This window comes from Streptomyces sp. NPDC004788 (genome assembly GCF_053601115.1).
Genome location: NZ_JBSGBF010000006.1, coordinates 1 through 162275, shown reverse-complemented (window position 1 = coordinate 162275; position 162275 = coordinate 1). Strand labels below are relative to the sequence as shown.

The 162275-nt window shown below is 73.3% G+C and carries 148 protein-coding genes and 1 riboswitch; of the genes, 82 read left to right on the top strand and 66 right to left on the bottom strand.

Annotated features, from left to right (window positions below; translation table 11 throughout):
• Positions 1 to 47: 47 nt before the first annotated feature.
• A complete protein-coding gene (locus tag ACWEJX_RS05720; RefSeq protein WP_451606252.1) occupies positions 48 to 566 on the bottom strand; it encodes a PaaI family thioesterase in 519 nt (172 codons plus the stop codon).
• A 61-nt stretch (positions 567 to 627) separates the two neighbouring features.
• Positions 628 to 2910 (bottom strand): FdhF/YdeP family oxidoreductase, encoded by a 2283-nt coding sequence (locus ACWEJX_RS05715; protein WP_451606251.1) that lies wholly within the window; start codon positions 2908 to 2910, stop codon positions 628 to 630.
• Between the two features lie 140 nt (positions 2911 to 3050).
• Between ACWEJX_RS05715 and polA the strand changes: the two genes are divergently transcribed.
• Positions 3051 to 5771 (top strand): DNA polymerase I, encoded by a 2721-nt coding sequence (polA, locus tag ACWEJX_RS05710; RefSeq protein ID WP_451606250.1) that lies wholly within the window; start codon positions 3051 to 3053, stop codon positions 5769 to 5771.
• A gap of 277 nt (positions 5772 to 6048) precedes the next feature.
• On the opposite strand, the gene ACWEJX_RS05705 is transcribed toward polA, so the two are convergent.
• On the bottom strand, positions 6049 to 6930 hold the full coding sequence (locus ACWEJX_RS05705) for a DUF4184 family protein (protein ID WP_451606249.1): 882 nt from the start codon (positions 6928 to 6930) through the stop codon (positions 6049 to 6051).
• A gap of 204 nt (positions 6931 to 7134) precedes the next feature.
• Between ACWEJX_RS05705 and ACWEJX_RS05700 the strand changes: the two genes are divergently transcribed.
• The 3 genes from ACWEJX_RS05700 (at position 7135) to ACWEJX_RS05690 (ending at position 10256) form a co-directional block, all read left to right on the top strand.
• On the top strand, positions 7135 to 8907 hold the full coding sequence (locus ACWEJX_RS05700) for a lytic transglycosylase domain-containing protein (RefSeq protein WP_451606248.1): 1773 nt from the start codon (positions 7135 to 7137) through the stop codon (positions 8905 to 8907).
• Between the two features lie 206 nt (positions 8908 to 9113).
• Positions 9114 to 9254 carry an SPW_0924 family protein gene (locus tag ACWEJX_RS05695; RefSeq protein ID WP_451606247.1) on the top strand — a complete coding sequence of 47 codons (141 nt, stop codon included), beginning with the start codon at positions 9114 to 9116 and terminating at the stop codon, positions 9252 to 9254.
• Positions 9255 to 9263: 9 nt separating this feature from the next.
• Positions 9264 to 10256: a DUF3068 domain-containing protein gene (locus tag ACWEJX_RS05690; RefSeq protein ID WP_451606246.1), complete on the top strand. Its 993-nt coding sequence runs from the start codon at positions 9264 to 9266 to the stop codon at positions 10254 to 10256.
• Here the strand turns inward: ACWEJX_RS05690 and hrpB are convergent.
• Both hrpB and ACWEJX_RS05680 read right to left on the bottom strand, forming a co-directional pair.
• Complete coding sequence (hrpB, locus tag ACWEJX_RS05685; RefSeq protein WP_451606245.1) at positions 10240 to 12795, bottom strand: ATP-dependent helicase HrpB; 2556 nt, start codon at positions 12793 to 12795, stop codon at positions 10240 to 10242. The genes ACWEJX_RS05690 and hrpB overlap by 17 nt on opposite strands.
• A gap of 114 nt (positions 12796 to 12909) precedes the next feature.
• Positions 12910 to 13743, bottom strand: coding sequence for a class I SAM-dependent methyltransferase (locus ACWEJX_RS05680; protein WP_451606244.1), 834 nt, complete (start codon positions 13741 to 13743; stop codon positions 12910 to 12912).
• A 362-nt stretch (positions 13744 to 14105) separates the two neighbouring features.
• Between ACWEJX_RS05680 and rpsA the strand changes: the two genes are divergently transcribed.
• From rpsA to ACWEJX_RS05660, 4 genes are all read left to right on the top strand, one after another.
• Positions 14106 to 15599, top strand: a complete 1494-nt coding sequence (gene rpsA / locus ACWEJX_RS05675; RefSeq protein WP_389216473.1) for a 30S ribosomal protein S1 — start codon at positions 14106 to 14108, stop codon at positions 15597 to 15599.
• A gap of 177 nt (positions 15600 to 15776) precedes the next feature.
• Entirely contained in the window at positions 15777 to 16715 is a 939-nt protein-coding gene (locus ACWEJX_RS05670; RefSeq protein ID WP_451606243.1) for a PAC2 family protein, read from the top strand.
• Positions 16716 to 16746: 31 nt separating this feature from the next.
• Positions 16747 to 17352: a dephospho-CoA kinase gene (gene coaE / locus ACWEJX_RS05665; RefSeq protein WP_451606242.1), complete on the top strand. Its 606-nt coding sequence runs from the start codon at positions 16747 to 16749 to the stop codon at positions 17350 to 17352.
• Between the two features lie 145 nt (positions 17353 to 17497).
• On the top strand, positions 17498 to 17884 hold the full coding sequence (locus ACWEJX_RS05660) for a tetratricopeptide repeat protein (RefSeq protein WP_403797987.1): 387 nt from the start codon (positions 17498 to 17500) through the stop codon (positions 17882 to 17884).
• Between the two features lie 21 nt (positions 17885 to 17905).
• Here ACWEJX_RS05660 and ACWEJX_RS05655 read toward each other — a convergent pair whose 3' ends face one another.
• On the bottom strand, positions 17906 to 18205 hold the full coding sequence (locus tag ACWEJX_RS05655; protein WP_451606241.1) for a DUF6343 family protein: 300 nt from the start codon (positions 18203 to 18205) through the stop codon (positions 17906 to 17908).
• A gap of 145 nt (positions 18206 to 18350) precedes the next feature.
• Between ACWEJX_RS05655 and ACWEJX_RS05650 the strand changes: the two genes are divergently transcribed.
• The gene (locus ACWEJX_RS05650; protein WP_451606259.1) at positions 18351 to 19061 is read left to right on the top strand and encodes a class I SAM-dependent methyltransferase; all 711 of its coding nucleotides are present in this window, start codon (positions 18351 to 18353) and stop codon (positions 19059 to 19061) included.
• Here the strand turns inward: ACWEJX_RS05650 and ACWEJX_RS05645 are convergent.
• Positions 19051 to 19386, bottom strand: coding sequence for a hypothetical protein (locus ACWEJX_RS05645; protein ID WP_451606240.1), 336 nt, complete (start codon positions 19384 to 19386; stop codon positions 19051 to 19053). The genes ACWEJX_RS05650 and ACWEJX_RS05645 overlap by 11 nt on opposite strands.
• A 204-nt stretch (positions 19387 to 19590) precedes the next feature.
• Here ACWEJX_RS05645 and ACWEJX_RS05640 point away from each other — a divergent pair, with 204 nt between their 5' ends.
• Genes ACWEJX_RS05640 through ACWEJX_RS05625 form a run of 4 tightly spaced genes read left to right on the top strand, consistent with a single transcriptional unit; the run spans position 19591 to position 26517 of the window.
• Complete coding sequence (locus tag ACWEJX_RS05640; RefSeq protein WP_451606239.1) at positions 19591 to 22587, top strand: DEAD/DEAH box helicase; 2997 nt, start codon at positions 19591 to 19593, stop codon at positions 22585 to 22587.
• On the top strand, positions 22584 to 23879 hold the full coding sequence (locus ACWEJX_RS05635) for an SWIM zinc finger family protein (RefSeq protein WP_451606238.1): 1296 nt from the start codon (positions 22584 to 22586) through the stop codon (positions 23877 to 23879). The genes ACWEJX_RS05640 and ACWEJX_RS05635 overlap by 4 nt, the downstream gene beginning before the upstream one ends.
• Before the next feature lie 44 nt (positions 23880 to 23923).
• Complete coding sequence (locus ACWEJX_RS05630) at positions 23924 to 24409, top strand: hypothetical protein (protein WP_451606237.1); 486 nt, start codon at positions 23924 to 23926, stop codon at positions 24407 to 24409.
• Entirely contained in the window at positions 24406 to 26517 is a 2112-nt protein-coding gene (locus tag ACWEJX_RS05625) for a tetratricopeptide repeat protein (RefSeq protein ID WP_451606236.1), read from the top strand. The genes ACWEJX_RS05630 and ACWEJX_RS05625 overlap by 4 nt, the downstream gene beginning before the upstream one ends.
• Here ACWEJX_RS05625 and ACWEJX_RS05620 read toward each other — a convergent pair.
• Positions 26514 to 27890: a hypothetical protein gene (locus tag ACWEJX_RS05620; protein WP_451606235.1), complete on the bottom strand. Its 1377-nt coding sequence runs from the start codon at positions 27888 to 27890 to the stop codon at positions 26514 to 26516. The two genes, ACWEJX_RS05625 and ACWEJX_RS05620, sit on opposite strands and share 4 nt — an antisense overlap.
• Positions 27891 to 28562: 672 nt before the next feature.
• Here ACWEJX_RS05620 and ACWEJX_RS05615 point away from each other — a divergent pair.
• Positions 28563 to 29336 carry a chaplin gene (locus ACWEJX_RS05615; protein ID WP_451606234.1) on the top strand — a complete coding sequence of 258 codons (774 nt, stop codon included), beginning with the start codon at positions 28563 to 28565 and terminating at the stop codon, positions 29334 to 29336.
• Positions 29337 to 29482: 146 nt separating this feature from the next.
• Here the strand turns inward: ACWEJX_RS05615 and ACWEJX_RS05610 are convergent, their stop codons facing one another.
• From ACWEJX_RS05610 to ACWEJX_RS05600, 3 genes are all read right to left on the bottom strand, one after another.
• A complete protein-coding gene (locus ACWEJX_RS05610) occupies positions 29483 to 30142 on the bottom strand; it encodes a DUF2293 domain-containing protein (RefSeq protein ID WP_451606233.1) in 660 nt (219 codons plus the stop codon).
• An 89-nt stretch (positions 30143 to 30231) separates the two neighbouring features.
• Positions 30232 to 30690, bottom strand: coding sequence for a hypothetical protein (locus ACWEJX_RS05605; RefSeq protein WP_451606232.1), 459 nt, complete (start codon positions 30688 to 30690; stop codon positions 30232 to 30234).
• Between the two features lie 85 nt (positions 30691 to 30775).
• Positions 30776 to 31987, bottom strand: coding sequence for a pyridoxal phosphate-dependent aminotransferase (locus ACWEJX_RS05600; RefSeq protein WP_451606231.1), 1212 nt, complete (start codon positions 31985 to 31987; stop codon positions 30776 to 30778).
• Positions 31988 to 32071: 84 nt separating this feature from the next.
• On the opposite strand from ACWEJX_RS05600, the gene ACWEJX_RS05595 reads away from it, so the two are divergent.
• Positions 32072 to 32749 (top strand): winged helix-turn-helix transcriptional regulator, encoded by a 678-nt coding sequence (locus tag ACWEJX_RS05595; protein ID WP_451606230.1) that lies wholly within the window; start codon positions 32072 to 32074, stop codon positions 32747 to 32749.
• A gap of 9 nt (positions 32750 to 32758) precedes the next feature.
• On the opposite strand, the gene ACWEJX_RS05590 is transcribed toward ACWEJX_RS05595, so the two are convergent.
• A complete protein-coding gene (locus ACWEJX_RS05590) occupies positions 32759 to 33148 on the bottom strand; it encodes a MerR family transcriptional regulator (protein ID WP_451606229.1) in 390 nt (129 codons plus the stop codon).
• A gap of 26 nt (positions 33149 to 33174) precedes the next feature.
• Positions 33175 to 33939 carry an SDR family NAD(P)-dependent oxidoreductase gene (locus ACWEJX_RS05585; protein ID WP_451606228.1) on the bottom strand — a complete coding sequence of 255 codons (765 nt, stop codon included), beginning with the start codon at positions 33937 to 33939 and terminating at the stop codon, positions 33175 to 33177.
• Between the two features lie 153 nt (positions 33940 to 34092).
• Between ACWEJX_RS05585 and ACWEJX_RS05580 the strand changes: the two genes are divergently transcribed.
• Entirely contained in the window at positions 34093 to 34728 is a 636-nt protein-coding gene (locus ACWEJX_RS05580; protein ID WP_451606227.1) for a uridine kinase, read from the top strand.
• On the opposite strand, the gene ACWEJX_RS05575 is transcribed toward ACWEJX_RS05580, so the two are convergent.
• Genes ACWEJX_RS05575 through ACWEJX_RS05560 form a run of 4 tightly spaced genes read right to left on the bottom strand, consistent with a single transcriptional unit; the run spans position 34718 to position 38564 of the window.
• A complete protein-coding gene (locus ACWEJX_RS05575) occupies positions 34718 to 35641 on the bottom strand; it encodes a carbohydrate kinase family protein (protein WP_451606226.1) in 924 nt (307 codons plus the stop codon). The two genes, ACWEJX_RS05580 and ACWEJX_RS05575, sit on opposite strands and share 11 nt — an antisense overlap.
• The gene (locus ACWEJX_RS05570) at positions 35638 to 36549 is read right to left on the bottom strand and encodes a pseudouridine-5'-phosphate glycosidase (protein ID WP_451606225.1); all 912 of its coding nucleotides are present in this window, start codon (positions 36547 to 36549) and stop codon (positions 35638 to 35640) included. Before ACWEJX_RS05570 ends, ACWEJX_RS05575 begins: the two co-directional genes overlap by 4 nt.
• A 49-nt stretch (positions 36550 to 36598) precedes the next feature.
• Positions 36599 to 37693: a hypothetical protein gene (locus ACWEJX_RS05565; protein ID WP_451606224.1), complete on the bottom strand. Its 1095-nt coding sequence runs from the start codon at positions 37691 to 37693 to the stop codon at positions 36599 to 36601.
• Between the two features lie 22 nt (positions 37694 to 37715).
• Positions 37716 to 38564 carry a hypothetical protein gene (locus tag ACWEJX_RS05560; protein ID WP_451606223.1) on the bottom strand — a complete coding sequence of 283 codons (849 nt, stop codon included), beginning with the start codon at positions 38562 to 38564 and terminating at the stop codon, positions 37716 to 37718.
• Positions 38565 to 39027: 463 nt separating this feature from the next.
• Between ACWEJX_RS05560 and ACWEJX_RS05555 the strand changes: the two genes are divergently transcribed.
• Complete coding sequence (locus ACWEJX_RS05555; RefSeq protein ID WP_403797929.1) at positions 39028 to 39384, top strand: cupin domain-containing protein; 357 nt, start codon at positions 39028 to 39030, stop codon at positions 39382 to 39384.
• A 163-nt stretch (positions 39385 to 39547) separates the two neighbouring features.
• Here ACWEJX_RS05555 and ACWEJX_RS05550 read toward each other — a convergent pair whose 3' ends face one another.
• Together ACWEJX_RS05550 and ACWEJX_RS05545 are read right to left on the bottom strand one after the other, a co-directional pair.
• The gene (locus ACWEJX_RS05550; protein ID WP_451606222.1) at positions 39548 to 40846 is read right to left on the bottom strand and encodes an MFS transporter; all 1299 of its coding nucleotides are present in this window, start codon (positions 40844 to 40846) and stop codon (positions 39548 to 39550) included.
• Between the two features lie 111 nt (positions 40847 to 40957).
• The gene (locus ACWEJX_RS05545; protein WP_451606221.1) at positions 40958 to 41521 is read right to left on the bottom strand and encodes a methylated-DNA--[protein]-cysteine S-methyltransferase; all 564 of its coding nucleotides are present in this window, start codon (positions 41519 to 41521) and stop codon (positions 40958 to 40960) included.
• Positions 41522 to 41677: 156 nt separating this feature from the next.
• Between ACWEJX_RS05545 and ACWEJX_RS05540 the strand changes: the two genes are divergently transcribed.
• From ACWEJX_RS05540 to ACWEJX_RS05520, 5 genes are all read left to right on the top strand, one after another.
• The gene (locus tag ACWEJX_RS05540) at positions 41678 to 42586 is read left to right on the top strand and encodes an MHYT domain-containing protein (protein WP_451606220.1); all 909 of its coding nucleotides are present in this window, start codon (positions 41678 to 41680) and stop codon (positions 42584 to 42586) included.
• Between the two features lie 93 nt (positions 42587 to 42679).
• Complete coding sequence (gene uvrB, locus ACWEJX_RS05535) at positions 42680 to 44812, top strand: excinuclease ABC subunit UvrB (protein ID WP_451606219.1); 2133 nt, start codon at positions 42680 to 42682, stop codon at positions 44810 to 44812.
• A 139-nt stretch (positions 44813 to 44951) separates the two neighbouring features.
• On the top strand, positions 44952 to 45530 hold the full coding sequence (locus ACWEJX_RS05530; RefSeq protein WP_451606218.1) for a TerD family protein: 579 nt from the start codon (positions 44952 to 44954) through the stop codon (positions 45528 to 45530).
• 55 nt (positions 45531 to 45585) lie between these two features.
• Entirely contained in the window at positions 45586 to 47538 is a 1953-nt protein-coding gene (locus ACWEJX_RS05525; protein WP_451606217.1) for a TerD family protein, read from the top strand.
• 233 nt (positions 47539 to 47771) lie between these two features.
• Positions 47772 to 48758 carry a TerC family protein gene (locus ACWEJX_RS05520; RefSeq protein ID WP_451606216.1) on the top strand — a complete coding sequence of 329 codons (987 nt, stop codon included), beginning with the start codon at positions 47772 to 47774 and terminating at the stop codon, positions 48756 to 48758.
• Positions 48759 to 48781: 23 nt separating this feature from the next.
• Here ACWEJX_RS05520 and ACWEJX_RS05515 read toward each other — a convergent pair whose 3' ends face one another.
• From ACWEJX_RS05515 to ACWEJX_RS05505, 3 genes are all read right to left on the bottom strand, one after another.
• A complete protein-coding gene (locus ACWEJX_RS05515) occupies positions 48782 to 50068 on the bottom strand; it encodes an MFS transporter (protein WP_451606215.1) in 1287 nt (428 codons plus the stop codon).
• A 216-nt stretch (positions 50069 to 50284) separates the two neighbouring features.
• Complete coding sequence (locus tag ACWEJX_RS05510; protein WP_451606214.1) at positions 50285 to 50941, bottom strand: MBL fold metallo-hydrolase; 657 nt, start codon at positions 50939 to 50941, stop codon at positions 50285 to 50287.
• Positions 50942 to 50988: 47 nt separating this feature from the next.
• Complete coding sequence (locus ACWEJX_RS05505; protein ID WP_451606213.1) at positions 50989 to 51690, bottom strand: maleylpyruvate isomerase family mycothiol-dependent enzyme; 702 nt, start codon at positions 51688 to 51690, stop codon at positions 50989 to 50991.
• Between the two features lie 213 nt (positions 51691 to 51903).
• Between ACWEJX_RS05505 and uvrA the strand changes: the two genes are divergently transcribed.
• Positions 51904 to 54927 (top strand): excinuclease ABC subunit UvrA, encoded by a 3024-nt coding sequence (gene uvrA, locus ACWEJX_RS05500; RefSeq protein WP_451606212.1) that lies wholly within the window; start codon positions 51904 to 51906, stop codon positions 54925 to 54927.
• Between the two features lie 174 nt (positions 54928 to 55101).
• Here the strand turns inward: uvrA and ACWEJX_RS05495 are convergent, their stop codons facing one another.
• Complete coding sequence (locus ACWEJX_RS05495; protein ID WP_451606211.1) at positions 55102 to 55995, bottom strand: carbohydrate kinase family protein; 894 nt, start codon at positions 55993 to 55995, stop codon at positions 55102 to 55104.
• Positions 55996 to 56276: 281 nt separating this feature from the next.
• Between ACWEJX_RS05495 and ACWEJX_RS05490 the strand changes: the two genes are divergently transcribed.
• Positions 56277 to 56702: a Rieske (2Fe-2S) protein gene (locus ACWEJX_RS05490; protein ID WP_451606210.1), complete on the top strand. Its 426-nt coding sequence runs from the start codon at positions 56277 to 56279 to the stop codon at positions 56700 to 56702.
• A 77-nt stretch (positions 56703 to 56779) separates the two neighbouring features.
• Here ACWEJX_RS05490 and ACWEJX_RS05485 read toward each other — a convergent pair whose 3' ends face one another.
• Positions 56780 to 57709 (bottom strand): hypothetical protein, encoded by a 930-nt coding sequence (locus tag ACWEJX_RS05485; RefSeq protein WP_451606209.1) that lies wholly within the window; start codon positions 57707 to 57709, stop codon positions 56780 to 56782.
• Between the two features lie 233 nt (positions 57710 to 57942).
• On the opposite strand from ACWEJX_RS05485, the gene ACWEJX_RS05480 reads away from it, so the two are divergent.
• Both ACWEJX_RS05480 and ACWEJX_RS05475 read left to right on the top strand, forming a co-directional pair.
• Complete coding sequence (locus tag ACWEJX_RS05480; protein ID WP_451606208.1) at positions 57943 to 58521, top strand: papain-like cysteine protease family protein; 579 nt, start codon at positions 57943 to 57945, stop codon at positions 58519 to 58521.
• 16 nt (positions 58522 to 58537) lie between these two features.
• On the top strand, positions 58538 to 59338 hold the full coding sequence (locus ACWEJX_RS05475) for a hypothetical protein (protein ID WP_451606207.1): 801 nt from the start codon (positions 58538 to 58540) through the stop codon (positions 59336 to 59338).
• A gap of 212 nt (positions 59339 to 59550) precedes the next feature.
• On the opposite strand, the gene ACWEJX_RS05470 is transcribed toward ACWEJX_RS05475, so the two are convergent.
• Positions 59551 to 60312, bottom strand: a complete 762-nt coding sequence (locus tag ACWEJX_RS05470; protein WP_451606206.1) for an SDR family NAD(P)-dependent oxidoreductase — start codon at positions 60310 to 60312, stop codon at positions 59551 to 59553.
• A 58-nt stretch (positions 60313 to 60370) separates the two neighbouring features.
• Between ACWEJX_RS05470 and uvrC the strand changes: the two genes are divergently transcribed.
• The 10 genes from uvrC (at position 60371) to ACWEJX_RS05420 (ending at position 72610) form a co-directional block, all read left to right on the top strand.
• Positions 60371 to 62377 carry an excinuclease ABC subunit UvrC gene (uvrC, locus tag ACWEJX_RS05465; protein ID WP_451606205.1) on the top strand — a complete coding sequence of 669 codons (2007 nt, stop codon included), beginning with the start codon at positions 60371 to 60373 and terminating at the stop codon, positions 62375 to 62377.
• 53 nt (positions 62378 to 62430) lie between these two features.
• Positions 62431 to 63354, top strand: coding sequence for an RNase adapter RapZ (gene rapZ, locus ACWEJX_RS05460; protein ID WP_403798589.1), 924 nt, complete (start codon positions 62431 to 62433; stop codon positions 63352 to 63354).
• Positions 63351 to 64376 carry a gluconeogenesis factor YvcK family protein gene (locus ACWEJX_RS05455; protein WP_451606204.1) on the top strand — a complete coding sequence of 342 codons (1026 nt, stop codon included), beginning with the start codon at positions 63351 to 63353 and terminating at the stop codon, positions 64374 to 64376. Before rapZ ends, ACWEJX_RS05455 begins: the two co-directional genes overlap by 4 nt.
• The gene (whiA, locus tag ACWEJX_RS05450) at positions 64367 to 65356 is read left to right on the top strand and encodes a DNA-binding protein WhiA (RefSeq protein WP_030205188.1); all 990 of its coding nucleotides are present in this window, start codon (positions 64367 to 64369) and stop codon (positions 65354 to 65356) included. The genes ACWEJX_RS05455 and whiA overlap by 10 nt, the downstream gene beginning before the upstream one ends.
• A gap of 177 nt (positions 65357 to 65533) precedes the next feature.
• The gene (locus tag ACWEJX_RS05445) at positions 65534 to 68485 is read left to right on the top strand and encodes a M14 family zinc carboxypeptidase (RefSeq protein ID WP_451606203.1); all 2952 of its coding nucleotides are present in this window, start codon (positions 65534 to 65536) and stop codon (positions 68483 to 68485) included.
• Between the two features lie 248 nt (positions 68486 to 68733).
• Positions 68734 to 69741, top strand: coding sequence for a type I glyceraldehyde-3-phosphate dehydrogenase (gap, locus tag ACWEJX_RS05440; RefSeq protein ID WP_403797874.1), 1008 nt, complete (start codon positions 68734 to 68736; stop codon positions 69739 to 69741).
• A gap of 119 nt (positions 69742 to 69860) precedes the next feature.
• Entirely contained in the window at positions 69861 to 71072 is a 1212-nt protein-coding gene (locus ACWEJX_RS05435; RefSeq protein ID WP_451606202.1) for a phosphoglycerate kinase, read from the top strand.
• Between the two features lie 31 nt (positions 71073 to 71103).
• The gene (gene tpiA / locus ACWEJX_RS05430; RefSeq protein ID WP_451606258.1) at positions 71104 to 71859 is read left to right on the top strand and encodes a triose-phosphate isomerase; all 756 of its coding nucleotides are present in this window, start codon (positions 71104 to 71106) and stop codon (positions 71857 to 71859) included.
• A gap of 107 nt (positions 71860 to 71966) precedes the next feature.
• On the top strand, positions 71967 to 72197 hold the full coding sequence (gene secG / locus ACWEJX_RS05425) for a preprotein translocase subunit SecG (RefSeq protein WP_030205174.1): 231 nt from the start codon (positions 71967 to 71969) through the stop codon (positions 72195 to 72197).
• A 77-nt stretch (positions 72198 to 72274) separates the two neighbouring features.
• Positions 72275 to 72610 carry an RNA polymerase-binding protein RbpA gene (locus tag ACWEJX_RS05420; protein ID WP_362533382.1) on the top strand — a complete coding sequence of 112 codons (336 nt, stop codon included), beginning with the start codon at positions 72275 to 72277 and terminating at the stop codon, positions 72608 to 72610.
• Between the two features lie 288 nt (positions 72611 to 72898).
• Here the strand turns inward: ACWEJX_RS05420 and ACWEJX_RS05415 are convergent, their stop codons facing one another.
• Positions 72899 to 73750 carry a MurR/RpiR family transcriptional regulator gene (locus ACWEJX_RS05415; protein ID WP_451606201.1) on the bottom strand — a complete coding sequence of 284 codons (852 nt, stop codon included), beginning with the start codon at positions 73748 to 73750 and terminating at the stop codon, positions 72899 to 72901.
• Positions 73751 to 73822: 72 nt separating this feature from the next.
• On the opposite strand from ACWEJX_RS05415, the gene ACWEJX_RS05410 reads away from it, so the two are divergent.
• The 5 genes from ACWEJX_RS05410 (at position 73823) to ACWEJX_RS05390 (ending at position 79473) form a co-directional block, all read left to right on the top strand.
• Positions 73823 to 74725, top strand: a complete 903-nt coding sequence (locus ACWEJX_RS05410) for an N-acetylglucosamine kinase (RefSeq protein ID WP_451606200.1) — start codon at positions 73823 to 73825, stop codon at positions 74723 to 74725.
• A gap of 155 nt (positions 74726 to 74880) precedes the next feature.
• Positions 74881 to 75645: a sugar isomerase domain-containing protein gene (locus ACWEJX_RS05405; protein WP_451606199.1), complete on the top strand. Its 765-nt coding sequence runs from the start codon at positions 74881 to 74883 to the stop codon at positions 75643 to 75645.
• A gap of 107 nt (positions 75646 to 75752) precedes the next feature.
• A complete protein-coding gene (pgi, locus tag ACWEJX_RS05400) occupies positions 75753 to 77405 on the top strand; it encodes a glucose-6-phosphate isomerase (protein ID WP_451606257.1) in 1653 nt (550 codons plus the stop codon).
• Between the two features lie 5 nt (positions 77406 to 77410).
• The gene (locus ACWEJX_RS05395; protein WP_451606198.1) at positions 77411 to 77923 is read left to right on the top strand and encodes a PH domain-containing protein; all 513 of its coding nucleotides are present in this window, start codon (positions 77411 to 77413) and stop codon (positions 77921 to 77923) included.
• Positions 77920 to 79473 (top strand): PH domain-containing protein, encoded by a 1554-nt coding sequence (locus tag ACWEJX_RS05390; protein ID WP_451606197.1) that lies wholly within the window; start codon positions 77920 to 77922, stop codon positions 79471 to 79473. The genes ACWEJX_RS05395 and ACWEJX_RS05390 overlap by 4 nt, the downstream gene beginning before the upstream one ends.
• A gap of 22 nt (positions 79474 to 79495) precedes the next feature.
• On the opposite strand, the gene pgl is transcribed toward ACWEJX_RS05390, so the two are convergent.
• Genes pgl through tkt form a run of 5 tightly spaced genes read right to left on the bottom strand, consistent with a single transcriptional unit; the run spans position 79496 to position 86131 of the window.
• On the bottom strand, positions 79496 to 80278 hold the full coding sequence (gene pgl, locus ACWEJX_RS05385) for a 6-phosphogluconolactonase (protein WP_451606196.1): 783 nt from the start codon (positions 80276 to 80278) through the stop codon (positions 79496 to 79498).
• Positions 80275 to 81354, bottom strand: coding sequence for a glucose-6-phosphate dehydrogenase assembly protein OpcA (gene opcA, locus ACWEJX_RS05380; RefSeq protein WP_451606195.1), 1080 nt, complete (start codon positions 81352 to 81354; stop codon positions 80275 to 80277). Before opcA ends, pgl begins: the two co-directional genes overlap by 4 nt.
• On the bottom strand, positions 81351 to 82883 hold the full coding sequence (zwf, locus tag ACWEJX_RS05375; protein WP_451606194.1) for a glucose-6-phosphate dehydrogenase: 1533 nt from the start codon (positions 82881 to 82883) through the stop codon (positions 81351 to 81353). The genes opcA and zwf overlap by 4 nt, the downstream gene beginning before the upstream one ends.
• Before the next feature lie 5 nt (positions 82884 to 82888).
• Complete coding sequence (tal, locus tag ACWEJX_RS05370; RefSeq protein ID WP_451606193.1) at positions 82889 to 84007, bottom strand: transaldolase; 1119 nt, start codon at positions 84005 to 84007, stop codon at positions 82889 to 82891.
• Between the two features lie 36 nt (positions 84008 to 84043).
• Positions 84044 to 86131, bottom strand: coding sequence for a transketolase (gene tkt, locus ACWEJX_RS05365; RefSeq protein WP_451606192.1), 2088 nt, complete (start codon positions 86129 to 86131; stop codon positions 84044 to 84046).
• A gap of 351 nt (positions 86132 to 86482) precedes the next feature.
• Here tkt and ACWEJX_RS05360 point away from each other — a divergent pair, with 351 nt between their 5' ends.
• The 3 genes from ACWEJX_RS05360 to ACWEJX_RS05350 all read left to right on the top strand — a co-directional run bounded on the left by ACWEJX_RS05360 (position 86483) and on the right by ACWEJX_RS05350 (position 89081).
• Positions 86483 to 87436, top strand: coding sequence for a heme o synthase (locus ACWEJX_RS05360; RefSeq protein WP_451606191.1), 954 nt, complete (start codon positions 86483 to 86485; stop codon positions 87434 to 87436).
• 94 nt (positions 87437 to 87530) lie between these two features.
• Entirely contained in the window at positions 87531 to 87851 is a 321-nt protein-coding gene (locus ACWEJX_RS05355) for a hypothetical protein (RefSeq protein WP_451606190.1), read from the top strand.
• Between the two features lie 99 nt (positions 87852 to 87950).
• On the top strand, positions 87951 to 89081 hold the full coding sequence (locus ACWEJX_RS05350) for an amidohydrolase (protein WP_451606189.1): 1131 nt from the start codon (positions 87951 to 87953) through the stop codon (positions 89079 to 89081).
• On the opposite strand, the gene ACWEJX_RS05345 is transcribed toward ACWEJX_RS05350, so the two are convergent.
• From ACWEJX_RS05345 to ACWEJX_RS05335, 3 genes are all read right to left on the bottom strand, one after another.
• The gene (locus ACWEJX_RS05345) at positions 89078 to 90046 is read right to left on the bottom strand and encodes a COX15/CtaA family protein (protein ID WP_451606188.1); all 969 of its coding nucleotides are present in this window, start codon (positions 90044 to 90046) and stop codon (positions 89078 to 89080) included. The two genes, ACWEJX_RS05350 and ACWEJX_RS05345, sit on opposite strands and share 4 nt — an antisense overlap.
• A gap of 110 nt (positions 90047 to 90156) precedes the next feature.
• The gene (locus ACWEJX_RS05340) at positions 90157 to 90921 is read right to left on the bottom strand and encodes an ABC transporter permease (protein ID WP_451606187.1); all 765 of its coding nucleotides are present in this window, start codon (positions 90919 to 90921) and stop codon (positions 90157 to 90159) included.
• A complete protein-coding gene (locus tag ACWEJX_RS05335; RefSeq protein WP_451606186.1) occupies positions 90918 to 91853 on the bottom strand; it encodes an ABC transporter ATP-binding protein in 936 nt (311 codons plus the stop codon). The genes ACWEJX_RS05340 and ACWEJX_RS05335 overlap by 4 nt, the downstream gene beginning before the upstream one ends.
• A gap of 57 nt (positions 91854 to 91910) precedes the next feature.
• Between ACWEJX_RS05335 and ACWEJX_RS05330 the strand changes: the two genes are divergently transcribed.
• From ACWEJX_RS05330 to ACWEJX_RS05290, 9 genes are all read left to right on the top strand, one after another.
• On the top strand, positions 91911 to 92666 hold the full coding sequence (locus ACWEJX_RS05330; RefSeq protein ID WP_451606185.1) for a DUF72 domain-containing protein: 756 nt from the start codon (positions 91911 to 91913) through the stop codon (positions 92664 to 92666).
• A 166-nt stretch (positions 92667 to 92832) separates the two neighbouring features.
• On the top strand, positions 92833 to 93570 hold the full coding sequence (locus ACWEJX_RS05325; protein WP_451606184.1) for a helix-turn-helix transcriptional regulator: 738 nt from the start codon (positions 92833 to 92835) through the stop codon (positions 93568 to 93570).
• On the top strand, positions 93567 to 94982 hold the full coding sequence (gene sufB / locus ACWEJX_RS05320) for a Fe-S cluster assembly protein SufB (RefSeq protein ID WP_451606183.1): 1416 nt from the start codon (positions 93567 to 93569) through the stop codon (positions 94980 to 94982). The genes ACWEJX_RS05325 and sufB overlap by 4 nt, the downstream gene beginning before the upstream one ends.
• Before the next feature lie 62 nt (positions 94983 to 95044).
• Positions 95045 to 96226: a Fe-S cluster assembly protein SufD gene (sufD, locus tag ACWEJX_RS05315; RefSeq protein ID WP_451606182.1), complete on the top strand. Its 1182-nt coding sequence runs from the start codon at positions 95045 to 95047 to the stop codon at positions 96224 to 96226.
• Positions 96226 to 96543: a non-heme iron oxygenase ferredoxin subunit gene (locus ACWEJX_RS05310; protein ID WP_403797819.1), complete on the top strand. Its 318-nt coding sequence runs from the start codon at positions 96226 to 96228 to the stop codon at positions 96541 to 96543. Before sufD ends, ACWEJX_RS05310 begins: the two co-directional genes overlap by 1 nt.
• A 7-nt stretch (positions 96544 to 96550) precedes the next feature.
• On the top strand, positions 96551 to 97315 hold the full coding sequence (sufC, locus tag ACWEJX_RS05305) for a Fe-S cluster assembly ATPase SufC (protein ID WP_370411691.1): 765 nt from the start codon (positions 96551 to 96553) through the stop codon (positions 97313 to 97315).
• A complete protein-coding gene (locus ACWEJX_RS05300) occupies positions 97312 to 98580 on the top strand; it encodes a cysteine desulfurase (RefSeq protein WP_451606181.1) in 1269 nt (422 codons plus the stop codon). Before sufC ends, ACWEJX_RS05300 begins: the two co-directional genes overlap by 4 nt.
• A 12-nt stretch (positions 98581 to 98592) precedes the next feature.
• Positions 98593 to 99066: a Fe-S cluster assembly sulfur transfer protein SufU gene (gene sufU, locus ACWEJX_RS05295; protein WP_403797810.1), complete on the top strand. Its 474-nt coding sequence runs from the start codon at positions 98593 to 98595 to the stop codon at positions 99064 to 99066.
• Positions 99063 to 99401 (top strand): metal-sulfur cluster assembly factor, encoded by a 339-nt coding sequence (locus ACWEJX_RS05290; protein ID WP_451606180.1) that lies wholly within the window; start codon positions 99063 to 99065, stop codon positions 99399 to 99401. The genes sufU and ACWEJX_RS05290 overlap by 4 nt, the downstream gene beginning before the upstream one ends.
• A gap of 54 nt (positions 99402 to 99455) precedes the next feature.
• Here ACWEJX_RS05290 and ACWEJX_RS05285 read toward each other — a convergent pair whose 3' ends face one another.
• Positions 99456 to 100520 (bottom strand): DUF7847 domain-containing protein, encoded by a 1065-nt coding sequence (locus ACWEJX_RS05285; RefSeq protein ID WP_451606179.1) that lies wholly within the window; start codon positions 100518 to 100520, stop codon positions 99456 to 99458.
• A 62-nt stretch (positions 100521 to 100582) separates the two neighbouring features.
• Here ACWEJX_RS05285 and ACWEJX_RS05280 point away from each other — a divergent pair, with 62 nt between their 5' ends.
• The 3 genes from ACWEJX_RS05280 to dapD are packed head-to-tail and all read left to right on the top strand — an operon-like array spanning position 100583 to position 102527.
• On the top strand, positions 100583 to 100903 hold the full coding sequence (locus ACWEJX_RS05280; RefSeq protein WP_451606178.1) for a DMT family transporter: 321 nt from the start codon (positions 100583 to 100585) through the stop codon (positions 100901 to 100903).
• Entirely contained in the window at positions 100903 to 101499 is a 597-nt protein-coding gene (locus tag ACWEJX_RS05275) for a TetR/AcrR family transcriptional regulator (protein ID WP_451606177.1), read from the top strand. The genes ACWEJX_RS05280 and ACWEJX_RS05275 overlap by 1 nt, the downstream gene beginning before the upstream one ends.
• Positions 101500 to 101543: 44 nt before the next feature.
• The gene (gene dapD / locus ACWEJX_RS05270; protein WP_451606176.1) at positions 101544 to 102527 is read left to right on the top strand and encodes a 2,3,4,5-tetrahydropyridine-2,6-dicarboxylate N-succinyltransferase; all 984 of its coding nucleotides are present in this window, start codon (positions 101544 to 101546) and stop codon (positions 102525 to 102527) included.
• A 157-nt stretch (positions 102528 to 102684) separates the two neighbouring features.
• Here the strand turns inward: dapD and ACWEJX_RS05265 are convergent, their stop codons facing one another.
• Positions 102685 to 103131, bottom strand: coding sequence for an N-acetyltransferase family protein (locus ACWEJX_RS05265; RefSeq protein ID WP_451606175.1), 447 nt, complete (start codon positions 103129 to 103131; stop codon positions 102685 to 102687).
• 37 nt (positions 103132 to 103168) lie between these two features.
• Complete coding sequence (locus tag ACWEJX_RS05260) at positions 103169 to 105031, bottom strand: endonuclease/exonuclease/phosphatase family protein (RefSeq protein ID WP_451606174.1); 1863 nt, start codon at positions 105029 to 105031, stop codon at positions 103169 to 103171.
• Positions 105032 to 105291: 260 nt separating this feature from the next.
• Here ACWEJX_RS05260 and ACWEJX_RS05255 point away from each other — a divergent pair, with 260 nt between their 5' ends.
• On the top strand, positions 105292 to 106788 hold the full coding sequence (locus tag ACWEJX_RS05255) for a hypothetical protein (RefSeq protein WP_451606173.1): 1497 nt from the start codon (positions 105292 to 105294) through the stop codon (positions 106786 to 106788).
• A gap of 33 nt (positions 106789 to 106821) precedes the next feature.
• On the opposite strand, the gene ACWEJX_RS05250 is transcribed toward ACWEJX_RS05255, so the two are convergent.
• Complete coding sequence (locus tag ACWEJX_RS05250; protein WP_451606172.1) at positions 106822 to 107589, bottom strand: SDR family NAD(P)-dependent oxidoreductase; 768 nt, start codon at positions 107587 to 107589, stop codon at positions 106822 to 106824.
• Positions 107590 to 107676: 87 nt separating this feature from the next.
• Between ACWEJX_RS05250 and ACWEJX_RS05245 the strand changes: the two genes are divergently transcribed.
• On the top strand, positions 107677 to 109107 hold the full coding sequence (locus ACWEJX_RS05245) for an alkaline phosphatase PhoX (RefSeq protein ID WP_451606171.1): 1431 nt from the start codon (positions 107677 to 107679) through the stop codon (positions 109105 to 109107).
• Positions 109108 to 109157: 50 nt separating this feature from the next.
• Here the strand turns inward: ACWEJX_RS05245 and ACWEJX_RS05240 are convergent, their stop codons facing one another.
• Positions 109158 to 110408 (bottom strand): TerD family protein, encoded by a 1251-nt coding sequence (locus ACWEJX_RS05240; RefSeq protein ID WP_451606256.1) that lies wholly within the window; start codon positions 110406 to 110408, stop codon positions 109158 to 109160.
• A gap of 122 nt (positions 110409 to 110530) precedes the next feature.
• On the opposite strand from ACWEJX_RS05240, the gene ACWEJX_RS05235 reads away from it, so the two are divergent.
• Positions 110531 to 111469, top strand: a complete 939-nt coding sequence (locus ACWEJX_RS05235) for an AraC family transcriptional regulator (RefSeq protein ID WP_451606170.1) — start codon at positions 110531 to 110533, stop codon at positions 111467 to 111469.
• A gap of 201 nt (positions 111470 to 111670) precedes the next feature.
• On the opposite strand, the gene ACWEJX_RS05230 is transcribed toward ACWEJX_RS05235, so the two are convergent.
• Entirely contained in the window at positions 111671 to 112927 is a 1257-nt protein-coding gene (locus ACWEJX_RS05230) for an MFS transporter (RefSeq protein WP_451606169.1), read from the bottom strand.
• Between the two features lie 71 nt (positions 112928 to 112998).
• Positions 112999 to 113487: a VOC family protein gene (locus ACWEJX_RS05225; RefSeq protein ID WP_451606168.1), complete on the bottom strand. Its 489-nt coding sequence runs from the start codon at positions 113485 to 113487 to the stop codon at positions 112999 to 113001.
• A gap of 32 nt (positions 113488 to 113519) precedes the next feature.
• Here ACWEJX_RS05225 and ACWEJX_RS05220 point away from each other — a divergent pair, with 32 nt between their 5' ends.
• The gene (locus ACWEJX_RS05220; protein ID WP_451606167.1) at positions 113520 to 113978 is read left to right on the top strand and encodes a MarR family winged helix-turn-helix transcriptional regulator; all 459 of its coding nucleotides are present in this window, start codon (positions 113520 to 113522) and stop codon (positions 113976 to 113978) included.
• A 3-nt stretch (positions 113979 to 113981) separates the two neighbouring features.
• On the opposite strand, the gene ACWEJX_RS05215 is transcribed toward ACWEJX_RS05220, so the two are convergent.
• Positions 113982 to 114899: a DUF2867 domain-containing protein gene (locus ACWEJX_RS05215; protein ID WP_451606166.1), complete on the bottom strand. Its 918-nt coding sequence runs from the start codon at positions 114897 to 114899 to the stop codon at positions 113982 to 113984.
• 54 nt (positions 114900 to 114953) lie between these two features.
• On the opposite strand from ACWEJX_RS05215, the gene ACWEJX_RS05210 reads away from it, so the two are divergent.
• Positions 114954 to 115556, top strand: a complete 603-nt coding sequence (locus ACWEJX_RS05210) for a TetR/AcrR family transcriptional regulator (protein ID WP_451606165.1) — start codon at positions 114954 to 114956, stop codon at positions 115554 to 115556.
• 50 nt (positions 115557 to 115606) lie between these two features.
• Here the strand turns inward: ACWEJX_RS05210 and ACWEJX_RS05205 are convergent, their stop codons facing one another.
• The 6 genes from ACWEJX_RS05205 to ACWEJX_RS05180 all read right to left on the bottom strand — a co-directional run bounded on the left by ACWEJX_RS05205 (position 115607) and on the right by ACWEJX_RS05180 (position 121603).
• Complete coding sequence (locus ACWEJX_RS05205) at positions 115607 to 116002, bottom strand: hypothetical protein (protein WP_451606255.1); 396 nt, start codon at positions 116000 to 116002, stop codon at positions 115607 to 115609.
• 195 nt (positions 116003 to 116197) lie between these two features.
• Entirely contained in the window at positions 116198 to 117646 is a 1449-nt protein-coding gene (locus tag ACWEJX_RS05200) for a peptidoglycan D,D-transpeptidase FtsI family protein (RefSeq protein ID WP_451606164.1), read from the bottom strand.
• Between the two features lie 96 nt (positions 117647 to 117742).
• Positions 117743 to 118429 carry a response regulator gene (locus ACWEJX_RS05195; RefSeq protein WP_451606163.1) on the bottom strand — a complete coding sequence of 229 codons (687 nt, stop codon included), beginning with the start codon at positions 118427 to 118429 and terminating at the stop codon, positions 117743 to 117745.
• Positions 118426 to 119700: a sensor histidine kinase gene (locus ACWEJX_RS05190; RefSeq protein ID WP_451606162.1), complete on the bottom strand. Its 1275-nt coding sequence runs from the start codon at positions 119698 to 119700 to the stop codon at positions 118426 to 118428. The genes ACWEJX_RS05195 and ACWEJX_RS05190 overlap by 4 nt, the downstream gene beginning before the upstream one ends.
• Complete coding sequence (locus tag ACWEJX_RS05185) at positions 119697 to 120695, bottom strand: hypothetical protein (RefSeq protein WP_451606161.1); 999 nt, start codon at positions 120693 to 120695, stop codon at positions 119697 to 119699. Before ACWEJX_RS05185 ends, ACWEJX_RS05190 begins: the two co-directional genes overlap by 4 nt.
• A gap of 92 nt (positions 120696 to 120787) precedes the next feature.
• Entirely contained in the window at positions 120788 to 121603 is an 816-nt protein-coding gene (locus ACWEJX_RS05180; RefSeq protein ID WP_451606160.1) for an IclR family transcriptional regulator, read from the bottom strand.
• 123 nt (positions 121604 to 121726) lie between these two features.
• Between ACWEJX_RS05180 and ACWEJX_RS05175 the strand changes: the two genes are divergently transcribed.
• Positions 121727 to 123265: an aldehyde dehydrogenase (NADP(+)) gene (locus ACWEJX_RS05175; protein ID WP_451606159.1), complete on the top strand. Its 1539-nt coding sequence runs from the start codon at positions 121727 to 121729 to the stop codon at positions 123263 to 123265.
• 15 nt (positions 123266 to 123280) lie between these two features.
• Here ACWEJX_RS05175 and ACWEJX_RS05170 read toward each other — a convergent pair whose 3' ends face one another.
• Positions 123281 to 124291, bottom strand: a complete 1011-nt coding sequence (locus tag ACWEJX_RS05170) for a zinc-dependent alcohol dehydrogenase family protein (RefSeq protein ID WP_451606158.1) — start codon at positions 124289 to 124291, stop codon at positions 123281 to 123283.
• A 90-nt stretch (positions 124292 to 124381) separates the two neighbouring features.
• Here ACWEJX_RS05170 and ACWEJX_RS05165 point away from each other — a divergent pair, with 90 nt between their 5' ends.
• Positions 124382 to 125314: an AraC family transcriptional regulator gene (locus tag ACWEJX_RS05165; protein WP_451606157.1), complete on the top strand. Its 933-nt coding sequence runs from the start codon at positions 124382 to 124384 to the stop codon at positions 125312 to 125314.
• A gap of 48 nt (positions 125315 to 125362) precedes the next feature.
• On the opposite strand, the gene ACWEJX_RS05160 is transcribed toward ACWEJX_RS05165, so the two are convergent.
• The gene (locus tag ACWEJX_RS05160; RefSeq protein WP_451606156.1) at positions 125363 to 126760 is read right to left on the bottom strand and encodes an MFS transporter; all 1398 of its coding nucleotides are present in this window, start codon (positions 126758 to 126760) and stop codon (positions 125363 to 125365) included.
• A 70-nt stretch (positions 126761 to 126830) separates the two neighbouring features.
• Here ACWEJX_RS05160 and ACWEJX_RS05155 point away from each other — a divergent pair, with 70 nt between their 5' ends.
• The 4 genes from ACWEJX_RS05155 to ACWEJX_RS05140 all read left to right on the top strand — a co-directional run bounded on the left by ACWEJX_RS05155 (position 126831) and on the right by ACWEJX_RS05140 (position 130382).
• Positions 126831 to 127811: a GlxA family transcriptional regulator gene (locus ACWEJX_RS05155; protein WP_451606155.1), complete on the top strand. Its 981-nt coding sequence runs from the start codon at positions 126831 to 126833 to the stop codon at positions 127809 to 127811.
• A 6-nt stretch (positions 127812 to 127817) separates the two neighbouring features.
• On the top strand, positions 127818 to 128420 hold the full coding sequence (locus ACWEJX_RS05150; protein ID WP_451606154.1) for a GNAT family N-acetyltransferase: 603 nt from the start codon (positions 127818 to 127820) through the stop codon (positions 128418 to 128420).
• A gap of 77 nt (positions 128421 to 128497) precedes the next feature.
• Positions 128498 to 129193 (top strand): DsbA family oxidoreductase, encoded by a 696-nt coding sequence (locus tag ACWEJX_RS05145; protein WP_451606153.1) that lies wholly within the window; start codon positions 128498 to 128500, stop codon positions 129191 to 129193.
• Between the two features lie 115 nt (positions 129194 to 129308).
• On the top strand, positions 129309 to 130382 hold the full coding sequence (locus ACWEJX_RS05140) for an aminotransferase class V-fold PLP-dependent enzyme (protein WP_451606152.1): 1074 nt from the start codon (positions 129309 to 129311) through the stop codon (positions 130380 to 130382).
• A 125-nt stretch (positions 130383 to 130507) separates the two neighbouring features.
• On the opposite strand, the gene ACWEJX_RS05135 is transcribed toward ACWEJX_RS05140, so the two are convergent.
• Positions 130508 to 131017 carry a MarR family winged helix-turn-helix transcriptional regulator gene (locus tag ACWEJX_RS05135; RefSeq protein WP_451606151.1) on the bottom strand — a complete coding sequence of 170 codons (510 nt, stop codon included), beginning with the start codon at positions 131015 to 131017 and terminating at the stop codon, positions 130508 to 130510.
• Between the two features lie 153 nt (positions 131018 to 131170).
• Here ACWEJX_RS05135 and ACWEJX_RS05130 point away from each other — a divergent pair, with 153 nt between their 5' ends.
• The gene (locus tag ACWEJX_RS05130) at positions 131171 to 132238 is read left to right on the top strand and encodes an alkene reductase (RefSeq protein ID WP_451606150.1); all 1068 of its coding nucleotides are present in this window, start codon (positions 131171 to 131173) and stop codon (positions 132236 to 132238) included.
• A 49-nt stretch (positions 132239 to 132287) separates the two neighbouring features.
• On the opposite strand, the gene ACWEJX_RS05125 is transcribed toward ACWEJX_RS05130, so the two are convergent.
• The gene (locus tag ACWEJX_RS05125) at positions 132288 to 133391 is read right to left on the bottom strand and encodes a pyridoxal-phosphate-dependent aminotransferase family protein (RefSeq protein WP_451606254.1); all 1104 of its coding nucleotides are present in this window, start codon (positions 133389 to 133391) and stop codon (positions 132288 to 132290) included.
• A 244-nt stretch (positions 133392 to 133635) separates the two neighbouring features.
• Between ACWEJX_RS05125 and ACWEJX_RS05120 the strand changes: the two genes are divergently transcribed.
• Both ACWEJX_RS05120 and ACWEJX_RS05115 read left to right on the top strand, forming a co-directional pair.
• Complete coding sequence (locus tag ACWEJX_RS05120) at positions 133636 to 134598, top strand: hypothetical protein (protein ID WP_451606149.1); 963 nt, start codon at positions 133636 to 133638, stop codon at positions 134596 to 134598.
• Positions 134599 to 134632: 34 nt separating this feature from the next.
• Complete coding sequence (locus ACWEJX_RS05115) at positions 134633 to 135730, top strand: amidohydrolase family protein (protein ID WP_451606148.1); 1098 nt, start codon at positions 134633 to 134635, stop codon at positions 135728 to 135730.
• On the opposite strand, the gene ACWEJX_RS05110 is transcribed toward ACWEJX_RS05115, so the two are convergent.
• Positions 135727 to 136290: a GNAT family N-acetyltransferase gene (locus ACWEJX_RS05110; RefSeq protein WP_451606147.1), complete on the bottom strand. Its 564-nt coding sequence runs from the start codon at positions 136288 to 136290 to the stop codon at positions 135727 to 135729. The two genes, ACWEJX_RS05115 and ACWEJX_RS05110, sit on opposite strands and share 4 nt — an antisense overlap.
• The gene (locus ACWEJX_RS05105) at positions 136277 to 138370 is read right to left on the bottom strand and encodes a penicillin acylase family protein (protein ID WP_451606146.1); all 2094 of its coding nucleotides are present in this window, start codon (positions 138368 to 138370) and stop codon (positions 136277 to 136279) included. Before ACWEJX_RS05105 ends, ACWEJX_RS05110 begins: the two co-directional genes overlap by 14 nt.
• A gap of 379 nt (positions 138371 to 138749) precedes the next feature.
• Here ACWEJX_RS05105 and ACWEJX_RS05100 point away from each other — a divergent pair, with 379 nt between their 5' ends.
• Positions 138750 to 139739: an SCO1860 family LAETG-anchored protein gene (locus ACWEJX_RS05100; protein ID WP_451606145.1), complete on the top strand. Its 990-nt coding sequence runs from the start codon at positions 138750 to 138752 to the stop codon at positions 139737 to 139739.
• Between the two features lie 84 nt (positions 139740 to 139823).
• On the opposite strand, the gene cobC is transcribed toward ACWEJX_RS05100, so the two are convergent.
• Positions 139824 to 140918, bottom strand: coding sequence for an Rv2231c family pyridoxal phosphate-dependent protein CobC (gene cobC, locus ACWEJX_RS05095; protein WP_451606144.1), 1095 nt, complete (start codon positions 140916 to 140918; stop codon positions 139824 to 139826).
• 68 nt (positions 140919 to 140986) lie between these two features.
• Complete coding sequence (locus ACWEJX_RS05090; protein WP_451606143.1) at positions 140987 to 141367, bottom strand: cobalamin biosynthesis protein; 381 nt, start codon at positions 141365 to 141367, stop codon at positions 140987 to 140989.
• Between the two features lie 117 nt (positions 141368 to 141484).
• Between ACWEJX_RS05090 and ACWEJX_RS05085 the strand changes: the two genes are divergently transcribed.
• The gene (locus ACWEJX_RS05085) at positions 141485 to 142213 is read left to right on the top strand and encodes a ZIP family metal transporter (RefSeq protein WP_451606142.1); all 729 of its coding nucleotides are present in this window, start codon (positions 141485 to 141487) and stop codon (positions 142211 to 142213) included.
• A gap of 2 nt (positions 142214 to 142215) precedes the next feature.
• Here the strand turns inward: ACWEJX_RS05085 and ACWEJX_RS05080 are convergent, their stop codons facing one another.
• From ACWEJX_RS05080 to ACWEJX_RS05050, 7 genes are all read right to left on the bottom strand, one after another.
• A complete protein-coding gene (locus tag ACWEJX_RS05080) occupies positions 142216 to 143652 on the bottom strand; it encodes a cobyrinate a,c-diamide synthase (RefSeq protein ID WP_451606141.1) in 1437 nt (478 codons plus the stop codon).
• Positions 143646 to 144254 (bottom strand): cob(I)yrinic acid a,c-diamide adenosyltransferase, encoded by a 609-nt coding sequence (cobO, locus tag ACWEJX_RS05075; protein ID WP_403797707.1) that lies wholly within the window; start codon positions 144252 to 144254, stop codon positions 143646 to 143648. The genes ACWEJX_RS05080 and cobO overlap by 7 nt, the downstream gene beginning before the upstream one ends.
• Entirely contained in the window at positions 144254 to 146323 is a 2070-nt protein-coding gene (locus ACWEJX_RS05070; protein ID WP_451606140.1) for a putative cobaltochelatase, read from the bottom strand. The genes cobO and ACWEJX_RS05070 overlap by 1 nt, the downstream gene beginning before the upstream one ends.
• A gap of 160 nt (positions 146324 to 146483) precedes the next feature.
• Positions 146484 to 147992, bottom strand: coding sequence for a cobyric acid synthase (locus ACWEJX_RS05065; protein WP_451606139.1), 1509 nt, complete (start codon positions 147990 to 147992; stop codon positions 146484 to 146486).
• Positions 147989 to 148972 carry a cobalamin biosynthesis protein gene (locus tag ACWEJX_RS05060; RefSeq protein WP_451606138.1) on the bottom strand — a complete coding sequence of 328 codons (984 nt, stop codon included), beginning with the start codon at positions 148970 to 148972 and terminating at the stop codon, positions 147989 to 147991. The genes ACWEJX_RS05065 and ACWEJX_RS05060 overlap by 4 nt, the downstream gene beginning before the upstream one ends.
• 45 nt (positions 148973 to 149017) lie before the next feature.
• Positions 149018 to 149110: riboswitch (adenosylcobalamin (AdoCbl) riboswitch) on the bottom strand.
• A 193-nt stretch (positions 149111 to 149303) separates the two neighbouring features.
• On the bottom strand, positions 149304 to 149525 hold the full coding sequence (locus ACWEJX_RS05055; protein WP_403797696.1) for a hypothetical protein: 222 nt from the start codon (positions 149523 to 149525) through the stop codon (positions 149304 to 149306).
• A 28-nt stretch (positions 149526 to 149553) separates the two neighbouring features.
• Entirely contained in the window at positions 149554 to 150837 is a 1284-nt protein-coding gene (locus tag ACWEJX_RS05050; RefSeq protein ID WP_451606137.1) for an anion permease, read from the bottom strand.
• Between the two features lie 358 nt (positions 150838 to 151195).
• Here ACWEJX_RS05050 and ACWEJX_RS05045 point away from each other — a divergent pair, with 358 nt between their 5' ends.
• Positions 151196 to 152323: an alpha/beta hydrolase gene (locus ACWEJX_RS05045; RefSeq protein ID WP_451606136.1), complete on the top strand. Its 1128-nt coding sequence runs from the start codon at positions 151196 to 151198 to the stop codon at positions 152321 to 152323.
• A 154-nt stretch (positions 152324 to 152477) separates the two neighbouring features.
• Positions 152478 to 153869, top strand: a complete 1392-nt coding sequence (locus tag ACWEJX_RS05040) for a hypothetical protein (protein WP_451606135.1) — start codon at positions 152478 to 152480, stop codon at positions 153867 to 153869.
• Between the two features lie 19 nt (positions 153870 to 153888).
• Here ACWEJX_RS05040 and ACWEJX_RS05035 read toward each other — a convergent pair whose 3' ends face one another.
• Together ACWEJX_RS05035 and ypfJ are read right to left on the bottom strand one after the other, a co-directional pair.
• Positions 153889 to 154290 carry a VOC family protein gene (locus tag ACWEJX_RS05035; protein WP_451606134.1) on the bottom strand — a complete coding sequence of 134 codons (402 nt, stop codon included), beginning with the start codon at positions 154288 to 154290 and terminating at the stop codon, positions 153889 to 153891.
• A 99-nt stretch (positions 154291 to 154389) separates the two neighbouring features.
• Positions 154390 to 155280: a KPN_02809 family neutral zinc metallopeptidase gene (gene ypfJ / locus ACWEJX_RS05030; RefSeq protein WP_451606133.1), complete on the bottom strand. Its 891-nt coding sequence runs from the start codon at positions 155278 to 155280 to the stop codon at positions 154390 to 154392.
• 218 nt (positions 155281 to 155498) lie between these two features.
• On the opposite strand from ypfJ, the gene ACWEJX_RS05025 reads away from it, so the two are divergent.
• The 3 genes from ACWEJX_RS05025 to ACWEJX_RS05015 all read left to right on the top strand — a co-directional run bounded on the left by ACWEJX_RS05025 (position 155499) and on the right by ACWEJX_RS05015 (position 158614).
• Positions 155499 to 157097, top strand: a complete 1599-nt coding sequence (locus ACWEJX_RS05025) for an ABC-F family ATP-binding cassette domain-containing protein (RefSeq protein ID WP_451606132.1) — start codon at positions 155499 to 155501, stop codon at positions 157095 to 157097.
• A 343-nt stretch (positions 157098 to 157440) separates the two neighbouring features.
• Positions 157441 to 157662, top strand: coding sequence for a helix-turn-helix domain-containing protein (locus tag ACWEJX_RS05020; protein ID WP_006123601.1), 222 nt, complete (start codon positions 157441 to 157443; stop codon positions 157660 to 157662).
• 142 nt (positions 157663 to 157804) lie between these two features.
• Positions 157805 to 158614 (top strand): enoyl-CoA hydratase/isomerase family protein, encoded by an 810-nt coding sequence (locus tag ACWEJX_RS05015; protein ID WP_451606131.1) that lies wholly within the window; start codon positions 157805 to 157807, stop codon positions 158612 to 158614.
• Positions 158615 to 158796: 182 nt separating this feature from the next.
• Here the strand turns inward: ACWEJX_RS05015 and ACWEJX_RS05010 are convergent, their stop codons facing one another.
• Positions 158797 to 159450, bottom strand: a complete 654-nt coding sequence (locus ACWEJX_RS05010; RefSeq protein ID WP_451606130.1) for a hypothetical protein — start codon at positions 159448 to 159450, stop codon at positions 158797 to 158799.
• Positions 159451 to 159543: 93 nt separating this feature from the next.
• On the opposite strand from ACWEJX_RS05010, the gene ACWEJX_RS05005 reads away from it, so the two are divergent.
• The 5 genes from ACWEJX_RS05005 (at position 159544) to amaP (ending at position 162167) form a co-directional block, all read left to right on the top strand.
• Positions 159544 to 160002 (top strand): Asp23/Gls24 family envelope stress response protein, encoded by a 459-nt coding sequence (locus ACWEJX_RS05005; protein ID WP_451606129.1) that lies wholly within the window; start codon positions 159544 to 159546, stop codon positions 160000 to 160002.
• 59 nt (positions 160003 to 160061) lie between these two features.
• The gene (locus tag ACWEJX_RS05000) at positions 160062 to 160253 is read left to right on the top strand and encodes a hypothetical protein (RefSeq protein WP_451606128.1); all 192 of its coding nucleotides are present in this window, start codon (positions 160062 to 160064) and stop codon (positions 160251 to 160253) included.
• A 15-nt stretch (positions 160254 to 160268) separates the two neighbouring features.
• Positions 160269 to 160619: an Asp23/Gls24 family envelope stress response protein gene (locus ACWEJX_RS04995; RefSeq protein ID WP_451606253.1), complete on the top strand. Its 351-nt coding sequence runs from the start codon at positions 160269 to 160271 to the stop codon at positions 160617 to 160619.
• Between the two features lie 383 nt (positions 160620 to 161002).
• Positions 161003 to 161575, top strand: a complete 573-nt coding sequence (locus ACWEJX_RS04990; RefSeq protein WP_451606127.1) for a DUF6286 domain-containing protein — start codon at positions 161003 to 161005, stop codon at positions 161573 to 161575.
• Between the two features lie 4 nt (positions 161576 to 161579).
• Positions 161580 to 162167, top strand: coding sequence for an alkaline shock response membrane anchor protein AmaP (gene amaP, locus ACWEJX_RS04985; RefSeq protein WP_451606126.1), 588 nt, complete (start codon positions 161580 to 161582; stop codon positions 162165 to 162167).
• Positions 162168 to 162275: the final 108 nt, after the last annotated feature.

The following is a 162275-nucleotide window of genomic DNA, read 5'->3' as shown; positions in this document are numbered from 1 at the left end:
GGGCTTCCGTCCGGGGCCGCGGATGAGGTTGGCCCGGGGCGTACGGGTCAGGCGCCGGCGCCCGGGGTGCCGTCCGGGCGGGCCGCCGCCGGCACGTTGGCCGCGTCCTGCGTGCCGACGTCCTTGAGCATGCAGGTCAGCCGCGCCGAGCAGACCCGCTTGCCCTGCTCGTCGGTGATCACGATGTCGTACGTGGCCGTGGACCGGCCCCGGTGCACCGGCGTCGCCACGCCCGTCACCAGACCGTTGCGCACCCCGCGGTGGTGCGTGCAGTTCAGGTCCACGCCCACCGCGATCTTGGTGACGCCGGCGTGCAGCATCGAGCCGACCGATCCCAGCGTCTCGGCGAGCACCGCCGAGGCGCCGCCGTGCAGCAGCCCGTACGGCTGGGTGTTGCCCTCCACCGGCATCGTCCCGACCACGCGGTCGGCCGACGCCTCCAGGATCTGCACACCCATCCGGTTGCCCAGGTGTCCGGCCGAGAAGAGCGCCGGCAGGTCCACGCCGAGCGACGCGTACTCGTCGATGACCCCCTGCGGGAACTTCACGTTGTGCTGCTCACCCATGGTCCGGCTCCGTTCGTCCTCGTACGGCTCGCTGTACAGCCCGATCTTCCTGAGCAAACGCTTAGGAGGATGCGGATTCTTCCAGACGCACGATCACGGACTTGCTGGCGGGGGTGTTGCTGATGTCGGCGGTCGACTCCAGCGGCACCAGCACGTTCGTCTCCGGGTAGTACGCCGCCGCGCAGCCCCGGGCCGTCGGGTAGTGCACCACCCGGAAGCCGGGCGCCCGGCGCTCGCTGCCGTCGGTCCACTCGCTCACCAGATCCGCGTACGAGCCGTCCGCGAAGCCCAGCGCCGCCGCGTCCTCGGGGTGGATCATGACCACCCGGCGGCCGTTCGTGATGCCCCGGTAGCGGTCGTCCAGACCGTAGATCGTGGTGTTGTACTGGTCGTGCGAGCGCAGCGTCTGCAGCAGCAGCCGGCCCTCCGGGACCTTCGGGTACTCGACCGGCGCCGCCGTGAAGTTCGCCTTGCCGGTGGCCGTCGGGAAGCGGCGCTCGTCGCGCGGGGCGTGCGGCAGCGCGAAGCCGCCCGGGTTCGCCTTCAGACGCGCGTTGAAGTCCTCGAAGCCGGGGATCACCCGCGCGATGCGGTCGCGGATCACCGCGTAGTCCGCCTCGAACGCCTCCCACGGCGTCGCCGAGGCCGTGCCGAGCACCGCCCGCGCCATCCGCGCCACGATCGCCGGCTCGGACAGCAGCTGCGGGCTCGCCGGCGGCAGGTTGCCGCGCGAGGCGTGCACCAGGCCCATCGAGTCCTCGACCGTCACGACCTGCCTGCCCGACTTCTGCACGTCCTTGTCCGTGCGGCCCAGCGTCGGCAGGATCAGCGCGCGCGTGCCCGTGACCGCGTGCGAGCGGTTCAGCTTCGTCGACACGTGCACCGTCAGGCGCGCGTTGCGCATCGCCGCCTCGGTGACCTCCGTGTCCGGGGTCGCGCCGACGAAGTTGCCGCCCATCGCGAAGAACACCTTCGCCTCGCCGTCCCGCAGCGCCTCGATCGAGCGCACCACGTCGAAGCCGTGGTGGCGCGGCGAGACGATCCCGAACTCCTTGTCCAGGGCGTCCAGGAAGGCCGCCGACGGCCGCTCGAAGATCCCCATCGTGCGGTCGCCCTGCACGTTGGAGTGACCGCGCACCGGGCACACCCCGGCGCCCGGCCGGCCGATGTTGCCGCGCAGCAGCAGGAAGTTGACCACCTCGCGGATGGTCGGCACCGAGTGCTTGTGCTGGGTCAGGCCCATCGCCCAGCAGACGATCGTCCGCTCGGAGGCGAGCACCATCTCCAGGGCCCGCTCGATCTCCGCCCGGGACAGACCGGTCGCGGCGAGCGTCTCGTCCCAGTCGGCCTCCTTGGCGGCCGCCGCGAACTCCTCGTACCCGTGGGTGTGCGCGGCGACGAACTCCTCGTCCACGGCGCCCGGGGTCTCCAGGACCAGCTTGTTGAGCAGCCGGAACAGCGCCTGGTCGCCGCCGATGCGGATCTGCAGGAAGAGGTCGGTGAGCGCGGCGCCCCTGAGCATGCCCTGCGGCGTCTGCGGGTTCTTGAACCGCTCCAGACCCGCCTCCGGCAGCGGGTTCACCGAGATGATCCGCGCGCCCGCGGCCTTCGCCTTCTCCAGGGCCGACAGCATCCGCGGATGGTTCGTGCCCGGGTTCTGTCCGGCGACGACGATCAGGTCCGCCCGGTGCAGGTCCTCCAGGGAGACGCTGCCCTTGCCGATGCCGATCGTCTCGTTCAGCGCCGAGCCCGACGACTCGTGGCACATGTTGGAGCAGTCCGGCAGGTTGTTCGTACCGAACTCGCGGGCGAAGAGCTGCAGCAGGAACGCGGCCTCGTTGCTGGTCCGGCCCGAGGTGTAGAACAGCGCCTCGTCGGGGGAGCCGAGCGCGGTCAGCTCCTCCGCGATGATCGCGAACGCCCGCTCCCAGGAGACCGCCTCGTAGCGGTCGGCGCCCTCGGGGAGGTACATCGGCTCGGTGATCCGGCCCTGCTGCCCCAGCCAGTACCCACTGCGGGTCGCCAGGTCCGCCACCGGGTGCGCGGCGAAGAACTCCGGCGTCACCCGGCGCAGCGTCGCCTCCTCGGCGACGGCCTTCGCCCCGTTCTCGCAGAACTCGGCCACATGCCGCTTGTCCTCCTCGGGCCAGGCACAGCCGGGACAGTCGAAGCCGTCCTTCTGGTTGACCTTGAGCAGGGTCTGCGCCGTGCGCCGCACACCCATCTGCGCCTGGGCGATCCTCAGTGTGTGCGCGACGGCGGGCAGGCCGGCGGCGGCGTGCTGCGGCGCCTCGACCCGCGGTGCGTCCTGGACCGGGTCGCCGACGGGCGGCTTGCTGACCATCACGCTCTCCCTTGAGCGGAACCTGTGTCGTACGACTCCGATCCTGTCACGCGCCACCGACAACGGACCACGTGCGGTCCCCGGCCTCGTGCGGCCGGAGGGTGGACGGGAATGTCAGTGGCGCGTGGCAGGATCGTTCCGTGGCCGAGACAGCAGCGAAGAAGACCGATATGACCGAAGAGAACCGTCCGCGCCTGCTCCTCATGGACGGGCACTCCCTGGCGTACCGGGCGTTCTTCGCACTGCCCGCGGAGAACTTCACCACCGCGACCGGGCAGCCGACGAACGCGATCTACGGATTCGCGTCGATGCTGGCGAACACGCTCCGCGACGAGGCGCCCACGCACTTCGCCGTCGCGTTCGACGTGTCCCGCAAGACCTGGCGCTCCGAGGAGTTCCCCGAGTACAAGGCGACCCGCTCCAAGACCCCCGACGAGTTCAAGGGCCAGGTCGAGCTCATCGGCGAGCTGCTCGACGCCATGAACGCCCCGCGCTTCGCCGTCGACGGCTTCGAGGCGGACGACGTCATCGCCACCCTCGCCACCCAGGCCGAGGCCGAGGGCTTCGACGTCCTGATCGTCACCGGCGACCGCGACTCCTTCCAGCTGGTCACCGACCGCACCACCGTGCTCTACCCCACCAAGGGCGTCTCCGAGCTGACCCGCTTCACCCCGGAGAAGGTCCAGGAGAAGTACGGGCTCTCGCCCTCGCAGTACCCCGACTTCGCGGCCCTGCGCGGCGACCCGTCGGACAACCTGCCCGGCATCCCCGGCGTCGGCGAGAAGACCGCCGCGAAGTGGATCAACCAGTTCGGCTCCTTCGCCGAGCTGGTGGAGCGCGCCGAGGAAGTCAAGGGCAAGGCAGGCCAGAACCTCCGTGACCATCTGGAGTCGGTGAAGCTCAACCGCCGCCTCACCGAGATGGTCCGCGACGTCGAGCTGCCCAAGGCCGTCCCGGACCTCGCCCGCGAGCCGTACGACCGCAAGGCCCTCGCCCTCCTCCTCGACACCCTGGAGATCCGCAACCCCTCGCTGCGCGAGCGCCTCCTCGCCGTCGACCCCGGCGCCGCCGAGGAGACCGCCCCCGCACCGGCCCCCGGCGTCGCGCTCGACTACACCGTCCTCTGCTCCGGCGAGCTCGCCGGCTGGCTCGCCGAGCACGCCGGGCAGCCCCTCGGCATCGCCACCGTCGACAGCTGGGCGCTCGGCACCGGCAACGTCACCGAGGTCGCCCTCGCCTCGGGCGAGGGAGCGGCCGCCTGGTTCGACCCGAGCGAGCTCGACGAGGCCGACGAGCAGGCGTGGGCCGCCTGGATCGCCGACCCCGAGCGCCCCAAGGTGATGCACAACGCCAAGGGCGCCATGCGGGTCTTCCCCGAGCACGGCTGGAGCGTCGCAGGCGTCACCATGGACACCGCGCTCGCCGCCTACCTGGTCAAGCCCGGCCGCCGCTCCTTCGCCCTCGACGCGCTCTCCCTGGAGTACCTGGGCCGCGAGCTCGCCCCCGCCGCGCCCGCCGACGGCCAGCTCGCCTTCGGCGCCGACGACACCGCCGAGGCCGAGGCCCTGATGAGTCAGGCCAGGGCCGTCCTCGACCTCGGCACCGCCTTCGACGAGAAGCTCGCCGAGGTCGGCGCCAAGGAGCTGCTCCACGACGTCGAGCTGCCCACCTCCGTTCTCCTCGCCCGCCTGGAGCGGCACGGCATCGCCGCCGACCGCGACCACCTGGAGGCCCTGGAGCAGCAGTTCGCCGGCGCCGTGCAGCAGGCCGTCAAGGAGGCCCACGCCTCCGTCGGCCACGAGTTCAACCTGGGCTCGCCCAAGCAGCTCCAGGAGGTCTTCTTCGGCGAGCTCAACCTGCCCAAGACCAAGAAGACCAAGACCGGCTACACCACGGACGCCGACGCTCTCGCCTGGCTCGCCGGCCAGACCGAGCACGAGCTCCCGGTCATCATGCTCCGCCACCGCGAGCAGGCCCGGCTCCGCTCCACCGTCGAGGGCCTGATCAAGACCGTCGCCGCCGACGGCCGCATCCACACCACCTTCAGCCAGACCGTCGCCGCCACCGGCCGCCTCTCCTCCACCGACCCGAACCTGCAGAACGTGCCGGTACGGACGGACGAGGGCCGCGCGATCCGGCACGGCTTCGTCGTCGGCGAGGGCTTCGAGGCCCTCATGACCGCGGACTACAGCCAGATCGAGCTGCGCGTCATGGCCCACCTCTCCGAGGACGAGGGCCTCATCGAGGCCTTCACCTCCGGCGAGGACCTGCACACCACCGTCGCCTCCCAGGTCTTCGGCGTCGAGCGGAGCGCCGTCGACGCCGAGATGCGCCGCAAGATCAAGGCCATGTCGTACGGCCTCGCGTACGGGCTCTCCGCCTTCGGCCTCTCCCAGCAGCTCGGCATCGACCCCGCCGAGGCGCGCGGCCTGATGGACACCTACTTCGAGCGCTTCGGCGGCGTCCGCGACTACCTGCGCCGCGTCGTCGACGAGGCCCGGGCCACCGGCTACACCGAGACCATGCTCGGCCGCCGCCGCTACCTGCCCGACCTCAACAGCGACAACCGCCAGCGTCGCGAGGCCGCCGAGCGCATGGCCCTCAACGCCCCCATCCAGGGCACCGCCGCCGACATCGTCAAGGTCGCCATGCTCAACGTCGACCGCGCCCTCACCACCGCCGGCCTCGCCTCCCGCATGCTCCTCCAGGTCCACGACGAAATCGTCCTGGAACTGGCCCCGGGCGAGCGCGACCAGGTCGAGGCCCTGGTCCGCGAACAGATGGCGAACGCGGTGCAGTTGCGCGCACCGCTGGACGTCTCGGTAGGCGTAGGCAGGGACTGGGACTCGGCGGCGCACTGAGCGCAGGGGGAGCGGGGCGTCGCCCAGGTGGGCGGCCCCGCTCTACCCAGCCCGCGGGGGCTGCGCCGCGCTGGGAGGTGCCCACCTCCGGCCCCCCCGTGTGGGCAATCGTCCCGCTGGGGCGGGACGGGTGGGCACACGGGGACGGCGCCCTTGCGGGCGCGTTCCGCTGCTGCGCCTGCGTCCACCACGAGGGCGCTGCGCCCTCAAGCGGCGTGGGCTGCCGGGGCGTGGCGCGTCACGAGACGGGGGAGAGCGGCATCACCCGGCCGGGGTGTCAGCGCGACCCCGGACGGGAGGGCTCCGGCGCACTCTCCGCCGCGGGGCCTCCGTGACGGCCCGCCGCCCCCGACCGCGCCCGCAACGCCCCGACCCGCACCCCCGCCCCGTACACCACCACCCCGACGAACAGCCCCGCCCCCGCCCCGAAGCAAAGCGTCGGAATGATGTCGAGCGGCGTCTCGATCCGCCCCCAGTACGCGTACCACCGCACCACCCGGTGCACCGCCCCCGCCACCCCGCACGCCCCGATCACCGCCACCGCGAGCAGCAGCCCGCGCCGTCCCGGCACCGGCACCCCCGCCGGCAGCGCCGTCTCCGCGGGCACGGCGCGCAGCGCCCGTACGGTGAACCAGGCCAGCGCGACGAGGGCCAGCGCCGAACTCCCGTACTGCGTGTACAGATAGAGGGGGAAGCCCGCCACCACCTCGCCGAGCACCGGGATCAGCCGGGTGCCCCACCGGTCGAAGTGGGTGAACGCGTCCCACACCACATGGGTGGTCGCGCCGATCACCGCCGAGACGACGAACCAGCCGGCCAGCGCCGCCGGCGGCCGCTCCCGCCACGGCCGGCCGCGGACCGCCTCGTACACCCGCCCTCGCAGCCCCCGCGGCAGAAGCCCCACCAGCGGCTCACGCACCATCAGCCACAGCGCGACCAACAGCGCGGTGATGAGCACGTCGACGGTGACGACGCCGAGCAACGAGTGCGTGACGTCCCCGAAGAACATCGCGTCGGGCACCGCACTCGCCGCGAAATACGTCATGTCGGGCGAGAAGGAACCGGCGACGAGCGCCGACGCCACCAGAGGTCCGCGCGCTCTGCCACCGCGGCGGATGCCCGGCAGTACCGCGGCGGCATGGCTGAGCGTGAACGGCACGGAAATCCCCCTGGAGCCTGTCCTCGTCCGGTGTGCCCCCAGTATTGATCACCGATCGTGGGCGAAAGCACGGACGGCCAAGTGGTGACGAAACCGTGAAACACGGTCAGGGCCCGGTATCGGCGTGCCCGGAGTTGGCATAGGGTCGGCGGGTCGGACCCGCGCGGGGAGCGCGGAAGCGGGACACGGGGAGGGACCACACACATGGCAGCGCACTTGGGCCGCCGGCTGCGCAGGGGAGCCACCAGCGGTGCGATCGTCGCCGCGACCGTCGCCGCGCTCGCCGCGTCGCAGGCGCCGGGGACCCCGCCGCCGCCCGCCGACAACGCGAGCGGTGACACGCCGATCGGCGCGGGCGACGCGACCACGCCCCCGGACGGCGGCTCGGCCTCCGGCAACACGCAGTACTTCACCGACCTGCCGCCGCTGAACACGCCCAACAGGCCGGGCGCGCCCACCGTCAACGTGCCGGTCGTCACCGGCCCCGCCGAGGCCGGCATACCCGCGAGCGTCCTCGCCGCCTACAAGCGCGCCGAGGAGTCGATACGTTCCACCGACCCGGGCTGCAACCTGCCCTGGCAGCTCCTCGCCGGCATCGGCAAGGTCGAGTCCGGGCAGGCGAGCGGCGGCAGGGTCGACGCCAACGGCACCACCCTCAAGCCGATCCTCGGCCCCACGCTCAACGGCAACGGCTTCGCCGACATCACGGACACCGACCACGGCGTCTACGACGGCGACCGGGTCCACGACCGGGCGATCGGCCCGATGCAGTTCATCCCGTCGACCTGGGCCACCTGGGGTCAGGACGCCAACGGTGACGGGAAGAAGGACCCGAGCAACATCTACGACGCCGCCCAGGCCGCCGGCCTCTACCTGTGCGCGAACGACCGCAACCTCGCGCTCAAGGCCGACCTGGACCAGGCCGTCCTCAGCTACAACCACTCGACCGAGTACCTGAACACGGTGCTCTCCTGGTTCGAGTACTACAAGCGCGGCACGCACCAGGTGCCCGACGGCACCGGCGTCCTCCCCGTCCACCGCAGCGACGACCTGGACCCGGGCCGCACGCCCGGCCGGACCGTCCCGACGCACCCGGTCACGCCGCCCACCCCGAAGCCGAAGCCGTCGAAGCCCGTCACCCCGAAGCCGCCCACGCCGCCGAAGACCGACCCGGCGCTCGCGGTGGTACGGCTCAAGAACGCCTCCTCCGGCTCCCTCGACGCCACGGCGGGCACCACCTTCACCACCCGCCCGGCCGTCCTGGCGCTCGACACCACGGGCAAGCCGGTGGCCGGCGTCAAGGTCCGCTTCCGGATCGGCGACGGCACCGACACCCGCTTCGCCCTCGGCGGCGTTCGTGAGATCACCGCCGTGACCGGCAGCAGCGGCAAGGCCGTCGCCCCGAACCTCAAGGCCGGTGAGCGGACCGGTGACTTCACCGTCAGCGCCACCGTCGTCGGCCGCAGCCTGAACGCCCTCGCGTTCAAGGCGACCGTCACCGAGCGCCGCGCCGACGCCCTCGCCCGCCTCGACGAGAAGGACCTGACGGCCACCACCGGCGGCTCGTTCACCGACGAGGTGCGGGTCAAGGCCACCGACGGCGGCGCGATCGCCTCCGGTGTCGCCGTCACCGCCACCTTCGTCACCTCGGCGGACGACCCGAAGCCCGCCACCGGCGGCCCCTTCTTCAAGGCCGCCGACGGCACCGCCGTCCGCACCCTCACCGGTCTGAAGACGGACGCCGACGGTGTCCTGAAGCTCCCGGAGATCTTCGCGGGCGACCAGGCCGGCACCTTCACGCTGAAGCTGACCGCCCCCGGCGGCGGCACGCTGACCGTCCAGCTCAAGGTCACCGCCCCGGCCCCCGACCCGACGCCGACCCCGACTCCCACGCCGACCCCCTCCGGGTCGACCACGCCGTCGGAGCCGTCGGAGCCGTCGTCCACGGGTACCCCCGAGACCACGCCCAGCGCCTGAGGCCCGACGCCGGACGTCCGGTGCCCGACGTCCGGCGTACGCCGCTGCTCGCCGCCCCCGTGTCCCCGCCGGACACGGGGGCGGTGCCCTGTGCGCGCCCCGTGCCCGAAGTGCGTTCTGGGTGCGAGCTGTTCTCATCTCACGGCCGCGTTGCTACGGTGCCCCCGCCCTGACGATGTATCAGATCGAGCACCGGGAGGCCGACCTTGCGCGCCCTAGTTGCCGCCGCCATCGGACTCGTCCCCGTCCTCCTGTTCATCCTGCTCGTCTCCTTCGCCGATCTGCCGCCCGACGGGCCCACCTCGCCCCAGCCCCTGCTGACCGCCGACCCCGGCCCCCAGAAGTAGGGGGCACCCGTGCGCCGCCGAGCCAGCCTCGTCCTCCTCGCCCTCGCCGTCTTCTTCGCCGCCATGGCCCCCACCCTGCGCTGGTACGCCTTCCCGCGCCTGGCGAAGATCCCGCCGAACCAGTACCAGGTGACCGTCCTGGAGGCGAAGCCCGCCACCCTGCTCGACTACTCGACCCTCAAGTCCGAGCAGGTCGACAAGATCACGATCATCCAGACCCTCAAGGGCAACGTGGAGGAGTCCAGGAAGATCGAGCGCGACGCCGGCCGCGACGTCGTCGTCTGGGACTCGCTCTCCTATGTGACCGGCCCCGACGGCAAGATGGTCTCCAAGATCCCCGAGCGCTACATCTTCGACGCCCACACCCAGGACCCCGTCCACGCCACCGGCGAGATGGTCGACGGCGACCCGGTCCGCCGCGAGGGCATCGAGTTCAAGTGGCCCTTCCTCACCGAGAAGCGGGACTACCAGTACTTCGACGCCCAGACCCGCACCTCGGCCCCCATCCACTACAAGGGCACCCGCACCTTCCGCGGCCTGGACGTCTACTACTTCGAGCAGACCATCCCCTGGACCAAGGTCCCCATGCCCAAGACGATGCCCGTCAAGGGCATCACCCCCGAGGTCCTCGCCAAGACCGGCCTCACCCGCTGGTACAGCACCAAGCGCATGTTCTGGGTCGACCCCGTCACGGGCGCCCCCGTCAACGGCGAGGAGATCCACAAGGAGGAGCTCCGCAACGCCCGCGCCCTGATGGGCCAGGACACGATCACCGTCTTCGCGGGGCACGTGAAGATGCGCGAGGACTACATCACCGGCGTCGTCGACCTGGTCAAGTCCAACCGGCTCATGGTCCTCCTGCTCGTCTCCTATCTGCCCTGGAGCTTCACCGTCCTCGCCCTCCTCCTGCTCGCCCTCTCCCTCTGGCTCGAAGCCCGCTCACGCGGCGGACGGGCCACGGACGCCGGCCCCGAGCCGACCCTGGTCACCGCTCCCGTCTGAGCCGGGCGCTGGTGTGCCGGGTGGCCTCCGCCGCCGAGGGGTCCTCCGGCCACGGGTGCTTCGGATAGCGGCCCCGCAGCTCCGCCCGCACCCCGCGATAGCCGTCCCGCCAGAACGAGGCCAGATCCGAGGTCACCGCCGCCGGCCGCCCGGCGGGGGAGAGCAGATGCACCACGACCGGCACCCCCGCCACCCGCGGCGTCTCGGCGAGCCCGAACATCTCCTGCAGCTTCACCGCGAGCACCGGCCGCTCCCCGCCGTAGTCCACCCGTATCCGCGAACCGCTCGGCACCTCGATCCGCTCCGGCGCCAGCTCGTCGAGCCGCCCCGCCTCGCCCGACGCCCACGGCAGCAGCCGGCGCAGGCCCTCCCCGGCGTCGATCCGGCCCAGGTCCGCCCGCCGCCGCGCCCGGGACAGCTCCGGCTCCAGCCACTCCCCGGCCCGGGCCAGCAGCGCCTCCTCCGCCACGTCCGGCCACGGCTCGCCCAACTCCCGGTGCAGAAAGGCCAGCCGCTGCCGCAGCTCCGCCCCCTCCCGGCCCCACCGCAGCAGCGCCGTGCCCTCCCGGCGCAGCCCGTCGAGCAGCGCCTCCCGGACCAGGCCGGGATCGGCCTCCTCCCGCAGTGGGCGGACCGTCAGCTTCACCGCCCCCAGCCGCTCCACCGACCGGGCCACCACGTCCCCGTCCTCCCAGTGGACCTCCTCGCCCGCCCGCAGCAGATGCCCCGCCGCTCGCCGCGCCACCTCCTCGTCCACCACGGCCGCGAGCCGCACCCGGGCGGTCGCGCTCTGCGCCGTCCGGTCCGCCACCGCGACCGCGAGCCACGCCGGGGACCCGAGCCGCGAGCCCTCCGATAGCCGCGCCCCCGTCCCGGACGCCATCAGATAGCCGCCCTGCTCCCGCGCCCGCGCCACCCGCTCGGGAAACGCGAGCGCCGTCACGAGCCCCGCCACCGCGTCCTCACCCGAGCCCCCGGAAGCCCCGCCGGTCCCGCCGGTCCCGCCTTGCCCGGTGCCGGCCGCGCGCTCCAGGCGCCGCACCTCCGCCCGCCAGCGCGCCGCGTACCCGTCGCCGCCCCGGCGCGCCTCCCGCCAGGCCGCCGCCAGATCGTCCCCGTACTCCCGGGGCGGCTCCTCGCTCAGCAACGCCACCACCTCCGCCGCCCGCCGGACCCCGACCTCGGCCGCGCCGTCGAGCAGGGCCCGGGCCAGTCGCGGATGCAGGCCGAGCCGGGACATCCGCACCCCCCGGTCCGTCGCCCGGCCGTCCTCGTCCACGGCGCCCACCGCCGTGAGCACCGCACGGGCAGCCGCCATCGCCCCGGCCGGCGGCGCGTCCAGGAGGGCGAGCCCCGAGGCCGTCGGATCGCCCCAGCAGGCCACTCGCAGCGCGAAGTCGGTCAGATCGGCGACCTTGATCTCGGGGGAGGGGAAGCGCACCTGCCGCGCGTCCTCCGCCGCGGACCAGCAGCGGTAGACCGTTCCGAAGCCCTCACGCCCCGCCCGGCCCGTGCGCTGGGTGGCGACCGCCACCGACACCGGCACCGTGGCGAGCGAGCCCAGGCCCCGGGCGTGATCCATCCGCGGCTCCCGGGCGAGCCCGGAGTCCACCACGATCCGCACTCCTGGCACGGTCAGGCTCGACTCCGCCACCGAGGTCGTCAGGACCACCCGCCGTCGGCCGCCCGGCCCGGCGCCCCGCAGCACCGCGTCCTGCACCGCCGCCGGCGCGCGCCCGTGCAGCTGGAGCACCTCGGCGTCCACATCGGCGAGCAGCCCCGCCGTCCGGGCGATCTCGCCCGTCCCGGGCAGGAAGCAGAGCACATCGCCCTCGTGGCGCTCCAGGGCCTCCCGGACCGTCGCGGCGACATGCCGGAGCAGCGCGGGATCCACCCAGGTGCCGTGTGCGGGCCGCACCCCGGCCGGCGGCGGCGCGAAGTGGATCGCCGAGCCGTGGATCCTCCCCTCGGCCCGCACGACCGGCGCCGGGCCGGTGCCGTCCAGCACCGTCAGCAGATCCGCCCACGCCTTCGCGTCGCTCGTCGCCGACGCGGCGATCAGCTTCAGCTCGGGCCGCAGGGTCGCGCGCACGTCCACCAGGAAGGCCAGCGCCGTGTCCGCGTCCAGATGCCGCTCATGGCACTCGTCGAGCAGCACCACGTCCACGCCGGCCAGCTCCGGATCGCGCTGGAGCCGCTGGAGCAGCACGCCCGTGGTCACCACCTCGACCCGGGTCGCGGGCCCGGCCCGCCGTTCCCCGCGCACGGAGAAGCCGACGGCTCCGCCGACCTCCTCGCCCAGCAGCCACGCCATCCGCCGGGCCGCGGCCCGCACCGCCATCCGGCGCGGCTCCGCGACCAGCACCCGGCGCGCCGGCCCGTCCCCTATAAGACCCGCGAGGGCCAGCGGGACCAGCGTGGTCTTGCCGGTCCCGGGCGGGGCGTGCAGCACCGCCGTGCCGCGCTCCCCGAGCGCGGTCAGCAGCTCGGGGACGGCATGGCGGACGGGAAGGCGGTCGAGTGCGTCGTTTCGGATCACACGGCAAGTCTCGTACGCCGGGGCGACCCGTCGCGCCGCGTTGTCCACAGGCCCGCCGATCAGTAGTACTAATCGGCCGCCCGTGGGTACCTCGGCCGCCCGTCGGTACCTCGGCTACCCGTCGACGCGCTCGCAGACGAAGATCGCCGTGCCCGGGATCAGGTTCCCCCGCAGAGGGGACCAGCCGCCCCACTCCTGGCTGTTCCAGGCCGGCCACTCCGGCTCGACCAGGTCGACCAGCCGGAAACCACCGGCGACCACGTCCCGCACCCGGTCCCCGATCGTCCGGTGGTGCTCGACGTAGACCGCACGCCCCCGCTCGTCCTGCTCCACGTACGGCGTCCGGTCGAAATACGAGGCCGCGACCGACAGCCCCTCGGGCCCCGGCTCGTCCGGGAACGCCCAGCGGATGGGATGCGTCACCGAGAACACCCACCGGCCGCCCGGCCGCAGCACGCGGTGCACCTCGCGGAAGACCCGTACCGGATCGGCCACGAACGGCACCGCGCCGTACGCCGAGCACGCCAGGTCGAAGGAGCCGTCGCGGAGCGGCAGCGCCCCCGCGTCGGCCTCCACCAGCGGCACGTCCCCGCCGATCCGCAGCGCGTGCTGGAGCTGCCGGTGCGAGAGGTCGAGCGCCACCGGCCGGGCGCCCTGCGCCGCCAGCCAGCGCGCGCACTGCGCCGCGCCCGCGCCGATCTCCAGGACGTCCAGGCCCTTCAGCGCCGCGGCCGGCCCGAGCAGCCCGGCATCCGCCTCGTCGAGACCCTCCGGGCCCCAGACGAACCGGTCGTCGCCCAGGAACGCTCCGTGCTCGGTCTGGTACTCGTCGGCGTTCCGGTCCCACCAGCCCCGGCTCGCGCGGCTGCTCTCCGCGTCCCCGGCGTCACGCCGGGTGGCCTCCGCGTCTTCCTCGGGAGCGTCTTCGTGTCCGTACTCTTGGTTCATCTCGCCCGTCGATGTAGTTTGCGCTCAGAGCCGCGCGCGTAGAACGCGACACGGCTTCCCGTGGCCAGGATGGCCTGGGCTGACACGAGTTGTGCCGGGTATGCGGCGATCCGCCCCGGGTGTGCGCTTCGCGCATTGACCCTGTCCGGCCGCCCCCGTATGCTAAAGGTTGCGCTGCGGGCCTGCGCGCCTCAGACGGAGCAGGCCGCGCTCGCATCTGTTGTATGTCCCCTCGGTTTTCGAGGCGTCCCCGTTCTCCGGGACAGGCGCTTCCTTGGCTGTCCGGCTTCTTCAGCTGCGATACGGGCTCTCGGCGTAGCAGTACCTACGACTTCAATGTCCGTACCGGAGCCCTTTCCCACATGACGAGCAGCACCGAGACCACCGCCACCACCCCGCAGGTTGCGGTCAACGACATCGGTAACGAGGAAGCCTTCCTCGCCGCGATCGACGAGACGATCAAGTACTTCAACGACGGCGACATCGTCGACGGCGTCATCGTGAAGGTCGACCGGGACGAGGTCCTGCTCGACATCGGTTACAAGACCGAAGGTGTCATCCCGAGCCGCGAGCTCTCGATCAAGCACGACGTCGACCCGAACGAGGTCGTCAAGGTCGGCGACGAGATCGAGGCCCTGGTTCTCCAGAAGGAGGACAAGGAAGGCCGCCTGATCCTCTCGAAGAAGCGCGCCCAGTACGAGCGTGCCTGGGGCACCATCGAGAAGATCAAGGAAGAGGACGGCATCGTCACCGGTACCGTCATCGAGGTCGTCAAGGGTGGTCTCATCCTCGACATCGGCCTCCGCGGCTTCCTCCCGGCCTCCCTGGTCGAGATGCGTCGCGTCCGCGACCTCCAGCCCTACGTGGGCAAGGAGCTCGAGGCGAAGATCATCGAGCTGGACAAGAACCGCAACAACGTGGTCCTGTCCCGCCGCGCCTGGCTCGAGCAGACCCAGTCCGAGGTCCGCCAGACCTTCCTCACGACCCTCCAGAAGGGTCAGGTCCGCTCCGGCGTCGTGTCCTCGATCGTCAACTTCGGTGCCTTCGTGGACCTGGGTGGCGTCGACGGTCTCGTTCACGTCTCCGAGCTGTCCTGGAAGCACATCGACCACCCGTCCGAGGTTGTCGAGGTCGGCCAGGAGGTCACCGTCGAGGTTCTCGACGTCGACATGGACCGCGAGCGTGTCTCCCTGTCGCTGAAGGCGACCCAGGAGGACCCGTGGCAGCAGTTCGCCCGTACCCACCAGATCGGCCAGGTCGTTCCGGGTAAGGTCACCAAGCTGGTTCCGTTCGGTGCGTTCGTCCGCGTGGACGAGGGCATCGAGGGTCTGGTCCACATCTCCGAGCTGGCCGAGCGCCACGTGGAGATCCCGGAGCAGGTCGTCCAGGTCAACGACGAGATCTTCGTCAAGGTCATCGACATCGACCTCGAGCGTCGCCGGATCTCGCTGTCCCTGAAGCAGGCCAACGAGTCCTTCGGTGCCGACCCGGCGTCGGTCGAGTTCGACCCGACCCTGTACGGCATGGCCGCGTCCTACGACGACCAGGGCAACTACATCTACCCCGAGGGCTTCGACCCCGAGACCAACGACTGGCTCGAGGGCTACGAGAAGCAGCGCGAGGAGTGGGAGCGCCAGTACGCCGAGGCGCAGCAGCGCTTCGAGCAGCACCAGCAGCAGGTCATCAAGTCCCGCGAGGCCGACGAGGCCGCCGCTGCCGAGGGTGGCGCCGCCGCTCCGGCCGCCGCGCCGACCGGTGGCTCGTACTCCTCGGAGTCGGACGACACCGCCGGCGCCCTGGCGTCGGACGAGGCGCTTGCCGCCCTGCGCGAGAAGCTGGCCGGCGGCCAGAGCTGAAACGGCTCACCGCTGAGCTCCAGTAGCTAGCGTCGAGGCCCGTCTCCCTTCGGGGAGGCGGGCCTCGTTCGTTTGTCCCGGACCCGGCGCGACGGCGCGGACGGAAATCCTGTACGCGGGGAATGGCGGTGCGTCAGGCGGTGTTGTCCCTGAAGAACGCGAGGAGGAGCGGAAATCGTGCTTGATCCCCAGGATTTGTACGAATGGGACCAGAAGGGCCTGGCCGTCGTGGACATGGCCCTGGCGCAGGAGTCGGCCGGACTGGTCATGCTCTACCACTTCGACGGGTACATCGACGCCGGTGAGACCGGTGAGCAGATCGTCGACGGACTGCTCGACACCCTGCCCCACCAGCTGGTGGCCCGCTTCGACCACGACCGCCTCGTGGACTACCGGGCCCGCCGCCCCCTGCTGACCTTCCGCCGCGACCGCTGGACCGCGTACGAGACCCCCTCGATCGAGGTCCGACTCGTCCAGGACGCCACCGGCGCCCCCTTCCTGCTGCTCTCCGGGCCCGAGCCCGACGTCGAGTGGGAGAGGTTCGCCGCCGCCGTCGGCCAGATCGTCGAGCGTCTCGGCGTCCGCCTCGCCGTCAACTTCCACGGCATCCCGATGGGCGTCCCGCACACCCGCCCGGTCGGCCTCACGCCGCACGGCAGCCGCACGGACCTCATGCCCGGCCACCGCAGCCCCTTCGACGAGGCCCAGGTGCCCGGCAGCGCCGAGTCCCTCATCGAGTTCCGTCTCACCGAGGCCGGTTTCGACACCCTCGGCGTCGCCGCCCACGTCCCGCACTACGTGGCCCGCTCCCCGTACCCGGACGCCGCTCTGACCGCCCTGGAGGCCGTCACCGCGGCCACCGGTCTGGTCCTGCCCGGCGTGGCCCACGCCCTGCGTACGGAGGCCCGCCGCACCCAGACCGAGATCGAGCGCCAGATCGGCGAGGGCGACGAGGAGCTGACGACGCTCGTCCAGGGCCTCGAGCACCAGTACGACGCCATGGCCGGCGCCGATACCCGCGGCAACCTGGTCGCCGAGCCCGTCGACCTGCCCTCCGCGGACGAGCTGGGCCGCGAGTTCGAGCGCTTCCTCGCGGAACGGGAGGGCGACGCCTAGCCGCCCGGCAGCGGGATCTAAGCTGCCGCTCATGCTGAAGGTGGGCCTGACCGGCGGAATCGGCGCCGGCAAGAGCGAAGTGTCCCGGCTGCTCGTCTCGTACGGAGCGGTCCTCATCGACGCCGACCGGATCGCCCGCGAGGTCGTGGAGCCCGGCACGCCCGGGCTCGCGGCCGTCGTCGAGGAGTTCGGTCCGGAGATCCTCACCCCCGAGGGCACCCTCGACCGGCCGAGGCTCGGCTCGATCGTCTTCGCCGACCCCGAGCGACTCGCCTCCCTCAACGCCATCGTCCATCCGCTCGTCGGCGCTCGCTCCGCCGAGCTGGAGGGCCAGGCCGGCCCCGACGACGTCGTCGTCCACGACGTGCCGCTGCTCACCGAGAACGGCCTCGCGCCCCTCTACGACCTGGTCGTCGTCGTGGACGCCGCCCCGGAGACCCAGCTGGACCGCCTGGTCCGGCAGCGCGGCATGACCGAGGACGAGGCCCGGGCCCGGATGGCCGCCCAGGCCACCCGCGCCCAGCGCCGCGCCGTCGCCGACCTCCTGATCGACAACGACGGCCCCCTGGAGGCGCTGGAACCCCAGGTGCGCAAGGTGTGGGAGGAGCTCCGACAGCGCGCCGCCGGGAACTCCTAGCGGAGCCGGCGGGCTCGGCGCGCTTCGCGAGCCCTCGCGCCCGGGATAGAGGCGGGCCCGCGAGGAAATACCCCACCAGGGGGCTCCGCGGAATGCGGTCGCCGTGCCCGCTGTTGAACTGCCGGAGCGAGGGAAGGAAGCCGCCGTGCCCGAGAGGAACCCCGAGACCCACGTCATCGACTTCCGCGCCGCGGAGCAGCTGCTCGCCGCGCGGGATCCGAGAGGCGCGGTCAAGCTGCTCGACTCGGTGATCGCCGCCCACCCCGAGAACACCGCGGCCCGGCTGCTGCGCGCCCGCGCCTTCTTCGCCGCCGCGCAACTGCGTCCCGCGCAGCTCGAGTTCGAGCTGGTCCTGGAGCGCGAGCCGGACAACGCGTTCGCCCACTTCGCGCTCGCCCGCACCTATGAGCGCTCCGGCCGCGAGGACCAGGCCACCCGCCACTTCCGGCTCGCCGCCGCACTCGACCCGAAGCCGGAGTACCTCGAAGCGGCGCGCTTCGGACCGGCCGGCCCCGGGGCGCAGGGGGAGTAGCCCGGCGCTCGCGGGCCGTGATCACGGCCGCGGGCCCGGCCCCGTACCCGGCCGGCGTCCCCGGCCGCCGTGATCCGGTTCGTACGGAGGGACGTCGCGCCCCGGCTGCCAGTGCGGGCCCTGCCGGAGGTGGCGCGCCACCACGACCAGGTCCACCGCGGCCACCACGAACAGCACCGCGCACGCCGCCGCCCACCCCGGCCGTTCCACCAGCGAGAAGACGGTCGCGCCGAACGCCGCCCACAGCACGCCCCACAGGCTCAGCCAGAAGCGCATCCGCAGCGCGCTGCGCGCGGTCGCCGGTTCACTGCCCGTACGCATGAGATCGACTCTCCCGGGTCAGGGATCCCCCCAGGGCACATCCAGCTTCTACCCGCGACGCACCATCCGAAAAGGCCCACGAGGCCCGACGAGAGGATGCAGAGGCATGAGCGCAGTCGGAGACAGCGGCGGCGGCAGCGACCCCATGCGGGCCGGCCACGAGGGCACCGGGCCCGGGCCGATCACCCCCGACGGCTGCGCCGTCGAGCTGTACCGGCGGCTGTCGGTCGGCACCGAACCCGACGTCATCGCGGCCGCCGTGCCGGCCGGCGCCGCGCTCCTCGAACTGGGCAGCGGCGCGGGCCGGGTGACCGTGCCCCTCGCCGCACGCGGCTTCGCCGTGACCGCCGTGGACGAGTCGGCGGAGATGCTGGCCGTGGTCGGCGAGCGCGCCCCGGGCGTCGAGACGGTGCGCAGCCCCATCGAGACGCTGGACCTGCCGCGCAGGTTCGACGCGGTCGTGCTCGGTTCGTTCCTCGTGCACACCGCCGACCACCGGACCCGGCAGGCCCTCCTGGAGACCTGCCGGCGCCATGTGAAGGACGACGGCCGCGTCCTGATCCAGCGCGAGGGCGCCGACTGGCACCTGGACGTGCCGCGCGAGCGCCGCGATCCGGGCGGATACACCGTACGGATCCTGTCGGCGCAGCCGGTCGGCGACGGCGTGAACTCGGTCCACGCCGAGTACGTCTTCCCGGACGCGCGCTGGACCCAGACCTTCCTGTCCCGGCCGCTGACCCGCGCGGCGTTCGAGGACCATCTCGCCGGGGCCGGGCTCGCCGTCGACCGTTATCTGACCGACGACGGCACCTGGGTGCTGGCCCGCCCGCTGCGGGCGCGGGAGGTCAGTGGATGACGCTGTAGCTGCGCCAGGGCAGCGTTCCCGGCACGATCTCGTCGCCGCTGTTGCTGGGCAGATAGGTGTTGTGAGGGGCGTCGCAGTCACGGGTCCGGTAGAGCCTGATGTCCAGCAGCGACGAGTTCTCCACCTTCGTCGCGCCCGCCGGCGCCAGCCGGTGGCAGCCCTTCACGGAAGGGCTGGTCACCGTCACCCCGAGCCCGCGCCCGGTCTCGTACGAGATCGTGCCCACGGCGCTGCGGCCGAGCCCCGAGCAGCCCGTGACGGCGAGCGAGAGCAGAGCGGCCCCGGTGGCGATGGTGAGACGCCGGTGAACGGACATGGCGGAATCCTCGTCTGTCGGGTCGGGAGGGCGTGGGAGGACATGGGCTGGCACGGGCGGGAAGCCTGTTGCCCGCCACCCTGCCCCCTCCCGCACGGCCTGTCACGTACTGCTGGGCCGCCCGGGGGAAGTGCCGCCGAGGGGCATTGTCAGTCCCCACCCGTAAGGTCGGAGATCCAGTCGGAATCCGTCGCGGATCGGGAGGTGAGCAGCGCCGTGACCCACACCTGGAGCGCCCTGTGCGGCCTCGCGGCCGTCTTCCTGCCCGCCGACCTGCCCCGCGAGGGCCGGATCGCCTTCTGGGCCCCCGACGGCGGGCCGCTGCCCGGCGCCGGGCCCGTACGGCCTGCCGCACCCGACGACCGGCCGACGGAGGGCGGCGCGGAGGAGCTGCCCGGCTCCGCCGAGCGCGGCGAGCTGACCGTCGTACGGCGCCACGGCACGGGAGTGCGCAGCCGGACCGTGCCCGCCGTGATCCTGCCCGTCGCCGACGCCCTGCCCGCCCTGGTCGCCGCCCGCCGGCATCCGGCAGCGCACCCCGCCGCCGCCTGCTGGGGCGCCGCCGCCCTGCACGCGCTCCATCTGGTCGCCCGCGCCCGGCTCCTTCCCGGCCTCACCGCCGACGACCACGACGCCTGGCGGGCCGGACCGCTCGACGCCGACGACATCGCCCATCTGCGGGCGATCGCCGCCGCCATGCCGTACGAGGCCCACGCCACGCCCGTGCCCGGCCGCGGCCCGCTGCGGCTGCCCGAGCCCGAGGCGCTGGTGCGCGCGTTCCTCGACGCCGTCGCCGACACCCTGCCCCGCACCCCCGCCGCGCCGCACGCCGTCGGCGCGCCCTTCGCCGCCCGCGAGCCCCTGCATCTGCCCCGCGCGCGGGCCTGGGCAGCCGAGGCCGCCGCCGGCATGGACGCCGGGGTGCGCGTCTCGCTGCGCCTCGACCTGTCCGCGTACGAGCTCTTCGACATCTCCGACCCGGCGGCCGACGAGGTCGACGGGGCCGACGGGGCCGGGACCGGGGACGGCGGCGGTGTCGAGCGGCGGCAGGCCGCTGCCGCCCTCCTCCAGGTGCACAGCCTCGCCGACCCCACCCTCGTCATCGACGCCGCCGCCCTCTGGGCCGGCGAAGGCGACGAGCACTTCGGGCCTCGCGCCCGGATCGACGCCGTCCTCGCCCTGCGCCGCGCCGCCCGCGTCTGGCCACCCCTCGGCCGCCTGCTCGAACGGGAGGTGCCCGACGTCCTCGCGCTCTCCGAGGACGAGCTGTACGAGCTGCTCGGCCCCGCCGCCGCCCGGCTCGCCGACGCCGGGGTCGTCGTCCACTGGCCCCGCGACCTCGTCCGCTCGCTGACCGCCTCCGCCGTCGTGCGCCCCGCCCGCACCGCGCCCGGCTCCGCGACCGACGGAACCGGCTTCTTCGACAGCGCCGAACTGCTCCGCTTCAACTGGCAGCTCGCCCTCGACGGCGACCCGCTCACCACCCGCGAGATGGACGCCCTCGCCGAGGCCCACCGACCCGTGGTGCGCCTGCGCGACCAGTGGGTGGTGGTCGACCCCGATCTCGTCCGCAAGGCCCGCAAGCGCGAACTCGGACTCCTGCAACCGGCCGACGCGCTCGCCGTCGCCCTCACCGGCACCGCCGACATCGACGGCGAGACCGTCCCCGCCGTCCCCGTCGGCGCCCTCGCCACCCTCCGGGACCGGCTCCTCGCCGGCCCCGAGGACATCCCGCCGCCGCCCGGACTCGACGCCACCCTGCGCGACTACCAGCTGCGCGGCCTCGCCTGGCTCGACCTCATGACCTCCCTCGGACTCGGCGGCTGCCTCGCCGACGACATGGGCCTCGGCAAGACCGTCACCCTCATCGCCCTCCACCTGCGCCGCGCCCACCGCCACCCCACCCTCGTCGTCTGCCCGGCGTCGCTCCTCGGCAACTGGCAGCGCGAGATCCAGCGCTTCGCGCCCGGCGTCCCCGTCCGCCGCTTCCACGGCACCGGCCGCACTCTCGCAGGACTCGACGGCGGCTTCGTCCTCACCACCTACGGCACCCTGCGCACCAGCGCTCCCCGGCTCGCCGAGCAGCAGTGGGGCATGGTCGTCGCCGACGAGGCCCAGCACGTCAAGAACCCCTTCTCGGCGACCGCCAAGGCGCTGCGCACCCTCCCCGCCCCCGCCCGGGTCGCGCTCACCGGCACCCCCGTCGAGAACAACCTCTCCGAGCTGTGGGCGCTCCTCGACTGGACCACCCCCGGCCTCCTCGGCCCCCTGAAGGCGTTCCGCGCCCGGCACGCCCGCGCCGTCGAGAACAGCGAGGAGCTCGACAACGAGGAGGCGGTCGAGCGCCTCGCCCGCCTGGTCCGGCCGTTCCTGCTGCGCCGCCGCAAGTCCGACCCGGGCATCGTCCCCGAGCTGCCGCCCAAGACCGAGTCCGACCACCCCGTCCCGCTCACCCGCGAACAGGCCTCCCTCTACGAGGCGGTGGTGCGCGAGACGATGGCACAGATCGAGGGCGCCGAGGGCATCGCCCGCCGCGGACTGATCATGAAGCTGCTCACCTCGCTCAAGCAGATCTGCAACCACCCCGCCCAGTACCTCAAGGAACCGGCCGCGCAGACCCCACCGGGCACCCGGGCGGCCGCGACCGGGCAGCGCACCCCACGGCTCGCCGGCCGCTCCGGCAAGCTCGCGCTCCTCGACGAGCTGCTCGACACGATCCTGGCCGAGGACGGCTCCGTCCTCGTCTTCACGCAGTACGTGTCGATGGCCCGGCTCCTCGCCGACCACCTCGCCGGCCGGGGCATCCCCGCCCAGCTGCTCCACGGCGGCACGCCCGTCGCCGAGCGCGAACGGATGGTCGACCGCTTCCAGAACGGCGAGGTCCCCGTCTTCCTGCTCTCCCTGAAGGCCGCCGGCACCGGCCTCAACCTCACCCGGGCCGGCCATGTCGTCCACTACGACCGCTGGTGGAACCCGGCCGTCGAGGAACAGGCCACCGACCGCGCCTACCGCATCGGCCAGACCCAGCCCGTCCAGGTCCACCGGCTGATCGCCGAAGGCACGGTGGAGGACAGCATCGCCGAGATGCTCCGCGCCAAGCGGGCCCTCGCCGACGCCGTCCTCGGTTCCGGCGAGGCCGCCCTCACCGAACTCACCGACCGCGAGCTGGCCGACCTGGTGTCCCTGAGGAGGCCCGCATGACGCCCCGCCTCCCCGGCCGCCCCGGCCCCCGGGCCGGCGCCCTGCCCCGCCACGACGACCGGCGCCGCACCTTCCCCCAGCTCGCCCCGCACAGCGCACCCGACGGACGCTTCGCCGCCACCTGGTGGGGCAACGCCTGGGTCGACGCCCTGGAGGACACCGCCCTCGACCCGGCCCGGCTCGCCCGCGGCAAGGCATACGCCCAGCGCGGCCACGTCGACGCCATCACCGTCACCCCCGGCCGGGTCGTCGCCTACGTCCACGGCAGCCGCCCCCGCCCGTACCGCACCGAGATCCGGCTGCGGACCCTCGGCGACGACGACTGGGAGCGGTTCCTCGACGAGGCCGCCGCCCGGCCCGAGCACATCGCCGCCCTGCTCGACAAGGACGTCCCGCACGCCCTGCAAGCCGTCACCGGACTCCTGCCCGCGCCCGGCGAACTCGTCCCCGACTGCTCCTGCCCCGACGACGGCTACCCCTGCAAACACGCCGCCGCCCTCTGCTACCAGTCCGCCCGCCTCCTCGACGAGGACCCGTTCGTCCTCTTCCTGATGCGCGGCCGCGGCGAACAGGAACTCCTCGCCGCCCTCACCCGCCGCAACGCCGCCCGCGCCGCCGCCGAGCGCACCGGGACGGCGACGGCCGGCCCCGCCCTGCCCAGCCTCCCGGCCCGCACCGTGCTCGCCCCCACCACCGGCCACACCCTCCCGCCCCTGCCGCCGCCGCTGCCCGCGCCCGCGCAGCCCGGCCGCCCCGCCGTCTTCCCGGCCGACCCCGACGCGCCCGACCCGCTCGCCCTCGACCTCCTCGCCACCGAGGCCGCCGCCCGTGCCCACGCCCTCCTCATCACCGGACACGACCCCGTCGCCGCCCTCACCCCCTGGCAGGACGCGGTACGGCTGGCCGCCGCGCACCCCGGATCCGGCCTCACCGCCTCCACCCGCGCCCTCTACCGCGACCTCGCCTACGCGCTCGACCGCACCCCCACCGACCTCGCCCGAGCCGTGGCCGCCTGGCGCCAGGGCGGCCCCGCCGGACTCGCCGTGCTGGAAGAACCCTGGGACCCGCCCGCCGGCCCCTTCGACCGGGCCAGACCCGCCCTGCTCGCCGCCGACCTCCCCGCCTTCCGCCCCTGGCGCAACCGGCTTTCCACCCGAACGCTCCAGCTCCGCCTCGGCCGCGACGGCCTCTGGTACGGGTACGAGTCGGACGCCGACCGCGAGGACTGGTGGCCGCGCGGCACCCCGGACGCCGACCCGGTGGGGGTGATCACCGACCTGCTCGGCAGGTGACCGATAGGCTGGACAGGGACGCACGACGCTTCGAAGGGGGCCTGGTGGAAGCCGAGTTGGTGGCACTGGCGACGACGGGGGCGACCGCCCTCGTGCAGCACATGGTGAGCGACGGCTGGGAGCGGGCCCGCACCCGGATCGCGGCGTACTTCGCCGCGCGCTCCGGAGCCGACGAGGAGGCGGTCGGCGCCGAACTCGAGGCCGCGCGCGACGAACTGATCCGCGCCGAGCGGAGCGGCGACGAGGAGACGGCGACCGAGGCCCGGACCGAGGCGCACGTCGAGTGGCGGGCGCGGATGCGGCGCAGCCTGCTGGCAGATCCCGAGTCGGCACGCGAACTCCAGGAGATCCTGGACGAGTTGGCGGGCGCGGAGGGTCCGGCGGAGCGGCCCACGATGGTCGTGAACAACAGCATCAGCGGCGGAGTCAACCACGGGCTCTTCATCCAGACCGGCACCGTCGGACCGGTGACGGCCCATCGGGCCGGCGGAACCGGCGTGGGCGGCGGCCAGGACGGCTCCCGCCCATGACCCTCGACCCCGTCGTACGCAACGACGTCGGCGGCACGGTCCACGGAACCGTCGTCCAGGCCGGGCGGATCGACACGCTCACGGTGGAGGCCGTCGTCCCGGCGATCGTCCCGGGCAGCCCGCCGCCCGGGTTACTCCCGCCCCCGACCCGTCACTTCACCGACCGCCACGACGAACTCGACCGGCTCACCGCCCTGCTGGACGGCGCCGACGACGACCCGGCGCCCCGGGTGGTGGTGCTCACCGGCACCGGTGGCATCGGCAAGTCCGCCACCGCGCTCCACTTCGCGGCCCGCCTCCGCGGCCGCTTCGGCGGCGGCCAGCTCCACGCGGACCTGCGCGGCGACGCCACCGCCACGGCCGCCACGCCCTCCACGGTCCTGGCCCGCTTCCTGCGGGCCCTCGGCGTCGCCCCGCAGTACGTGCCGGCCGACGAGCAGGAACAGATCGACTGGTTCCGCACGCTCACCGCGGACCGCCGCCTGCTCACCGTGCTCGACAACGCCCACTCGGCCGCCCAGGTGCTCCCCCTGCTGCCCACCGGTCCCGGCTCGCTCACCCTGGTCACCAGCCGCCGCCGGCTAGACGGCCTCACCCGCGAGGTCGGCGCCCACCGCCTCGCCCTCACCCCGCTCGGGCCCGCCGACTCCGCCCTCCTCCTCACCCGGCTGTCCGGCCGCGACGCCTCCCGCGCCCACAGCGGCGCGCAGGCCGTCGCCCGGCGCTGCGGCGGACTGCCGCTCGCCCTGTGCATGGCCGGCGAGCGCCTCGCCGTACGCACCCATCTCACCTGGCAGCAGCTGGAGCGCGACATGGCCACGTCCGCGGCGGCCGACCCCGGCCGCGACGGCCCCGGGGGACGCGATCCCGTCACCGCCACCGCCGACACCTCGTACGAGGACCTCACGCCCGATGCCGCCCGCCTCTACCGGCTCGGCGGGCTGCGCCCCTGGGCCGGACTCACCGCCCCGGCGGCCGCCGCGCTCGCCGAGGTCCCGGTGGAGCGGGCCGCCGCCCTGCTCGAAGAGCTGGCGTCGCTCCACCTCGTGGAGGAGTACGGGTCGGGCCGCTACCGCTACCACGACCTGCTCCGTGCCCACGCCGAGCGCCGCGCGCTCGAAACCGACGGACCGGGCCGGTGCGCCGCGGCGGTCGGGCGGCTCCTGCGCCACCACCTGGCCGTGGCCGCCGCCGCGGACGCCCGCGTCATGCCCGGCCGTTGGCGCCTCGGTCCCGTCTACGCCCACCTGCCGCACGGCCCCGAGGTCCCCACCACCCCCGACGCCGCGACCGACTGGCAGCTGGCCGAGCGCGAGAACCTCGTCGAGGCCGTGCGCACCGCCGACGCATACGGATTCGACGACCTCACCTGGCAGTTGTGCGAGGCGCTCTGGAGCCTGTTCTTCCGGCAGGGTTTCCACGAGGAGTGGCTGGCCACCCACCGCCTCGGCATCGCGGCCGTCACCCGCTGCCCCGCGCCGCCCGGCGCCGAGGGCCGCATGCACACCCAGCTCGGCTTCGCCCTCCACGGCCTCGGCCGGTACGACGAGGCCGAGGCGGCGTTCACCGCCGCCGCCGAGGCCGACCGGCGCGCCGCCTTCCGTACGGGAGAGGCGACGGCGGTGGAATCCATCGGCCTGGTGCGGCTCGCCCAGGGCCGCCACGACGAGGCCGCCGACTCCTTCCGTACCGCCCGGACCCTCACCGAGGACCCGCGGGCCCAGGCCCTCCTCGCCCACCATCTGGGCCGCGCGCTCTCCGGCCAGGGCCGGCACGCGGACGCCGTCGCCACCCTGGAGCGGGCCCGGGAGCTGATGGCCGCACTGCCCGACCCGTACAACGAGGCCCGTGTCCTCACCAGCCTCGGCGAGGCGGCCCTCGCCACCGGCGACCGCGAGCGCGCCGCTGGCCTCCTCGCCGACGCGGCCGGGCGGATGGCCCGCGAGCGGGTGCCGGTCCAGGAGGCGGCCCTCGCGGCGCTGCGCGCCAGGGCCGCGGCGAGCGTGGCGGAGCGCAGGAGTTTCCTGACCGAGGCGATCGAGCGGTACGAACGCCTCGGCGCGCCCCAGGCGGCCGCCCTGCGCGCCGAGCGGGAGGCCCTCGGCTAGCCGTCGACGCCCGGCGCGGCCCGCACCGCGACCCGGTGGCGCACCGAGCCCGTCGCCACGACGAGGACACCGGCGGCGACGAGTACCGAGAGCGGTCGGCCGCTCGCGCGCCAGGCGTGGACGGCCGAGGCGTACGCGAAGGGGTCGCACGGATCGGCGAAGCCGTCCGGGCGGGGGAGCGCGGTCAGTTCGAGGACCGTGCCGTCCCGGTCGCGGACCAGACAGCGACCCGGGCCCGTCGCGACGGCGGCGAGCGCGGCGTACGGGCGCTGGGCCAGGAGCTCCGCGGCGCGCGGGCCGGGAGCGTCGCCGGTCCGGCCGCCGTCGGTGACGACGTCCGCGAGCGCGAGCCGCCCCGCGTCGGCGGTGTCGTCGTCGACGACCGTGTGCGCGTCTTCCGCCGCGGGGACCTCGGGCTCCGCGAGCGGATCGGCATAGCGGGTGACCGCCACCTCGGGCGGACCGCCGGGGGAGTCCCGGACCGTGGTGAGGACCCGGACCGGCACGCCGACCTGCGGGGTCTCCGTCCCTGCCGGGCCCGGGGCCGGGGCCGGGGCCGGGGCCGGGACGACCTGTACCGGTACCGGCAGCGACGGCAGCCGGGCCGGACGTACGGGCTCGGGCAGGCCGAGTGCGGTGTGGAACAGCGTCCGCAGCAGCGCCGCCGACGCACCAGGGGCCGAGGTGGCCGCCGCCGCGAACCCGTCGTACCGCCCGGGCGCGTGGCCGTCGATCACCGCGTCGAGCTGCGCCCGCAACGGCACCCCCGGACGCAGTGCCGGAGCGGCCCGGCCGAGCGCGGCGACGGGCGACGCGGGGTCGAGCTCGTCCTGCGGGAAGGCTCCGAGCAGCACCGGCAGACCGAGCGCGGCCGCGTAGTAGGTGACGGAGCCGTGGTCGCCGATGACGCAGTCGGCCGCCACGACCGCCTGCCGCCAGTGCTCGACCGGGTCGACGAGGAGGACCCCGGAGCCGGCGGCCCGGCGCAGCCAGGCGCGGACCTGGCCGGGCCCGTGCCCGTACCAGATGTTGGGGTGCAGCACGGCGCACAGCCGGTACTCGTCCACCGGCAGCGTCTCCGTCAACTCCCGCAGGAGGGCGGGGAAGGCGTCCGATCCGGCGAGGGAGGCGCGGCCCCAGGTGGAGTTCAGGACGACGAGCCGGCGCCCGTCACCGGCCCCGAACGCCCGTCGCAGGGCAGGGCGCCGGTGGCGGAGGCCGAGCATCCGGTCGAAGCAGGGGTCACCGGCGAGGACAGCAGTCTCGGCGGCCTCGGGGCAGGCGCGCCGCAGTCGGTCGAGCTGTTCGGGGTGGGAGAGCACGGTCGCCGCGGCGAGCGGCTTGCCCTCGTGGAGCAGCCACTCCGGGTCCATGCCGAAGACGGGCGCACCGCCGTTCCCGCCCCACGCCCCGAGCCCGGTGTCCGGTGTCCGGTGTCCGGTGTCCGGTGTCCGGTGTCGCCAGCCTCTTATTGTATCCGGCGCCGTGTGAGAGGATGGTCAACTTCCCCTGAAACACCTGAAGTTCGCCGCCGTAGCTGGCGCTGATCGCGAGGTCGACGGCTCCGCCCACGGCCAGTTCCTTCGCCTGCTCCCACGGCACCACCGGCAGCCCCGCCCGGTCGAGCAGCTCCGGCACCCCGGCCAGGAACGGCGAGGAACCCGTGCAGGTCGCGAGGGTCTGCACGTCGAGGGCGTCGTCGAAGAGCGGCAGCACGTCGAGCAACCGGGTGGCCGAGGTGACGTTGTGGACGACGAACAGGACCGTACGCGCGGGCTCCCGGGTCCGCCAGCGCGCCGCGTCCCGGCCCACTGGCACCCGCAGCCACTCCCGCCCCACGGTCACCACGCCCCCTCCGGACCCTCTCCGGTCACGTGCGTGTCACCGTAACCCACCGCGAACACCCGACGTCGGGACATGATCCGCCCGGTTCACACTCCCTCGATGGAGTGAAACCCGCCGGGCTTCGGATCCGGGCACCTCGCGGATGGCGTTGTCTCGGGTACGGGCGAGTGCCCGTGAAGACATCCGGAAGGCAGGAAGCCATGAGGCAGATTCGCCGAAGTGGTCTGGCCACACTGTTGGTCACCGGTGGCGCGCTGGCGCTCTCGGCGGGCGCCGCCCACGCCGACTCCACGGCGCAGGGTGCCGCCGTCGGCTCGCCGGGGGTCGGCTCCGGCAACGCTGTTCAGCTGCCGGTGCACCTCCCTGTGAACGCCTGTGGGAACACCGTCAACGTGGTCGGGCTGCTCAACCCCGCGGCCGGCAACAGCTGCGCCAACCGCTCCGCCGGGTCCGGGGGTTACGGCTCCGAGGACAGCGGCCCGGCCCACAAGGACCTGCCGGGCACCCCGCGCACCGGCTCCTCCGACAGCGGTGGGCACGGCGGCGGGTCCCACGGCGGTGGCGCGTCCAACGGCGGCGGCGCCACCGCCGAGAGCCACGCCGTGGGCTCCCCGGGCGTGCTCTCCGGCAACGGCCTCCAGCTGCCGATCGACCTCCCCGTCAACCTCAGCGGCAACTCGGTCAACGTCGTCGGCATCGGCAACCCCACCACCGGCAACACCTCGGTCAACGAGTCCCGGGAGGAGTGCGAGCACCCCGGGACCCCGACCCCGCACCCGCCGACCCCGGCCCACCACGTGCCGCCCGCCCACAGCACCGGCCAGCACCGCCCGGCCCCGCAGTCCGAGCACGTCTCGCTCGCCAGCACCGGCGCGGACTCCCTCGGTTTCGCCGCCCCGGCGAGCGCCGCGCTGCTCCTCGGCGGCGCGCTGCTGTACCGCAGGGCCCGTCGCGCGTCGGCCGACCAGGGCTGAACCGAGGCCCGCACCACCGACGCGCCGGACGCGTCCGTCGTACCCCGCCCTACCCGGCCGTCCCGGGCCGTGCCGAACCGACACGCGTCGTACGGCTCGTAGGGCGAACCAAGGGCTGAGCTCAGGGCGCCGCGTCGCCGCGCCCCTCAGCCCGCACGCCAGGCCCGGATGACCGCCTCGATGGCGGGCGCGATTCTCGCCCGGGCCTGGTGCCGTGGCACCCCGGCCATGAGCAGGGTGTCGTATTCGGTGTCGACATGTCGTACGGCGGCCCGCACCGCTGCCGCGACCGCGCCCGGGTCGAGGGCCCGGCCGGCGGCCGTACGCCCCACCCGCCCGCTGCCCCTGGCCGAGGCGTGGGCGGCGATCTCCGCCGCCCGGTCGGCCGGGCAGCCCGGGAAGAGCCGCCGGATCTCCGCCTCCAGGGCCGCGGTGAACTCCGCGTCCCGCTCGGCCCGGCGCGCCGCGTCCCTGGCCCGGCGCCGCGCCCGCGCCTCGGCGTCCGCGAGGCACGCCGCCTCCGCCCGGACCAGCGCCGGCTCCTCGACGAGCAGGCCCTGACGCTCGTACCGGGTGCGCCGGCGGTTGTGCCGCACCACCACCGCCCACAGCGAACTGCCCTCGCGCGCCCGGCGGGTGAGGGCCGTGTCGCCGCGGCGCAGGAACACCAGATGACCGAGATCGGCGCAGTCCAGACAGACGGGCGCGTTGAACTCGACGATCATCCGCTCCAGCGGCCCCTGGTGGCACTCCGAGCAGCGGCGCCGTCTGAGCGGTTCGACCACGACGGGGGCGACGAGATCCACGACGGTCTTCTACCCGTACGGGAGCTGCCCGATGCCCCGGAGCGGGTCCGGTACACGCCGCTCACGCCGGGGTGCGTGCGCCGGTTCGCTCAGCGCACGCCCGGCGCGGCCGCCGCCACGAAGAGGGCGAGGGCCTCCTTCGCCTCGTCCGCGCGCCGCGAGCGCTCGGCGTCGTCGGCGGCCTCGTGCATGCAGTGGGTGACCTCGAACGCGGCCTCGGCGAGCTGGCGGACGCGCGGGTCGTCGCAGACGAGCTGCACCCGGAAGAGCGCCTGCCGGGCGGTGGTGCGCTGCCGGTAGGAGGCGAGCCGGGACTGCTCCGCCGCCTCCGAGCCCGGCTGGAGATGAGCCTTGAACCAGCGGTCGTTCTGGCTCTGCCGGTAGTCCACGACCGCGCCCGCGAAGGCGCTGTAGGTCGCGATCCGCTCCTGCCGCAACTGCTCGGTCCTGGCGAGCGCGGCGGTGCGCTCGGTGGCCCGGCCCTGGAACCAGTGCGTGGCGACCACGCCCAGCAGGGTCCCGACGACGGCTATCAGCGCCGCATCCATGACGGATCCGCTCCTCTCTCCTGCGATGAACCGTCAGATCATCGCAGGAACACGGAACTTCTTCCGAGGTCGCGGACGGAGGGGGCTACTGCCGGTATCCGCCGAGGAAGCGCCCGATGCGGCTGATCGCGGCGTCCAGGTCGTCCACGTACGGCAGCGTGAGGATGCGGAAGTGGTCCGGGCGCGGCCAGTTGAAGCCGGTGCCCTGCACGACCTGGATCTTCTCGCGCAGCAGCAGGTCGAGGACGAACTTCTCGTCGTCGTGGATCGGGTACACCGCCGGATCGAGGCGCGGGAAGGCGTAGAGCGCGCCCTTCGGCTTGACGCAGGAGACGCCGGGGATCTCGTTGAGCTTCTCCCAGGCCCGGTCGCGCTGCTCGCGCAGCCGGCCGCCGGGGGCGGTGAGCTCGTGGATGGACTGCCGGCCGCCGAGCGCGGCCTGGATGGCGTACTGCGCGGGCGCGTTGGGGCACAGCCGCATGGAGGCCAGCATGCCCAGGCCCTCCAGATAGCTCTTGGCGTGCTCCTTGGGGCCGGTGACGACGAGCCAGCCGGAGCGGAATCCGGCCACCCGGTAGGTCTTGGACAGGCCGCCGAAGGTGAGCACGACCAGGTCGGGGGCGAGAGAGGCGGCCGGGTAGTGGACGGCTTCGTCGTAGACGATCTGGTCGTAGATCTCGTCGGCGAAGACCATCAGGTTGTGGCGGCGGGCGAGGTCGAGGATGCCCTCGACGATCTCCTTCGGATAGACGGCGCCCGTGGGGTTGTTGGGGTTGATGACGACGACGGCCCGGGTCCGGTCGGTGATCTTCGCCGCCATGTCGTCGAGGTCGGGGTACCAGTCGGCCGACTCGTCGCACAGGTAGTGCACGGGCTTGCCGCCGGCGAGCGTCACCACGGCGGTCCACAGCGGGTAGTCGGGGGCCGGGATCAGGACCTCATCGCCGTCCTCCAGGAGGGCCTGGGTGGCCATGGAGATCAGTTCCGAGACGCCGTTGCCGAGGTAGATGTCGTCGACGTCGACGTCCGGCAGCCCCATCGACTGGTAGCGCTGGGCCACGGCGCGGCGGGCGGAGAGGATGCCGCGGGAGTCGGTGTAGCCGTGCGCCCGCGGGAGCATCCGGATCATGTCCTGGACGATCTCCTCCGGCGCCTCGAAGCCGAAGAGCGCGGGGTTGCCGGTGTTGAGGCGGAGCACGCTGTGGCCCGCCTCCTCCAGGGCGTTGGCGTGCTCGATGACCGGGCCGCGGATCTCGTAGCAGACCTCGCTGAGCTTGCTCGACTGCCGGAACTCCATGTGCCGACCTCCCCAGAAGTGTTGATGCTTGGTTTTACCAAGTTCGAGCTTGGAAAGTCCAACAACATGTCTAGACTGCGTCGCATGCCCGCTCAGTCAGCACAGTCAGCACAGTCACGTCCGCCGCGGCAGGCCCGCCGCCGAAGCTACGACCAGTACTGCGCCGCAGCCCGCGCCCTCGACGCCGTCGGTGACCGCTGGACGCTGCTGATCGTCCGTGAACTCCTCGCCGGACCGCGCCGCTACACCGATCTGCACGCCGACCTCCCCGGCGTCAGCACCGACATGCTCGCCGGCCGGCTCAAGGACATGGAGAGCGCCGAACTCGTCACCCGCCGCCGGCTGCCGCCCCCCGCCTCGGCGTACGTGTACGAGCTCACCGACCGCGGCCGCGAACTGCTCCCGGTCCTGCGCGCCCTCGCCGCCTGGGGCGCGCCCGCCCTCGACGAGCCCCGGCCGACCGACGCCGTGCGCGCCCACTGGTTCGCCATCCCGCTGCTCGGTGCGCTGGAGGGGCTCGGTGCGAAGGTCGTCCAGGTCACCCTGGACGAGGGGGAGTTCCACGTACGGGCCGGGGGCGACGGGCAGGGCGACCACGGGGGTGCGGCGTACGGGGACGGGCCGGCGGCCGACGCGGAGGTACGGCTGCGGACGGACGCGGCGACCTGCCGGGCGCTGGTGGCGGGCGAACTGACGCTCGCGGAGGCGGTCGAGTCGGGCCGCGTCGAACTCCAGGAGCCGAGCGGGATCCACGCTTCCTGAGCGGGTGGGCTATCCCGCTCCGGCCTGCGTGGCGGACGGGCCGGGCCCAGCCTGCGCGTGGGAGGCCAGGGCGGCGGCGAGCCGCTCCCTGGCCTCCGTCTGCGCCGCGATCCGCGCGTCGAGGACCGCGAGCCGTTCACGGGCGATCGCGAGACCGCGCGGGGAGGGGGCGGTGGCGGGCATGTCGCCGTCGAGGCAGGCGGCGAACGCCGCCACGTCCTCCAACGTCAGGCCCGCACCGAGCAGATACCTGATATTGGATACGCGAACCACGGCGCTCTCGTCGTACACCCGGTACCCGTTGGCCGCGCGCACCGAGGAGATCAACCCCGCCTGCTCGTAATGGCGCAGGGCGCGTGCCGTCGTCCCGGTCCTCCGGGCCAGTTCACCGATGCGCAAGGCCCCCACCTCCTCGCGCAGTCGTATCACGAGACCAGGGCGCCTCCGTCGACGGGCAGCACCGTGCCCGTCAGGTACGCGGCGTCCGGGGCGGCCAGCGCGGCGATCGCCCACGCCACGTCCTCCGGGCGGCCGATCCGGCCCAGCGGGATGTGCGCCAGCTGCCACTCCCGCAGGGCCTTCCGCTGCTCGGGGCCCAGCCCCATGTGGTCGGCGATCGGCGTCTCGATCGCGCCGGGCGCGACCGCCACCACCCGCACGCCGCGCGGAGCGAGCTCCACGGCCCAGCAGCGCGTCAGCGTCTCCAGGGCGCTCTTCGTGGCCGGGTAGAAGGAGTTGTGCGGCCAGCCGCGCTGCCCGATCGTGGTCGTGACGTTGACGACGACGCCCTGGGCGTCCTCCAGCGCCGGCACGGCTGCCTGCGTGAGCAGGACCGGGGCGATGAGGTTGGTCTCCAGGAGCGGGCCGATCACCCCGCGGTCCAGGGTGCCGAGCGGCCCGCCGCCGCCGATCCCCGCGTTGTTGACCAGCACGTCGATCCGTCCGTACGTGTCCACGGCCGCGCGCACGATCTCTTCGGGGGCGCCGGGCGCGGTGATGTCCGCGACCAGTGGCCGGATGCCCACAAACCCAGTCGCCGTCTCGTCGAGCGGCTCCGGCCTGCGACCCACGGCGAGGACGGTGGCGCCCTGCCGCGCGAAGGCCCGCGCGGTGGCGCGGCCGATCCCGGTGCCGGCGCCGGTGACCACGACGACGCGGTTGTTCTTCTGCTCCTGCTTGCTGTCGCTCATGCGCCGATCGTCGAACCCTGCCGTCAGTGGCAAGGTCAAATCCTGGATCCAATGTCCTGGAGCCAGGACCGTGGAGGTTGGATCCAACCTCCAACCTCCAACCTCCAACCTCCAACCTCCAATGTCCTGGATCCATGCGGCAGGATGGGACGGATGCGATTCCAAGCGATCACCTGGGAGCGGCTCGCCGACGCCGTCGCCGACCGCGTCGACCGAGCCGAGCCCGGAGACGGCGGCGACCGGCTCAAGGTCGGCATCGACGGCGCCCCCGCCGCCCAGGGCGCGGAGTTCGCGGAGCGAGTCGCCGAGGTGCTGCGGCTGCGCGGCCGGTCCGTGCTGGTGGTCGGCACCGGCGGGTTTCTGCGGCCGGCGTCGCTGCGGTTCGAGTACGGCAAGCAGGACCCCGACGCGTACTACAGCGGCTGGTTCGACACCGGGGCGCTGTGGCGGGAGGTGTTCGGTCCGCTGGAGCCGGGTGGCAGCGGACGGGTGCTGCCCGACCTGTGGGACCCGGTCACCGACCGGGCCACGCGCAGCCCTGCCGTACCGCTGCCGCCAGGTGGGGTGCTGGTCGTTCACGGCCCGTTCCTGCTCGGCCACTGGTTCCCGTTCGACCTGAAGGTGCACCTGCGGCTTTCGCCCGGCGCGCTCGCCCGCCGCACCGAACAGCCGTGGACGCTGCCCGCCTTCGCGCGTTACGAGCAGGAGGTCGGCCCGGCCGACACCGCCGACGCCGTCGTGCGCGTCGACGACCCGCGCCGACCCGCCTGGACGGGCTTCAGGGAGTAGCGGGCCGTCCGCCCACCCCGCTCACCGCCAGGGCACCGGCCCGGCAGCCCGAGGCGGCCGCCTCGGCCAGGTCCGCCCCGGCGAGGCGAGCGGCCAGGAAGGCGCCGGTGAAGGCGTCGCCCGCGCCCGTGGAGTCCACCGGGCGGGCCGGCGGGGCCGGGACCCGGGCGATCACGAGGCCGTTCGCCGCGACGACCGCGCCCTCGGCTCCCAAGGTGACCGCGACCAGCGGGAACCGGCGGCTGAGCACCACAGCCGCGTCGGCCGGGTCGGTGCGGCCGGTGAGGAGGCGGGCCTCGTCCGCGTTCGGCAGCAGGCACTCCGAGCCGTCCACGGCCGCGAGGAAGGACTCCGCACCCAGCTCCTTCAGGAAGCCGGCCGAGGCCGGGTCCACGCTCACCGGCACGCCCGCCGCCCGTGCGTCCCGCAGCACCCGCCCCGCCGTCTCCCGGCTCTCGGCGGCGAAGAACAGATACCCGGACAGGTGCACCCGGGCGACCCCGGCCAGCAGTTCCGGCGCCCAGTCGTCCGGCGCGAGCCGCAGCGCCGCCCCGCTGTCCGTCAGGAACGTGCGCTCCGCGTCCGGGCCCACCAGTGCGATCACCGACGCCGTGGACGCCTCCTGATCCCGGACGAGCAGCGGCCGTACACCCGCCCGGCGCAGCTCCGCGGAATGCCACGCCAGCGCCTCGGCACCCACCCGCGCCAGGATCCGTACGTCGGCGCAGCCCGAACGCGCCGCCCAGCAGGCGGCGTTCGCCCCGGCGCCGCCCGGCAGCGTGCGGATCTCCGCCGCCGTGTCGGTCGCGGGCACGAGCGGCGTACGGTGCCGGGCGACGACGTCCGTGACGACGTCACCGACGACCAGGAGCGCGCCCGGCCCGCCTGCCGGCGCGCGGTCCGGCCCGGTCACGGCAGCTCGCGGTAGGCGGCCGCGATCCGCGCCGCGAGCCACACGTTGCCCCGGACCGCCGCCAGATTCGCCTCCAGCGACGCCCCTTCCGTGTGCACCATCAGGTAGTCCAGCAGGAACGGGGTCACGGCCTGCCCGGTGACGCCCTTCTCGCGCGCCGTCGCGAGCCCCTGCGCGAGCACCCGGTCGTGCAGCTCCGGATCCAGCTGCTGATCGGCCGCGACCGGGTTGCCGACGATCAGCGCCGCCCGCGGCCCGCCCAGCTCGTCCCGGGCGCGCATCACCCGCGCCACGCCCTGCGGGGTCCGTACCGTCCAGTCGACGGGCTCCCCGGAGGACGACAGATAGAAGCCGGGGAACCGGTCCGTGCGGTAGCCGACGACCGTCACTCCCAGCGTCTCCAGGCGCTGCAGGGTCGCCGGCACGTCGAGGATCGACTTCACGCCCGCGCACACCACGGTGATCCCGACCTGGGCGAGCAGCCGCAGGTCCGCGGACTCGTCCTGCGTCTCGGCCCACTCCCGGTGCACTCCGCCGAGGCCGCCGGTCGCGAACACCCGTATGCCGGCCGAGTCGGCGAGCCAGGCCGTCGCCGAGACCGTGGTCGCGCCCGTCGCGCCAGCCGCGAGCGCCGGGGCCAGATCGCGGTGGCCGAGCTTGCGCACCGACGGATCCTCCGCGATGCGGATCAGCGCCGCCGGGTCGAGGCCGATCCGGGCCGTGCCGTCGATCACCGCGATCGTGGCCGGCACCGCCCCGCCGTCCCGCACCAGGGCCTCCAGCTCGTGCGCAACGGCCAGGTTGCGCGGCCGGGGCAGGCCGTGGGCGATGATCGTCGACTCGAGCGCGACCACGGGACGCCCCTCGTGGAGCGCCTCCCGGACCTCTTCGGACACCTGTGTGGACATGTTCGATGTCTGGCGCACCGGCACATCCCGCAAACCTCGCCGGCGAACATCAGCCACAGCCGGGCAGCCGGGGCAGCCGGGCCGCGTCCACCGCCTGGATCACGGTCCGCGCGTCGGCCGCCTTGGCGTTCCCGAGGCTGTACGCGAGCGCCAGACCGGTCCCGGAGGCCGCGGCGTAGCCGTACGCGGGCGTGATCGCCGTGTAGGCACCCGAGCCGGGGTCGAGCGCGTACGAGGTCTCCGGCGTGCGCCAGACGACCAGGCGCCCGGCGATCCGCAGCTGGTCCATGCCGTCCGCGGCGGGCGAGCCGCTCACGGCGGCCACGGGCCGCGCCTCGCCCGCGCGCCACACCATCAGGCGGGGCGCGCTCTCGCCCGCCACCCAGGCCCAGGTGGTGCCGTCGGAGGCGAGAGCGCGCACATCGCGCAGCGCGGCGATCGGGCCGGGCAGCGCCGCCGGCCGCCCGTCGGCCGCGGAGACGGCCGCCGGGCGGGTGCCGCCGCCCACCGCCTCGCGCCACACCACGAGCCCGCCCGCGGCGAACGGCGTGTCGAGCACTCCCGTGTGCCACGCGCGCGCGTGCCCGCCGCCCGCCGGCGCGGCGAAGAGCGTTGCCCTGCCGGATCCGGTGCCCTGCGCCCACACCACGGTGCCGTCGTGGACGACCGGGCTGGGGAGCGGGCCGGGCAGGCCGGCGTGCGCGAGGCGATGCGTCCGGCCGGTGACCGCGTCCCAGCCGTACAGGCTCCACGGGCTGTCCAGCGTCCGGCCCTCCAGGACCACGAACGCGGCCCACCGGCGCCCGTCGAAGTCGGCGGCGAGCAGCTGGTGTTCGACCGGGTCGGCGAAGCGCAGCAGGGCACGGGGGGCCGCCTCGCCCGCCCGGGCGAGGACCGCCCGGCGCCCGTCCGCGTCGCTGAGCTGGAGCGCGGTCCAGCCCGGGCCCGCGTCCGCGAGGACCGGACGCGACCCGGCCGGCGGCCGGTACGTGCCCGCGGCGAAGGCCGCGCGCCACGCGGCGGGCAGCGGCACCTCGCAGGCCGGCCCGGCACCCCGCGGTGTCGTCCGTACGGGCGCGGGCGCGCCGTCCGTCGTACAGCCGGTGGCGAGGGCGCCGGCCAGGCCCAGCAGCAGGGCGCCCACGCCGCATAGGGAGCGGCGGTGTCTACCAGACGTAGCCACGGCCGCCCATGATGGTGGTGAGGGTGTCGGAGGAGATGTGCGCGGACTTCGGCACCGACCCCGCCCACGAGATGACGCTGGTGCTCACCCCGCCGACGGGATCCAGGTAGTCGACCTCCCCGGCCGCCGTGTCGGTGTTGTAGCCGTCGATGGTCACCCAGTGGAAGATCTCGATGTTGGGGTGACCCACGAGATGCGGTCCGCCCGGCACCTCCCAGGCGTTGCCCGCGATGGCGTAGTCATAGTCGGTGTTGTGGGTGATGTGCTGCTTGAAGGCGGTCTTGTCGGTGGCCGTCGGGGTGTAGGGCAGCGCGTTGGGCACGTAGCCGGCGCCCGGCAGGCGGTAGTTGAGCGCGTCCGCCATCGGATAGCCGGTGGGGCTCGGCACGTTGATGTCGACTCCGTACCACGCGGTGCCCGAGGTGGTCGTCTTGAGCAGCGTCGCCGCGTCCTGCTGGGAGCGGCCGGCGACCTCGTCGTGGGCGGACTGGGTGATGACCAGGGTGGCCGGGCCGCACCAGTACGAGGTCTGCTGCGACTGGTGGATGCCGCTGGACAGCTTGTATCCGGCGAGGACGCCCGACGCGCTCAGGGTGCGTGCGCTCTCGTACGTTCTCACCGCCTCGGCCTGCTTGGCGGCGGCCAGCCGGCGCTGGGCCGGGGTGAGCCGCTGCGGCCCGAGGGTGTCGTGGGCGGCCTTGTACGCGGCGCCCGGCGCGGGATCGGAGGCGGGGGCGGCGGTGGCCGTGGCGGTGGGGGCGGCCGTGGCGGCGGTCAGCAGGGCCGCCGCCGTCAGGACGGCGGCGCGGAGCAGGGTGGGGGTGGCCGACATCGCACTCTCCTGTCCGGAGTGGGGGGAGTCGTGGGGGAGTGGCTCGATGGGGAGTGTGACGCTCCCGGGCTCGCATGTCAGGGGGCATGACGCCCCTCGCTTGAGCGTCATTGGGCCCACCAAAGGCGCCGCGTGCGACCAGCGGCGACCCTCGCGGGCGCCGTCCGCCCGGGCGCGGGTTTCAGCGCGCGGGAGCGGAGAACGCGCCTCCGCTTCCCTCCTCGTCGCCGAATGCGCCGGCCCACCCGCGTGCGCCCGGCCGCTGCGGAATCGGTGCCGCGTGAGTCCTTCGCGCGTCAGTGGCCCGCCGCTCGCGCCGTAGCCGCGCGGCACATCCCCGCTGCGGATTCCGTCGCGTTCCCGCGCGGGTGAAGTGCCCAGGTGGGAAGGCGAAGCGGAGCTCCCCGTTTCCATGCCGTACCCGCCGTGGGACGGCTCCCGCGCCCGGCTACAGTCACCGCCCATGACCACTCACGAGCAGCCCTCCTTCGCCGTCCACATCCCCGACGCCGACCTCGAAGCCGATCCCCTCGACCCCGCCCAGATCGTCTCCGGCACCCCCGAGGTGAGCGGCAAGGTCCTGTGGGAGTCCGCCGACGGCAAGCAGATCCGGGGCATCTGGCAGATCACCCCCGGCGTCGTCACCGACACGGAGGCGAACGAGCTCTTCGTCGTCGTCAGCGGCCGCGCCACGGTCGAGGTCGAGGGCGGCGAGACGCTGGAGATAGGCCCGGGCGACGCGTGCGTGCTGCGTGAGGGTGACCGCACCACCTGGACCGTCCACGAGACGCTGCGCAAGGCGTACCACATCAGCCTCTGAGCGTCCGTCGAGTCCGCTTCTCCGGGATATCGGCTCCGGGATATTGGATCCGAGATGTTGGATCCGAGATGTTGGATCCAGCATCCCGGACCCAGGCAGCCGGATCCGGGATCCAACATCCGGCCTCCCGGATATTGGATCCACGAGCCCGCCCCCGCCCGCCTCAGCCTCGCCGCACGCCCCTCCGCACCGCGAGCAGCGTCATCGGCACCAGCAGGCACGCCGCGACCAGGTTCAGCCAGCCGTAGCCGGCCTGCGAGACGATCAGGCCCGCGGCGAGGCCGCCGAGTCCGGCCGAGGTGTTCATGATGAAGTCGGAGAGTCCCTGGACGGCGGCCCGGGCGGCCTGCGGGACGGAGTCCGTGAGGAGTGCCGAGCCCGAGACGAGGCCGGCGGACCAGCCGAGGCCCAGGACGAAGAGGCCGAGCGCGGTCTGGCCGTGGCTGGCGCCGGAGGTGCCGGCGAGGAGTGCGGCCACGGCGATCAGGGCGACCGCGAGGCCGATGACGGAGAGACGGCCGAGCCGGTCGGAGAGCCAGCCCATGACGGGCGAGAAGGCGTACATGCCGGCGATGTGGCCGCTGATCACCAGGCCGATCATCCGGATGTCCGCGCCGTGGTGGCTGAGCGCGACCGGGGTCATCGACATGATCGACACCATCGCGGTGTGCGAGCCGGCGACGGTCACCAGGGCTAGCCGGGCGCGGGAGGACTCCCGTACGGCCCGCAGGCCGGCCTTGAGGGAACGGCTGTCGGCGGCCGCGGCCTCCTCCGGGCCGGCGAGGGCGCGGGCGGTGAGCAGCGGGTCGGGGCGCAGCAGCAGGGCCACCATGGCCGCGGCGAAGACGAAGACGCCGGACGCCCAGACGAAGGGCCCGGCGGCGACGGGGATGCCGAGACCCGCCACGCTCTCGCCGGCCGGGGCCGCGACGTTCGGGCCGAGGACGGCGCCGATGGTGGTGGCCCAGACCACCGTGGAGATGGCCCGGGCCCGGCGGTCGGGCTCGGCGAGGTCCGCGGCGGCGAACCGCGCCGCGAGGTTGGCCGAGGAGCCCGCACCGAAGCCGACCAGGCCCACCAGGAGCACGGGGAAGCTGTCGACGACGGCGCCGAGCACCGCGACTCCGGCGCCGAGCGCGCCGACCAGATAGGCGAGGACGAGTCCGGCGCGCCGGCCGCGCCGGCCCATCAGCGAGGCGAGCGGCATCGCGAGGAGGGCCGGCCCGGCCACCGTCGCCGTCGACGCGAGACCCGACAGCGCCTCCGTGCCGCTGACCTCCTTGGCGAGGACGGCGGCGAGGGCGACACCGATCGCGATGCCGAGTCCGCCGAGGATCTGGGTGGCGATGAGCACGGCCCGGATGCGGCGCCGCAGCGCCGGGAGCCGCTCGGGGGAGACGGTGGTGGGGGCGGATATCGCGGTCGACAGTACGGCGTCAGGGGCGCTGGAGCTGTTGGTCACTTACGCATAGTGCCAGCGTTCCCACAGTGTGGGAACGCCCGGGCGGCGAAGCGGCTCAGAACCGCGAACGAACGAGAACAGCGACTCAGAACAGCGACTCAGAACAGCGGCTCAGAAGAGCGGCTCCGGCAGCACGCCCTCCAGGGCGAGCAGCTTCCGCTTGGTCTCCAGACCGCCGCCGAAGCCCCCGATCCCGCCGTCGCTCTCCACCACCCGGTGGCACGGCACCACCACGGGCAGCGGATTGGATCCCATCGCCGCGCCGACCGCCTGCGCGGCCGACGGCTGCCCGACGCGCCGGGCCAGCTCCCCGTACGCCACCACCGACCCGTACGGGACGCCGTCCGCCAGCTCGCGCAGCACCTGACGGTTGAATCCGGTCACCAGCGACCAGTCGAGCTTGACGTCGAAGCTCTGCAGGGTCCCGTCGAAGTACGCCCGGATCTGCCGTATCGGCTCGGCCAGCCGACCCGTCTCGCACCGCACCAGCTCCACGCCCAGCGCGGCCGCGAGCCGGTCAAGGACGCGCTCCAGCACCCGCCCGTCGGCATGGAAGTTCACGCTCACGAGGCCCCGGTCCGTCGCGGCGAGCAGCAGTGGACCGATGCCGCTCGGCACCACCGTCCACTCCACGCGCCCCACCGGCCGCTCCGCCCCCGGCTTCTCCTGTCCCATGCCGATCACCATACGGCCCGGCACCGACACCGGGGGCGGGCAATTCCCGGACCGCATGGCCGGAGGCCCCTGGTGGGCGCCATAATCCGGTAGCACTACTCAGCGGTACCGACTGTTTTCGGACGACGTTGCACCAGGGGTGGAGGACGGACGCTCATGCAGGGCACGGTCGACGGATTCAGCTACGGCCTGGTCACACCGGTGGCCGCCTTCCTCATGGCCTGCCTCGGCGGCGCGCTCGGACTGCGCTGCACCACCAGATCGCTGCGCCACCGCGACAGTTTCAAGGCCGGCTGGCTGGCGCTCGGCGCCACCTCCATCGGCACCGGCATCTGGACCATGCACTTCATCGCCATGATGGGCTTCTCCGTCCAGCAGGCCCCGATCAGCTACGACCGCCCGATCACCTTCGCCAGCCTCGGCGTCGCCATCCTCATGGTCGGCATCGGCATCTTCATCGTCGGCTACCGCGGCGCGACCCCGCTGACCCTGGTCACCGGCGGCACCATCACCGGTCTCGGCGTCGCCACCATGCACTACCTGGGCATGGCCGGAATGCGGCTGCACGGGCAGATCCAGTACGACACCGTCACCGTCGCCCTCTCCGTGGTCATCGCCGTCGTGGCCGCGACCGCCGCCCTCTGGGCGGCCGTCTCCGTGCACGGCTTCATGGCCAGCCTGGGCGCCAGCCTGGTCATGGGGCTCGCGGTCAGCGGCATGCACTACACCGCCATGGCGGCGGTCCATGTCGAGCTCCACGGCACCCCCGCCGCCGGCACCGGCGACAGCACCACCTCGCTGCTGCTGCCCATGCTCGTCGGCCCGGGCGTCTTCCTGCTGCTCGCCGCCGTCGTGGTGATGTTCGACCCGCTGCTCGTCATGGGCGAGCCGGACTGGCAGCGGCCCATCGCCCGCGGCGGCTACCGCCACGGCGCGCCCGGCGTGCCCGTCCCGCGCCGCGTCGCCGCCTACGGCGAGCCCGCCAACTGGTCCTCCGCCCGCCCCGCCGCCCGCGGCGGCCGCCGGGCCGTGCACCGCGACGCGTACCGCTCCCAGGACTGGTGAGCGAGGGGCCGCCACCGCCTCCACCGGCCCCCGCCGGGCCGCCTCCGGGCCGATCACACGCCCGCTGTCAGTGCCGGGTCGTACGGTGGTTGCATGCGGCCAGTCTCCAAGATCGAACGTACGGTGGCGCCCTTCGAGGTCGTCAGCCCCTACCAGCCCAGCGGCGACCAGCCGACGGCCATCGCCGAGCTCGACCGGCGCATCCGCGCCGGCGAGAAGGACGTCGTGCTGCTCGGCGCCACCGGCACGGGCAAGTCGGCCACGACCGCCTGGATGATCGAGAAGCTCCAGCGCCCCACCCTGGTGATGGCGCCGAACAAGACGCTGGCCGCCCAGCTGGCCAACGAGTTCCGCGAGCTCCTGCCGAACAACGCGGTCGAGTACTTCGTCTCGTACTACGACTACTACCAGCCCGAGGCGTACGTCCCGCAGTCGGACACCTACATCGAGAAGGACTCCTCCATCAACGAGGAGGTCGAGCGGCTGCGCCACTCCGCCACCAACTCGCTGCTGACCCGGCGCGACGTGATCGTGGTCGCCTCCGTCTCCTGCATCTACGGTCTCGGCACGCCGCAGGAGTACGTGGACCGGATGGTCTCCCTCAAGGTCGGCGACGAGATCGACCGCGACCAGCTGCTCCGCCGCTTCGTCGACATCCAGTACACCCGCAACGACGTGGCGTTCGCCCGCGGTACCTTCCGGGTGCGCGGCGACACCATCGAGATCTTCCCGGTGTACGAGGAGCTCGCCGTCCGCATCGAGATGTTCGGCGACGAGATCGAGGCGCTCTCCACCCTCCACCCGCTCACCGGCGAGGTCATCAGCGACGACCAGCAGCTGTACGTCTTCCCCGCCAGCCACTACGTCGCCGGACCCGAGCGCATGGAGCGGGCCGTCAACGACATCGAGGCCGAGCTGGAGCAGCGGCTGGCCGAGCTGGAGAAGCAGGGCAAGCTCCTGGAGGCCCAGCGGCTGCGCATGCGCACCACGTACGACATCGAGATGATGCGCCAGATCGGCTCCTGCTCCGGCATCGAGAACTACTCGATGCACTTCGACGGCCGGCAGCCGGGCTCCCCGCCCAACACCCTCCTCGACTACTTCCCCGAGGACTTCCTGCTCGTCATCGACGAGTCGCACGTCACCGTGCCGCAGATCGGCGCCATGTACGAGGGCGACGCCTCCCGCAAGCGCACCCTCGTCGACCACGGCTTCCGGCTTCCCTCGGCGCTCGACAACCGCCCGCTGAAGTGGGAGGAGTTCCAGGAGCGGATCGGCCAGACCGTCTATCTGTCCGCGACCCCCGGCACCTACGAGCTGTCCCGCGGGGACGGCTTCGTCGAGCAGATCATCCGCCCGACCGGCCTCGTCGACCCCGAGGTCGTCGTCAAGCCCACCGAGGGCCAGATCGACGACCTGGTGCACGAGATCCGGCTGCGCACCGAGCGCGACGAGCGCGTCCTCGTCACCACGCTCACCAAGAAGATGGCCGAGGACCTCACCGACTACTTCCTCGAACTGGGCATCCAGGTCCGCTATCTGCACAGCGACGTCGACACCCTGCGCCGCATCGAGCTGCTGCGCGAGCTGCGCTCCGGCGAGTACGACGTCCTGGTCGGCATCAACCTGCTCCGCGAGGGCCTCGACCTGCCCGAGGTGTCCCTGGTCGCCATCCTCGACGCCGACAAGCAGGGCTTCCTGCGCTCCGGCACCTCGCTCATCCAGACCATCGGCCGCGCCGCCCGTAACGTCTCCGGCCAGGTCCACATGTACGCCGACACGGTCACCCCCGCGATGGCGCAGGCCATCGACGAGACCAACCGGCGCCGCGAGAAGCAGATCGCCTACAACAAGGCCCACGGCATCGACCCGCAGCCGCTGCGCAAGAAGATCAACGACATCGTCGCGACGATCGCGCGCGAGGAGATCGACACCGAGGAGCTGCTCGGTACGGGCTACCGCAAGTCGAAGGACGGCAAGGGCGCCAAGGCGCCGGTCCCCTCGCTCGCCGCGCACGCGCCGAAGCGGAAGGGTGCCAAGGCGGGCGCGACCATGGAGCTCGGCGACCGCCCGGCGACCGAACTGGCCGGGATCATCGAGGAGATGACCGACCGCATGAGGGCCGCCGCCGCCGAGCTGCAGTTCGAGGTCGCCGCCCGACTGCGCGACGAGGTGTCCGCACTGAAGAAGGAGCTGCGCCAGATGAAGGAGGCCGGACTGGCCTGACGGGCACTCCAGGGGGGGCGCTCCAGGGGGCAGGACGCGGCCCGGTGTGTTGCAAGACCGACACAAAACCGGGCCCGTCCGGGCGGGTTGTCAGTGCCCCTGCGTAGGGTGCTGAACACACCGATGAGAGGGGCAGCGCGTGACGGTCAACATGACCAAGGGACAGGCCATCAGCCTGGAGAAGCAGGGCGGGGGCAGCCTCACCTCCGTGCGGATGGGCCTGGGCTGGCAGGCGGCGCCCCGCCGCGGCCTGTTCGGCTCGCGCACGCGTGAGATCGACCTGGACGCCTCGGCCGTCCTCTTCGCCGACAAGCAGCCCGTGGACGTGGTCTTCTTCCGTCACCTGATCAGCGACGACGGCTCCGTCCGCCACACCGGCGACAACCTGGTGGGCGGCGTCGGCCAGGGCGGTGACGACGAGGCGATCCTGGTGGACCTCCAGCGGGTCCCGGTCCACATCGACCAGATCGTCTTCACGGTGAACTCCTTCACCGGCCAGACCTTCCAGGAGGTGCAGAACGCGTTCTGCCGCCTCGTGGACGAGACCAACGGCCAGGAGCTCGCCCGCTACACGCTCAACGGCGGCGGCCCGTACACGGCGCAGATCATGGCCAAGGTGCACCGCGCCGGTTCCGGCTGGCAGATGACGGCCATCGGCAACCCGGCCAACGGCCGCACCTTCCAGGACCTGATGCCGGCGATCTTCCCGGTCCTGTAAGCAGCGGTCCGGCAAGCGGCCGCAGCGCACACCTGCATACGGAGAGACGGAACAGATGACCGCCGAGCTGGTCCGGGGGCAGAACCACCCCCTGCCCCACACCCGCCTGGAGATCCGGGTCTCGGCCGGTCATCCGGTCGTCGCCGCGGCCACCCTCGCCGACGAGCAGGGCCGGATCGCCGGCCCCGAGGCCGTCGCCCACCCCGGGGCTGCCGCGCTGCCGGGGATCGAGGTGCCCCGGCAGGCCGCGGAGCGGCACCGGCTCGCGGTCGACCTGGAGGCCGTCCGGGACACCGTCCACCGGGTCTCCGTCCTCCTCGCCCTGCCCGTCGGCGCGGGCGGCCCCACCCGCTTCGGGGCCACGGCCGCCCCCGTCGTCAGCGTCACCGCACCCGACGGCACCGGCATCGCCGACTACACGATCAGCGGCCTCGACCGGGAGTCCGCGCTGATCGCCCTGGAGCTCTACCGCCGCCAGGGCGGCTGGAAGGTCAGGGCCGTCGGCCAGGGGTACGAGGGCGGACTCGCCGCCCTCCTCGCCGACCAGGGCCTCCCGGGCGCCGGGGAACTGGCCGGCTCGGTCCTGGAGGCCGTCGCCCAGGGCCTCGCCCGCTCGGTCGCAGCCCCGCCGCCGCGCCTCCCCGAGACCGACCGGGCCCGCCGGACCACCGCGACCCCCACCTCGGCCCCGTCCCCGACCCCCGCCCCGGCTCCCGCTCCCACCCCGGCTCCCGCTCCCGGCCCGGCCGCGCAGCCGCCCGCGAGCACCGGCCCCATCGACTACACCCACCCCGGCCGCCGCCCGGCCCCCGGGCCCGCCCCGGCGCCCCCGCGGCCCCCGCAGGACGCCGAGCCCACCGCGTACCCGACCCCGGTCGCCGGTGACGCGACCGGCTGGACGATGGACGAGCGGCTCTACAACCAGGTGTGGGGCATGTTCGAGGACCTGGCCCGGACCACCGCCGCGTACCGCAGCGCCTGCCAGTTCGCCGAGTCCCGCCTCGACCAGGAGCTCGACCGGGCCCTCTCCGACCCGCGGGCGAGGATCGGCGGAGCCGGCGACGCCGCGCGGGCCGAGGCCAGGGCGAAGCACGACGAGCTCACCGCCCGCGCCCGGGAGGCCCTGGACCGCGACCTCGCCCAGCTCACCGCCGAGTCCGAGGTCGTCGAGCCCGCGCTGCCGGCGGCCTACGCCCGCTGGGACAGCCCCGTCTGGCAGGCGTACCGCGTGCCCATGGAGGCGCCCATGGCCGTCCGCCTCGGCGATCTGCACCTCCCCGAGCGGACCGCGCTGCGCATCCCGTTCCTGGCCCGGCTGCCGCTCGCCCGCGGGCTCTGGGTGGACTCGGGGCGCGGCGACTCCCTGGCCGCCGCGCTGCTCGACGAGGCCGAGCTGCGCCGGGCCGCCCTGGAGTGCGCCGTCGCGCACGCCGTCCGGCTGCTCGCCGTGTACCCGGCGCACCGCTTCCGGGTACGGGTGATCGACGCGGCCGGAGCGGGCGCGGCCGCGTTCGCCCCGCTCGTCGAGGCGGGCGTGATCGAGGGGCCGCCGGCGGCCGGCGCGGCCGGGGTCTCGGCGGTCCTGGCGCAGCTCACCGAGCGGGTCGACCTGCTGCAGATGGCGCTGCGCGCCGAGGCCTCCGAGGACCTGCCGCCCGGCCTGGACACCGCGGAGGAGCTGCTGATCGTGCACGATTTCCCGCACGGTTTCGACGACCGCGCGGTCAACCTGCTGCGCTATCTCGCCGACGAGGGCCCGGCGGTCGGCACCCATCTGATGATGGTCGCGGACCGGGCGGACGCCGCGGCGTACGGGCCGGTGCTCGACCCGCTGTGGCGCTCGCTGACACGGCTCACGCCGGTGCCGGACGACCACCTCGCCGACCCGTGGGTCGGGCACGCGTGGACGTACGAGCCGCCGGTCTTCCCGGCGGGCAGCGGGGTGCTCCGGCAGGTGCTCGCCCAGGTGGCCGACGGACGTCGGCAATGGGGATCCGAACGGCTCTGACCTGCGCTTTTGGGTCGACTTTACCCTTCTCTTTACCTTTTCTTGGTTCTTCGGGTACTCTCTTTCCTGCGGAGGGGAGTACTCCCCAAGCGCGGCGTACCCGTCAGTACGGACAGGTCGGACACCTGATCCCGGGGCGCCGGCCCGTGGCCGGCGGCGATCGGCCGGCCCGGGTGGAAGAGACCTCCGGCAACGAGCAGGCTCCACGCGAGCCGTACGACGCCGGAGGCGCAGTGGACGTTTCGATGACCCTGTGGGTGCTGACCATCCTCGGTCTGGCCGCCCTCATCTCGGTCGACTTCTTCATCGGGCGCAAGCCCCACGACGTGTCGGTCAAGGAGGCCGGCATCTGGACGGTGGTCTGGATCGTCCTCGCCGCGCTGTTCGGCCTCGGCCTGATGGTCTTCGGCAACAGTCAGGCGTCCGGCGAGTTCTTCGCCGGATTCATCACGGAGAAGTCGCTCAGTGTCGACAACCTCTTCGTCTTCGTCCTGATCATGGCGAAGTTCTCCGTGCCCTCCCACCTCCAGCAGCGTGTACTGCTCGTGGGCGTGCTGATCGCGCTGGTGCTCCGCGCGATCTTCATCGCCGCCGGCGCCGCGATCATCACCAGCTTCTCCTGGGTCTTCTACCTCTTCGGCGCCTTCCTGATCTACACCGCCTGGAAGCTCATCAAGGAGGCCCGCTCCGACGAGGAGGAAGAGGACTTCGAGGAGAACCGTCTCCTCAAGTCCATCGAGAAGAAGTTCGGCGTCGCCGACCGTTACCACGGCACCAAGCTCTTCATCCGCAACAACGGCAAGCGGGTGCTGACCCCGCTGATGGTCGTCATGCTGGCCATCGGCACGACCGACGTGCTGTTCGCCCTCGACTCCATCCCGGCGATCTTCGGCCTCACCCAGGACCCGTACGTCGTCTTCACCGCCAACGCCTTCGCCCTCATGGGTCTGCGCCAGCTGTACTTCCTGATCGGCGGCCTGCTCAAGAAGCTGGTCCACCTCAGCTACGGCCTGTCGGTGATCCTCGGCTTCATCGGTGTGAAGCTGGTGCTGCACGCCCTGCACGAGTCGGGTGTCCACGTCCCCGAGATCTCGATCCCGTTCTCGCTCGCCGTCATCTGCGGCGTCCTGATCGTCACCACGATCACCAGCCTCATCGCTTCGAAGAAGCAGGCGCGGCGCGAGGCGGACGAGGCCGAGAAGGACACCGTCACGGCCTGACCCGCACCGGCCCCTTTCCGTGCTTATACGGGCTCCGGTTCCGGCTCCCGTACGGCCGTCCGGAGCGGCAGCGTCTCCGGGAGCAGCGCGAAGCAGCCCAGGCTCACCAGCGCCACCACCGTCAGATACGCGGCCACGCCCCACGGCGGGCCCGAGCGGCCCTCCGAGACCGCCGTCGCGACGATCGGGGTGAGCGCGCCGCCGAGGACGCCGGCCAGGTTGTAGCCGACGGCCGCGCCCGTGCAGCGCACCCGGGGTTCGTAGAGCTCCGGGAGGTACGCGGCGACCACGGCGAACATCGCGGTGAACGCCAGCAGCGAACCGAGGAAGCCGAGGAACATCAGCGGCGGGCGGCCGGTGTGCAGGAGGGCCACCATCGGGAACATCCACAGTGCCGAGGCGCCGCAGCCCGCCAGACACAGGATCCGGCGCCCGAAACGGTCGCCGAGGAGCGCCACGAACGGGGTCACCGCGCCCGAGACGGCCACCGCCCCCATCGCGCACCCGAGCATCACCGCGCTGGAGACGCCGAGGCGTTCCGTGCCGTAGGCGAGGGCCCAGGTGGAGACGGTGTAGAAGACGGCGTAGCCGACGGCCAGCGCGCCCGCGGTGAGCAGCACGAGCCTCCAGTGCCCGCGGACCACATCGGTGAGCGGGGCGTTCGCGCGGCGGCCCTCGGCGGCCAGCGCCTCGAACTGCGGGGTCTCCGCGAGCGAGGAGCGCAGCAGCAGCCCTGCGGCGGCGAGCAGCCCGGCCGCCCAGAACGGCACCCGCCAGCCCCAGGCGCGGAACTCCGCGTCGCTCAGGCCGGCGGTCAGCGCCAGCATCACGCCGTTCGCGAGGAGGAAGCCGACCGGCGGGCCGATCTGCGGGAAGCTCGCCCACAGCGCCCGCCGCCCCGCCGGAGCGTGCTCGGCGGTCAGCAGCACCGCACCGCCCCACTCCCCGCCGAGGCCGAGCCCCTGGAGGAAGCGCAGGACGAGCAGCAGCACGGGGGCGGCGACGCCGATCGACTCGTACGTGGGAACGCAGCCGACCGCGACCGTCGCGCAGCCGGTCAGCAGCAGCGAGGCGAACAGGACCGGGCGGCGGCCGTGGCGGTCGCCGACATGGCCGAAGACGACCGAGCCGAGCGGCCGGGACACGAAGCCCACCGCGAAGGTGCCGAAGGCGGCGAGGGTCCCGGCGACCGGGGAGAAGGACGGGAAGAAGAGCGGGCCGAGGACGAGCGCGGCGGCCGTGCCGTAGACGAAGAAGTCGAAGAACTCGATGGCCGTGCCGACGAGCGAGGCCGCTGCGAGCCGCCCCATGGAGGGCGACCGGCGGGCGGCGGGCGGCGACGGAGAGTGACTGGGGTGCATGTGGCGCCAACTACCCGCCCGCCGTCGCGGTTACGGGGGCGCGCGGGAGTGACCCGAGGGTCACCACCCGCGCACTGTCGTCACCTGCGCAGTGTCGTCATTCGCGCACTGTGATCATCCGCGCACTGTCGTCATCCACACATGGTCGTCATCCACGTGTGGTCGTCACCAGCCGCGCTCGCGCCACTCCGCCAGGTGCGGGCGCTCGGCGCCCAGAGTGGTGTCGCCGCCGTGGCCGGGATAGACCCAGGTCTCGTCGGGGAGGGCGTCGAAGAGCTTGGTCTCCACGTCGTGGAGGAGGCTCGCGAACCTCTCGGGATCCTTCTGTGTGTTGCCGACGCCGCCGGGGAAGAGGCAGTCGCCGGTGAACACGTGCGCGTGGCCGTGCGGGTCGTCGTAGACCAGGGCGATCGAGCCGGGGGTGTGTCCGACCAGGCGGCGGGCGGTCAGCTCGACCCGGCCGACCCTGATCGTGTCGCCGTCCTCGACGCGGACGTCGGTCGGGACGGGGATGCCCTCGGCGTCGTACGCACCCGCGTACGTCGTGGCGCCGGTGGCCTCGACGACCTCGGCCAGGGCCTGCCAGTGGTCGCCGTGCTGGTGGGTGGTGACGACGGCCTTGATGCCGTCGTCACCGATCAGGTTGAGCAGGGTCCGGGGCTCGTTGGCCGCGTCGATGAGGAGCTGCTCGCCGGTCGCCCGGCAGCGCAGCAGATACGCGTTGTTGTCCATCGGGCCGACCGCGACCTTCGAGATCATCAGGTCGGGCAGCTCGTGCACGTCCGCCGGTCCGCCGACCTTCACCGCTCCGCTGTACGTCATGGGCTCAGCCTAGCCCCGGCCACTGACAGGTGAAGCGGCAACTGCGGTTACAGCGGCGGGAGCTCGGGGAGTCCGTCGCCGGCCAGGACGGTGAGGTGAGCGCCCTTGTCGCCGCGGCCGGCCAGCCAGCCGAGCAGCTCCGCGGCGGTGCCGCCCAGGACGACGGGCTTGCCCTCGGTGCCGCCGGTGCGCCAGGACGGGGCGTCCTCGTCGTATCCGAGGCGCAGGGTCACCGGGGGCACGTCCGGGCGGCCGGACCAGCGGTCGGCGAGGAAGTCGATCTTCCGGAGCAGGAACTCCTCCGGCAGGTCCTCGAGCTCGTAGCCGGCGCCCAGGTCGACGTGGTGCAGCGCCACCTCGACCCAGCGCCGGAACGGGACCCGGGAGGCACTGTCGGTGACGCCGTTGCGCAGCTCGACGGTGCGGTTCCAGTCCGCGGGCTCCTCGCCCACGGCCTGGAAGCGGTCGGCGGTGGCGCGCAGGTCGGCGATCTGGACGTCGAGCGGCCGGGTGGCGTCCCGCTCGATGTCGGCGTCGCGGGTGGCGCCGTCCTTGTACATCGGCAGGCCTTGGAGGACGTTCACGAGGGCGTCGGCGTTGCGGGCGACGTGGGCCAGGACGTGGCCGCGGGTCCAGCCCGGAAGCCGTGACGGCTCGGCGAGAGCCGCGTTGTCCCAGGAGGAGACGGCGGCGATGAGCCGGTCGGTCGCCTCGCGCACTGAGGCGAGGTCATGCACATGGTCGATCATGGCGCCGACCCTAGGGGTTTCCGGGCCGGTCCGGCCAGGGCCCCGGGGCTCCGACCTGGGCGAAGGCCGAGGTGTGGCCACTCGTTCGGGTGAAGAAGGCAGCGGGTGGCCGGAAATCGAATGTGCGTGCTATAGGCTCGATGGAAGCATCCGGCATCCTTGGTTGTTGGGTCTTCAGGCACATCCGCTCTCTCAAGAAAGGTGCGGACCGGCGTGGCCGACCGTCTCATCGTCCGTGGCGCTCGCGAGCACAACCTCAAGAACGTCTCGCTCGACCTCCCCCGTGACTCGCTCATCGTCTTCACCGGGCTGTCCGGGTCGGGCAAGTCCTCCCTCGCGTTCGACACGATCTTCGCCGAGGGGCAGCGCCGGTACGTCGAGTCGCTCTCCTCCTACGCCCGTCAGTTCCTCGGCCAGATGGACAAGCCGGACGTCGACTTCATCGAAGGTCTGTCGCCCGCCGTCTCCATCGACCAGAAGTCGACCTCGCGCAACCCGCGCTCGACGGTCGGCACGATCACCGAGGTCTACGACTACCTCCGGCTGCTCTTCGCCCGCATCGGCAAGCCGCACTGCCCCGAGTGCCGCCGGCCGATCTCCCGCCAGTCGCCGCAGGCCATCGTCGACAAGGTCCTGGAGCTGCCCGAGGGCAGCCGCTTCCAGGTGCTCTCGCCGCTGGTCCGCGAGCGCAAGGGCGAGTTCGTCGACCTTTTCGCCGACCTCCAGACCAAGGGCTACAGCCGCGCCCGGGTCGACGGGCAGACGATCCAGCTCAGCGAGCCGCCGACGCTCAAGAAGCAGGAGAAGCACACCATCGAGGTGGTCGTCGACCGCCTCACCGTGAAGGACAGCGCCAAGCGCCGGCTCACCGACTCCGTCGAGACCGCGCTCGGCCTCTCCGGCGGCATGGTCGTGCTCGACTTCGTCGACCTCGCCGAGGACGACCCCGAGCGCGAGCGGATGTACTCGGAGCACCTCTACTGCCCGTACGACGACCTGTCCTTCGAGGAGCTGGAGCCGCGCTCCTTCTCCTTCAACTCGCCCTTCGGCGCCTGCCCCGACTGCACCGGCATCGGCACCCGCATGGAGGTCGACCCCGAGCTGGTCGTCCCCGACGAGGAGAAGTCGCTCGACGAGGGCGCCATCCACCCCTGGTCGCACGGCCACACCAAGGAGTACTTCGGCCGGCTCATCGGCGGCCTCTCCCAGGCCCTGGGCTTCCGCACCGACATCCCGTACGCCGGGCTGCCGCAGCGCGCCAAGAAGGCCCTGATGTACGGCCACAAGACCCAGGTCGAGGTGCGCTACCGCAACCGGTACGGCCGCGAGCGGGCCTACACCACCCCCGCCTTCGAGGGCGCCGTCTCCTTCGTGAAGCGGCGGCACAGCGAGGCCGAGAGCGACTCCAGCCGCGAGCGCTTCGAGGGGTACATGCGCGAGGTGCCCTGCCCCACCTGTGAGGGCACCCGGCTCAAGCCGATCGTCCTCGCCGTCACGGTGATGGAGAAGTCCATCGCCGAGGTCTCGGCGATGTCGATCAGCGACTGCGCCGAGTTCCTCGGCCGCCTCACCCTGAACGCCCGCGACAAGAAGATCGCCGAGCGGGTCCTCAAGGAGGTCAACGAGCGGCTGCGCTTCCTCGTCGACGTCGGCCTCGACTACCTCTCGCTCAACCGGGCCGCCGGCACCCTCTCCGGCGGCGAGGCCCAGCGCATCCGGCTCGCCACCCAGATCGGCTCCGGCCTGGTCGGCGTGCTCTACGTGCTCGACGAGCCGTCCATCGGCCTGCACCAGCGCGACAACCACCGCCTCATCGAGACCCTGGTCCGGCTGCGCGACATGGGCAACACGCTCATCGTGGTCGAGCACGACGAGGACACCATCAAGGTCGCCGACTGGGTCGTCGACATCGGCCCCGGCGCCGGCGAGCACGGCGGCAAGGTCGTCCACTCCGGACCGCTGAAGGAGCTGCTCGCCAACAAGGAGTCGATGACCGGGCAGTACCTGTCCGGCCGCAGGGCGATCGCGACCCCGGACATCCGCCGCCCCGTGGATCCCTCGCGCCGCCTCACCGTGCACGGCGCCCGCGAGAACAACCTCCAGGACATCGACGTCTCCTTCCCGCTCGGCGTCCTCACCGCCGTCACCGGTGTCTCCGGCTCCGGCAAGTCGACCCTGGTCAACGACATCCTCTACACCCACCTGGCGCGCGAGCTGAACGGCGCCAAGTCGGTGCCCGGCCGGCACACCCGGGTGGACGGCGACGACCTCGTCGACAAGGTCGTGCACGTCGACCAGTCGCCCATCGGCCGCACCCCGCGGTCGAACCCGGCGACCTACACCGGCGTCTTCGACCACATCCGCAAGCTCTTCGCGGAGACGATGGAGGCGAAGGTCCGCGGCTATCTGCCCGGCCGCTTCTCCTTCAACGTCAAGGGCGGCCGCTGCGAGAACTGCTCCGGCGACGGCACCATCAAGATCGAGATGAACTTCCTCCCGGACGTCTACGTCCCGTGCGAGGTCTGCCACGGCGACCGGTACAACCGGGAGACGCTGGAGGTCCACTACAAGGGCAAGTCCATCTCCGAGGTCCTGGACATGCCGATCGAGGAGGCCCTGGACTTCTTCGAGGCCGTCCCGACGATCTCCCGCCATCTGCGCACGCTGACCGAGGTCGGCCTGGGGTACGTCCGGCTCGGCCAGTCCGCGCCGACGCTCTCCGGCGGCGAGGCCCAGCGCGTCAAGCTCGCCTCCGAGCTGCAGAAGCGCTCCACGGGCCGCACGGTCTACGTCCTGGACGAGCCGACCACGGGCCTCCACTTCGAGGACATCTCGAAGCTGATCAAGGTCCTGTCCGGCCTGGTCGACAAGGGCAACTCGGTGATCGTCATCGAGCACAACCTGGACGTCATCAAGACCGCGGACTGGCTCATCGACATGGGCCCCGAGGGCGGCAGCGGCGGCGGTCTGGTCGTCGCCGAGGGCACGCCCGAGGAGGTCGCGTCGATCCCGGCCAGCCACACCGGCAAGTTCCTTCGCGAGATCCTCGGCGACCGCGTCAGCGACGCGGCGGCCACGGTCCCGGCCGCACGCGGCGCCAAGAAGGCGACGCCGGCGAAGAAGGCCCCGGCGAAGAAGGCCGCGGCCGCCAAGAGCACGACCAAGAAGGCCGTGCCCGCGCCCGCGAAGAAGACCGCCGCGAAGAAGACGACCGCCGCCCGGACCCGCAAGGCCTGACGGTCGCGGGACTGGGCCGGGCCGGTTCGGTCGCGCCGGGCTGGGCCGGGCTTCGAGGGGGCGTCCGCCGAAAGGCGGGCGCCCCCTCGGGCATGTCCCGGGCCGCAGGAGCTGCCCGGGGCCCTGGGAGGCTGCTTCGGGCTTCAGGACGTCCGCACGACCTGGCGACCTGGCCTAGCCGTCGACGAGCTCGTGCCCGTACGGGGGTTCCGCGCCCGCCCGCGTGCAGGTGATTGCCGCCGCGCGGGCCGCGAAGGACAGCAGCTCCCGCCAGTCCTCCGGGCCCAGGGCGGCCGGGGCACGGTCCGCCAGGCCGTGCAGCAGGGCCGCGTTCACCGTGTCGCCCGCGCCGATCGTGTCGACCACCCGCACCCGCACGGACGGCACGGACACCTCGAAGCCGCGTGTGAAGACCGTCAGACCCGCGCCGCCCCGGGTCAGCACCACCGCGTCCGGCCCGGCGGCCAGCCACTCCTCCGGAGACCCGTCCAGCCAGTCGGCGTCCTCCTCCGACAGCTTCAGGAGCGAGACGTACGGCAGCCAGCCCGTGAAGCGCTCCCGGTAGGCCGCAGGGTCCGGCAGCAGGCCCGGCCGGATGTTCGGGTCGAGCAGGGTGAGGGCGCCCTGCCAGTACGAGCGCCGCAGCAGCGCCTCGTACGCGCCGGCGCCCGGCTCCAGGGCCAGTGAGCAGGTCCCGAAGGCGATCGCCCGTACTTCCTCCGGCAGCCGCTCGGGCAGCGTGAAGAACCGGTCCGCCGTGCCCTCCACGTAGAAGCCGTAGCGCGCGGAGCCGTCCGGGCCCACCGAGGCCACCGCCAGCGTCGTGGGCTCCGGCCCGCGCTGCACCAGCCCGGTCGCCACGCCCGCCGCCCGCAGCCCCGCGAGCAGCGCCTCCCCGAAGGCGTCCGTCGACACCCGCGAACAGAAGGCGGCGTCCGCGCCGAGCCGCCCCAGGGCCACCGCCGTGTTGTACGGGCCGCCGCCCGGCCGCGGCAGCAGCGGCGACAGCGGGTCCGGCCCCCCGTCCGGGACCAGGTCGATCAGGGACTCACCGGCGACGACGATCACGTACCGGAACGTAACCCATGTCCCGCCCGGCACGACAGCCCTGCGTGACGGTGACGGACCTGGTGACGGACCTCGTGACGGGCCTGGTGACGGAGCCCGTGCGACCGTGGCAGGCCCGGCGCGGGGCCCGCGTCCCCTCTCGGGGCGACAGCCTGTGTCCCCGTGCCGGACCCGGCGACGGACCGGCGCCGGACCCGCGACAGACCCGCGCGAAAGGGAGCGAAACCCCGCCGGTATCGTCGGATGCCGGAACCGTCACCCCCGTCCCCCGTGGAGCGCTCATGTCCGGCCAGACCCCCCGCCGCACCGTACTGAAAGGCGCCGCCCTCGCCGGGGCCGCCGGGCTGGGTGTCGCCGCCTGCTCCACCGAGTCCAAGCTCGGTCACGCCGAGAACCCGACGCCGACCGCCCCCGTCACGCTCGGCTCGCCCGACGAGGTGCCCGTCGGCGGCGCCAAGCTCTACCGCGAGCAGCGCGTGCTGGTGCACTGCCCGGCCAAGGGCCAGTACAAGGCGTTCAGCGCCCAGTGCACCCACGCCGGCTGCCTCCTCGACCGGATCGAGGACAAGCACGGCAACTGCCCCTGCCACGGCAGCCGCTTCGACGTGGCCACCGGAGAGGCCGTCCAGGGCCCGGCGACCGTGCCGCTGCCCGAGGTCCCGGTGCGTGTCGAGAACGGCCAGCTGATCGCGGGCCCCAAGGCGTAACGCCCCAAGGTGTACCGCCACAGGGCGTAACGCCACAGGGTGCGACATCACAAGGCGTGATCAGAGCCCGGCGGGGCTCACGCCCAGTCCCAGTCGATCCCCAGGATCCCCGGGCGCACCCCCTGCTCCACGACGTGCACCGCGCGGTGCCGGCCGCTCAGCGTCAGCTCGGCCCGGCCGCCGCGCGGCGCCCCCGTCGACACCTGGGCGAACCGCCGGCAGCGCACCGGCAGCGCCGCCTCGTCGAAGCGGACCTGGAGCACGTACTGCCCGCCCGCGAAGCTGAACCCGCGCACGTACTCCCGGCTCGGACCGCCCGTACCGTCCTCGAAGCCGTACGAGAAGAGATACGTGTCCCCGGCCCGCAGCCGGGTGTCGAAGAGCAGCTCGGCGACGACCACCCCGGTCTCCGCGTGCCGCCGCACCCGCCCCGTGCGGCAGTTCTCCGTCGCCCGCACCACCACCCGCGACACCTCGCAGCCCGGGTCGCCCCGGTGTATCGCCAGATAGCGGTCGACGCCGTCCCGGTGCGCCCGCACCACCTGCTGCGAGTCCCGGCCGAGCAGCTCACGGCCCGCCCCGATCCGCACCCGCTCCTGGTGGCCCACCGTGTGCAGCCCGCCGTCCGCCGGGCACTCCAGCTCCGCGAGCAGCCGCTCGACCGCCCCCGAGGCCTCGACGAGCGAGCGGTACGGGCGGGTGGCCGGGCGTTCCACGTCGGCGCGGGCGGCGGCGTCCTCGGTGAGCAGCCGGATCAGCGAGTTGTCGGGCAGCTGGAGCACCTCCTCCAGGGCCCGCACCGCCTTCATCGACTCGGGCCGCTGCGGGCGGCGGGCGCCCTGCTGCCAGTAGCTCAGGCTCGTCACGCCGACCCGGACGCCCCGGTGCGCCAGATGGTGCTGGACCCGCTGGAGCGGCAGCCCACGCACGGCGAGCGCGGTGCGCAGCGCCAGGTGGAACGGACCCGTGTGCAGCAACTGCACGAGATCGGCCTCGGATTGGCCCACGAGGACTCCTCAGTGAACGTTCACGGTGGGGGAGGCGGAGCGGCTGCCGCCGACGGTGGGCGGGCAGGTGAGCCGGGGACGGCCGTTCACACCCGGGTCACACCGTTCACAGCGCGCCGTCACCCCGCATTGAAGCGTGTTGACCCGCTCCGGACAACGCCCGATGCTCCTCGCAGCGTCCGGACGCGCTCCTCTCCTCCGACTCCCCACATCCCCACCCCGGGAGGAACGCGATGCGCAGAAGCAAGCCGATCCTGGCGGCGCTGGCCGCGACCGCCGCCCTGTCGCTCGTCCCCGCCGCGCCGGCGAGCGCCGAGGACGTCGGCACCCTGTCGTACAAGCGCCTGGACATCACCATGCAGGCGCAGCAGAAGAGCAACTGGTGCTGGGCCGGCGCCGGGAACACCATCGCCACCTGGTACGGCCGCAGCTACACGCAGAACCAGTTCTGCAACGCGGCCTTCAACCGGCAGCAGGGCTACGACTGCCCCAACTGGCAGGCCACCCTCGCCAACGTGCAGAACGGGCTGAGCTGGGCCGGCATCAACCCGGGCTCGTACGTGGACGGATGGCTGCGCTACTCGACCGTGCAGACCGAGATCAACGCCGACCGGCCGGTCGAGACCCGGATCCAGTGGTCCAGCGGCGGCGGGCACATGCACGTCATCTACGGCTACGACGACGCCGACAGCTGGGTCTACTGGGGCGACCCCTGGCCGACCAGCGACCGCTACAACTGGGCCTCGCACGCCTGGTACGTGAACAACGGCTCGTTCTCCTGGACGCACTCGCTCTACCGGATCGGGGCGTGACGACGTGACGACGACGATGAGCGCACGCATACGGGTGGTGGCCCTCGCGGGTCTGCTGGTGGCTCTCGGCGCTGCCCCTGCCGGCGCCGCGCCGCTCCCCAGCGCGCCCACCCCGGAGCAGGCGGCCGCCGCGCCGCAGACCCTCGACATGGTCGCCCGCTTCTTCGCCCGGGACGCGCGGGACGTCCGGGGCGCCCGGGGCGGTGCCCTGGCCCGTACGGCGGCGAAGCCCCGCATCGAGGGCGCCGCCGTCCCCGTACGGCTCCTGTCGCCCGACTTCGTGGCCGGGAAGCCGGGGGCGCCGGTGGCCCGGGTCGAGTTCTACGCCGGCACGGCGGTCGCCGCCGACGGCCGGACGGCCTCGCTGTGGACCGTGCGCGGCGCGGGCGGCGGCTGGCAGGTGGTCAACATCGCCACCGGCGACGACGAACGGCGCTACACCGAGCAGGGGCGGCGGACGCTGCCCGGCGGTCTGGTCTTCCGCGAGCCGCAGATCGACGCGTGGTACGTGCAGAAGGGCACGAAGGTACTGCCCCTGGACGAGGACGCGACGCGGGCCGTCGGGAGGAACGGCACCACCCTCGCCGCGTACCGGACGCGGGTCGTCCGGGCGTACGGGGACAAGCTGCCGGGCTCCGCGTACGCGAGGAAGGGCGCAGCCGGCGGCTACGACTCCGGACCCGCCGTGCCCGCCGCCGACAGCGAGCCGACCGTCACGGCCACCTCCGCCGCGCTGGGCGCGAGCGCGCTGCTCGCACTGGCCCTGGCGGGCGCGACAGCGCTACGCCGCCGCCGCAACGCAGCGCGGACGCCCTGACACCCGGCGGCAGCGGCCCAGGCGGCCGCCACCGCCACCCCTCGCCCGCCCTCCGCACCCGACGGGTGCGGAGGGCGGGCAAACCCGGCCCGTCGGCCTGCCGTGGCCCTGCCCTCAGCCTCCGGCGCAGCCCCGGCCTTCCTCGACCCGCCGCGGGCGTCCCGCCCCACCCCGCCCGCCCCACCCGCACGGCCGCCACCACCCCGCCCCCCTCACTGCGCCAGGTACCCCCCGTCCACCGGCAGCACCGCGCCCGTCACGAACGACGCCTCGTCCGAGGCGAGGAAGAGGATCGCCGCGGCCACCTCCTCCGGGCGGCCGAAGCGGCCCATCGGGTGGGCGCGGGAGACGGTCTCCAGGTATTCGGGGCCGCCGGGCTCGTGGCGGGCGGCGGCTACGCGTTCGGTCTCGATGGTGCCGGGGGCGACCGCGTTGACGCGGATGCCGTGCGCGGCCCACTCCACCGCCAGGTGCTTGGTGAGGCCGGTCGCCACGAACTTGGCCGGGCCGTAGACGGCCTGGCGCGCCTGGCCGGCGACGCCGGAGACGGAGGAGGTGCAGACGATCGCGCCGCCGCCGCTCGTACGCATCGCCTCGATCGCGTACTTGCAGGTCAGGAACATGCCGCGGCCGTCGACCGCCATCACCCGGTCGAAGTCCGCGGCGCTCGCCTCCACCACGTCGAGCAGCGGGATCACGCCGGCGTTCGCCACCAGGACGTCGAGCCGGCCGAAGCGGTCCACCGCGGTGGTGATCATGCGGCGGGCGTCGGCGTCGTCCGAGACGTCGCCCACCACCGTCACCACGTCGTCGCCGAGCGTGCCGTCGCCGAGCCGCTCCTCGTCCACGTCCGTCGCCACCACCCGCGCGCCCTCCGCAGCGAAGCGCAGCGCCGTCGCGCGGCCGATTCCGCTGGCCGCGCCCGTCACCACGCACACCCGGCCGGCGAGCCGTCCTGAACCCTGGTTCGTCATGCCCGGGCAACGAGCGGGCGCGGCCTGAGTGTCGGTCCCCGCCAGTAGGGTGGGGACCATGGCCGACCCCTCCAGCTACCGCCCCAGGCCGGGAGAGATCCCCGACTCGCCGGGGGTCTACAAGTTCCGCGACGAGCACCGCCGGGTGATCTACGTCGGGAAGGCGAAGTCCCTGCGTCAGCGGCTCGCGAACTACTTCCAGCCGCTCGCGAGCCTGCACCCGCGCACCGCGACGATGGTGACCACGGCCGCCTCCGTGGAGTGGACGGTCGTGTCGACGGAAGTCGAGGCGCTGCAGCTGGAGTACTCCTGGATCAAGGAGTTCGACCCCCGGTTCAACGTCAAGTACCGGGACGACAAGAGCTACCCGTACCTCGCGGTGACCCTGAACGAGGAGATCCCGCGCGTCCAGGTCATGCGCGGCCACAAGAAGAAGGGCGTGCGCTACTTCGGGCCGTACGCGCACGCGTGGGCGATCCGCGAGACCGTCGACCTGATGCTGCGGGTCTTCCCGGTGCGTACGTGCTCCGCGGGCGTGTTCCGCAACGCCGCCTCGGCCGGCCGGCCCTGCCTGCTCGGCTACATCGGCAAGTGCTCGGCGCCCTGCGTCGGCCGGGTCACCCCCGAGGAGCACCGCGAACTGGCCGACGACTTCTGCGACTTCATGGCCGGCCGCACCGGCACGTACCTCCGCCGCCTGGAGAAGCAGATGATGCTCGCGGCCGAGGACATGGAGTACGAGAAGGCCGCCCGGCTGCGCGACGACATAGAGGCGCTGCGCAAGGCGATGGAGAAGAACGCGGTGGTGCTCGCCGACGCCACCGACGCCGACCTGATCGCGCTCGCCGAGGACGAGCTGGAGGCCGCCGTCCAGATCTTCCACGTGCGCGGCGGACGCGTGCGCGGCCAGCGCGGCTGGGTCACCGACAAGGTCGAGGCCGTCGACACGGCCGGGCTCGTCGAGCACGCCCTCCAGCAGCTGTACGGCGAGGAGAGCGGCGACGCGGTCCCCAAGGAGGTCCTGGTCCCCGCCCTGCCCGAGGACGAGGGGGCCGTCACCGCCTGGCTCTCCGGCCGCCGCGGGTCGAACGTGTCGCTGCGCATACCGCAGCGCGGCGACAAGAAGGCCCTGATGGAGACCGTCGCGCGCAACGCGCAGCAGGCGCTCGTGCTGCACAAGACGAAGCGGGCCAGCGACCTGACCACGCGCTCCCGGGCCCTGGAGGAGATCGCCGAGGCCCTGGACCTGGACTCGGCGCCGCTGCGCATCGAGTGCTTCGACATCTCGCACCTGCAGGGCGAGGACGTCGTGGCCTCCATGGTCGTCTTCGAGGACGGGCTGCCGCGCAAGAGCGAGTTCCGCCGCTTCCAGATCAAGGGTCGTGTCGGAGACACGCAGGTCTGGCACGGCCAGGGACAGGACGACGTCCGGTCCATGCACGAGGTGATCAGCCGCCGCTTCAGGCGCTACCTCGCCGAGAAGGAGCGGACGGGGGAGTGGGGCGACGGCGAGGTGCCGGCCGACGCCCCCGAGGACGACGGGCGGCCCAAGCGCTTCGCCTACCCGCCGCAGCTCGTCGTCGTCGACGGCGGACAGCCGCAGGTCGCCGCCGCCCGGCGGGCCCTGGACGAGCTCGGCATCGACGACGTGGCCGTCTGCGGCCTCGCCAAGCGCCTGGAGGAGGTCTGGCTGCCCGGCGACGACGACCCGGTCGTGCTGCCGCGCTCCTCCGAGGGCCTGTACCTCCTCCAGCGGGTGCGTGACGCGGCTCACGACTTCGCCATCCGCTACCAGCGGTCCAAGCGCAGCAAACGCATCCGCACCAGCCCGCTGGACGCCGTCCCCGGCCTCGGCGAGACGCGGAAACAGGCGCTCATCAAGCATTTCGGCTCGGTCAAACGGCTCCGGCAGGCGACAATCGACCAGATCTGCGAGGTCCCCGGCATGGGCCGGAAGACGGCCGAGGCCGTGGCGGTGGCCCTCGCGCAGGCGGCCCCGGCCGCGCCCGCCGTGAACACGGCCACAGGAGAGATCATGGAAGACGACGGGGGCACCACGGCATGACCGAGAACGACCGGCACGACCAGCACATCGAGTACGAAGACGGAGCACCGGACATGGACACGGGCACCCCAGAGCCCGCCGGCGAGAACAACGGCGAGAACAACAACGCCGACGCGGCCATCCCCGAACTGGTGATCATCTCCGGCATGTCCGGCGCCGGCCGGTCCACCGCGGCGAAGTGCCTGGAGGACCTCGGCTGGTTCGTCGTCGACAACCTGCCGCCCGCGCTGATCCCCACCATGGTGGAGCTCGGCGCCCGCTCCCAGGGGAACGTGGCCCGGATCGCGGTCGTCGTCGACGTCCGCGGCCGGCAGTTCTTCGACAACCTCAAGGACTCCCTCGCCGCCCTCGACGCCCAGCAGGTCACCCGCCGGATCGTCTTCCTGGAGTCCTCCGACGAGGCCCTCGTCCGGCGCTTCGAGTCGGTCCGCCGCCCGCACCCGCTCCAGGGCGACGGCCGCATCGTCGACGGCATCGCCGCCGAGCGCGACCTGCTGCGCGAGCTGCGCGGCGACGCCGACCTGGTGATCGACACCTCCAGCCTCAACGTGCACGAACTGCGCGCCAAGATGGACGCCCAGTTCGCCGGCGAGGAGGAGCCCGAGCTGCGGGCCACCGTGATGTCGTTCGGCTTCAAGTACGGCCTGCCGGTCGACGCCGACCTCGTCGTCGACATGCGCTTCCTGCCGAACCCGCACTGGGTCCCCGAGCTGCGCCCCTTCACCGGCCTCAACGAGGAGGTCGCCAACTACGTCTACAACCAGCCCGGCGCCAAGGAGTTCCTGGACCGCTACACCGAGCTGCTCCAGCTGATCGCCGCCGGCTACCGCCGCGAGGGCAAGCGCTACGTGACCATCGCCGTCGGCTGCACCGGCGGCAAGCACCGCTCGGTGGCCACCGCGGAGAAGCTGGCCGCCCGCCTGGCCTCGGAGGGCGTCGAGACCGTCGTCGTCCACCGGGACATGGGGCGCGAGTGAAGCCGTACCGCCGGCGCACGTCCACCCTGTCCGTACGGCGCACGCTGCGCAGGCGCGGCGCCCAGCCCAAGGTCGTCGCCCTCGGCGGCGGCATGGGCCTGTCGGCCTCCCTCGCCGCGCTGCGCCGGATCACCGGCGACCTGACCGCCGTGGTCACCGTCGCCGACGACGGCGGCTCCAGCGGCCGGCTCCGCGAGGAGCTCGGCGTGCTGCCGCCCGGTGACCTCCGCAAGGCGCTCGCCGCGCTGTGCGGCGACGACGACTGGGGCCAGACCTGGGCGCGGGTCATCCAGCACCGCTTCCAGTCCAAGGGCGAGATGCACGGCCACGCCGTCGGCAACCTGCTGATCGTCGCCCTCTGGGAGCAGCTCGGCGACCCCGTACAGGCCCTGGACCTGGTCGGCAGGCTGCTCGGGGCGCAGGGCCGGGTGCTGCCCATGTCCGCCGTGCCGTTGGAGCTCCAGGCCCTGGTCAGGGGCCACGACCCGGCGCGCCCGCAGGACATCGACACGGTACGGGGCCAGGCCACCGTGGCGCTCACGCCCGGTGAGGTGCAGTCGGTGCACCTGGTGCCGCACGACCCGCCGGCGGTGCCCGAGGCGGTCGCCGCCGTCCTGGACGCGGACTGGGTGGTCCTCGGCCCGGGCTCCTGGTTCTCGTCGGTGATCCCGCACCTCCTCGTGCCCGAGCTCCTCGACGCCCTGATGGAGACCAAGGCCCGCCGGGTGCTCTCGCTGAACCTCGCGCCGCAGCCCGGAGAAACCGAGGGCTTCTCCCCGCAGCGTCATTTGGAGGTTTTGGCCCGACACGCCCCTAAACTCGCCCTGGACGTGGTGCTGGCCGACGAGGCCGCCGTGCCCGACCGCGAGTCACTGGCCGACGCCGCCAAGCGGCTCGGCGCCGCGGTCGAGCTGGCGCCGGTGGCCAGGCCCGACGGTGCTCCGAAGCACGACCCGGAGCTGTTGGCCGCCGCGTACGACCGTATTTTTCGGATGCATGGAAGGATCGGCCCATGGCGATGACGGCAGCGGTGAAGGACGAGATCTCCCGGCTTCCCGTCACCCGGACCTGCTGCAGGAAGGCCGAGGTCTCGTCGATCCTGCGGTTCGCGGGCGGGCTGCACCTGGTGAGCGGCCGGATCGTGATCGAGGCGGAGCTGGACACCGCGATGGCGGCCCGCCGGCTCAAGCGGGACATCCTGGAGATCTTCGGGCACAGTTCCGAGCTGATCGTGATGGCCCCCGGCGGGCTGCGCCGCGGCTCGCGCTTCGTGGTGCGCGTGGTCGCCGGCGGCGACCAGCTGGCCCGGCAGACCGGTCTGGTGGACGGCCGCGGCCGCCCCATCCGCGGGCTGCCCCCGCAGGTCGTGTCCGGGGCCACCTGTGACGCCGAGGCGGCCTGGCGCGGCGCCTTCCTGGCGCACGGCTCGCTGACCGAGCCGGGCCGCTCCTCCTCCCTGGAGGTCACCTGCCCCGGCCCGGAGGCCGCGCTCGCCCTGGTCGGCGCCGCCCGCCGGCTCTCCATCGCGGCCAAGGCGCGTGAGGTGCGGGGCGTGGACCGGGTCGTGGTCCGCGACGGCGACGCCATCGGCGCCCTGCTGACCCGGCTCGGCGCGCACGAGTCGGTGCTCGCCTGGGAGGAGCGGCGGATGCGGCGCGAGGTCCGCGCCACCGCCAACCGGCTCGCCAACTTCGACGACGCCAACCTGCGCCGCTCCGCACGCGCCGCCGTGGCCGCCGGTGCCCGCGTCCAGCGGGCCCTGGAGATCCTCGGCGAGGAGGTGCCCGAGCACCTGGCCGCCGCCGGCCGGCTGCGCATGGAGCACAAGCAGGCGTCCCTGGAGGAGCTGGGCGCGCTCGCCGACCCGCCGCTCACCAAGGACGCGGTGGCCGGCCGGATCCGCCGGCTGCTCGCCATGGCCGACAAGCGGGCGCAGGACCTGGGCATCCCCGGGACCGAGTCCAACCTGACGGAGGAGCTGGACGACAGTCTCGTCGGCTGAGTCCCGCGCGACCCCCGACTCGGAGTCAACTCCCCACTGCCGGTGCCTTTCTGAGGTACCGGCAGTTCCGTTTGGCGGGCTTCCGTCGACGCGCCGACGGCACTCTTGACAGGGGTACGAGCCCCCACGAGCCTGGCGTCTGTTCACTTTCGTGGCAGACAACGGCAAGGGGGGCTTATGAGACGCGGAGCGAGATCGATCCTCGCCGCGGCTTCACTGCTGATCGCGGGTCTGGTGGCGGCACCTGTCGCCGGAGCGCAGCCGAACCACGGGAACGACACCGACGCCCTCACCGTCTACCGGGCGACGGTCACCAAGGAGCAGATGCCGCTCCTGCTCGACGCCGGCACCGACGCGCACGAGCTGACCGAGCAGGTGCCCGCCAGGGGCGCCGCCACCGTCGAGCTCTACCTCACCGCCACGCAGGCCGCGCAGCTGCGCCGGGAGGGCGTCGCCCTCGCCGAGCACACGCTGTCCGCGCAGGCCGAGAAGCGCGTCGCGGCCGCAGGCGACGGCGTCTTCCGCCCGTACGGCGGCAAGGGCGGCCTCAAGCAGGAGATCCTGGACACCGCCCGGGCCCACCCCGACCTCACCAAGGTCGTCTCCATCGGCAAGACCCTCAGGGGCCAGGACATCCTCGCGCTGAAACTGACCAGGGACGCGCGGAAGACCAAGGACGGGTCCCGGCCCGCCACCCTGTACATGTCCAACCAGCACGCCCGCGAGTGGATCACCCCGGAGATGACCCGGCGGCTGATGCACTACTACCTCGACGGCTACGGCAAGGACCCCCGGCTCACGAAGATCGTCGACACCACCGAGCTGTGGTTCGTCATCTCCGCCAACCCGGACGGCTACGACTTCACCCACGCCGACCCGGCCAACCGCCAGTGGCGCAAGAACCTGCGCGACAACGACGGCGACGGGAAGATCGGCCCCGGCGACGGCGTCGACCTCAACCGCAACTTCGCCTACAAGTGGGGCTACGACAACGAGGGCTCGTCCCCCGACCCGGCCGACGAGACCTATCGCGGCGCCCGCGCCATGTCCGAGCCGGAGACCCGCGCCCTGGACGCCTTCGAGAAGCGCGTCGGCTTCCGCTACGGCGTCAACTACCACTCCGCCGCGCAGCTCCTGCTGTACGGCGTGGGCTGGCAGGTCGCCACCGACACCCCCGACGACGTGGCCCTCAAGGCGCTCGCCGGGACCCCGCAGAAGCCCGCGATCCCCGGCTACCGCTCGCAGGTCTCCTCCGAGCTCTACATCACCAACGGCGAGGCCGACGGCCACGCCGCGAACGTCAACGGGATGCAGATGTTCACCCCGGAGATGTCGACCTGCGCCACCGCCTCCCGCGTGGACCCGAACGACGCCTGGGACCCGGCGGACTGCGCCTCGGTCTTCACCTTCCCGGACGACGAGAAGCTGATCCAGGCCGAGTTCGCGAAGAACATCCCCTTCGCGCTCGCCGTCGCCGAGACCGCCGCCCACCCGGACCGCCCGGTCTCCCCGGTCGGCATCGACGCCCCCGACTTCACCCCGAGCGCCTTCACCGCCTCGTACGCCCGCGGCGCGGACCAGCAGGTGTCCGTCACCGCCCGCAAGTCGCTGCGCGGCAAGACGCTCGACTACCGGATCAACGGCGGCCGCGTCCACCGCGGGAAGCTGGAGGCCTGGCAGGGCGGCGAGACCTACGGCGGCGGGGACAACCTCTACTTCGACGAGTACCGCGGCGTGGTCCAGGGCGCCCGGCCCGGCGACCGGGTCGAGGTCTGGTACACCGCCCGCACCCGGGAGGGCAGGGCGACCGCGTCCACCTCGTTCACGTACACCGTGGCGCAGCGGCCCCGCGCCGACGTCCTCGTCCTCGCCGACGAGGGCGGCACGGGCGCCGCGAAGAACGCCGACACCTATGTGCGGGCGCTCGCCGCCGCCGGCCGGAAGGCGGCCGTCTGGGACGTCGCCACGCAGGGCACCCCGCACCCGCTGGGCGTGCTGAGCCACTTCCGCACCGTCGTCTGGTACAGCGGCGCCGAGCAGCCCTCCGGGGGCACCCTGCTCGCCGTCCGCGCCTACCTCAACGAGGGCGGCAAGCTGATCAACGCCGGCGAGAAGTCCGGCGGGCTCGTCCAGGTCGGCCGGGCCGAGTCCAACGACTTCGCCCAGTACTACCTGGGCGCCTACCACCGCGCCGGCCTGAACGCCCCGCCGTCCTTCAACGGCTCCGGCCGCCTCGGCGGCGCCGGCACGGGCCTCGCGGCCGCGGCCGGCAACCCGCTCGACAACGCGGGCGCCTACACCGTCACCTCCGACACCCTCACGCCGAAGGAGTTCCCGCAGTTCGCCTCCAGCGCCTCCGCGGGCGACTACCCCGGCATCCGCACCCCCTTCGAGCCGTACGAGGGCAGCCGCTTCGCCGCGCTGCGCCACGCCGACGACACCTGGGGCCGGCTCGCCCGGACCGTGGACCTCACCGGCGTCGCCGCCGCCTCGCAGCCGAACCTGACCTTCCAGGTCAGCTACGACACCGAGCCCGGCTACGACAACGTGATCGTCGAGGCCCACACGGTCGGGCAGGACGACTGGACCACGCTGCCCGACGTCAACGGCGGCACCTCCACCGAGCCGCCCACCGACTGTGGCGAGGGCTTCTACGTCCGCGGTCACCCCTTCCTCGCCCACTACCTCACCGTCGGGGCGGACGGCTGCGCGGCCACCGGCACCACCGGCGCGTGGAACGCCTTCACCGGCCCCTCCAACGGCTGGCGGCAGGCCAGGATCGACCTGAGCGCCTACGCGGGCAAGCGGGTCGAGCTGGCGATCTCGTACGTCTCCGACGGCGGCACCGGAGAGATGGGCGCGTTCGTCGACGAGCTCCGGCTGACCGCCGGCGCGACGGCCGACACCGAGGGGTTCGAGTCCGGAATGGGCGCTTGGTCCGTACCGGGAGCGCCGGCCGGAAGCCCCGGCAACGGAAACGACTGGACTATTTCCGGGGCGCTGTTCCATTCACAGGCGGCGGTCACCACCCGTGACACCGTCCTCCTCGGCTTCGGTCTGGAGCACGTCCCGAATGCGGCGGAACGGGCGGCTCTGCTGAGAAAGGCGCTGAATTCGCTCCGACGCTGAATGGGCTGCTCAGGCGAGCATCGATTTTCGTCACTCTGGGTAGCGGTAGCCGAGGTTCCGGGGCGGTCCATACCTGGCGATAGATCCGGGTTGTCGGCCTTTTCCCGGCAGTTTCCGGGCGCATCCGGCCGTACGCGATGTCACTCAAAGGCGTCAGGAGAGGTAGGGTCGTAAGCGGTCGGGGACATCCCAAAAATGAAGCTCGCCGGGCGTCTGAAACCCGGCGTACCTAACGAGGAGATCGGTTCGTGACGATCCGCGTAGGCATCAACGGCTTTGGCCGTATCGGTCGCAACTACTTCCGCGCGCTCCTTGAGCAGGGTGCCGACATCGAGGTCGTGGCCGTCAACGACCTGGGCGACACCGCGACCACCGCACACCTGCTGAAGTACGACACCATCCTGGGCCGCCTCAAGGCCGAGGTGAGCCACACCGCCGACACCATCACCGTCGACGGCCACACCATCAAGGTGCTGTCCGAGCGCAACCCGGCCGACATCCCGTGGGGCGAGCTCGGCGTCGACATCGTCATCGAGTCCACCGGCATCTTCACCAACCGGGACGACGCCGCCAAGCACCTCGCCGGCGGCGCCAAGAAGGTCCTCATCTCGGCTCCGGCCAAGAACGAGGACATCACCATCGTCATGGGCGTCAACCAGGACAAGTACGACGCGGCCAACCACCACGTCATCTCCAACGCGTCCTGCACCACCAACTGTGTCGCGCCGATGGCCAAGGTCCTCGACGAGAACTTCGGCATCGTCCGCGGTCTGATGACCACGGTCCACGCGTACACCAACGACCAGCGCATCCTGGACTTCCCGCACAAGGACCTGCGCCGCGCCCGCGCCGCCGCGGAGAACATCATCCCGACCACGACGGGTGCCGCCAAGGCCACCGCCCTGGTCCTCCCGCAGCTCAAGGGCAAGCTCGACGGCATGGCCATGCGCGTCCCGGTCCCGACCGGCTCGGTCACCGACCTGGTCGTGGAGCTCTCCCGCGAGGTCACCAAGGACGAGGTCAACGCCGCGTTCAAGAAGGCCGCGGACGGCGAGCTCAAGGGCATCCTGTTCTACACCGAGGACGAGATCGTCTCCTCGGACATCGTGAGCGACCCGGCCTCCTGCACCTTCGACTCGTCGCTGACGATGGTCCAGGAGGGCAACTCGGTCAAGGTCCTCGGCTGGTACGACAACGAGTGGGGTTACTCCAACCGCCTCGTCGACCTCACCGTCTTCGTCGGCGGCCAGCTCTAAGCTCTCTAAGCTTCTGAGCGGGCTTTCGATGTGAAGCAGGGCTCGGGCAGTGCGATGACGCACTGCGCGAGCCCTGTGTCGTGTGCTCCACCGTGCGTACCAAGGAGTCAGAGAAACAGATGAAGACGATCGACGAGCTGCTCGCCGAGGGCGTCAACGGCAAGCGGGTGTTCGTCCGCGCCGACCTCAACGTGCCCCTCGACGGCACCACCATCACCGACGACGGCCGCATCCGCGCCGTCCTCCCGACCGTGAAGGCGCTCGCCGACGCCGGCGCCCGCGTCGTGGTCGCCTCGCACCTGGGCCGCCCCAAGGGCGCCCCGGACCCGCAGTTCTCCCTCGCCCCGGCCGCCGCGCGCCTCGGCGAACTGCTCGGCGCCGACGTCGCCTTCGCGACCGACACGGTCGGCGACTCGGCCAAGGCCACCGTCGCGGGCCTCTCCGACGGCCAGGTCGCCGTCATCGAGAACCTCCGCTTCAACGCGGGCGAGACCTCGAAGGACGACGCCGAGCGCGCCGCCTTCGCGGGCGAGCTGGCCCGGCTCGCCGACGTCTACGTCGGCGACGGCTTCGGCGCCGTGCACCGCAAGCACGCCTCGGTCTTCGACCTCCCGGGCAAGCTGCCGCACTACGCCGGCTACCTCATCGCCACCGAGGTCGGCGTCCTCAAGAAGCTCACCGAGGACGTCAAGCGCCCCTACGTCGTCGTCCTCGGCGGCGCCAAGGTCTCCGACAAGCTGGGCGTCATCGACAACCTGCTGCAGAAGGCCGACCGCATCCTCATCGGCGGCGGTATGGCCTACACCTTCCTGGCCGCCAAGGGCCACGAGGTCGGCATCTCGCTGCTCCAGGCCGACCAGAAGGGCAAGTGCCTGGAGTACCTGGCGGAGGCGGAGAAGCGCGGCGTCGAGTTCGTGCTCCCCGTCGACGTCCTGGTCTCCGCCGACTTCCCGGACCTGAAGACGAAGGCCCCGGCCAACCCCGACACCGTCGCCTCGGACGCCATCCCGGCGGACAAGGAGGGCCTGGACATCGGCCCGGAGACCCGGAAGCTCTACGCGGCGAAGCTCGCCGACGCGGGCACGGTCTTCTGGAACGGCCCGATGGGCGTCTTCGAGCACCCCGACTACGCGAACGGCACCAAGGCCGTCGCCCAGGGCCTGCTCGACTCGGCGGCCTTCACCGTCGTCGGCGGCGGCGACTCGGCCGCGGCCGTCCGCCAGCTGGGCTTCGACGAGAATGCATTCGGCCACATCTCGACCGGCGGCGGCGCCTCCCTCGAATACCTCGAGGGCAAGACGCTTCCCGGCCTCGCCGCACTGGAGGACTGACCCCCTTATGAGCACCACCCGCACCCCGCTGATGGCGGGCAACTGGAAGATGAACCTCAACCACCTCGAGGCCATCGCCCACGTCCAGAAGCTCGCCTTCGCGCTCACCGACAAGGACCACGACGCCGTCGAGACGGCGGTCCTCGTGCCCTTCACCGACCTGCGCTCCGTGCAGACCCTGGTCGACGGCGACAAGCTGAAGATCAAGTACGGCGCCCAGGACCTCTCGGCCCACGACTCCGGCGCGTACACCGGCGAGATCTCCGGCCCCATGCTGGCGAAGCTGAAGTGCGCCTACGTCGCCGTCGGCCACTCCGAGCGCCGCCAGTACCACGCCGAGAACGACGAGGTCTGCAACGCCAAGGTGAAGGCCGCCTTCAAGCACGGGATCACCCCGATCCTCTGCGTCGGCGAGGAGCTGGACGTCCGCGAGGCCGGCAACGCCGTCGCGCACACCCTGGCCCAGGTCGAGGGCGGCCTCAAGGACGTCCCGGCCGAGCAGGCCGAGACGATCGTGATCGCCTACGAGCCGGTGTGGGCCATCGGCACCGGCAAGGTCTGCGGCGCCGACGACGCGCAGGAGGTCTGCGCGGCGATCCGCGGCAAGCTCGCCGAGCTGTACTCGCAGGAGCTCGCCGACAAGGTCCGCATCCAGTACGGCGGCTCCGTCAAGGCCGGCAACGTCGCCGAGATCATGGCGCAGGCCGACATCGACGGCGCCCTGGTCGGCGGTGCCTCGCTCGACGCGGACGAGTTCGTCAAGATCGTCCGCTTCCGCGACCAGTGATGATGTAGAGCGGCGGAGACGATCCGTCGTACCCTTGCGGGGGTCGGGCAGGTACCCTGTCCGGCCCCCGTCCGTACAAGTCCGAGGAAGTTGGTCCAGCCGTGGTTATGGGGTTTTCGATCGCCCTGATCGTCTTCAGTGCGCTGCTGATGCTGCTCGTGCTGATGCACAAGGGCAAGGGCGGCGGCCTCTCCGACATGTTCGGTGGCGGCATGCAGTCCTCCGTCGGCGGCTCCTCGGTCGCCGAGCGCAACCTCGACCGGATCACCGTGGTCGTCGGTCTGCTGTGGTTCGCCTGCATTGTCGTACTTGGTCTGCTGATGAAGTTGGACGGGTAACTCCAATCACTGGACGCGCGTTGGGCCTTACGTAGACTGGGGCATCTTCGAGCACCATCACGCAGGGAGTTACGACCGTGGCAAGTGGCAACGCGATCCGGGGAAGCCGGGTCGGAGCGGGGCCGATGGGGGAGGCCGAGCGGGGCGAGTCCGCACCGCGTCTCCGCATCTCCTTCTGGTGCTCGAACGGGCACGAGACCCAGCCCAGCTTCGCCAGTGACGCAACTGTGCCGGACACCTGGGACTGCCCGCGCTGTGGTTTCCCGGCCGGCCAGGACCGGGACAACCCGCCGGACCCGCCGCGCACCGAGCCGTACAAGACGCACCTCGCGTACGTGCGGGAGCGGCGCAGCGACGCGGACGGCGAGGCGATCCTGGCCGAGGCGCTCGCGAAGCTGCGGGGCGAGATCTGAACACCGGTGGAACGGGCTCTGTGCGCAGGGCCCGTTCTCTCGTTTCCGGCGCTTGGTCGCTTGGTCGCTAGGGGGTGTCTTGTCGATCAGGCCGGATCAGGGAGCGGCGTCTGGTGCATGGGGTCTCCCCAGGCCCGCAGGGCCTAGGGGACGCATCGCAAGGCGGAGGAGGGAGTCCATGCGGAGCATCGGCGACCGACGACAACGCGGCGAGGCGCGGTGCTGGGGGCACCTCCCAGGCGAAGCTCTGGGGGAGTCGCGAGCCCGGCATGATCGGCGAGACACCCCCTAGGTCCGGTGGCCGTCGGCGATGTGCGCGGTGAGCGCGAGGGCGGCCGTGGCGCGCGAGTGGGTCAGCTGCGCCACGCGCGCGTAGAGGCAGTCGAGGATCAGCAGGACCGAGTGGCGGGCGCCGAAGCCGCCGTGCCGGAAGCCGGTCTCGGCGGACGTCGAGGTGAGGTGCGTCCCGGCCGCCCGCGCCACCGCGGAGCGCGGGTCGCCCGTGACGGCCACCGTCGCCGCGCCCCGCTCGGCCGCGAGCTTCAGCGGCGCCAGGACCTCACGCGTCGCGCCGGAGTGGGACAGCGCGACCACCGCGTCGGCCGGCGTGAGCAGCGCGGCCGAGGTCTCCGCCGCGTGCACCTCGGTCCACGCGCGGGCCTCGCACCCGATGCCGAACAGCCGGGCCCGGGTTTCGAGCGCGAGCACCCCCGAGGCGCCCACCCCGTACACGTCGATCCGCCGCGCCTGCGCGAGCGCCCGGGCCGCCCGCTCCAAGGCGTCGAGGTCGAGCCGCTCGGCGGTCGCGCGCAGAGCGCCCAGATCGGCCTGGGCGACGGCGGCGACGACGCGGTCGAGCGGGTCGTCGGGCCCGAGGTCGGGGCCGAGCGGACCCGGCTCCTCGCTCTGGCCCTCCTGCCCCTGTTCACGGGCGAGTTCGAGCAGGAGCCGCTGGTACGAGTCGAGGCCGAGCGCCCGGCAGAACCGGGTCACCGTGGCCTGCGAGGTGCCCGTACGGCGCCCCAGCTCGGCGGCGGACACCCCGGCGACCCGCACCGGATCCGCGAGCACCCACTCGCCGACCTTGCGCAAGGAGCCGGACATCCGGGGGAGTTCGGAGCGGATCAGTGCGGTGATCATGCGGGGCCTTCTTCGACGGGCGACTGCGCGGGTCTTGTGATCCGGTGAATCTATCAACCAGCATGCGGGCTGATGAACGAATCCCGGATTCACTACGTGGTGGGCATCGACGCGGGCGGCACCCGCAGCCGCGCCCGGCTCGCCGACGCGACGACCGGCCGGACGCTGGGCGAGGGAACGGGCGGCCCCGGCAACGCGCTCAGCGTGCCCGCCGGGGATCTCGTACGACACCTGGCGCAGGCGCTGCGCGGAGCGGGCGTGACGTGCGCCGACGCGGTGGTCGCGGGCTTCGCGGGCGGCGGCCCCGGCGGCGGCCGCGACCGGGCGCTCACCGCCCTGCGGGCCGCCCTCGCCGACGTCGGCGCCGCCCCGGCCCGCGTCGAGGTCCACGGCGACGCCGAGATCGCCTTCGCCGCCGGGCCGGGTACCCCGGCTGACGGCCTCGTCCTCATCGCGGGAACCGGCGCGGCCGGGGCCCGGGTACGGGGGCGGCGCCTGGTGCGCGCGGTGGACGGCGACGGGTGGTTGTTGGGCGACGCGGGGAGCGGCTTCTGGCTGGGCCGGGAGGCGCTGCGGGCGGTGCTGCGCGGCCTGGACGGGCGGGGGTCGGGGACGGCGCTGGCGGGGCCGGTGGGGGAGTTGTGCGGGGGGTTGAGCAAGGAGGCGGTGGTGCGGTTCGCGTACGAGGCGCATCCGACCCGGCTCGCGGACCTGAGCCCGCTGGTGGTGTCCGCCGCGGTGGAGGGCGACGCGGTGGCGGTCGGCCTGCTGGACAGGGCCGCGGACGAACTGGCCGCGAGTGTACGGGCGTTGGCCCCGCGGGCGGGGGAGCCGCTGGTGGTGACGGGTGGGCTGCTGGGGCCGGACGGGCCGTTGCTGGCGCGGTTGGCGGAGCGCGTCCGCAAGTTGGGCCTCGTGCCGAGCCCCGTACGGGACGGCCTCGCGGGCGCGGTGGCGTTGGCGCGGTTGGCGTAGGCGCAGGGAGCGGACGCGCCCGCAAGGGCGCCGTTCCGTCGTGCCCACCCGTTCCGCCCCAGCGGAACGAATCCCCACAACGGAGGGGTGGTCGTGGTTCATTGAACCAGCTAACTTCAGCTTATCCGGTTCACTCAACCAGAGGAGCTTGCCCCATGCCCCAACCTCCCCTCGGCTCCGCCCGGTTCGTCGATCACGCCCAGCAGGCCCTCACCCGCGTCGTCACCGCCAACGAACGCTCCGTCCCCGCCGCCGCCCGTCTCTTCGCCGACTGCGTCGCCGCCGACGGGGTGATCCACGCCTTCGGGACCGGGCATTCGCAGGCCGCCGCGCTCGAAGTGGCCGGGCGCGCCGGGGGGCTGGTGCCGACGAGCAGGATCGCGCTCGCTGATCTCGTGCTGCGGGGCGGGGAGGACCCGGAGATCCTCCGGGACCCGCTGCTCGAACGCTCGCCGGGACTCGCCGAGCGGCTCTACGCGCTGGCGACGCCCCGTCCCCAGGACCTGTTCGTGATCATCTCCAACTCGGGGGTGAACAACTCGGTCGTGGAGCTGGCGCTCAAGGTGACCGGCGCGGGGCACGGGCTCGTCGCCCTCACCTCGCTGGAGCACACCCACGCCGTGCCCGCGCTGCACGCCAGTGGGAAGCGGCTCGCGGACCTCGCGGACGTCGTGCTCGACAACGGGGCGCCCGCCGGCGACGCCGTACTGCCGCTGCCCGACGGCGGCGCGTTGTGCGGGATCTCCACGCTCACCTCGTCCCTGCTCGTCCAGATGGTCGTCGCGGACGCCGTCGCGCTGCTGCTCGCCGAGGGGCACGAACCGCCGGTGTACCTGTCGGCCAACCTGCCCGGCGGGCACGAGCGCAACGCACTGCTCGAAGCGCGGTACGAGGGACGCCTCCACCGCGGCGGCCACTGAGCGCCCAGGGCGCTGAACGCGTTTCCGGCGCTCGATCAATTAGGTTGGAGGACAGCGGGGCACACACGCCGTACATGGAGCAAGACGAAGAAATGGGCGAAGTCGAGATGACCAACGCAGGCCGCACCAGGCTCAACCAGCTGCCCGAGTGGGCGGCCCTCGGCAAGCACCGCGAGCAGCTGGGCGACACCCACCTGCGCGAGCTGTTCGCCGCCGACCCCGAGCGTGGCACCGGGTACACGCTGCGCGTCGGCGACCTCTATCTGGACTACTCCAAGCACCTGGTGACCGACGAGACCCTGACGCTGCTGCGCGAGCTGGCCGCCGCCACCGGGGTGGCCGAGCTGCGGGACGCGATGTTCCGTGGCGAGAAGATCAACAACACCGAGCACCGGGCGGTGCTGCACACCGCGCTGCGCGCACCGCGCGGCGCGGTCGTCGAGGTGGACGGCGTGAACGTCGTCCCCGAGGTGCACGCCGTGCTCGACAAGATGGCCGCCTTCGCGGACCGGGTCCGCGCGGGCGAGTGGACCGGGCACACCGGCAAGCCGATCAAGAACATCGTCAACATCGGCATCGGCGGCTCGGACCTCGGCCCGGCGATGGCCTTCGAGGTGCTGCGCTCGTACACGCGGCGCGACCTGACGTTCCGTTTCGTCTCCAACGTCGACGGCGCCGACCTGCACGAGGCAGTCCGCGACCTCGACGCCGCCGAGACCCTCTTCATCGTCGCCTCGAAGACCTTCACCACCATCGAGACGATCACCAACGCCACCTCCGCCCGCAACTGGCTGCTCACCGAGCTGCGGGCCGGTCAGGAGGCCGTCGCCAAGCACTTCGTGGCCCTGTCGACGAACGCCGAGAAGGTCGAGGAGTTCGGCATCGACACGGCGAACATGTTCGAGTTCTGGGACTGGGTCGGCGGCCGGTACTCCTACGACTCCGCCATCGGCCTGTCGCTGATGATCGCCATCGGGCCCGATGCCTTCCGCGAGATGCTCGACGGCTTCCACCTCGTCGACGAGCACTTCCGCACCGCGCCCCCCGCCGAGAACGCCCCGCTCCTGCTCGGTCTCCTCGGCATCTGGTACGGCGCGTTCTTCGACGCCCAGTCGCACGCCGTGCTGCCGTACTCGCACTACCTGTCGAAGTTCACCGCGTACCTCCAGCAGCTCGACATGGAGTCCAACGGCAAGTCCGTGACCCGCGACGGACAGCCGGTCGACTGGCAGACCGGCCCGGTCGTCTGGGGCACCCCCGGCACCAACGGCCAGCACGCCTACTACCAGTTGATCCACCAGGGCACCAAGGTCATCCCGGCCGACTTCATCGCCTTCGCCCGGCCCGTCGCCGACCTGCAGCCCGGCCTGGTCGCCCAGCACGACCTGCTGATGGCCAACTTCTTCGCGCAGACCCAGGCGCTCGCCTTCGGCAAGACGCCGGAGGAGGTACGGGCCGAAGGCGTCCCGGAGGAGCTGGTCCCGCACAAGACCTTCCAGGGCAACCACCCCACCACCACGATCCTGGCGGACGCGCTCACCCCGTCCGTGCTCGGCCAGCTCATCGCGCTCTACGAGCACAAGGTCTTCGTCCAGGGCGCGGTGTGGAACATCGACTCCTTCGACCAGTGGGGCGTCGAGCTCGGCAAGGTCCTCGCCAAGAAGATCGAGCCCGTGCTGACGGAAGGGGCCGGCGGCGAGGGACTCGACTCCTCCACCGCCGGACTCGTCGCCGTCTACCGCTCGCTGCGCGGACGGTAGAGCCGATGAGGGGGGAGAACGCGGGGGAGAACGCGGTACGGCTGCGCCCGCCGGGGAACGCCGTCGACGGGCGGGCCGTCGGCTGGTGGCGGGCGCATCTGCTGCTCGCCACCGTCGTGCCGGTGGCCGTCCTGGCCGTGCTCGGCCTGCTGATCGAGCCGGCCAGGAGCCTGCTGTACGGCGCCGCCGGGGCCGTGACGCTCCTCGGCCTCGTCGCGACCGCGTTCCTCCCCGCCTGGTGGTTCCGGGTGCACCGCTGGGAAGTCACCGAGGACGCCGTGTACGTGCGCACCGGGGCGCTCTGGCAGGAGTGGCGGATCGCCCCGATGTCCCGGATCCAGACCGTCGACACGGTACGCGGCCCGCTGGAGCAGACCTTCCGGCTGGCCACCGTCACCGTCACCACCGCCTCCGCCAAGGGCGCCCTGCGCATCGCGGGCCTCGACCACGAGCTCGCCGCCGAGCTCGCCGAACGGCTCACCGCGATCACCCGGGCCACCCCCGGAGACGCCACATGAGCACCAGCCCCGACCCCGACCGGGAATGGCGGCGGCTCGCGCCGCGCACCCTGCTGGCCGGCGCCGTCGTCCTGTGCGGCGTCGCCGCCGGCCCGGCCCTGCCCGCCTTCCTCAGCCTCTTCTCCGGCTCTCCGCACGCCTGGTCGGCCTGGGTCCTCACCGGCGCCGTACTCCTCGTCGGCGGCGGCAGCCTCGCCGACTGGGTCCGGCTGCGCCGCACCCGCTACCGCGTCGACGCCGACCGGGTCGACCTGCGCACCGGGCTCCTGGTCGTCAAACGCCGCTCCCTGGCCCGCGACCGCATCCGCAGCGTCGACCTCACCGCCGACCCCCTCCAGCGCGTCCTCGGCCTCGTCAAGGTCCGCATCGGCACCGGCGAGCACCACGACCACGAGTCCACGCTCAAACTCGACCTGGTCACCCGCGCCGAGGGCGAACACCTGCGCCGCACCCTGCTCGCCCGCCCCGCCGGCGCCCCGGCCGACCCCGCCCACGACGGCGTCCTCGCGACCCTCGACCCGCGCTGGATCCGCTACGCCCCGGTCTCCTTCGTCACCCCGCTGCTCGGCGGCGGCGCCGCCTGGGCCGTGCTCCAGGTCAGCGACTGGTTCGGCGCCCAGGAACAGGTCATCCACTGGACCGTCGACCGCTTCCGGGGCGTCTCCCCGGCCTGGACGATCGTCGGCCTGGTCCTGCTCGCCGCCCTCGCCACCGTCGTCGGCACGCTGGGCGCCCTCGGCCTGTGGATCGAGATGTGGGCCAACTACCGCCTGGAGCGCGAACCCGGCGGCACCCTCCGGGTCCGCCGCGGCCTGTTCACCGCCCGCTCGGTCACCCTGGAGGAGAAGCGCCTGCGCGGAGTCGCGCTGGTCGAACCGCTGGGCGTACGGCTGCTGCGCGGCGCCCGCGTCGACGCCGTCGCCACCGGGCTCGCCAAGGACGACGACGACAAGCACGCCGACCTCAGGAACCTGCTGCCGCCCGCGCCCCGCGCCGTCGCCGACCGGATCGGCGCCCAGATACTGCGCGAGGCCGAACCGCCCACCGGCACCCCGCTCGCCGCCCACCCCAAGGCCGCCCGCACCCGGCGGCTGCGCTGGGCGCTGTGGACCGGGCTCGCCCCGGCCGCGCTGCTCGCCGCGCTGGGCGCCTGGCTCACCCCCGTACTGCTCGGCCTCGCGGCCGGTGTCGCCCTCGTCCTCACCCCGCTCGCCCTGCTGCTCGCCCGTGACGCCTACCGCAGCCTCGGACACGGTGTCAGCGGCGCCTACCTGGTGACCCGTTCGGGCGCGCTGCGCCGCACGACGGTCGCGCTCCAGCGCACCGGGGTGATCGGCTGGACGGTCAGGCAGTCCTGGTTCCAGCGGCGCGCCGGGGTGCTCACGCTGCGCGCGACGACAGCCGCCGGGGAGGGCGCGTACGCCGTGTACGACGCGGGCGAGAGCCAGGGCCTGCGCTTCGCCGCCGAGGCCGTACCGGATCTCCTGGCGCCCTTCCTCGAAACCGTACCGACGCCGCAGACGCCGAAGGCCCGGCCCACCGAAAGGTGAACCGGGCCTCCTCGCACAGCGATCAGGCGGAAGCCGGCGGATACAGACCGCGCGGCAGCTCCGAGGCAGCCGCCGAGTCCAGCAGCCACAGCGTGCGCGAGCGCCCACGGGCGCCCGCCGCCGGGGCCTGCACCTCGCCCGCGCCGGACAGCGCGATGGCCGCGGCCTTCGCCTTGTCCTCGCCGGCCGCGAGCAGCCAGACCTCCTTCGCGGCCCGGATCGCCGGCAGCGTCAGCGAGATCCGGGTCGGCGGCGGCTTGGGCGCGCCGTGCACGCCCACCACCGTCCGCTCGGTCTCGTGGACCGCCGGGAACTCCGGGAAGAGCGAGGCCACGTGCGTGTCCGGGCCGACGCCCAGCATCAGCACGTCGAAGGTCGGCACGCCGCCGTGGTCTCCGGGACCGGCGGCCGCCGCGAGCTCGGCCGCGTAGGCCGCGGCCGCCTCGTCGGCGTCGGAGCCGTGCGGACCGTCCGAGGCCGGCATCGCGTGCACCCGCGCCGGGTCCAGCGGGACGCTGTCGAGCAGCGCCGCGCGGGCCTGGGTGACATTGCGCTCCGGATCGCCCTCGGGCAGGAACCGCTCGTCGCCCCACCACAGGTCGAGCCGCGACCAGTCGATCGCGTCCCGGGCCGGCGCCGAACTCAGCGCGGCCAGCAGCCCGTTGCCGTTGCGGCCGCCGGTGAGCACCACCGAGGCGGAACCGCGGGCGGCCTGGGCGTCCACGATCTTGGTGATCAGCCGGGCCGCGGCGGCCTCGGCCATCAGCTCCTTGTCGCGGTGCACGACCAGCTGCGGGGTGCTCACTTGGCCGCCGCCTTCTTGGCCGGGGCCTTCTTCGAGGCCGGCTTCGTGGCCTGGAACTCGGCCTCGGTCTCCACCGGAGCCGGGTCGCTCTGCGGCGAGGCCTCCGCCACCGGCGCGGCCGGGGCGGGCTCGGACGCGGTCGTCGCCGCCGCCTCGTCCAGTCGCTCCAGGCCGTACCGCAGCGCCGAGGCGTAGGTGTCGTCCGGGTCGAGCCGGCGCAGCTCCTCCGCGATCAGCTCGGCCGTCTCGCGGCGCTTGAGCGCCACGGCACGGTCCGGCTGGCCCTGTATCGACAGCGTGGCGAGCGAGCCGTCCGGCCGGTCGAGCACGATCGGACCGGCGCTGGTCTCCATCCGTACGGAGGTGAGGCCGGGCCCGGCCGACCTGGAGCGCCGCACCGGCACCTTCAGCCGGTCCGCGAGCCACATGGCGAGCAGCTCGACGCTCGGGTTGAACTCCTCGCCCTCGACCTCGGCCGAGGTGACCTCGCAGGCCACCTGGTCGAGCGCGGCGGCCAGCATCGACCGCCACGGGGTGATCCGGGACCAGGACAGGTCCGTGTCGCCCGGGGTGTACGCGTCCGCGCGCGCGGTCAGCTCCTGGATGGGCTGCTCGGCGGCGTACGTGTCGGTGACCCGGCGCTGGGCGAGGGCGCCCAGCGGGTCGTTCGCCGGGTCGGACGGCGCGTTCACCGGCCACCAGACGACGACGGGCGCGTCCGGCAGGAGCAGCGGCAGGACCACCGACTGGGCGTGGTCGACGACCTCGCCGTACAGCCGGAGCACCACCGTCTCGCCGGTGCTGGCGTCGGCGCCGAGGCGGACCTCGGCGTCGAGCCGCGCGTTGGCGCGGTCCCGCGGGGTGCGCGAGACCCGCTTGATGACGACGAGGGTCCGCGAGGGGTGCTCGCGGGACGCCTCGTTGGCCGCCTTCAGCGCGTCGTAGGCGTTCTCCTCGTCGGTGACGATGACGAGGGTGAGCACCATGCCGACGGCCGGGGTGCCGATGGCCCGCCGCCCGAGCACCAGCGCCTTGTTGATCTTGGAGGACGTGGTGTCCGTCAGGTCGGTCTTCATGGCCGGCGCCAGCTCCTGCCGTCTCGTGCGAGCATCTCGTCCGCTTCGACCGGGCCCCAGGTCCCGGACTCGTACTGGGCGGGCTTGCCGTTCTTGTCCCAGAACTGCTCGATCGGGTCGAGGATCTTCCAGGACAGCTCGACCTCCTCCACCCGCGGGAAGAGGTTGGAGTCGCCGAGCAGGACGTCGAGGATGAGCCGCTCGTACGCCTCCGGGCTGGACTCGGTGAAGGACTCGCCGTAGGCGAAGTCCATCGACACGTCCCGGATCTCCATCTGCGTGCCCGGCACCTTGGAGCCGAAGCGCACGGTGACGCCCTCGTCCGGCTGGACGCGGATCACGATGGCGTTCCGGCCGAGCTCCTCGGTCGCCGTGTGGTCGAACGGGGAGTGCGGGGCGCGCTGGAAGACCACCGCGATCTCGGTGACCCGGCGGCCCAGCCGCTTGCCGGTGCGCAGATAGAAGGGGACGCCCGCCCAGCGGCGGTTGTCGATGCCCAGCTTGATGGCCGCGTAGGTGTCGGTCTTCGACTGCGGGTCGATGCCGTCTTCCTGCAGATAGCCGACGGCCTTCTCGCCGCCCTGCCAGCCGGCCGCGTACTGCCCGCGGACCGTGGACTTCGCCAGGTCCTTCGGCAGCCGCACGGCGCCGAGCACCTTGGTCTTCTCCGCGGCGAGCGCGTCGGCGTCGAAGGAGGCGGGCTCCTCCATCGCGGTCAGCGCGAGCAGCTGGAGCAGGTGGTTCTGGATGACGTCACGGGCGGCGCCGATGCCGTCGTAGTAGCCGGCCCGGCCGCCGATGCCGATGTCCTCGGCCATGGTGATCTGCACGTGGTCGACGTAGGACCGGTTCCAGATCGGCTCGAAGAGGGTGTTGGCGAAGCGGAGCGCCAGGATGTTCTGGACGGTCTCCTTGCCGAGGTAGTGGTCGATGCGGAAGACCGCCTCGGGCGGGAAGACCTCGTGGACGACCTCGTTGAGCTCCTTCGCGGAGGCCAGGTCGTGGCCGAAGGGCTTCTCGATGACCGCCCGGCGCCACGAGCCGTTCTTCTGGTCGGCGAGCCCGTGCTTCTTGAGCTGCTGGACGACCAGGGGGAAGAACTTCGGCGGCACGGAGAGGTAGAACGCGAAGTTGCCGCCCGTGCCCTGCGCCTTGTCCAGCTCGTCGATGGTGGCCTTCAGCTGCTCGAAGGCATCGTCGTCGTCGAAGTCGCCCTGGACGAAACGCATCCCCTGGATCAGCTGCTGCCACACCTCCTCGCGGAACGGGGTGCGGGCATGCTGCTTGACAGCCTCGTGAACCTCCTGGGCGAAGTCCTCGTCCTCCCACTCGCGGCGGGCGAAACCGATGAGGGAGAAGCCCGGCGGAAGCAGACCCCGGTTCGCGAGGTCGTAGACGGCGGGCATCAGCTTCTTACGGGACAGGTCGCCCGTGACACCGAAGATCACCAGACCCGACGGCCCCGCGATGCGCGGGAGCCGTCGGTCTGCGGCGTCACGGAGCGGGTTGGCTCCGGTGACTGCGCTCAAGGTGCTTACGCCTCCGAGGGTGTACGGCGGGCGAGCTCCGCCTCGGTCGACTTGAGCAGGTCGTTCCAGGACGCCTCGAACTTGTCGACGCCCTCGTCCTCCAGGACCTGCACCACGTCGTCGTACGAGATGCCCAGCGCGGCCACGTCGTCGAGGACCGAGCGGGCCTCGTCGTACGTGCCGTGGATGGTGTCTCCGGTGACCTCGCCGTGGTCGGCGGTGGCCTCCAGGGTGGCCTCCGGCATGGTGTTGACGGTGCCCGGGGCGACCAGGTCCACCACGTAGAGGGTGTCCTTGTACGCCGGGTCCTTCACGCCGGTCGAGGCCCACAGCGGACGCTGCTTGTTGGCCTGCGCCTTGTCGAGGGCGGCCCAGCGCTCGGAGCCGAAGGCCTCCTCGTACGCCTGGTAGGCCAGGCGCGCGTTGGCGAGGGCCGACTTGCCCTTGAGGCCCTTGGCCTCGGGGGTGCCGATGGCCTCCAGGCGGTTGTCGATCTCCGTGTCCACGCGGGAGACGAAGAAGGACGCCACGGAGTGGATCTTCGACAGGTCGAGGCCGCGCTCGCGGGCCTTCTCCAGGCCGGCCATGTAGGCGTCCATCACCGCGCGGTAGCGCTCCAGCGAGAAGATCAGCGTCACGTTGACGCTGATGCCGAGGCCGATGACCTCGGTGATCGCCGGCAGACCCGCCTTGGTGGCCGGGATCTTGATGAGCGTGTTGGGCCGGTCCACCAGCCAGGCCAGCTGCTTGGCCTCGGCGATGGTGGCCGCCGTCTCGTGGGCGAGGCGCGGGTCGACCTCGATCGACACCCGGCCGTCCTGGCCGTCGGTGGCGTCGAAGACCGGGCGGAGGATGTCGGCGGCGTCCCTCACGTCTGCCGTCGTGATCATCCGGATGGCCTCGTCCACCGTCACCTTGCGGGTGGCCAGGTCGACGAGCTGCTGCTCGTAACCGTCGCCCGAGGTGATGGCCTTCTGGAAGATGGACGGGTTGGTGGTGACACCCACCACGTGGCTCTGGTCGATGAGCTCGGCCAGGTTGCCGGACGTGATCCGCTTGCGGGACAGGTCGTCCAGCCAGATCGCGACGCCTTCGTCGGAGAGGCGCTTGAGAGCGTCTGTCATGAGAATTGCATCTCCAAAAAGTCGTACGTAATCGCGTCAGCGCGCGACGGCGTCCAGAGATTCCCGCGCGGCGGCGACGATCGCCTCCGGCGTGAACCCGAACTCACGGAACAGGACCTTGGCGTCCGCCGAGGCACCGAAGTGCTCCAGCGACACGATGCGACCGGCGTCGCCGACGTACTTGTGCCAGGTCAGGCCGACACCGGCCTCGACCGCCACGCGGGCCTTGACGGACGGCGGCAGGACGGAGTCCTTGTACGCCTGGTCCTGCTCCTCGAACCACTCCACCGACGGCATCGAGACCACGCGGGTCGGGACGCCGGCGGCCTGGAGCTGCTCCCGGGCCTCGACGGCCAGGTGCACCTCGGAACCGGTACCGATCAGGACCACCTGGGCGTCGCCGCCCTCGGCCTCGAACAGCACGTAGCCGCCCTTGACCGTGTCCTGGTTCGGCGCGTAGGTCGGCACGCCCTGGCGGGTGAGCGCCAGACCGTGCGGGGCGCCCTTGCCGAAGACCTTGGTGTGGCGCTGCATGATCTCGCGCCAGGCGATCGCCGTCTCGTTGGCGTCGGCCGGGCGGACCACGTTCAGACCCGGGATGGCGCGCAGCGAGGCCAGGTGCTCCACCGGCTGGTGGGTCGGGCCGTCCTCGCCGAGGCCGATCGAGTCGTGCGTCCACACGTACGTCACCGGCAGGTGCATCAGCGCGGACAGGCGGACCGCGTTGCGCATGTAGTCGGAGAACACGAGGAACGTGCCGCCGTAGACGCGGGTGTTGCCGTGCAGGGCGATGCCGTTCATCTCCGCGGCCATGGAGTGCTCGCGGATGCCGAAGTGGATCGTCCGGCCGTACTTGTCCGCCTCGGGCAGCGGGTTGCCCTCCGGGAGGAAGGACGAGCCCTTGTCGATCGTGGTGTTGTTCGAGCCGGCGAGGTCGGCCGAGCCGCCCCACAGCTCCGGGATCACCGCGCCGAGGGCCTGCAGCACCTTGCCGGAGGCGGCACGGGTCGCCACGCTCTTGCCCGGCTCGAAGACCGGGAGCGTGTCGGCCCAGCCCTTCGGCAGCTCGTTGGCCTGGATGCGGTCGAAGTCGGCGGCGCGCTCCGGGTTGGCCGTCCGCCACTCGGCGAGCGACTTCTCCCACGCGGCGCGGGACTCGCGGCCGCGGTCGCCCAGCGACCGGGTGTGCGCGATGACCTCGTCGGAGACCTCGAAGGTCTGCTCCGGGTCGAAGCCGAGGACGCGCTTGGTGGCCGCGACCTCGTCGTCGCCGAGCGCCGAGCCGTGCGCGGCCTCGGTGTTCTGCGCGTTCGGGGCCGGCCAGGCGATGATCGAGCGCATCGCGATGAAGGACGGACGCTCGGTCTCGGCCTCGGCGGCCTTGATCGCGGCGAACAGCGCGGCCGGGTCCAGGTCACCGTTGGCCTGCGGCTCGACGCGCTGGACGTGCCAGCCGTACGCCTCGTACCGCTTCATCGTGTCCTCGGACACGGCCGTCTCGGTGTCGCCCTCGATCGAGATGTGGTTGTCGTCCCACAGCAGGATCAGGTTGCCGAGCTTCTGGTGACCGGCCAGCGAGGACGCCTCCGCGGAGATGCCCTCCTGGAGACAGCCGTCGCCCGCGATCACGTAGATGTGGTGGTCGAAGGGGGAGGTGCCGGCGGCAGCCTCCGGGTCGAACAGACCGCGCTCGTAGCGGGCGGCCATCGCCATGCCCACCGCGTTCGCGACACCCTGGCCGAGCGGGCCGGTCGTGGTCTCCACGCCCGCCGTGTGGCCGTACTCCGGGTGACCCGGGGTCTTCGAGCCCCAGGTGCGGAAGGACTTCAGGTCGTCGAGCTCCAGCCCGAACCCGCCCAGGTAGAGCTGGGTGTAGAGGGTCAGGGACGAGTGCCCGGCGGAGAGGACGAACCGGTCGCGGCCCACCCACTCCGGGTCGGCGGGGTCGTGCCGCATCACCTTCTGGAAGAGGGTGTACGCGGCGGGCGCAAGGCTCATCGCCGTGCCGGGATGGCCGTTGCCGACCTTCTGTACGGCGTCGGCGGCCAGGATGCGGGCGGTGTCCACGGCCCGCTGGTCCAGTTCGGTCCACTCGAGGTCTGTGGTCGTCGGCTTAGTGCTCACCCTGAGTCAGGGCTCCTCTCCGCATGTCGAGAGCCGGTGACTGAGGGTGTCCCGGCGATGTCGAGCCTACCCCTGGAAATCGCCTCTCTTTTCGTGTCCATGCCCCTCAAATGAGCGCACACAGCCAGACTGCCGGGGCCCGCGCGAATTCGCCTCCCGAGCCACGCCCGACCGCGTGTCCGCAGGTTGGGACGCGCCCGCCGCGCACCCCGGGCGCACCCGCGGGTGAGGGCCGCCAACACGACCCACCCCCGCGAAGATCGGTGTATGGGCAACGTCTACAGTGGCGTGGTACGCGCAAGTTTCATCCCCTCTTCACGCGGGGAGCTTGCTGGGATTTCTCTGTCAGGGGTGTGCGTGACGGCCGTCGAGTCCCGACCCGCCGGGGTCCACTTGACTCCCAGCCCGGGGGGCCATCGGCCGTTCGGGGCCCGCGTCAAGGCATTCGTGGCGCTGACCAAGCCGCGGATCATCGAGCTGCTGCTCATCACCACCGTTCCGGTGATGTTCCTCGCCGAGCAGGGCGTGCCCGACCTGTGGCTGGTGCTCGCCACCTGCTTCGGCGGCTACCTGTCCGCGGGCGGCGCCAACGCGCTCAACATGTACATCGACCGCGACATCGACGCGGTCATGGACCGCACCTCGCAGCGCCCGCTGGTGACCGGCATGGTCTCGCCGCGCGAGTGCCTGGCCTTCGGCATCACCCTCGCGGTGGTCTCCACGCTCTTCTTCGGCCTGCTCGTCAACTGGCTGTCCGCCTGGCTGTCGCTCGGCGCGCTGCTCTTCTACGTCGTCATCTACACGATGATCCTCAAGCGGCGCACCGCGCAGAACATCGTCTGGGGCGGCATCGCCGGCTGCATGCCGGTGCTCATCGGCTGGTCGGCCGTCACGAACTCGATGTCCTGGGCCGCCGTCATCCTCTTCCTCGTCATCTTCTTCTGGACGCCGCCGCACTACTGGCCGCTGTCGATGAAGGTGAAGGACGACTACGCGCGCGCCGGTGTGCCGATGCTCCCGGTGCTCGCCTCCAACAAGGTCGTCGCCAGGCAGATCGTCCTCTACAGCTGGGTGATGGTCGCCGTCTCGCTGCTGCTCACCCCGCTCGGCTACACCGGCTGGTTCTACACGGCCGTGGCGCTCGCCACCGGCGGCTGGTGGCTGTGGGAGGCGCACGCGCTGCTCAACCGCGCGAAGGCCGAGAAGACCGGCGCGAAGCTCAAGGAGATGCGCCTGTTCCACTGGTCCATCACCTACGTGTCGCTGCTCTTCGTGGCGGTCGCGGTGGACCCCTTCCTGCGCTGATCCCTCACCTCTCCGGCCGACGGCCGGGGTGCGTGGCCCACGCCACGTGCCCCGGCCGTCGCCAGTGGATCTACCCGCGAGTAGGCTCGTCGTCATGGCAGAAACGAAGCAGGCGGAGCGCAAGGCGGCCAAGCTGGCCAAGGAGATCAAGGCGTTCGCCGGGAAGCACGGCGGCGCCGAGGGCCAGCTCGCCCACATCGGACAGGCGGGCACCCGGATCGTCCTCGTCGGCGAGGACGGCGGCTGGGGCGACCTGGTGGCCCCGAGCTACGCGATCGCCCAGGAGGCCGCCGAGAAGGCCGGCCTGACCCTGCACGAGGAGTTCGACGGCGACTTCGCCGCGAAGGTCGTCACCGGCCCGTACGAGTGGACCCGCATGGCCGGCATCCAGCTCGGCGGCCCGGCCAACGGCTGAGCGGCGATCGGGGCCCCTCGGGGCCCCGGAGGCAACAACCTCGCACGGGGCTCACCCGTTAGGAGGGGCGGAAGCCCGTCCACACGTGGGAGCCCCCGAATGATCGACACTCCGAGCCTGGTGGACCAGCACTGTCACGGAGTGCTGCGTACGGAGCTCGGCCTCGGCACCTTCGAGACCCACCTCGCCCCGGCCTCCCCCACGGCTCGCTGGGCTCGCGAGGGAGGACCCCCGCCGCCCGCCGCGGGCACCACCTTCTTCGACACCCAGACCGGCTTCGCGGTACGCCGCTGGTGCCCGCCGCTCCTCGGCCTCGAACCGCACTGCCCGCCCGCGCGCTATCTGGCCCGCCGACGCGAACTCGGCGTCCTGGAATCGGGCCGGCGCCTGCTGCGCGCCTCCGGCATCGCCACGTACCTCGTCGACACCGGGCCGCCCGGCGATCCGACCGGCCCCGCCGATCTGACCGGGCCCGCCGAGCTGGCCGCCACCGGCGCCGCCGCCGCGCACGAGATCGTCCGGCTCGAACCCCTCGCCCAGCGGGTCGCCGACGCCCACGGCACCGTCGACGCGTTTTTGGGCAAGCTCACCGAGGCCGTCCACGGGGCCGCCGGGGGCGCCGTCGCCTTCACCTCCGCGGCGGCGCTGCGGGGCGGGCTCGCCGCCGTCCCCGAGCCGCCCGGGCCCGGCGAGGTGCGCGGCGCCGCGGGGCGCTGGCTGGCCCGGCGCCCGGCCGGCGGCGCGGTCGACGACCCGGTGCTGCTGCGCCATCTGCTGTGGGTCGCGGTCGGTGCCGGCCGCCCGCTCCAGCTGTACGCGGGCGACCGGGACCCGGGCGCCCTGGCCGGCTTCGCCGCCGCCACCGGCGGCCTCGGCGCCGACCTGGTGCTGCTGCACGACTCCCCGTACCACCGCCAGGCCGCCCGGCTCGCCGCGTACTTCCCGCACGTCTACGCGGACCTGGGCCCGGTCGTCACCCGCACCGGCGCCCGCGCGGCAGCCGTCCTCGCCGAGTTCCTGGAGCAGGCCCCCTTCGGCAAACTGCTCTTCTCCAGCGGCGCCCGCGGCCTGCCCGAACTGCACGTGGTGGCCGCGCGCGTCTTCCGCGGGGCGGTCGGCCGGGTGCTGGGCGAATGGGTCGCGGACGGCGCCTGGTCGCGTACGGACGCGCAGCGCGTCGCGGAGATGATCGCGGCGGGCAACGCGCGCCGGGTGTACGGCCTCGGTTAGGCCTTCGCCAGCTCGGGGTCGGCCTGGGCCGGGATCTCCGGGACCGTGACCGGGCGCTCGCGCAGGCTCAGGGCGAGGCGCAGCACCGCGATCCACATCAGCGAGGAGCCGAGCATGTGCACGGCGACGAGCAGCTCCGGCACGCCGGTGAAGTACTGGGCGTAGCCGATGCCGCCCTGCGCCGCCACCACGATCAGCAGGTCGCGGGCGCGTGCCCGGGTGTCGTCCGGGGCGTCCACCACGCGCAGGACCAGCCACATGGCGACCGCCAGGGCGCAGACCAGCCAGGCGGCGACGGCGTGGAGGTGGGCCGCGTTCGTCCAGTCCCACGGCATGCGGGGGACGTCGCTGCTGTCGCCGGCGTGCTTGCCGGCGCCCGTCACCGTCGTGCCGAGCGCGATGAGCAGCCCGGAGACGCCGACGGTCGCCCAGGACAGCTTGCGCACCGGGCCCGGCACGCGCGGCTTGGGCGTGGTGTCGCCCTCGGCGGTGCGGTGCCAGGTGACGACGGCCACGGTGAGGAGCGAGTTCGCGGCCAGGAAGTGGCCGGCCACCGTCCACGGGTTGAGCCCCATCCACACGGTGATGCCACCGATGACGGCGTTGCTCAGGACGATCCAGAACTGCGCCCAGGCCAGCCGCGAGAGCCCGCGGCGGCGGGGCTTGGCGGAGCGCGCGGCGATGATCGCCCAGCCGACGGCGGCCGACAGGACGTAGGTCAGCATGCGGTTGCCGAACTCGACGTAGCCGTGGAAGCCCTGCTCGGCGGTGACGATCAGGCTGTCGTCCGTGCACTTCGGCCAGGTGTCGCAGCCGAGGCCGGAGCCGGTCAGCCGGACCGCGCCGCCGGTCACGATGATCAGCACGCTCATCACGACGGCGGAGAGCGCGGCGCGCCGGAGCGTCCGGGGGGACGGGGTCCAGCGCTGGGCGATGAAGGCGAGGGGGGTCTGCACGGTCCACATCGTAGGCGGGGGCTTGTGCACGCTTTCACGAGGGGGTGCTTACGGGGCGAGTCACCCCGAAACGTCACCGCGTCGCTACTGCCGGCTCTGCCCCGGGCTCGCGCCGGGCACTACTCCCAGCGGAAGAACCTCGCCGCCGCGCCGAGCCCGAGCACCGCCCACACCGCCAGGATCGCCGCGTCGCCCCACGGCATCGCGGCGCCGTGCTGGAGCACGTCCCGGAGCCCGTCGGAGAGCGCCGAGATCGGCAGGAACGCGAGCACGTCACCGGCGGCGCCGAACTTCTCCAGCGGCACCATCACCCCGCCGCCCACCAGGAGCAGCAGGAAGACCAGGTTCGCGGCGGCCAGCGTCGCCTCCGCCTTCAGCGTGCCGGCCATCAGCAGGCCGAGCCCGGAGAAGGCGGCGGTGCCGAGGACGAGCAGCGCGAGCACGGACAGGGGGTTGCCGTGCGGCGACCAGCCGAGGGCCAGGGCGATCACCGTGAGGAGCACCACCTGGAGCACCTCGGTGACGAGCACGGCCAGCGTCTTGGCGGTCATCAGCGCCCAGCGCGGCAGCGGCGAGGCGCCGAGCCGCTTGAGCACCCCGTACCGGCGCTCGAAGCCGGTGGCGATGGCCTGCCCGGTGAAGGCGGTGGACATCACGGCGAGCGCGAGGACTCCCGGGGCGAGGAAGTCGACCGGCTTGCGGGCGCCCGTCTCGACGATGTCCACCGTCGAGAAGAGCACCAGCAGGAGGGAGGGGATGATCACCGTGAGGAGCAGCTGCTCGCCGTTGCGCAGCAGCATCCGGGTCTCCAGGGCGGTCTGCGCGGCGATCATCCGCCCGACCGGCGCGGCCCCCGGCTTCGGCGCGTACGTACCCGTGCTCATCCGCGCAGCTCCTTGCCGGTCAGCTCCAGAAAGACGTCTTCGAGGGTGTGGCGCTCGACCGAGAGGCGGTCGGGCAGCACGCCGTGCTGCGCGCACCAGCTGGTGACGGTGGCGAGCAGCTGGGGGTCGACCGTGCCGGTGAGCCGGTAGCTGCCCGGGGTGGTCTCGGCGGCCGCGGTGCCGTCGGGCAGGGCCTTGAGCAGCGAGCCGAGGTCGAGGCCGGGGCGGCCGGTGAAGCGCAGGGTGTTCTCGGCGCCGCCGCGGCACAGCTCCTCGGGGCTGCCCTGGGCGACGACGCGGCCGGCGTCCACGATGGCGACGTCGTCGGCGAGTTCCTCGGCCTCGTTCATGAAGTGCGTGGTGAGGACGACGCTGACGCCGTCGGCGCGCAGTTCGCGGACCAGGTCCCAGGTGGCGCGGCGGGCCTGCGGGTCGAGTCCGGCGGTCGGCTCGTCGAGGAAGACCAGCTCGGGGCGCCCGACGACGGCCATGGCGAGCGAGAGGCGCTGCTGCTGGCCGCCGGAGAGGCGCCGGTAGGTGGTGCGGCCGCAGGAGCCGAGGCCGAGCCGCTCGACGAGGGCGTCCACGTCCAGCGGGTGGGCGTGCAGCTTCGCCATGTGGCGCAGCATCTCGTCGGCGCGGGCACCGGAGTAGACGCCGCCGGACTGGAGCATCACGCCGATCCGGGGGCGCAGCGCGGCGGCGTCGGCGACCGGGTCGAGGCCGAGGACGCGGACGGTGCCGGCGTCCGGCCTGCGGTAGCCCTCGCAGGTCTCGATGGTGGTGGTCTTGCCGGCCCCGTTCGGCCCGAGGACGGCGGTGACGGTGCCCGCCCGGACGTCGAGGTCGAGGCCGTCGACGGCGGTCTTGGTGCCGTACCGCTTGACCAGGCCCCGTACCCGGACGGCGGGCTCGACGGACTCGTTTCGCATGCCGGGAAGTCTAAGGACTCGCCCGTACGGCCGACCCCGGCGGGGTAGAGGCGGTGTATGGCGGTCTTCGTCGGCACGTCCGGGTGGCAGTACCGGGACTGGCGGGGCGTGCTCTATCCCGAGGGCGTGCCCCAGCGGCTCTGGCTGGAGGAGTACGCGCGGAGCTTCGCGGCCGTCGAGAACAACAACGCCTTCTACCGGCTGCCCGAGCGTGACACCTTCGCCCACTGGCGGGAGCGGACGCCCGAGGGCTTCGTGATGGCGGTGAAGGCCAGCCGGTATCTGACGCACATCAAGCGGCTGAAGGACCCGGCGGAGCCGGTGGCGCGGCTGATGGGCCGCGCGGAGGCGCTGGGGAGGCGGCTCGGGCCCGTACTGCTCCAGCTGCCGCCGAACCTGCGCGCGGACACCGGGCTCCTCGACGCGGCGCTCGACCGCTTCCCGAAGGGGGTGCGGGTGGCGGTCGAGCCGCGGCACGAGTCGTGGTGGACGGACGGGACCGAGGAGGTGCTCGTGCGCCACGGCGCGGCGCTGTGCTGGGCGGACCGGGGCGGGCGGCCGGTGACCCCGCTGTGGCGGACCGCGGACTGGGGCTATCTGCGGCTGCACGAGGGCCGGGCCCGGCCCTTCCCCTCGTACGGCCGGCGGGCGCTGGTGAGCTGGGCGGATCGGCTCGCGGAGGGCTGGCCGGACCGGGCGGACGTGTTCGTTTTCTTCAACAACGACCCGGGCGGGGCCGCTGTCCGCAACGCGGAATCTTTCGTCCATTTGGTGGAGTCCTCGGGGCGGTCGGTGCGGGTCCCGGAGGGCTGATCGCGGGCCGCGGAGCGGCCGGAAAGCGCTGGTCACCGGCGTCGTGATTCGTCCTACGAATGATCGTTTCCGCAGGTCAGGTAAGCCTTACCTATGTGAGGCACCGCACCGTCACGGCCCCCGGCCTCGCTTGTCAGCCCGTGATTAATTACGCAACAATGGCGTTGTGAAAAACGTCGGTGAGGCTCCCGCGGAGGAACTCGCGACCGGTGAGCGCTCCACGCGCAACCGGATCGCGCGCTCCATCCTGGACCACGGTCCCTCGACCGTCGCCGATCTCGCCCAGCGGCTCGGCCTCACCCAGGCCGCCGTCCGTCGCCACCTCGACTCGCTGGTGGGCGACAACGTCGTGGAGGCGCGCGAGAAGCGGGTCTACGGGGCCCGCACCCGCGGCCGTCCCGCCAAGGTCTTCTCGCTCACCGACTGCGGCCGGGACGCCTTCGACCAGTCGTACGACAAACTGGCCGTGGAGGCGCTGCGCTGGATCGAGCGGAACGCCGGCGGGGAAGCGGCCGTGGCCGCCTTCGCCCGGGACCGGATCGAGGCCCAGGCGGAGGCGTACCGCGAGGCCGTCGAGTCCGCCGACCCCGACCGGCGCACCGAGGCGCTGGCCAAGGCGCTGAGTGCCGACGGGTACGCTGCCACCGCGCGTCACGCGCCGGTCGGCGAGCAGCTCTGCCAGCACCACTGCCCGGTCGCCCACGTCGCCGAGCAGTACCCGCAGCTGTGCGAGGCGGAGACGGAGATCTTCTCCCGCCTCCTCGGGACCCACGTCCAGCGCCTGGCCACCATCGCGCATGGTGACGGCGTCTGCACGACGTTCATCCCCGACATCGCGCACGGCACCCCACAGACCACCGAATCCACAGCATCCGCAAGCACGGCCGGGAGGAACCCCGCATGACCACCGAGATCAGCCACCCCGAGCTCGAGGGCCTGGGTCGGTACGAGTACGGCTGGGCCGACTCGGACGCGGCAGGCTCCACCGCCAAGCGCGGTCTCTCCGAGGACGTCGTCCGCGACATCTCGGCCAAGAAGAACGAGCCCGAGTGGATGCTGAAGCTGCGCCTCAAGGGTCTGCGGCTGTTCGACAAGAAGCCCATGCCGACCTGGGGCTCCGACCTGTCGGGCATCGACTTCGACAACATCAAGTACTTCGTGCGGTCCACCGAGAAGCAGGCCGAGTCCTGGGAGGACCTGCCGGAGGACATCAAGAACACGTACGACAAGCTCGGCATCCCGGAGGCGGAGAAGCAGCGCCTCGTCGCCGGTGTCGCCGCCCAGTACGAGTCCGAGGTCGTCTACCACCAGATCCGCGAGGACCTGGAGGAGCAGGGCGTCATCTTCGTCGACACCGACACCGCGCTGAAGGAGCACGAGGAGCTCTTCAAGGAGTACTTCGGCACCGTCATCCCGGTCGGCGACAACAAGTTCGCCTCCCTGAACACGGCCGTGTGGTCCGGCGGCTCGTTCATCTACGTGCCGAAGGGCGTGCACGTCGAGATCCCGCTCCAGGCCTACTTCCGCATCAACACGGAGAACATGGGCCAGTTCGAGCGGACGCTGATCATCGTCGACGAGGACGCCTACGTCCACTACGTCGAGGGCTGCACCGCCCCGATCTACTCCTCGGACTCGCTGCACAGCGCCGTGGTCGAGATCATCGTCAAGAAGGGCGGCCGCTGCCGCTACACGACCATCCAGAACTGGTCGAACAACGTCTACAACCTGGTGACCAAGCGCGCCGTCGCCTACGAGGGCGCCACCATGGAGTGGGTCGACGGCAACATCGGCTCCAAGGTCACCATGAAGTACCCGGCCGTCTACCTGATGGGCGAGCACGCCAAGGGCGAGACCCTGTCCATCGCCTTCGCGGGCGAGGGCCAGCACCAGGACGCCGGCGCCAAGATGGTCCACATGGCCCCGAACACCTCGTCGAGCATCGTCTCGAAGTCGGTGGCGCGCGGCGGTGGCCGCACCTCCTACCGCGGTCTGATCGAGATCGGCGAGGGCGCCCCCGGCGCCAAGTCGAACGTCCTCTGCGACGCGCTGCTCGTCGACACGATCTCCCGCTCGGACACGTACCCCTACGTGGACGTCCGCGAGGACGACGTCACGATGGGCCACGAGGCCACCGTCTCCAAGGTCTCCGAGGACCAGCTCTTCTACCTGATGCAGCGCGGCCTGACCGAGCAGGAGGCCATGGCGATGATCGTGCGCGGCTTCGTCGAGCCGATCGCCAAGGAGCTGCCGATGGAGTACGCGCTGGAGCTGAACCGGCTGATCGAGCTGCAGATGGAAGGCGCGGTCGGCTAAGAGCCCCGCCCAGAACCCGCAGCGACCGATTTCTTACGCAGGAAGAGAGCAACACGACAGCCATGGCTGACGCCCAGAACATCCCCGCGGGCTCCACCACCGCGGGCTCGATCGCGGTGGCCGCCGAGTCCACCGTCGCCACGCGCATGAGCGCCCCGCCGTCCTTCGACGTCGCGGACTTCCCCGTCCCGCACGGCCGCGAGGAGGAGTGGCGCTTCACCCCGCTGGAGCGCCTGCGCGGCCTGCACGACGGCACCGCCGTCGCCACCGGCGAGGGCGTCCGCGTCGAGATCGAGGCCCCCGAGGGCGTCACCGTGGAGACCGTGGGCCGCGACGACGCGCGCCTCGGCAAGGCCGGCAAGCCGGTCGACCGCGTCGCCGCCCAGGCGTACTCCTCCTTCGAGAAGGCGTCGGTCGTCACCGTCGCCAAGGAGGCCGTGCTCTCCGAGCCGATCCGCATCTCCGTGCACGGCCAGGGCGGTGTCGCCTTCGGCCACCAGGTGATCGAGCTCGGCGCCTTCGCCGAGGCCGTCGTCGTCATCGACCACACCGGCGACGGCGTGCTCGCCGCCAACCTGGACTACGTCCTGGGCGACGGCGCCAAGCTGACCGTCGTCTCCGTCCAGGACTGGGACGAGAAGGCCGTCCACGTCGCCCAGCACAACGCCCTGGTCGGCCGCGACGCCTCCTTCAAGTCGGTCGTCGTGACCTTCGGCGGCGACGTGGTCCGCCTCCACCCGCGCGTCGAGTACGCGGCCCCCGGCGGCGAGGCCGAGCTCTTCGGCCTGTACTTCACCGACGCCGGGCAGCACCAGGAGCACCGCCTCCTGGTCACCCACAACACCCCGCACTGCAAGTCCAACGTGGCCTACAAGGGCGCGCTGCAGGGCCAGGACGCGCACGCCGTGTGGATCGGTGACGTCCTCATCGAGGCCAAGGCCGAGGGCACCGACACCTACGAGCTCAACCGGAACCTCGTCCTCACCGACGGCGCCCGGGTCGACTCGGTCCCGAACCTGGAGATCGAGACCGGCGAGATCGCCGGCGCCGGCCACGCCTCCGCCACCGGCCGCTTCGACGACGAGCAGCTCTTCTACCTGATGGCCCGCGGCATCCCGGAGACCGAGGCCCGCCGCCTCGTCGTCCGCGGCTTCTTCGCCGAGCTGGTCCAGCAGATCGGCATCGCGGACGTCGAGGAGCGCCTGATCGCCAAGATCGAGGCCGAGCTGGAGGCGTCCGTCTGATGGCCTTCGTCCGCGCCTGTGCGCTGAGCGAGCTGGCCGAGGACACCCCCAAGCGGGTGGAACTCGACGGCACGCCGGTGTCCCTCGTCCGCACCGAGGGCGAGGTGTTCGCGATCCACGACATCTGCTCGCACGCGAACGTCTCCCTCTCGGAGGGCGAGGTCGAGGACTGCCAGATCGAGTGCTGGCTGCACGGCTCCGCGTTCGACCTGCGCACCGGCAAGCCGTCCGGCCTTCCCGCGACGCGCCCCGTCCCCGTATACCCCGTAAAGATCGAAGGGGACGATGTGCTCGTCTCCGTCACCCAGGAGTCCTGAGTCACCCATGGCAACGCTTGAAATCCGCGACCTGCACGTCTCCGTCGAGGCCGAGAACGGCCCCCGGGAGATCCTCAAGGGCGTCGACCTGACCGTGAAGCAGGGCGAGACCCACGCCATCATGGGCCCCAACGGCTCCGGCAAGTCGACCCTGGCGTACTCCCTGGCCGGCCACCCGAAGTACACGATCACCGGCGGCACCGTCACCCTCGACGGCGAGGACGTCCTGGAGATGTCGGTCGACGAGCGCGCCCGCGCCGGCGTCTTCCTGGCCATGCAGTACCCGGTCGAGGTCCCCGGCGTCTCGGTCTCCAACTTCCTGCGCACCTCCGCCACCGCCGTCCGCGGCGAGGCCCCGAAGCTGCGCCTCTGGGTGAAGGAGGTCAAGGAGGCCATGGAGAAGCTCCAGATGGACCCGGCCTTCGCCGAGCGCAACGTCAACGAGGGCTTCTCCGGCGGCGAGAAGAAGCGTCACGAGATCCTCCAGCTCGAGCTGCTCAAGCCGAAGATCGCGATCCTCGACGAGACCGACTCCGGCCTCGACGTCGACGCCCTTCGCATCGTCTCCGAGGGCGTCAACCGCGTCCGCGAGACCGGCGAGGTCGGCACCCTGCTGATCACGCACTACACGCGCATCCTGCGCTACATCAAGCCCGACTTCGTGCACGTGTTCGCGAACGGCCGCATCGTCGAGTCCGGCGGCGCCGAGCTCGCCGACCAGCTGGAGAACGAGGGCTACGACAAGTACGTGAAGGGTGGCGCATCCGCGTGACTTCCGCCCATCAGGGGCTGACCGGCCTCCTCGACACCGAGGCGATCCGCAAGGACTTCCCGCTGCTGGATCGTCTGGTCCACGACGGCAAGAAGATCGTGTACCTGGACTCGGCGGCGACCTCGCAGAAGCCGCGCCAGGTCCTCGACGCTCTCAACGCCTACTACGAGCGGCACAACGCGAATGTCCACCGCGGCGTCTACACCGTCGCCGAGGAGGCCACCGCGCTGTACGAGGGCGCCCGCGACAAGGTCGCCGCCTTCATCAACGCGCCGAGCCGCGACGAGGTGATCTTCACCAAGAACGCCTCCGAGTCGCTCAACCTCGTGGCCAACATGCTGGGCTGGGCCGACGAGCCCTACCGCGTGGACCACGAGACCGAGATCGCCATCACGGAGATGGAGCACCACTCCAACATCGTGCCGTGGCAGCTGCTCGCGCAGCGCACCGGCGCGAAGCTGAAGTGGTTCGGCCTCACGGACGACGGTCGCCTCGACCTGTCGAACATCGAAGAGGTCATCACCGAGAAGACCAAGATCGTCTCCTTCACGCTGGTCTCGAACCTGCTGGGCACGATCAACCCGGTCGAGACGATCATCCGCCGTGCCCAGGAGGTCGGCGCCCTCGTCTGCATCGACGCCTCGCAGGCCGCCCCGCACATGGTGCTCGACGTGCAGGCGCTGCAGGCCGACTTCGTGGCCTTCACCGGCCACAAGATGTGCGGCCCGACCGGCATCGGCGTGCTGTGGGGACGGCAGGAGCTCCTGGAGGACCTGCCGCCGTTCCTCGGTGGCGGCGAGATGATCGAGACCGTCTCGATGCACTCGTCCACCTACGCGCCGGCCCCGCACAAGTTCGAGGCGGGTACGCCCCCGATCGCCCAGGCCGTCGGCCTCGGCGCGGCCGTGGACTACCTGTCGGCGATCGGCATGGAGAACATCGCGCGCCACGAGCACGCGATCACCGAGTACGCCGTCCAGCGCCTCCAGGAGGTGCCGGACCTGCGGATCATCGGCCCGACCACGGCCGAGGACCGCGGCGCGGCGATCTCCTTCACGCTCGGTGACATCCACCCGCACGACGTGGGCCAGGTCCTCGACGAGCAGGGCATCGCCGTCCGCGTGGGTCACCACTGCGCGCGCCCGGTCTGCCTGCGGTACGGAATTCCGGCGACCACGCGGGCGTCGTTCTATCTGTACTCCACTCCGGCCGAGGTCGACGCCCTGGTCGCGGGCCTGGAGCACGTCCGTAACTTCTTCGGATAGGGCGGCTGACCTGTGAAGCTGGATTCGATGTACCAGGACGTCATCCTGGACCACTACAAGCACCCCCACGGGCGGGGCTTGCGGCCCGGCGACGCCGAGGTGCACCACGTCAACCCGACCTGCGGTGACGAGATCACGCTCCGGGTGAAGTACGACGGCGAGCGCATCGAGGACGTGTCGTACGAGGGCCAGGGCTGTTCCATCAGCCAGGCGTCGGCCTCCGTGCTCAACGAGCTGCTCGTCGGCAAGGAGCTGGCCGAGGCGCAGAAGATCCAGGGCACCTTCCTGGAGCTGATGCAGTCCAAGGGCCAGATCGAGCCGGACGACGCCATGGAGGAGATCCTGGAGGACGCGGTCGCGTTCGCCGGTGTCTCCAAGTACCCGGCCCGGGTGAAGTGTGCGCTGCTCAGCTGGATGGCGTGGAAGGACGCGACCGCCCAGGTCCTGGGCGGGGACGACCAGAAGTCTGTGAGGAAGTCGGCATGACCGAGAACGCCGAGGCCATCATGAAGCCGGCCTCCGAGGAAGAGATCCGCGAGGCGCTGTACGACGTCGTCGACCCCGAGCTGGGCATCGACGTGGTCAACCTGGGCCTGATCTACGGCATCCACGTCGACGACTCGAACGTCGCGACGCTGGACATGACCCTGACGTCGGCGGCGTGTCCGCTGACCGACGTGATCGAGGACCAGGCGAAGGCCGCGACCGACGGCATCGTCAGCGAGCTGAAGATCAACTGGGTCTGGATGCCCCCGTGGGGCCCGGACAAGATCACGGACGACGGGCGCGAGCAGCTGCGCGCGCTGGGCTTCAACGTCTGAGCTCACGCATGCCGAAGGGCCGCACTCCTGGGGGAGTGCGGCCCTTCGTGCTGTTCAGACGGCCTGCTGGGCCAGGAGCGGGGCCAGGTTCTCCCTGCGGATGCGCTGGTCGACGTAGAGCAGCGCGTTGACCAGCGGCTGGAACGGGGCCAGGACGGCCTGCGCGAGCATCTGGGCGAAGCCGAGGACCATCATCGAGCCGAACAGGGCGGAGAGCACCTCGCCGGGCGTCGCGGTCTCGTCGGGGCCGTACATGGGCATCGAGAACGCGCTGCCCATGGAGAGGATCTGCTGCAGCACGAAGCTGATGACGCCCACGATCAGGGAGGCGACCAGGCCGTAGCCGAAGATCCGCCACCAGTCGCCGCGCACCAGGGCGGAGGAGCGGCGCAGCGAGGCCATCGGGCCCTGGTTCTCGATGACGGCGACGGCCGGGGCCAGGCTGAACTTCACCCAGAGCCACAGACAGACCGGGAGGGTCAGCACGGCGAGCAGGAGGAGCAGGCCGCCGACGCCGGCCAGGGCCGCTGCGGGCGGGGCGTCGGACTCCGAGGAGCCGATGCCCGCGATCATGCCCACGATCAGCAGGACGAAGCCGACCATGAAGAGCAGCATCGGGACGAGCGTGGCCAGTGCCGAGAGCAGCACCGAGCCGATCACCGAGCCGAGCCGCGACCAGGCGCGGCGCCAGACCGCCACGAAGCCGACGGGGCGGCCGAGCACCGCCTCCTGGACCACGGCGGGCGCGGCCGCGCCGACCAGGCCGGTGGTGACGAGCAGGCCGAGCATGCCGACGAACCAGACGCAGCCGAAGGCGACGATCAGCGGCTGGAAGTCGGCGAAGTCCGGGCTCGTGTGCGGGGGCAGGTGGGTCAGCCGGTCGAGGTCGTCCTTGACCGCGTTGTAGGCGAGCAGGAGGCCGCCGCCGACCAGGACCGCCTCGCCCGCGTACGCCGCCACCGCGACCCCGATCAGCGGCTTCCAGTAGCGGCCGTAGGTGCTGAACGCTCCGGTCAGGAGCTCGCCGAGGCCCAGCGGGGCCAGGGGTATCACGCCGGGCTTCGGCGGGGGCGGCGGAGGCGGGTAGCCGTAGCCGTACGGTCCTGGGGCGTATGTCATGGGCACACCGTATCGGCCGCCCATGCGTACGGGCGTACACATGCATGCGTACACTTGTACACATGGGATACGGACTGCTCGCGGGCGCCATCGCGGCGGAGATATTCGCCACCACGTCGATGAAGTACAGCGAGGGCTTCAGCAGGTTCTGGCCCTCACTGCTCACCGGCGCCGGCTACCTCGTCTCCTTCGTGCTCCTCTCCCGGGCGCTCAAGACGCTCGAGGTCGGCACCGCCTACGCCATCTGGTCCGGCGTCGGTACCGCCGTCGTCGCCGCCATCGGCTACCTCTTCCTCGGCGAGGGCCTCGGCGCCGCCAAGATCGCCGGCATCGTGCTGATCATCGCCGGCGTCGCCGTGCTCAACCTCGGCGGCGCGCACTGATGGCCCGCCCCCGCCGCCACGACCCCGACCGGCGCGAGCGCATCGTCGACGCCGCGCTGCGCGTGGTCGGCCGGGCTGGACTCGCGGGCCTCAGCCACCGCACCGTCGCCGCCGAGGCCGACGTCCCGCTCGGCTCCACCACGTACCACTTCGCCTCCCTCGACGAACTCCTCGTCGCGGCGCTCCACCGCGTCAACGGCAACTTCGGCGCCCGCCTCCGGCAGGGCCCCGAGATCGCCGCGCCCGATCTGGCCGCCGGCCTGGCCGCGCTCATGGGGGAGTGGCTGGCCGCCGAACGCACCGGCGTGGAGCTGGAGTACGAGCTCTACCTCGCCGCCCTGCGCCGCCCCGCCCTGCGCCCCGTCGCCGCCGAGTGGGTCGACGAGGTCGTCTCCGCCCTCGCCCCGCGCACCGGCCCCGGGACCGCCCGCGCCCTGGTCGCCCTGGTGGACGGCATCAGCCTCCAGGTGCTGCTCACCGGCGCGCCGTACGACGAGGAGTACGCCCGGGAGATGCTCGCCCGGATCCTGAACGAAGACCCGAAGGGGCGGGCCGGGACCTCGTCGGAACCGCCCACGGAGCCGACCGCCACCTGAGACCGGTTGGCCCGCGCCCGGCCCCGACCGTTAGGTTTTCCGTCATGACCACTGCTCCTCGCTCCACCGGCGCCGTCGCCGCCGGCCTCGCCACCATCGCCGGTGACGGCACCGTTCTCGACACCTGGTTCCCCGCCCCCGAGCTGACCGACGCCCCCGGCCCGGCCGGCACCGAGCGGCTCGACGCCGACGCGGCCGTCAACGCCCTCGGCGAGGGCGCCGCCAAGGCCCTCGGCGTGGACGCCCGCCGCGGTGTCGAGGTGGTCGCCGTCCGCACCGTCATCGCCTCCCTCGACGACAAGCCGCTCGACGCGCACGACGCCTACCTGCGGCTGCACCTGCTCAGCCACCGCCTGGTCAAGCCGCACGGCCAGAGCCTGGACGGCGTCTTCGGCCTGCTCGCCAACGTCGCCTGGACCTCGCTGGGCCCGGTCGCCGTCGACGACATCGAGAAGGTGCGGCTCAACGCCCGCGCCGAGGGCCTGCACCTCCAGGTCACCTCGATCGACAAGTTCCCCCGCATGACCGACTACGTCGTGCCCGCCGGCGTCCGCATCGCCGACGCCGACCGCGTCCGCCTCGGCGCCCACCTCGCGGCCGGCACCACCGTCATGCACGAGGGCTTCGTCAACTTCAACGCCGGCACCCTCGGCACCTCCATGGTCGAGGGCCGCATCTCCGCCGGCGTCGTGGTCGGCAACGGCTCCGACATCGGCGGCGGCGCCTCCACCATGGGCACCCTGTCCGGCGGCGGCAACGTGATCATCTCCATCGGCGAGCGCTGCCTGATCGGCGCCGAGGCGGGCGTCGGCATCGCGCTCGGCGACGAGTGCGTCGTCGAGGCCGGTCTGTACGTCACCGCCGGCACCCGGGTCACCATGCCCGACGGCGAGATCGTCAAGGCCCGCGACCTCTCCGGCGCCTCCAACATTCTCTTCCGCCGCAACTCGGTCACCGGCGCCGTCGAGGCCCGCCCGAACAACGCGGTCTGGGGCGGCCTGAACGAGATCCTGCACAGCCACAACTGAGGCCCGGCGCCCTGAGACGGCCCGTCGCCCCCGGACATTCACCGCCGGGGGCGGCGGGCCGTCTGGCAGACCGTCACCGCCGCCGTGCCGCATCTGCGCGTCACCCGCGGCGCGATCGTCGACATCTCGTCCCAGGCCGGACCCTGGGCCAGTGCGGTCAGAGCAGCAGCTTGAAGCCGTCGTGGCTGCGGGCGAAGCCCAGCGAGTCGTAGAAGCGGTGGGCCTCGGTCCGGGACTTGTTGCTGGTCAGCTGGACCAGCCCGCAGCCACGGTCGCGGGCCCGGGCGATCGCCCGGCGCATCAGTTCGCGGCCGAGCCCGCCGCCGCGGCGGTCGGCCCGGACGCGTACGGCCTCGATCAGGGCCCGCTCGGCGCCGCCCTTGCCGAGGCCCGGGACGTACGTGGCCTGGAGACACCCGACGACCAGGCCGTCCTCGTCCACCAGCACCAGCATCTCGTTGCGCGCGTCGGCCTCGATGTCCGCGAACGCCCGCTCATAGGCGGGCGTCACGGTCACCGAGGCCGGGTCCACCACCCGCTTTTCGTCGGCGAGCAGGGCGAGGACGGCGGGCAGCTCGGCACGGGTGGCGGGGCGCAGGATCACCGCCGCAGTCTCGCACACCCGTGCGTTTCGCCCGCGGCTACGGGCGGAAGCGCAGCACCTGCGGGTCGTGGTCGCTGTTCTGGTCCGCGAACTCCGCGTTGATGTGCACCGAGTCGTACTCGAAGTGGTGCACGCCGGGGCTGGTCAGGATCTGGTCGAGGACCTGGCTGTTGCCCTGGTAGACGTACGAGTAGCGCTCGCTCTCCGGCAGCGACAGCATGGCCGGGTAGAGCGCGCCGCCGTCGGTCATCGCCTGCGTGGTGCCGGAGAACTCGAAGTCGTTCATGTCGCCGACCACGAGCACGTTCGCCTGCTTGTCGACGGCCTCGACGTCCTTGACGAAGGCGTTGACGGCCTGCGCCTGGAGCAGCCGCTTGGCGTCGGAGGAACGGTTCGGCGGCTGGTGCTGGGAGACGATCGACTCGTCACCGCCCTTCGAGGTGAGGTGGTTCGCCACCACGATCACCGTGCGGCCGCGGAAGCGGAACTCGCCCGCGAGCGGCTTGCGGCTGTTCTCCCAGGCCGGGTTCGCCGGGTCGATGCGGCCGGGGGAGAGGCTGAGGTGGGCGTCGCCCTTCTCGCCGGTGACGGCGACCGGGGTGGTCGCGTCGCCGCCCGCGCGGTCCACGAAGGAGACCCGCTCGGGGTTGAAGAGGAAGACCTGACGGATGTTGCCGCCGGGCTCGCCGCCGTCCTTGCCGTTCTGCGGGTCGATCGAGCGCCACTCGTACGCCGGGCCGCCGGCCGCCGCGATCGCCGCCGTGAACTTCTTCAGCGTCTCGCCGGCCGTGACCGTGCCGTCGTTCTTGGCGCCGTTGTCGTCCTGGATCTCCTCCAGGGCGACGATGTCGGGCGAGGCGAGGTTCTCGACGACCGCCTTCGCGAGCGCGTCGAACTTCTCCTGCGGGTCGGTCGGGTCGAGGTTCTCCACGTTGTACGTGGCGACCGCCAGCTCGTTCTTGTGCTGGCGCTCCGTCACCTCGCGCTCCAGGCCCATGTCCACGTGCTCGCCGAGCGTGCGGGCCACCAGGGTGTAGCCGCCGAACTGGTTGAAGTCCAGCGGGCCCTCGGTGGTGCCGGTCAGCCAGTCGCCGACGTTCGCCTTCGGGAAGGGCGCTTGCGAGATCGGGGCGAGCTGCTGGATCTGGAGCCGGCCCGTGTTCTGCGCGTCGTACGAGCCGTAGACCGTGCCGCCGCGGCTGTTGTCGTTCTCGAACGGCTTCACCGTCACCCACAGCTCGGCGTACGGGTCGGTGCGGCCGACCACGCGCGAGGAGCCGATCTCGACGTTCATGCCCTCCAGGGACTCGTAGTAGTCCAGGGCGTACGTCTCCGGGTCCAGGGTCAGCCCGTTGATCGAGCCGCCGGCCGCCGGGTCGCCCGCCGGGGCGTACGCCTCGGGCACCGAGCCGGACCAGATGGTGACCGGGGCCGGGACCTCGTTGCCCTTGGAGACGACCGTGATGACCGGCTTGGAGATCTGGGTCAGCGACTGGTTGCCGGAGTTCAGGCCACCGGGCACGTACTCGGTCACCGTGCCGTTGACGCTCACCGCGTCGCCGACGGCGACGGTCGGGACGGAACTGGTGAAGACGAAGATGCCTTCGCTGGTGGCCGGGTTGTCGTCGGCGTCCGGGTCCTGGATCCAGAATCCGCGCGAACCGTAGGTGCGCACGCCGGTCACGATGCCGGTCACGCCGGTCACCTGCTTGCCGACCAGCGGCGAAGTGCGGGTGGTGCCCTGGATGTCGTGGATCCGGGCGGGCACGGCCGGGCCGGCGACGGTCGCGGTGGTCACCGCCTCGTCGGCGGAGGCCGCCGTGCCGCCGAGCAGACCGGCGGCGAGGGCGGCGGAGACGACGGCGGCGACGGCCGCGGATCTCGGTATGGAGGAAGACATCAAGGCACTCCGTGGGGATTTGGACGAACGATCGAAAGATCTACGCGCGTCAATTTCGATGCAGAGCAGCACACTTGTCAAGGGTCGACGGGTGTACGAAGGCTGACGCCCCGATGAACCGGCGGACCGCCCCCGGAATGCGTCTACGCTGAAGGCCGCGCCGCCCTGCCGCCGCGCCGGCGCGCGACCGTCCCGTCCCCGCCCTCCCCCGTGGCCTCAACGGCACGGGAGGTACCCCATCGCCGAGGAGAACACCCGACATGGCACCGGACCACCCGACCCTTCCCCCCGTTCGGCTGCCCTCGGACGCGGAGCTGGCGCGGGAGGCCCTGGCCGCCCCCCTCCTCACCCGCGCCGTACGGCTCGCCCGCTGGGCCGGCCCGGAGACCCGGGTGGGCGCCGGCGGCGAACTCGTCGACGAGCAGCTGCCCGCCGCCGCCGAGGCCCTCGGCCTGGCCGGCGACGAGGACGGCGAGGCGTACGCCAGCGAGGCCTGGCGGGTCGCCGTCGACACCGGCCTCGTCGAGGTCCACGACCCCGAGGACGCCGCCGAGGACACGGCCGACGGCGAGGGCCCCGCGGGCAGCGGGGAGGAGGAGGCCGGCACCGTCACCGTCGGCGAGAACCTCGGCCTGCTCACCGCCGGTTCGCCGCAGGACGTCCTCGCCATCTGGCTCGACGGCTTCGACGCCGTCTTCTCCGACGCCGCCGCGCCCTACTTCGACGACCTCGACGCGCTCGTCGGCCCCGACGGCGAGATCGACTTCGAGGCCCTCGACTGGGACCCGGAGGGCGAGGCCGAGTTCCTGGAGGGCGTCCTCGGCAACCTCTACCTGTTGACCGTCACCGAAGGCGGCGCAGGCGACGGGCCGGTGCCGCTGCCCGCGCTCGCCGCCTCGATGGTCGTCCCCGACGACATGAGCGAGCCCACCGACGCCGTCCTGGAGCAGGTCTCCGACGCGATGATGCGGCTCGACGAGCAGTTCCGGATCCTGGAGCCGATCGGCCTCGTCGAGTACCGGCCCGTCGACGAGGCCCTGATGGTCGAGGACGGCGAGCAGGGACCGGCGGAGGCCGCCGCGCCCTTCGACGACGAGGACGTCAGTCGCTACGGCATGGTCCGGCTCACCCCGCTCGGCCTCTACGGCGTCCGCGCCCGGATGCTGGAGGCCGGCCTCACCGCTCCCGCCGTCGGCGAACTCGCCGACAAGGGCGCCGACGTGCTGCTCGACGGCCTCGCCCACTACCCGCAGGCCGCCGCCCGCGCCGAGACCGCCGGCTGGCTCGCCGCCCGCGACGCCGCCACGGCGGCCCGCGAGCTGCTCGCCGCCGCCCGCGGCAGCGACCCCGGCGCCCCGCTACGCCGGCTCCACGCCCAGCAGGCCCTCTCCCTCGTCGGCCCGGACGCGGAACCGGCCGTGCGGGAGGTCCTCGACGACCCCGAACTCGGCGGCCTCGCCCGGGTCTGGCTCGCCGAGCGCGGCGCGGCGGACATCCCGGCCCCGCCCGAGTCGATGATCTTCTGGCTGGCCGTCGACACCATCGCCGCCCACCTCGACGCCGACGGCGACCTGGAGGAACTCCAGGACCTCATCGAGGGTCTGACCGGCCGTCACGGCGGCTTCTTCGACGAGGCCTGGCGGGTCGACCACCCGGCCACCGCCGACGTCCTCGACGCCATGGGCCGTCTCCACCGCGACAAGCCGTCGGCGAAGGAGGCCCGCAAGGCGGCCTTCAAGGCGAGGTCGCGGGGCTGACGGGGGTACGGGCCGGGCCCGGCCGGGCCCGGCTCACGTCCGCAGGTACGACGCCCCGTTCATGTCGAGCACCGTCCCCGAGGCCCACTCGGCCTCCGGGGACGCCAGCCACAGCACCGCCGCGGCGATCTCCTCCGGGCTCGCCACCCGGCCGAACGGCGACTGGGCGAGGATGGCCTCGCCCTCCGGGCCGCTGAGCCTCGGCGCCACCCGCTCCGTCGCGAAGAAGCCGGGCGCCACCGAGGCGACCGCGATGCCGTGCGGGGCGAGGGCGACGGCCAGGGACTGGCCGAGCGCGTGGACGGCGGCCTTCGTGGCACCGTACGCCGGGTGGTCGGGCTCGCCGCGGAAGGCGCCGCGCGAGCCGATGTTGACGATGCGGCCGCCGGTCCCCGCCTCGATCATCCGGCGGGCCGCCAGATGGCTGAGATACGCGGTGCCGAGCAGGTTCACGGAGACGTGCCGCTGCCACAGCTCCGCCCACTGCTCGTACGGCGTCGTCGCCGGAGGGTGCGGCAGGTTCACGGCCGCGTTGTTCACCAGGACGTCCAGGCCGCCGAGTGCCTCGGCCGCCGCGTCCGCGACCCGGGCGGCCTCCGCCGGGTCGGCGAGGTCGCCGGAGACCAGCGCGTGGCCGGTGCCGTCGAGGGAGCCGAGGGTCGCGCGGGCCTCGTCGGCGCGCGAGCCGTAATGCACGCACACCCGGTCGCCGTTGGCCGCGAAGGCCCGGGCCACCGCCCGGCCCAGGCCGCGCGACGCGCCGCTGACCAGTACGCGCCTACCGTGCGGGGGCAGGTTCATGGAGGATCGCCTTTCTGTTCAAGTGCCGTTTGTACGGGGGCGCGACCGTGTGCCGCGACACCGGGTGACGACAGGGAGAAGACCGTCATGTCCCTCAACCGCAGAGAGTTCGCCAAGCAGTCCGCCGCGGCGGGCGCCGGCCTCGCCCTCACCGGCGCCGTCGGGGCGCTCGCCACCGCACCGCAGGCCCTGGCCGCCGACGAGTACGAGGTGAGCAGCGGCGCCGCCGACGGCAACGGCCACGGCCGTCCCCTCGGCTACGGAGAGCTGGTCGCCGACCCGGAGGGCATCCTGGCCCTCCCCGAGGGCTTCACCTACCGGATCATCACCCACAGCGGCGTCACCCGCCTGGAGACCGGCGAGTTCACGCCGTCCAACCACGACGGCACCGCCACCTTCGACGGCCCGCGCGGCACCACGTACCTGGTCAACAACCACGAGCTCAAGGGCCCGCGCGCCAAGTGGACCTACCCCGTCCCGCTCACCGAGGGCCTGGTCTACGACCCGGCGGCCGCCGGCGGCTGCACGGTCGTCGAGGTGCACCGCGACGGCACGGTCGCCGAGTGGGTCGGCATCGCCGGCACCTCCACCAACTGCGCGGGCGGCCGCACCCCCTGGGGCACCTGGCTCACCTGCGAGGAGACCGAGGACCTGGCCGGCAAGAACGGCATGACCAAGGACCACGGCTACGTCTTCGAGGTCGACCCGCACGACCAGGGCGCGAACCTCGACCCGAAGCCCGTCAAGGCCTTCGGGCGGTACGCCCACGAGGCGGTCGTCGTCGACCCCAAGCGCGGCCACGTCTACCTCACCGAGGACGCCGCCGGCCCCAACGGCCTGTTCTACCGCTGGGTCCCGCCACAGGACTTCGAGCACGGCCGCGGACAGCTGGCGACCCTCGCCGACGACGCGGGCCGGCTCCAGGCGCCCAGGTGCTTCGACTCCGCCGGGCAGTACGTCGACGACCTCTCCCGCGCCACGAGGATCGGCACCGTCTACGGCGTGGACTGGGTCGACGTGGAGGACCGCGACGCCCGTACGGTCTCGGTGCGCAAGCAGTTCGGCGAGGGCGAGGTGACCCGCGCCCGCAAGCTGGAGGGCATGTGGTGGGGCGACGGCGGCGCGTACGTCGTCTCCTCGTACGCCCGCGCGGAGAGCCCCGTCGCGCACGACGGCCAGGTCTGGTTCTACGACCCGAAGCGCCGCACGCTCACCCTCAAGGTGCTGCTCAGCGTCAACGCCGCCCCGGAGCAGGACGGCGCCTTCGACGGCCCCGACAACATCACCGTCTCCCCGTACGGCGGCCTCGTCATCGCCGAGGACGGCGAGGGCATCAACCACCTCTTCGGCGCGACCGAGAGCGGCCGCACCTACCCGATCGCCCGCAACGACCTCAACGACAGCGAGTTCACGGGCGTCACCTTCTCGCCCGACGGCGAGACCCTCTTCGCCAACATCCAGACCCCGGGCATCATGCTCGCGATCACCGGCCCCTGGCGCCGCCAGCCGCGCCACTGAGCCGATCGCCCTCCGGGCCTCGCGCACGCCCGCGCGAGGCCCGGGCGGCCTCAGAGCGCCTGGGCGGCGGGCTTCACCATGCCGCGCACGGTGCGGGACTTCACGAAGTCGCCGATCGCCGTCATCTCCCACTCGCCGGAGAACTGGCGGATGAGCTTGGCCATCATCACGCCCGTCTGCGGCTCCGCCGTGGTCAGGTCGAAGCGGACCAGCTCCTCGCCGGTCGTCCCGTCGATCAGCCGGCAGTACGCCTTGGCGACCTCGGTGAACTTCTGGCCGGAGAAGGAGTTGACGGTGAAGACCAGGCCCGTGGTGTCCGCGGGCAGCCGGCCCAGGTCGACCACGATGACCTCGTCGTCGCCCGCGCCCTCGCCGGTCAGGTTGTCGCCGGAGTGCTTGACGGCGCCATTGAGGATGGACAGCTTGCCGAAGTAGCAGCTGTCGATGTGGTTGCGCTGCGGGCCGTACGCGATGACGGAGGCGTCCAGGTCGATGTCCCGGCCGCGGTAGGCGGGCTCCCAGCCGAGGCCCATCTTGACCGTGGAGAGCAGCGGGCGGCCGCCCTTGACCAGGGACACGGTCTGGTTCTTCTGCAGGCTGACCCGGCCCTTGTCCAGGTTGATCTTCCCGGCGCCGACGGGCGGCGCGGGAGGCGCGGGCGGCGCCGCCGGGGGAGCGGCAGCAACCGGAGGCGCGGTCGGCGGCGCCGGCGGGGTCTGCCAGGACGGCGGGGTCGACGGCTGCGCCGACGGCGGGGCGGCGGGGGCCTGCGGGGGCGCGGGCGCGGCGGCGGGCGCGGGTGCCGGCTCCTCGTCCACCGACACACCGAAGTCGGTCGCGATGCCGGCGAGCCCGTTCGCGTACCCCTGCCCCACCGCGCGGGCCTTCCACGCCCCGCCCCGCAGATAGATCTCCATGACCACGAGCGCCGTCTCGGTGGCGAGCCGCGGCGGGGTGAAGGTGGCGAGGACGCTGCCGTCGTCCGCGTTCCGCAGCGTCGCGGTGGGCTCGATGCCCTGGAAGGTCTGGCCCGCGGCGTCCGGGCTCGCGGTCACCACGATCTTCTCGACGCCGGCCGGCACGGCGGAGGTGTCCACCAGGATGGCGTCCGGCGCCGCGCCGCCGCCGGAGCGGTACGTGACACCGGGACCTGACGGCTGGTTGTAGAAGATGAAGTCGTCGTCGGAACGCACCTTGCCGTTGGCGCCGAGCAGCAGGCCCGAGACGTCGAGCCGCACCGGGGCGGCGACGTCCACCGCCACGCGCGCGGCGGTGAGAGGGATGTTCGAGCCGGGGGTCATAGCGGTCATGCCCCGGGTAACGAACGACCTTCCTTTGCCGTTCCCTTACCTGCGCCCGGTTCGGCCACCCCGGTGAAATATTCTTTCGACTCGTGGGTGGGAGCTCTTTTCGGACACGGGACGTGGACGAGGCGCGCGAGGAGATCGAGGCGCGCTATTACGCCAACTTCATGGATGTCATCGACGCGCGCGAGGGACGTCCCTTCGCCGCGCGCTTCGACACCGTCGCCCTCGGCCCGCTGATGATCGGCGACCTGAGCTGCGGCGCGGACGTGCGGATGCGCTTCGGCGAACTCGGCGCGTTCCACCTCAACGCGCCGATGAGCGGGACCATGGAGGTGCGCCAGGGCAGGAGCGGACGCCGGCTGCTCGCCACCCCCGAGGAGGCGATGCTGCTCGACCCGTCGGGCGACACCTTCCTCGACCGGTGGACCGGGGACTGCCGCTCTCTTTCGGTCAAGATCGGCGCGACAGCCCTGGAAGAGCGTCTGGAGGCGCTGCTCGGGCGCCCGCCGGGTGCCCGGCTCACCTTCGGCCCGGGGCTCGACATCACCCGCGGGCCCGGCCGGAGCTGGGTGACCTTCGCCCGGCAGGTGGCGGCCGGGGCGCTCGTCGGCGACGGCCTCGCCACGCACGAACTGGTCGCCCGCCCGCTCCAGGAGGCGCTGCTCAACGGCCTGCTGCTCGCCGCCGACCACGCCTGGCGCGACGAGCTGGACCGTCCCGCCGGCCCGGCCAGGCCGGCGCCCGTCAAGCGGGTGATGGACGCGGTGCGGGCCCGCCCCGAGCACCCCTTCACCACCACCGAACTGGCCGCCCTCGCCCGCGTCAGCGTGCGCCGGCTCCAGGAGTCGTTCCGCGAGTACGTGGGGATGTCCCCGATGGCGTACGTGCGCGAGGTGCGCCTTGACCGGGTCCACGAGGAGCTGCGGGCGGGCGACCCGGACGGGCTGGCCGTCGGCGAGGTGGCCTGGCGCTGGGGCTTCACCCACCCGGGCCGGTTCGCGGCGCAGTACCGTGCCCGGTTCGGCGAGCCGCCGTCGCGCACCCTACGCGGCTGAGGGGGCGGGACCGCGGGCGTGCCCACGGCTCGACGGGGAGGTCCGTGGCGCGACCGGGATGTCCGTGGCGCGACCGAATTCGTACTCCGCGCGGCCAGTCATGACCTATTCCGTCTCGTTCGACGACTGCTCAGGATCGAATCCTTCGCGTTTTGTGGACAGCGGCCGCGCTTCGCGGCTCGCGGCGATCTTGACCGCGTCCTATCGTCGCTTTGTCCGCGTGCCTCCGAGCATGCGTCGACCCGGGCCCCGGCCGGCTCCCCCGCATTGTCCGGCCGGGCCTGTGCTTTCCTCTCCCGGCTTCGCCCGCGCCAGCAGCGCCGCACCGGCGAGCCCCGCGGCCCCGAGAACGGGCAGCAGCACCCGTACGTCCACCACCGCCAGCAGGCCCGCGCCGAGCGCGATGGCCAGCGCGTTCGGCACGAAGACCAGGGTGTTCGCGGTACCGGCCGCGCGGCCCACGGCCTCCGCCGGAACGTTCCGCTGGACGGCTGTCATCGCGGCGATCAGGACCCACGGCAGGCCCACGCCGACGAGCACGCTCGCGGCCCAGGCGGTCGTGTCGTACGGCAGCGCCCGCCCCGCCGCGCCCAGGGCGAAGAGCCCGAGGCCGGCCGCCGCGAGCGCCCGCTCCGGAAGGCGCCGCAGCAGCGGCCCCGCCGAGAGGCCCGCCGCGACGGACCCGGCGCCCTGCACCGCGTAGAGGACGCCCGCGTACGCCGGGGAGTGGCCGAGGCCCCGGTCGACGACCGCGTAGACGGCGGCTCCGTTCAGCCCCGCGAGCAGCATGGTGAAGCCGCCCGCCGCGACGAGCAGCCGCAGGAGCGGCGACTCCCACAGCAGCCGGGCGCCGTCGGCGACCCGGGGCCGCCGCTCCGGCGCGGGCGGCTCCTCCCGCACCCGCAGGAGCGCGAACACCCCGGCCGCCAGGGCGAAGGTGACCGCGTCCAGGACGGCGACGGGGCCGCCGCCGAAGCGGGCGAAGAGCCCGGCCGCGACGAGCGGGGCGAGCAGCTTCATCGCCTCGTTGACGGTCATCCGCAGCCCGTTGAGCTCCCCGAGCCGGTCCGGGTCGAGAGCGCCCGCCGCGAGCGCGGCCTCCGCCGCGTCGTGGACGGCGCCCTGGGTCCCGTACGCCAGGAGCACGACGAACAGCAGCCACACGTGGCCGGGCCGGTCGACCCAGAGCAGCAGGGGCAGCAGCGCCGCCATATCCAGGTTCACGGCGACGAGCAGCGGCCGCCTGCGCACCCGGTCGACGAGCGAGCCGAGCAGCGGCCCGAGCAGCGCGGGCGCCCACAGGGCGAAGGCGGTGAGGGCGGCCAGGCTGTCGGAGCCGGTGAGCGACTTGACCCAGATGCCGGAGACGAGCCACATCGCGGTCGTGCCGAAGCCGGACACGAGCACGGCCGTCAGATAGAGAGGAACGGAGAGCGAAACGGAGAGAGGAAGACGCATGTCGGCAGGCTGGCGTCTGAGGTGCCCGCGCCGGATCGGTCACCTGCCCTAATCCGGTCCCGAATCCGGTCCTACGGCATTCCGTAGGACTGCAGCTCGATCAGCTGCCCGTCGGGGTCGCGCAGATGGGCGCTGCGCAGCCCGGGGCCCCACTCCGGGCGGTCGGCCGGGGCGAGCACCGGGCTGCCGCCGTGGTCCAGGCAGTGGGCGAAGCGCTCGTCGACGTCGTCGACCACGAACACCAGCATCGCCGTGTCCTGGGAGGGCTGTTCGGACCGGTCGGGCCGCGCCGCAGTGCCGAGGGCGGCGGCCATCGCGCCGCGGTCGAACAGCGCGAGCACGGGCCGGCCGCCGTCCGCCTCCCAGTTGGCGTAGGGGCCGTCCGGCGTGCCCTTGTCGAGGGCGGCGCCGGACAGCTCCGGCAGCACGGCGTCGTAGAAGCGGAAGCAGGCGGCGAAACGGGTGACGAGCAGACGGGGGTACGGGGCGAGGGCATCCACGAACGGCTCCTGGGAACGACGGGGCGCGAGCGAGCGCACCCTGAAATAGTGGGTGGACACCCACTATAGGGACGCACCCTAGAATCCGTCCCATGGTTTCCGAGCCCGCCGCCCCGCCCGCCCCGCCGACCCTCCTCGGCCTGACCACCTATCTGCTCTCCCGAGTCGGCAAGACGGCCCGTGGCCGGCTCGCCGAACGCCTCGCCGAACGCGGGCTGCGGCTCTGGCACATGGCGGTGCTCGCCGCCCTCGCCGACTTCGGGCCGCACGCTCAGCGCGATCTCGTCCTGCGGCTCGGCGTCGACCCGAGCGACATGGCGAAGGTGGTCGACCACCTCGCCGCCGCGGGGTACGTGGACCGGGCGCGCGACCCGCACGACCGCCGGCGCGTCTCCGTCACGCTCGCCCCCGCCGGCCGCGCCCTCCTCGCGGACCTCGACGCCGAGGCCCGTGCCGTCCAGGACGAGGTGCTCGCCCCGCTCGACGCGCGGGAGCGCCGGGTCCTGCAGGAGCTGCTGCTCCGCGTCCAGCGGGGGCTGGCGGAGGGCTGAGTCCTACGCCGCGGGCTGCGCCGCCCGGTTGCGCATCCCGGCCGGCGGGGTCGCGTACGCCACGCGCCGGTGTGCCCGCCAGAGCATCAGCCGGGCCGCGTACGGGTGGAGGCGCCGCGCCACCGCGAAGTAGAGCCGGCCGCGGGCGTTGTGGATCCGTACGGCGGTGGCCAGCGTCACCGAGTCCTCGTCGACCAGGACCGACGCGCGGAAGTCCAGATGGGAGGCGTCGCGGCCGACCATCAGCTCGCGGTCGCCGGCGCCCTGGACGGGGAACGGCAGGACGTGCCGCCAGGCGTGCGGGTCGCGGTCCATGCCGGGGCCCAGCGGCATCCGCCAGGCGTCGGTGAAGTCGGGGCGCGGGGCGGCCCCGTGGAGCAGGCGGGCGGTGTCCGGGCCCGGCACGGGCACGGCCCTCGGCCGGGTCCAGAAGAGCCGGTTGACGAGCAGCGCGCGGGGTGAGCGGCGGGCCGGCGGGTGCGGCAGGACGCCGAGCGCGGCCCGCTCGGCGTTGTCGAAGATCTCCTCGACCATGGCGTCGTGCACGGGCTCGATCGCCAGCTTGAAGAAGGCGAACGCGGCCGGGGGCATGGCCACTTCGAGCGTGTGGGAGATCCGGCAGCGGTCCGGGCCGAGCGGCTCCACGTCGACCCGGTGGTAGCCCTCGCCGAGGCCGCCGTCCGTCATGTCGAAGCGGACCGAGCGCCCCGGCTCGTGGGCGGTGACCCGGTAGCGGACCATGCCGTGCCCGCCGTCGGCGCCGACGGCGAGCGGGCGGTCCAGGACCATGGCGGGCCAGACCGGGGTGGGGAACAGGGGGTCGTCCGGCGCGGAGAGCCGGTCGACGAGGGCTCCGACGACGTCGGCCGGGGCCCGGACGATCCTCTGGTGGACGTTGCTCAGCGTGCGTGCAGCGCGCATGACGGCACCTCCATACGGGAGCGTATGTTCAACCGTACGGTAGCGTACGGAAACATGCGAGAGCACCAGGACCCCGAGGAAGAAGGCGGCCGAGGCGACCGAGCCGGCCGCAAGCGCCTGACCGCGGACGACTGGGCGGACGCGGCTCTCGCCGCGCTCGGCGAACGCGGGCTCGCGGGCGTCGCCGTCGAACCCCTCGCGACCCGTCTGGGCGCCACCAAGGGCAGCTTCTACTGGCACTTCGCCAACCGGGACGCGCTCGTCACCGCGGCCCTGAACCGCTGGGAGGAGCTGTCCACCGAGCGGATCATCACGGCCATGGAGGCCGCCGAACCCGACCCGGAGGCCCGCCTCGCCGCACTGCTGCGCGGCGCGACCGCACTGGCCGTCGAGAACCCGCTGGAGGTCCGCCTGTTCGCCGCCGGCGACCACCCCGCCGTCGCGGCCGCGCTCGCCCGCGTCACCGAACGCCGGGTCGGCTACCTCGCCCACCTCTTCGGACTGCTCGGCTTCCCACCCGCCGAAGCCCGCCGCCGCGGCTTCCTCGCCTACACCAGCTACCTCGGCCACGCCCAGCTCGCCCACGCGGTCCCGGAGACGGTCCCGACGGACCCGGCCTACCTCGCCTCGGTGCTCGCCGCGCTGCTCAAGCCCTGATCAGAAGCGCTCGGCCGCCGGCCGCGCCGCGGAGGGGTGCGGCCGGGCGGTCAGGCCGCCGCGCCCTGCCGCGCCGCACGGCGCGTCTCGAACCACAGGGCCGCGCCCGTCACCAGCGCGCCCGTGCCCTCCCAGAGGCCCACGCCCAGGAAGCCGGACGGGGCGCGGTCCGTGAGGACCGCGAGGGTGAAGACGGTGCAGGTGAGGAGGCGGAAGGGGACCGTCCAGCGGAAGAAGGACTTCCAGTCGGCGAGGGCGGCGAGGACGTAGTAGACGCCCATGTTGAGCGCCGCCATGGAGGAGGCGGTCAGGAAGAGGAGGGTGTGGTCGTCGGCCGCGCGGCTCGCCTCGGAGACGGGCGTCAGGCCCATGAGGCGGATCGTGGTGTCGGGCGAGACCAGGCCCACCACGCCGAGGACCGCGGCGAGGACGCCGAAGACGGCCATGGTCCAGCCGGACAGGGAACGGGGCAGACGCACGGCGGGTCCTCCGGGGACATGAAGTGTCGCGAACATATGCGCGGGGCATGGACAGGGCACCTGCATACCGTGCGGTGGGGGCCGATCCCTCATCGGCCCCCACTTTTACGTCACTTCAGCCCGTCGCTTCGGATCGTCACCTCAGCGCGTCGCTTCGGCGCGTCACTTCAGCGCCGCCTTCATCATCTTCTGCGCCACCGGCGCGGCCAGACCGTTGCCGCTGACCTCCGAGCGCGCCGCGCCCGAGTCCTCGATCATCACCGCGACGGCGACCTCCTTGCCGGTGGCCGGGTCCTTCGCGTACGAGGTGAACCAGGCGTACGGCGTCTTGCTGTTGTTCTCGCCGTGCTGGGCCGTGCCGGTCTTGCCGCCGACCTCCATCCCGGCGATCGACGCGTTCGAGCCGGTGCCCTTCTCGACCACCGTCCGCATCGCGCTGCGCAGCTGCTCCGCCGTCCCGGACGACATGATCCGCCGGGTGTCGCCGTCCTCGTAGTTCTGGAGCGGGTCGCCGTCCGAGTCGACGACCTGCGACACCATGTGGGGCGCCGCCATGAGCCCGTCGTTGGCGATGGCCGCCGACACCATGGCCATCTGCAGCGGCGTGGCCGTCACGTCGAACTGGCCGATGCCCGTCAGCCCGGTCTGCGCCTTGTCCATGCCCGACGGGTACACGCTGGCGTAGGCCCGTACGGGAACGTCCAGCTCCTTGTCGTTGAAGCCGAACTTCTCCGCCATCGCCCTCACCTTGTCCTGGCCCAGGTCGACGGCCATCTTCGCGAAGACGTTGTTGCAGGAGTAGCGCAGCGCGGTGCGGATCGTCGCGTTCTCGCACGGCGCCGACGCGTTCTCGTTGGGCAGCACGGTCCGGGTGCCGGGCAGCGTGTACGGCTCCGGGCTGCGGGTCGCCGTGTCCACGGAGCCGTACAGCCCGTCCTCCAGCGCCGCCGCCGCGACGACCAGCTTGAACGTGGAGCCCGGCGGCAGCGGCTGCCGCAGCGCCCGGTTGACCAGCGGCTTGTCCTCGTCCGCCATCAGCCGCTGCCACTCCTTGCCGTCCGTGAGCCCGGCGATCTTCGACGGGTCGTACGACGGCGTGGAGACCATGCCGAGGATCCGGCCGGTCTTCGGGTCGATGGCGACGGCGGCGCCCTTCTTGTCGCCGAGCGCCTTGTACCCGGCCTTCTGCACGGCCGGGTCGATGGTCGTGACGACCGTGCCCGGATCCGTCTGCTTGCGGGTCAGCGCGTCGAGCGGGTTCCGCAACCGGGAGTCGGTGCCGTCGAGGACGTCGGCGTAGATGCCCTCCAGCTGGGTCGCCCCGTACGCCTGGGAGCTGTAGCCGGTGACGGCCGCGTAGAGCCTGCCGTCGGTGTAGTCGCGCTTGTACGCGAGGTCGCCGCCCTCCGTCCGTTTCGAGCCGGTGACCGGCGCACCGGCCACGACGATGTTGCCCAGCGGCTGCGCGTACTGCGCGATGGTCTTCCGCCGGTTCTTCTTGTCGTTCGCGAGGGCCTTGGCTTCGTACCCCTGCACCCAGGTGGCCCGGCCGAGCAGGGCCAGCACCAGGAGCAGCGCGAAGACCGAGGCGCGCCTGATCGTCTTGTTCATCCCGAATGCGGGACGAACGGGCGGCGGGGCGTCGTTCCGGGTCCGTCCGGTTTCTCAGGGAAACTTCATGCAGGATGCACGCACCGTCCCGGGCCCTCACCCCGGCGTGATGAACCCCGACTCGTACGCCGCGATCACCGCCTGCGTACGGTCCCGGGCGCCCGTCTTCGCGAGGACGGCGGCCACGTGCGTCTTCACCGTCGCCGCGCCCACGCCCAGCAGACCGGCGATCTCCGCGTTCGTCAGGCCCTTCGCCATGTGCCGCAGCACCTCCGCCTCCCGGTCGGTGAGCCGGGCCGCCCAGGCCGGTGCGGCCGGCGGATTGCGGCGGGCGTGCTCGGCGGCGAGGCCCCGCACCGCCGCCGGGTAGAGCAGCGAGTCGCTGCGGGCGACCAGCCGGACCGCGCTCACCAGCTCCTCCGGCGCGGCCCGCTTCAGCAGGAAGCCGGCGGCGCCGACGCGCAGCGCCTCGTACACGTACGCGTCGTTCTCGAAGGTGGTGACGACCACGATCCGGGGACCGTCCGCGAGCCCCGCGAGGATCTGCTCGGTGGCCCGGATCCCGTCGATCTCCGGCATCCGCACGTCCATCAGGACCACGTCCGGCCGCAGCTCCCGCACCACCGACACCGCCTCCGCGCCGGTCGCCGCCTCGCCGACGACCGTGAGGTCCGGCTCGGCGTCCAGGATCACCCGCAGCGCCGTCCGCACCATCCGCTCGTCGTCGACGAGCACGATCCGGATCCGCGCGTCCGCCGCCCCCTCCGCCGTTCCGTCCGTCATCGCGCGCCTCCCACCGGCAGCCGGGCCGCCAGCCGCCACACGCCGTCCACCGGGCCCGCCTCGGCCGTGCCGCCGAGCAGCCGGGCCCGCTCGGCGACGCCGCGCAGCCCGCGCCCGCCGTCCGGGCGGACCACCGGCGCGGTGCGACCGCCGCCGGGCAGCGGATTCTCCATGGTGATCTCCAGTTCGTCCCCCGACAGCGCGATCCGCGCCGTCACCCTCTCCTCGCGCGCGTGGCGCACCGCGTTGGTCAGCCCCTCCTGCACGATCCGGTACGCCTCCCGCGACACCGCCTCCGGCAGCCCGGCCAGCTCCCCGCGCACCGTCAGCGCCACCCGCGCGCCGCCCGCGCCCGCGTCCGCGCCCCGCACGAGGGCGTCGAGGGCCTCCAGGCCGGGCGCCGGCAGCGTGCCGTCGTCCTCGCCGCTGCGCAACAGGCCGAGCACGGCGTCGAGTTCGCCGACCGTGCGCCGGGTGGTCTCCTCGATGGCGGTGAGCGCCTCCCGTACGAAGTCCGGATCGGGCGTGCCCGCGTCGAGCACCCGGCGGGCCGCGCCCGCCTGGAGGGTGACGGCGCTGAGCGCGTGCCCGACGGAGTCGTGCAGCTCGCGGGCGAGCCGGTTGCGCACGGCCAGCTCGGCGGCCCGGCGCTCGGCCGCGGCCAGCCGGTCCGCCGGGCTCGGCCCGAGGAGCCGGGGCGCGGCGGCGGCGAGCAGCGCGCCGGTGCCGGCCGCCGTGGCCGCCAGCGCGAGCAGCATCAAGGCCCCGAGCGGCAGCCCGGCCCAGACCAGCCACTCCTGGTCCACATGCCAGAGGTGGCTGGTCGCGGAGTTGCGGAGCCCGGCCGAGAACGGCAGCGCCGCCACGGCCACCGCGAACGGCGGCAGCGCCAGGCTGGCCCCGCTGAGCAGCGCGCCCGCGCCCAGGTGCAGCGTGAACCAGCCGGCCGTGCGCGCCCGCGCGCCCCACCCGCGTGCCGGGCCGTCCGCGAACCGCCCGGCCTCCACCCCGCACAGCGCCCGGGCCGCCGCCACCGACATCGGCCGGGTCAGCGGGAAGAGCGCGGTGACGGCGACGAGCGGCAGTCCGACCGCGTACGCCCCGAACTGCACGGTGAGGCTGCCGGTGAACAGACCGCCGCCGCCGGTGAGCGGGCCCACGACCAGGGTGCCGACCAGCCAGTACGGCATGAACAGGGCGCCGCCCAGAATCAGATGCAGCCAGCGTCGCCGGGCGGTCTGCCCGAACAGGACCTTCACGCCCCGTGTCACGCCGCCGCGCCCCGGCGGCCACGGCGGGCGAGGACCACGGCCAGGCAGCCGGCCAGCAGGAATCCGGTGATCATCTCGCCAGCGTAGGCCGTGATCATCTGGCCTGTCGGCTCCTTCCCCGCATCCGTCACCGGCAGCAGCGCGACGAGCGTCATGAACGCTCCCCAGCACCCCGCCGCGCCGGACGCCACCCAGGACACGGCGAGCGCCGTGCGCAGCCGGAGCCCGGCGGGCCGCCGCAGGGCCGGCCCCAGCGTGCCCGCGGCGGCGAGGACGAGGAACAGGGCCCGCACGACGTCGACGGTGGCGTGGTCGCTGTCGTACTCCGCCGCGAACGCGGGCGCGAGGCCGCTGGTCACGCCGCAGGCCCACAGGGCGTGCAGCGCGGCCGGTACGAGGGCGAGCACGGACGCGGCCACGGCGACGGCCCGGACGCCCGGGCCCATGAGCCGCGCGGGCAGGTCGCCGAGCCGCCCGGCCCACACATGACTCCAGCGGTCGCGGGCGTACAGGGCGAAGAGGGTGCCGAGGGCGAGGCCCTGGACGATGAACCCGCCGTAGACGACGGGGAAGACCCACGCGTCGAGGAACGGCTCCTTGACGGTCCCGGTCGACACGGGCCCGGATCCGCCGAAGAGGGAGGCGATCAGCTGGCCCGGGTACCCCGCCACGATCGGGGCGAGCAGCCCGGTCGCCGCCCACATCGGGAAGGCGAGCAGCCAGGCCGGCACCCGCATCCCCCACGGCCGGGTCAGCAGCAGGGCGAGCAGCACCACGATCGCGTCGGCGAGCAGCGTGAGGGAGTTGGCGACGACCATCAGCGTCGGGTGCGCGAGCAGCGCGCTGCCGTCGGGGATGCCGACACGACTGCCGGCCACCCAGGCGGCTTTCAGCGCGATGTACGGGAGGCAGGCGCCCATGGCGAGGACGCGCAGCGCCGGGCGGAGGATCCCGGCGGGGCCGGTGGGTGCGGTGGGTGCGGTGGTTGGCGTCATGCCCTCACCCTCGTGCCCGTACCGGGCCCGGCACGTCCTGCCCTGCGGTGAACCGCCTCCGCCGCACGGGGGAGGCGGTGTGCCGTGACGGACTAGAGGCGGCGGGTCGCGAGGGCGAGCCGGTCGCGGGCCTCGAACAGCGCCTCCTTGACGGCCCGTTCGCGCTCGGGCGTCAGCCGCGCCACCGGCACCGAGCAGCTGATCGCGTCGCGCGCCGGGGAGCGGTAGGGGATCGCGATGCCGAAGCAGCGCAGGCCGAGGGTGCTCTCCTCGCGGTCCACCGCGTACCCCTGCTCGCGGACGCCACGGAGCTCCTCGATCAGCCGCTCGCGGTCGGTGACCGTGTGCTCGGTGACCGCGGGCAGCGCCTCCGGCAGCAGCCCGCGCACCTGCTCGTCGCCGAGGGTGGCGAGCAGCGCCTTGCCGAGCGCGGTGGAGTGCGCGGGCAGCCGGCGGCCGACGCGGGTGGACGGCCGCAGGTGGTGCCGGGACTGGCGGGTCGCCAGGTAGACGACGTCCGTGCCGTCGAGCCGCGCCAGATGGATGGTCTCGGTGGTGTCGTCGGAGAGCCGGTCGAGGGTGGGCCCGGCGGCGGCCACCACCTCGTCGCCGTCCACGTACGACGTGCCGACGAGCAGCGCCCGCACCCCGATGCCGTACCGGGTGCCGGTCGAGTCCGTCTCCACCCAGCCGAGCTCGACCAGGGTGCGCAGCAGCATGTAGAGGCTGGACTTGGGGTAGCCGACGGCCTCCTGGACGGTCGCGAGCGAGTGCGTGCCGGGCCGGCCGGCCAGCCACTCCAGCAACTCCACCGTCCGCACGGCGGACTTGACCTGGCCCCCGCCCGTGTGCCCCCCGCCCGTCTGGCCTTCGCCCGTCCGGCCCCCGCCCGTGTCGTTGCCCGGCATCCCGTCCGCCCCCTCAGGCCCCTTGGGGACAAGCCCCTTGTGGAGACGGCTGGGCCGTCTCTAGAGTCCCTGGCATATTCACCTACTGGGACGTTGTTCAGAATAGCGAACGAGGTGCGTGGCGTGGTGGCGACGGCGGAACCAGTGTGGAGCGTGGACCCGAGGACGGGGAAGCCGCGCGAACAGGTCGCAGTGACGGCCGACGGCGAGGAGCTCGACCGGGTCGTACGGGCCGCGCACGCCACCCTCGGCGCGCTCGCCGCCCGCCCCGCCCGCGCCCTGCTGCTGCGCACCGCGGCCGACCTCCTCGACGAGGCCCGTGACTCGGTCGTCGAGGCCGCCGACGCCGAGACCGCGCTCGGCCCCGTCCGCCTCACCGGCGAACTGGCCCGCACCACGGCCCAGTTGCGCTTCTTCGCCGACATCGTCGACGAGGGCGCGTTCCTCGACGTGCGGATCTCCCGGCCCGACCCCACCACCACACCGCCCACGCCCGACCTGCGGCGCATGAAGATCCCGCTCGGCGTCGTGGCCGTCTACTCCGCGAGCAACTTCCCGCTCGCCTTCTCCGTCCCCGGTGGCGACACCGCGAGCGCGCTCGCCGCCGGCTGCCCCGTCGTCGTCAAGGCGCACCCGGACCACCCGGCCACCGCCGAGCTGTGCGCCGCCCTGCTGCGCCGGGCCGCCGCCAAGGCCGGCCTCCCGGAGGACGTCGTCTCCCTCGTGCATGGCTTCGACGCGGGCGTGGAGCTGATCCGCCACCCGCTGGTCGCCGCCGCCGGATTCACCGGTTCGGTACGCGGCGGGCGCGCGCTCCACGACGCGGCCGCCGCCCGTCCCGTACCCATCCCCTTCCACGGCGAACTCGGCTCGCTGAACCCGGTGGTGATCACCGAGGCCGCCGCCGGGACGCGCGCCGAGGAGATCGGCGCCGGGCTCGCCGCCTCCATGACCCAGGGCCAGGGCCAGTTCTGCACGAAGCCGGGCTTCGTGCTCGCTCCGGCGGGCCCGGCGGGCGACCGCTTCGTGGCCGCGCTCACCGCGGCCGTCAGCGAGACCGAGCCCGGCGTGATGCTGGACCACCGGATGCGCGAGGCCTTCGTCGACGGTGTACGGGAACGGGCCGCGCTCCCCGGCGTCACCGCGCCCGTCACACCCGGCGCGGGCGGCGAGCACACGGTCAGCGCCGGAGTCCTCACGGTGGCCGCGGGCCTGCTGCCCCAGGGCGGGCACGGGGCCCTTCTGGAGGAGTGCTTCGGGCCGGTGACGGTGGTCGCGCGGTACGCGTCGCGGGCGGAGCTCGGCGCGGTCCTCGCCCTGCTGCCCGGCAACCTCACCGCCACCCTGCAGATCGCCGAAGGCGCGGCCGACGCCGACGCCGACGCCGACGCCGACGCCGACGCCCACGCCCACGCGGACCCGGACGCCGATCCCGACGCCGCCTCGCTGCTCGCCGAACTCACCCCGCTCGCCGGACGGATCCTCGTCAACGGCTGGCCGACCGGCGTGGCCGTGGCCGACGCCCAGCACCACGGCGGCCCCTACCCGGCCACCACCTCCCCGTTCACCTCCGTCGGCGGCACGGCGATCGAGCGCTGGCTGCGCCCGGTCACGTACCAGTCGACCCCGCGGCACCTGCTCCCGCCGGAGCTGCGCGACTGATCCGGCTCCCCGGGCTCACACCCGCACCACGATCTTGCCGGTGTGGGTGTTGGACTCCATCAGCCGGTGCGCCTCCGGGAGCGCCTCCAGACCCTCGAAGGTCTCGGCGACCACCGGCGCCAGCGAGCCGTCGCGCAGCCCGGAGCCGATGAACCCGGCCATCCGGGCGCGCCCTTCGGCCGACCGCACGACCGCGCCGTTCGCGTAGCCGCGCACGGTCAGCGGCCACTGCATCGGCACCTCGGCGGGCCGCTCGTCCAGCCAGCCGTAGAGCACCGCCGTGCCCTCCGGGCGCAGCGCCCCGCCGAGCCGGGCGAAGCCGGGCCCGCCGACCGCGTCGAAGACCACGTCGGCGCCCTCGCCGCCGGTGATCCGGCGCACCTCGGCGACCAGGTCCTGCTCGTCGGTGACGACCACGTGCGGGGCGCCGAGGGCGTGCAGCCGCGCGCTCTTGGCCGCGCCACGGGTGGCGGCGATCGGGACCGCGCCGATCCGCAGCGCCGTCTGGATCGCGGCCGTGCCGACCCCGCTGGACGCGCCCGTGATCACCACACGGTCGCCGGGGCGGAGCCCGCCCGCCTCCACCATGCCGCCGTACGCCGTCGAGTACGCGAGCCAGGCCGCCGCCCCGGCCACCGCGTCCACCCCCGTGGGACGCGGCACCAGATACTCCTCGCGCAGCACCACGCGCTCCGCGTACACCCCGTGCACCCCGAAGTCGAAGTTGGCGGCCGCCATCACCGGGTCGCCCGGCGCGTACGCCGTGACGCCCTCGCCGACCTCCTCGACGACGCCCGCCGCCTCGTAACCGAGCCGCGAGCCCGGCAGCGTCGGCCGGTAGTAGTAGCCGCCCGAACGGAACAGCGCCTCGGCCCGGTTGAGCCCGATCGCCTCCACCCGCACCCGCACCTCGCCCGGTCCGGGCGCCGGCAGCACGGTCTCCTCGACGGTCAGCACCTCGGGCCCGCCGAGCTCGTGGAAGAGAACCGCCCTGGTCTTCACGCCGTTTCGCTTGTCATTTCCCATGTGTTCGAAGGTAGGCACGGCCAGCGAGACGATCCATATCCAGACGGCTTCCCACCATGTCTGATCGTCTCGGGCGGTACGGTGCGGGGCATGGACGTACTGAGCGATGCCATCGCCGCCATGCGCACCGGCCGCCCCCACTCCTCCCGCACCGTCCGCTTCGCGCCCTGGGGCATCCGCTTCCCCGCCAACAAGGGCGCCGGCTTCCACGTCGTCCTCCAGGGCACCGCCTGGCTGATGCCCCCGAAAGGCGCGGACGGCCCCGGCGACGACGCGCCCGTCCGGCTCGGCCCCGGAGACGTCGTCCTGCTCGCCCACGGCACCGGCCACGGCCTCGCCGACCGGCCCGACACCCCGCTCGTGGACGCCGTGCCCGCGCCCGACGGCTCCTGGCCCACCCCGCCCGACCGCGGGCCGGTCGGCGCCGAGGAGACCCTGCTGCTGTGCGGGGCCTACCAGTTGAACCGCACCCGCGCCCATCCGCTGCTGACCGAGCTGCCCCCGTACGTCCACATCCCCGCCCGGGTCGGCGCCCATCCGCGGCTGCGCGCCGCGGTCGACCTGCTCGGCGCCGAACTCGCCGAGCCGCAGCCCGGCTCCGACGCCGTCGTGCCCGCGCTCCTCGACACCCTGCTGCTCTACCTGCTGCGCACCTGGTGGCTGGCCGAGCGCGCCGACCGCTCCACCGGCTGGTCCGCCGCCCTCGCCGACCCGGCCGTCGCCGCCGCGCTGCGCGCCCTGCACGGCGACCCCGCCCGCTCCTGGACGGTCGAGGAGCTCGGCGCCCTCGGCGGTCTCTCCCGCGCCGCCTTCGCCCGCCGCTTCACCGCCCTGGTGGGCCGGCCTCCGCTCGCGTACCTCACCTGGTGGCGGATGACGACCGCCGGGCGGCTGCTCCGCGCCGACGACCTGCCGCTGCGGGTGGTCGCCCAACGCTCGGGCTACGCCTCGGAGTTCGCCTTCGCCAAGGCGTTCAAGCGGGAGTACGGGGTGGCCCCGGGCCAGTACCGGAAGGCCTCGTGATCCGAAGGTGCGGAGCCGGGTCGCCGGCGCTGAGCCACCGGCGGCCGGTCACCGGCGGCGGGGGAGCTTCAGCGAGGCGAGCGCGGTGAGCGTCAGCAGTCCGGCGCTGATCAGGAGCGAGGTGCGCAGGGCGCCGGCCACGCCCGCGGCGGCGAAGGAGCCGAAGACCGCGACGGCCAGCGCGCCCGCCGTCTGCCGGATCGCGTTCAGGAGGCCCGCCGCCGTGCCCGCGCGCTCGGCCGGGACGGCCTCCAGCATCGAGGCGATCAGCGGCGGCAGCGCGAAGCCGCAGCCCAGCGCCAGCGGCACCAGCAGCAGCGCCTGGGCCACCCGCGGGGTGTCCGCGTCGACCACGAGCAGGCCGAGCAGCCCGGCCACCGAGACGACCTGGCCGACGACGATCGGCAGCCGGGCGCCGTACCGGGCCGCGACCTTCGCCGAGAGCACGTTCACACCGGCGAGCAGTCCGGTCATCGGCAGGAACATCAGACCCGCGCCCAGCGCGGAGAGCCCGAGGACCTGCTGGAAGAAGAGGCTGAAGACGAAGACCATGCCGTAGAACGCGATGGTGTTGGCCGCGCCCGCCGTCACCGCCACCACCACCGTGGTGTCGCGGAACAGCCCCAGCGGCACCATCGGGTGCTTCCGCCGCGCCTCGACCAGCAGGAACGCGGCGAAGAAGACCGTCGCGACCCCCAGTGCCCACCACGCCTGCGTACCGCGCTCGATCGCCGCGAAGGTCAGCGCCGCGAGCGCCACCACGGCAGTCAGCTGGCCGGGCAGGTCGAGCGGGGCGGGGCGGCGCGCCGAGCGGGCGACGCGGGTGAGCAGGGCGAGCGCGAGCAGACCGAGCGGCAGGTTGATGAAGAAGATCGCCCGCCAGCTCCACGCCGTGGTCAGCGCGCCGCCCGCGACCGGGCCGAGCGCGACGGCGACCGTGCCGCCGGCCGCCCACAGCGACACCGCGCGGGCCCGCCGCGCCGGATCGCCGTACGCCTCCCGTACGAGCGCGAGCGAGGCCGGCAGCATCACGGCGGCCGCCACGCCCTGCACCGTACGGGCCGCGAGCAGCGTCGGCAGGCCGGGCGCCAGGCCGCAGGCGGCGGAGGCGAGGGTGAAGACGACGACTCCGACGGCGTAGGCGCGGCTCGCGCCGATCCGGTCGGCGAGCGCGCCGCTGGACAGCAGCAGCGCGGCGAAGGCGAGCGTGTAGGAGTCGACGACCCACTGCAGTCCGCTCATCCCGGCCCGCAGATCGGCTCCGATCGCGGGCAGGGCGACGTTGACGACGGAGGAGTCGAGGGTGATGAGGGCGAAGCCCAGCATGGCGGCGGCGAGCGCGGGGCCGGGGCCGGGGCTGGGGCGGGGGCCGCGGGGCGGGGCGGGGCGGGTGGTGGAGGCTGCCGGGGTGTCAACGGGGGCCGGGGAAAGGTCGGTTGTGGTCATGTCCCCAGCCTCGTGATCTCCGGGGCCGTAGAGTAGTGGCCTGAATGCCATATGACCGGAGGTTCTGGCCATGTCCGCTGTCCGGCGCGTCGCCGTCATCGCCGCCCCGCCCGTCTCGATGTTCAACCTCGCCATCCCGGAGATGCTCTTCGCCAAGGTCGAGGTCGACGGCGGACCGGGGTACGAGACGGTCATCTGCACCACCGACCCCGGCCCCGTCACCACGTCCGGCGCCCTCGACCTGCACATTCCGCACGGCCTCGACGCGGTGGACGCCGCCGACACCGTGATCCTGGCCGGGACCGGCCAGTACGCGGACCCGGACCCCCGCATCCTCGACGTGCTCCGCCGGGCCGCCGCCGACGGCAAGCGGATCGCCTCCATCTGCACCGGCGCCTTCGCGCTCGCCGCCGCCGGACTCCTCGACGGACGCCGGGCCACCACCTACTGGGCCTACAGCGGACTGCTCGCCGCACAGCACCCGGCCGTCGACCTCCAGGACGACGTGCTCTTCGTCCAGGACGGCCCGCTGCTCACCTCCTCCGGCTACGCCGCCGGCATCGACCTGTGCCTGCACATCATCCGCACCGACCACGGCGCCGCCGTCGCCAACCAGGTGGCCCGGCTCGCCCTCGTCGCACCCGTACGGCCCGGCGGCCAGGCCCAGTTCACCCAGACGCCGCTGCCGCCCGAGCGCGGGGTCTCCTTCACCGACACCCGGGCGTGGGCCATGGCCCACCTCGACGAGCCGCTCACCCTCACCGACCTGGCCCGGCACGCCGGCGTCTCTGTCCGCACCCTCTCCCGCCGCTTCCACGCCGAGACCGGGGTCAGCCCGCTCCAGTGGCTGCTCCACCAGCGCGTCGAGCGGGCCAGGGAACTCCTGGAGACCACCTCGCTGCCCATGGACCAGGTGGCGCGGGCATGCGGGCTCGGCACGGCGGACTCGCTCCGGCAGCACCTGCTGCGCCGGACCGGGCTGACGCCGAGCGCGTACCGGGCCTCCTTCAGCAGGCTGGCCGCAACCGCGTCGCCGGCCGTCGCGTCCTGACGGAGCATGATCGAATCCAATATTCGTATCCAGTACGCGGTATCCACGGACCTCGACGCCATCACCGACCTCCACACCGAGGCCCGCGCCACCTATTACCGCGGCCACATCCCGGACGCCGAGTTCGAGGGCCCCGAGGAGCTGGCCCGCACCCGCGCGGGCTGGGCCGGCGCGATCGAGGAGGGCCGGGTCCTGGTCGCCCGCGTCGGCAGCGCCGGTGGCGCCGGTGGCGGCGGTGGTGCGGGTGGCGCCGGCAGCGCCGGTGGTGCGGGTGGCGCGAGCGGTGCGGGTGGCGCGAGCGGCGCGGGTGGCGGCGGAGGCGAGATCGCCGGCATCGCCGCGTACGGGATCCGCGACGGGATCATGAACCTCAGCCAGCTCCACGTCCGCCCCGCCCACTGGCGCGCCGGCATCGGCACCGCCCTCCACGCCGCCTGCGCCGACGCCTGGCGCACGGCCGGCGTCGCCACCGCGCGCCTGGAGGTGTACGAGCACAACCACCGCGCCCAGTCCTTCTACGCCGCCCACGGCTGGCTCCCGGATCCGCACACCCCGCGCTCCGGCGCCCACCTCGTGCTCCGGCTCACACTCGCGCCCGGGACGGAATGAATGCGGCGCGGTGCGGCGTTCCCGTCACGGAACATCCCGCCCGCACCGTCGTCCACCGTCCAGGAGAGAACACCACCATGCGCGTCGAGATCTGGAGCGACATCGCCTGCCCCTGGTGCTACATCGGCAAGGCCCGCTTCGAGAAGGGCCTCGCGGCCTTCGCCCACCGCGACGAGATCGAGGTCGTGCACCGCTCCTTCGAGCTCGACCCGCACCGCGCCAAGGGCGACACCGCACTGGTCCTGGACATGCTGGCGCAGAAGTACGGGCGGACGCTCGACGAGGCCCGCGCCATGGAGGCGCACGTGGCCTCCAACGCGCAGGCGGAGGGCCTCGGGTACCGGGCCGAGGGCCGCGACCACGGCAACACCTTCGACATCCACCGCCTGCTGCACCTGGCGAAGGACCGCGGCCGGCAGAACGAGCTCCTGGACCTCGCCTACCGCGCCAACTTCGCCGAGGAGCGCTCCGTCTTCGACCCGGAGACCCTGGTGGCCCTCGCCGTCGAGGCCGGTCTCGACGAGACCGAGGTGCGTGCGGTGCTCGCCGACGAGACGGCGTACGCCGACGCCGTACGGGCCGACGAGCGCGAGGCGGCCGAACTGGGCGCGGGCGGCGTGCCGTTCTTCGTCCTCGACCGGAAGTACGGCGTCTCCGGCGGCCAGCCCGCCGAGGTCTTCACCCAGGCCCTGGAGCAGGCATGGGCCGGCCGTGCCCTGCAGCCGGTCGGCGGCGACGCCGCCGCCTGCGACGTCGACGGCGGCACCTGCTGAGACCACCGCTGAGCGGCTGAACGCCGCCGCTGAGCAGGGCGCATAAGCAGTGCTTGGGGATTCCCCGCGATCTTCGCCAATTGACGTGAGATCGTGGGGAATCCAGGCTGGGGCCATGGATTCCCTGGAGAGCACAGACGCCGTGGCCCCGCTCGGCGGCGCCGAGTTCGCGCCCACGCGGACCTATCTCAACACCTCGGCCTGCGGGCTGCTGCCCCGCCGCACGATCGAGGCCGTCACTCTCCTCGCCGAGGAGACCGCGGCCGGCCGCGCCGACGGCGCCGGCAGCTTCGACATCGTCGACGAGGCCCGGGCCGCCTTCGCCCGGCTCGCCCACGTCACCTCCGACCGGGTCGCGGTCGGCAGCTCGGTCTCCGTCCACGTCGGCATGGTGGCGCAGTCCATGCCGGCCGGGGCGGAGATCCTCTTCCCGGAGGGCGACTTCTCCTCCGTCATCACCCCGTTCACGATCCGCGGCGACCTCAAGACCCGCTTCGTGCCCCTGGAGCGGCTCGCCGAGTCCGTGCGGCCCGAGACCGCGCTCGTCGCCTTCTCCGCCGTCCAGTCGAAGGACGGCCGGACCGCCGACTTCGCCGCGATCCGCGCCGCGGCGGCCGCGCACGGCGCCCGTACCCTCTTCGACGCCACCCAGTCGGCCGGCTGGCTGCCGATGCACGCGGGGGAGTGGGACTTCACCGTCTCCGGCGGCTACAAGTACCTGCTCTGTCCGCGCGGGGCGTCCTTCCTCACCGTCACGGAGGAGGCGCAGGACGCGCTGCTGCCCATCCACGCGGGCTGGGTCACCGGTGAGGAGCGGTGGGTCAACAGCTACGGCCCGGTGCGCGAACTGGCCCGCTCGGCCAAGCGGTTCGACGAGCCCGCGGCCTTCATGTCGTACCACGGCGCGGCACAGTCGCTCGCGCTCCTGGAGGAGATCGGCATCGAGCGGATCGAGGCCCACAACAAGGCCCTCGCCGCCCGCTTCCGCGCCGGACTCACCGCGCTCGGCCACGCGCCGGTCGCGGACGACTCGACCGTCGTCGGCGTCCCCGGGCTCGGCGACCGGGCCGACGCGCTCCGCGAGGCCGGGGTGCTGCTCTCGGCCCGCGCGGGCAATCTGCGGGCCTCGTTCCACCTCTACAACTCCACGGCTGACGTCGACCGGGCCCTGGAGGTCATCGCCGCCTAGGAGCCGCCCCGGGCCGCCGGCAGGCCGGCCCCGGGTCGCCATCAGGCCGCCCCCGGGCCGCCGGCAGGCCGTCCCCGATCGCTAGCAGGCCGTCCCCGGGCCGCCGGCAGGCCGTCCCCGGGGCCCTAGCAGGCCGTCCCCGGCTCCGCGCACTCGCCCGCCTCCGGGCACAGGTTCTCCTCCAGCCGGGCGAGCAGCCGGGAGAGGTCCGCGCGCTCGGCGGGGGCGAGGCCGGACAGGGAGCGCTCCTCCAGGTCGCGCCAGACGCCCTCGACGGCGGAGCGCAGCTCCTCGCCCTTCTCCGTCGGCTCGACGAGCACGGCCCGCCGGTCGTCGGGGTCGGGCCTGCGGTGGACGAAGCCGCACTGCTCCAGGCGCTGGAGCATCTTGGTGACCGTCGACGGGTCGAGCCCGAGCCGTTCGATCAGTACGGACTGGCGGGCCGGCCCGCAGTCCCACAGCGCCATCATCAGGAACTCCTGCCCGGGGTGCAGGCCCAGCTCCTTGAGCAGCCGGCCGGCCGCGATCCGGTGCAGCCGGGCCACCCGGGACAGGGCGTGGCTGACCGGGCCGCCGCGGGCGGCGGACGGCAGACGGTCCGCCGGGACGGTACAGACGGGGTCGGTTCCGGGCATGTGCGGCTCCTCGGACGGGTTCTCTCTCCCCGAGAATATCTTGGTCAGCCAAACAATGCGCTACAGTGGCTCTCGCGGAGATAGTTGGCCGACCAATGTAATGAGATGCTTGGTCGACCACATACCTGCCTGTCTGCCTCGGAAGGACCCGTCATGACCACTGCCTTCGACGCCGTCGACCTCGCCGGCACCCGCCTCGCCAACCGCATCGCCATGGCCCCCATGACCCGCAGCCGGGCCGAGGCCGCCGGCCGCCTCCCCACCCCGCTCGTCGCCGAGTACTACGCCCAGCGCGCCAGCGCCGGCCTGATCATCACCGAGGGCGTCCAGCCCACCGCCGTCGGCCAGGGCTACCCCGACACCCCCGGCCTGCACAGCGCCGAGCAGATCGCCGCCTGGCGCGAGGTCACCGACGCCGTCCACGAGCGCGGCGGGAAGATCTTCGCCCAGCTGATGCACGCCGGCCGGATCAGCCACCCCGAGGTCCTCGGCGACGGCCTGCACCCCGTCGGCCCCTCCGCGGTCGCCCCGGCCGGACAGCTCTTCGCCGGCCCCGGCATGAAGGACTTCCTCACCCCGCGCGAGCTCACCGCCGACGAGATCCACGAGACGATCGAGGGCTTCGCCCAGGCCGCCCGCAACGCCGTCGAGGCCGGCTTCGACGGCGTCGAGATCCACGGCGCCAACGGCTACCTGGTCCACCAGTTCCTCGCCGACAACGCCAACCGGCGCACCGACGAATGGGGCGGCTCCGTCGAGAACCGCATCCGCTTCGCGGTCGAGGTCGTCAAGGCCGTCGCCGCGGCCGTCGGCCCCGAGCGCACCGGCCTGCGCCTCTCCCCGGCCAACACCTACAACGACATCGCCGAGACCGACACCGAGGAGATCTACCCCGCCCTCGTCGCGGCCGTCGAACCCCTCGGCATCGCGTACCTGCACGTCCTGGAGACGAACGCCGAGGTCCGCGAGCTGACCCTCGACCTGCGCAAGGCGTTCAGCGGCACCTTCATCCTCAACCCGGCCACCGAGGGCCCGACCGGTCCGGCCGCCCTGGCCCTGATCGAGGACGGCACCGCCGACCTCGTCGCCTTCGGCGCGCTCTTCATCGCCAACCCGGACCTTCCGGCCCGCCTCCGGGCCGGCGGCCCGTTCAACACCCCGGACCCCGCCACCTTCTTCGGCGGCGACCACCGCGGCTACACCGACTACCCGGCGCTGTGACCGAGCAGGGACCTCGACCGCGGGGCGCGCGGTGTGCGTGGGGGCGGTCCTACCGCCCCCACGCCTCCGTCACCGCGCGGCGCGCGCCCTCCAGGTCCACCGTCCGGCCCGTCTCCGCGAGGGCCGCGCCGAGCGCCGCCAGCGAGGACTGCACCGCACCCGGAGTGGCGTCCACCCCGTAGTGGTTCACCCGGATCATCTCCTTCGCCAGCGCCCCTCCACCCGCGATCAGCGGCAGCGACGGGTCGGCGGCGAGCGTCTTCGCCACCAGCTCCGAGGCGTCCACGCCGGCCGGCACGCGCAGCGTCGTCGCGACCGGGGCCGCGTCCTTCGCCTCGTACACGTACGGCTCGATCCCGCCGCCCAGGGCCGTCGCACCCGCGCGGGTCGCCGCGGCGGCGGCCGCGTGCCGGGCCATCAGCGCGTCCAGGCCCTCCGCCTCGATGCGGTCGAGGCACGCCTCCAGAGCCAGCATCTCCAGCTGCGCCGGGGCGTGCAGCAGCGCCTTGCGGCCGCCGTCGATCCACCGCTCCTTCCAGTCCAGGAGGGAGAGGTACGAGCGGCGCGGCGCCGCCGGGTTCGCGGCGAAACGCTCCCAGGCCCGCGCGCTCACCGACACCGCCGAGACGCCGGCCGGGCCGCCCATCGCCTTCTGCGCGCCGATGATGCACATGTCGACGCCCCACGCGTCCGGCGTCACCGGCTCGGCGCCCACGGACGCCACCGCGTCCAGGTAGAACAGCGCGCCGTGCGCCCGTACGACCTCGCCGATCTCCGCGACCGGGTTGGTGTTGCCGGTCGCCGCCTCCGCGTGCACGAGGGACGCGAAGTCGATCTCCGGGTGCTCCTCGAAGGCCCGTGCCACCTGCTCCGCGGTCACCGCCGTGTGGAACGGCACCTCCAGGTCGACGACCGTGGCGCCGCAGTCCCGCAGCCAGTTGCCGAAGGTCTGCCCGTACGGGCCGGTGACGATGTTCAGCGCGGTCGAGCCCGCCCGCGCCCCGCTGCGGATGCAGCCCTCCAGCGGCAGCAGCGCCTCGCCCTGGGTGATCACCACGTCCTGCTCGGTGGAGAGCAGCGCGGCGACCCGGCGCTCGATCGACGCGAAGTGCGCGGCGGTCAGCGGGGCCAGGTCCAGGAGCGGGTGTGTCACGGTCACGGCGGTGCCTTCTTCGGAGTCGAGCTGTCGGAGTCGAATGCGTGTCGCATACATCGGGTTCGAGCTCGTGCCAGCGTAAAGGCTCGCCCGCGGCGGCGCGCCGTCACGGCGGCGTCCGGAACGTGTCACAGGGCTCGTACCACCGGGTCCGGAAGCTTCCCCCCAGCGTCCCGCCGGTGCCATGGTGCGGGCCGGAGCGGCCCGCGCGGGGCCGCAGGCAGGAAACGGGGTGGACATCATGATCCGGAGAACGGGAAGAGACAGCAGAGGAGCACGGCTGCGCCGGGCGGCCGTGGCCGCGGCCGCGCTCGCCGTCACCGCACCGGTGACCCTCGGCGCCGCGGGTGACGCGGGCGCCGCGCCGGGCATCGTGCCGCCGGTCGCGGACCACCCCATCGTCTTCGCCCGCTACAACGCGGCCGCGCCCGTCGAGGACCTGTGGGCGATCTCCCCGAGCGGCGGCGCGCCCGTCAGGCTCACCCACACCCCCGACGTCAGCGACGTCATGCCCAGCTGGTCCCCGGACGGCACGCGGGTGGCGTTCCTCCGCTACGGCGCCGGTGGAGCCGTCGACGGCATCTGGACGATGAAGAGCAACGGCACCGACCTGCACTCCGTGCCCGGCACCGAGGGCGCCTCCGACCCGGCCTGGTCCCCCGACGGCGCGCGGATCGCCTTCTCCAAGCCGGCCGGCACCCAGCGCGAGCTCTACGTGGCCGACGTCGACGGCAGCCCCGTCAAGCGGCTCACCCACACCACGGCGGACGAGTTCCACCCGACGTGGTCGCCGGACGGCGCGTACCTCGCCTACAGCCGCGCGGACGCGTCCGGCCACAGCAGGTTGATGCGGATCCGGCTGTCCACCCTGGCCCAGACGCCGATCACGCTCGCCGGCTCCCAGGACTGGACGCCCGACTGGTCGCGCGGCAACCGGATCGTCTTCGGCCGGGTGGACTCCACCGGCTTCGCCCACCTCTACGTCGTCCGCCCCGACGGCGGGGGGCTGCACCGCATCACCTCGGCCCGCGCCAACGACAAGTACCCCTCCTGGTCGCCGGACGGCAGGCGCCTGGTCTTCACCCGGGGCGGCACCGACGACGCCGACCCCGAGCACCTCTTCCTGGTACGGGCCGACGGCACCGCGCTCACCCAGCTCACCCATGCCGCCACCCACGACCTGGAGGCCGACTGGCGCCCGTGACCTGCCCGCTCGACACGGCTCGTAGAGTGCGGGTATGAGCGATCACGTGGTGCTGCATGTGAAGGGGCGGGTGCTCGTCGGCCCGGAGGACGTACGGGACGAAGTGTGGTGCGTCGACGGGCGGATCACGTTCGAGCGGCCGCCCGCGGCCCTTACCGCCGAGACCCTGACCGTCGAGGGCTGGGCGCTGCCCGGCCTCGTCGACGCCCACTGCCATGTCGGGCTCGACAAGCACGGCCCGGTCGACGAGGGCACGGCCGAGAAGCAGGCCCTGACCGACCGGGACGCCGGCACGCTGCTGATCCGCGACGCCGGTTCGCCGTCCGACACGCGCTGGATCGACGCCCGCGAGGACCTGCCGAAGATCATCCGCGCGGGCCGGCACATCGCCCGCACCCGCCGCTACATCCGCAACTACGCCCACGAGATCGAGCCCGACGAGCTCGTCGCGTACGTCGGCCGCGAGGCCCGGCGCGGCGACGGCTGGGTCAAGCTGGTCGGCGACTGGATCGACCGCGGCATCGGCGACCTGGCGCCGTCCTGGCCGCGCGCCGAGGTCGAGGCCGCCATAGCGGAGGCGCACCGGCTCGGCGCCCGCGTCACCGCGCACTGCTTCGCCGAGGACTCGCTGCGCGACCTCGTCGAGGCGGGCATCGACTGCATCGAGCACGCCACCGGTCTCACCGAGGAGACCATCCCGCTCTTCGCCGAGCGCGGGGTCGCCATCGTGCCCACGCTCGTCAACATCGCGACCTTCCCGCATCTCGCGGACGGCGGCCAGGAGAAGTTCCCGCGCTGGTCCGCCCACATGCGCCGGCTGTACGAGCGGCGGTACGACACGGTCCGCGCCGCCTGGGACGCGGGCGTCCCGGTCTTCGTCGGCACCGATGCGGGCGGCTCGCTCCCGCACGGCCTGGTCGCCGCCGAGGTCGAGGAGCTGACGAAGGCCGGCATCCCGGCGCTCGACGCCCTCTCCGCCACCACCTGGCACGCCCGCGCCTGGCTGGGCCGCCCCGCCCTGGAGGAGGGCGCCCCGGCCGACCTCGTCGTCTACGGCGAGGACCCGCGCGCCGACGTCCGCGTCCTCGCGGCGCCCCGCCGGGTCGTCGTCAACGGCCGGGTCATCGCCTAGTTCCTCGTGAAGAAGGCCAGCCGGGCCTTCTTCTCCGGGATGAAGACCTCCGGCAGGTCCACCTCCGGCAGCAGGATCTCCGGACCGAGCTCGAAGCCGGTCCGGGCCAGCCGGGCGAGCACCTTCTCGTTGGCGGCGTCCGGCTCGCCGACGATCCGGGTGTGCCCGGTCAGCGCGAAGTCGAGCAGGGCGGTGAGCAGCCCCTCCGTGAAGCCCCGTTCGGGCGCGAGCGTGGGCGCGACGAACAGGTGCACGCCGATGTCGCCGGGCCGGGCCTCGTAGCACTCGGAGATCCGGTCGGCCTCGGGGGCGTAGGTCTGGAAGACGGCCACGGGCTCGTCGTCGCGGTGGACGAGGAAGCCGTGGTGGGTGCTGAGCGAGTCGAGGTGCGCGTAGACGTCCCGCACCTGCTCGACGGTGGTGCCGTTCATGCCCCAGAAGCGGGCGCGCTCCTCGTTCACCCAGCGGTGGATGAGGGGCGCGTCGGCGTCGGGGTCGATGCGGTCGACGCGGACGGTGCCGAAGCCGTCGACGTGCTGAACGTGCTCAGTCCTGCTCATGGTCTTCCTTCACGAGGTCGTTCCAGTCGGTGGTGACGGGGGCGAGTTCGCCCCGCAGCCACAGGGGCAGCTGGTCGCGGTGGTGCGGGTCGCCGGCCACGCCGGAGGCGCCGAAGGGCACGACCCACAGGCTGCGGTCGCGGTCCGCCAGGTCCCACACGTAGCGGGCGGCGGAGGCGCGGGCGCTGCGGTCGGTCCAGCCGGGCACGCTGGAGGTCGAGAGCACGCAGTCGTGGTCGCCGCCGAGCCCCGGCCACTGGTCGTCGGCGGCGTCGTCCGCGTCCGGAAGCGCCTGCCAGGGCGCGAGCCGGTGCGTCACCCCCCAGGCCGGCGGCGCCTCGCCCGCGGCGACCTCTTCCAGCGCCTCCCGTACGATTCCGGCCACGTCCCCGTCCGGTACGGGCCCGGTGACGAGCAGCGTCTCCAGGGCGAGGCCCACCCGGGCGCCGAGCGCCAGCCACGGCCGGAAGAGCGCGGGGTACGGGGCGGGTTCGCGCAGTTCCGTGAACGCCGGGTGCCCGGCCAGGCGCCGTACGACCGCGCCGCGCACCGCCGCGTAGAGCCCGGCGTCCGCGCTGTCGGCGTCCATCCGCCGGTCCCAGCCGAGGAGCGCGGCCCGTACCCGGCGGGCGGCGGGGGAGAGGGCGGAGCCGTCCGTGGCGCGGACCCGCTCCAGGAGGCGGCGGGCGGACGGGTTGTCGGTGTCGGCGTGGACGGCGGCCATCGCCTCCGGCGTCCACGCGTCGGAGGCGTCGAGGAGAGCGGCTATGCGCTCGGCCCGGTGCGGTGGCGCGAACTCGACGCCGAGCGGTGCGGCGAGCCCGCGCGCGTTGGCCATCACCGCGTGTCCGTCGACGGCTGCCCTGGGCATGGCGGCGGCCCGGCCGGTCCAGGCGTGCGCGGCGTCCCAGGCCGGCACGACCCGCAGGGAGTTGGCCCGGTCGCGCACCGGAACGTATCCGGCCACCCGGTGCAGCAGCCCGCCCTCGACGTCGGCGGCCTGCACGACGTTCACCGGCTCGACCCACCGGTCGAGCGCCCGGTCCACGTCCGCGACGGTCCGCGCCCGCAGCAGCGCGGGCAGTACACAGAAGCCCGACTCACCGGTGACGCGGGGCGGGTGGCGAAGGCTGACGGCTTCCCATTCCGTTTCCTCGGTACCGGGGCCCTCCGCGCCGATGATCACCGGCCCCCGCTCCGTCTCGATCACCTCGATCACGGTCGGCGTGGCCGCGCCCTTCACCCGCACGGTCTCGGTGTGCGCCGTGGCCGGTTCCCAGCCGTCCGGGCCGAGGGCCTCGACGCGGCCGTCGGGGAGGCGGCGCAGGCGCTCGCGGTAGAGGTCCTGGTAGTCGGCCATGGCGTTGGTGATGGCCCAGGCGACCCGGCCGGCGTGGCCGAAGTGGGCGAGGCCCGGGACGCCCGGCACGGCGAGGCCGAGGACGTCGTAGTCAGGGCAGGAGAGACGTATCTGCTGGTAGACGCCGGGCGCCTCGATGAAGCGGTGCGGGTCGCCGGCCACGAGCGGCGCGCCGCTCGCCGTACGGGCGCCCGAGACGACCCAGCCGTTGGAGCCCGCGGTGCCGGGGCCGTCCGAGGCGAAGAGCTCCGTCCACTCCTCGCCGAGGTGCCGGGCGACCTCGTCGCGCCACAGCTTGGTGGGGAAGCCCGCGAAGAGGATGTGGGTGGAGAGCCACACCGCGAGCGGCGTCCACGGCTCCCAGCGGCCGGGTGCGAGCCCCGTCGCCGCGAACTCGGGTGCCCGCCGGGCCCCTTCGGCCAGGCCGTCGTTGACCCCGTCCACGTACGCCCGCAGCCACGCGGCCGTCTCCCCGTCGAGGCGGTCGTGGCAGCGGCGCGCGGTGTCGGCGAGCCGGGCCTGCCGGACGAAGGTGTCCCAGCCGGTCTCCGCCGCACCGAGGAACTCCGCGGTCGTGCCCTGCGCCCGGTGCCGCTCCACCTCCAGCTGCCAGGCCCGGTCGAGGGCGGTGACCCGGCCCTGGGCGCGGGCGAGTTCGCGCGGGTCGGCGGCGCGCAGATGAGGGACGCCGAAGGCGTCCCGGAAGACCTCGATGCTCACTGCGCTCCTCGCGCTCCCCGATCCGGTTCCAGTTAGGTTAGCCTGCCCTAAATTAACCTATCAGGAGTGGGGGGGGAGTCGTGTGGCGCGTTGACGATCCGTTACTCCGGCCCGGCGCGGGTCGTTGTTGCTTCTTCGTCGCACGCGCTCCCGCGCCCGCTCGCGCCGTGACGCGCGGGACTTGTGGCGACGGCCGTGTCGTTTTCATTCGAAAATGAGCACGGAAACCACCCCTTAGGGTGAACTCACGCCAGGTGTCTGTCAGTTCACCCACAGTGCGTAAAGATTCCGGTGTCTCAAGTCGCCGGAGCCGCGACGACCCACAGTCCCCGTGGCGAGCGGCCGGCGACGCCATGTCTCCTGTGGGGGTTCCACCGTCTTGAACAGCAACACCTTCCGCCTGCCCGCACGCCGTTCCGCCGCCGCGGCGACCGTCGCCGCACTCGCCGTCGGCCCCCTGGCCCTCGCCGCGCCGGCCGCCCACGCCGACGGCGGCGCGAACGGCGGCGGACAGGGCCACGCCACCGCCGTCGTCCTGCGCACCACCCTCGACGTCGGCCTGCTCGGCAAGACGGTGAACGTGCCCGTGCGCGCCTCGCTCAACGAGGTCGAGGCGCCGGCCAGCGCCGCGAAGACCGCGCTCAGCGTGAAGGTGCAGGGCGCGGAGAGCGGCCGGCCCGTCGACATCCTGAAGGCGGACGTCGCCACCTCCGAGGCGACCGTGGCCGGGAACACCGCCCAGGGCCACGTCAACCTCGCCAAGGCCCGGCTCCACGTCCCCGGCCTCCCGGCCCTGTCCCTGATCGAGCTGGAGAAGGTCACCTCCAAGGCCGTCTGCGAGGCCGGCAAGCACCCGGTCGCCGAGTCCAACCTGCTCGGCCACGTCACCGTCCTCGGCAAGAAGACCACCCTGTCCACCGGCGGCCAGACCAAGGTCAGCGTCCCGGGCGTCGGCGACGTGGTCCTCGACCTCTCCCGTACCTCCACCACCTCGAACACCGCCGCCGCCACCGCGCTCGAACTGTCCGTGGAGGTCAACCCGCTCAAGCTGGGCGTCGCCGAGGTCAAGGGCAAGGTCACGCTCGCCGAGGCCACCTGCACCACCCCGGCAGGCAGCAAGCCGAGCCAGCAGCCCAGCGAACAGCCCTCGCACCAGCCCAGCACGCAGCCCTCGCACCAGCCGTCCGCCCAGCCCAGCCACGACACCGGCGTGACGACGCAGAACGGCGGCACCACCCCGACGCAGAACCTCGCCGAGACCGGCGGCAGCTCCATGACGCCGTACCTCGCCGGCGGCGCCGTGCTGCTGCTCGGCGTGGGCGGTGGCGCACTCCTCCTGGCGCGCGGCCGGGCCCGCGCCCGCGGCTGACCGGCCCGAGGGGGAAGAACAAAGGGGGACGGGCGAGGGGTGGTGCCGGGCCGGCACCACCCCTCACCGCCACCGTCCGGGCGCTCAGCCCAGCAGCAGCAACGCCTGGTCCAGCGCCTGCAGGAAGCGGTTCGTCGTCACCCGGTCCCGCACCGCGAGCCGCAGCCAGTTCCGGCCGAGCCCCGGGAAGGTGTCACCGCGCCGGGCCGCGAAACCGAGCGTCCGCAGGTGCTCCCGCACCGCGTCCGCGCCCTCGATCCGGACCAGCACGAACGGGCCCTCCGCCGCCGCGACCGCCCGCACCTCGTCGAACTCCGCGAGCCCCGCCAGCAGGTGCGCCCGCTCCACCCCGATCCGGTGCGCCGCCTCCTCCGCCTCCGCGAGCGCCACCCGCGACATGCACGCCTCCGCCGCCACCAGAGCAGGCGTCGACACCGGCCACAGCGGCTGTACGCGCTCCAGCGCGGCGATCGTCTCCGGCTCCGCCAGTACGTAGCCGATCCGCAGCCCCGCCAGACCCCAGGTCTTCGTCAGGCTCCGCAGCACCACCAGACCGGGCACGTCCGTCCGCGAGGCCAGCGACTCCCGCTCGCCCGGCACCGCGTCCATGAACGCCTCGTCGACCACCAGCCACCGCCCCGGCCGGGCGAGCGACGCGATCGCCGCCGCCGGGTGGAGCACGGACGTCGGGTTGGTCGGATTGCCGATCACGACCAGATCCGCGTCCTGCGGCACCGCCGCCGGATCGAACCGGAAGCCGTCCTGCTCGCGCAGCAGCACCCGCTCCACCTCGTGCCCGACGTCCCGCAGCGCCGCCTCCGGCTCCGTGAACTGCGGATGCACCACCACCGGCCGCCGCGCCGGCAGCGCCCGCGCGAGCAGCACGAACGCCTCCGCCGCGCCCGCCGTCAGCAGCACCCGCCGACCCGGCAGATCGTGCCGCTCGGCCACCGCCGCCCGCGCCGCCCGCCCGTCCGGATAGGCCGCGAGCCCCGTCAGCGAGTCCGCGATCCGCTCCCGCAGCCAGGCGGGCGGGGTGTCCGTCCGCACGTTGACCGCGAGGTCGGTCAGCTTCTCGTCCCGCACCTCGGCGTCGCCGTGGTGTCTGAGGTCGTGCGTGTCAGCGGAACTGTCAGCCGAACTGTCAGCGGAACCGTCCGCGGAAGTGTGAATGTCCATGGCCGCCGTCTTGTGGGGGAGTGGGGATGAGGGTGGGGGTGGTGCGTGCGGGGGAAGGGGGGCGCTCCTCAGCGAGATACCCCGTGAGTATCGGGCAACAAGCGTGCGACTGGGGAGACTTCGTTCGGACGAAAGGGTGCGGAACGGGCAATGGCGCAGGTCACACGGGTGCTCTTCCGCTTCGGCACCAGGAGAACCGCCCCCGGCAGCCCCGCCCCGCGCAGCGCCGCCGCCTCCGCCACCGACGCCGTCCCCGTCGCCGCCAGCGGCACCGCCGACGGATGCGGTACGGCCACGCCCGCCAGCTCCTCGCTCCCGAACGCCCGCACCGGCACCCCGAGCAGCGAAGCCGCCCCGGTGATCCCCGGCTCGCCCGCGCGCACGTCCAGCGTCGCCAGCGCCGTCACGTCCGCGCCCGTCAGCCCGGCCTCCCGCAGCGACGCCGCCACCAGACCGCACACCTCCGAGGCCGTCACCCCGGACCGGGCGCCGACCCCGACGACGACCGCGGCGGGGTCGCCCGGCCCGAGGTGCGGGGAAGAGGGCGCATCGGATAGCAAGGGCCCATGGCTGTAGTCGTCGCGCTCGGCGCGTTCCTCATGACGCTGTTCGGCGGCTGGACCGCCCAGCGCGTCACCGACCGCCGCCACCTCGTCCTCGGCCTCGCCGGCGGACTCATGCTCGGCGTCGTCGGACTCGACCTGCTGCCCGAGGCCATCGACGCGGCGGGCGAGACGGTCTTCGGCGTGCCCCAGGCCCTGCTGCTCTTCGTCGGCGGCTTCCTCTTCGCCCACGTCGTGGAACGACTCCTCGCCACCCGCCGCGCCGCCCACGGCGCCGAGGCCGGGGACCGCGTCCCGCAGGTCGGCCTCACGGCCGCGGCCGCCATGGTGCTCCACAGCCTCATGGACGGCATCGCCCTCGGCGCCGCCTTCCAGGTCAGCGGCGGCATGGGCGCCACCGTCGCGATCGCCGTCATCACCCACGACTTCGCCGACGGCTTCAACACGTACACGATCACGACGCTCTACGGGAACGCCCGCCGCAAGGCGATCGCCATGCTCCTCGCCGACGCCGTCGCCCCGATCCTCGGCGCCGGCCTCGCCACCCTGTTCACCCTCCCGGAGGAACTGCTCGGCAGCTATCTCGGCTTCTTCGGCGGCGCCCTGCTCTACCTCGCCGCCGCCGAGATCCTGCCCGAGGCCCACCACGAACACCCCGCCCGCACCACCCTGCTCTGCACGGTGGCGGGCGTGGCCTTCATCTGGCTCGTCGTGGGCCTCTCCGGCGGCTGACCTCACGCCGCAGGCCCGCCTCCGGCCCCGGCGCAGTGCGCGACGAACCGGGCGGCGACCTCCGGAGCACCCGCCCAGTGCGTGTGCAGATAACTGGCGTGCACACCGCCCCGTACGAAGCCCTCGACCCGCATCTCCGGCTGCCGCAGCCCCCACGCCGCCTGCTCCCCGGCGCCCGGCTCGATCACCGTCCGGTGGAACTCGTGCCCCCGCATCCGCGTCCCGGCCGCCGCCAGCACGCTGTCGCTCACCGCGACCGCGTCACGGTACCCGAGCGTCAGCCGCGGCGACATCCGCGCGTCCGCGTCGAGGACCCCGCACATCGGCCGCCCGTCCAGCGACCGTGCGAGGTAGAGCAGCCCGGCGCACTCGGCGGCGACGGGCGCGCCGGAGCGCGCGAGCGCCGCCACGGCCTCGCGCAGCTTCCCGTTCGCGGACAGCTCCTCCCCGTACACCTCGGGGAACCCGCCGCCTATGACGAGGCCGGACGTGCCCTCGGGGAGGCTTTCGTCGCGCAGCGGATCGAAGGTGACGACCTCGGCGCCCGCGGCGGTGAGGAGTTCCGTGTGCTCGGCGTACGAGAAGGTGAACGCGGCCCCACCGGCGATCGCCACCCTGGGTGCGGGCATACGTTCCGCGAAGGCGAGGGGGGCACCCCCGGACGGAGTCCGGGGGAGGCTGGGCACACCGGACCCACCGGCGTGCAGCCGCTCCCCGACCTCAGCCGACCACGGCGTGGCGGGCAGCTCCGGGGCGCTGCGGGCGAGGGCCAGCAAGCCCTCCAGGTCGCAGCCCTGCCGCACCTGCTCCGCCTGCGCCGCCACCGCGGCCACCGCCTGCCCCTGCCGCTCCGCCACCGGCACCAGGCCCAGGTGCCGCGACGGCGTCTCCACCGCCGGCGCCCGCCGCAGCACGCCGAGCACCGGCACGCCCGACTCCTCCAGCGCCTCCCGCAGCAGCTGCTCGTGCCGGTCCGTCGCGACCTTGTTGAGGATCACCCCGCCGAGCCGCACCTCCGGGTCCCAGGACGCGAAGCCGTGCACGAGCGCGGCGACCGACCGGGACTGCGACGAGGCGTCCACGACCAGCACGACCGGCGCCCGCAGCAGCTTCGCCACCTGCGCCGTCGACGCCAGCTCACCCTGGCCCGCCGCCCCGTCGTACAGGCCCATCACGCCCTCGACGACCGCCAGGTCGCAGCCGCGCGCGCCGTGCGCGAACAGCGGCGCGATCAGCTCCGTACCGCACATGAACGCGTCGAGGTTGCGGCCCGGGCGCCCGGTGGCGAGCGCGTGGTAGCCCGGGTCGATGTAGTCCGGGCCGACCTTGTGCGGGGAGACCGCGAGACCACGGCCGGCGAACGCGGCCATCAGACCGGTCGCGACCGTGGTCTTGCCCGCGCCCGAGGACGGGGCGGCGATGACGAGACGTGCTACCACTCGATGCCCCGCTGGCCCTTCTGACCCGCGTCCATCGGGTGCTTCACCTTCGACATGTCGGTCACGAGGTCGGCGAAGTCCATCAGCTCCTGCGGGGCGTTGCGGCCGGTGATGACGACGTGCTGCTGCCCCGGACGGTTCGCGAGCACCTCGATCACCTCCTTGGTGTCGATCCAGCCCCAGTGCAGCAGGTACGCGAACTCGTCGAGGACGTAGAACCGGTACTTCTCCTCGGCCAGGTCGCGCTTCACCTGCTCCCAGCCCTCCCGCGCCTTCTCCTCGTGCGACTGCTCGCCCTCGGCGACCTCGCGCTGGATCCAGGACCAGCCCTCGCCCATTTTGTTCCAGACGACCGTGCCGCCCTTGCCGGTCTCGCCGAGCGCCTTCAGCGCGTTCTCCTCGCCGACCCGCCACTTCGCGGACTTGACGAACTGGAACACCCCGATCGGCCAGCCCTGGTTCCAGGCGCGCAGCGCCATGCCGAACGCGGCGGTCGACTTCCCCTTGCCGACGCCCGTGTGCACCATCACCAGTGCCCGGTTGCGGCGCTGGCGGGTGGTGAGACCGTCGTCCGGAACGACGGTCGGCTGTCCCTTAGGCATTACGCGGCCCTCCTGGCGGCAGAGTGGTTGTCCTGTGCGTGACGGACGGTACGGACGAGCCCGGCGATCGAGTCGGCGCGCAGTTCGTCCAGGGTGACGGCGGTGCCGCCGAGTTCACGGGCGAGGTTCCCGGCGAGACCGAGCCGCACCGGGCCCGACTCGCAGTCCACGACCACCGCGGCCGTGCCGTCGGCGGCGTGCAGCCGCGCGGCCCGCGCCGCGAGCCCCACCGGGTCCGCGCCGCCGCCGGTGGCGCGGCCGTCGGTCACGACGACGAGCAGCGGACGGCGCGAGGGGTCGCGCAGCCGCTCCACGCGCAGCACGTCGTGCGCCTTGAGCAGACCGGCGGAGAGCGGGGTGCGGCCCCCGGTGGGAAGCTGTTCGAGCCGGGCCGCGGCCGCGTCCACCGACGAGGTCGGCGGCAGGGCGAGCTCGGCGCCCCTGCCGCGGAAGGTCACCAGACCGACCTTGTCGCGCCGCTGGTACGCGTCGAGCAGCAGCGAGAGCACCGCGCCCTTCACCGCGCTCATCCGCTGCCGCGCCGCCATCGACCCGGACGCGTCCACGACGAACAGGACCAGATTGCCCTCCCGGCCCTCGCGGACCGCCTGCCGCAGATCGTCCCGCCGCACCACCAGACCCCGGCCGTCGCGGCCGCGCGCCCTCTGGTGCGGGGCGGCGGCCTGCACGGTCGCGGCCAGGTGCAGCTTGGTCAGCGCGCCCTTGGGGCGGGTCGCGCCGGTGGTCCGACCGTGCTCCGTACGGGCCCGGGAACGGCGCCCGGCCGCGCCCTCGCCGAGTCCCGGCACGCTGAGCATCTTCGTACGGAAGGGCTCGCCGGCCTTGACGGCGGCACGCTCACCGGAACCGGCGCCACCCTGGGGCGCGGGTGCGCTCTCCGGCGCGGGCGCCGGGGCCTCCTCGGGCGCGGGCGCGTCCCCCTGCGGCGGAATCCCGCCACCGCCACCGCCACCGCCACCGCCGCCACCGCCACCGCCGGGACCTCCGTCGCCCGGACCGTCCGGCTCGGGCTCGGGCTCGTCATCGGGCTCGTCGTCGCCCTTGAACTGCTCAAGGGTCTCGTCGAGCTTGTCCTCGTCAAGGCCGGGCGCGTCGAACGGATTGCGCCGACGGCGGTGGGGCAGCGCGAGCAGCGCCGCCTGCCGTACGTCCTCGGAGGTGACCTCCGTCCGCCCCGCCCACGCGGCGAGCGCGGTCGCCGTGCGGGCCATGACGATGTCGGCGCGCATGCCGTCGACCTCGAACGCGGCGCAGGTCGCGGCGATCTGCAGCAGCACCGCGTCCCCGAGCACCACCTGCGGCAGCAACTCCCGCGCGGCGACGATCCGCTCCCGCAGCGCGGCCTCCTCGCCGGCCCAGCGCGCCACGAACCCGGCCGGGTCGTCCTCGAACGCCAGCCGGCGCCGCACGACCTCCACCCGCTGCTCGGGCTCGCGGGAGGCGGCCACCTCCACGGTCAGCCCGAACCGGTCGAGCAACTGGGGCCGCAGCTCGCCCTCTTCGGGGTTCATCGTGCCGACGAGCAGGAAGCGGGCCGCGTGACGTACGGAGACGCCTTCGCGCTCGACGTACGAGGAGCCCATGGCGGCGGCGTCGAGGAGGTGGTCGATGAGGTGGTCGCTCAGGAGGTTGACCTCGTCGACGTACAGGATCCCCCGGTGCGCCGCCGCGAGCAGTCCCGGCTCGAACGCCTTCACGCCCTCGGCGAGCGCCTTCTCGATGTCGAGCGAGCCGACGAGCCGGTCCTCGGACGCGCCGACGGGCAGCTCGACCATCCGCGCGGGCCGCGCCTCCCGGGCGCCCTCCCCGTGCGGCCCGTCCGGGCACCCCGGATCGGGCGCGGCCGGATCACAGCTGAAGCGGCACCCGGCGACCACCGCCACCTCGGGCAGCAGCTCGGCCAGCGCGCGTACGGCCGTGCTCTTCGCGGTCCCCTTCTCGCCGCGCACGAGGACACCGCCCACCGCCGGGCTCACGGCGTTCAGCAGCAGCGCGAGCCGCAGATCGTCCATGCCGACGACGGCGGTGAACGGATAGCGGGTGCTCATCGGTGGGTAGCTCCTTCGGTTCGCGATGACGCGTCGTCAACATGCCGTCCCGGCACGCTTCCTGCCCAGTGGGCGAGGGGAATCCCCCTCGTGCCGGCCCCCGCGCGGCTTCGCCGCGTAATCCGCGTACTCCGCGCAACCCGTACGGCCCGACCGGCGCTCACGGCGCCCCCGGCGGCACGAACGGCAGCCCCTCCGGCGCGCCCTTCTCGATCAGCCGGAGCAGCGCGTCCGTGTCGGCGTGCTCCTCGATCAGGTCGCCGAGGCGGTCCAGCTGTTCCTCGCGCAGGGCGCCGAACGACGTGTCGGGCGCGGGCACGAAGCGCCGCCCGGCCGCCGCCGCGACCTCGCGCAGGAAGGCGCGGCGGAAGCCGTCGCTCTCCAGGGAGCCGTGCCAGTGGGTGCCCCAGACCGCGCCGACGCGGCAGCCGTCCAGGAACGCCTCCCCGCCCCGTACGTCCGCGACGCCGTGGTGGATCTCGTACCCCTCGACGGGCTCGCCGAGGGCCTCGCCGACCGGGCGGGCCAGCGTCTTCTCGGGCGCGAAGCGGACCCGCACGGGCAGGAGGCCGAGCCCCTCGACGGAGCCGGCCTTCGACTCGACCTCGTCGTCGATGTGCTCGCCGAGGACCTGGAAGCCGCCGCAGATGCCGAGGACCGGACGGCCCTCGGCGGCGCGCCGGGCGAGCGCGTCGGCCAGGCCGCGTTCGCGCAGCCAGGCCAGTGCCTTGACCGTGCCGCGGGTGCCCGGCACCACCACCAGGTCCGCGTCGGCCAGCTCCTCCGGGCGGTCGACGAAGCGCACGACCACGCCCGGCTCGGCGGCCAGCGCGTCGACGTCGGTGAAGTTGGACATGAGGGGTACGGCGCAGACGGCGACCCGCAGCACGTCCTCGCCGACCGGCGGCGCGACGACGGACTCGCGGACCGTGCCGCGCAGCGAGACGCGCAGGCCGTCCTCCTCGTCGATGCCGAGGCCGTGGGCGTACGGCAGGACGCCGAAGGTGCGGCGGCCGGTGAGGCCGTGCAGCATGTCGAGGCCCGGTTCGAGCAGTGTGACGTCGCCGCGGAACTTGTTCACCAGGTAGCCGGCGACGAGCCGCTGGTCCTCGGGCGCGAGGAGCGCGGTCGTGCCGAAGAACTGGGCGAAGACGCCGCCGCGGTCGATGTCGCCGACCACGACGACGGGGAGCCGCGCCGCCCGCGCGATGCCCATGTTGACGATGTCGGTGCGCCGCAGGTTGATCTCGGCCGGGCTGCCCGCGCCCTCGCAGATCACCGCGTCGTGCGTGGCGCGCAGCTCCTCCAGGCAGCCGAGGACCGGCTCGAAGAGCTGCTGCTGCCGGCCGCCGTGGTAGCCCCGGGCGCTCAGCTCGCCGACCGGTTTGCCCATGAGGATCACCTGGCTGGAGCGGTCGCTGCCGGGCTTGAGCAGCACCGGGTTCATCAGCGCCGTCGGCTCGACGCGCGCGGCCTGCGCCTGCATGGCCTGGGCACGGCCGATCTCGGCGCCCTCCCGGGTCACGAAGGAGTTCAGGGACATGTTCTGTCCCTTGAACGGCGCGACCTTCAGGCCCTGCCGGACCAGCCACCGGCAGATGCCGGCCGTGACGACGCTCTTGCCCGCGTCGGACGTGGTCCCGGCGACGAGCAGCCCCCCGCCCTTCATGCGCCCCTCCGCTTCCTGCCGCGTACGGCACTGATGATGGTCCGGCCGCCGACACAGGCGGCCAGGGTCAGCCAGGTCACCCGGCGGGACAGCGTGACGGCCCGCTCGATGTCCGCCACCTCGACGGGCCGCCCGTCCGCGTTGAGGACCGGCCGGTGTTCGACCCGGCCGCCGTACGACAGGGTGCCGCCGAGCCGTACGCCGAGCGCCCCGGCGAAGGCGGCCTCCACCGGGCCGGCGTTGGGGCTCGGGTGCTTGCCCGCGTCCGCCCGCCAGGCCCGTACGGCGCCCCGCGCGTCGCGGCCCGCCACGGCGGCGAGCGCGGCGGTGAGCCGGGCGCCGGGCCAGCCGGCGAGGTCGTCGAGCCGGGCCGAGGCCCAGCCGAAGCGCCGGTAGCGCGGCGACTTGTGGCCGACCATGGCGTCCAGGGTGTTGACCGCGCGGAAGCCGAGCAGGCCCGGCACGCCCGCGACCGCGCCCCAGAAGAGGGCGCCCACGACGGCGTCGGAGGTGTTCTCGGCGACCGACTCGACGACCGCGCGGGCCATCGCGGGCCCGTCGAGCGCCTGCGGGTCGCGGCCGACCAGGTGCGGCATCCGTTCCCGGGCGACCTCCAGGTCGCCGGCGGCGAGCGCGCCGCCGATCGCGCGGGCCTCGCGACCCAGGGTCGTACCGCCGACCACGGCCCACACGGAGGCGGCGGTCAGGGCGGCGGAGGCGGCCCGGCTGCCCCGTACCGTGCGGGCGGCGAGGGCGCCGAGTGCGACGGTGCCGCCGGCGCAGACGGCCGTGTGCAGGGCGCCCCAGGCGCGGTGGTCGCGGTGCAGGCGCTGCTCGACGGCGGCGGCCGCGCGGCCGAAGGCGGCGACGGGATGGGCGCGCCGGGGGTCGCCGACGAGCAGGTCGACGGCGAGGCCGGCGGCCGCTCCGTATGCGAAGACGGCTGTGGTGCGGGACGGGCTCGGGCCGCGGCCGGGCATGGCGCTGTGTCCTCACTCAGGGTCCGCGCCCTGGATCGACGTGACCGGCGGCGAGAGTTCCTGACTCCCGGCCCGTGGGGCCGGTCACAGTGGCGGGACCGCGCCGGAATCGCACCGGACTTCCTCTACTTGCCGCCGTAATGGCTCCGGCAGTCCACCACGCCCCGCGAACACCCGTCAACTCACCCTTGACCTGCGTCGGGTCACTGTGCGAAGCACCACAAACACGGCACCCGAGCACGGCACCCGAGCACGGCGGCACACACAAGCGGCCGGGCGGTCCGCAGGCGTGCTGCGGACCGCCCGGCCGGTGGGTCCGGGATCGTGCGGGTCAGGCGACGATCAGGTAGATGCCGTACGCCACGGCCGCCGCGCAGAGCGCGAAGCAGGCGTACGCGCCGGTGCGGGCCAGTGGGGCCGAGCCGCCGTTGGACGCGGCCTCCTCCTGCTTGGAGAGGCCGGCGACGCCGAGGGTGAAGAAGCCCACGAGGGCGACGGTCACCACGAGGCTGACTCCGAAGACGGAGCCGAGAGCTGCCCAGTCGATCTTCATGTCCGTGCTTCCAGTTCCGTGAGATCCGTCAGACCGCGGCGGCGGGGGCGGCCGGAGCGGCCGGGTCCGCGGGGTTCGGGGCGGGGATGGTGGCCTTCAGGTCCGCGTCCGCGACGGCGGCGACGGAGCCGGCCGGCGGCGGGGTGACGGCCGCGATGGCGGTGGTCACGACACCCGGGGTCTCGGTCTCGGTGGCCGTGGCGGTCGCGGTCTCGACGTCGTTGACGTTGGTGTGGTCGACGACCTGGCGGCGCGAGACGAGCCAGATGCCGACGCAGGAGGCGACCAGGAAGGCCGCGACGACGTAGACGCCCCACTGGCCCTGACGCGCGACGAACTCGGCGCCCGCGCCGACCAGGCCGGCGGCCGGCAGGGTCAGGCCCCAGGCGACGAACATGCGGGTGGCGGTCGACCAGCGGACGACACCGCCCTTGCGGCCCAGGCCCGCGCCCATGACGGAGCCGGAGACGGCGTGCGTGGTCGAGAGGGAGAAGCCCAGGTGGGAGGAGGCCAGGATGACCGTCGCGGCGCTGGTCTGGGCGGCGAAGCCCTGCTGCGGCTGGAGGTCGGTGAGGCCCTTGCCCATGGTGCGGATGATGCGCCAGCCGCCGAGGAAGGTGCCGAGCGCGATCGCCGTACCGGCGGAGACGATGACCCAGACCGGCGGGTTCGAGCCGGGGGCAAGGACGCCGCCGGCGACCAGGGCGAGGGTGATGATGCCCATGGTCTTCTGGGCGTCGTTGGTGCCGTGGGCGAGGGAGACGAGACCGGCGGAGGCGATCTGGCCGGCCCGGTAGCCCTTCTCCTGGGCCTTGCCGTTCTTGTCCTTGCCGATGGCGTACGTCAGGCGGGTGCCGAGCGTCGCGGCGATGCCGGCGACGATCGGGGCGGCGACCGCCGGGATGAGGACCTTGGTGACGACGCTCTCGCCGTTGACGCCGCTGAAGCCGATCGAGGCGACGGTCGCGCCGATGAGGCCGCCCATCAGTGCGTGCGAGGAGCTGGACGGCAGGCCGACCAGCCAGGTCACCAGATTCCAGAGGATCGCGCCGACGAGCGCGGCGAGGATGACTTCGGGCTGGATGCCCGTCTCGTTGACGAGCCCCTTGGAGATCGTCTTGGCGACCTCCACCGAGAGGAACGCGCCGACCAGGTTCAGCACGGCGGACATGGCCACCGCCGTCTTGGGCTTGAGTGCACCGGTCGAGATGGTCGTGGCCATCGCGTTGGCGGTGTCGTGGAAACCGTTCGTGAAATCGAACACTAGAGCTGTCACGACCACAATGGCGAGCAGCAGCGTGATGTGTTCCATTTACCCAGGCAATCGTTCGACGTCAGTGGCTCGTCGAACGTAAGCAACCTGGGTGAACGGAAGATGAACTGGGTCGGGCAAGGTGGTGTCCCGATCCGGGGTCTGGAGATTCCGCTTACGGCTCCGGCGGGCGCGCTGTCCACGATGCGGTCACCGTGCAACCCCGGGTAAACCGTGCGGTTCCGGGCTCCACGCAACGCGCGTAGCTTCCGCCGCTCCCGACCCGTATCGCCCCGTGGACCGCCGTGGAGACTTTCGTCAGCACGGAGGACCCGGTGGACGAGACCCATGTCACTCGAAGGAGCTCGGCGAGCCCCGCCGGGTGGCAGGGCGCGGGCGGGCTGCCGACACTGGGACCGTGCGCCCCGTTACCGCGACGGCAGCGGCCGTCACCACCCTGCTCGGGCTCGGCGCGGCCGCCGTCGTGGCCGGCCGCTACGCCAGCGACGCCGCCCTCGGCGTGCCGTCCGGCCGCCCCTTCCCCGGCGAGCCCAGACTCACCGTGCACGGCACCGGCCCGGAGCGGATCAGCCTCACCCGGAGCCTGGCCGCGCTGCGCCCCGGTACGTACGGGATCGAGGCCGACGGCCTGCACGCCGTCGTCGGCCCGGTGCTCGACCGGGTCCCGCACACCGCCGACACCGTGGTGCGCCGGCTCGAACGGGTCGAGCTCGGCACGCTCGCCCCCGGCGTCCGGGTCCGGCTCACCCCGCAGCTGCACTGCGGCACCCCCGGGACCGCCCTCGGCCTGCCCTACGAGGACGTCGAGATCCCCGGCGAGCTCGGCAGCCTGCCCGCCTGGCTCGTGCCCGGGCCGCGCACCACCTGGGTGATCGCCCTGCACGGCCTCGGCACCACCCGCGAGCACGCGCTCAACCTGGTCCCCTTCCTGCACCGCCGGCGCGTCCCGGTCCTCGTCCCCGCCTACCGCGGCGACGCCGGCGCGCCCGAGGCCGCCGACGGGCTCGGGCACCTGGGCGACTCCGAGTGGCGGGACCTCGACGCCGCCATCCGCTACGCCGTACGGCGCGGCGCCACCGGCGTCGTCCTGCTCGGCTGGGGCACGGGCGCCGCCATGGCCCTGCACGCCGCCGAGAGCTCCGGCGTGCGCGACCGCATCCGCGGCCTCGTCCTCGACTCCCCGGTCCTCGACTGGGAGGCCACCCTGCGCAACCTGGCCGCCGCCCACCGCGTCCCCGCCCCGCTGATCCCGCTCGCCGTGCGCGCCGCCCAGGGCCGCACCGGCTCCCACGGCGACCGCCTCCAGGAGGCCGCCGACCCGAACGGGCTGCGCGTGCCGACGCTGCTCTTCCATGGCCCGGACGACACCCTCGCCCCCTGGGACCGCTCGCGCCGGCTCGCCGAGCTCCGCCCCGAGCTCGTCACCCTCAGCACGGTCCGCGAGGCGCCGCACGCCGCCATGTGGAACGCGGACCCGGTCCGCTACGAGGAGTCCCTGCGCCGCTTCCTGACCCCGCTGGTCTAGGGCCTGTCGCAACAAGCCGGGGCCCGCTGGTCCACCGCGCCGCCGGGACCTCCGTACGCCCTCCGGCCCGGAATCCCGGGCCCGGGGACGGTGCTCGCGGCGGCGTTGCGCATTCCGATTGGGCTTTCGGGCCGTCAACGGGAAGACTGCCCCCGTGACGTCTCGAAAGCCCGATGAACCATTGGCGCGCAACTCCAGACTCCGACTCGTCCGTCCGCGGCCGCTCGCCACCGCGCGCAAGGCCGTGACGACCCGGCGCACCCGCCCGGCGCCCCGGCCGCCCGAGGGGACCCCGCCCCGTGCGGAACTGGCCCTGCAGGCGCGGACGGTGCTCGCCGACGCGGTGCGGATCGCCCGCTGGGCCGCGTCCGGCCGGCAGGCCGAGACGGCACTCCCCGCACTCGGGGACGGCGAACGGGCCGCCGCCGCACTGGATCTGACCCCCGGACAGGTCCGGGCCGGCTGGGACCGCGCCCGCCTCGCCGGGCTCGTCGAGCTGCACGGCGGCACCGTCCGCCCCGGCTGGCGGCTGACGGCGTGGGACCGCGACGACTCCGCCGTGCTGCGCGGCTGGGTCGCCCTCTTCGACGCCTGGTCGCTCGCCCACCCGGAGCCCGAGGGCGTGGCGCCCGGCGCCGTCGCCGAGGTCGTCGAGGCCGTCCCCCAGGTCCTCTCACTGCTCCAGCTGTCCGCCGGGCCCGTCCCCGTGACCGGCCTGCTCGACCTGCTGCGCCAGCGCGTCGCCGAACTCCGCGAGGAGCGCTGCGAGGTCCCCGCCGCCGGCACCGTGCCCGAGCCGGTCCCGGCCGCCGAGGGCCTGCCCGCGCTGCTCGACTGGGCCCTCGCGGGCCTCGCCGACGTCGGCGCCCTCACCCTCGGCGACGGCCCGGACGGCGGCCAGGCCACCCTCACCCCGCTCGGCAACTGGGCGGTCTGGGTCAAGCTGGAGCAGATCTGCGTCGCCGCCCAGAGCCCGGCCGGCAACATCGAGCAGTCCGCCGAGGACATGCTCCGCGGCTGCGCCCGGCTCACCCCGGGCCCGGCCCGCGACGAGTACCGCGCCTGGCTCGCCGCCCGCACCCTCTCCAGCGCCGTCGCCGAGCTGATCGCCGTCGCCCGCGGCGAGGACGCCCTGCTGCGCGGCCTCGCCTTCGAAGCGCTGCGGGTCGTCGGCGCCCCGGCCGAGCCCGAGGTGCGCGCCGCCCTCGCGGAACCGTCCCTCCGCCCGTACGCGCTGCTCTGGCTCGCCGAGTACGAGGGCGCCGACCCGGACGAGGCCCCCGAGGTGCTCACCCGCGAGGAGGCGACCTGGCTGTGGGTGGACACGGCGGCCGCCGTCGCCGACCACGGCGAGAGCGACCTGCTCGTCCGCCACCTCGACTCCGCCGTCCAGGGCACCGTCCCCGCCCTGCTCGACGAGGTCCGCGCCGTCGGCCACCCCCGCACCGTCCAGGTCCTGGTCGCCCTCGCCGCCGCCCACCCCGACCCGGCCCTCGCCAAGGCGGTCCGCCGCGCCGCCTTCCAGGTCCACACGGGCGGGGCCTGACGGGCCCGGCGGCGTTGGACTACCCGGCGCCGCCGGGGGCGTACGTCCCGAAGCTCCAGACGTTGCCCTCGGCGTCCCGGGCCATGTAGTCCCGGGCGCCGTAGTCCTGGTCGGTCGGCGGCATCACGATCTCCGCGCCGGCCGCGACGGCCCGGGCGTGGTGGGCGTCCACGTCGGCGACGCGGACGTACACCCCGACCGGGCCCGCGTCGGACATCGCCCTGTCGAACGCGCTGCCGGTGCCCTTGCTGCCGAGCATCACCGTCCCGTTGCCGTAGGACAGCTCGGCGTGCACCACCCGGCCGTCCTCGTCCTCGAACACGGCGTCCGCGGTGAAGCCGAACGCCTCGGTGAGCCGGGCGACGGCCGCCTTCGCGTCCTTGTAGAGCAGGGTCGGGCAGATGTCGGGTGCGTCCGTCATCGTGATCGCTTCCTTTCGTTCGAGTGCCGGGCTGCCGGGCTGCCGGGCTGCCGGGCCACCAGGCCGCCGGGCCCCTGGGCCACCGGCTCCGCGTCCGCGTCACCGGAAGGTGTCGCAGCGCGCCATGTCACCGGTGCTGTAGCCGGTGTGGAACCACTGCTGCCGCTGCGCCGCCGAGCCGTGCGTCCAGCTCTCCGGCGAAACCCGGCCCTGGAAGCGCTCCTGGATCCGGTCGTCGCCGACCGCCGCCGCCGCGTCCAGGCCGTCGCGGATGTCCTCGTCCGTCAGCCGGGTGAGCAGCGGCCGGCCGGTCCTGTCGTCGGGCGTGGTGGTCGCGTGCCGCGCCCACACGCCCGCGTAGCAGTCGGCCTGGAGCTCCACCCTGACCGCGCTCGAGTCCGCGCCGGTCCGGCCGTCCTGGGCGCGGGCCAGCGTGCCCATCAGGTCCTGCACGTGATGGCCGTACTCGTGCGCCACCACGTACGCCTGCGCGAAGGGTCCGCCCGTCGCGCCGAACCTGGTGCGCAGCTCGTCGAAGAAGCCCAGGTCCAGATAGACCTGCCGGTCGCCCGGGCAGTAGAAGGGGCCGACCGACGAGTTCGCCGTGCCGCACGCGGTCGGGACCTGCCGGCTGAACACGACGGTGGAGGCGTCCCCGTACCGCCCGCCGCGCCGCGCGTACTCGCTCCGCCAGAAGTCCTGCACGCTGTTGACGACCGCCACGATCCGGCAGTCCTCGCGGGCGTTGGCGTCCGAGCCCTTCTTGCAGGTCCGGGCCACCTGGGAGGCCGACGAGGAGGTCGCGCCCGGCTCGTCGCCGCCGGCGGAGAGCCCCAGCTGTTCGGGGCCCACGCCGAAGACCAGGCCCAGGACGAGCGCCACGAAGCCGATGATCCCGCCGCCGATGGTGGCACCGCCGCCGGGAATACGGGCGCCCCGGACGTCCTTGACCTCCGAGGTGTCCAGATCGGCGTCGTCGTCGAACTGCATGCCACCGCCCTCCGCCCGCCCTGTGCGTTTCTGCCGAGTATCGGCAGATCCGCCGGATGTCACCCCTTTTACGGGGCATGTGAGGTATGTCGCGTGGCCGAAAAGCAGTTGCACGTGCCCGTTAGACTTGCCGCATGGCCATTCTCCCCGTGCATTAGCGGCGTCGAAGCTCCGCCCAGCCGTCCTTCCGCCGTTTCCCACCGCCCTGGAGTCTGTCCGTGATCACCGCTTCCGGCATCGAGCTGCGCGCCGGCGCCCGTGTCCTCATCGAGTCCGCTTCCTTCCGCGTCGCCAAGGGCGACCGCATCGGCCTCGTGGGCCGCAACGGAGCGGGCAAGACCACCCTCACCAAGTGCCTCGCTGGCGAGGGGCAGCCCGCCGGCGGCACCATCAGCCGCTCCGGCGAGGTCGGCTACCTCCCGCAGGACCCGCGCACCGGCGACCTCGACGTCCTCGCCCGCGACCGGATCCTGTCGGCCCGCGGCCTCGACGTGCTGCTCCGCAAGATGCGGCAGAACGAGGAGCGCATCGCCACCGGCAGCGGCGCCACCCGCGAGAAGGCCCTGCGGCAGTACGAGCGTCAGGAGACCGAGTTCCTCACCAAGGGCGGGTACGCGGCCGAGGCCGAGGCGTCCACCATCGCCGCCGCCCTCGGGCTGCCCGACCGGGTGCTCGGCCAGCCGCTGCACACCCTCTCCGGCGGTCAGCGCCGCCGCATCGAGCTCGCCCGCATCCTCTTCTCGGACGCCGACACCCTGCTCCTCGACGAGCCGACGAACCACCTCGACGCCGACTCGATCGTCTGGCTGCGCGACTACCTCAAGACGTACCGCGGCGGCTTCATCGTCATCTCCCACGACGTGGACCTCGTCGAGACCGTGGTGAACAAGGTGTTCTACCTGGACGCCAACCGCTCCACGATCGACGTCTACAACATGGGCTGGAAGCTCTACCAGCAGCAGCGCGAGGCCGACGAGAAGCGTCGCAAGCGCGAGCGCCAGAACGCCGAGAAGAAGGCCGCCGCGCTCAACTCGCAGGCTGACAAGATGCGCGCCAAGGCCACCAAGACCGTCGCCGCGCAGAACATGGCCAAGCGCGCCGAGCGCCTGCTGTCCGGCCTGGAGGCCGTCCGGGTCTCCGACAAGGTCGCCAAGCTGCGCTTCCCGGAGCCCGCGCCCTGCGGCAAGACCCCGCTCACGGCGGAGGGCCTGTCCAAGTCGTACGGCTCACTCGAGATCTTCACCGATGTGAACCTGGCCATCGACAAGGGCTCCCGCGTCGTCATCCTGGGCCTCAACGGCGCCGGCAAGACGACGCTGCTCCGGCTGCTCGGCGGCGTCGAGCAGCCCGACACCGGCCAGGTCACCCCGGGCCACGGCCTCAAGCTCGGCTATTACGCCCAGGAGCACGAGACCCTCGACCCGGAGCGCACGGTCCTGGAAAACATGCGCTCCTCCGCGCCCGACCTCGACCTCGTCGAGGTGCGCAAGGTGCTCGGCTCCTTCCTCTTCTCCGGCGACGACGTCGACAAGCCGGCCGGCGTGCTCTCCGGCGGCGAGAAGACCCGGCTCGCGCTCGCGACCCTGGTCGTCTCCTCGGCGAACGTGCTGCTCCTCGACGAGCCCACCAACAACCTGGACCCGGCCAGCCGCGAGGAGATCCTGGGCGCGCTGCGCACGTACAAGGGCGCGGTCGTGCTGGTCACCCACGACGAGGGCGCGGTCGAGGCGCTCGACCCGGAGCGGATCATCCTGCTGCCCGACGGCGTCGAGGACCTGTGGGGTGCGGACTACGCGGACCTGGTCGCCCTGGCCTGACCCGCCGAACCCGGGTGGGGATCATGTCGAGCTGGATCATTCGGCTCATGGGTGATCCTTCATCTGAGTGAGTGCGTCTCATACCCCCTGCGCGGGCCCTGCGGAATCCTTCCGCCAGGGCCCGCGCGGCGTTTTTCCGCAGGGCGCGCCGCTGACCTGGTACTTCCCCGCCGGGACGGCTTCCGGGCGGCCGGCGAGCCCTCCGGAACGATCAATTCCGGTCGTGACGGTGTGTGTCGCTCGGCGCAAGCGAATGGCACGGACCTTGTCGAATGGGTGGCCAGGACGCACGGGAGGGGTGATCATGAGAAGTCCAGAGCGCACTTCCCATGAGGAGGCACGGGTGGCCGAGACTCTGAAGAAGGGCAGCCGGGTGACCGGCGCCGCGCGCGACAAGCTCGCGGCAGACCTGAAGAAGAAGTACGACTCCGGTGCGAGCATCCGGGCGCTGGCCGAGGAAACCGGCCGCTCCTACGGATTCGTCCACCGGATGCTCAGCGAGTCCGGAGTCACGCTGCGTGGACGCGGCGGAGCGACACGGGGCAAGAAGGCGGCCTCGGCCTGACATCGGGGCGGCTCGATCGGTCCACCGGGTCTCTCGGTGGCCACCCGGTCGACCGTGCGGTCGACCGGGTGGTTACTGTGCAGTCACTTAGCATCGGATGCAGTGACGGATGCAGTGCTGCACCGTAACCGGGAGGCGCCCCATGACCACGCTCGACGACTCCGAGCACACTGAGCTCGTTTTCGACAAGGACGGTGTACGGCTCACCGTCGAGGACGCCGTTGCCACGGTGACCCTGACCAACCCGGCAAAGCGCAACGCCCAGTCTCCCGCTCTGTGGCGGGCGTTGACGGAAGCCGGGCGGTCACTGCCGGGCAGCGTACGGATCGTGGTCCTGCGCGGTGAGGGCAAGTCCTTCTCCGCCGGCCTCGACCGGCAGGCGTTCACGCCCGAGGGCTTCGACGGAGAGCCGTCCTTCATCGACCTGGCGCGCGGCGGCGACGAGGACCTCGACGCGACCATCGCCGAGTACCAGGAGGCGTTCACCTGGTGGCGCCGCAGCGACATCGTGTCGATCGCGGCCGTCCAGGGCCACGCCATCGGGGCCGGCTTCCAGCTGGCCCTGGCGTGTGACCTGCGGGTCGTCGCCGACGACGTGCAGTTCGCCATGCGCGAGACCAGCCTGGGCCTCGTCCCGGACCTGACCGGGACGCACCCGCTCGTCTCGCTGGTCGGCTACGCCCGCGCGCTGGAGATCTGCGCGACCGGACGCTTCGTCCACGCCGAGGAGGCCGAGCGCGTCGGCCTCGCCAACATCGCCGTACCGGCCGCCGAACTCGACGCCGCCGTACGGGACTTGAGCGCCGCCCTGCTGGCCGCGCCGCGCTCCGCGACGATCGAGACCAAGGCGCTGCTCCAGGGCGTCTCCGGGCGCTCGTACGAGGAGCAGCGCGTCGCCGAACGCGCGGCGCAGGCGCGCCGCCTGCGCGACCTGGCGGGCCTGGGCGACTGACGGGGCGCGCCCCGGCGCGGCCGAGCTCGGACGCCGTAGGTCGTGCCGTGGCGTCGTCGCCCGGCTCGGCTTGCCTGGGCGCGGGCGTCGTCCCGTGACCTCGTCGCGCGGCTCGGCTTACCTGGGCTTGGGCGTCGTGCCGTGACGTCGTCGCGCGGCGCAGCTCACCCGGCGGCCTCGCTTCATCTCAGCTCCGACACCACCACCGTGACCGTCGTCGCCCCGGGGGCGGCGGCGGTCACGGCCGTACGGGCCGCCCGCGCCGCGTCCAGGGCGCGGTGGCCCGCCGTCACCGCCACCTCGATGCGCAGCCGGCCGTCCGGGCCGCGCTGGAGCGCCGGGCCGAAGGCGTCCGTGAGCGCGGCCACGCCGGGCGCCGCGAGGGCGGCGAGCGCCGCCGGGTCGTCGGGCGTCGGGGGCGAGGTTCGCCCGGACGGCGGAGAGGCGGCCGTCCGCTCGGGAGGCGTGTCGAGCAGCTCCGTCACCCGCAGGTCCACCTCGGTCACGGTGAGGCCGAGCACCCGCTCCGCCACGTCGAGGAGCGCGACCCTCAGCCGCGCCGCGAGCTGCGGCAGCGGGCGGCTCGCCGTCGCCGCGAAGTCCAGGGCGACGCGCAGGTCCCCGGGCGGCAGCCCGCCCGGCGGTACCGGGAAGGGCGAATCCACGGCCTCGCCCACGAGCCGGAAGCGCGGGCGTTCGGGCACCACGCCCCGTACCGCCCAGGCCGCCTCAGTCAGCTCCGCCCGCACCGCCCGCTCCGCGATCCACGCACCGTCCGTCGCGTCGCCGAGCGGCAGCAGCCGGTCCGTTACGCGCCACATCTCAGCCGTCGTCATTGCTCCAGCCTGCCGCATCCCCGGCGCGAGACCGGGCAAGCGCCCGTAGTGTGAGCAAAAGAGGGTAAATGGTGACGGAAGGGACAGGCGGCTATGACTGAGAGCACGCGCACCGACCAGAAGACCCAGACCCCGGTGATCAAGCGCGGCGGCGGCGACCCCGCCACCCGCGGGCGCACCACGATCGCCGACGGTGTCGTCGAGAAGATCGCCGGACTCGCCGCGCGGGACGTCGTCGGCGTCTACGCGATGGGCAGCGGCCTCTCCCGCACCCTCGGCGCCATGCGGGACCGCGTTCCGGGAGGCGGCAAGGCGACGTCCGTCACCCGCGGGGTGAAGGCCGAGGTCGGCGAGGTACAGACCGCGCTCGACCTGGAGATCGTCGTCGACTACGGGGTCTCCATCGCCGACGTCGCCGGCGCCGTCCGGGAGAACGTCATCGCCGCCGTCGAGCGGATGACCAGCCTGGAGGTCGTCGAGGTCAACATCGCGGTCAGCGACGTCAAGGTGCCGGAGGAAGAGGAAGAGGAGCCGGAGACGCGGCTCCAGTAGCCGTACGGACGGACGGGTCCGCGTCAGCGGACATCGCGAGCTGAAAGGCAGGGCTCAGCATGAGCATGGCGGTGGTCGGCCTGGTGGCCGGCATGGCGCTCGGGTTCGCCGGGTACTTCGGCGGCTTCGGCGCGTTCCTCCTGGTCGCGGCGCTGGGCGCGGTCGGCTTCGTGGTCGGCCGGTTCGCCGACGGGGACCTGGAACCCGGCGACTTCTTCCGGGGCCGCGAGCGCGGCGAACGGCGGCGGTGAGCCCGGGTGCCGGTACTGGTCAACGAGCCCGTCGGGGCGGCCGCCCGGGGCGCCACCACGATCGCCGACCGGGTCGTCGCGAAGATCGCCGCCCGGGCGGCCCGCGAGGCGATCGACGCCGTTCCCAGGGACGGCTCGCCCCCGCACGCCTCGGTGGTCGTCCACCGTGACATCGCCCATGTCTCGGTGAGCCTCGAACTCGACTACCCCACCGACATCAGCCGCCAGTGCGGCGCCGTCCGCGGCCGCGTCCGCCACCGCGTGGAGACCCTGGCCGGCATCGCGGTCCACGAGGTCGACGTCCACGTCGAGCGCCTCCACTCCGCGCACACCGCGCGCGTCCACAAGCGGGAGCGGCTGAAATGACCGAGGCACACGAACCGGCCGCCGAGCGGGGCCCCGGGCCCGGCTCGGGCGCCGCCCGAGAACCGGGCACAGGCAGCGGACCGGAGCCGGGCGCCCCGCCCGGGACAGGCCGCGCGCCGGCACCCGGTCCCGAACCCGGTGGCGCAAGCGGGCCGGGCGCCGGCGGCACCCGGCCCGGCTCAGGCCCCGACCCTGGCCCTGGCGCCGACCGGTCGCCCGAGTCCGGCGCGCCGTCCGGGCCCGGCGGCGGGCCTGGGCCCGGTCGCGCGGACGCCGGCCCGCCGTGGACCGACGCCGGTGGCGCTCCGCCCGTATCAGAGTCCGGCTCCGGGGTCGGCCGGTCGCCCGAGGCCGGTCCCCCGGACGGGGCCGACGCCGAAGGCGTGCCCGTCCTGGCCGACGTGCCGGGGCCGCCCGTGCGCCGGTTCTGGTCCGTGCGCCGGATTCCCGCCGCCGTGCTCGCCGCCGTTCTGCTCGGTGGCGCCGGGCTGTTGCTGTACGACGTCGCCGCCGTCCGGGCCGATCACACGGCCATGGCCTGGCGCAGTTCCCTCGCGAACGACCTCGCGAGCCGCCCGATGGACGACGACTGGGTGCTCGCGGGCGCGGCCGTCGCCGTCGTGCTCGGCCTCTGGCTGCTGCTGCTCGCGCTCACCCCGGGGCTGCGCGCCGTGCTTCCCATGCGCCGCCGGCATCCCGACGTGCGCGCCGGGCTCGACCGGGAGGCCGCCGCGCTCGCGCTGCGCGACCGCGCGATGGAGGTGTCCGGCGTGCAGTCCGTGCGGGTCAAGGCCGGCCGCACCAAGGTGGCCGTACGGGCCGTGGCGCACTTCCGTGAGGTCGACGAGGTACGCACCGACCTGGCGGCCGTGCTCGCGACCGGCGTCGACGAACTCGCCCTCGCCCATCCGCCGGCCGTGACGCTACGGGTGGCCCGGCCGCCCAGAAAGGGGTGACGCCGTGACCCGGGTGCTGCGACGCGTCAACCGGATCGTGCTCGCTCTCGCCGGACTGATCCTGGTCGTGGGCGGCGGGGCCGCGCTCGTGGCCGGATTCGGCGTGTCCCTGCCGTCCTGGTGGCCCTGGTCGGGCCCTCATGATGTGGTGCTCAGCCGCGCCGAACGACAGCACTGGCGGGCCGAGGGCTGGTGGTGGCCGGTGGTCATCGCCGTGCTGGGGCTCGTCGTGCTGCTCTCCCTGTGGTGGCTGATCGCCCAGTTCCGGCGGGCCCGGCTCCGCGAGGTCGTCGTCGACACGGGCGACGGCGAGGGGGCCGTGGTGCACGGCCGGACCCTGCAGGACGTCCTGGAGGCGGACGCGGCGGCCCAGGAGGGCGTCGCCCGGGCCCGGGTCGCGCTCACCGGTCGGCGCACCGCGCCGCGTACCCGGGTCGCCCTGCTCCTGGAGCCGTACGCCTCCCCGGCCGCGGCGCTGACCGCACTCGCCGACACGGCGCTCGGCAACGCCCGTACGTCCACGGGCCTGCCCGCCCTGCCGACCGAGGCCCGGCTGCGGGCGGTCAAGCACCGGGCCCGCCGCGTGGCGTAGAAGCCCGCCCCGGCGCCCCGGCGGCCAGGCGCCCCAGCGGCCCCGCGGTGCGGCGGCCGGAGACCCGGCGGCGCGGGGCCCTGCGGCCCTGCGGCGCTGCGGCCCTGC

Excerpts from the sequence above, each read along its gene's own strand:
- ACWEJX_RS05215 (WP_451606166.1), bottom strand. The coding sequence starts at position 114,899 with ATGCGCGCTGCACGCACGCTGAGCAACGTCCACCAGAGGATCGTCCGG.
- ACWEJX_RS05065 (WP_451606139.1), bottom strand. The coding sequence starts at position 147,992 with ATGAAGGGCGGGGGGCTGCTCGTCGCCGGGACCACGTCCGACGCGGGC.
- uvrB (WP_451606219.1), top strand. The coding sequence starts at position 42,680 with ATGCGGCCAGTCTCCAAGATCGAACGTACGGTGGCGCCCTTCGAGGTC.
- ACWEJX_RS05130 (WP_451606150.1), top strand. The coding sequence starts at position 131,171 with ATGACCACTGCCTTCGACGCCGTCGACCTCGCCGGCACCCGCCTCGCC.
- ACWEJX_RS05680 (WP_451606244.1), bottom strand. The coding sequence starts at position 13,743 with ATGAACCAAGAGTACGGACACGAAGACGCTCCCGAGGAAGACGCGGAG.
- ACWEJX_RS05230 (WP_451606169.1), bottom strand. The coding sequence starts at position 112,927 with ATGCGTCTTCCTCTCTCCGTTTCGCTCTCCGTTCCTCTCTATCTGACG.
- ACWEJX_RS05285 (WP_451606179.1), bottom strand. The coding sequence starts at position 100,520 with ATGACATACGCCCCAGGACCGTACGGCTACGGCTACCCGCCTCCGCCG.
- ACWEJX_RS05570 (WP_451606225.1), bottom strand. The coding sequence starts at position 36,549 with ATGTCCACACAGGTGTCCGAAGAGGTCCGGGAGGCGCTCCACGAGGGG.
- cobO (WP_403797707.1), bottom strand. The coding sequence starts at position 144,254 with ATGCCTAAGGGACAGCCGACCGTCGTTCCGGACGACGGTCTCACCACC.
- ACWEJX_RS05005 (WP_451606129.1), top strand. The coding sequence starts at position 159,544 with ATGACTGAGAGCACGCGCACCGACCAGAAGACCCAGACCCCGGTGATC.
- ACWEJX_RS05185 (WP_451606161.1), bottom strand. The coding sequence starts at position 120,695 with ATGACGCCAACCACCGCACCCACCGCACCCACCGGCCCCGCCGGGATC.
- pgi (WP_451606257.1), top strand. The coding sequence starts at position 75,753 with ATGACCAACGCAGGCCGCACCAGGCTCAACCAGCTGCCCGAGTGGGCG.
- cobC (WP_451606144.1), bottom strand. The coding sequence starts at position 140,918 with ATGGACATTCACACTTCCGCGGACGGTTCCGCTGACAGTTCGGCTGAC.
- opcA (WP_451606195.1), bottom strand. The coding sequence starts at position 81,354 with ATGAAGACCGACCTGACGGACACCACGTCCTCCAAGATCAACAAGGCG.
- ACWEJX_RS05280 (WP_451606178.1), top strand. The coding sequence starts at position 100,583 with ATGGGATACGGACTGCTCGCGGGCGCCATCGCGGCGGAGATATTCGCC.
- ACWEJX_RS05035 (WP_451606134.1), bottom strand. The coding sequence starts at position 154,290 with ATGACGGACGCACCCGACATCTGCCCGACCCTGCTCTACAAGGACGCG.
- ACWEJX_RS05145 (WP_451606153.1), top strand. The coding sequence starts at position 128,498 with ATGCGCGTCGAGATCTGGAGCGACATCGCCTGCCCCTGGTGCTACATC.
- ACWEJX_RS05255 (WP_451606173.1), top strand. The coding sequence starts at position 105,292 with ATGGCACCGGACCACCCGACCCTTCCCCCCGTTCGGCTGCCCTCGGAC.
- ACWEJX_RS05625 (WP_451606236.1), top strand. The coding sequence starts at position 24,406 with ATGACCCTCGACCCCGTCGTACGCAACGACGTCGGCGGCACGGTCCAC.
- ACWEJX_RS05510 (WP_451606214.1), bottom strand. The coding sequence starts at position 50,941 with ATGACGTACAGCGGAGCGGTGAAGGTCGGCGGACCGGCGGACGTGCAC.
- dapD (WP_451606176.1), top strand. The coding sequence starts at position 101,544 with ATGACCACTGCTCCTCGCTCCACCGGCGCCGTCGCCGCCGGCCTCGCC.
- ACWEJX_RS05720 (WP_451606252.1), bottom strand. The coding sequence starts at position 566 with ATGGGTGAGCAGCACAACGTGAAGTTCCCGCAGGGGGTCATCGACGAG.
- ACWEJX_RS05135 (WP_451606151.1), bottom strand. The coding sequence starts at position 131,017 with ATGCCCGGAACCGACCCCGTCTGTACCGTCCCGGCGGACCGTCTGCCG.
- ACWEJX_RS05390 (WP_451606197.1), top strand. The coding sequence starts at position 77,920 with ATGAGCACCAGCCCCGACCCCGACCGGGAATGGCGGCGGCTCGCGCCG.
- ACWEJX_RS05220 (WP_451606167.1), top strand. The coding sequence starts at position 113,520 with ATGGTTTCCGAGCCCGCCGCCCCGCCCGCCCCGCCGACCCTCCTCGGC.
- ACWEJX_RS05165 (WP_451606157.1), top strand. The coding sequence starts at position 124,382 with ATGGACGTACTGAGCGATGCCATCGCCGCCATGCGCACCGGCCGCCCC.
- tpiA (WP_451606258.1), top strand. The coding sequence starts at position 71,104 with ATGGCGGGCAACTGGAAGATGAACCTCAACCACCTCGAGGCCATCGCC.
- ACWEJX_RS05245 (WP_451606171.1), top strand. The coding sequence starts at position 107,677 with ATGTCCCTCAACCGCAGAGAGTTCGCCAAGCAGTCCGCCGCGGCGGGC.
- ACWEJX_RS05560 (WP_451606223.1), bottom strand. The coding sequence starts at position 38,564 with ATGTCGGCCACCCCCACCCTGCTCCGCGCCGCCGTCCTGACGGCGGCG.
- ACWEJX_RS05475 (WP_451606207.1), top strand. The coding sequence starts at position 58,538 with ATGAGCGCACGCATACGGGTGGTGGCCCTCGCGGGTCTGCTGGTGGCT.
- ACWEJX_RS05410 (WP_451606200.1), top strand. The coding sequence starts at position 73,823 with ATGAACGAATCCCGGATTCACTACGTGGTGGGCATCGACGCGGGCGGC.
- rapZ (WP_403798589.1), top strand. The coding sequence starts at position 62,431 with ATGGACACGGGCACCCCAGAGCCCGCCGGCGAGAACAACGGCGAGAAC.
- ACWEJX_RS05310 (WP_403797819.1), top strand. The coding sequence starts at position 96,226 with ATGGCCTTCGTCCGCGCCTGTGCGCTGAGCGAGCTGGCCGAGGACACC.
- ACWEJX_RS05345 (WP_451606188.1), bottom strand. The coding sequence starts at position 90,046 with ATGTGGACCGTGCAGACCCCCCTCGCCTTCATCGCCCAGCGCTGGACC.
- ACWEJX_RS05120 (WP_451606149.1), top strand. The coding sequence starts at position 133,636 with ATGATCCGGAGAACGGGAAGAGACAGCAGAGGAGCACGGCTGCGCCGG.
- ACWEJX_RS05115 (WP_451606148.1), top strand. The coding sequence starts at position 134,633 with ATGAGCGATCACGTGGTGCTGCATGTGAAGGGGCGGGTGCTCGTCGGC.
- whiA (WP_030205188.1), top strand. The coding sequence starts at position 64,367 with ATGGCGATGACGGCAGCGGTGAAGGACGAGATCTCCCGGCTTCCCGTC.
- sufC (WP_370411691.1), top strand. The coding sequence starts at position 96,551 with ATGGCAACGCTTGAAATCCGCGACCTGCACGTCTCCGTCGAGGCCGAG.
- secG (WP_030205174.1), top strand. The coding sequence starts at position 71,967 with ATGGGGTTTTCGATCGCCCTGATCGTCTTCAGTGCGCTGCTGATGCTG.
- ACWEJX_RS05160 (WP_451606156.1), bottom strand. The coding sequence starts at position 126,760 with ATGACCACAACCGACCTTTCCCCGGCCCCCGTTGACACCCCGGCAGCC.
- ACWEJX_RS05085 (WP_451606142.1), top strand. The coding sequence starts at position 141,485 with ATGGCTGTAGTCGTCGCGCTCGGCGCGTTCCTCATGACGCTGTTCGGC.
- ACWEJX_RS05070 (WP_451606140.1), bottom strand. The coding sequence starts at position 146,323 with ATGAGCACCCGCTATCCGTTCACCGCCGTCGTCGGCATGGACGATCTG.
- ACWEJX_RS05015 (WP_451606131.1), top strand. The coding sequence starts at position 157,805 with ATGACCACGCTCGACGACTCCGAGCACACTGAGCTCGTTTTCGACAAG.
- ACWEJX_RS05605 (WP_451606232.1), bottom strand. The coding sequence starts at position 30,690 with ATGGATGCGGCGCTGATAGCCGTCGTCGGGACCCTGCTGGGCGTGGTC.
- ACWEJX_RS05350 (WP_451606189.1), top strand. The coding sequence starts at position 87,951 with ATGATCGACACTCCGAGCCTGGTGGACCAGCACTGTCACGGAGTGCTG.
- ACWEJX_RS05110 (WP_451606147.1), bottom strand. The coding sequence starts at position 136,290 with ATGAGCAGGACTGAGCACGTTCAGCACGTCGACGGCTTCGGCACCGTC.
- ACWEJX_RS05715 (WP_451606251.1), bottom strand. The coding sequence starts at position 2,910 with ATGGTCAGCAAGCCGCCCGTCGGCGACCCGGTCCAGGACGCACCGCGG.
- ACWEJX_RS05140 (WP_451606152.1), top strand. The coding sequence starts at position 129,309 with ATGGATTCCCTGGAGAGCACAGACGCCGTGGCCCCGCTCGGCGGCGCC.
- ACWEJX_RS05615 (WP_451606234.1), top strand. The coding sequence starts at position 28,563 with ATGAGGCAGATTCGCCGAAGTGGTCTGGCCACACTGTTGGTCACCGGT.
- sufB (WP_451606183.1), top strand. The coding sequence starts at position 93,567 with ATGACCACCGAGATCAGCCACCCCGAGCTCGAGGGCCTGGGTCGGTAC.
- uvrC (WP_451606205.1), top strand. The coding sequence starts at position 60,371 with ATGGCCGACCCCTCCAGCTACCGCCCCAGGCCGGGAGAGATCCCCGAC.
- ACWEJX_RS05275 (WP_451606177.1), top strand. The coding sequence starts at position 100,903 with ATGGCCCGCCCCCGCCGCCACGACCCCGACCGGCGCGAGCGCATCGTC.
- ACWEJX_RS05595 (WP_451606230.1), top strand. The coding sequence starts at position 32,072 with ATGCCCGCTCAGTCAGCACAGTCAGCACAGTCACGTCCGCCGCGGCAG.
- ACWEJX_RS05585 (WP_451606228.1), bottom strand. The coding sequence starts at position 33,939 with ATGAGCGACAGCAAGCAGGAGCAGAAGAACAACCGCGTCGTCGTGGTC.
- ACWEJX_RS05405 (WP_451606199.1), top strand. The coding sequence starts at position 74,881 with ATGCCCCAACCTCCCCTCGGCTCCGCCCGGTTCGTCGATCACGCCCAG.
- ACWEJX_RS05415 (WP_451606201.1), bottom strand. The coding sequence starts at position 73,750 with ATGATCACCGCACTGATCCGCTCCGAACTCCCCCGGATGTCCGGCTCC.
- ACWEJX_RS05580 (WP_451606227.1), top strand. The coding sequence starts at position 34,093 with ATGCGATTCCAAGCGATCACCTGGGAGCGGCTCGCCGACGCCGTCGCC.
- ACWEJX_RS05395 (WP_451606198.1), top strand. The coding sequence starts at position 77,411 with ATGAGGGGGGAGAACGCGGGGGAGAACGCGGTACGGCTGCGCCCGCCG.
- ACWEJX_RS05210 (WP_451606165.1), top strand. The coding sequence starts at position 114,954 with ATGCGAGAGCACCAGGACCCCGAGGAAGAAGGCGGCCGAGGCGACCGA.
- ACWEJX_RS05010 (WP_451606130.1), bottom strand. The coding sequence starts at position 159,450 with ATGACGACGGCTGAGATGTGGCGCGTAACGGACCGGCTGCTGCCGCTC.
- ACWEJX_RS05445 (WP_451606203.1), top strand. The coding sequence starts at position 65,534 with ATGAGACGCGGAGCGAGATCGATCCTCGCCGCGGCTTCACTGCTGATC.
- ACWEJX_RS05655 (WP_451606241.1), bottom strand. The coding sequence starts at position 18,205 with ATGCGTACGGGCAGTGAACCGGCGACCGCGCGCAGCGCGCTGCGGATG.
- ACWEJX_RS05435 (WP_451606202.1), top strand. The coding sequence starts at position 69,861 with ATGAAGACGATCGACGAGCTGCTCGCCGAGGGCGTCAACGGCAAGCGG.
- ACWEJX_RS05195 (WP_451606163.1), bottom strand. The coding sequence starts at position 118,429 with ATGACGGACGGAACGGCGGAGGGGGCGGCGGACGCGCGGATCCGGATC.
- ACWEJX_RS05170 (WP_451606158.1), bottom strand. The coding sequence starts at position 124,291 with ATGGGAAATGACAAGCGAAACGGCGTGAAGACCAGGGCGGTTCTCTTC.
- ACWEJX_RS05150 (WP_451606154.1), top strand. The coding sequence starts at position 127,818 with ATGATCGAATCCAATATTCGTATCCAGTACGCGGTATCCACGGACCTC.
- ACWEJX_RS05060 (WP_451606138.1), bottom strand. The coding sequence starts at position 148,972 with ATGCCCGGCCGCGGCCCGAGCCCGTCCCGCACCACAGCCGTCTTCGCA.
- sufD (WP_451606182.1), top strand. The coding sequence starts at position 95,045 with ATGGCTGACGCCCAGAACATCCCCGCGGGCTCCACCACCGCGGGCTCG.
- ACWEJX_RS05480 (WP_451606208.1), top strand. The coding sequence starts at position 57,943 with ATGCGCAGAAGCAAGCCGATCCTGGCGGCGCTGGCCGCGACCGCCGCC.
- ACWEJX_RS05645 (WP_451606240.1), bottom strand. The coding sequence starts at position 19,386 with ATGTCCGTTCACCGGCGTCTCACCATCGCCACCGGGGCCGCTCTGCTC.
- ACWEJX_RS05340 (WP_451606187.1), bottom strand. The coding sequence starts at position 90,921 with ATGAGCACGGGTACGTACGCGCCGAAGCCGGGGGCCGCGCCGGTCGGG.
- ACWEJX_RS05330 (WP_451606185.1), top strand. The coding sequence starts at position 91,911 with ATGGCGGTCTTCGTCGGCACGTCCGGGTGGCAGTACCGGGACTGGCGG.
- ACWEJX_RS05650 (WP_451606259.1), top strand. The coding sequence starts at position 18,351 with ATGCGGGCCGGCCACGAGGGCACCGGGCCCGGGCCGATCACCCCCGAC.
- ACWEJX_RS05260 (WP_451606174.1), bottom strand. The coding sequence starts at position 105,031 with ATGTCTTCCTCCATACCGAGATCCGCGGCCGTCGCCGCCGTCGTCTCC.
- ACWEJX_RS05250 (WP_451606172.1), bottom strand. The coding sequence starts at position 107,589 with ATGAACCTGCCCCCGCACGGTAGGCGCGTACTGGTCAGCGGCGCGTCG.
- ACWEJX_RS05050 (WP_451606137.1), bottom strand. The coding sequence starts at position 150,837 with ATGGAACACATCACGCTGCTGCTCGCCATTGTGGTCGTGACAGCTCTA.
- ACWEJX_RS05240 (WP_451606256.1), bottom strand. The coding sequence starts at position 110,408 with ATGACCCCCGGCTCGAACATCCCTCTCACCGCCGCGCGCGTGGCGGTG.
- ACWEJX_RS05055 (WP_403797696.1), bottom strand. The coding sequence starts at position 149,525 with ATGAAGATCGACTGGGCAGCTCTCGGCTCCGTCTTCGGAGTCAGCCTC.
- coaE (WP_451606242.1), top strand. The coding sequence starts at position 16,747 with ATGCTGAAGGTGGGCCTGACCGGCGGAATCGGCGCCGGCAAGAGCGAA.
- tal (WP_451606193.1), bottom strand. The coding sequence starts at position 84,007 with ATGACAGACGCTCTCAAGCGCCTCTCCGACGAAGGCGTCGCGATCTGG.
- ACWEJX_RS05200 (WP_451606164.1), bottom strand. The coding sequence starts at position 117,646 with ATGAACAAGACGATCAGGCGCGCCTCGGTCTTCGCGCTGCTCCTGGTG.
- ACWEJX_RS05470 (WP_451606206.1), bottom strand. The coding sequence starts at position 60,312 with ATGACGAACCAGGGTTCAGGACGGCTCGCCGGCCGGGTGTGCGTGGTG.
- ACWEJX_RS05355 (WP_451606190.1), top strand. The coding sequence starts at position 87,531 with ATGGCAGAAACGAAGCAGGCGGAGCGCAAGGCGGCCAAGCTGGCCAAG.
- ypfJ (WP_451606133.1), bottom strand. The coding sequence starts at position 155,280 with ATGCAGTTCGACGACGACGCCGATCTGGACACCTCGGAGGTCAAGGAC.
- ACWEJX_RS05620 (WP_451606235.1), bottom strand. The coding sequence starts at position 27,890 with ATGGACCCGGAGTGGCTGCTCCACGAGGGCAAGCCGCTCGCCGCGGCG.
- ACWEJX_RS05490 (WP_451606210.1), top strand. The coding sequence starts at position 56,277 with ATGTCCGGCCAGACCCCCCGCCGCACCGTACTGAAAGGCGCCGCCCTC.
- ACWEJX_RS05205 (WP_451606255.1), bottom strand. The coding sequence starts at position 116,002 with ATGGCCGTCTTCGGCGTCCTCGCCGCGGTCCTCGGCGTGGTGGGCCTG.
- ACWEJX_RS05290 (WP_451606180.1), top strand. The coding sequence starts at position 99,063 with ATGACCGAGAACGCCGAGGCCATCATGAAGCCGGCCTCCGAGGAAGAG.
- ACWEJX_RS05505 (WP_451606213.1), bottom strand. The coding sequence starts at position 51,690 with ATGATCGACCATGTGCATGACCTCGCCTCAGTGCGCGAGGCGACCGAC.
- ACWEJX_RS05000 (WP_451606128.1), top strand. The coding sequence starts at position 160,062 with ATGAGCATGGCGGTGGTCGGCCTGGTGGCCGGCATGGCGCTCGGGTTC.
- ACWEJX_RS05155 (WP_451606155.1), top strand. The coding sequence starts at position 126,831 with ATGTCCGCTGTCCGGCGCGTCGCCGTCATCGCCGCCCCGCCCGTCTCG.
- ACWEJX_RS05525 (WP_451606217.1), top strand. The coding sequence starts at position 45,586 with ATGACCGCCGAGCTGGTCCGGGGGCAGAACCACCCCCTGCCCCACACC.
- ACWEJX_RS05515 (WP_451606215.1), bottom strand. The coding sequence starts at position 50,068 with ATGGGGCGGCTCGCAGCGGCCTCGCTCGTCGGCACGGCCATCGAGTTC.
- ACWEJX_RS05180 (WP_451606160.1), bottom strand. The coding sequence starts at position 121,603 with ATGCCGGGCAACGACACGGGCGGGGGCCGGACGGGCGAAGGCCAGACG.
- rpsA (WP_389216473.1), top strand. The coding sequence starts at position 14,106 with ATGACGAGCAGCACCGAGACCACCGCCACCACCCCGCAGGTTGCGGTC.
- ACWEJX_RS05540 (WP_451606220.1), top strand. The coding sequence starts at position 41,678 with ATGCAGGGCACGGTCGACGGATTCAGCTACGGCCTGGTCACACCGGTG.
- ACWEJX_RS05635 (WP_451606238.1), top strand. The coding sequence starts at position 22,584 with ATGACGCCCCGCCTCCCCGGCCGCCCCGGCCCCCGGGCCGGCGCCCTG.
- ACWEJX_RS05555 (WP_403797929.1), top strand. The coding sequence starts at position 39,028 with ATGACCACTCACGAGCAGCCCTCCTTCGCCGTCCACATCCCCGACGCC.
- ACWEJX_RS05335 (WP_451606186.1), bottom strand. The coding sequence starts at position 91,853 with ATGCGAAACGAGTCCGTCGAGCCCGCCGTCCGGGTACGGGGCCTGGTC.
- ACWEJX_RS05700 (WP_451606248.1), top strand. The coding sequence starts at position 7,135 with ATGGCAGCGCACTTGGGCCGCCGGCTGCGCAGGGGAGCCACCAGCGGT.
- ACWEJX_RS05545 (WP_451606221.1), bottom strand. The coding sequence starts at position 41,521 with ATGGGACAGGAGAAGCCGGGGGCGGAGCGGCCGGTGGGGCGCGTGGAG.
- ACWEJX_RS05600 (WP_451606231.1), bottom strand. The coding sequence starts at position 31,987 with ATGGAGTTCCGGCAGTCGAGCAAGCTCAGCGAGGTCTGCTACGAGATC.